This window comes from Burkholderia sp. AcTa6-5 (genome assembly GCF_017815075.1).
Classification (GTDB): Bacteria; Pseudomonadota; Gammaproteobacteria; order Burkholderiales; family Burkholderiaceae; genus Burkholderia; species Burkholderia sola.
In genome coordinates, this window is sequence record NZ_JAGIQE010000006.1 from 57,672 (window position 1) to 284,083 (window position 226,412).

210 protein-coding genes, 1 tRNA gene, 1 other RNA gene, 1 pseudogene and 1 riboswitch (2 of these 214 cut by a window edge) are annotated in these 226,412 nt (G+C 68.0%); of the genes and pseudogenes, 109 read left to right on the forward strand and 104 right to left on the reverse strand.

The window, feature by feature from the left end; translation table 11 throughout:
* Window positions 1-470: the 3' portion of a histone H1-like DNA-binding protein gene (locus J8I33_RS10345; RefSeq protein ID WP_089488157.1), read on the forward strand. 181 nt of this gene lie to the left of the window's left edge; 470 of the gene's 651 nt are visible here — the last part of the coding sequence; its start codon lies off the left edge, out of view; the stop codon is at window positions 468-470.
* A 230-nt stretch (window positions 471-700) separates the two neighbouring features.
* Here the strand turns inward: J8I33_RS10345 and J8I33_RS10350 are convergent, their stop codons facing one another.
* The 10 genes from J8I33_RS10350 to J8I33_RS10395 all read right to left on the reverse strand — a co-directional run bounded on the left by J8I33_RS10350 (window position 701) and on the right by J8I33_RS10395 (window position 9,025).
* The gene (locus tag J8I33_RS10350) at window positions 701-1,174 is read right to left on the reverse strand and encodes a glycine zipper 2TM domain-containing protein (protein ID WP_176015582.1); all 474 of its coding nucleotides are present in this window, start codon (window positions 1,172-1,174) and stop codon (window positions 701-703) included.
* 19 nt (window positions 1,175-1,193) lie between these two features.
* Window positions 1,194-2,132 carry a carbohydrate kinase family protein gene (locus J8I33_RS10355; protein ID WP_176015581.1) on the reverse strand — a complete coding sequence of 313 codons (939 nt, stop codon included), beginning with the start codon at window positions 2,130-2,132 and terminating at the stop codon, window positions 1,194-1,196.
* 85 nt (window positions 2,133-2,217) lie between these two features.
* Entirely contained in the window at window positions 2,218-2,721 is a 504-nt protein-coding gene (gene tpx, locus J8I33_RS10360) for a thiol peroxidase (RefSeq protein WP_050013872.1), read from the reverse strand.
* A gap of 71 nt (window positions 2,722-2,792) precedes the next feature.
* The gene (locus J8I33_RS10365; RefSeq protein ID WP_209935312.1) at window positions 2,793-4,229 is read right to left on the reverse strand and encodes a DUF3426 domain-containing protein; all 1,437 of its coding nucleotides are present in this window, start codon (window positions 4,227-4,229) and stop codon (window positions 2,793-2,795) included.
* A 45-nt stretch (window positions 4,230-4,274) separates the two neighbouring features.
* Entirely contained in the window at window positions 4,275-5,177 is a 903-nt protein-coding gene (gene prmA / locus J8I33_RS10370) for a 50S ribosomal protein L11 methyltransferase (RefSeq protein ID WP_209925724.1), read from the reverse strand.
* Between the two features lie 2 nt (window positions 5,178-5,179).
* Complete coding sequence (accC, locus tag J8I33_RS10375) at window positions 5,180-6,547, reverse strand: acetyl-CoA carboxylase biotin carboxylase subunit (protein WP_050013869.1); 1,368 nt, start codon at window positions 6,545-6,547, stop codon at window positions 5,180-5,182.
* Between the two features lie 87 nt (window positions 6,548-6,634).
* A complete protein-coding gene (gene accB / locus J8I33_RS10380; protein ID WP_050013868.1) occupies window positions 6,635-7,105 on the reverse strand; it encodes an acetyl-CoA carboxylase biotin carboxyl carrier protein in 471 nt (156 codons plus the stop codon).
* A gap of 66 nt (window positions 7,106-7,171) precedes the next feature.
* On the reverse strand, window positions 7,172-7,624 hold the full coding sequence (gene aroQ, locus J8I33_RS10385; protein ID WP_027783493.1) for a type II 3-dehydroquinate dehydratase: 453 nt from the start codon (window positions 7,622-7,624) through the stop codon (window positions 7,172-7,174).
* 194 nt (window positions 7,625-7,818) lie between these two features.
* Entirely contained in the window at window positions 7,819-8,373 is a 555-nt protein-coding gene (locus tag J8I33_RS10390; protein WP_176015579.1) for a TlpA disulfide reductase family protein, read from the reverse strand.
* Between the two features lie 7 nt (window positions 8,374-8,380).
* Window positions 8,381-9,025 carry a UDP-N-acetylmuramate--alanine ligase gene (locus J8I33_RS10395; RefSeq protein WP_124556634.1) on the reverse strand — a complete coding sequence of 215 codons (645 nt, stop codon included), beginning with the start codon at window positions 9,023-9,025 and terminating at the stop codon, window positions 8,381-8,383.
* Between the two features lie 246 nt (window positions 9,026-9,271).
* Here J8I33_RS10395 and mpl point away from each other — a divergent pair, with 246 nt between their 5' ends.
* From mpl to J8I33_RS10485, 18 genes are all read left to right on the forward strand, one after another.
* Window positions 9,272-10,657 carry a UDP-N-acetylmuramate:L-alanyl-gamma-D-glutamyl-meso-diaminopimelate ligase gene (mpl, locus tag J8I33_RS10400; RefSeq protein ID WP_209935316.1) on the forward strand — a complete coding sequence of 462 codons (1,386 nt, stop codon included), beginning with the start codon at window positions 9,272-9,274 and terminating at the stop codon, window positions 10,655-10,657.
* Entirely contained in the window at window positions 10,654-11,223 is a 570-nt protein-coding gene (locus J8I33_RS10405) for a YqiA/YcfP family alpha/beta fold hydrolase (protein ID WP_050013864.1), read from the forward strand. Before mpl ends, J8I33_RS10405 begins: the two co-directional genes overlap by 4 nt.
* An 80-nt stretch (window positions 11,224-11,303) precedes the next feature.
* Window positions 11,304-13,394, forward strand: coding sequence for an RNB domain-containing ribonuclease (locus tag J8I33_RS10410; protein WP_209935322.1), 2,091 nt, complete (start codon window positions 11,304-11,306; stop codon window positions 13,392-13,394).
* Window positions 13,391-14,257, forward strand: coding sequence for a shikimate dehydrogenase (gene aroE, locus J8I33_RS10415; RefSeq protein ID WP_050013862.1), 867 nt, complete (start codon window positions 13,391-13,393; stop codon window positions 14,255-14,257). The genes J8I33_RS10410 and aroE overlap by 4 nt, the downstream gene beginning before the upstream one ends.
* 14 nt (window positions 14,258-14,271) lie before the next feature.
* Window positions 14,272-15,009, forward strand: coding sequence for a monofunctional biosynthetic peptidoglycan transglycosylase (gene mtgA, locus J8I33_RS10420; protein WP_050013861.1), 738 nt, complete (start codon window positions 14,272-14,274; stop codon window positions 15,007-15,009).
* A 424-nt stretch (window positions 15,010-15,433) separates the two neighbouring features.
* A complete protein-coding gene (locus J8I33_RS10425) occupies window positions 15,434-17,044 on the forward strand; it encodes a peptidase S10 (RefSeq protein WP_209935327.1) in 1,611 nt (536 codons plus the stop codon).
* 80 nt (window positions 17,045-17,124) lie between these two features.
* Window positions 17,125-17,523 carry an EF-hand domain-containing protein gene (locus J8I33_RS10430; RefSeq protein WP_209935332.1) on the forward strand — a complete coding sequence of 133 codons (399 nt, stop codon included), beginning with the start codon at window positions 17,125-17,127 and terminating at the stop codon, window positions 17,521-17,523.
* A gap of 350 nt (window positions 17,524-17,873) precedes the next feature.
* On the forward strand, window positions 17,874-18,773 hold the full coding sequence (locus tag J8I33_RS10435; protein WP_050013858.1) for an IclR family transcriptional regulator: 900 nt from the start codon (window positions 17,874-17,876) through the stop codon (window positions 18,771-18,773).
* Complete coding sequence (locus J8I33_RS10440) at window positions 18,770-19,795, forward strand: 2-dehydro-3-deoxygalactonokinase (RefSeq protein WP_050013857.1); 1,026 nt, start codon at window positions 18,770-18,772, stop codon at window positions 19,793-19,795. The genes J8I33_RS10435 and J8I33_RS10440 overlap by 4 nt, the downstream gene beginning before the upstream one ends.
* Window positions 19,796-19,817: 22 nt before the next feature.
* Complete coding sequence (locus J8I33_RS10445; protein WP_124556651.1) at window positions 19,818-20,495, forward strand: 2-dehydro-3-deoxy-6-phosphogalactonate aldolase; 678 nt, start codon at window positions 19,818-19,820, stop codon at window positions 20,493-20,495.
* Window positions 20,495-21,274, forward strand: coding sequence for an SDR family oxidoreductase (locus J8I33_RS10450; protein WP_050013855.1), 780 nt, complete (start codon window positions 20,495-20,497; stop codon window positions 21,272-21,274). Before J8I33_RS10445 ends, J8I33_RS10450 begins: the two co-directional genes overlap by 1 nt.
* 111 nt (window positions 21,275-21,385) lie before the next feature.
* Window positions 21,386-22,381, forward strand: coding sequence for an arabinose ABC transporter substrate-binding protein (locus J8I33_RS10455; protein ID WP_050013854.1), 996 nt, complete (start codon window positions 21,386-21,388; stop codon window positions 22,379-22,381).
* A gap of 67 nt (window positions 22,382-22,448) precedes the next feature.
* On the forward strand, window positions 22,449-23,960 hold the full coding sequence (gene araG / locus J8I33_RS10460; RefSeq protein ID WP_124556636.1) for an L-arabinose ABC transporter ATP-binding protein AraG: 1,512 nt from the start codon (window positions 22,449-22,451) through the stop codon (window positions 23,958-23,960).
* 88 nt (window positions 23,961-24,048) lie between these two features.
* On the forward strand, window positions 24,049-25,062 hold the full coding sequence (araH, locus tag J8I33_RS10465; RefSeq protein ID WP_069616785.1) for an L-arabinose ABC transporter permease AraH: 1,014 nt from the start codon (window positions 24,049-24,051) through the stop codon (window positions 25,060-25,062).
* A 28-nt stretch (window positions 25,063-25,090) separates the two neighbouring features.
* Entirely contained in the window at window positions 25,091-25,900 is an 810-nt protein-coding gene (locus J8I33_RS10470) for an SDR family oxidoreductase (RefSeq protein WP_050013851.1), read from the forward strand.
* A 49-nt stretch (window positions 25,901-25,949) separates the two neighbouring features.
* Entirely contained in the window at window positions 25,950-27,011 is a 1,062-nt protein-coding gene (locus J8I33_RS10475) for an aldose 1-epimerase (protein WP_209935337.1), read from the forward strand.
* A 39-nt stretch (window positions 27,012-27,050) separates the two neighbouring features.
* Complete coding sequence (gene pyrF, locus J8I33_RS10480) at window positions 27,051-27,878, forward strand: orotidine-5'-phosphate decarboxylase (protein WP_050013849.1); 828 nt, start codon at window positions 27,051-27,053, stop codon at window positions 27,876-27,878.
* Between the two features lie 199 nt (window positions 27,879-28,077).
* Window positions 28,078-29,136: a haloacid dehalogenase-like hydrolase gene (locus J8I33_RS10485; protein ID WP_209935345.1), complete on the forward strand. Its 1,059-nt coding sequence runs from the start codon at window positions 28,078-28,080 to the stop codon at window positions 29,134-29,136.
* A gap of 37 nt (window positions 29,137-29,173) precedes the next feature.
* Here J8I33_RS10485 and J8I33_RS10490 read toward each other — a convergent pair whose 3' ends face one another.
* The 3 genes from J8I33_RS10490 to thiL are packed head-to-tail and all read right to left on the reverse strand — an operon-like array spanning window position 29,174 to window position 31,239.
* On the reverse strand, window positions 29,174-29,674 hold the full coding sequence (locus J8I33_RS10490; RefSeq protein WP_050013847.1) for a CinA family protein: 501 nt from the start codon (window positions 29,672-29,674) through the stop codon (window positions 29,174-29,176).
* Between the two features lie 31 nt (window positions 29,675-29,705).
* A complete protein-coding gene (locus tag J8I33_RS10495; RefSeq protein ID WP_209935351.1) occupies window positions 29,706-30,251 on the reverse strand; it encodes a phosphatidylglycerophosphatase A in 546 nt (181 codons plus the stop codon).
* The gene (gene thiL / locus J8I33_RS10500; RefSeq protein WP_209935357.1) at window positions 30,241-31,239 is read right to left on the reverse strand and encodes a thiamine-phosphate kinase; all 999 of its coding nucleotides are present in this window, start codon (window positions 31,237-31,239) and stop codon (window positions 30,241-30,243) included. Before thiL ends, J8I33_RS10495 begins: the two co-directional genes overlap by 11 nt.
* A 176-nt stretch (window positions 31,240-31,415) precedes the next feature.
* On the opposite strand from thiL, the gene J8I33_RS10505 reads away from it, so the two are divergent.
* The 3 genes from J8I33_RS10505 (at window position 31,416) to J8I33_RS10515 (ending at window position 35,105) form a co-directional block, all read left to right on the forward strand.
* Window positions 31,416-33,716 (forward strand): NADP-dependent malic enzyme, encoded by a 2,301-nt coding sequence (locus tag J8I33_RS10505; RefSeq protein ID WP_050013844.1) that lies wholly within the window; start codon window positions 31,416-31,418, stop codon window positions 33,714-33,716.
* A 377-nt stretch (window positions 33,717-34,093) separates the two neighbouring features.
* Window positions 34,094-34,525 (forward strand): ribonuclease, encoded by a 432-nt coding sequence (locus tag J8I33_RS10510; RefSeq protein WP_050013843.1) that lies wholly within the window; start codon window positions 34,094-34,096, stop codon window positions 34,523-34,525.
* 16 nt (window positions 34,526-34,541) lie between these two features.
* The gene (locus J8I33_RS10515; RefSeq protein ID WP_006476945.1) at window positions 34,542-35,105 is read left to right on the forward strand and encodes a barstar family protein; all 564 of its coding nucleotides are present in this window, start codon (window positions 34,542-34,544) and stop codon (window positions 35,103-35,105) included.
* Window positions 35,106-35,212: 107 nt separating this feature from the next.
* Here the strand turns inward: J8I33_RS10515 and J8I33_RS10520 are convergent, their stop codons facing one another.
* From J8I33_RS10520 to speE, 3 genes are all read right to left on the reverse strand, one after another.
* The gene (locus J8I33_RS10520) at window positions 35,213-35,980 is read right to left on the reverse strand and encodes a 16S rRNA (uracil(1498)-N(3))-methyltransferase (protein WP_050013842.1); all 768 of its coding nucleotides are present in this window, start codon (window positions 35,978-35,980) and stop codon (window positions 35,213-35,215) included.
* 17 nt (window positions 35,981-35,997) lie between these two features.
* Window positions 35,998-36,414, reverse strand: coding sequence for a glyoxalase/bleomycin resistance/extradiol dioxygenase family protein (locus J8I33_RS10525; RefSeq protein WP_089488163.1), 417 nt, complete (start codon window positions 36,412-36,414; stop codon window positions 35,998-36,000).
* Window positions 36,415-36,501: 87 nt separating this feature from the next.
* Window positions 36,502-37,359, reverse strand: coding sequence for a polyamine aminopropyltransferase (gene speE / locus J8I33_RS10530; protein ID WP_050013840.1), 858 nt, complete (start codon window positions 37,357-37,359; stop codon window positions 36,502-36,504).
* Between the two features lie 215 nt (window positions 37,360-37,574).
* On the opposite strand from speE, the gene tkt reads away from it, so the two are divergent.
* Both tkt and gap read left to right on the forward strand, forming a co-directional pair.
* Window positions 37,575-39,647 carry a transketolase gene (gene tkt, locus J8I33_RS10535; protein ID WP_209935362.1) on the forward strand — a complete coding sequence of 691 codons (2,073 nt, stop codon included), beginning with the start codon at window positions 37,575-37,577 and terminating at the stop codon, window positions 39,645-39,647.
* Between the two features lie 86 nt (window positions 39,648-39,733).
* Window positions 39,734-40,744: a type I glyceraldehyde-3-phosphate dehydrogenase gene (gap, locus tag J8I33_RS10540; protein ID WP_006476940.1), complete on the forward strand. Its 1,011-nt coding sequence runs from the start codon at window positions 39,734-39,736 to the stop codon at window positions 40,742-40,744.
* 76 nt (window positions 40,745-40,820) lie between these two features.
* On the opposite strand, the gene J8I33_RS10545 is transcribed toward gap, so the two are convergent.
* Window positions 40,821-41,711 (reverse strand): LysR family transcriptional regulator, encoded by an 891-nt coding sequence (locus J8I33_RS10545; protein WP_209935369.1) that lies wholly within the window; start codon window positions 41,709-41,711, stop codon window positions 40,821-40,823.
* A 153-nt stretch (window positions 41,712-41,864) separates the two neighbouring features.
* Here J8I33_RS10545 and J8I33_RS10550 point away from each other — a divergent pair, with 153 nt between their 5' ends.
* Together J8I33_RS10550 and J8I33_RS10555 are read left to right on the forward strand one after the other, a co-directional pair.
* On the forward strand, window positions 41,865-42,638 hold the full coding sequence (locus J8I33_RS10550) for an SDR family NAD(P)-dependent oxidoreductase (RefSeq protein WP_069616843.1): 774 nt from the start codon (window positions 41,865-41,867) through the stop codon (window positions 42,636-42,638).
* 13 nt (window positions 42,639-42,651) lie between these two features.
* Complete coding sequence (locus J8I33_RS10555; protein ID WP_209935376.1) at window positions 42,652-43,710, forward strand: L-idonate 5-dehydrogenase; 1,059 nt, start codon at window positions 42,652-42,654, stop codon at window positions 43,708-43,710.
* A gap of 157 nt (window positions 43,711-43,867) precedes the next feature.
* Here J8I33_RS10555 and J8I33_RS10560 read toward each other — a convergent pair whose 3' ends face one another.
* Window positions 43,868-44,590 carry an FCD domain-containing protein gene (locus J8I33_RS10560; protein ID WP_176015575.1) on the reverse strand — a complete coding sequence of 241 codons (723 nt, stop codon included), beginning with the start codon at window positions 44,588-44,590 and terminating at the stop codon, window positions 43,868-43,870.
* Window positions 44,591-44,801: 211 nt separating this feature from the next.
* Between J8I33_RS10560 and J8I33_RS10565 the strand changes: the two genes are divergently transcribed.
* The 3 genes from J8I33_RS10565 to J8I33_RS10575 all read left to right on the forward strand — a co-directional run bounded on the left by J8I33_RS10565 (window position 44,802) and on the right by J8I33_RS10575 (window position 47,781).
* Window positions 44,802-46,121, forward strand: coding sequence for a C4-dicarboxylate transporter DctA (locus J8I33_RS10565; protein WP_209935383.1), 1,320 nt, complete (start codon window positions 44,802-44,804; stop codon window positions 46,119-46,121).
* 104 nt (window positions 46,122-46,225) lie between these two features.
* Window positions 46,226-47,233, forward strand: a complete 1,008-nt coding sequence (alc, locus tag J8I33_RS10570; protein WP_209935390.1) for an allantoicase — start codon at window positions 46,226-46,228, stop codon at window positions 47,231-47,233.
* Window positions 47,234-47,247: 14 nt separating this feature from the next.
* Complete coding sequence (locus tag J8I33_RS10575) at window positions 47,248-47,781, forward strand: ureidoglycolate lyase (protein ID WP_050013834.1); 534 nt, start codon at window positions 47,248-47,250, stop codon at window positions 47,779-47,781.
* A gap of 91 nt (window positions 47,782-47,872) precedes the next feature.
* On the opposite strand, the gene fur is transcribed toward J8I33_RS10575, so the two are convergent.
* Complete coding sequence (gene fur, locus J8I33_RS10580; RefSeq protein ID WP_006400349.1) at window positions 47,873-48,301, reverse strand: ferric iron uptake transcriptional regulator; 429 nt, start codon at window positions 48,299-48,301, stop codon at window positions 47,873-47,875.
* A gap of 141 nt (window positions 48,302-48,442) precedes the next feature.
* Here fur and bamE point away from each other — a divergent pair, with 141 nt between their 5' ends.
* The 9 genes from bamE (at window position 48,443) to J8I33_RS10625 (ending at window position 57,739) form a co-directional block, all read left to right on the forward strand.
* Window positions 48,443-49,240 (forward strand): outer membrane protein assembly factor BamE, encoded by a 798-nt coding sequence (bamE, locus tag J8I33_RS10585; protein ID WP_050013833.1) that lies wholly within the window; start codon window positions 48,443-48,445, stop codon window positions 49,238-49,240.
* Between the two features lie 65 nt (window positions 49,241-49,305).
* A complete protein-coding gene (gene dapB, locus J8I33_RS10590; RefSeq protein WP_124637960.1) occupies window positions 49,306-50,103 on the forward strand; it encodes a 4-hydroxy-tetrahydrodipicolinate reductase in 798 nt (265 codons plus the stop codon).
* Window positions 50,104-50,120: 17 nt separating this feature from the next.
* The gene (locus tag J8I33_RS10595) at window positions 50,121-50,789 is read left to right on the forward strand and encodes a MotA/TolQ/ExbB proton channel family protein (protein ID WP_209925751.1); all 669 of its coding nucleotides are present in this window, start codon (window positions 50,121-50,123) and stop codon (window positions 50,787-50,789) included.
* Window positions 50,790-50,813: 24 nt separating this feature from the next.
* Window positions 50,814-51,272 carry a biopolymer transporter ExbD gene (locus J8I33_RS10600; RefSeq protein WP_209935398.1) on the forward strand — a complete coding sequence of 153 codons (459 nt, stop codon included), beginning with the start codon at window positions 50,814-50,816 and terminating at the stop codon, window positions 51,270-51,272.
* A 254-nt stretch (window positions 51,273-51,526) separates the two neighbouring features.
* Window positions 51,527-54,121, forward strand: coding sequence for a leucine--tRNA ligase (gene leuS / locus J8I33_RS10605; protein WP_209925753.1), 2,595 nt, complete (start codon window positions 51,527-51,529; stop codon window positions 54,119-54,121).
* Between the two features lie 38 nt (window positions 54,122-54,159).
* The gene (gene lptE / locus J8I33_RS10610; protein ID WP_050013828.1) at window positions 54,160-54,711 is read left to right on the forward strand and encodes an LPS assembly lipoprotein LptE; all 552 of its coding nucleotides are present in this window, start codon (window positions 54,160-54,162) and stop codon (window positions 54,709-54,711) included.
* A gap of 18 nt (window positions 54,712-54,729) precedes the next feature.
* Window positions 54,730-55,824: a DNA polymerase III subunit delta gene (gene holA, locus J8I33_RS10615; protein ID WP_209925756.1), complete on the forward strand. Its 1,095-nt coding sequence runs from the start codon at window positions 54,730-54,732 to the stop codon at window positions 55,822-55,824.
* Window positions 55,825-56,021: 197 nt separating this feature from the next.
* Entirely contained in the window at window positions 56,022-57,293 is a 1,272-nt protein-coding gene (locus J8I33_RS10620) for a glutamate-5-semialdehyde dehydrogenase (protein ID WP_124555623.1), read from the forward strand.
* Window positions 57,294-57,316: 23 nt separating this feature from the next.
* The gene (locus tag J8I33_RS10625; RefSeq protein ID WP_089488167.1) at window positions 57,317-57,739 is read left to right on the forward strand and encodes a CopD family protein; all 423 of its coding nucleotides are present in this window, start codon (window positions 57,317-57,319) and stop codon (window positions 57,737-57,739) included.
* A gap of 93 nt (window positions 57,740-57,832) precedes the next feature.
* Here J8I33_RS10625 and J8I33_RS10630 read toward each other — a convergent pair whose 3' ends face one another.
* Window positions 57,833-58,681, reverse strand: a complete 849-nt coding sequence (locus J8I33_RS10630) for a MurR/RpiR family transcriptional regulator (protein ID WP_050013824.1) — start codon at window positions 58,679-58,681, stop codon at window positions 57,833-57,835.
* 294 nt (window positions 58,682-58,975) lie between these two features.
* On the opposite strand from J8I33_RS10630, the gene edd reads away from it, so the two are divergent.
* From edd to J8I33_RS10650, 4 genes are all read left to right on the forward strand, one after another.
* Window positions 58,976-60,832 carry a phosphogluconate dehydratase gene (gene edd, locus J8I33_RS10635; protein ID WP_050013823.1) on the forward strand — a complete coding sequence of 619 codons (1,857 nt, stop codon included), beginning with the start codon at window positions 58,976-58,978 and terminating at the stop codon, window positions 60,830-60,832.
* 19 nt (window positions 60,833-60,851) lie between these two features.
* Entirely contained in the window at window positions 60,852-61,478 is a 627-nt protein-coding gene (eda, locus tag J8I33_RS10640) for a bifunctional 4-hydroxy-2-oxoglutarate aldolase/2-dehydro-3-deoxy-phosphogluconate aldolase (RefSeq protein WP_006483410.1), read from the forward strand.
* A 217-nt stretch (window positions 61,479-61,695) separates the two neighbouring features.
* Complete coding sequence (locus J8I33_RS10645) at window positions 61,696-63,057, forward strand: GntP family permease (protein WP_050013822.1); 1,362 nt, start codon at window positions 61,696-61,698, stop codon at window positions 63,055-63,057.
* 13 nt (window positions 63,058-63,070) lie between these two features.
* Window positions 63,071-63,574 (forward strand): gluconokinase, encoded by a 504-nt coding sequence (locus J8I33_RS10650; protein ID WP_050013821.1) that lies wholly within the window; start codon window positions 63,071-63,073, stop codon window positions 63,572-63,574.
* 71 nt (window positions 63,575-63,645) lie between these two features.
* On the opposite strand, the gene J8I33_RS10655 is transcribed toward J8I33_RS10650, so the two are convergent.
* On the reverse strand, window positions 63,646-64,293 hold the full coding sequence (locus J8I33_RS10655) for a TetR/AcrR family transcriptional regulator C-terminal domain-containing protein (RefSeq protein ID WP_050013820.1): 648 nt from the start codon (window positions 64,291-64,293) through the stop codon (window positions 63,646-63,648).
* Between the two features lie 283 nt (window positions 64,294-64,576).
* On the opposite strand from J8I33_RS10655, the gene J8I33_RS10660 reads away from it, so the two are divergent.
* Window positions 64,577-65,998 (forward strand): FAD-dependent oxidoreductase, encoded by a 1,422-nt coding sequence (locus J8I33_RS10660; protein WP_209935404.1) that lies wholly within the window; start codon window positions 64,577-64,579, stop codon window positions 65,996-65,998.
* Between the two features lie 77 nt (window positions 65,999-66,075).
* Here the strand turns inward: J8I33_RS10660 and purB are convergent, their stop codons facing one another.
* Complete coding sequence (gene purB, locus J8I33_RS10665) at window positions 66,076-67,464, reverse strand: adenylosuccinate lyase (RefSeq protein WP_050013818.1); 1,389 nt, start codon at window positions 67,462-67,464, stop codon at window positions 66,076-66,078.
* Between the two features lie 255 nt (window positions 67,465-67,719).
* Between purB and J8I33_RS10670 the strand changes: the two genes are divergently transcribed.
* The 6 genes from J8I33_RS10670 to J8I33_RS10695 all read left to right on the forward strand — a co-directional run bounded on the left by J8I33_RS10670 (window position 67,720) and on the right by J8I33_RS10695 (window position 73,655).
* A complete protein-coding gene (locus J8I33_RS10670; RefSeq protein ID WP_050013817.1) occupies window positions 67,720-68,685 on the forward strand; it encodes a LysR substrate-binding domain-containing protein in 966 nt (321 codons plus the stop codon).
* Between the two features lie 276 nt (window positions 68,686-68,961).
* Entirely contained in the window at window positions 68,962-70,248 is a 1,287-nt protein-coding gene (locus J8I33_RS10675; RefSeq protein WP_050013816.1) for a Glu/Leu/Phe/Val dehydrogenase, read from the forward strand.
* Between the two features lie 289 nt (window positions 70,249-70,537).
* Window positions 70,538-71,431 (forward strand): glutamate/aspartate ABC transporter substrate-binding protein, encoded by an 894-nt coding sequence (locus J8I33_RS10680; protein ID WP_050013815.1) that lies wholly within the window; start codon window positions 70,538-70,540, stop codon window positions 71,429-71,431.
* Window positions 71,432-71,515: 84 nt separating this feature from the next.
* Window positions 71,516-72,256 (forward strand): amino acid ABC transporter permease, encoded by a 741-nt coding sequence (locus J8I33_RS10685; RefSeq protein ID WP_069616754.1) that lies wholly within the window; start codon window positions 71,516-71,518, stop codon window positions 72,254-72,256.
* Window positions 72,256-72,933, forward strand: a complete 678-nt coding sequence (gltK, locus tag J8I33_RS10690) for a glutamate/aspartate ABC transporter permease GltK (RefSeq protein ID WP_050013813.1) — start codon at window positions 72,256-72,258, stop codon at window positions 72,931-72,933. Before J8I33_RS10685 ends, gltK begins: the two co-directional genes overlap by 1 nt.
* Window positions 72,930-73,655 carry an amino acid ABC transporter ATP-binding protein gene (locus J8I33_RS10695; RefSeq protein ID WP_050013812.1) on the forward strand — a complete coding sequence of 242 codons (726 nt, stop codon included), beginning with the start codon at window positions 72,930-72,932 and terminating at the stop codon, window positions 73,653-73,655. Before gltK ends, J8I33_RS10695 begins: the two co-directional genes overlap by 4 nt.
* A gap of 89 nt (window positions 73,656-73,744) precedes the next feature.
* Here the strand turns inward: J8I33_RS10695 and J8I33_RS10700 are convergent, their stop codons facing one another.
* Window positions 73,745-79,012 carry an autotransporter outer membrane beta-barrel domain-containing protein gene (locus J8I33_RS10700; protein ID WP_209935411.1) on the reverse strand — a complete coding sequence of 1,756 codons (5,268 nt, stop codon included), beginning with the start codon at window positions 79,010-79,012 and terminating at the stop codon, window positions 73,745-73,747.
* Window positions 79,013-79,620: 608 nt separating this feature from the next.
* A complete protein-coding gene (locus tag J8I33_RS10705) occupies window positions 79,621-80,535 on the reverse strand; it encodes a class II glutamine amidotransferase (RefSeq protein ID WP_176015573.1) in 915 nt (304 codons plus the stop codon).
* A 204-nt stretch (window positions 80,536-80,739) separates the two neighbouring features.
* Here J8I33_RS10705 and pyrC point away from each other — a divergent pair, with 204 nt between their 5' ends.
* Together pyrC and rnpB are read left to right on the forward strand one after the other, a co-directional pair.
* A complete protein-coding gene (pyrC, locus tag J8I33_RS10710; protein WP_050013810.1) occupies window positions 80,740-81,804 on the forward strand; it encodes a dihydroorotase in 1,065 nt (354 codons plus the stop codon).
* Between the two features lie 107 nt (window positions 81,805-81,911).
* Window positions 81,912-82,323, forward strand: an RNA gene (gene rnpB, locus J8I33_RS10715) — RNase P RNA component class A.
* A 67-nt stretch (window positions 82,324-82,390) separates the two neighbouring features.
* Here rnpB and J8I33_RS10720 read toward each other — a convergent pair.
* Window positions 82,391-82,855: an OsmC family protein gene (locus tag J8I33_RS10720; protein WP_074801272.1), complete on the reverse strand. Its 465-nt coding sequence runs from the start codon at window positions 82,853-82,855 to the stop codon at window positions 82,391-82,393.
* Between the two features lie 410 nt (window positions 82,856-83,265).
* Window positions 83,266-83,562, reverse strand: a complete 297-nt coding sequence (locus J8I33_RS10725) for a DUF1090 family protein (protein WP_050013809.1) — start codon at window positions 83,560-83,562, stop codon at window positions 83,266-83,268.
* 311 nt (window positions 83,563-83,873) lie between these two features.
* Between J8I33_RS10725 and rplM the strand changes: the two genes are divergently transcribed.
* The 3 genes from rplM (at window position 83,874) to erpA (ending at window position 85,293) form a co-directional block, all read left to right on the forward strand.
* Window positions 83,874-84,302, forward strand: coding sequence for a 50S ribosomal protein L13 (gene rplM, locus J8I33_RS10730; RefSeq protein WP_009687896.1), 429 nt, complete (start codon window positions 83,874-83,876; stop codon window positions 84,300-84,302).
* Between the two features lie 10 nt (window positions 84,303-84,312).
* Window positions 84,313-84,705, forward strand: coding sequence for a 30S ribosomal protein S9 (rpsI, locus tag J8I33_RS10735; RefSeq protein ID WP_006476904.1), 393 nt, complete (start codon window positions 84,313-84,315; stop codon window positions 84,703-84,705).
* A 216-nt stretch (window positions 84,706-84,921) separates the two neighbouring features.
* A complete protein-coding gene (erpA, locus tag J8I33_RS10740; protein WP_006759918.1) occupies window positions 84,922-85,293 on the forward strand; it encodes an iron-sulfur cluster insertion protein ErpA in 372 nt (123 codons plus the stop codon).
* Window positions 85,294-85,401: 108 nt separating this feature from the next.
* On the opposite strand, the gene J8I33_RS10745 is transcribed toward erpA, so the two are convergent.
* A complete protein-coding gene (locus J8I33_RS10745; RefSeq protein ID WP_209925761.1) occupies window positions 85,402-86,550 on the reverse strand; it encodes an anhydro-N-acetylmuramic acid kinase in 1,149 nt (382 codons plus the stop codon).
* Between the two features lie 142 nt (window positions 86,551-86,692).
* Between J8I33_RS10745 and tyrS the strand changes: the two genes are divergently transcribed.
* The 3 genes from tyrS to J8I33_RS10760 are packed head-to-tail and all read left to right on the forward strand — an operon-like array spanning window position 86,693 to window position 89,078.
* Entirely contained in the window at window positions 86,693-87,934 is a 1,242-nt protein-coding gene (tyrS, locus tag J8I33_RS10750) for a tyrosine--tRNA ligase (RefSeq protein ID WP_006483424.1), read from the forward strand.
* Complete coding sequence (gene dtd / locus J8I33_RS10755) at window positions 87,931-88,389, forward strand: D-aminoacyl-tRNA deacylase (protein WP_006483442.1); 459 nt, start codon at window positions 87,931-87,933, stop codon at window positions 88,387-88,389. Before tyrS ends, dtd begins: the two co-directional genes overlap by 4 nt.
* A 23-nt stretch (window positions 88,390-88,412) precedes the next feature.
* Complete coding sequence (locus tag J8I33_RS10760) at window positions 88,413-89,078, forward strand: histidine phosphatase family protein (RefSeq protein ID WP_050013806.1); 666 nt, start codon at window positions 88,413-88,415, stop codon at window positions 89,076-89,078.
* 63 nt (window positions 89,079-89,141) lie between these two features.
* Here J8I33_RS10760 and J8I33_RS10765 read toward each other — a convergent pair whose 3' ends face one another.
* From J8I33_RS10765 to J8I33_RS10810, 10 genes are all read right to left on the reverse strand, one after another.
* Window positions 89,142-90,269 (reverse strand): ParB/Srx family N-terminal domain-containing protein, encoded by a 1,128-nt coding sequence (locus J8I33_RS10765; RefSeq protein ID WP_209935416.1) that lies wholly within the window; start codon window positions 90,267-90,269, stop codon window positions 89,142-89,144.
* A 156-nt stretch (window positions 90,270-90,425) separates the two neighbouring features.
* The gene (locus J8I33_RS10770; RefSeq protein ID WP_124637969.1) at window positions 90,426-91,376 is read right to left on the reverse strand and encodes an oxygenase MpaB family protein; all 951 of its coding nucleotides are present in this window, start codon (window positions 91,374-91,376) and stop codon (window positions 90,426-90,428) included.
* Between the two features lie 24 nt (window positions 91,377-91,400).
* A complete protein-coding gene (gene ruvB / locus J8I33_RS10775) occupies window positions 91,401-92,471 on the reverse strand; it encodes a Holliday junction branch migration DNA helicase RuvB (RefSeq protein ID WP_124651604.1) in 1,071 nt (356 codons plus the stop codon).
* 108 nt (window positions 92,472-92,579) lie between these two features.
* A complete protein-coding gene (ruvA, locus tag J8I33_RS10780; protein WP_031402135.1) occupies window positions 92,580-93,161 on the reverse strand; it encodes a Holliday junction branch migration protein RuvA in 582 nt (193 codons plus the stop codon).
* Window positions 93,162-93,344: 183 nt separating this feature from the next.
* Window positions 93,345-93,887, reverse strand: a complete 543-nt coding sequence (gene ruvC / locus J8I33_RS10785) for a crossover junction endodeoxyribonuclease RuvC (RefSeq protein ID WP_069616742.1) — start codon at window positions 93,885-93,887, stop codon at window positions 93,345-93,347.
* A gap of 154 nt (window positions 93,888-94,041) precedes the next feature.
* A complete protein-coding gene (gene purH, locus J8I33_RS10790) occupies window positions 94,042-95,607 on the reverse strand; it encodes a bifunctional phosphoribosylaminoimidazolecarboxamide formyltransferase/IMP cyclohydrolase (protein ID WP_050013802.1) in 1,566 nt (521 codons plus the stop codon).
* Between the two features lie 44 nt (window positions 95,608-95,651).
* On the reverse strand, window positions 95,652-95,885 hold the full coding sequence (locus tag J8I33_RS10795; RefSeq protein WP_017333386.1) for a Fis family transcriptional regulator: 234 nt from the start codon (window positions 95,883-95,885) through the stop codon (window positions 95,652-95,654).
* Window positions 95,882-96,949 (reverse strand): tRNA dihydrouridine synthase DusB, encoded by a 1,068-nt coding sequence (gene dusB, locus J8I33_RS10800; RefSeq protein ID WP_069616741.1) that lies wholly within the window; start codon window positions 96,947-96,949, stop codon window positions 95,882-95,884. Before dusB ends, J8I33_RS10795 begins: the two co-directional genes overlap by 4 nt.
* A gap of 137 nt (window positions 96,950-97,086) precedes the next feature.
* Window positions 97,087-98,274: a UbiH/UbiF/VisC/COQ6 family ubiquinone biosynthesis hydroxylase gene (locus J8I33_RS10805; RefSeq protein WP_209935422.1), complete on the reverse strand. Its 1,188-nt coding sequence runs from the start codon at window positions 98,272-98,274 to the stop codon at window positions 97,087-97,089.
* A 37-nt stretch (window positions 98,275-98,311) separates the two neighbouring features.
* Window positions 98,312-99,697 (reverse strand): aminopeptidase P N-terminal domain-containing protein, encoded by a 1,386-nt coding sequence (locus J8I33_RS10810; RefSeq protein ID WP_124594287.1) that lies wholly within the window; start codon window positions 99,695-99,697, stop codon window positions 98,312-98,314.
* 187 nt (window positions 99,698-99,884) lie between these two features.
* Here J8I33_RS10810 and J8I33_RS10815 point away from each other — a divergent pair, with 187 nt between their 5' ends.
* Window positions 99,885-100,496, forward strand: a complete 612-nt coding sequence (locus J8I33_RS10815; RefSeq protein ID WP_209925827.1) for a glutathione S-transferase N-terminal domain-containing protein — start codon at window positions 99,885-99,887, stop codon at window positions 100,494-100,496.
* A gap of 110 nt (window positions 100,497-100,606) precedes the next feature.
* On the opposite strand, the gene J8I33_RS10820 is transcribed toward J8I33_RS10815, so the two are convergent.
* The 3 genes from J8I33_RS10820 to J8I33_RS10830 form a co-directional block, all read right to left on the reverse strand.
* Window positions 100,607-102,226: an FMN-binding glutamate synthase family protein gene (locus J8I33_RS10820; RefSeq protein ID WP_209935430.1), complete on the reverse strand. Its 1,620-nt coding sequence runs from the start codon at window positions 102,224-102,226 to the stop codon at window positions 100,607-100,609.
* A gap of 119 nt (window positions 102,227-102,345) precedes the next feature.
* On the reverse strand, window positions 102,346-103,506 hold the full coding sequence (gene mnmA / locus J8I33_RS10825; protein WP_124630590.1) for a tRNA 2-thiouridine(34) synthase MnmA: 1,161 nt from the start codon (window positions 103,504-103,506) through the stop codon (window positions 102,346-102,348).
* On the reverse strand, window positions 103,503-104,012 hold the full coding sequence (locus J8I33_RS10830) for an NUDIX hydrolase (RefSeq protein ID WP_050013796.1): 510 nt from the start codon (window positions 104,010-104,012) through the stop codon (window positions 103,503-103,505). Before J8I33_RS10830 ends, mnmA begins: the two co-directional genes overlap by 4 nt.
* Window positions 104,013-104,318: 306 nt before the next feature.
* Here J8I33_RS10830 and J8I33_RS10835 point away from each other — a divergent pair, with 306 nt between their 5' ends.
* From J8I33_RS10835 to J8I33_RS10845, 3 genes are read left to right on the forward strand one after another with little or no spacing between them, the layout of a single operon-like run.
* Entirely contained in the window at window positions 104,319-105,458 is a 1,140-nt protein-coding gene (locus tag J8I33_RS10835; protein WP_050013795.1) for a Re/Si-specific NAD(P)(+) transhydrogenase subunit alpha, read from the forward strand.
* A gap of 11 nt (window positions 105,459-105,469) precedes the next feature.
* On the forward strand, window positions 105,470-105,796 hold the full coding sequence (locus J8I33_RS10840) for an NAD(P) transhydrogenase subunit alpha (RefSeq protein ID WP_006476884.1): 327 nt from the start codon (window positions 105,470-105,472) through the stop codon (window positions 105,794-105,796).
* Window positions 105,793-107,247: an NAD(P)(+) transhydrogenase (Re/Si-specific) subunit beta gene (locus tag J8I33_RS10845; protein WP_050013794.1), complete on the forward strand. Its 1,455-nt coding sequence runs from the start codon at window positions 105,793-105,795 to the stop codon at window positions 107,245-107,247. The genes J8I33_RS10840 and J8I33_RS10845 overlap by 4 nt, the downstream gene beginning before the upstream one ends.
* A 91-nt stretch (window positions 107,248-107,338) precedes the next feature.
* Here J8I33_RS10845 and J8I33_RS10850 read toward each other — a convergent pair whose 3' ends face one another.
* The gene (locus tag J8I33_RS10850) at window positions 107,339-108,259 is read right to left on the reverse strand and encodes a LysR family transcriptional regulator (protein WP_209935438.1); all 921 of its coding nucleotides are present in this window, start codon (window positions 108,257-108,259) and stop codon (window positions 107,339-107,341) included.
* An 80-nt stretch (window positions 108,260-108,339) separates the two neighbouring features.
* Between J8I33_RS10850 and J8I33_RS10855 the strand changes: the two genes are divergently transcribed.
* On the forward strand, window positions 108,340-109,263 hold the full coding sequence (locus J8I33_RS10855; RefSeq protein WP_050013792.1) for a carbon-nitrogen hydrolase family protein: 924 nt from the start codon (window positions 108,340-108,342) through the stop codon (window positions 109,261-109,263).
* A 74-nt stretch (window positions 109,264-109,337) separates the two neighbouring features.
* Here J8I33_RS10855 and J8I33_RS10860 read toward each other — a convergent pair whose 3' ends face one another.
* The 8 genes from J8I33_RS10860 to J8I33_RS10895 all read right to left on the reverse strand — a co-directional run bounded on the left by J8I33_RS10860 (window position 109,338) and on the right by J8I33_RS10895 (window position 118,467).
* Window positions 109,338-110,024, reverse strand: coding sequence for a YafY family protein (locus tag J8I33_RS10860; RefSeq protein ID WP_006497518.1), 687 nt, complete (start codon window positions 110,022-110,024; stop codon window positions 109,338-109,340).
* 73 nt (window positions 110,025-110,097) lie between these two features.
* Entirely contained in the window at window positions 110,098-110,502 is a 405-nt protein-coding gene (locus J8I33_RS10865; RefSeq protein WP_006476880.1) for a hypothetical protein, read from the reverse strand.
* 266 nt (window positions 110,503-110,768) lie between these two features.
* Window positions 110,769-112,070 carry a class I SAM-dependent RNA methyltransferase gene (locus tag J8I33_RS10870; protein ID WP_050013791.1) on the reverse strand — a complete coding sequence of 434 codons (1,302 nt, stop codon included), beginning with the start codon at window positions 112,068-112,070 and terminating at the stop codon, window positions 110,769-110,771.
* A gap of 163 nt (window positions 112,071-112,233) precedes the next feature.
* Complete coding sequence (locus J8I33_RS10875) at window positions 112,234-114,363, reverse strand: site-specific recombinase (RefSeq protein WP_209925769.1); 2,130 nt, start codon at window positions 114,361-114,363, stop codon at window positions 112,234-112,236.
* A 484-nt stretch (window positions 114,364-114,847) separates the two neighbouring features.
* The gene (locus J8I33_RS10880) at window positions 114,848-115,561 is read right to left on the reverse strand and encodes a PqiC family protein (RefSeq protein WP_209935444.1); all 714 of its coding nucleotides are present in this window, start codon (window positions 115,559-115,561) and stop codon (window positions 114,848-114,850) included.
* Complete coding sequence (locus J8I33_RS10885; protein WP_050011799.1) at window positions 115,558-117,177, reverse strand: MlaD family protein; 1,620 nt, start codon at window positions 117,175-117,177, stop codon at window positions 115,558-115,560. The genes J8I33_RS10880 and J8I33_RS10885 overlap by 4 nt, the downstream gene beginning before the upstream one ends.
* Window positions 117,170-117,805, reverse strand: a complete 636-nt coding sequence (locus J8I33_RS10890; protein WP_050011798.1) for a paraquat-inducible protein A — start codon at window positions 117,803-117,805, stop codon at window positions 117,170-117,172. Before J8I33_RS10890 ends, J8I33_RS10885 begins: the two co-directional genes overlap by 8 nt.
* The gene (locus J8I33_RS10895) at window positions 117,802-118,467 is read right to left on the reverse strand and encodes a paraquat-inducible protein A (protein WP_050011797.1); all 666 of its coding nucleotides are present in this window, start codon (window positions 118,465-118,467) and stop codon (window positions 117,802-117,804) included. The genes J8I33_RS10890 and J8I33_RS10895 overlap by 4 nt, the downstream gene beginning before the upstream one ends.
* A 259-nt stretch (window positions 118,468-118,726) precedes the next feature.
* Here J8I33_RS10895 and J8I33_RS10900 point away from each other — a divergent pair, with 259 nt between their 5' ends.
* The 4 genes from J8I33_RS10900 (at window position 118,727) to J8I33_RS10915 (ending at window position 121,982) form a co-directional block, all read left to right on the forward strand.
* Entirely contained in the window at window positions 118,727-119,287 is a 561-nt protein-coding gene (locus J8I33_RS10900; protein ID WP_209935450.1) for a cytochrome b, read from the forward strand.
* 8 nt (window positions 119,288-119,295) lie between these two features.
* A complete protein-coding gene (locus J8I33_RS10905) occupies window positions 119,296-119,856 on the forward strand; it encodes a YceI family protein (protein ID WP_006482463.1) in 561 nt (186 codons plus the stop codon).
* A 65-nt stretch (window positions 119,857-119,921) separates the two neighbouring features.
* On the forward strand, window positions 119,922-120,503 hold the full coding sequence (locus J8I33_RS10910) for a YceI family protein (RefSeq protein ID WP_006476873.1): 582 nt from the start codon (window positions 119,922-119,924) through the stop codon (window positions 120,501-120,503).
* Window positions 120,504-120,704: 201 nt separating this feature from the next.
* Window positions 120,705-121,982, forward strand: coding sequence for an MFS transporter (locus J8I33_RS10915; RefSeq protein WP_124555644.1), 1,278 nt, complete (start codon window positions 120,705-120,707; stop codon window positions 121,980-121,982).
* A gap of 18 nt (window positions 121,983-122,000) precedes the next feature.
* Here J8I33_RS10915 and J8I33_RS10920 read toward each other — a convergent pair whose 3' ends face one another.
* From J8I33_RS10920 to queA, 6 genes are all read right to left on the reverse strand, one after another.
* Window positions 122,001-123,575 carry a S41 family peptidase gene (locus J8I33_RS10920; protein WP_245171846.1) on the reverse strand — a complete coding sequence of 525 codons (1,575 nt, stop codon included), beginning with the start codon at window positions 123,573-123,575 and terminating at the stop codon, window positions 122,001-122,003.
* Window positions 123,576-123,794: 219 nt separating this feature from the next.
* A complete protein-coding gene (gene secF, locus J8I33_RS10925) occupies window positions 123,795-124,745 on the reverse strand; it encodes a protein translocase subunit SecF (protein ID WP_050011793.1) in 951 nt (316 codons plus the stop codon).
* Between the two features lie 18 nt (window positions 124,746-124,763).
* The gene (gene secD / locus J8I33_RS10930) at window positions 124,764-126,785 is read right to left on the reverse strand and encodes a protein translocase subunit SecD (protein ID WP_124630594.1); all 2,022 of its coding nucleotides are present in this window, start codon (window positions 126,783-126,785) and stop codon (window positions 124,764-124,766) included.
* A gap of 106 nt (window positions 126,786-126,891) precedes the next feature.
* Window positions 126,892-127,215 (reverse strand): preprotein translocase subunit YajC, encoded by a 324-nt coding sequence (gene yajC / locus J8I33_RS10935; protein WP_006476868.1) that lies wholly within the window; start codon window positions 127,213-127,215, stop codon window positions 126,892-126,894.
* 245 nt (window positions 127,216-127,460) lie between these two features.
* Entirely contained in the window at window positions 127,461-128,660 is a 1,200-nt protein-coding gene (tgt, locus tag J8I33_RS10940) for a tRNA guanosine(34) transglycosylase Tgt (RefSeq protein ID WP_209935456.1), read from the reverse strand.
* Between the two features lie 197 nt (window positions 128,661-128,857).
* Complete coding sequence (gene queA, locus J8I33_RS10945) at window positions 128,858-129,925, reverse strand: tRNA preQ1(34) S-adenosylmethionine ribosyltransferase-isomerase QueA (RefSeq protein ID WP_124637976.1); 1,068 nt, start codon at window positions 129,923-129,925, stop codon at window positions 128,858-128,860.
* Between the two features lie 167 nt (window positions 129,926-130,092).
* On the opposite strand from queA, the gene recG reads away from it, so the two are divergent.
* The 6 genes from recG (at window position 130,093) to ubiA (ending at window position 138,249) form a co-directional block, all read left to right on the forward strand.
* Window positions 130,093-132,405 (forward strand): ATP-dependent DNA helicase RecG, encoded by a 2,313-nt coding sequence (gene recG, locus J8I33_RS10950; RefSeq protein WP_209935462.1) that lies wholly within the window; start codon window positions 130,093-130,095, stop codon window positions 132,403-132,405.
* Window positions 132,406-132,544: 139 nt separating this feature from the next.
* Entirely contained in the window at window positions 132,545-133,504 is a 960-nt protein-coding gene (locus J8I33_RS10955; RefSeq protein ID WP_006476864.1) for a LysR substrate-binding domain-containing protein, read from the forward strand.
* A 622-nt stretch (window positions 133,505-134,126) separates the two neighbouring features.
* Window positions 134,127-136,313, forward strand: a complete 2,187-nt coding sequence (katG, locus tag J8I33_RS10960) for a catalase/peroxidase HPI (RefSeq protein ID WP_209935480.1) — start codon at window positions 134,127-134,129, stop codon at window positions 136,311-136,313.
* A gap of 110 nt (window positions 136,314-136,423) precedes the next feature.
* A complete protein-coding gene (locus J8I33_RS10965) occupies window positions 136,424-136,570 on the forward strand; it encodes a hypothetical protein (RefSeq protein WP_162838113.1) in 147 nt (48 codons plus the stop codon).
* 119 nt (window positions 136,571-136,689) lie between these two features.
* Window positions 136,690-137,178 (forward strand): non-specific DNA-binding protein DpsA, encoded by a 489-nt coding sequence (dpsA, locus tag J8I33_RS10970; protein WP_050011787.1) that lies wholly within the window; start codon window positions 136,690-136,692, stop codon window positions 137,176-137,178.
* Between the two features lie 207 nt (window positions 137,179-137,385).
* Window positions 137,386-138,249, forward strand: a complete 864-nt coding sequence (gene ubiA, locus J8I33_RS10975; RefSeq protein WP_209925778.1) for a 4-hydroxybenzoate octaprenyltransferase — start codon at window positions 137,386-137,388, stop codon at window positions 138,247-138,249.
* A gap of 101 nt (window positions 138,250-138,350) precedes the next feature.
* Here the strand turns inward: ubiA and proC are convergent, their stop codons facing one another.
* The 6 genes from proC to J8I33_RS11005 all read right to left on the reverse strand — a co-directional run bounded on the left by proC (window position 138,351) and on the right by J8I33_RS11005 (window position 145,494).
* Entirely contained in the window at window positions 138,351-139,163 is an 813-nt protein-coding gene (gene proC / locus J8I33_RS10980) for a pyrroline-5-carboxylate reductase (RefSeq protein ID WP_209935487.1), read from the reverse strand.
* Window positions 139,164-139,216: 53 nt separating this feature from the next.
* Window positions 139,217-139,915: a YggS family pyridoxal phosphate-dependent enzyme gene (locus tag J8I33_RS10985; RefSeq protein WP_089488620.1), complete on the reverse strand. Its 699-nt coding sequence runs from the start codon at window positions 139,913-139,915 to the stop codon at window positions 139,217-139,219.
* A 130-nt stretch (window positions 139,916-140,045) separates the two neighbouring features.
* Window positions 140,046-141,272, reverse strand: a complete 1,227-nt coding sequence (gene glcF / locus J8I33_RS10990; protein WP_209935493.1) for a glycolate oxidase subunit GlcF — start codon at window positions 141,270-141,272, stop codon at window positions 140,046-140,048.
* A 7-nt stretch (window positions 141,273-141,279) separates the two neighbouring features.
* Window positions 141,280-142,368, reverse strand: a complete 1,089-nt coding sequence (gene glcE / locus J8I33_RS10995; protein ID WP_209935500.1) for a glycolate oxidase subunit GlcE — start codon at window positions 142,366-142,368, stop codon at window positions 141,280-141,282.
* Between the two features lie 184 nt (window positions 142,369-142,552).
* On the reverse strand, window positions 142,553-144,046 hold the full coding sequence (locus J8I33_RS11000; RefSeq protein ID WP_209935506.1) for an FAD-linked oxidase C-terminal domain-containing protein: 1,494 nt from the start codon (window positions 144,044-144,046) through the stop codon (window positions 142,553-142,555).
* 38 nt (window positions 144,047-144,084) lie between these two features.
* On the reverse strand, window positions 144,085-145,494 hold the full coding sequence (locus J8I33_RS11005) for an FAD-linked oxidase C-terminal domain-containing protein (protein WP_209935519.1): 1,410 nt from the start codon (window positions 145,492-145,494) through the stop codon (window positions 144,085-144,087).
* 136 nt (window positions 145,495-145,630) lie between these two features.
* On the opposite strand from J8I33_RS11005, the gene J8I33_RS11010 reads away from it, so the two are divergent.
* Complete coding sequence (locus J8I33_RS11010) at window positions 145,631-146,182, forward strand: cob(I)yrinic acid a,c-diamide adenosyltransferase (RefSeq protein WP_050011780.1); 552 nt, start codon at window positions 145,631-145,633, stop codon at window positions 146,180-146,182.
* A 95-nt stretch (window positions 146,183-146,277) separates the two neighbouring features.
* A complete protein-coding gene (gene hmpA / locus J8I33_RS11015) occupies window positions 146,278-147,486 on the forward strand; it encodes an NO-inducible flavohemoprotein (protein WP_089488178.1) in 1,209 nt (402 codons plus the stop codon).
* Window positions 147,487-147,577: 91 nt separating this feature from the next.
* Here hmpA and J8I33_RS11020 read toward each other — a convergent pair whose 3' ends face one another.
* The 7 genes from J8I33_RS11020 to J8I33_RS11050 form a co-directional block, all read right to left on the reverse strand.
* Window positions 147,578-147,967, reverse strand: a complete 390-nt coding sequence (locus J8I33_RS11020; RefSeq protein WP_060965601.1) for a type II toxin-antitoxin system VapC family toxin — start codon at window positions 147,965-147,967, stop codon at window positions 147,578-147,580.
* Window positions 147,964-148,233 carry a type II toxin-antitoxin system Phd/YefM family antitoxin gene (locus J8I33_RS11025; protein ID WP_209935535.1) on the reverse strand — a complete coding sequence of 90 codons (270 nt, stop codon included), beginning with the start codon at window positions 148,231-148,233 and terminating at the stop codon, window positions 147,964-147,966. Before J8I33_RS11025 ends, J8I33_RS11020 begins: the two co-directional genes overlap by 4 nt.
* Window positions 148,234-148,355: 122 nt before the next feature.
* Window positions 148,356-149,429 carry a 3-deoxy-7-phosphoheptulonate synthase AroG gene (aroG, locus tag J8I33_RS11030; protein WP_050011777.1) on the reverse strand — a complete coding sequence of 358 codons (1,074 nt, stop codon included), beginning with the start codon at window positions 149,427-149,429 and terminating at the stop codon, window positions 148,356-148,358.
* Window positions 149,430-149,463: 34 nt separating this feature from the next.
* Window positions 149,464-149,763: a hypothetical protein gene (locus J8I33_RS34440; RefSeq protein WP_245171850.1), complete on the reverse strand. Its 300-nt coding sequence runs from the start codon at window positions 149,761-149,763 to the stop codon at window positions 149,464-149,466.
* Between the two features lie 64 nt (window positions 149,764-149,827).
* Window positions 149,828-151,294, reverse strand: a complete 1,467-nt coding sequence (gene tldD / locus J8I33_RS11040) for a metalloprotease TldD (RefSeq protein ID WP_050011776.1) — start codon at window positions 151,292-151,294, stop codon at window positions 149,828-149,830.
* A gap of 83 nt (window positions 151,295-151,377) precedes the next feature.
* Window positions 151,378-152,205 carry a carbon-nitrogen hydrolase family protein gene (locus J8I33_RS11045; RefSeq protein WP_089488179.1) on the reverse strand — a complete coding sequence of 276 codons (828 nt, stop codon included), beginning with the start codon at window positions 152,203-152,205 and terminating at the stop codon, window positions 151,378-151,380.
* Between the two features lie 60 nt (window positions 152,206-152,265).
* Window positions 152,266-156,465, reverse strand: coding sequence for an AsmA-like C-terminal region-containing protein (locus J8I33_RS11050; RefSeq protein WP_050011774.1), 4,200 nt, complete (start codon window positions 156,463-156,465; stop codon window positions 152,266-152,268).
* A gap of 230 nt (window positions 156,466-156,695) precedes the next feature.
* On the opposite strand from J8I33_RS11050, the gene glnE reads away from it, so the two are divergent.
* Window positions 156,696-159,485 (forward strand): bifunctional [glutamate--ammonia ligase]-adenylyl-L-tyrosine phosphorylase/[glutamate--ammonia-ligase] adenylyltransferase, encoded by a 2,790-nt coding sequence (gene glnE, locus J8I33_RS11055; RefSeq protein WP_209935541.1) that lies wholly within the window; start codon window positions 156,696-156,698, stop codon window positions 159,483-159,485.
* Between the two features lie 166 nt (window positions 159,486-159,651).
* Window positions 159,652-161,895 carry a carbohydrate-binding protein gene (locus J8I33_RS11060; RefSeq protein ID WP_245171852.1) on the forward strand — a complete coding sequence of 748 codons (2,244 nt, stop codon included), beginning with the start codon at window positions 159,652-159,654 and terminating at the stop codon, window positions 161,893-161,895.
* A gap of 145 nt (window positions 161,896-162,040) precedes the next feature.
* Here J8I33_RS11060 and recN read toward each other — a convergent pair whose 3' ends face one another.
* Window positions 162,041-163,690, reverse strand: a complete 1,650-nt coding sequence (gene recN, locus J8I33_RS11065) for a DNA repair protein RecN (RefSeq protein WP_124637988.1) — start codon at window positions 163,688-163,690, stop codon at window positions 162,041-162,043.
* A 19-nt stretch (window positions 163,691-163,709) separates the two neighbouring features.
* Window positions 163,710-164,612 carry an NAD kinase gene (locus J8I33_RS11070; protein WP_050011770.1) on the reverse strand — a complete coding sequence of 301 codons (903 nt, stop codon included), beginning with the start codon at window positions 164,610-164,612 and terminating at the stop codon, window positions 163,710-163,712.
* 131 nt (window positions 164,613-164,743) lie between these two features.
* Here J8I33_RS11070 and hrcA point away from each other — a divergent pair, with 131 nt between their 5' ends.
* The 3 genes from hrcA to J8I33_RS11085 all read left to right on the forward strand — a co-directional run bounded on the left by hrcA (window position 164,744) and on the right by J8I33_RS11085 (window position 167,515).
* The gene (gene hrcA / locus J8I33_RS11075) at window positions 164,744-165,766 is read left to right on the forward strand and encodes a heat-inducible transcriptional repressor HrcA (RefSeq protein WP_011544637.1); all 1,023 of its coding nucleotides are present in this window, start codon (window positions 164,744-164,746) and stop codon (window positions 165,764-165,766) included.
* A 141-nt stretch (window positions 165,767-165,907) separates the two neighbouring features.
* On the forward strand, window positions 165,908-166,972 hold the full coding sequence (gene hemH, locus J8I33_RS11080) for a ferrochelatase (protein ID WP_209925786.1): 1,065 nt from the start codon (window positions 165,908-165,910) through the stop codon (window positions 166,970-166,972).
* A gap of 135 nt (window positions 166,973-167,107) precedes the next feature.
* Entirely contained in the window at window positions 167,108-167,515 is a 408-nt protein-coding gene (locus J8I33_RS11085) for an RNA-binding S4 domain-containing protein (RefSeq protein WP_043189537.1), read from the forward strand.
* On the opposite strand, the gene J8I33_RS11090 is transcribed toward J8I33_RS11085, so the two are convergent.
* Window positions 167,487-167,648 (reverse strand): hypothetical protein, encoded by a 162-nt coding sequence (locus J8I33_RS11090; protein ID WP_162838112.1) that lies wholly within the window; start codon window positions 167,646-167,648, stop codon window positions 167,487-167,489. The genes J8I33_RS11085 and J8I33_RS11090 overlap by 29 nt on opposite strands.
* A gap of 353 nt (window positions 167,649-168,001) precedes the next feature.
* On the opposite strand from J8I33_RS11090, the gene grpE reads away from it, so the two are divergent.
* From grpE to J8I33_RS11115, 5 genes are all read left to right on the forward strand, one after another.
* A complete protein-coding gene (gene grpE / locus J8I33_RS11095; protein ID WP_050011768.1) occupies window positions 168,002-168,547 on the forward strand; it encodes a nucleotide exchange factor GrpE in 546 nt (181 codons plus the stop codon).
* 10 nt (window positions 168,548-168,557) lie between these two features.
* Window positions 168,558-169,010, forward strand: a complete 453-nt coding sequence (locus tag J8I33_RS11100) for a thioredoxin family protein (protein ID WP_209935556.1) — start codon at window positions 168,558-168,560, stop codon at window positions 169,008-169,010.
* A gap of 161 nt (window positions 169,011-169,171) precedes the next feature.
* Window positions 169,172-171,124 carry a molecular chaperone DnaK gene (dnaK, locus tag J8I33_RS11105; protein WP_089488182.1) on the forward strand — a complete coding sequence of 651 codons (1,953 nt, stop codon included), beginning with the start codon at window positions 169,172-169,174 and terminating at the stop codon, window positions 171,122-171,124.
* 253 nt (window positions 171,125-171,377) lie between these two features.
* Window positions 171,378-172,514 carry a molecular chaperone DnaJ gene (gene dnaJ / locus J8I33_RS11110; RefSeq protein WP_050011765.1) on the forward strand — a complete coding sequence of 379 codons (1,137 nt, stop codon included), beginning with the start codon at window positions 171,378-171,380 and terminating at the stop codon, window positions 172,512-172,514.
* 4 nt (window positions 172,515-172,518) lie between these two features.
* Complete coding sequence (locus J8I33_RS11115; RefSeq protein WP_209935564.1) at window positions 172,519-174,444, forward strand: bifunctional anthranilate synthase component I family protein/class IV aminotransferase; 1,926 nt, start codon at window positions 172,519-172,521, stop codon at window positions 174,442-174,444.
* 7 nt (window positions 174,445-174,451) lie between these two features.
* Here J8I33_RS11115 and J8I33_RS11120 read toward each other — a convergent pair whose 3' ends face one another.
* The 7 genes from J8I33_RS11120 to hda all read right to left on the reverse strand — a co-directional run bounded on the left by J8I33_RS11120 (window position 174,452) and on the right by hda (window position 179,976).
* Window positions 174,452-174,694: a hypothetical protein gene (locus J8I33_RS11120; protein ID WP_245171854.1), complete on the reverse strand. Its 243-nt coding sequence runs from the start codon at window positions 174,692-174,694 to the stop codon at window positions 174,452-174,454.
* Window positions 174,695-174,882: 188 nt separating this feature from the next.
* Complete coding sequence (gene panB, locus J8I33_RS11125; protein WP_209935570.1) at window positions 174,883-175,698, reverse strand: 3-methyl-2-oxobutanoate hydroxymethyltransferase; 816 nt, start codon at window positions 175,696-175,698, stop codon at window positions 174,883-174,885.
* 43 nt (window positions 175,699-175,741) lie between these two features.
* Complete coding sequence (locus J8I33_RS11130) at window positions 175,742-176,428, reverse strand: deoxynucleoside kinase (protein ID WP_050011762.1); 687 nt, start codon at window positions 176,426-176,428, stop codon at window positions 175,742-175,744.
* Window positions 176,425-176,967, reverse strand: a complete 543-nt coding sequence (gene folK, locus J8I33_RS11135) for a 2-amino-4-hydroxy-6-hydroxymethyldihydropteridine diphosphokinase (protein WP_034187173.1) — start codon at window positions 176,965-176,967, stop codon at window positions 176,425-176,427. Before folK ends, J8I33_RS11130 begins: the two co-directional genes overlap by 4 nt.
* Window positions 176,968-177,002: 35 nt before the next feature.
* Window positions 177,003-178,547, reverse strand: coding sequence for a polynucleotide adenylyltransferase PcnB (gene pcnB, locus J8I33_RS11140; protein ID WP_209925789.1), 1,545 nt, complete (start codon window positions 178,545-178,547; stop codon window positions 177,003-177,005).
* A 5-nt stretch (window positions 178,548-178,552) separates the two neighbouring features.
* Window positions 178,553-179,230, reverse strand: a complete 678-nt coding sequence (locus tag J8I33_RS11145; RefSeq protein ID WP_050011760.1) for an HAD family hydrolase — start codon at window positions 179,228-179,230, stop codon at window positions 178,553-178,555.
* Between the two features lie 11 nt (window positions 179,231-179,241).
* Window positions 179,242-179,976, reverse strand: coding sequence for a DnaA regulatory inactivator Hda (gene hda, locus J8I33_RS11150; protein WP_034200992.1), 735 nt, complete (start codon window positions 179,974-179,976; stop codon window positions 179,242-179,244).
* Window positions 179,977-180,229: 253 nt separating this feature from the next.
* Between hda and purM the strand changes: the two genes are divergently transcribed.
* The gene (gene purM / locus J8I33_RS11155; protein ID WP_050011759.1) at window positions 180,230-181,285 is read left to right on the forward strand and encodes a phosphoribosylformylglycinamidine cyclo-ligase; all 1,056 of its coding nucleotides are present in this window, start codon (window positions 180,230-180,232) and stop codon (window positions 181,283-181,285) included.
* 94 nt (window positions 181,286-181,379) lie between these two features.
* Here purM and tet read toward each other — a convergent pair whose 3' ends face one another.
* Window positions 181,380-182,579, reverse strand: coding sequence for a Tet(A)/Tet(B)/Tet(C) family tetracycline efflux MFS transporter (gene tet, locus J8I33_RS11160; protein ID WP_209925829.1), 1,200 nt, complete (start codon window positions 182,577-182,579; stop codon window positions 181,380-181,382).
* Window positions 182,580-182,635: 56 nt separating this feature from the next.
* On the opposite strand from tet, the gene tetR reads away from it, so the two are divergent.
* A complete protein-coding gene (gene tetR, locus J8I33_RS11165; RefSeq protein WP_050011757.1) occupies window positions 182,636-183,268 on the forward strand; it encodes a tetracycline resistance transcriptional repressor TetR in 633 nt (210 codons plus the stop codon).
* Between the two features lie 4 nt (window positions 183,269-183,272).
* Here the strand turns inward: tetR and miaA are convergent, their stop codons facing one another.
* A complete protein-coding gene (miaA, locus tag J8I33_RS11170; RefSeq protein ID WP_209935577.1) occupies window positions 183,273-184,247 on the reverse strand; it encodes a tRNA (adenosine(37)-N6)-dimethylallyltransferase MiaA in 975 nt (324 codons plus the stop codon).
* Window positions 184,244-186,256, reverse strand: a complete 2,013-nt coding sequence (gene mutL / locus J8I33_RS11175) for a DNA mismatch repair endonuclease MutL (protein WP_209935584.1) — start codon at window positions 186,254-186,256, stop codon at window positions 184,244-184,246. The genes miaA and mutL overlap by 4 nt, the downstream gene beginning before the upstream one ends.
* Window positions 186,257-186,439: 183 nt before the next feature.
* On the opposite strand from mutL, the gene J8I33_RS11180 reads away from it, so the two are divergent.
* Window positions 186,440-187,123, forward strand: a complete 684-nt coding sequence (locus J8I33_RS11180; protein WP_209935587.1) for a DedA family protein — start codon at window positions 186,440-186,442, stop codon at window positions 187,121-187,123.
* An 87-nt stretch (window positions 187,124-187,210) separates the two neighbouring features.
* Here the strand turns inward: J8I33_RS11180 and J8I33_RS11185 are convergent, their stop codons facing one another.
* The 5 genes and pseudogenes from J8I33_RS11185 to J8I33_RS11205 form a co-directional block, all read right to left on the reverse strand.
* Complete coding sequence (locus tag J8I33_RS11185) at window positions 187,211-188,023, reverse strand: mechanosensitive ion channel family protein (protein ID WP_050011753.1); 813 nt, start codon at window positions 188,021-188,023, stop codon at window positions 187,211-187,213.
* Between the two features lie 188 nt (window positions 188,024-188,211).
* Window positions 188,212-188,373 (reverse strand): annotated as a pseudogene (locus J8I33_RS11190) (mannose-1-phosphate guanylyltransferase/mannose-6-phosphate isomerase); the annotation flags it as partial.
* A gap of 85 nt (window positions 188,374-188,458) precedes the next feature.
* Window positions 188,459-189,022 (reverse strand): adenylyl-sulfate kinase, encoded by a 564-nt coding sequence (cysC, locus tag J8I33_RS11195; RefSeq protein WP_124555713.1) that lies wholly within the window; start codon window positions 189,020-189,022, stop codon window positions 188,459-188,461.
* A gap of 573 nt (window positions 189,023-189,595) precedes the next feature.
* Window positions 189,596-190,429, reverse strand: a complete 834-nt coding sequence (locus J8I33_RS11200) for a class II glutamine amidotransferase (protein ID WP_050011751.1) — start codon at window positions 190,427-190,429, stop codon at window positions 189,596-189,598.
* A gap of 201 nt (window positions 190,430-190,630) precedes the next feature.
* On the reverse strand, window positions 190,631-190,960 hold the full coding sequence (locus tag J8I33_RS11205) for a carboxymuconolactone decarboxylase family protein (RefSeq protein ID WP_027788276.1): 330 nt from the start codon (window positions 190,958-190,960) through the stop codon (window positions 190,631-190,633).
* Window positions 190,961-191,231: 271 nt separating this feature from the next.
* Between J8I33_RS11205 and yiaA the strand changes: the two genes are divergently transcribed.
* From yiaA to J8I33_RS11240, 7 genes are all read left to right on the forward strand, one after another.
* Window positions 191,232-191,675: an inner membrane protein YiaA gene (gene yiaA / locus J8I33_RS11210; RefSeq protein ID WP_209935592.1), complete on the forward strand. Its 444-nt coding sequence runs from the start codon at window positions 191,232-191,234 to the stop codon at window positions 191,673-191,675.
* A gap of 138 nt (window positions 191,676-191,813) precedes the next feature.
* The gene (locus J8I33_RS11215; protein ID WP_089488622.1) at window positions 191,814-192,878 is read left to right on the forward strand and encodes a glycosyltransferase family 2 protein; all 1,065 of its coding nucleotides are present in this window, start codon (window positions 191,814-191,816) and stop codon (window positions 192,876-192,878) included.
* 61 nt (window positions 192,879-192,939) lie between these two features.
* Window positions 192,940-193,947, forward strand: coding sequence for a hypothetical protein (locus tag J8I33_RS11220; protein WP_209935594.1), 1,008 nt, complete (start codon window positions 192,940-192,942; stop codon window positions 193,945-193,947).
* A complete protein-coding gene (locus J8I33_RS11225; RefSeq protein ID WP_209935596.1) occupies window positions 193,944-194,693 on the forward strand; it encodes a hypothetical protein in 750 nt (249 codons plus the stop codon). The genes J8I33_RS11220 and J8I33_RS11225 overlap by 4 nt, the downstream gene beginning before the upstream one ends.
* Complete coding sequence (locus J8I33_RS11230) at window positions 194,690-195,847, forward strand: hypothetical protein (RefSeq protein WP_050011748.1); 1,158 nt, start codon at window positions 194,690-194,692, stop codon at window positions 195,845-195,847. The genes J8I33_RS11225 and J8I33_RS11230 overlap by 4 nt, the downstream gene beginning before the upstream one ends.
* Window positions 195,848-195,855: 8 nt before the next feature.
* Window positions 195,856-196,461, forward strand: coding sequence for a phosphatase PAP2 family protein (locus J8I33_RS11235; protein WP_245171856.1), 606 nt, complete (start codon window positions 195,856-195,858; stop codon window positions 196,459-196,461).
* Window positions 196,458-197,405 (forward strand): fatty acid desaturase family protein, encoded by a 948-nt coding sequence (locus J8I33_RS11240; protein ID WP_124555672.1) that lies wholly within the window; start codon window positions 196,458-196,460, stop codon window positions 197,403-197,405. The genes J8I33_RS11235 and J8I33_RS11240 overlap by 4 nt, the downstream gene beginning before the upstream one ends.
* A gap of 128 nt (window positions 197,406-197,533) precedes the next feature.
* Here J8I33_RS11240 and J8I33_RS11245 read toward each other — a convergent pair.
* The 9 genes from J8I33_RS11245 to J8I33_RS11285 all read right to left on the reverse strand — a co-directional run bounded on the left by J8I33_RS11245 (window position 197,534) and on the right by J8I33_RS11285 (window position 204,097).
* Window positions 197,534-197,610 (reverse strand) — tRNA-Lys (locus J8I33_RS11245).
* Between the two features lie 108 nt (window positions 197,611-197,718).
* Window positions 197,719-198,468, reverse strand: a complete 750-nt coding sequence (gene ybgF, locus J8I33_RS11250) for a tol-pal system protein YbgF (protein ID WP_006484965.1) — start codon at window positions 198,466-198,468, stop codon at window positions 197,719-197,721.
* A 19-nt stretch (window positions 198,469-198,487) separates the two neighbouring features.
* Entirely contained in the window at window positions 198,488-199,000 is a 513-nt protein-coding gene (gene pal / locus J8I33_RS11255) for a peptidoglycan-associated lipoprotein Pal (RefSeq protein ID WP_050011745.1), read from the reverse strand.
* Window positions 199,001-199,017: 17 nt separating this feature from the next.
* A complete protein-coding gene (tolB, locus tag J8I33_RS11260; RefSeq protein WP_050011744.1) occupies window positions 199,018-200,313 on the reverse strand; it encodes a Tol-Pal system beta propeller repeat protein TolB in 1,296 nt (431 codons plus the stop codon).
* A gap of 109 nt (window positions 200,314-200,422) precedes the next feature.
* Entirely contained in the window at window positions 200,423-201,478 is a 1,056-nt protein-coding gene (gene tolA / locus J8I33_RS11265; RefSeq protein WP_209925792.1) for a cell envelope integrity protein TolA, read from the reverse strand.
* Window positions 201,475-201,924, reverse strand: coding sequence for a protein TolR (gene tolR, locus J8I33_RS11270; RefSeq protein WP_050011742.1), 450 nt, complete (start codon window positions 201,922-201,924; stop codon window positions 201,475-201,477). The genes tolA and tolR overlap by 4 nt, the downstream gene beginning before the upstream one ends.
* Before the next feature lie 10 nt (window positions 201,925-201,934).
* Window positions 201,935-202,612 (reverse strand): protein TolQ, encoded by a 678-nt coding sequence (tolQ, locus tag J8I33_RS11275; protein ID WP_006476795.1) that lies wholly within the window; start codon window positions 202,610-202,612, stop codon window positions 201,935-201,937.
* Between the two features lie 144 nt (window positions 202,613-202,756).
* Entirely contained in the window at window positions 202,757-203,242 is a 486-nt protein-coding gene (gene ybgC / locus J8I33_RS11280; protein WP_050011741.1) for a tol-pal system-associated acyl-CoA thioesterase, read from the reverse strand.
* Window positions 203,243-203,350: 108 nt separating this feature from the next.
* Window positions 203,351-204,097 (reverse strand): SDR family NAD(P)-dependent oxidoreductase, encoded by a 747-nt coding sequence (locus tag J8I33_RS11285; protein WP_050011740.1) that lies wholly within the window; start codon window positions 204,095-204,097, stop codon window positions 203,351-203,353.
* A gap of 180 nt (window positions 204,098-204,277) precedes the next feature.
* A riboswitch (ZMP/ZTP riboswitch) is annotated at window positions 204,278-204,378 on the forward strand.
* Between the two features lie 137 nt (window positions 204,379-204,515).
* Between J8I33_RS11285 and glyA the strand changes: the two genes are divergently transcribed.
* From glyA to J8I33_RS11320, 7 genes are all read left to right on the forward strand, one after another.
* Entirely contained in the window at window positions 204,516-205,763 is a 1,248-nt protein-coding gene (glyA, locus tag J8I33_RS11290) for a serine hydroxymethyltransferase (RefSeq protein WP_050011739.1), read from the forward strand.
* Window positions 205,764-205,769: 6 nt separating this feature from the next.
* Window positions 205,770-206,249 carry a transcriptional regulator NrdR gene (gene nrdR / locus J8I33_RS11295; RefSeq protein WP_050011738.1) on the forward strand — a complete coding sequence of 160 codons (480 nt, stop codon included), beginning with the start codon at window positions 205,770-205,772 and terminating at the stop codon, window positions 206,247-206,249.
* Between the two features lie 153 nt (window positions 206,250-206,402).
* A complete protein-coding gene (locus tag J8I33_RS11300; RefSeq protein ID WP_209925793.1) occupies window positions 206,403-206,966 on the forward strand; it encodes a GspH/FimT family pseudopilin in 564 nt (187 codons plus the stop codon).
* Window positions 206,967-206,971: 5 nt separating this feature from the next.
* Complete coding sequence (locus tag J8I33_RS11305) at window positions 206,972-207,373, forward strand: hypothetical protein (protein WP_209935603.1); 402 nt, start codon at window positions 206,972-206,974, stop codon at window positions 207,371-207,373.
* On the forward strand, window positions 207,363-208,196 hold the full coding sequence (locus J8I33_RS11310; RefSeq protein WP_209935609.1) for a PilW family protein: 834 nt from the start codon (window positions 207,363-207,365) through the stop codon (window positions 208,194-208,196). Before J8I33_RS11305 ends, J8I33_RS11310 begins: the two co-directional genes overlap by 11 nt.
* Before the next feature lie 143 nt (window positions 208,197-208,339).
* A complete protein-coding gene (locus J8I33_RS11315) occupies window positions 208,340-208,867 on the forward strand; it encodes a pilus assembly protein (RefSeq protein ID WP_185625076.1) in 528 nt (175 codons plus the stop codon).
* The gene (locus tag J8I33_RS11320) at window positions 208,864-209,310 is read left to right on the forward strand and encodes a type IV pilin protein (protein ID WP_209925795.1); all 447 of its coding nucleotides are present in this window, start codon (window positions 208,864-208,866) and stop codon (window positions 209,308-209,310) included. The genes J8I33_RS11315 and J8I33_RS11320 overlap by 4 nt, the downstream gene beginning before the upstream one ends.
* 54 nt (window positions 209,311-209,364) lie before the next feature.
* Here the strand turns inward: J8I33_RS11320 and J8I33_RS11325 are convergent, their stop codons facing one another.
* The 3 genes from J8I33_RS11325 to J8I33_RS11335 all read right to left on the reverse strand — a co-directional run bounded on the left by J8I33_RS11325 (window position 209,365) and on the right by J8I33_RS11335 (window position 210,664).
* Window positions 209,365-209,808, reverse strand: a complete 444-nt coding sequence (locus J8I33_RS11325; RefSeq protein ID WP_050011733.1) for a DUF3318 domain-containing protein — start codon at window positions 209,806-209,808, stop codon at window positions 209,365-209,367.
* Window positions 209,809-209,851: 43 nt separating this feature from the next.
* The gene (locus J8I33_RS11330) at window positions 209,852-210,241 is read right to left on the reverse strand and encodes a phage holin family protein (protein WP_209935615.1); all 390 of its coding nucleotides are present in this window, start codon (window positions 210,239-210,241) and stop codon (window positions 209,852-209,854) included.
* A gap of 120 nt (window positions 210,242-210,361) precedes the next feature.
* Window positions 210,362-210,664, reverse strand: a complete 303-nt coding sequence (locus tag J8I33_RS11335) for a YqjD family protein (RefSeq protein ID WP_006494044.1) — start codon at window positions 210,662-210,664, stop codon at window positions 210,362-210,364.
* A 317-nt stretch (window positions 210,665-210,981) separates the two neighbouring features.
* Here J8I33_RS11335 and J8I33_RS11340 point away from each other — a divergent pair, with 317 nt between their 5' ends.
* A complete protein-coding gene (locus tag J8I33_RS11340; protein ID WP_006476788.1) occupies window positions 210,982-211,620 on the forward strand; it encodes a peroxiredoxin in 639 nt (212 codons plus the stop codon).
* Window positions 211,621-211,742: 122 nt separating this feature from the next.
* On the opposite strand, the gene J8I33_RS11345 is transcribed toward J8I33_RS11340, so the two are convergent.
* The gene (locus J8I33_RS11345; protein ID WP_050011731.1) at window positions 211,743-212,930 is read right to left on the reverse strand and encodes an acyl-CoA dehydrogenase; all 1,188 of its coding nucleotides are present in this window, start codon (window positions 212,928-212,930) and stop codon (window positions 211,743-211,745) included.
* A 176-nt stretch (window positions 212,931-213,106) separates the two neighbouring features.
* Between J8I33_RS11345 and J8I33_RS11350 the strand changes: the two genes are divergently transcribed.
* Window positions 213,107-213,898, forward strand: coding sequence for an IclR family transcriptional regulator (locus J8I33_RS11350; protein ID WP_209925798.1), 792 nt, complete (start codon window positions 213,107-213,109; stop codon window positions 213,896-213,898).
* A gap of 145 nt (window positions 213,899-214,043) precedes the next feature.
* Entirely contained in the window at window positions 214,044-214,454 is a 411-nt protein-coding gene (locus J8I33_RS11355) for a GFA family protein (protein WP_124555676.1), read from the forward strand.
* 179 nt (window positions 214,455-214,633) lie between these two features.
* Here the strand turns inward: J8I33_RS11355 and J8I33_RS11360 are convergent, their stop codons facing one another.
* The gene (locus tag J8I33_RS11360; protein ID WP_069616654.1) at window positions 214,634-215,437 is read right to left on the reverse strand and encodes an EAL domain-containing protein; all 804 of its coding nucleotides are present in this window, start codon (window positions 215,435-215,437) and stop codon (window positions 214,634-214,636) included.
* Between the two features lie 361 nt (window positions 215,438-215,798).
* On the opposite strand from J8I33_RS11360, the gene J8I33_RS11365 reads away from it, so the two are divergent.
* Genes J8I33_RS11365 through fahA form a run of 5 tightly spaced genes read left to right on the forward strand, consistent with a single transcriptional unit; the run spans window position 215,799 to window position 221,717 of the window.
* Entirely contained in the window at window positions 215,799-217,451 is a 1,653-nt protein-coding gene (locus J8I33_RS11365; RefSeq protein WP_209935622.1) for an FAD-dependent oxidoreductase, read from the forward strand.
* Between the two features lie 28 nt (window positions 217,452-217,479).
* Window positions 217,480-217,710 (forward strand): DUF2783 domain-containing protein, encoded by a 231-nt coding sequence (locus J8I33_RS11370; RefSeq protein ID WP_034206533.1) that lies wholly within the window; start codon window positions 217,480-217,482, stop codon window positions 217,708-217,710.
* Window positions 217,707-219,065, forward strand: coding sequence for an MFS transporter (locus tag J8I33_RS11375; RefSeq protein ID WP_209935625.1), 1,359 nt, complete (start codon window positions 217,707-217,709; stop codon window positions 219,063-219,065). The genes J8I33_RS11370 and J8I33_RS11375 overlap by 4 nt, the downstream gene beginning before the upstream one ends.
* Window positions 219,066-219,081: 16 nt before the next feature.
* Window positions 219,082-220,416, forward strand: a complete 1,335-nt coding sequence (gene hmgA, locus J8I33_RS11380) for a homogentisate 1,2-dioxygenase (RefSeq protein ID WP_124555680.1) — start codon at window positions 219,082-219,084, stop codon at window positions 220,414-220,416.
* Window positions 220,413-221,717 (forward strand): fumarylacetoacetase, encoded by a 1,305-nt coding sequence (gene fahA / locus J8I33_RS11385; protein ID WP_209935632.1) that lies wholly within the window; start codon window positions 220,413-220,415, stop codon window positions 221,715-221,717. Before hmgA ends, fahA begins: the two co-directional genes overlap by 4 nt.
* A gap of 203 nt (window positions 221,718-221,920) precedes the next feature.
* Here the strand turns inward: fahA and J8I33_RS11390 are convergent, their stop codons facing one another.
* From J8I33_RS11390 to J8I33_RS11405, 4 genes are all read right to left on the reverse strand, one after another.
* The gene (locus J8I33_RS11390; protein ID WP_124555682.1) at window positions 221,921-223,081 is read right to left on the reverse strand and encodes an MFS transporter; all 1,161 of its coding nucleotides are present in this window, start codon (window positions 223,079-223,081) and stop codon (window positions 221,921-221,923) included.
* A 93-nt stretch (window positions 223,082-223,174) separates the two neighbouring features.
* Window positions 223,175-224,344, reverse strand: a complete 1,170-nt coding sequence (locus J8I33_RS11395; protein ID WP_209935639.1) for an MFS transporter — start codon at window positions 224,342-224,344, stop codon at window positions 223,175-223,177.
* 222 nt (window positions 224,345-224,566) lie between these two features.
* Window positions 224,567-225,304, reverse strand: coding sequence for a 5,6-dimethylbenzimidazole synthase (gene bluB / locus J8I33_RS11400; protein WP_124555684.1), 738 nt, complete (start codon window positions 225,302-225,304; stop codon window positions 224,567-224,569).
* Window positions 225,305-225,476: 172 nt separating this feature from the next.
* A protein-coding gene (locus J8I33_RS11405; protein WP_209935645.1) for a 2-hydroxyacid dehydrogenase crosses the window boundary here: on the reverse strand, window positions 225,477-226,412 show its 3' portion. Its footprint extends 63 nt past the window's final position; the window shows 936 of its 999 coding nt (coding positions 64-999); the start codon falls outside the window, past its right edge; its stop codon occupies window positions 225,477-225,479.

A 226,412-nucleotide genomic window follows, 5' to 3' on the forward strand; every position in this document is an offset into this window, starting at 1 on the left:
TCGCTGCAAAGAAGGTCGCAACGAAGAAGGTTGCAGCCAAGAAGGTCGCAGCGAAGAAGGCGGCACCGGCCAAGAAGGCCGCTGCGAAGAAGGTTGCAGCCAAGAAAGTCGCAGTGAAGAAGGTTGCTGCGAAGAAGGCGGCACCGGCGAAGAAGGCTGCCGCCAAGAAGGCCGCACCGGCGAAGAAGGCTGCTGCGAAGAAGGCTGCGCCGGCGAAGAAGGCTGCTGCCAAGAAGGCCGCGCCTGCGAAGAAGGCTGCCGCGAAGAAGGCTGCGCCCGCCAAGAAGGCTGCCCCTGCGAAGACGGCTGCCGCACCGGCGAAGAAGGCTGCTGCGCCGAAGAAGGCCGTCGTGAAGAAGGCTGCGCCGGCAACGACCGCGTCGACCGCATCGGTTGCGCCGGCATCGGGCGTGAAGACCGCGCTCAACCCGGCAGCGGCATGGCCGTTCCCGACCGGCAGCCGTCCGTAATCGCGGCTGAGCAGCATCACCCGGACACTCACGTGGTGTCCGTGGGTTGAGTAGCGCTACTCAATCAGTCCCGCCATCTGGCTCAGGTGGCGGGATTTTTTTCGTCCGTATGGGTCGTCGATCGGCCGGCCGACGCGAACGTGGACGAAAGCGCATGGACGAAAAAAAACGCATGCGCGGCTTCGCACATGCGTTCGACCGCGGCTTGCGCCGCGTGCTGAGGATACCGGTTAGTGCGTGACGCGCGTGACGCCGCCGCTCGACAGCAGGCGTACGCGCTCGCCGGCGCGGAACGCTTCGCCGCTGGCTGCCTGCGTGATCGAGCGCAGATCGCCGTTGTCGAGGCGCACGGTAATTTCGACACCGTTCGCCGTGCTGAGGTTTTCGCCGACCGCGTTACCCGCGACCGCGCCGACGAGGCCGCCGGCGATCGCCGTCAGGATCGAGCCTTTGCCGCCGCCGATCGCGCTGCCCGCGACCGCGCCGAGCGCGCCGCCGCCGAGCGTGCCGATCGCGCTGCCGCCGCCGTCGGACTGGATGCGCACCGCACGGACGCTTTCGACCGTGCCCATGCGGACCGTCTGTTCGCGCTGCGCCTGGCCGACGCTATAGACATCCGCCGAACCGGGTGCCGTGAAGCAGCCGGCGAGAGTCAGCGTGGCCGCCAGCATGGCCGCGAGCGTGAGGGTTTTTTTCGTCAACATCTTTGCTCTCCCACAATATTCATTTGAGACTGTAACCGAACGCAGTCTCGAAGCGTGCGTCGATTTCGGCGCGCGTCAGGTCGTAAGTCTGGGGCCCTTGATGGGCGATCTTGACGGAGCCCATCAGGCTCGCGAGGCGGCCGGTGGTTGCCCAGTCGAGGCCGTGCTCGATGCCGTACAGCAGGCCGCCCCGGAAGGCGTCGCCGCAGCCGGTCGGATCGGCGATGCGCTCGGCCGGCACGACCGGAATCTGCTCCGCACCCTGCTTGTGGCGGATGGTCGCGCCGTGCTCGCCACGCGTGATGACGAGCGCGTCGACCCGGCTGGCGATTTCATCTTCGGACCATCCCGTCTTGTCGCTCACCAGCTTGGCCTCGTAGTCGTTGACCGCGACATAGGTCGCAAGTTCAATGCTGCGGCGCAGCGTCGCACCGTCGAACAGCGGCAGGCCCTGGCCCGGATCGAACACGAACGGCACACCGGCCTTGGCGAGCTCTTCCACGTGCTGGACCATCCCGTCGAAGCCGTCCGGGCCGACGATCGCGAGCTTGATGTCCGGCGCGTCGCCCGCGTGGTTCAGGTGCGACTGCATCATCGCGCCCGGGTGGAACGCGGTGATCTGGTTGTTGTCGAGATCGGTCGTGATCATTGCTTGCGCGGTGTACGTATCGGGTAGCACGCGAACGTGATCGCGGCGCAGGCCGAGCTGGTCGAACCGATCGAGATACGGCTGCGCGTCGAACGCGCCCATCGTGGCCATGATGCGCGCATCGCCGCCGAGCAGGTGCAGCGCGTAGGCGATGTTGCCCGCGCAGCCGCCGAATTCGCGGCGCATCGTCGGCACGAGGAAGCTCAGGTTGATGAGGTGCACCTGGTCGGGCAGGATGTGCTCGCGGAACCGCCCTTCGAAGGTCATGATGGAGTCGTAGGCGATCGAGCCGCAAATCAGCGTAGCCAAGGTGTGCGTTCCTGTAGAAATGAGGGGCCCTGCGCGACAACGCCGCGCGAAGGGCGCGGCGCGGCAGGGGAAAGCGGAAGAAAGCTTACTTCAGTGCGGCGAGCGCTGCATCGTAGTTCGGCTCGTCCTTGATTTCGCCGACGAGTTCCGCGTGGATCACCTTGTCCTGTGCGTCGAGCACGACCACCGCGCGCGCGGTCAGGCCGTTCAGCGGGCCGCTCGTCACGTCGACGCCGTAGGCGTTCGCGAACGCGCGGCCGGTGCGGAACGTCGATGCCGTCACGACGTTCGCGAGGCCTTCGGTCGTGCAGAAGCGCGTGGCGGCGAACGGCAGGTCGGCGGACACGACGATCACGACCGTGTTGTCGAGCGACGACGCGGCTTCGTTGAACTTGCGGGTCGACGTCGCGCAGGTCGGCGTGTCGAGGCTCGGCACGATGTTCAGCACCTTGCGCTTGCCGGCGAAGCTGGCGAGCGTCAGATCGGCGAGATCCTTGCCGACCAGCTTGAAATCGGCGGCTTGCGCGCCGACGGCCGGGAACGTGCCGGCGAGATCGATCGGGTTGCCACCCAGCGTAACTTTGCTCATGTTCGTGCTCCGAAATAGCGCGCCGCTCGGGCGCGCGGGTTGAGACGGGCGCGCAAGCGCGCCGCGGCGCGTCACGGATAGAAGATCTGGACGCGGAAATTCGAGGCGGGCGTGCCGTTCGTTTCGAGGCGGACGACCATCGTCTGCGTCGTGCCGGGCGGCAGCCCGGCGTCGATCGGCGTGCCCGGGCGCACGTAGTCGCGCGGCGCGAGCACGCGGCGCACGGTGACGTGATTGGTGTCGTCGAGCAGCGTGAGCTCGAGCGACGGGTATGCGAGCGCGACGCGGTAGCGGTTCGTCAGCGGCACCTTCAGTTCGAGCTCGCGCGGGCCGTCGAGCTGGCGCAGGTCGGTCGGGTCGAGCCGCAGCCCGTCGATCGCGCGCGGCGGCGTGACCGTGCAGCCGAGCGGCGCGCACGCCTGCCGGAACCAGCCCTGCGTGACGGGCCAGTAGATCATCAGCGTCTCGCGCTGCCACCACGCCAGTTGCGCGACGAGCAGCCCGACCAGCGCGGCCGCGACGAGGCCGCCGAAAAAGCCGCCGAGCATCCCGTGTCGCTGCGGCGCGCGCGTCTCGCGCGTGACGGCGAAGTGCGGGCGATCGTCGTCGGTCAGGGCGGCGGGGAAGGGGGCGACCGGCTGGGCGTCGGGCTGGGCCGGCGGTTGGGTGACCGTCCGGGCGACCGGTTCATCGGCTGCCGCCGCCGTCGACGCGTTGTCGTGCCGGGTGAAGGTGCCGGGTTCCGATGCGGTCTCGGCTTCGGTGAAGGCCGGTGCGGGCGTGAACGCGAAACGGGGTTCGCGTGGCGCGCGTTCGTCGTCCGGCGCCACGAAGTGCGCGGGGACGACGGGTTCGATCGGCGCGGGTTCGACCGGTCCGGCGGCGGTTTCCGTGTCGGACGGAACGTGAGCGACGAAGCGGGGCTCGCGCGGATCGCGCTCGACGGGCGCGGTGGGTACGGGCGACGGCGCGGCTTCTTCGGTTTCGTGCGGTTCGTGCCGCGTCTGCGGCGAATGCGGTTCGGCCGGTTGCTCGACGGCAGCCGAAGCATCGAGCTCGGCTGGCGACGACGCGAACGGCTCGGGCGTACCCGACAGGTGGACGACGCCCGCTTCCGTGGACGGCAGCGCGAGCGGTATCAACGGCTCGGTTCGCACGGTCTCGACGCTGTGCTGCAGCGACGGATCGACGCCGGCGTCGAGCCACGGCGCCCACATGTCCCAGCCTTCCGGCTTGTAATCGGCGCCGGTCGGCAATTCGGGCGGCGCGTCGGCGGTGAACAGCCGGGCCGGGGTGGCCTGCGGATGTGCGTCGCCGCCGTGCGGCGCGGCAGCCGGTTCGGTCAATACCGGCTCGGGCTGCGGCGCGTACTCGGGGACGAGCGATTCGGCGGCGTTGAAGACTTCGTGGCAATGGCCGCAGCGCACGAGCCCCTGATGCAGCGAGAGCTGTTCCTGCTGCAGCCGGAAGACGGTTTCGCAATGAGGGCAGCGCGTCGCAAGAAGCATGTCGAGCCGGGCGGCCTGCTGGCCAGAGTGAAGGACAGCGCTATTCTAATGGCTTTCGCGGCGCGTTCCGGCAAGGCATACCCAGCCTTCGTGTTCGCGCCAGACCGAAATGTCGACGTAGCGCGCATAAACGGCCGCGACTTCGTCCGCCTGGCGCGCGAGCACGCCCGACAGCGCGATGCGCCCGCCCGGCTTGACCTTCGATGCGAGCATCGACGCCATCAGCTTCAGCGGATTCGACAGGATGTTCGCGACGACGATGTCGAATTCGCCGTCCGGGCACGCATCGGGCAGCCCGTACGTAACTTCCGCCCGGTTGCGTTCGCTGTTCTGGCGCGCCGATTCGACTGCCTGCGGATCGATGTCGATGCCGATCACGGGGTTCGCCCCGCATTTCTTCGCGAGGATCGCGAGAATGCCCGAGCCGCAGCCGTAGTCGAGCACCGACTGACCGGGCTTCACCGACTGCTCGAGCCACTCCATGCACAGACGGGTCGTCGGATGGCTGCCGGTGCCGAATGCGAGGCCGGGGTCGAGCTCGAGGACGAGCGCATCGGGATCGGGCGCGTCGTGCCACGACGGCACGACCCAGATCCGCTCGCCGATCGGAATCGGCTCGAACTGCGACTGCGTGAGCCGCACCCAGTCCTGCTCCTCGACTTCGCGCACGACGAACTGGGGCGTCTCGGCGAGGCCGATCTCGTTCGCGGCCGCCGCGAGCAGCACGGCCGGCTCGTGATCGGTCGACAGCAGCGCGACCACGCGCGAGTGCTGCCACGCGGTGCGATCGGGCACGAGGCCCGGCTCGCCGAAGAGCGGCTGTTCGTCGGGCGTGTCGGCGTCGGCGTCCTCGACGGACACCGACAGCGCGCCGAGATCGAGCAGTGCGTCGGACAGGGCCTCCGCATGCTCGCGGGCCAGTTCGACGACGAGTTCGCGATAACTCATGCTTACGCTTCTTCCGGTGCGACCTGCTGCTTCTGCGCGAGCCGGTTTTCGAGGTAATGGATGCTGGTGCCGCCTTCGACGAACTTCGCGTCGATCATCAGCTCGCGGTGCAGCGGGATGTTGGTCTGGATGCCTTCGACGACCATTTCCGACAGCGCGATGCGCATCCGGCGGATCGCCTGCTCGCGTGTCGCGCCGTAGGTGATCAGCTTGCCGATCATCGAATCATAGTTCGGCGGCACGAAATAGCCATTGTAGGCGTGCGAATCGACGCGCACGCCGGGGCCGCCCGGCGTATGCCACGACGTGATCCGGCCCGGCGAAGGCGTGAACTTGAACGGATCTTCGGCGTTGATCCGGCATTCGATCGCATGTCCGCGGAACTGGATGTCGCGCTGGCGCAGCGTGAGCTTCTCGCCGGCCGCGATGCGGATCTGTTCCTGCACGATGTCGACGCCGGTGATCAGTTCCGATACCGGGTGCTCGACCTGCACGCGCGTGTTCATCTCGATGAAGTAGAACTCGCCGTTTTCGTACAGGAATTCGAACGTGCCCGCGCCGAGGTAGCCCATCTTCTTGCATGCGTCCGCGCAGCGATCGCCGATGCGGTCGATCAGGCGGCGCGGAATGCCGGGCGCAGGCGCTTCCTCGATCACCTTCTGGTGGCGGCGCTGCATCGAGCAGTCGCGCTCGCCGAGCCAGATCGCGTTCTTGTGCGCGTCCGACAGCACCTGGATCTCGATATGGCGCGGGTTCTCGAGAAACTTCTCCATGTACACCTGCGGGTTGCCGAACGCACGGCCGGCTTCCTCGCGGGTCATGTTGACCGCGTTGACGAGCGCGGCTTCGGTGTGCACGACGCGCATCCCGCGCCCGCCGCCGCCACCCGCCGCCTTGATGATGACCGGATAGCCGATCGCGCGCGCAATCTTGACGATCTCCTTCGGATCGTCCGGCAACGCGCCTTCCGAGCCCGGCACGCACGGCACGCCGGTCTTGATCATCGTCTGCTTCGCGGTGACCTTGTCGCCCATCATGCGGATCGTTTCCGGGCGCGGGCCGATGAACGTGAAGCCCGACTGCTCGACGCGCTCCGCGAAATCGGCGTTCTCGGACAGGAAGCCGTAGCCGGGGTGGATCGCCTCGGCGTCGGTGACTTCCGCGGCGCTGATCAGCGCCGGCATGTTCAGGTAGCTCAGGTTCGACGGGGCCGGGCCGATACAGACGGCTTCGTCGGCGAGGCGCACGTACTTGGCTTCCTTGTCGGCTTCCGAGTACACGACCACCGTCTTGACGCCGAGTTCGCGGCACGCGCGCTGGATGCGCAGCGCGATTTCACCGCGGTTGGCAATGAGGATTTTTTCAAACATAGCGAGTATTCGTCTCTTCGAGGGGCGCGCGAACGGCGCCTGGCGAGCATCTCGGCGGCGCGCGGCCGGCAGGGCCGCGCGGCGGGCTTAGCCGATCACGAAAAGCGGCTGGCCGTATTCGACGGCCTGGCCGTTCTCGACGAGGATTTCCTTGATCACGCCGGCCTTGTCCGACTCGATCTCGTTGAGCAGCTTCATCGCTTCGATGATGCAGATCGTCTGGCCTTCCTTGACCGTGTCGCCGGCCTGCACGAACGGGTCGGCGCCCGGCGACGGCGCGCGATAGAACGTGCCGACCATCGGCGACGTCACGACGTGTCCCTGCGGGACGGCCGGTGCGGCGGCTGCGCCGGCGGCCGGCGCCGCGCCGTCGGTCGGCAGCGCGGCCGACGGAGCCGGCGCGCTGACTTGCGGGGCATACCCAGCCGTCGGCTGCACGTAGACCGGCGGCGCGTTCTTGACGATGCGCACCTTGCCTTCGCCTTCCGTCACTTCCAGCTCGGAGATGCCGGATTCGGAAACGAGGTCGATCAGAGTTTTCAGCTTACGAAGATCCATCGGGAATTCCCCTTTCAATACGTGAAAGCGCCGGTGAGGGGCCGGCGCTGAATCTAGATCGCGAAATCAGCCGCGCGACGCGCCTTGCAGCTTGTCCAGCGCGTACTCGAGCGCGTACAGATAACCTTTCCAGCCGAGCCCGCAGATCACGCCTTCGGCCTGGTCGGAAAAGTAGGAGTGGTGCCTGAACGCTTCGCGGCGATGCACGTTCGACAAGTGAACCTCGACGAACGGGATGCCGACACCGGCGATCGCGTCCCGGATCGCAACGCTCGTGTGCGTATACGCGGCCGGATTGATCAGGATGAAATCGGTCTGTTCCTCCCGCGCGGCCTGGATGCGGTCGACCAGCGCGCCTTCATGGTTGCTCTGGAACGACGACAGTTCGGCGCCGGCTTCCCGGGCGCGCGCGGCAAGCGCCTGATCGATCTGCGCGAGCGTGACGCGGCCGTACACCTCCGGTTCCCGGGTGCCGAGAAGGTTCAGGTTGGGGCCGTGCAACACCAGCAATCGTGTCATGGTCGCTTCTATTTCTGCGGAATTGCGCGAACTTTAGCGCTATTTAGAGAAATTTGTCTAGTTTTGCCGAACGGCCAGGCGCGCCGGACCTGCAAGAATTACCGGCGCGGGCGCAAAGTGTCCGCGAATTCACGCGAAATTGCCGCGATCGACCTGCAAATCGCCGCCAACGTGCGGGCTGCCGTTCGGACCGATTACAGTGCGTCGAGCGTCTTTTTCAGCTCGGCCGGTTGGATTTGTCCCAATTTTGTCTCGCGAATCTTGCCGGTTTCGTCGATGACGACGGTAAACGGCAGCGCGCCGGCGGTATTTCCGAAATTTCGGGCCAGATCGGCGCCTGCGTAGCCGCTGACGAAGACTGGATAGTCGACCTTCACCTTCTGCAGGAAGTTCTTCACGTTCTGCCCGGAATCGACGCCGATTCCGACGAAACGGATGCCTTTCTGCTTGTACTGATGTGACAGCGCGACGAGCTCGGGCATTTCCTCGACGCATGGGCCGCACCACGATGCCCAGAAGTTGACCACAACCTTCTGGCCCTTGAAGGAAGCGAGCGACGCCGGCTTGCCGTCGACGCCGGTCAGCGACGACGCCCACAGCTGGTCGACCGGATTGCCGTGGGCGGCCGGCGCGGCGACGGCGACACCGTCGTCGGCGCTGCCGCCGCGGAACCAGTGGCCGGCGGCGAAACCGCCGGCAACGGCGGCGGCCGCGACCACCGCGAGCGCCAACATGCGTTTCATCATCATCGTTGAATCATTCCGGTTCGGAAGGAGCCTGGCCTGCATCGACGAGCGCGCGCAGCGCCGCGGCGTCCGCGCGGGCGACGCGGCCGCGCGCGTCGGCCTTCACCGCGCCGCGCAGGTCGTCGCTCGCATACAGCGCAAGATGGATGCCGATCGCATCCACGTCGCGCCGCGGGCGCCACAGGAAACTGAGCGTCTCGACGTCGCCGCGGCCCGCGAAATGCCGCGTCTCGGACACGTCGTACTGGACGTTCTGGTTCAGCAGGTAGATCGCGACGTCCTTCGGGTTGTCGGTGAAGGCCTGCAAATGGATATCCGAATGCGCGTTCGCAGTGCCGTTCAGCACGGCGCCCGTCACATAAGGATGGAACTCGGCGAGCCGGCCCATCCAGTCGAGCGCGATTTCACGCAGGCGGCGCAGTTCGTCCGGCTGCGTGTCGCTCTGGAACAGCGCGAGGTACTCGCGCAGTTCTTCCTCGATCTGGTCGTTATCCGGCAGCCATTCGCCGGCAACGCGCGAATCGCCCAGTAACTGGCGCGCGGCCTTGCGCTTCGCGCCGGCATAGTCCTGGCCGTCCTCCGCGATCAGGCGGGCGGCGGACTGGGCGATTTCCTCGCGGACGCGCCGCGGGTCGACAAGAGGTTTGCGAGACATGATCCGGCAATCATACTCGATCGCCACGGCGCCCGAGCGCGGGTGCGGCGGCCCGCCGTCCGAGGGCGCCGGCGCCGCTCGCGCGCATCGTTCGGGCCGCCGGGCATCGCAGGCCGTCAGTTACAATACTGCTCTTTGTGTCGCGGCCAGGTCGTTGGCCGGGCGCCGGCCGCACGGCCTCGCCGGCGCGCCGCACACGCATCCTTTCCGAATCGACGGCGCCCGGCGGCGCGAAAGCATTCCTCTATGCACATCCACATTCTTGGCATCTGCGGCACCTTCATGGGCGGTCTCGCCGTACTCGCACGCGAGGCGGGCCACACGGTGACGGGTTGCGACGCGGGCGTCTATCCGCCGATGAGCACGCAGCTCGAGGCGCAGGGCATCACGCTGATCGAGGGCTACGGCGCCGAGCAGATCGACCTGAAACCGGACCTGTTCGTGATCGGCAACGTCGTCACGCGCGGCAATCCGCTGATGGAGGCAATCCTCGATCGCGGCCTGCCTTACGTGTCGGGTCCGCAGTGGCTCGGCGAGCACGTGCTCGCCGGCAAGTGGGTGCTCGCGGTCGCGGGCACGCACGGCAAGACGACCACGTCGTCGATGCTCGCATGGCTGCTGGAAGATGCCGGCCTGAACCCGGGCTTCCTGATCGGCGGCGTGCCGCTGAACTTCGGCGTGTCCGCGCGGCTCACCGATTCGAGCTTCTTCGTGATCGAAGCCGACGAGTACGACACGGCATTCTTCGACAAGCGCTCGAAGTTCGTGCACTACCGGCCGCGCACCGCGGTACTGAACAACCTCGAATTCGATCACGCCGACATCTTCCCCGATCTCGCCGCGATCGAGACGCAATTCCACCATCTCGTGCGCACCGTGCCGGGCGTCGGGCGGATCGTCACGAACGGCCGCTCGGATGCGCTCGAGCGCGTGCTCGCGCGCGGCTGCTGGAGCGAGGTCGAGCGTTTCGGCGTCGACGGCGGCTGGCAGGCGCTGCCGGCCGAGGACGGCGTGCCGGTCGACGAACGCTTCGCGGTGTATCGCCAAGCCGAGCGCGTCGGCGAAGTCGCGTGGCAGGTGCAAGGCGACCACAACCGGATGAACGCGCTCGCGGCGATCGCCGCCGCGCGCCACGTCGGCGTGCCGCCGGCGCAGGCTGCGGTTTCCCTCGCGTCGTTCCGCAACGTGAAGCGCCGCATGGAAGTGCGCGGCAGCGTGGACGGCGTGACCGTCTACGACGATTTCGCGCACCATCCGACCGCGATCGACACCACGATCGCCGGTCTTCGTGCGCGCATCGGCCGCCAGAATGCCCGCATCCTCGCCGTGCTCGAGCCGCGCTCGAACACGATGAAGCTCGGCGTGATGAAGTCGCAACTGCCGGCGAGCCTGGCCGACGCCGATCTCGTGTTCGGCTACGGCGCGCCGACCGGGCGCGATGCGCTCGGCTGGAATCTCGCCGAGGCGCTCGCGCCGCTCGGCGAGCGCGCGCGCGCATTCGACGATCTGCATCTGCTGGTGAAGGCGGTGGTCGAGGCCGCGCGTCCGGGCGACCACGTGCTCGTGATGAGCAACGGCGGCTTCTGCGGCGTGCACCAGAAGCTGCTCGACGCGCTCGGGAGCCGCCCGTGATCCTGTACCTGCACGGCTTCCGGTCGTCGCCGGAATCGCAGAAGTCGCGGCTGCTCGCCGCGCGGATGGCCGAACTCGGCCGCGCCGACGAGTGGCGGTGCCCGTCGCTGTCGGTGTCGCCGCTGGAGGCGATCGCGGTGGCGGAAGCCGAGGTCGCGGGCGCGCGCGACGTGACCGTGATCGGCAGCTCGCTCGGCGGGTATTACGCGACGTGGCTCGCCGAAAAGCATGGCTGGAAAGCCGTGCTGCTGAATCCGGCGATCGTGCCGCAGCGGGATCTGGAACAACATCTGGGCGAGCAGCCGCTGTGGCACGGCGGCGGCACGATCGTCGTCGAGCGCCGCCACCTGCACGAACTCGACGCGCTGCGCGTGCCGGCGATCACGCGCGCCGACCGCTACTATCTGTTCGCGGCGACCGGCGACGAAGTGCTCGATTACCGCGAGATGCTCGCCCATTACCCGGGCGCGAAAACCCGCGTGATCGACGGCAGCGACCACGGAATCAGCGAATTTGCCGACTATGTCGACGACGTTCTCGCGTTTTGCGACGGAAAGACGTCATAAACCGGCCACGTGCCAATCGAATTCCCATCATCATGCGGCGCCGCCGACGCGGCGCCCGGCAGTCTGAACGAGAGTACTGAGTGAACGTTTTCTTCGAGGAATCGGGCAGTTTCAAGGCGGGCAGCGTGCTGTCGCGCCAGGGCGACGCATTTCAGGTCGAGTTGCCCGGCGGGCGGCGCGCGAAGGTGCGCGCGAAAGACGTGCTGATCGAATTCGACAAGCCGGCTGCAGGCGAACTGATGCAGGAGGCCGACACGGCCGCGCAGCAGATCGATCTGGACTTCCTGTGGGAATGCGCGCCGGCCGACGAGTTCGCGTATACGGCGCTCGCCGCCGAATACTTCGGCGCGACGTACGGCCCGGTCGAGCGCGCGGCGCTGGTGCTGCGGCTGCACGGCTCGCCCGTCTATTTCCGCCGCAAGGGGCGCGGCCAGTACCAGCGCGCGCCGGAAGAGCAGCTCAAGATGGCGCTCGCGTCGCTCGAGCGCAAGCGCCAGCAGGCGCTCGTGCAGGCGCAGTATGAAGAAGAGCTGAAGGCGGGCAAGCTGCCGGAAGCGTTCGCGGGCAAGGTGCTCGGGCTGCTGACGCGGCCGGACAAGAATTCGATCGAATACAAGGCGATGGAAGCGGCGGCCGGCGCGCGCGGCGTGTCGCCGGCGCGGCTGATGCTCGACTGCGGCGGCATCGAGTCGCCGCGTGCGCTGCACGAAGCGCGCTTCCTCGCGGAATTTTTCCCGCACGGCACCGGCTTTCCGCCCGTCACGGTCGGCCCGCTGCCGGACGACCTGCCGCGCGCGAACGTCGAGGCGTTCTCGATCGACGACATCACGACGACCGAAATCGACGACGCTTTCTCGGTCGAGCACCTGGCCGACGGCCGGGTGCGGATCGGCGTGCACATTGCGGCGCCGGCGCTCGGCATCGTGCGCGGCGATCCGGTCGACGCGATCGCGCGCGCGCGCCTGTCGACCGTCTACATGCCGGGCGACAAGATCACGATGCTGCCGGACGACGTCGTCGACGTGTTCACGCTGAAAGAGGGCGATTACCGGCCGGCGCTGTCGCTGTACATCATCGTGAACCGCGACACGCAGGACATCGTCGCGAACGAGACCCGCGCCGAGCTCGTGTTCGTGAAGAACAACCTGCGCCACAACACGCTCGACGAGCTCGTCAACGAAGAGACGCTCGCGGCCGGCACCGGCGACTACCCGCACAAGGACGACATCGCCGTGCTGTGGCCGCTCGCGCAGGCGCTGTTCGAGAAGCGCCAGGTCGCGCGCGCGGGCTACGGCCTGAAGCGCGAAGTGCAGCGCAACACCGACTACAACTTCTACGTCGAAGGCGAGCACGTGACGATCACGCCGCGCCGCCGCGGCTCGCCGCTCGACCTGATCGTGTCGGAGCTCGCGATCCTCGCGAACTCGACCTGGGGCGCGTTCCTGCACGATCACACGGTGCCCGGCATCTACCGGTCCCAGCGCGGCTTCGGCGCGCCGGGCCCGAAGCGCACGCGGATGCAGACGACGGCCGCGCCGCACGAAGGCCTCGGCGTCGCGCAGTACGCGTGGAGCACGTCGCCGCTGCGCCGCTACGTCGACCTCGTGAACCAGTGGCAACTGCTCGCGTGCGTGCAGCACGGCGTCACCGCGAAGCTCGCCGCGCCGTTCAAGCCGAAGGACGCCGATCTCTACGCGGTCGTGCAGGGCTTCGACGATACGTACACGGCCTACGCCGACTACCAGCGCCGGATGGAGTACTTCTGGTGCCTGCGCTGGCTCAAGCAGGAGCAGAAGAAGCAGGTCGTCGCGAGCGTCGTCAAGGGCGATCTCGTGCGCCTCGAGGAAATCCCGCTGCTGCTGCACGTGCCGGGACTCGGCGTGCATGCGCGCGGCACGCGCGTGCTGCTCGACGTGATGTCGCTCGACGAACTGACGATCGAGGCGTCGGTGCGTCTGCTGAACGTGCTCGACGCGCCGACCGTGACGAGCGGCGATACGGCCGAGGCCGACGAAGAGGATGATGCCGAAGGCGGCGACGACACGCTGGTCGACGCGGAAGACGCGTCGGCGCAAACCGAGGCCGAAGCGCTGGCCGAATCGGGCGACGCGGCGGCACAGGGCGGCGAAGCCGCGAGCGGCAACGACGGCGAAGAGGGACGCACATCATGAACGCAGTTGCGTCGACGAGCGGCACGGACCGCTATGTCGTGTTCGGCAACCCGGTGGCGCACAGCAAGTCGCCGTTCATCCACGCGCAGTTCGCCGCCCAGACCGGCGAGCCGATCGAGTACGCGCACCGGCTCGCGCCGGTCGACGGATTCGAGGCCGCCGTGCGCGCGTTCGTCGCCGAAGGCGGTCGCGGCGCGAACGTGACGGTGCCGTTCAAGCTCGACGCGCATGCGCTCGCCGACACGCTGTCGCCGCGCGCGGCGGCGGCAGGCGCGGTGAACACGCTGCGCATCGACGCCGACGGCCGCCTTTACGGCGACAACACCGACGGCGTGGGCCTCGTGCGCGACATCGAAGCGAATCTCGGCGTGTCGCTCGCGGGTGCGCGCATCCTGCTGCTCGGCGCGGGCGGCGCCGCGCGCGGCGTCGTGCTGCCGCTGCTCGACCGCGCGCCGCTGTCGATCGGAATCGTCAATCGCACCGCGAGCAAGGCCGAGGCGCTCGTCGGCCAGTTCATGCAGGCCGCGCACGATGCGGGCTGCATGCTCGCGGGCGGCGGGCCCGGCGTCGTGCGGGCCGAGCCGTACGACGTGGTGATCAATGCGACGGCCGGCAGCCTCGATGCCGCGCTGCCGGAATGCGACGCGGCCGCGTTCGGCGCCGGCACGCTCGCGTACGACATGATGTACGGCGCGCAGCCGACCGTGTTCATGCAGCACGCGGCGTCGCTCGGCGCGCGCACGGCCGACGGGCTCGGGATGCTGGTCGAGCAGGCGGCCGAATCGTTCTTCATCTGGCGCGGCGTGCGGCCGGACGGCGCACCGGTGCTGGCCGCGCTGCGCCAGGCGCTCGCGGCGAGCTGAACGGAGCGCGGCACGTGGCGGCGGTGAGCGGCACGCAGCGTACGCGGACGGTGAGCATCGCGCGCTGGATCGTCTATGCGGGATCGGTGTTCGCGCTCGCGTGGCTCGCGACGCAGCTGTTCTATCTCGCGCAGATCGCGCTGTGGTCGTTCGTGAATCCCGGCTCGACCGCGTTCATGCGCACCGACGCGTGGTGGCTGTCGCGCGACACGCCGCCCGCGCAGATCCGGCACCAGTGGGTGCCGTACGACCAGATCTCGCGCAACCTGAAGCGCGCGCTGATCGCGTCCGAAGATTCGACCTTCGCGACCAACAACGGCTACGACGTCGACGCGATCCTGCAGGCGTGGGAGAAGAACAAGGCGCGCGGCAGGATCGTCGCGGGCGGCTCGACGATCACGCAGCAGCTCGCACGCAACCTGTTCCTGTCGCGCGAGAAAAGCTACATCCGCAAGGGGCAGGAGCTGATCATCACGTGGATGCTCGAAACGGTGCTCGACAAGGAGCGCATTTTCGAGATCTACCTGAATTCGGTCGAATGGGGGCGCGGCGTGTACGGCGCGGAAGCGGCCGCCCATTATTACTACAAGATTCCCGCGAGCCGGCTCGGCGCGTGGCAGTCGGCGCGTCTCGCGGTGATGCTGCCGAAGCCGCGCTGGTTCGATGCGCATCGCGGCTCGGCCTACCAGGCGCAGCGTGCGGCGATCATCGCACGCCGGATGGGCGCGGCCGAGCTGCCGCAATCCGAGTAAGCGGCGCGCCCGCGTCGCTGCGTTGTCCGTTCTGCCGTTCGCGCAGGATTGCTGCGTTGCAGCGCATTCGTGTCATCACCCTTTCGGGCCGCATCCTTTAGACGAATCCGTCTATTTCGCTTTGCTGAGCAATATCGGCGACTGCATGTTTTTGTTGAGCGTCATCGCACGAAACGGGTGCTCTTTTAGTCGTTACCAGTAAACGCGAAAGTCGATGAAAGCGACGTGAAATGCAACGTTTCGCGAATCGAAGCATTCCTGAAAGGTGTGCGCCGCACCCGTTGCGCGCCGAATATTTCCAAATTTTTCAAAGCCGGCGGGCTCGCGTATATTGGCCGGCGCCTCGGCTCATCGGCCGCAATCGAGGCGGGGGGCGGCTTATCCGGCTGCTCGACATAAAAAACATCCGAGAAGGAACGCAACGATGCCAGCGAGCAAAGCGAAGCTGTTGTTGGGAGTGGTGTGTTCTTCGCTGATACTGACGGCCTGCAATGACGACGTGACGTCGTCGTCTGCAGCGAGCGCCGCCAATTCAGCCGACCCTGCCGGTCAGGTCGACCGCGCGTACAACGATCCAAACAGTTATTCGTCGAGCGCCAACGCGTCGCTCGATGCATCCGCCGCGGTCGAAAAGGCCGCCGTCACGCACCATCAGATCACGCTGAACGGCAAGACGATCCGGTACACGGCCACGGCCGGCCACCTCGTCGCACGCAATCCGCAGACGGGCGCGCCCGAAGCCTCGTTCTTCTACGTCGCGTACACGGCCGACAACCAGCCCGCGGCGAAACGGCCCGTCACGTTCCTGTACAACGGCGGCCCCGGCTCGGCGTCGGTGTGGCTGCACCTCGGCTCGTTCGGCCCGCGCCGGATCCAGACCGGCGACCCGAACGCGAACGCGTCGACGTTCCCGTTCGTCGACAACCAGGAAACCCTGCTCGACACGACCGACCTCGTGTTCGTCGATGCGATCGGCACCGGCTTCTCGGAAGCGGTCGCGCCGAACACGAACCAGACGTTCTGGGGCGTCGACCAGGACGCCGGCGCGTTCCGCGATTTCGTGACGCGCTACCTGAGCGTGAACCAGCGCAACGATTCGCCGAAATACCTGTTCGGCGAATCGTACGGGACGCCGCGCACCGACGTGCTCGCGAACCTGCTCGAGACGGCCGGCGTGAAGCTCGACGGCATCGTGCTGCAGTCGTCGATCCTGAACTACAACACGAACTGCGACATGGCGAGCGACTATGTCGGCAACTCGAACAACGGCGCGAGCCCGGTGAGCTGCGCGGGCTTCGTGCCGTCGTATGGCACGGTCGGCGCGTATTACCAGCTCGACAACCCGAACCCGTCGAACCTGCCGCAGTATGCGGACCAGATGCGGCTGCTGACGGCCGGCAGCTACGCGCCCGTCGTGAACGCGTACCTCGCGAGCCATACGCCGCCGCCGCCGAATCTCGTCACGACGATGGCGAATTCGACCGGCGTGAAGCAGGCGTTGTGGAATGCGGACTTCAACGTGGTCCCGACCTTCTTCGACAACAGCTTCCAGCTGTCGCTGGTGCCGGGCACGCTGATCGGCCGCTACGACGCACGCGTGAACGTGCCCGTGTCGAGCCCGCTCGCGGCCGACGGCGATCCGTCCAGCTCGTTCATCACGAAGCCGTTCACCGACACGATCGGCAGCTACCTGCCGAACGAGCTGAAGTACACCGCGCAGTCGGCCTACTCGGTGAGCAGCAATGCGATCAACACGTGGGACTGGACGCACGACGGCCTCGCGATGCCCGACACGATCCCCGATCTGGCCGCGGCGCTGACGCTGAACCCGGCGCTGAAGGTGCTGTCGCTGAACGGCTATCACGACATCGCGACGCCGTTCTACCAGACCGAGCTCGACCTCGCGCGGCTCGGCACGCAACCGAACCTGACGATCAAGGACTATCAGGGCGGGCACATGGTCTATCTCGACGATACGTCGCGTCCGCAGGAGAAAGCCGACCTCGTGACCTTCTACAACGCGGCCGCGCACTGATTGCGCCACGCCGGCGACGGGCGCCCTCGGCGGCGCCGCTCGCCGGCAGTCGACGACCTCATTCCAGACTGGAGCCTGACATGAAGAATCGTTTCATCGTCGTTGCCGCGGCGCTCGTATGCGTCGGCGCCGCCGCATCCGTTTCCGCGTTCGCGCAGGCGAGCGACGCCGCCGCCCCGGCGCGTGCGCGCCAGGCGCAGCTCGGCGATCCGTACGTGCCGCCGGCCGCGCGCCACGCGACCGCCGGCACGCAGACCACCGGCGCCGCGCTGCATGCGCAGGTGGTGCGCAAGCTCGCGCGGCAGTTCAGCGCGGCCGACACGCAGAACACGGGTTCGATCACCGAGTCGCAGGCGCGCGCGGCCGGCCTCGGCTATGTCGCGAACCGCTTCCGGCAGATCGACGCGGGCGGCAGCGGCCGCGTGTCGTTCGCCGACGTCCAGCGCTACATGCAGGCGCGCAGCACGAGCCAGCAGTAAGCGCGGTACGGCATGAACAAACGGGGGCGGAACCTGCGACACGGCAGGTCCCGCCCCCGTATGCATGGCGCGGCCGGCGCAGCGAGCCCGCTGCCTATCCCGCCTGAATTCTCATTATCTGGACAACGCACTCAAATATTGGAGACGAGTGCGTGCGCTCCTACAATCCGAAGCACATCGACAGCTTCGGACCCACGCATCGCGCGGCGCCCGTCGCACACGGAGACACCTTCCATGAAGTTCGCCGGGCGCTTTACTCGGTGCATCGACCGCCGCCACGCCGCCGCACCGGACGCAGTTCCGGCGCCGCGCGAGCGGCTTCACCGATTCCGTTGAAGACGCCCCGTTCCATGACCAAGATGCCAGACTCTCTTGCCCTCGACGCCCGGCGTGCGATGCCGGCCGAACCGTCGCTGACCGACAGCATCGGCGCGACCAGCACGCCGCTCGACCTCGCCGCGCAGCAGGCCGGCACGCAGACGCTGCTGCGCGGCCTCGCGATCCTCGAGGCGATCGCGAACGGTGCGCGCGACATGCGCGCGATCGGCGCCGCGCTCGGCACGACGCGCAGCACGACGCACCGTCTCGTCAGCAGCCTCGTGCAGGCGCGCTATCTGCGCCAGGTGCAGGGCGGCTACCTGCTCGGCCCGAAGCTGATCGAGCTCGGCACGATCGCGCTCGAGCAGATGCCGCTGACCGCGGTGGCGCGCCCGCATCTGGAAGCACTCGCGGAAGCGACGCTCGACACGATCCATCTCGGCGTGCGCGACGGCGACGACGTGCTGTACATCGACAAGATTCCCGGCACGCGCGGCCTTGAGATGCGCTCGCGCGTCGGCCACCGGATGCCGCTTGCGTCGACCGGCATCGGCAAGGCGATGATGCTCGACCTCGATCCGGATCTGTGGCGCTCGCTGTTCGAAGCCGCGCGGCGCGCGCTGGCCGGCGTCAACTTCAAGCCCGACAACCGGCCCGAGACGAGCGCGTTCCTGCAGCGCATGGCCCATTACGCGGCCGGCGGCTATACGTTCGATCTCGAGGAAAACGAGGCGTCGATCCGCTGCGTGGCCGCGCCGATCCGCGACGCATCGGGTGCGATCGTCGCGGCGGTGTCGGTCGCGAGCACGATTCCGTACATGCCGCACGACCGCATGGACGAACTGATTCCGCTCGTGCAGCGCGAAGCGCGAGCCATTTCCGCGGAGCTGGGCTGGAGCCCGCCGCAGGGTACCCGCAGGATCAAACGATGACGACTTCGACCCGGCCCGTTCCGGATGCCAGTTCCGCCTCCCCGTCGCTGATCGCGCTCGACTGGGGCACCACGTCGCTGCGCGCGTATCTGTACGACGCGCACGGCGTGCCGATCGACACGCGCAGCCGGGCGGCCGGCGTGATGCACGTGCCGGGCGGCGGCGCGCGTGCGTTCGACGCGGTGTTCGAGGAAGCGTGCGGCGACTGGCTCGACCGTACGCCCGGCCTGCCGGTGCTCGCCGCCGGGATGGTCGGCAGCGCGCAGGGCTGGCGCGAAGCGCCGTACGTCGCGGTGCCGGCCGGCGCCGACGCGCTCGTCGCAGGTCTCATCACCGTGACGACGGCGCGCGGCACGACGGTTTCGATCGTGCCGGGCGTGATCGCGACGGGCGAATTGCCCGACGTGATGCGCGGCGAAGAAACGCAGATCGTCGGCGCGCTTGCGAGCGATCCCACGCTTGGCGCTGATCGTTCAGGGGTACTGATCGGCCTGCCGGGCACGCATGCGAAATGGGCGTGGGTGAAGGACGGCCTGATCGAACGCTTCCAGACCTTCATGACCGGCGAGCTGTTCGCGGTATTGCGCGACCACACGATCCTCGGCCGCACGATGCGCGCGGGCGAATCACCCGATCGCGCGGCGTTCTTGCGCGGCGTGGCAGTCGCCCGCGGCGCGCAGCGCACGGGCCTGCTCGCGACGATTTTCAGCACGCGCACGCTGGGGCTGACCGACCGGCTCGCCCCCGATGCGCAGGGCGACTACCTGTCCGGCTTGCTGATCGGCCATGAGCTGAACGCGCTCGACGCGATGCTCGCGGAGCGCGGCATCGCGCTCGCGGACCAGCCGCTGCTGCTGATCGGCGACGACGCTTTGTGTTCGCGCTACGTCGATGCGCTCCGGGTATTCGGCCATATGCATGCGCGTGTCGCCCCGCATGCGACCGAGCGCGGCCTGTGGCGGATCGCGTCGCGCGCCGGGCTCGTGCGCGCGGACGGCGAGCCCGTCTGTGCCGACCAGTGAACTGCTTGAAGAGGAATTGCCGATGCCGTCCGACCTGACCTTGCCCGCACCGTACATGCCCCACGCCGCATTGATGCGTGCGTTCGACGCGTGTCCGCTGATCGCGATCATGCGCGGCATCACGCCTGCCGAAGCGGCCGACCATGGCCGTGCGCTGTACGAAGCCGGCTTCCGGATCGTCGAGGTGCCGCTCAACTCGCCGGAGCCGTTCGACAGCATCGCGGCGCTGCGGCGTGCGCTGCCCGACGACATGATCGTCGGCGCGGGCACCGTGCTGCGCGCCGAGTACGTCGACCGCGTGCAGGACGCGGGCGGCGCGCTGATCGTGATGCCGCACAGCGACGCGGCCGTGATCCGCCGCGCGCGCGAGCGCGGGCTCGCGAGCGCGCCGGGCGTCGCGACGCCGACCGAAGCGTTCGCGGCGCTGACGAACGGCGCCGACGTGCTGAAGATGTTCCCGGCCGAGCAGCTCGGCGTGACGGTCGTGAAGGCCTGGCGCGCGGTGATCGACCGCGCGGTGCCGCTGATTCCGGTCGGCGGGATCGCGCCGGACAACATGCAGCCGTTCCTCGACGCCGGCGCGAACGGCTTCGGGCTTGGCTCGGCGCTGTACCGCCCCGGCCAGTCGGCGGACACGACCGCGGCGAATGCGCGCGCGTTCCAGGCCGGCTTGCGCGTCGCGCGCGGCGGAGCCGCATGATGGGCCGCCTCGCGGGCAAGGTCGCGATGGTGACGGGTGCGGGCCGTGGCATCGGCGCCGCGATCGCGCGTGCGTTCGTGCGCGAAGGCGCGGCCGTCGCGCTCGTCGATCTCGACTTCCCGCAGGCGCAGCACACGGCCGCCGCGATCGCACGCGAATGCGACGGCGCGCGCGTGCTGCCGCTGCAGGCGGACGTCGCGCGGCAGCAGGCGGTGCGCGACGCGCTCGCGCAGACGGAAGCGGCGTTCGGCCCGCTCGACGTGCTCGTGAACAACGCGGGCATCAACGTGTTCGCCGATCCGCTGACGATGACCGACGACGATTGGCGCCGCTGCTTCGCGGTCGATCTCGACGGCGTGTGGCACGGCTGCCGCGCGGCGCTGGAGGGCATGGTCGAGCGCGGTCGCGGCAGCATCGTGAACATCGCGTCGACGCATGCATTCAGGATCATCCCGGGCTGCTTTCCGTACCCGGTCGCGAAGCACGGCGTGCTCGGCTTGACGCGTGCGCTCGGCATCGAATACGCGGCGCGCAACGTACGCGTGAACGCGATCGCGCCGGGCTACATCGAGACGCAACTGACGCGCGACTGGTGGGACGCGCAACCCGATCCGGCCGCCGCGCGCGCCGAGACGCTCGCGCTGCAGCCGATGAAGCGCATCGGAAAACCGGAGGAGGTCGCGATGACGGCCGTGTTCCTCGCATCCGACGAGGCGCCGTTCATCAATGCCGCGTGCATCACCGTCGATGGCGGGCGCGCGGCGCTGTATCACGACTGACACGATTGACGTAACGATTCGAAAGACCGCACGTGCGACGGCCGCGCGCACGCTGCGTCGAAACCAACAAGCGGCTGCATCCTGTTCGATGAAAACAAGGAGACACTGGAGATGAAACGCAGAACGTTCGTAACGCTGGCCGCCGCGGCCGCGGTGGTGATGGGCAGCCCGGTCGCGCACGCGGCCGACCCGGTCAAGATCGGCTTCCTCGTGAAGCAGCCGGAAGAGCCGTGGTTCCAGGACGAGTGGAAATTCGCCGAGATCGCCGCGAAGCAGAAGGGCTTCACGCTCGTGAAGATCGGCGCGCCGTCCGGCGAGAAGGTGATGAGCGCGATCGACAACCTGTCCGCGCAGAAGGCGCAGGGCTTCATCATCTGCACGCCCGACGTGAAGCTCGGGCCGGGCATCGTCGCGAAGGCGAAGTCGCACAACCTGAAGATGATGACGGTCGACGACCGCCTCGTCGACGGCGCGGGCAAGCCGATCGACGCGGTGCCGCACATGGGAATTTCCGCGTACAACATCGGCAAGCAGGTCGGCGACGGCATCGCGGCCGAGATCAAGAAGCGCGGCTGGGACATGAAGGACGTCGGCGCGATCGACATCACCTACGAGCAGCTGCCGACCGCGCACGACCGCACGAGCGGCGCGACCGACGCGCTGGTCGCCGCCGGCTTCCCGAAGGCGAACGTGATCGCGGCGCCGCAGGCGAAGACCGACACCGAGAACGCGTTCAACGCGGCGAACATCGCGCTGACCAAGAACCCGCAGTTCAAGCACTGGGTCGCGTACGGCCTGAACGACGAGGCCGTGCTCGGCGCGGTGCGCGCGGCCGAAGGGCGCGGCTTCAAGGCCGACAACATGATCGGCATCGGTATCGGCGGTTCCGATTCGGCGTTGAACGAGTTCAAGAAGCCGCAGCCGACGGGCTTCTACGGCACCGTGATCATCAGCCCGAAGCGCCACGGCGAGGAAACCTCGGATCTGATGTACACGTGGATCACGCAGGGCAAGGCGCCGCCGCCGTTGACGCTGACGACGGGCATGCTCGCGACGCGCGACAACGTGTCGAAGGTGCGCGAGGAGATGGGGCTCGCGTCGAAGTAAGCGGCCCGCCGGCTGCCGCGGCGACGCGGCGGCCGGCGGTCGATGGATCTGGAAGTGGGGAGACGACGTGTCAGCGGCACTGCGTTTTGACAATATCGGCAAGGTATTTCCCGGCGTGCGCGCACTCGACGGCATTTCGTTCGACGTGCATGCGGGCGAGGTGCATGGCCTGATGGGCGAGAACGGCGCGGGCAAGTCGACGCTGTTGAAGATTCTCGGCGGCGAATATCAGCCCGATGCGGGCAGCGTGCTGGTCGACGGCCAGCCCGTGCAGTTCGCGAATGCGGCCGCGTCGATCGCGGCCGGCATCGCGGTGATTCACCAGGAATTGCAGTACGTGCCCGACCTGACGGTCGCGGAGAACCTGTTGCTCGGCCGCCTGCCGAATGCGTTCGGCTGGGTCAGGAAGCGCGAGGCGAAGCGTTACGTGCGCGAGCGGCTCGCCGAGATGGGCGTGGACCTCGATCCCGACGCGCGGCTCGGGCGGCTGTCGATCGCGCAGCGACAGATGGTCGAGATCTGCAAGGCGCTGATGCGCAATGCGCGCGTGATCGCGCTCGACGAACCGACGAGCTCGCTGTCGCATCGCGAGACGGAAGTGCTGTTCAAGCTGGTCGACGACCTGCGCGCGCAGGGCCGTGCGCTGATCTACATCTCGCACCGGATGGACGAGATCTACCGGCTGTGCGACGCGTGCACGATCTTTCGCGACGGGCGCAAGATCGCGTCGCACGAAGCGCTGGCCGACGTGCCGCGCGAGCGGCTGGTCGCCGAGATGGTCGGGCGCGAGATCGCGGACATCTACCATTACGCGCCGCGCGCGCTCGGCGACGTGCGGTTCTCCGCCGAAGGCGTCGACGGCCCGGCATTGCGCGAACCCGCGAGCTTCTCGGTGCGCGCGGGCGAGATCGTCGGCTTCTTCGGGCTCGTCGGCGCGGGCCGCAGCGAACTGATGCGGCTCGTGTACGGCGCGGACCGCCGGCGCGCGGGCGTGCTGACGCTCGACGGCAAGCGCATCGACGTGAAGCGCACCGGCGACGCGATCCGCCACGGCATCGTGCTGTGCCCCGAGGATCGCAAGGAAGAAGGGATCATCGCGATCGCGTCGGTCGCCGAGAACATCAACATCAGCTGCCGCCGCCATTCGCTGCGCGCGGGGCTGTTCATCAACGGCAAGACCGAAAGCGCGACGGCCGACCGCTTCATCCAGCGGCTGAAGATCAAGACGCCGAACCGGCGGCAGAAGATCCGCTTCCTGTCGGGCGGCAACCAGCAGAAGGCGATCCTGTCGCGCTGGCTCGCGGAGCCCGACCTGAAGGTCGTGATCCTCGACGAGCCGACGCGCGGGATCGACGTCGGCGCGAAGCACGAGATCTACGACGTGATCTACCGGCTCGCGGAGCGCGGCTGCGCGATCGTGATGGTGTCGTCGGAACTGCCGGAAGTGCTCGGCGTGTCCGACCGCATCGTCGTGATGCGCGAAGGCCGGATCGCCGGCGAGCTGCCGCGCGCCGACGCGAACGAGCACGCGGTGCTGAACCTCGCGCTGCCGCAGACGAGCGCGGTCGAGGCAGCCTGACGCGGCCGGCTACGTCCGGACAAGCCCGGGACATTCGAATCGAACACGCGCGGCGCGGGCCGCGCGATGCAGGAGCAGGAGACACACCATGCAAGCCAACGAAAACCTTGCCAGCGCCGCAGTGAAGTCGGCCGACGCGCTGGTGCCGCAGCAGAGCGACCGCCAGAAGTGGTGGCAGCATCTGACCGAATACAGCCTGATCGCGATCTTCGCGGTGATGTTCATCACGATGTCGCTGACCGTCGATCACTTCTTCTCGATCGACAACATGCTCGGCCTCGCGCTGTCGATCTCGCAGATCGGCATGGTCGCGTGCACGATGATGTTCTGTCTCGCGTCGCGCGACTTCGACCTGTCGATCGGCTCGACCGTCGCGTTCTCGGGCGTGCTGTGCGCGATGGTGCTGAACGCAACCGACAACACGTTCGTCGCGATCGTCGCGGCGGTCGCGGCCGGCGCCGCGATCGGCTTCGTGAACGGCGCGGTGATCGCGTATCTGCGGATCAACGCGCTGATCACGACGCTCGCGACGATGGAGATCGTGCGCGGGCTCGGCTTCATCGTGTCGAAGGGGCAGGCGGTCGGCGTGTCGTCGGATACGTTCATCGCGCTCGGCGGGCTGTCGATGTTCGGCGTGTCGCTGCCGATCTGGGTCACGCTGCTGTGCTTCATCGGCTTCGGCGTGCTGCTGAACCAGACCGTCTATGGCCGCAACACGCTCGCGATCGGCGGCAACCCGGAAGCGTCGCGGCTCGCGGGGATCAACGTCGAACGCACGCGCGTGTACATCTTCCTGATCCAGGGTGCGGTGACCGCGCTCGCGGGCGTGATTCTCGCGTCGCGCATCACGTCGGGCCAGCCGAACGCCGCGCAAGGCTTCGAGCTGAACGTGATCTCCGCGTGCGTGCTCGGCGGCGTGTCGCTGATGGGCGGCCGCGCGACGATCTCGGGCGTCGTGATCGGCGTGCTGATCATGGGCACCGTGGAGAACGTGATGAACCTGCTGAACATCGACGCGTTCTACCAGTACCTGGTGCGCGGCGCGATCCTGCTCGCGGCCGTGCTGCTCGACCAGCTGAAGAACCGCGGCGTACGCGACTGACCGACCTGTTTCCACGGAGACGATCCGCATGACCATCGATACATCAGTGCACGGCGCGAACACGGCGGCGAGCGACGCGCGCTTCGCGCGCTACCCGAGCCTCGAGGATCGCGCGGTGCTGATCACGGGCGGCGCGACCGGCATCGGCGCGTCGTTCGTCGAGCACTTCGCCGAACAGGGCGCGCGCGTCGCGTTCGTCGACCTCGACGCGGCGGCCGGCGCCGCGCTGGCCGAACGCCTCGCGCACGTGCGGCATGCGCCGCTGTTCCTGTCCTGCGACCTGACCGACATCGACGCGCTGCGCCGCGCGATCGACGCGATCCGCGCACGCATCGGCGCGATCGCGGTGCTCGTGAACAACGCGGCGAACGACACGCGCCACACGATCGGCGACGTGACGCCCGCGTCGTTCGACGCGGGCATCGCGGTGAACCTGCGTCACCAGTTCTTCGCCGCACAGGCGGTGATCGACGACATGAAGCGGCAGGGCGGCGGCGCGATCATCAATCTCGGCTCGATCAGCTGGATGCTGAAGAACGGCGGCTATCCCGTCTACGTGATGGCGAAGGCGGCCGTGCAGGGCCTGACGCGCGGCCTCGCGCGCGATCTCGGCCCGTTCGGCATCCGCGTGAATTCGCTGGTGCCCGGTTGGGTGATGACCGACAAGCAGCGCCGGCTGTGGCTCGACGACGCGGGCCGGGCGGCGATCAAGGCCGGCCAGTGCATCGACGCCGAACTGCTGCCGGCCGATCTCGCGCGGATGGCGCTGTTTCTCGCGGCCGACGACAGCCGGATGATCACCGCGCAGGACGTGATCGTCGACGGCGGCTGGGCCTGACCGCTCGCACGACCTGCATCGTTTCTTCGACGAAGGAAAGGAGCTCACCATGACCGCCACGTCCTCGCGCGCATCGTCGTCCACCAGCCAGTCGCGCCGCGCGCGCCTGGCGGCCGCCGCCCAGCCGGTCAGCCCCGGCCCGCAGACGGCCGTGTTCGCGCAGGGCGTCGGCGCCGCGCATGCGGCGGTCGTCACGCTGTCGAACGCATCGCTGCGGCTCGACGTGCTGCCGCACCTCGGCGGCGGCATCGCGCGCTTCGACTGGCGCGGCGACAACGGCGTGCTGATGCCGGTGTTCCGCCGGTGCGAGCACCCGGAGACGGCGACGGACCCGGACGAGCTCGCGTGCTATCCGCTGCTGCCGTACTCGAACCGGATCGGCGACGGGCGCTTCGAATGCGACGGGCGCAAGGTCGCGGTGCCGCGCAACCGCCGCGACGAGCCGCTGCCGATCCATGGCGACGGCTGGCTCGCGCCGTGGCAGGTGGACGATGCGACCGACACGTCGCTGCAACTGTCGCTCGACCGCGCCGCCGGCGCGCCGTACGCGTTCCGTGCGATCCAGTCGTTCGAACTCGACGACGCGACGCTGTCGATCGCGCTGACGATCGAGAACGCGGGCCGCGCGCGGCTGCCGTTCGGGCTCGGCGTGCATCCGTTCCTCGTGCGCGATGCGGCGACCGAACTCGCCGCGGCGGCGGGCGGGCTGTGGTTGTCGGGCGCCGATTTCCTGCCGGTGCGGCACGTCAGCGTGCCGCCGGCCTGGCAGTTCGGCGTCGCGTATCCGCTGCCGGCCACGCTCGTCAATCACGCGTTCACCGGCTGGGGCGGCCACGCGACGGTGAGCTGGCCGCGCCGCCGGCTGTCGCTGACCGTCGCAGCCGACGCCGACGCGTACGTGCTCTATACGCCGCCGGGCGCGGATTTCTTCTGCTTCGAGCCGGTCGATCATCCGATCAATGCGGTGAACCTGCCGGGCGGCGCGAGCGCGCACGGGATGACGCTGCTCGCGCCCGGCGAGCGGCTCACGCGGCGTTTCGCGTTCACCGTCGGGCGCACCGATGTGCGCAGCAATGCCGCGACACGCGAGGGACACCGGCGACGCGGGTAAAATACGCGGTCTACCAACGGTTTGCCGCGAGTATCCGCCATGTCTTCCCCGCTTACTTTCATTGAATCGCTGCGCGCCGCGTGGCAGCGCACGAATTCGCTGCTGTGCGTCGGCCTCGATCCCGAGCCGTCGCGCTTTCCCGTGCAGTTCGACGGCCAGCCCGACGCGATCTTCGAATTCTGCCGGCAGATCGTCGACGCGACCGCGCAGTACGCGAGCGCGTTCAAGCCGCAAATCGCGTACTTCGCCGCGCATCGCGCGGAAGACCAGCTCGAGCGGCTGATCGCGCATATCCATCTCCAGCATCCGGGCCTGCCCGTGATCCTCGACGCGAAGCGCGGCGACATCGGCAGCACGGCCGAGCAGTACGCGCGCGAAGCGTTCGAGCGCTATCGCGCGGACGCCGTCACGGTGAACCCGTACATGGGCTACGACTCGGTCGAGCCGTACTTCGAGCATGAAGGCAAGGGCGTGATCGTGCTGTGCCGCACGTCGAACCCGGGCGGCTCGGACCTGCAGTTCCTCGATACGAACGGGCGGCCGCTGTACCAGGTCGTCGCCGATCTCGCGGCGAACAAGTGGAACGCGAGGAACGGCCAGCTCGGCCTCGTGGTCGGCGCGACGTTCCCGAAGGAAATCGAGATCGTGCGCGGGATCGTCGGCGACATGCCGCTGTTGATCCCCGGCATCGGCGCGCAGGGCGGCGACGTGCAGGCGACCGTCAACGCGGGCCGCACGGCCGACGGCACCGGGATGATGATCAACTCGTCGCGCGCGATCCTGTACGCGAGCAAGGGCGAGGATTTCGCTGAAGCCGCGGCGCTTGCCGCGCAGAAGACGCGCGACACGATCAACGCGCATCGCTGAAATACCGGCCGCCCGCCCCGGGCGGCCTTCGACCGCCGCGCCCGCGTCCGCGGGCCGCGCGCGTTCATCGCGTGGTCGCCGTTCTGGCGCACGCGAACAACTTCCCGTCGCTTCCGTATCGCATGCGCGCAATTTAGTCGCGCGATGCTGCCGGTTGTCACCGATCCGTCACAAAAATGTCAAGAAAAGGAGCGACGCCATGCCCAAGCTGTCCCGCCGTCTTCTGAGCACGTTCGCCGCGTCGCTGTGCATGACGTTCGCCCATGCGGCCGACCTGTCGCACTGGCCGGCCGACAGCGCGAAGGCGCTGAACGCGATGATCGCCGCGCACGCGAACCGCGGCGACTACGCGGTGTTCGACGCCGACAACACGACCTACCGCTATGACCTCGAGGAAGCGCTGCTGCCGTATCTCGAGAACCATGGGGTGCTGACGCGCGATTCGCTCGATCCGTCGCTGAAGCTGATCCCGTTCAAGGATTCCGCCGACTACCGGGAATCGCTGACGAGCTACTACTACCGGCTCTGCGAGATCGACGATCTGGTCTGCTATCCGTGGATCGCGCAGGCGTTTGCCGGGCAGTCGCTCGCCGACCTGAAGCGCCACATCGACGCGATGCTCGCCGACGGCAAGCCGATTCCGATCCGCTACTGGCAGGGCGACAAGGTGGTCGACGGCACGGTGAACCCGCCGCGCTTCTTCCGCGGGATGCAGGAGCTGTACAACGCGCTGCGCGAGAACGGGATCGACGTCTACGTGATGACGGCCGCGCACGAGGAGCTCGCGCGGCTCGTGCTGGCCGACCCGAAGTACGGCTACAACGTGAAGCCGCAGAACGTGATCGGCGTGACGACGCTGCTGCGCAACCCGGCGACCGGCGCGCTGACGACGTCGCGGCTGCAGATCAAGGCCGGCAAGTACGACGAGGCTGCGAACCGCAATCTCGTGATCACGCCGTTCCTGATGAACCCGATGACGTGGTACGAAGGCAAGCTCGGTTCGATCGTCGGCTGGATCGATCAGTGGAAGAAGCCGGTGCTCGTCGCGGGCGACACGCCGACGTCCGACGGCTACATGCTGCTGAACGCGACCGACGTCGCGCGCGGCGGCGTGCGCGTGTGGGTCAACAAGAAGGACAAGCAGATGACGCAGATCCGCGCGTGGTCGGACGAATCGGCCGCGAAGCAGAAGGCGCTCGGGCTGCCGGTGACGGCGGACAAGAACTGGATCGTCGTGAAGCCCGACGCGATCCAGTAAGCGAGTAGAGCGGGCGCGGCACGCGCGCCCCGCCCGGTCAGCGTTCGCGCTCGTCGAGCAGCTTCAGCAGCCCGCGCAGCGCATGCGCGGCCGCCTGCGTGCGGATCTGTTCGCGATCGCCCTTGAACACGAGCGTCTCGACGTCGGTATGCAGCCGGTTGCTCCAGCCGAACGACACGGTGCCGACCGGCTTGTTCTCGCTGCCGCCGCCCGGGCCCGCGATGCCGGTGACGGACAGCGCGACCTGCGCGCGGCTGTTGCGCAGCGCGCCTTCGGCCATCGCGCGCGCGACGGGCTCGCTGACCGCGCCGTGCTTGTCGATCAGGTCGGCCGGCACGCCGATCATCTCGATCTTGGCCTGGTTCGAATACGTGACGAAGCCGCGCTCGAACCACTGGCTGCTCCCGGAAATATCGGTGATCGCCGCGGCGATCATGCCGCCGGTGCAGGATTCGGCGGTGGCGAGCGTCAGGTGCTCGTCACGCAGCTTGTTGCCTGCGCGGATCGCAAGCTGGTGGACGACGGAATCGGTTGGCATGCGCGTCGGGAAACGGGAGTCGGGAAATCGGTCAGCCGGCGACGGAGCGCCACAGCGCGATCACCAGCAGCGTCATGAACGCGGCGACGAGGTCGTCGACCATGATGCCGAGCCCGCCTTTCAGGCGGCGGTCGAAGTAGCGGATCGGCGGCGGCTTGAGCATGTCGAAGAAGCGGAACGCGACGAACGCCCACAGCTGGCCGACGAAGGTCGCGGGCGTGACGAACAGCATCACGAGCCAGATCGCGACGATCTCGTCCCAGACGACGGCGCCCGGATCGGACACGCCGGCCTTCTTCGCGGTGAAACCGGTGACCCAGGTGCCGGCCACGAAGCCGACGGCGATCAGCGCCCACCATTCGGGCACCGTCAGGTAGCGGTTGAGCACGACGAACGTGAGCCAGCCGAACAGCGAGCCGAACGTGCCGGGCATGATCGGCGCGAGCCCGCTGCCGAAGCCGAGCGACACGATATGCGCCGGGTGCGACAGCATGAAGCGGGCCGTCGTGCGGGTCGGCGCGGGCGGCGCGGCGCCGGGCTCGGCCGCGGCGTGCGCGTGCGTCGGATCAGTTTGCATGGAAGTGGTCGAAACCGTGCAACGTGAGAGCGAGGGGCGCGCCGGCGGCGTCGCGCCACGCGATGGCGGGTTGCGCCGACGGCGCGGACAACGCGCGTATTGTACCGATTCGCGTGACCGGCACGCCGGCCGTGGCGGCCGCCGCTTCGACCGCTGCGCGGGCCGCGACCGGCGCGGTGAAGCACAGTTCGTAGTCGTCGCCGCCGGCCAGCGTGCAGCGGCGCTGCACGTCGGCCGGCAGCGTCGCGAGCGCGGCCGAGCGCGGCACCGCGTCGGCGTCGATCTCGGCGCGCACGTTCGAGCGCGTCAGGATGTGCTGGAGGTCGCCGGCGAGGCCGTCCGACAGGTCGAGCGCCGCATGCGCGACGCCCGCGAGCGCAAGCCCCAGCGCGACGCGCGGCTCCGGACGCTCGAGCGCGCGCCGGAATGCGGCGGCTTCTTCCGCGCCGGCCGTCCATTCGCCGCGGGCGACGCCGAGGCCCGCGCGTGCATCGCCGAGCGTGCCGGACACCCATACGTCGTCGCCGTCGCGCGCGGCATCGCGCCGCAGCGCCGCGTCGGGCGAGACTTCGCCGAACACGGTCACGCACAGGTTCAGCGGCCCGCTCGTCGTGTCGCCGCCGATCAGCTCGCAACCGTAGCGCTCGGCCAGCGCGAACAGGCCGTCGCTGAACGCCTCGAGCCACGCCGCGTCGGCGCGCGGCAGCGCGCACGCGAGCGTGAACGCCCGCGGCGCGGCGCCCATCGCCGCGAGGTCCGACAGGTTGACCGCGAGCGTCTTGTGGCCGAGCGCGTCCGGCGCGACATCGGGGAAGAAGTGGCGGCCTTCCACCAGCATGTCCGTCGAAATGGCCAGCAATTTCCCGGATCGGGGCGCGATCAGCGCGCAATCGTCGCCGATGCCGAGCGTCGACGCGCGGGCGCCCTGCGCGGCGCGGCGCGTGAAGAAGCGTTCGATCAGCGAGAACTCGGAGAGGGCGGCTGGCACGGCGGGCGATCCGAAACGGTTGAAGGAACGGCATTGTACGAGGCGGGCGGCGGCGCGCCTGTACTGTCCAGTTCATTTTTGTCGCGGCTGTCGCACCCGAATCGCCGGTCTGGCGGCCGATGATTGGCGCTACAATGCCGTCGAACAGTTATTCTAATCCGCCCGTCACGAGACACATGTCCACCCAAGCCTCCTCCAAAGCCAAGCTCCGCGAAGCCGCGCTCGACTATCACGAATTTCCGACCCCCGGCAAAATCGCGATCGCCCCGACCAAGCAGATGATCAACCAGCGCGACCTCGCGCTCGCGTATTCGCCGGGTGTGGCGTACGCGTGCGAGGAGATCGTCGAGAATCCGCTGAACGCGGCGCGCTTCACCGCGCGCAGCAACCTGGTCGGCGTCGTGACGAACGGCACGGCGGTGCTCGGTCTCGGCAACATCGGCCCGCTCGCGTCGAAGCCGGTGATGGAAGGCAAGGCCGTGCTGTTCAAGAAATTCGCGGGCATCGACGTGTTCGACATCGAGCTGAACGAGTCGGACCCGCACAAGCTCGTCGACGTGATCGCCGCGCTGGAGCCGACCTTCGGCGGGATCAACCTCGAAGACATCAAGGCACCGGACTGCTTCATCGTCGAGCGCGAAGCGCGCAAGCGGATGAAGATCCCGGTGTTCCACGACGACCAGCACGGCACCGCGATCGTCGTGGCCGCGGCCGTCACGAACGGGCTGAAGGTCGTCAACAAGGACATCAAGAAGGTCAAGCTCGTCGCATCCGGCGCGGGCGCGGCCGCGCTCGCGTGTCTGGACCTGCTGGTCGACATCGGGCTGCCGCTCGAGAACATCACGGTGACGGACCTGGCCGGCGTGGTCTACAAGGGCCGCACCGAGCTGATGGATCCGGACAAGGAGCGTTTCGCGCGCGAAACCGACGCCCGCACGCTGGCCGAAGTGATCGACGGCGCGGACATCTTCCTCGGCCTGTCGGCCGCGGGTGTGCTGAAGCAGGAGATGGTGAAGGGCATGGCCGAGCGCCCGCTGATCCTCGCGCTCGCGAACCCGACGCCGGAAATCCTGCCGGAAGCGGCGCTCGAAGTGCGCCCCGACGCGATTCTCGCGACCGGCCGCACCGACTACCCGAACCAGGTCAACAACGTCCTGTGCTTCCCGTTCATCTTCCGCGGCGCGCTCGACGTCGGCGCGACGACGATCACGCGTGAAATGGAGATCGCGGCCGTCAATGCGATCGCCGAACTCGCGCAGCACGAGCAGAGCGACATCGTCGCGACCGCGTACGGTATCCAGGATCTGTCGTTCGGGCCCGAATACCTGATTCCGAAGCCGTTCGATCCGCGCCTGATCGTGAAGATCGCGCCGGCCGTCGCGCAGGCCGCGATGGACGGCGGCGTCGCGACGCGCCCGATCGAGGACATGGACGCGTACAAGCAGCATCTGCAGCAGTTCGTGTATCACAGCGGCACGACGATGAAGCCGATCTTCCAGATCGCGCGCGCCGCGCCGGAAGAGAAGAAGCGCGTCGTGTTCGCGGAAGGCGAAGAAGAGCGCGTGTTGCGCGCCGTTCAGATCATCGTCGACGAAAAACTCGCGAAGCCGATCCTGATCGGCCGTCCGTCGGTGATCGAGCACCGTATCCAGCGCTACGGCCTGCGCCTGAATCCGGGCGTCGACTTCACGGTCGTCAACACCGAGCACGACGAGCGCTACCGCGACTTCTGGCAGACGTATCACAAGCTGATGGCGCGCAAGGGCATCAGCGAGCAGCTCGCGCGCGTCGAGATGCGCCGCCGCACGACGCTGATCGGCTCGATGCTGGTGAAGAAGGGCGAAGCGGACGGGATGATCTGCGGCACGATCAGCACCACGCACCGCCATCTGCACTTCATCGACCAAGTGATCGGCAAGCGCCCGGGCTGCAGCGTGTACGCGGCGATGAACGGCCTCGTGCTGCCCGGCCGCCAGATTTTCCTCGTGGATACGCACGTGAACGTCGATCCGACCCCTGAGGAACTGGCCGAAATCACGATCATGGCCGCGGAAGAAGTGCGCCGCTTCGGCATCGAGCCGAAGGTCGCGCTGCTGTCGCATTCGAATTTCGGCACGAGCAACGCCCCTTCGGCGAAGAAGATGCGCGATACGCTCGCGATCCTGCAGGAAACCGCGCCGGAGCTGAAGGTGGACGGCGAAATGCACGGCGACGTCGCGCTCGACGCGGCGCTGCGCAAGGAAATCCTGCCGGAATCGACGCTGGAAGGCGACGCGAACCTGCTGATCCTGCCGAACATCGACGCCGCGAATATCGCGTACAACCTGCTGAAGACGGCCGCGGGCAACAACATCGCGATCGGGCCGATTCTGCTGGGCGCCGCGGAGCCCGTGCACGTGCTGACCGAATCGGCGACCGTTCGTCGCATCGTCAACATGGCGGCGCTGCTGGTCGCCGACGTCAACGCCGCACGCTGAGCCGGAACGAACCCGCGGCGCCGGTCGAACCGGCGTCCCGGGTCGGGCGAAATTGTAAACAAAGGCAAAAAGAGGCGTGCCCGCAAGGGGCACGCCGCGGGTAGGGCGCAACCGCGCTTCCCATAAAGCAACAGCAGCATCTCTCCACTCCGGATAGCGAGTGTGGCAAGGAGGCAGGGTCTTGCCATACGAGCGATGCCACCCGTATTTTATCTCATGTAAGATAAATGTAGTGTAATTTCGGTAAGAAATACGGAATCTCGAGTGCCGAGAGGCTTTCGATTCCCAAACGGACATTGATTCGCGCGGCCAATAACGCTACGCTAACGCCTTTGTTGGTCGTCAACTACTTGATTTAACAGCGGGAACCCTGGTTCATGGCACGCAAGTGGCTCCGCAACGGCGCGCTCGCGTCCGTCTTCGCGATGTTCGCGATGGGTATCGTCGGCACGCCGACGGGCAGTCTGGTTTCCGCCGCTTACGCACGGGAGGCCGTTCCGGCCGACGTGGCCGCGAGCGGGCTCGATACGATCCCGACCGCCCGTCTTCCGCGCGAGGCCGTGACCACGCTGGGCCTGATCGGCGCCGGCGGCCCCTATCCGTACGAGAAGGACGGCGTCGTGTTCGGCAACCGCGAGCGGATCCTGCCGAAGGCGAAGCGCGGCTACTACCATGAGTACACGGTGCCGACACCGCGTGCGCGCAATCGCGGCGCGCGCCGGATCGTCTGTGGCGGGCCGTTGCGCCGGATCGACAACTGTTATTACACGGGCGACCACTACACCAGTTTTAAACGTATTGTTGAATGACTTCGGGACGAATGGCATGAGCGACTCCATCTACGCGCACGATACGGCGGCGGCGGAACTGTTCGCGGCCGGCGACGGCAATCTGTTTCAGCGTGTGATTCAGTTGCACGCGGCGGCGCAGGCCGGCGGCACGCCGGAGCAACAGGAAGCCGAGCCCGGGCTTTCATCGAACGAGGAGCCTATGAGCCTTTTCACGACCGTGCGACCCAATCTCGTGCAGTCGATCCGCGCGTTCCGCGTGCAGGATCTCGCCGACGAAGCCGGTCGGCTCGGCCAGCATTTCCTGTATGCGTATTGCGGCGCCGCGCAGTCGAAGCAGGAAGTGATGGAAACGATCGCGACCTCGTTCCTGTTTCCGAAGCATTTCGGGAAGAACTACGACGCGCTGTACGACTGCCTCACCGACCTCGTCGCGAAGGCCGGCGCGCAGCCCGGTTTCGTGATCGTCCTCGAAGGGCTGCCGATCGCGCAGAAATTCGACAAGGAAGGGCGCGAAACGCTGCTCGACGTGTTCCGCGAGGCGGCCGAATTCTGGGCCGAGCGCAAGGTCGCGTTCCGCGTGTTCTACTCGTTCGCGTAAGCGCACGGTCGGCCCGCGCGGCCGATTCGGTAACAAGCCCGCTTCGAGCGGGCTTTTTTGCGTGTGCGATTCGCGCTCGGCTGCATGGCGCGGCGCGCTGACGCGCTTTACCACCCGCCCCAGCGCGCCGCCAACGCCGCGAGCACGGCCGCGCCGGCCGTCTCGGTACGCAGCACGCGCGGCCCGAGCGACAGCGCGGTGAACCCCCGTGCGCGGGCCGCATTTTCCTCGTCGGGCGACAGCCCGCCTTCGGGCCCGATCAGCAGCGTGACGGCCGCCGCGGGCGGCGCGTCGGGCAGCGACGCGAACGGGATGCTCGCGCGCGGGGACAGCAGCAGCCGCAGCTCGCCGTCGGCCGGCGCGGCCTGCCGCGCATCGAGCCATGCGTGGAAGCCGGCCACCGGTGCGACGTCGGGCACGCGGTTGCGTCCGCATTGCTCGCACGACGCGCGTACGACGCCGCGCCAGTGCGCGACGCGCTTGTCCGCCCGTTCGCCGGACAGCTTCACGACGCCGCGCGCGGTCGACAGCGGCACGACCGCCGCGACGCCGAGCTCGACGGCCTTCTCGATCACCCAGTCCATCTTGTCGCCGCCCGCGATCCCCTGCGCGAGCGTCACGCGATAGGGCGGCTCGGCCTCGACGGGCTCGAACGTATCGACCTGCACGAGCGCGCTGCGCTTGTCGACCTCGACGAGCCGTGCGCGGTACTGGCCGCCCGTGCCGTCGAACAACGCCAGCACGTCGCCCGGCTGCAGGCGCAGCACCTGCACGTGGCGCGCGACGTCGGCCGGCAATGCGAGCGTGGCGTCGGCGCGCAGCGCGACATCGACGAAAAAGCGCGGCACGGCCGCGGTGGTGGTGGCTTCGTTCATGCGTGTGGCGGTTTCGGTCATGCGTCGAGACGGCACCCGAGCGCCCAGCGGTAGCCGTCGAGATCCTCGATCTGCGCGAACCGGTCGCCCCAGAACTGGTCCTGCGGCGCGCTCAGCGATTTCGCGCCCGCATCGAGCGCGCGCTGCCAGGTGGCGTCGACGTCGTCGACATACAGATAGAACGATTGCGGCGCGGTGGCGTTCGCGTGCTTCGGCGTGAGCGCGGGCGAACCGAACGCGCCTTCGGGCGCGAACATCACGATCAGCTGGCCGCGATAGGCCATCTCGACGTGCATGATCGCGCCGTCCTCGTCGTGCACGTCGCGTACGGTGAAGCCGAATGCGGCCTTGAAGAACTCGATGGCCGCGCGCGCGTTGCGTACGGCCAGGTAGGGCGTCAACCAAGGCACGTTGGCCGGACGTGGATCGGTCATGAAAATCTCCTGTTGCTCGGTGTCGGCGCGTCGGCGCCTGCGCCGGTCTCATGCTGGAGCAGCGGAACGGTGCGGCCGTCCTGATGTTCAGCGGCGAACGCCCAGTGTATCGCGCAGTGCGCGCGGCAGGGTAAAGAGGGACGCATGCAGCCGCGCATCGTAATAGCGCAAGCCGCCGACGCGGCGGGCCGCGAGCCGTTCGTCGACGTCGTGCGCGAACAGCGCCGCCGCATCGAGCGTGTCGCTCGCGATCGCCATCAGCCACTGCGAGCCGTACAGCGGCACGTGCGCGGACAGCAGATCGACGACCGCGAAGCGCGCGCGCAGGTCGTCGAGCAGCGCGGCGATGCGCGCGGCATGGAACACCGGCGAGCCGAGATGCATCGAGATCACGCCGCGCGGCGTCAGGATCCGCTTGAGCCGTGCGTAGAAGTCGCGCGTGTAGAGGCCGGCCGCCGGCGAATCGGGCGGCGTGAGGTCGAACACGACGAGATCGAAATGTTCGACCGTCGACTCGACGAAATGCGCGGCGTCGCCGATCACGACCTCGACGCGCGGGTCGTCGAGCGCGCCCTGGTGCACGTCGTCGAGATAGCGGCGCGCCATCCCGACCACCTCGTCGTCGAGTTCGGCGATCACGATCCGCTCGATGCACGCGTGCTTGAGCAACTGGCGCGCGGCGCCGCCGTCGCCGCCGCCGAGCACGAGCGCCTTCCTCGGGCACGGATGCGCGAGCGCGGCCGGGTGCGTCATGCACTCGTGATAGACGAACTCGTCGCCGACCGACGTCATCGGCCGGCCGTCCAGCGTGAACAGCCGGCCGAGCTGCGGCGTTTCCCAGACTTCGATCTGCTGGTGCGCGGACGCGACGTGCGCGAGCCGCCGCGCATTCGGGAAGCCGTAGGTGGCGTCGGGCGTCGGGTGAAAGAGAAGGGTGGTGCTCACGGGCGGGCCGCTGGGGCAGGCAGTTCCGACGCCTGAATTATAGGAGGCGGGCGGTTCGACGGAAAACCGTGCCGGAACACTACGCGCCGACAAGGGAAATGTCGGCCCATCTGTTAAAATGACGAGCTTTGCAGCCCCGTCCGTTGGCTCCGTCCGCTTCGCGTCCGTCAGGCGCCGCACCGCGCGCCGGGAACGATTGACGCTCGAGCTTCCGGATGCCGCCGTGCCCCCGTTTCCTCGACTCGTTCTCCGGACTCGACATGACGACTTCGTCTCCCGCCTCCACCACCCTGATGGCCAACGCGATCCGTGCGCTCGCGATGGACGCCGTCCAGCAAGCGAACTCCGGCCACCCCGGCATGCCGATGGGCATGGCCGAAATCGGCGTCGCGCTGTGGTCGCGCCATCTGAAGCACAACCCGACGAACCCGCACTGGGCCGACCGCGACCGTTTCGTGCTGTCGAACGGCCATGGCTCGATGCTGCTGTACTCGCTGCTGCACCTGACCGGCTACGACCTGCCGATCGAAGAGCTGAAGAACTTCCGCCAGCTGCACTCGAAGACGCCGGGCCACCCGGAATACGGGATCACGCCGGGCGTCGAGACGACCACCGGCCCGCTCGGCCAGGGTCTCGCGAACGCGGTCGGCATGGCGCTCGGCGAAGCGCTGATGGCCGACGAGTTCAACCGTGACGGCGCGAAGATCGTCGATCACCACACGTACGTGTTCCTCGGCGACGGCTGCCTGATGGAGGGCATCTCGCACGAAGCCTGCTCGCTCGCGGGCACGCTGAAGCTGAACAAGCTGATCGCGCTGTACGACGACAACGGCATCTCGATCGACGGCGACGTCGTGAACTGGTTCCACGACGACACGCCGAAGCGCTTCGAAGCGTACGGCTGGAACGTGATCCCGAACGTGAACGGCCACGACGTCGATGCGGTCGACGCGGCCATCGCGAAGGCGAAGCTGTCGGACAAGCCGACGCTGATCTGCTGCAAGACGGTGATCGGCAAGGGCGCGGCGACCAAGGCCGGCGGCCACGACGTGCATGGCGCTGCGCTCGGCGCGGAAGAAATCGCGAAGACGCGCGAAGCACTTGGCTGGAAGTGGGAGCCGTTCGTGATTCCGCAGGAAGTCTACGCGGCATGGGACGCGAAGGAAGCCGGCAAGCGCGCCGAGTCCGAATGGGACGCGACGTTCGCGGCCTATCGCGCGAAGTTCCCGGCAGAAGCCGCCGAATTCGAGCGCCGGATGGCGAACAAGCTGCCGGCCGACTGGGCCGAGAAGGCTGCCGCGATCATCGCCGGCGCGAACGAGCGCGCCGAGACGGTCGCGACCCGCAAGGCGTCGCAGCAGGCGATCGAAGGCCTCGCTGCCGCGCTGCCCGAGCTGCTCGGCGGCTCGGCCGACCTGACCGGCTCGAACCTGACCAACTGGAAGGCGTCGAAGGCGGTGCGCGCGAATCCGGAAGGCGCGGGCGTGCTGCTCGGCAACCACATCAACTACGGCGTGCGCGAATTCGGCATGAGCGCCGCGATCAACGGCCTCGCGCTGCACGGCGGCCACAAGCCGTTCGGCGGCACGTTCCTGACGTTCTCCGACTATAGCCGCAACGCGCTGCGCGTGGCCGCGCTGATGAAGGTGCCGTCGATCTTCGTGTTCACGCACGATTCGATCGGCCTCGGCGAGGACGGCCCGACGCACCAGTCGATCGAGCACGTGTCGAGCCTGCGCCTGATCCCGAACCACGACGTCTGGCGTCCGGCCGATACGGTCGAGACGGCCGTCGCATGGACCCACGCGGTCGCCGCCGACCGTCCGTCGAGCCTGATCTTCAGCCGCCAGAACCTCGCGTTCAACCCGCGTACCGATGCGCAGATCGCCAACATCGAGAAGGGCGGCTACGTGCTGAAGGACTGGGATGAAGAGATCGTCGCGCGCAAGATCATCCTGATCGCGACGGGCTCGGAAGTCGAACTCGCGATGAAGGCCGTCGAACCGCTCGCGCAGCAGGGCATCGCGGCGCGCGTCGTGTCGATGCCGTCGACCAACGTGTTCGATCGCCAGAACGCCGAATACCGCGAACGCGTGCTGCCGCACGGCGTGCGCCGCGTCGCGATCGAAGCGGGCGTGACGAGCTTCTGGCACAAGTACGTCGGCCTCGAAGGCGGCGTCGTCGGGATCGACACGTTCGGCGAATCGGCGCCGGCCGGCGTGCTGTTCAAGTACTTCGGCTTCACCGTCGAGCACGTCGTCGAGACGGCCAAGGCCGTGCTGGCCTAAAAGCCTACGCGGCGCGCGCCACCCGTTGCGCGCGTCGCACCGTGAAGCTGCACGAAACGAATTTTTTCAGCCATCAGGAGATAACCATGACGATTCGCGTCGCAATCAACGGCTACGGCCGTATCGGCCGCAACACGCTGCGCGCGTTCTATGAAAACGGCAAGAAGCACGATCTCGAGATCGTCGCGATCAACGACCTGGGCGATGCGAAGACCAACGCGCACCTGACCCAGTACGACACCGCGCACGGCAAGTTTCCGGGCGAAGTGTCGGTCGACGGCGACTACCTCGTCGTGAACGGCGACAAGATCCGCGTGCTGGCGAACCGCAACCCGGCCGAACTGCCGTGGGGCGAGCTGGGCGTCGACGTCGTGATGGAATGCACGGGCTTCTTCACGACGAAGGAAAAGGCGAGCGCGCACCTGAAGGGCGGCGCGAAGAAGGTGATCATCTCGGCGCCGGGCGGCAAGGACGTCGACGCGACGATCGTCTACGGCGTGAACCACGACGTGCTGAAAGCCGAGCACACGGTCATCTCGAACGCATCGTGCACGACGAACTGCCTCGCGCCGCTCGTCAAGCCGCTGAACGACAAGATCGGCCTCGAAACCGGCCTGATGACGACGATTCACGCGTACACGAACGACCAGGTGCTGACGGACGTCTATCACGAAGACCTGCGCCGCGCGCGCTCGGCGACGCACAGCCAGATCCCGACGAAGACGGGTGCGGCATCGGCCGTCGGCCTCGTGCTGCCGGAACTGAACGGCAAGCTCGACGGTTACGCAATCCGCGTCCCGACGATCAACGTGTCGATCGTCGACCTGTCGTTCATCGCGAAGCGCGACACGACGGTCGAGGAAGTCAACGCGATCATGAAGGAAGCATCGGAAGGCGCGCTGAAGGGCATCCTCGGCTACAACGACGCACCGCTGGTGTCGATCGACTTCAACCACAACCCGGCTTCGTCGACGTTCGACGCGACGCTGACCAAGGTGTCGGGCCGCCTCGTGAAGGTGTCGAGCTGGTACGACAACGAGTGGGGTTTCTCGAACCGCATGCTCGATACGGCAATCGCATTCGCGAACGCGAAGTAATCGCGCACGTCGCTCGGCCGCTGAAGGCGGCCGGCGTGGCGAACGAACCCGGCCCGGAGTTTTCCGGCCGGGTTTTTTATTGCCCGGCGTTCGCCGTCACGTGCTCGATCGCATCGACGAAAGCCCGTTTGAGCGGGCTGTCGAGATCGGTCCACGCGAGGCCGATGCCGCTGCGGTGACCGGCCAGATCGAGTGGCCGCGCGAGCACGTTCGGCGGCAGCGCGCTCGCCGCCTGCGCCGGGATCAGCCCGATCCCCATTCCCGCCGCGACGAGCGCGAGCATCGTCGTGAATTCGCCGAACTCCTGCGCAATCTCGAGCGTCGTGCCTGCACGGCTCAGCGCGAGCAGCATGTCGTCGTGAAAGCCAGGCGCATAGCGGCGTGCGAGCACGAACGCGGGGTGGCCGCGCAGGTCGGCCGGCGCGATCGCATCGCGCGCGGCCAGCGGATGGTCGAGCGGCAGCGCGACGACGAACCCTTCCTCGAGCACCACGCGCGTGTCGATGCCCGCATACGCGGCCGGCAGCCGGATCATCCCGAAGTCGATCCGCCGGTCGCGTAGCGCGGCGATCTGGTCGGGCGTCGGCATGTCCTTCAGTTCGAGCGCGATCGACGGATAGCGTTCGCGCATCGTGCGCAGCACGGCCGGCAGCAGCGTCGGCAACACCGACGACACGAACGCGATCCGCAGCGTGCCGATTTCGCCGCGGCTCGACAGCCGCGCCATCTGTTCCGCGCGCGCGGCCTGCTGCAGCGTTGCCCGCGCTTCGGGCAGGAACACGCGCCCGGTGTCGCTCAGCTCGACCTTGTGCCGGTCGCGCTCGAACAGGCGCGCGCCGAGTTCCGCCTCGAGCGCCTTGATCTGCATGCTCAGCGCGGGCTGCACGATGCACAGGCGCTGCGCGGCGCGCCCGAAATGCAGGTCTTCCGCGAGCGTGACGAACGCGCGCAATTGCTTGAGTTCCATGGGCGGTGGCGGGCACGAGAGAGCGGTAATCAATTTTCATGATAACCGGATCAAAAAAGACCATTGGCGCGGACCCGGCCGGCGGTCGAAGATACCGTCAACGCGAGACCGGCCGCGACGGGCAGCCGGCTCGACTGGCACGAGGAGACATCCATGACCCACGCGCTTGACCGGTTCCGCCTCGACGGCCGCCGCGCGCTGATTACCGGCTCCGGCCGCGGGATCGGGCTGACGCTCGCCCGCGGGCTCGCGGAAGCTGGCGCGGCAATCGTCATCAACGATCGCAATGAAGAGAAGGCCGCGACGCTCGCGCGCCAGTTTCGCGATGAAGGCTTCGCGGCCGACCATGCGGTGTTCGACGTGGCTGAGCACGCGCAGGTACGCGCGGCGGTCGACGATTTCGAGGCGCGCGTCGGCGCGATCGACATTCTCGTGAACAACGCGGGCATCCAGCGTCGCGCGCCGCTCGACGCCTTCGACCCGGACGACTGGCATGCGCTGATGCGCGTGAATCTCGACGGCGTATTCAACGTCGCGCAGGCGGTCGCGCGGCACATGATCGCGCGCGGCCGCGGCAAGATCATCAACATCTGCTCGGTGCAGAGCGAGCTCGCGCGGCCGACGATCGCGCCGTATGCGGCGACCAAGGGCGCGGTGCGGATGCTGACCAAAGGGATGTGCGCGGACTGGGCGCGCCACGGGATCCAGGCGAACGGCCTTGCACCCGGCTATTTCGAAACCGAACTGAATCGCGCGCTGGTCGACGACGCGGCGTTTTCGGACTGGCTGTGCAAGCGCACGCCGGCCGGCCGCTGGGGGCAGGTCGACGAGCTGTGCGGCGCGGCGATCTTCCTCGCATCGGCCGCATCCGATTTCGTGAACGGGCAGACGCTGTTCGTCGACGGCGGGCTGACGAGTGCGGTCTGACAAGGAGAATGTCGTGCGTATGCGTTGCATGTGTGTGGTGATCCACGGGCCGAACGACCTGCGGGTCGAGGAGCAGGACGCGGGCGAGATCGGCCCGGGCCAGGTGCGCGTCGACGTCGCGATGGGCGGCATCTGCGGCTCCGACCTCCATTACTTCCGGCATGGCGGCTTCGGCGCGATCCGGCTGCGGCAGCCGATGGTGCTCGGCCACGAGGTCGCCGGCACGGTCGCGGAAGTGGCGCCGGACGTGACGTCGGTGAAGGTCGGCGATCGCGTCGCGGTCAATCCGAGCCGGCCGTGCGGCGCATGCCGCTACTGTCTCGAAGGGCTGCCGAACCAGTGTCTCGACATGCGCTTCTACGGCAGTGCGATGCGGATGCCGCACGTGCAGGGCGCGTTCCGCAATGCGCTCGTGTGCGACGCGGTGCAATGCGTGAAGGTCGCCGATCACGTGCCGCTGTCGCTCGCGGCGCTGGCCGAGCCGTTCGCGGTCGGGCTGCACGCGGTGTCGCGCGCGGGCCCGCTGATCGGCAAGCGCGTGCTCGTGTCGGGTTGCGGGCCGATCGGCGTGCTGGCGGTCGCGGCGGCGCGCGTGCACGGCGCGGCGGAGATCGTCGCGACGGATGTCGTCGAAGCGCCGCTGGCGGTGGCGAGCGCGCTCGGCGCGGACCGCACGATCAATGCGGCGGCCGATACCGGCTGGGTCGAGCGCTACAGCGCCGACAAGGGCACGTTCGACGTGATGATCGAGTGTTCGGGCAATGCGCGTGCATTGCGCGACGGGTTGGACGTGATGCGTCCGCGCGGTGCCGTCGTGCAGCTCGGGCTCGGCGGCGACGTGAGCCTGCCGCAGAACGTGATGGTCGCGAAGGAGCTGTCGATCTGCGGCTCGTTCCGCTTTCACGCGGAATTCGCGCTCGCGGTGCAACTGATCAACGCGGGGCGCGTCGACCTGCGGCCGGCCGTCACGCGCGTGTTCCCGATGCGCGACGCGAACCTCGCGTTCGAACTGGCCGGCGATCGCCAACGTGCGATGAAGGTGCTGATCGATTTCGCGAACGAGGCCGCGTGACGGTGCGGCGTTAGCGTCGCGACGGCAGCGGCGCCCTTTGCAAAAAAGGCACGCCCGCGATGCGCGGCGCGTGCCTTTTTCGTCGTGCGGCGGAAACGGATTGCCGGCCCGCCGCATGACTGCGTGACCGGCCGCGTGCCGACGCGGCGCGGGAGGATTACGCGCCGGGCGTCGGGAAGAACACGCCTGCGCGCTGCGCGGCGTTCGCGATGTGCGTTTCGATCGCGGTGCCGGCGGCGGCCGCATCGCGCGCGATCAGCGCGTCGACGATCGCGCGGTGCTCGTGCCACGTCGACAGCAGCAGCTCGCGCCGGTAGAACGGCATGCGCTGGCTTTCCTTCATGATGTCCGCGCTGCTGCGCAGGATCGACTCGATCGCCGCATTCCCGGCCAGATGAATGATCCGCATGTGGAAGTCGAAGTCGAGCCGCGATGCCTCGTCGAGCGCGCTTTCGGTCAGCGCGACGTGCAGGTCGGCGAGGTTGTCCTCGAACCACGCGATGTCATCGTCGCTGACGACGTGCGCGGCCATCCGTGCGGCGAAGCCTTCGAGCGCATAGCGCATCTGGTACGTATCGGGCGGCGACGACTGCTCGGCGAATTGCCACGGATGCGCGGCCGACGCCTGCGCGCTTTCGACGTACACGCCCTTGCCCGCGCGGATGCGCAGCATCCCGAGCGCCTCGAGCGTCGACAGCGCCTCGCGCAGCGACGCGCGGCTGATCTCCAGCTCCTCGGAGAGCTGGCGCTGGGCCGGCAGCAGGCTGCCGACCGGATACACGCCTGCCTCGATCCGGTCGCGGATCGTCGCGATGGCGGCGTCGGTCACGGTGTGCGGAACGTTCTTCATGATATGAGTGATGGCCGGTCTGACCAGCATTGTAATCCGCACGCGCTCGGCGCATCAGCGGCCTACGGGTAAGCCACGATCAAGCCGATTCCGGCGCGTTCCGGCCCCGCTGGAGGGGCGGGAAATCCCTATTTTGTTCGTCCTTGACGCGACTATATCGGCTTCCTACTATCCACCATAACATCACTGGTCTTACCAGTATGAACAGACGAAACTGCAACCGTTGGATCGGGAGAGCGCCGTGTCGAAATTCCTCAATTCGCTGTTTGGCCGGGTAGTCGTCGCATTGATACTAGGGGTCGCGCTCGGCGCGTTCTTCCCGCATTTCGCCGAGTCGCTGCGTCCACTCGGCGACGGCTTCCTGAAGCTGATCAAGATGGTCATCGGCCCGATCGTATTCTGCGTCGTGGTCAGCGGGATGGCCAATGCGGGCGACCTGAAGAAGGTCGGCCGGGTCGGCCTGAAGGCCGTCGTCTACTTCGAGGTGATGACGACGCTCGCGCTCGGCATCGGGCTCGTCCTCGCCTGGGTCACGCGCCCGGGCGTCGGGATGAACATCGACCTGCGCTCGCTCGACGCGGCGTCGCTGTCGACGTACGCGAAGAACGCCGAAAGCCTGAAGGACACGGCCGGCTACCTGATGAAGATCATCCCCGACACCGCGATCGACGCGTTCGCGAAGGGCGACATCCTGCAGATCCTCGTGTTCGCGGTGCTGTTCGGCTCCGCGCTGTCACTGCTCGGCGACAAGGCGCAGCGCGTCAATTCGCTGATCGAGGAACTGTCGCACGTGTTCTTCAAGATCATCGGCTTCATCATCAAGCTCGCGCCGCTCGGCGTGCTCGGCGCGATCGCGTTCACGACCGGCAAGTACGGCGTCGCGTCGCTCAAGCAGCTCGGCTACCTCGTCGCGGTGTTCTACCTGAGCTGCTTCGTGTTCGTCACGGTCGTGCTCGGCGTGGTGATGCGGCTCGCGGGCTTCTCGGTGTTCAAGCTGATCCGCTACCTGCGCGAGGAACTGTCGATCGTGCTCGGCACGGCGTCGTCTGATGCGGTGCTGCCGCAGGTGATGAGCAAGCTCGAATACATGGGCATCAAGGATTCGACGGTCGGCCTCGTGATCCCGACCGGCTATTCGTTCAATCTCGACGGCTTCTCGATCTACCTGACGCTCGCGGTGCTGTTCATCGCGCAGGCCACCAACACGCCGCTGTCCACGCACGACCTGATCGTCGTGCTGCTCGTGTCGCTCGTGACGTCGAAGGGCGCGCACGGCATCCCCGGCTCGGCGATCGTGATTCTCGCGGCGACGCTGTCGGCGATTCCCGCGATTCCGGTGCTCGGCCTCGTGCTGATCCTGCCGGTCGACTGGTTCGTCGGCATCGCCCGCGCGCTGACCAACCTGATCGGCAACTGCGTCGCGACGGTGGTCGTCGCGGTGTGGGAGAACGACATCGACCGCGCTCGGGCGACGCGCGTGCTGAACCGCGAGCTGCGCTACGTGGCCGACGCGCCGGACGCCGCCGCACCGGTCGCCGGCGATCAGGCCCACGCGCTCTGAACACCGCTCTCGCGCGGCGCGGCTTCCCCGGCCGCACCGCGCGACCGACCTTCATGCGACCGGCGCGCTGACGCGCCGGCGCCTCTCAACATAATGGAGACGACATGGCAGCCCCCATCCTCGATCCGAACGCGCCGGCTTTCACGCGGCGCTACATGAACCTCGCCGACCCGCGCCTGGGCGCGCAGGCGCTCTTCGCCAGCGACGAATTCTTCGCGCCGAAGGAGCGGATGCTCGATCCCGAGCCGGCCGTGTTCATTCCCGGCAAGTACGACGACCACGGCAAGTGGATGGACGGCTGGGAAACGCGCCGCAAGCGTACGACCGGCCACGACTTCTGCGTGGTGCGTCTCGCGCGGCCGGGCGTGATTTATGGCGTCGATCTCGATACGAGCCACTTCACCGGCAACTTCCCGCCGGCCGCGTCGATCGACGCGTGCGCGGTGGACGGCGACACGCCGCCGGACGACGCCGAGTGGCGCACGATCGTCCCCGCGACGACGCTGCAGGGCAATTCGCATCACTACGTGAGCGTCGACGATGCGCGGCCGGTCACGCACCTGCGTGTGAACCTGTATCCGGACGGCGGGCTCGCGCGGCTGCGCGTGTACGGCCAGCCGCAGCGCGACTGGCGCCACGTGCCGGCGGGCGAGCTCGTCGATCTCGCGGCGATCGAGAACGGCGGCTATCTGGTGGCCGCGAACAACCAGCACTTCGGCCCGGCCTCGCAGATGCTGATGCCGGGGCGCGGCGCGAACATGGGCGACGGCTGGGAAACGCGGCGCCGCCGCGAGCCGGGCAACGACTGGGCGATCGTCGCGCTCGCGCGGCCGGGCATCATCCGGCGCGTCGAGGTCGACACGGCGTTCTTCAAGGGCAATTTCCCCGACCGCTGCTCGCTGCAGGCCGCGCAGGTGACGGGCGGCACCGACGATTCGCTCGTCACGCAGGCGATGTTCTGGGCCGAACTGCTCGGCGAGCAGAAGCTGCAGATGGACCACGTGCACACGTTCGATCAGCTCGCGGCACTCGGCCCCGTCACGCACGTGCGGTTCAACATCTTCCCGGACGGCGGCGTGTCGCGCCTGCGTCTGTGGGGCGAGCCGGCTTGAAGGAGGGCAGCGGCATGAGCGGAACTCCGATCCTGCGCGTCGAGCGCCTGACCCGCGAAGCGTTCGCGCCGTTCGGCGACGTGATCGCGCTCGAAGGCGCGCGGCATTTCCCGATCAACGGCGGCACGACCGAGCGCTTTCACGATCTCGCGACGATCGACGTGTGCGCGGACGGCGGCCGGCCGCTCGTCAGCGTGTTTCGTGCGCAGCCGCGCGCGCTGCCGGTCGCGGTCACGCTGATGGAGCGCCACCCGCACGGCAGCCAGGCATTCATCCCGCTCGCGGCGGTGTCGCGCTACGCGATCGTCGTCGCGCCGGCCGGCGAATTCCGGCCCGACGCGATGCGCGCGTTCCTGGCCGAGGGCTGGCAGGGCGTCAATTATGCGAAGGGCGTCTGGCACCATCCGCTGCTCGCGCTCGATGCGGTCAGCGATTTCGTGATCGTCGATCGTGGCGGCCCGCAGCCGAACTGCGACGAGATCCCGCTGGAACGCGCGTGGGCGCTCGATTTCGAGCCGGCCTGCGCGCGCGCCGAAGGGCTTTCGTAAGCATGCCGGGCGCGCGGCACGCGCGCCGAAAAAGCACACGGCCCGGGTGGCGAGATGCCGGCCGGGCCGTGCCGTGTGCGGGTGGCGCGATTCAGTGCTTGCGGTGCGGGCAGTTCTCGGTCGTGCACGAACCGTACATCGCGAGCGAGTGCTCCTGGAGCCGGAAGCCGCGCTCCTTCGCGATTGCCTGCTGGCGGCTCTCGATCTCGGCGTCGAAGAATTCCTCGACGCGGCCGCAATCGAGGCACACGAGGTGGTCGTGGTGCGAACCTTCGTTCAGCTCGAACACCGCCTTGCCGGACTCGAAGTTGCTGCGCGACAGCAGGCCGGCCTGCTCGAACTGCGTGAGCACGCGATAGACGGTGGCGAGCCCGATGTCGAGCTGCTCGTTGAGCAGGTTGCGGTAGACGTCTTCGGCCGTCAGGTGGCGCACGGGGCTCTGCTGGAAGATCTCGAGAATCTTGAGGCGCGGTAGGGTGGCCTTTAGCCCGATATTCTTGAGATCCGTCGGATTGGTCATGGCTAGGCATCCCTAGAGTACAATGCAGGGCTTCAATGTTACCGGCTTTTCGCCGTTCCAGATATACGCGCGGCCTGCACGCGGGCCAGCACGGTGAAGGAAATGATCCCAGAATCGCTTTCGCACTTTCAGAGGAGTCGCATGCGGAGTGCCATCATCGCTGCCGCCGCCGTCGTCGCGCTGGCGGGTTGTTCGTCGTACGACAGCGTGACGCAGCGCATCGCGCAGAGCATCACGCCGTATCGGATCACCGTCGTGCAGGGCAACTTCGTGTCGCAGGAGAAGGCCGCCCAGTTGCAGGTCGGCATGACGCGCGAGCAAGTCCGCGCGCTGCTCGGCACGCCGCTGCTCGCGGACATGTTCCACGCGGATCGCTGGGATTACCTCTTCTACTTCAAGCGCGGCTCGACGTCGATCGTCCAGCAGCGCGACCTCGTGGTGACCTTCGCGGGCGATCGCGTCGCCAGCTGGACCGGCGCCGACAACCTGCCGTCCGAGCTCGACCTGCTGGCCGACATCGACGGCGACCGCGGCGGCAAGAAGGCGAAGGCCGCTGCCGCGGCGAAGAAGGCGTCCGAAGCCGCTGCGGCCGCGAGCGCCGCGCAGGCTGCCGCTGCCGCGAGCCCGGCTACCGAGCCGGCGCCCGGCGCGGTGGTCGACCAGGATGCGAACGCCCAGGCGGCGCGCGCGGCGAACCGTGCGACCAACCAGGTGTCGGGGCAGGGTTCGGGGTCGCGCCGGTTCACGCCGGCCGCGCAGGCCTCGGGCGGCGCGCCGGTGCCGGGCGGCCAGCCGCCGGGCGCCGCGCCGGCGATCCAGCCGCAGTTCCAGTTCCATCGTCCGCCGCAGCCGAACGCGACGAACGAAGCGGCGCCGCCGGTCGGCCCGCAAGGCTCGGACAACCTGCAGAACCAGCCGCTCACCGCCCCGGCGCAGTAAGCGGCCGGCCTGCGGAAACGGGGCGGCATGCGCCGCCCGCCTTTAGACCTGTCGTGTAGAAAGCCATGAAGATTGCGATTGCCGGCGCATCGGGCCGAATGGGCCGGATGCTGATCGAAGCCGTTCTCAACGATGCCGACGCGCAGCTCGTCGGCGCGCTCGACCGCGCCGGTTCGCCGTTCCTCGGCCAGGACGCCGGTGCGTTCGTCGGCAAGGACACCGGCGTCAAGCTGACCGACGACCTCGACGCCGTGTTCGCACAGGCCGACTATCTGATCGATTTCACGCGTCCGGAAGGCACGATGGCCCACATCGAGGCCGCGTTGCGCCACGACGTGAAGCTCGTGATCGGCACGACCGGCTTCACCGCCGAGCAGAAGGCCGAGTTGCAGGCCGCGGCGGGCAAGATCGGCATCGTGTTCGCGGCGAACATGAGCGTCGGCGTGAACGTCACGCTGAAGCTGCTCGAATTCGCGGCGCAGCATTTCTCGCACGGCTACGACATCGAGATCATCGAAGCGCATCACCGCCACAAGGTCGATGCGCCGTCGGGCACCGCGCTGATGATGGGCGAGGCCGTCGCCGGCGCGCTCGGCCGCTCGCTCGACGACTGCGCGGTGTACGGCCGCCACGGCGTGACCGGCGAACGCGATCCGTCGTCGATCGGCTTTGCCGCGGTGCGCGGCGGCGACATCGTCGGCGACCACACCGTGCTGTTCGCCGGGATCGGCGAGCGCATCGAGATCACGCACAAGTCGTCGAGCCGCGTGTCGTACGCGCAGGGCGCGTTGCGTGCGGTCCGCTTCCTGTCGGCGCGCGACGCCGGCCTGTTCGACATGCAGGACGTGCTCGGCCTGCGCTGACCCGCGAGGAAACTCCGATGGCGATTCCCACCGGCGTTGTCCACTACCTCGAAAGCGGCGATGCGATCACGCACGCCGTCTCCTATGTGCTGCTGGCGATGTCCGTCGCCAGCTGGTGCTTCCTCTTGATGAAAACCTGGCTCCTGGTCCGCGCGAAGCGGCAGGGGCCGCGCGCGCTCGCCGCGTTCTGGCGCGCGCCATCGCTCGATGCCGGCATCGCCGCGCTGGCCGGCGCCGATCGCGAGCGCGTGTTCGTGCCGCTCGCCGAAGCCGCGCGCGACGCGGCCGACGACCACGACCCGGCCGCGCTGGCCGCGCGCGTCGAGCGCGGCGAACGCGTGCTGCGCGCGTTGCGTCATGCGATGCTGCGCTCGCAGCGGCGCCTCGAATTCGGCCAGGTGCTGCTCGCGTCGATCGGCAGCACCGCCCCGTTCGTCGGGCTGCTCGGCACCGTGTGGGGCATCTATCACGCGCTCGGCAGCATCGCCGCGAGCGGGCAGGCGCAGATCGAGAACGTCGCTGGGCCGGTCGGCGAGGCGCTGATCATGACCGCGTTCGGGCTGGTCGTCGCGATTCCCGCGGTGCTCGCGTACAACATCCTCGGCCGGCTCGTCCGGCAGCTCGCCGAGGAACTCGACGGCTTCGCGCGCGATCTGCACGTATTCGTGTGCGCGCAGGGCGCCTGACGCGCCGGCTCCGGAGGAACGACCATGGCATTCGGCGGGCTCGAGCACCACAAGACGTCCGCGCCGATGGCGGAGATCAACATGACGCCGCTGATCGACGTGATGCTCGTGCTGCTCGTCATCTTCATCATCACCGCGCCGCTGATGACGCACGCGATCCGGCTCGACCTGCCGAAGGTCGCGGCGAGCGTCGCGCGCGACACGCCGCAATCCGTCACGCTGTCGATCGACGACGCGGGCAAGCTCTACTGGGACGACGCGCCCGTGGCGCTCGACGCGCTGCCCGCGCGGTTCCGGGTCGCCGCCGCGGGCGCCGCGCCGCCCGAGTTGCGGCTGCGCGCGTCGCGCGCGACGCGCTACGACGTGATCGCGCAGGTGATGGGCGCCGCGCAGGCCGCGGGCCTCACGCGGATCGGCTTCGTGACCGACGTGCCGCCGGCCGGGAGCGCCGCCCCGCCGGCCGCCGCGGGCGCGAAACCCTGATACGCCGCCCTGCGGGCGCAAAGGCACGTTCCCCTGTTTGGAAAAATTCATTCGCGGGGCCAGCGCAAGCCCGTTATTAGCGTGAACAGGCCCTAGCCCGCGAGACCGGCCGTGCGGGCCCGCCCGGGCGGTATAATCGACGTTTTTCCCGGCCCGGAACCGGTCAGCCCGTTCCCGCGCCGGGTACGCACGATTTTCGATCCAATCCTGCGCGCGAGCCGTCGCGCCGCTTAAAGCCTAGCCCGAACCACACCATGCACGAGAGATACGTACCCGCCGACGTCGAAGCCGCCGCCCAGGGCGACTGGCGCGCAGCCGATGCCTACAAGACGAAGGAAGATTCGCAGAAGCCGAAGTTCTACTGCGTGTCGATGCTGCCGTACCCGTCCGGCAAGCTGCACATGGGTCACGTGCGCAACTACACGATCAACGACGTGATGTACCGCTATCTGCGGATGAACGGCTACAACACGCTGATGCCGATGGGCTGGGATGCGTTCGGGATGCCGGCCGAGAACGCCGCGATGGCGAACGGCGTGCCGCCCGCGAAGTGGACCTACGACAACATCGACTACATGAAGGGCCAGATGCAGTCGATGGGCCTCGCGATCGACTGGTCGCGCGAAATCGCGACGTGCAAGCCCGAGTACTACAAGTGGAACCAGTGGCTGTTCCTGAAGATGCTCGAGAAGGGCATCGCGTACAAGAAGACGGGCACCGTGAACTGGGACCCGGTCGACCAGACCGTGCTCGCGAACGAGCAGGTGATCGACGGCCGCGGCTGGCGCTCGGGCGCGCTCGTCGAGAAGCGCGAGATCCCGATGTACTACCTGCGCATCACGCAGTACGCGGATGAGCTGCTGAACGATCTCGACGGCCTCGGCTGGCCCGAGCGCGTGAAGATCATGCAGCAGAACTGGATCGGCAAGAGCTTCGGCGTGAACTTCGGTTTCCCGTACGAACTCGACGGCGAGCAGAAGCTGCTGCGCGTGTTCACGACGCGCGCCGACACGATCATGGGCGTCACGTTCTGCGCGATCGCGGCCGAGCACCCGCTCGCCACGCGCCTCGCGCAGGACAAGCCGGAACTGCTCGCGTTCATCGAGGAATGCAAGCGCGGCGGCGTGGCCGAAGCCGACGTCGCGACGATGGAGAAGAAGGGCGTTGCGACCGGTTTCTCGGTCAAGCACCCGCTGACCGGCGAGCCGGTCGAGGTGTGGATCGGCAACTACGTGCTGATGAGCTATGGCGAAGGCGCGGTGATGGGCGTGCCGGGCCACGACGAGCGCGATTTCGCGTTCGCGAAGAAATACGATTTGCCGATCAGGCAGGTGATCGCGAGCGAAGGGCAGACGTACTCGCTCGACGCATGGCAGGAGTGGTACGGCGACAAGGACACCGCGGTCTGCGTGAACAGCGGCAAGTACGACGGCCTGCGCTACGCGGACGCGGTCGACGCGGTCGCGGCCGACCTGAACGCCGGCGGCTTCGGCGACAAGCAGGTCACGTGGCGCCTGCGCGACTGGGGCGTGTCGCGCCAGCGCTACTGGGGCACGCCGATCCCGATCATCCACTGCCCGTCGTGCGGCGACGTGCCGGTGCCGGAGCAGGACCTGCCCGTCGTGCTGCCGGAAGACCTCGTGCCGGACGGCTCGGGCAACCCGCTCGCGAAGTCCGAAGCGTTCCTGAACTGCACGTGCCCGAAGTGCGGCGCGGCCGCGAAGCGCGAAACCGACACGATGGATACCTTCGTCGATTCGTCGTGGTACTTCTCGCGCTACACGGCGCCGGACGCCGAGACGATGGTCGACGCGCGCACCGATTACTGGATGCCGATGGATCAATACATCGGCGGCATCGAGCACGCGATCCTGCACCTGCTGTATTCGCGCTTCTGGACCAAGGTGATGCGCGATCTCGGCCTCGTGAAGTTCGGCGAGCCGGCGAAGAACCTCCTCACGCAGGGGATGGTGCTGAACGAGACGTACTACCGCGAGGACGCGGCGGGCAAGAAGACCTGGTACAACCCGCTCGACGTGACGGTCACGCACGACGACAAGGGTCGCCCGGTCGGCGCGACGCTGAATGCGGACGGTCAGCCGGTCGTGCTCGGCGGCATCGAGAAGATGTCGAAGTCGAAGAACAACGGCGTCGATCCGCAGCTGCTGATCGACCAGTACGGCGCCGATACCGCGCGCCTGTTCACGATGTTCGCCGCGCCGCCGGAGCAGCAGCTCGAGTGGTCGGGCGCGGGCGTTGAAGGCGCCAGCCGCTTCCTGCGCCGCGTGTGGAGCTTCGGCGCCGGCAATCGTGAAGCGCTTGCCGCCCGCGCCGGTTTCGACGCGGCGACGCTCGGCGACGCCGACAAGGCGCTGCGCCGCGAGATCTACAGCGTGCTGAAGCAGGCCGACTTCGACTACCAGCGCCTGCAGTACAACACGGTCGTGTCGGCCGCGATGAAGATGCTGAACGCGATCGACGGCGCGAAGGGCGCGACGCCCGCCGTGCTGCGCGAGACGTACGGCGTGCTGCTGCGCGTGTTGTACCCGGTCGTGCCGCACGTCACGTTCGAGCTGTGGAAGGCGCTCGGCTACGCGGACGAATTCGGCCCGCTGCTCGATGCACCGTGGCCGAAGGTCGACGAGGCCGCACTCGAGCAGGCCGAGATCGAACTCGTGCTGCAGGTGAACGGCAAGGTGCGCGGCGCGCTGAAGGTCGCGAAGGACGCGAGCCGCGACGCGATCGAAGCAGCGGCGGTGGCCGACGAGGCATTCGCGAAATTCAGCGACGGCAAGCCGGCGAAGAAGATCGTCGTCGTGCCGGGCCGCCTCGTGAACATCGTCGTCTGACGGCCGCCGGCCGTCGGACGTACCCAGAAGGAGCGAAGGTGATCCGCAGATCGTTTTTGATGCTCGTCGGCAGCGCGGTCGTGCTGTCGGCATGCGGCTTCCAGTTGCGCGGCCAGCAGGACTACGCGTTCAAGCACCTGTTCGTGGCCGGTGCGCCGGCGTCCGTCGGGGCGCGGCTCACGCGCCTCGTCGAGGCCGGCAGCGACACGAAGATCGTCAAGTCGCCGGACGACGCCGACGCCGTGCTGCGCATGTGGGAGTCGCGTGGCCAGAACACGCTGACGCTCAACAAGTACGGCTCCGCGCAGGAATACGCGCTGTTCTACACGCTGAACTACACGCTGACGAGCAAGGACGGCACCGTGCTGATCCCGCCGAGCGCGATCGCGCTGAACCGCGCGATGACGTACAGCGACCAGTACACGAACGCGAAGGCGCAGGAAGCCGACATCCTGTACGGCGACATGCAGAACGACGCGGTCGACCAGCTGATGCGGCGTCTCGCGATCGTCCATTCGCTGACGCCGGCGCCGGAGGACGTGGTGCCGGGCGTGGCGCCGCGCGCGCCGCTGCCGCCGCCGCCGCTCTGATCGCGGGCGCACGCAGCGATGCAATTGCGACTTGATGCGCTGGAGCCGCACCTCGCGAAGGGGTTGGCCGGGCTCTATACCGTCTACGGCGACGAGCCGCTGCTCGCGCAGGAAGCGTGCGACCGCATTCGTGCGGCCGCGCGCGCGGCCGGCTTCACCGAGCGTTCGGTGCATACGGTCGAGCGCGGCTTCGACTGGAGCGTGCTGCTCGGCGCGACCCAGGCAATGTCGCTGTTCGGCGAGCGCCAGCTGATCGAGCTGCGCATTCCGTCGGGCAAGCCCGGCAAGGAAGGCGCCGATGCGCTGAAGATGCTCGCGGCCACGCCCAATCCCGATGCGCTGATGCTCGTCACGTTGCCGCGCCTCGACGCGGCCACGCAGAAATCCGCGTGGTTTACCGCGCTGCAGAACGGCGGCGTCGCGCTGAAGATCGATCCGGTCGACCGCGCGCAACTGCCGAACTGGATCGGCCAGCGCCTGTCGATGCAGGGCCAGCGCGTCGCGTCCGGCGACGACGGGCGCCGCGCGCTGCAGTTCATCGCGGAGCGCGTCGAGGGCAACCTGCTCGCCGCGCACCAGGAAATCCAGAAGCTCGGGCTGCTGTATCCGCAAGGCGCGCTGTCGTTCGAGCAGGTGCACGACGCGGTGTTGAACGTCGCGCGCTACGATGTGTTCAAGCTCAACGAAGCGATGCTCGCCGGCGACGCCGCGCGGCTCGCGCGGATGATCGACGGGCTGAAGGGCGAGGGCGAGGCGATCGTGCTCGTGATGTGGGCCGTCGTTGAGGAACTGCGCACGCTGCTGCGGATCAAGCGCGGCACGACGGCCGGCAAGCCGCTCGCGACGCTGTTGCGCGAGAACCGCGTGTGGGGGCCGCGCGAGCGGCTGATCGCGCCCGCGCTGAACCGCGTGTCGGAAGCGGTGCTCGAAAAGGCGCTCGCGTTTGCCGCGAAGCTCGACCGGCAGGTCAAGGGGCTCACGGCTGTCACGCCGGGCCGCCGCACGCAGGACGAACCGCCGCCCGACCCGTGGGACGGGCTGTTCCAGCTCGCGATGACGGTCGCGGGCGAGCGCGGCGAGCGACCGCCGACCGCGGGTCGCGTGCGACGCTAAGTCCCGTTCGGGCCTTCAGCGCGCGCTGCGCAACCCGCTTACAATGCTTCGATGACCGGGGCGCCGCCCTGCGCGGCGCGGTCTTGCGGCCGTTACCCCGCCCGGATGGTCGTCCCGGATAGCCGTCTCCGCATGGCCGTCCCCGCTTCCCCCACGAATTCATGCCGCTCCGCGCGGCTCGCTTCTCGAGTCACACGATGGATATCGATCAGTACATGACCGACCTGGGCCGTCGCGCCCGGCACGCCTCCCGCGCGATGGCGCGCGCCAGCACGGCCGCGAAGAACGCGGCGCTCGACGCCGTGGCCCGCGCGATCGAACGCGACGCGCAGGCGCTGAAGGACGCGAATGCACGCGACGTCGCCCGCGCCCGTGAAAAGGGGCTCGATGCGGCGTTCGTCGACCGCCTGACGCTGTCGGACAAGGCGTTGAACACGATGGTCGAAGGGCTGCGTCAGGTTGCGTCGCTGGCCGATCCGATCGGCGAGATCGGCAACCTGAAGTTCCGCCCGAGCGGGATCCAGGTCGGCCAGATGCGCGTGCCGCTCGGCGTGATCGGCATCATCTACGAATCGCGCCCGAACGTGACGATCGACGCGGCCGCGCTGTGCCTGAAGTCGGGCAACGCGACGATCCTGCGCGGCGGCTCCGAAGCGCTCGAGTCGAACGCGGCGCTCGCGAAGCTGATCGGCGAAGGGCTCGAGGCGGCAGGCCTCCCACAGGACGCGGTGCAGGTCGTCGCGACGGCCGATCGCGCGGCGGTCGGCAAGCTGATCACGATGACCGAATTCGTCGACGTGATCGTGCCGCGCGGCGGCAAGAGCCTGATCGAACGGCTGATCAACGAGGCACGCGTGCCGATGATCAAGCACCTCGACGGCATCTGCCACGTGTACGTCGACGATCGCGCCGATCTCGACAAGGCGCTGACCGTCTGCGACAACGCGAAGACGCACCGCTACGGCACCTGCAACACGATGGAGACGCTGCTCGTGTCGAGCGGCATCGCCGCGAAGCTGCTGCCGCCGCTCGGCAAGCTGTATCGCGACAAGCAGGTCGAACTGCGCGTCGACGCGGCCGCGCGCGCGGTGCTCGCCGATGCGGGCGTCGGCCCGCTCGTCGACGCGACCGAAGAAGACTGGCACACCGAATATCTGGCGCCGGTGCTTGCGATCAAGGTCGTCGACGGGCTCGACGCCGCGATCGAGCACATCAACCATTACGGCTCGCATCACACGGATGCGATCGTCACCGAGGATCACGACCGCGCGATGCGCTTCCTGCGCGAAGTCGATTCGGCGAGCGTGATGGTCAACGCGTCGACACGCTTCGCGGACGGTTTCGAATTCGGCCTCGGTGCGGAAATCGGCATCTCGAACGACAAGCTGCACGCACGCGGCCCCGTCGGCCTGGAAGGGCTGACGTCGCTGAAGTACGTCGTGCTCGGGCACGGCGAAGGTCGTCAGTAAGTCAACCGCGAGGCGCACAATCGATGGCAATGCTCTGGGTCAAGACGTTCCATATCGTTCTGATCGCCGCGTGGTTCGCGGGGCTGTTCTACCTGCCGCGCATCTACGTGAACCTGGCCATGGAGACCGATCCGGCCGCGGTGCGGCGCCTGCTGCTGATGGCGCGCAAGCTGTTCCGCTTCATGACGATGATCGCGGTGCCGGCGCTCGCGTGCGGGCTGTGGCTGTGGCTCGTGATCGGCATCGGCCAGGGGCAGGGCTGGATCCATGCGAAGGTGACGGTCGTGTTGCTGCTGATCGTCTATCACGCGTATTGCGGGCATCTGCTGAAAGTGTTCGAGCGAGGCGAGAACCGCCGCACCGACAGGTGGTATCGCGTGTTCAACGAGCTGCCGGTGCTCGGCATGCTCGCGGCGGTCGCGCTGGTCGTGATCAAACCGTTCTGAGCGGCGCGGCCGGCGGGTCCGTCGCCGCCGAATCATGCGCAACGGCGCCCCTCGGGGCGCCGTCGTTCGTTTACGCTCGGCGTTCCGCGACGACTAGTCCTTCGTCGGGTCGTCGATCCGGCGTCGCGTGATCGCTTCCTTCGCGCGGCCGACGCGCTCCATCAGCGCAGGCCCGCGCGACAGCGCGACGCCGACCGCGAGGATGTCGCCGATCGCGAGATGTGACATCCGCGACGTCATCGGCGAGAACACGTCCGTTTCCTCGGCGACGTTCGACGCGAGGCTGACCGTCGCGAGCTTCGCGAGCGGCGAATGGCTCTGCGTGATCGCGACGACTTTCGCGCCGCATGCGAGCGCGGAGCGCGCGGCGTCGACGATGTCGCGCGTGCGGCCGGTGTTCGAGATCGCGACGACGACGTCGTGCGGGCCGAGCAGCGCCGACGACATCGAGAACGTGTGCGGGTCCGAATACGCGACGCTCGGCACGCCGAGCCGGAAGAACTTGTGCTGGATGTCCTGCGCGGCGATGCCCGAGCCGCCGGCGCCGTAGAACTCGATGCGCGACGCGTTCGACAGCAGCGCGATCGCGTCGGCGACGCTGCCCGCCGACAGGCTGTTGCGCACCTCGATCAGCGCGCCGATCGTGCGGTCAAACACCTTGCCGATGATGCCGGGCGCCGGCTCGTCGGGCTCGACGTCGCGGTACACCGACGACACGCCCGGCGCGACGCTCTGCGCGAGCCGGATCTTGAATTCGCGGAAGCCGCTGCAGCCGAGCGCCTGGCAGAAGCGCGCGATGGTCGGCTGGCTGACGCCCGCGCGGGTCGACAGCTCGGTCATCGCGAGGTCGAGCACCTCGCGCGGCGCGGCGAGGATGTAGTCGGCGAGCTTGCGCTCGGACGGGCGCAACTCGGCGCGGATCGCTTCAATGCGAGGCAGCATGGGACGACACGTGGAAATCGGGTTCGGATGAGCGAGTGTATCGCACTCCAATTGTAGAAAATCTACATAAAAATACTAGCGTAATTGCAACGGTTTGGGTGCGAGTCCAGCAGTGGGAATTAGGGTTTTCACTGATTAAAGCCTTGCTGGTGGCGGGAATAAGGGTTGCGAGCCAACCGATCCGCATTGCGTGCTTGTAGTTTTTCTACTAGACTTGCTTCGTTCGATCGACGAAGCTCGACCGTCCCCACGATTCCAACCGCCGGTGTCGGCCGGCATACAGGAGCGCCCAGCATGACGTCGCTGCACCCCACTCTGGCGAAGGTCACCGAACGCGTGATCGCCCGCAGCCAATCGACCCGTTCCGCCTATCTGCAGCGCATCGACGGCGCGCAAGGCAAGTTCCCGGCACGCGGCGCGCTGTCGTGCGCGAACCTCGCGCACGGCTTCGCGGGCCTCGAGGGTAACGACAAGTTCTCGATCAAGGCGATTCGCGAGCCGAACATCGGCATCGTGTCCTCGTACAACGAGATGCTGTCCGCGCACGCGCCGTACAAGGATTTCCCCGAGATCATCAAGGCGGCCGCGCGCGAGAACGGCGGGGTCGCGCAGTTCGCGGGCGGCGTGCCGGCGATGTGCGACGGCGTCACGCAGGGCAACCCGGGGATGGAGCTGTCGCTGTTCTCGCGCGAGGCGATCGCGATGGGCACGGCGATCGCGCTCACGCACAACATGTTCGATGCCGCGCTCTGCCTCGGCATCTGCGACAAGATCGTGCCGGGCCTCTTGATCGGCGCGCTGCAGTTCGGCCATCTGCCGACGATCTTCGTGCCGGCCGGCCCGATGACGAGCGGCCTGTCGAACGACGACAAGGCGAAGATCCGCCAGCAGTTCGCGACCGGCCAGGTCGGCCGCGACGCGCTGCTCGAAGCCGAATCGGCCGCGTATCACGGCCACGGCACCTGCACGTTCTACGGCACCGCGAACAGCAACCAGATGCTGATGGAGCTGATGGGGCTGCACCTGCCGGGCTCGGCATTCGTTCATCCGCACACGCCGCTGCGCACCGCGCTGACGGCCGAGGCCGCGCGCCGCGTGCTCGACCTGACCGTCGAGCGCGGCCAGTACACGCCGATCGGCCATGTGATCGACGAAAAGGCGATCGTCAACGGGATCGTCGCGCTGCTCGCGACGGGCGGCTCGACCAACCACACGCTGCACCTCGTCGCGATCGCGCGCGCGGCCGGCATCCTGATCGACTGGAACGACTTCGACGAGCTGTCGGCAGTCGTGCCGCTGCTCGCGAAGATCTACCCGAACGGCAAGGCCGACGTGAACCATTTCCACGCGGCGGGCGGTGTCGCGTTCCTGGTGCGCAACCTGCTCGAAGGCGGGCTGCTGCACGAGGACGTGACGACGGTCGCCGGCAAGGGGCTTGCGCACTACACGAAGGAGCCGAAGCTGATCGACGGCAAGCTGACGTGGGTCGACGGCGCGGCCGAGAGCCACGACACGAAGGTGCTGCGCGGCATTCGCGACCCGTTCCAGCCGGACGGCGGCCTGCGCCTGATGCAGGGCCGGCTCGGCCGCGGCGTGATCAAGATCTCGGCGGTCGCGCCCGAGCACCGCAAGGTGAAGGCGCCGGCGATCGTGTTCGACTCGCAGGAAGCCGTGCAGGCCGCGTTCGATCGCGGCGAGCTGAAGCGCGACTTCGTCGCGGTGGTGCGCTTCCAGGGCGCGCGCGCGAACGGCATGCCCGAACTGCACCGTTTGACGCCGCTGCTCGGCGTGCTGCAGGATCAGGGCTTCCACGTCGCGCTGGTCACCGACGGCCGCATGTCGGGCGCGTCGGGCAAGGTGCCGGCCGTGATCCACGTGTCGCCGGAAGCGCTGCTGGCCGGCCCGATCGGCAAGGTGAAGACGGGCGACATGCTCGTGATCGACGCGGAAGCCGGCGTGCTCGACATCGAGGTCGACGACGCCGAATGGCACGCGCGCCCGGTCGCGCAGCCGCAGCACCAGGCCGAGAACGAAGTCGGCTTCGGCCGCGAACTGTTCGGCGTGTTTCGCGCGGCGGCCGCGCCGGCCGAGCAGGGCGCATCGGTTTTCGGGACGCTGGTCGGCGAAACGGCCGCCAGCGTCGCCGCATGAATTTCTAGGAGCCAATTCAATGAAGACGATTGCTGAAATCGTGAAGCTGGGCCCGGTCATTCCGGTGCTCGCATTCGACTCGGTCGAGCAGGGCGAAAACGTGTCGCGCGCATTGCACGCGGGCGGCGTGAAGGTGCTCGAGATCACGCTGCGCACGCCGGCGGGCCTCGAGGCGATCCAGCGCGCGAGCCAGCTCGCGGACGACATCGTCGTCGGCGTGGGCACGATCACGAAGCCCGAGCACTGCGCGCAGGCGAAGCGCGCGGGCGCGACGTTCGGCGTGTCGCCGGGCCTGACGAAGGAGCTGCACCTCGCGTCGCTCGACGCGGGCCTGCCGCTGCTGCCGGGCGTGATGACGCCGAGCGACATCATCCAGGCGCTCGAATTCGGCTACGACATCGTGAAGTTCTTCCCCGCGCAGCAGGCGGGCGGCGTGCCGATGCTGCAGGCGTTCCACGGCCCGTTCCCGGCGCTGAAGTTCTGCCCGACGGGCGGCATCACGGTCGATACCGCGCCGAACTTCCTGAAACTGCCGAACGTCGTGTGCGTCGGCGGCTCGTGGCTCACGCCGAAGGCCGCGCTCGCCGCGCAGGATTGGGCCGAAGTCACGCGCCTCGCGCAAGCGGCGAGCCAGCTTCCCCGTTAAGACTTGTGCCAAATGACGGTTTGGCCCTCGGAAAGCAAGCGTTAGTGCTTGTTTTACCGAGGGTTTTTGCTGATGGAACCGGTTCTATCCGCGGATCGCAAAGATAAGTAAAATTCAGCGTCCTGACGGGGGGGTACCCCCGTGTTTCGGAGACCTGCATAGCCGGGCATACTCGCAACGACTCGCCCGGTTCGAACAATTCTAGGAGGAGTGCCACATGGGGGCCGTCCAAGGCAGCATGCTGCTCGTATTCACGCTGATCGCGATTGCCGCGCTGATCCTGATGATCGCGCGCTACAAGATCTACCCGTTCCTGGTGCTGATCATCGTTTCGCTCGGCCTCGGCCTCGTCGTCGGCATGCCGATGGACAAGATCGTCAAGTCGTTCGAAACCGGTACCGGCGGCACGCTCGGCCACATCGCGATCGTCGTCGGCCTCGGCACGATGCTCGGCAAGATGATGGCCGAATCGGGCGGCGCCGAGCGGATCGCGACCACGCTGATCGACTGGTTCGGTGAAAAGAACATCCACTGGGCGATGATGTTCGTCGCGATCATCGTCGGCCTGCCGGTGTTCTTCGAAGTCGGCTTCGTGCTGCTGATCCCGATCGCGTTCAACGTCGCGAAGCGCACCGGCAAGTCGCTGCTCGTCGTCGGCCTGCCGATGGTGGCCGGCCTGTCGGTGGTGCACGGGCTGATCCCGCCGCATCCGGCCGCGCTGCTGGCCGTCCAGCAATACGGCGCCGATATCGGCAAGACGATCGCGTTCGGCCTCGTCGTCGGCGTGCCGACCGCGATCATCGCGGGCCCGCTGTTCGCGCTGATGATCTCGAAGTTCGTGAAGCTGCCGGAAAACAACCCGCTCGCATCGCAATTCGTCGATTCGCGCACGGATGGCGGCAAGCGCGAACTGCCGAGCTTCGGCATCACGCTGTTCACGATCCTGCTGCCCGTCGTGCTGATGCTCGTCGGCAGCTGGGCCGACCTCGTGTTCACGCCGAAGTCGCTGCCGAACAACCTGCTGCGTTTTGCCGGCAACTCCGACGTCGCGCTGCTGATCGCCGTGCTCGTGAGCTTCTGGACCTTCGGCGCGAAGCAGGGCTTCAACCGCGACCAGATCCAGAAATTCTGCGGCGAGTGCCTGGCGCCGATCGCCGGCATCACGCTGATCGTCGGCGCGGGCGGCGGCTTCGGCGGCGTCCTGCGCGACAGCGGGATCTCGCAACAGATCGTCGAGACCGCGAAGCACGCGCATCTGTCGCCGCTGCTGCTCGGGTGGTTCGTCGCGGCGCTGATGCGTCTCGCGACGGGTTCGGCGACGGTCGCGATGACGACGGCCTGCGGCATCGTCGCACCGATCGCGGCGGCGTCGGGCGCGGCGGTCCGGCCTGAGCTGCTGGTGCTCGCGACGGGCTCGGGCTCGCTGATCTTCTCGCACGTGAACGACGGCGGCTTCTGGCTGATCAAGGAATATTTCGGGATGACGGTCGGCCAGACGTTCAAGACCTGGTCGCTGCTTGAAACCATCATCTCGGTGCTCGGTCTGAGCTTTACGCTGTTGCTGAGCGTGGTTCTGTAACAAGGGGTAGTCAATGATTCTGATCGCAATGGGCGTGTCGGGCGCGGGCAAGTCGCGAATCGGCGAAATGCTGGCGGAACGCCTGTCGTGCAGCTATACCGATGGCGACGCGTTTCACAGCGCGGCCAACAAGGAAAAGATGCACCACGGCATTCCGCTGACCGATGAAGACCGCTGGCCGTGGCTGCGCACGATCCGCGCGGCCATCGAGGAAAAGCAGCACGCGGGCGAAACCGCCGTGTTCACGTGCTCGTCGCTGAAGCGGTCGTACCGCGACGTGCTGCGCGGCACCGACACCGACGTGCGGTTCGTGTATCTGAAGGGGTCGTTCGAGGTGCTGCAGGAACGCCTGAAGAGCCGCACCGGCCATTTCTTCGATCCGTCGCTGCTGAAGAGCCAGCTCGACACGCTCGAGGAGCCGGGCCCGGACGAGGCGATCGAGGTCAGCATCGAGCTGACGCCCGAGCAGATCGTCGATCAGGTCATGCTGAAGATCGGCCTCGCGCATCAGCACTGAGCGCGGTTCGCGGCCATCGTCATCGAAAAGGCGCCTTCGGGCGCTTTTTTCGTTGGCGGGGCGGACGCCGGTCAGGCCGTGCGCGAGCGTTGGGCTATGCCGTCGAGCAGCACGTCGAGCATCGTGTCATGGACGGCCGCCGGATCGAGCTGCGCATAGAGCGGCGCGGCCGACTTGACGAGCGGATGCGCGGCGTCGGACAGCGCGTGCATTTCCGCGAGCTCGACGTCGTTCGCGGGCCGTGTGAGGCCGCCCGCTTCGGCAGCGGCCAGCCCGATCACGCTCGCGTACCAGCCGACGCATACCGACGGCAGCGCCGCGCGCGGGATGCCGGCGTCGGTCAGCGCGCGATGCACGGCCTCGATGTGCGCGAGGTCGGCCGGGCCGGTGCTCATGTGCCGCTGCAGCAGCGCGAATGCGGCCGGGTAGCGCAGCGCGAGCGCGCGGTACTGGCGCGCGAGGTCGCGCAGCCGTTCGCGCCACGGCAGTGACGGATCGACCGGCACGAGCGAGCGCGACAGCGCATTCGCGATCGCGCGGCTCAGGCCGTCCTTCGACTTGAAGTGATACAGCACGCTCATCGGGTCGCAGCCGACCGATTGCGCGAGCTTGCGCACGCTGAACGCGGCTTCGCCGACGTCTTCGAGCAGCGCGAGCGCGGCCGCGACGAGCGCGTCCTTGTCGAGGCCGCGCGGCCCCTGGGCGGGTTTGTCTTTCATCGACGCAGGCTGGCACGCCGGCACGGCACCGGCTGTAAACTTGACGAAAGCTTATTCTACACTGTAGAATTATTTCTGCGGTGTAGAAATTGGGTGTCCCGGCACCTTTCAATACGTGCTTTCGCACAGTCCGGGATCCAGGCGGCACGAGCGTGCCGCCGTCAACACGGGCCATCGCGCCCCTTTTCTCGTTGACACCCATGTGGAACCGGCTGCCCCACCCGCGAAGCCTCGAAGCAACGAGGCCCTTCGACAGGCGGCCCAAGACCATGCAAGTGCAATCATGACGTCCAACAACAGGCCCTTGATCCAGGGCGAATCGCGTTTCGAGCAAACGCAACTGAATATCGAAAAAGACAACTGGAACTGGTGCGATCCGGCCCGCCACGGCGGCGAACGGCCGGCCAACTGGTACGAGGCGTCGTTGTCGCGCCATGAAAACAGCGCGCCGCTGGCGCGCGACGCCGTCTGCGACGTGCTCGTGATCGGCGCCGGCTTGCTCGGCGCATCGGCCGCCCTGCATCTCGCGGAAGCGGGCGTCGACACGATCCTCGTCGACAAGCATCACGTCGGCTCGGCCGCGTCGGGCCGCAACGGCGGGCAACTGACGCCCGGCCTTGCGCGCTGGGAAGCCGCCGACATGATCGACTACCTATCGCACGACGATGCGAAACGGCTGTGGCGCTTCGCGTCGGCCGAGTCGATGGACCTGATCGACGAAATCGGCGCGCGTTACGCGCTCGATCTCGACCGCAAGCGCGGCCACGTCACGGCGGCGGTTCACCCCGGCCACATGAGCGCGCTGCTCGACGGCGCGGATGCGCGACGCCATCTCGGCGACGCGGGCGTGACGCTCGTCGGCCGCCATCAGCTGCACGACGAATACGTGCGCTCGGGGCTGTATCACGGCGCGGCGATCGACGCGGTCGGCGGGCAGATTCATCCGCTCGCGCTGGTGCGCGGCCTCGTGCACGGCTTCCGGCTGAACGGCGGTGCGCTGTACGAGGGCACCGAGGTGCTCGAACTCGACGAGACGCCCGCGGGCGTCGTCGCGACGACGCCGGGCGGCACGATTACCGCGCGCCGCGGCGTCGTGCTCGCGCTGCACAACACGACGTTCCGTTTGCTCGACGACGGCGCGGCGACCACCGTGCCGTTCTTCACGTACGTGAGCGTGACGGCGCCGCTCGACGTCGACGTCGCGACGCTGATGCCGGCCGGCATGCCGGTGTACGACACGCAGTTCCAGATCGACTACTACCGGCCGGTGCGCGGCAACCGCCTGCTGTTCGGCGGGCAAGGCACCGGCAGCTGCTGGGCGCAGCCCGACGTCAACGCGTATCTGCTGACACGGCTGAACACGGTGTTTCCGCAGCACGACGGCCGCTTCGCGCTCGACTACTGCTGGAGCGGCGTCAGCGACTTCACGCTGAACGGCGCGACCGACAGCCGCAAGACCGACGGCCGCGTGCCGATGTACATGGTGCAGGGCTGGAGCGGGCACGGCGTCGCCCAGACGGTGCGGATCGGCAAGGCGATCTGCGACGATTTCGTCGGCCGCAACGACGACTTCTCGATGCTCACGGGCATCGACCATCGTGCGATTCCGCTCGGCCGGCAGCTGTCGCCGATCGCGATTCCCGCCGCGAAGGCCGCGATGAGCGTGATGAGCGCGCTGAACCCGGGGCGGATGATCTCGTTCTGACCGGCTGCTGCAGGCAATAAAAAGCCCGATGCGAATCGCTTCGCATCGGGCTTTTTTGCGTCAGGCGACGGCGGCGCTTACGCGATCCGCTTCGCGAGTTCGACGGCCTTGCCGATGTACGACGCGGGCGTCATCGCGAGCAGGCGATCCTTCGCGTCCTGCGGGATCGCCAGCGTGCCGACGAATTCCTGCAGCGCTTCGCGCGTGATGCCCTTGCCGCGCGTCAGTTCCTTCAACTGCTCGTACGGGTTCTCGATGCCGTAGCGGCGCATCACCGTCTGCACCGGCTCCGCGAGCACTTCCCAGCAGTTGTCGAGATCTTCGTTCAGGCGCTGCGGGTTCACTTCGAGCTTGTCGAGGCCGCGGATCAGCGAATCGTACGCGAGCAGCGAGTAGCCGAGCGCGACGCCCATGTTGCGCAGCACCGTCGAGTCGGTCAGGTCGCGCTGCCAGCGCGACACCGGCAGCTTGTCGGCGAGGTGGCGCAGCGTCGCGTTCGCGAGGCCGAGGTTGCCTTCCGAGTTCTCGAAGTCGATCGGGTTGACCTTGTGCGGCATCGTCGACGAGCCGATCTCGCCGGCCTTCGTCTTCTGCTTGAAGTAGCCGACCGAGATGTAGCCCCACACGTCGCGGTCGAGGTCGAGCAGGATCGTGTTCGCGCGTGCCACGGCGTCGAACAGTTCGGCCATGTAGTCGTGCGGCTCGATCTGGATCGTGTACGGGTTGAACGTGAGCTTCAGGCGGTTTTCGATCACGTCGCGCGAGAACGCTTCCCAGTCGAATTCCGGATACGCGGACAGGTGCGCGTTGAAGTTGCCGACCGCGCCGTTCATCTTGCCGAGGATCTCGACCTTCTCGATGCGCGCGATCGCGCGGGCGAGGCGCGCGGCGACGTTCGCGAGTTCCTTGCCGAGCGTCGTCGGGCTGGCCGGCTGGCCGTGCGTGCGCGACAGCATCGGCTGTTCCGCGTGCGCGTGCGCGAGCGCGACGAGGCGCTGGTAGACCGTGCGCAGCGCCGGCAGGATCACGTGTTCGCGCGCGCCGGCGAGCATCATCCCGTGCGACGTGTTGTTGATGTCCTCGGACGTGCACGCGAAGTGAATGAATTCGCTCGCCTTCTCGAGTTCGGCCTGGCCCTTCACCGATTCCTTCAGCCAGTATTCGACGGCCTTCACGTCGTGGTTCGTCACGCGCTCGATTTCCTTGATGCGTGCGGCGTCGTGCGCGGTGAAGCGCTCGGCGAGCTGCAGCAGGAACTGCTCGGAGGCTTCCGAGAAGCGCGGGACTTCCGCGAAGCCGGCGCGCGACAGCGCGATCAGCCAGTGCACCTCGACGGTGACGCGGTGGCGCATGAAGGCGGCTTCGGAGAGCCAGTCGCGCAGCGCTTCGGTCTTGCTGGCGTAGCGGCCGTCGATGGGCGAGAGCGCGGTGAGGGCGAAAAGCGTATCGGGACGAGTGTCGGACATGATCGGGCAGGGCCTTTTGGGGCCGGGGCGAACGAGGGGAGGAGAATCCGGCATTTTACCATCGGCGCGCGTCGATTCCGGCCGAACCGGTCCGGCCGCGCGCGCCGCCGGCGAGCGATGCCCGGGCGGCACGCGAATGGCGTGTCGGCAGGCGCCCCCGCGGGCTCGCCGGGCTGTCCGCCAAGCCGCCGGCCGGGCCCGCCCGCCGGTAGAATGCAGGCTTCTTCCCGACCGCCGCCCGCCGCGCCCGCCTGCATGGAACTGAAATGGCTCGAAGACTTCGTCTCGCTCGCGGAGACGCGCAGCTTTAGCCGGTCCGCCGAGCTGCGGCACGTGTCGCAGCCGGCGTTCTCGCGGCGCATCCAGGCGCTCGAGGCATGGCTCGCGACCGAGTTGATCGATCGTTCGGTCTATCCGACGCGGCTCACGCAGGCTGGGCAGATCTTCTACGAGCAGGCGCTGACGATGCTGTCGCAGGCGCACGAGGCGCGCACGCTGCTGCGCGGCCACGTCGGCGCGCCGGTGCCGACGATCGAATTCGCGGTGCCGCACACGCTGTCGCTCACGTATTTCCCGCGCTGGCTCGAGCGGATCGAGGCGAAGATGGGCCAGGTCCACACGCGGCTGCGCGCGCTGAACGTGCACGACGCGGTGCTGTCGCTCGTCGAAGGCGGCTGCGACCTCGTGATGGGCTACCACCACCCGAGCCACCCGGTCGCGCTCGACCCGGCGCGCTACGACATGCTCGTCCTCGGCAGCGAGCCGATCAGCCCGTTCTCCGCGCCCGGCCGCGCGGGCCGGCCGCGCCATACGCTGCCGGGCACGGCCGACGCGCGCGTGCCGTACCTGTCGTATACGCCGAACGCGTATCTCGGCCGGATGACCGAAGTCATCATCGCGAACGCGCCGACGCGGCTGTTCCTCGATCGCGTGTACGAAACCGACATGGCCGAAGGGCTGAAGGCGATGGCGCTCGCGGGCCACGGCGTCGCGTTCCTGCCGCACAGCGCGGTCGACGATGCGGTCGCGGGCGGCCGGCTGATCCGCCTCGACCGGTCGGCGCGCGGCGGCGCGCATCCGTTCACGCTGACGATGGAGATCCGGCTGTACTGCGACAAGCTCGCGCTGCAGGGCGACGATCCGCGGCAGAAGCTCGTGCGCGCGCTGTGGGACGTCGTGCGCGACGAACTGCGCGAGACCACCGGCGATACTGCCGGTTAACCGCCGGCGGTTAACCCGGCCGATTGGCCCGGTCGGCTGACGGCGGCCTTGCACCGCCTGTCGGACGGCTGTCCCGCGGCCGGCTCGCGCCTGTCCAATCCGTTTTTCCACGAACGCGATGCACGGCCGATCGCGGGCGTTCTTGCGCAAATCGACCGCGGATTTGCAAAAAATCGCGATCATGCAAGAAACGCATAATCGAATAAACAAACGGCATTGGATAAAAAAAACGGCTTTTTCGACAATGTGCGCAATCCGTTGAACGTTGGAGCTTCCATGTCTTCGCAACAGCAGTCCATCCCGTCCTACCTGCACGCCGACGATCTCGGCCCGTGGGGCAACTACCTTCAGCAGGTCGATCGCGTCGCGCCGTACCTCGGTTCGCTGTCGCGCTGGCTCGAAACGCTGAAGCGTCCGAAGCGCATCCTGATCGTCGACTGCCCGATCGAGCTCGACAACGGCACCGTCGCGCACTTCGAAGGCTATCGCGTGCAGCACAACGTGTCGCGCGGCCCGGGCAAGGGCGGCGTGCGCTACCACCAGGACGTGACGCTGTCGGAAGTGATGGCGCTGTCCGCATGGATGTCGGTGAAGAACGCGGCCGTGAACGTGCCGTACGGCGGTGCGAAGGGCGGCATCCGCGTCGACCCGCGCAAGCTGTCGCGTGGCGAGCTCGAGCGCGTGACGCGCCGCTACACCAGCGAAATCGGCATCATCATCGGGCCGAACACCGACATTCCGGCGCCGGACGTCAACACCAACGAACAGGTGATGGCGTGGATGATGGACACGTACTCGATGAACCAGGGCCAGACGTCGACCGGCGTCGTGACCGGCAAGCCGATCGCGCTCGGCGGTTCGCTCGGCCGCAAGGAAGCGACGGGCCGCGGCGTGTTCGTCGTCGGCTGCGAAGCGGCGAAGAAGAAGGGCCTCGAGATCGAAGGCGCGCGCATCGCGGTGCAGGGCTTCGGCAACGTCGGCGGCATCGCGGCGAAGCTGTTCCAGGAAGCGGGCTCGAAGGTGATCGCGGTGCAGGATCACACGGGCACGATCTACCAGCCGGCCGGCCTCGATTCGAACAAGCTGCTCGACCACGTCGCACGCACGGGCGGCGTCGCGGGCTTCGAAGGCGCCGAGCCGATGCCGAACGACGAGTTCTGGACGGTCGAGACCGACATCCTGATCCCGGCGGCGCTGGAAAACCAGATCACCGAGAAGAACGCGGCGAAGATCCGCACGAAGATCATCGTCGAAGGCGCGAACGGCCCGACGACGACCGCGGCGGACGACATCCTGAGCGCGAACGGCGTGCTCGTGATCCCCGACGTGATCGCGAACGCCGGTGGCGTGACCGTATCGTACTTCGAGTGGGTGCAGGATTTCTCGAGCTTCTTCTGGACGGAAGACGAGATCAACCATCGTCTCGAGCGCGTGATGCGCGAAGCGTTCGCCGGCGTGTGGGCGGTCGCGGAAGAGCACAAGGTGACGGTGCGTACGGCGGCGTTCATCGTCGCGTGCAAGCGCATCCTGATGGCGCGCGAAATGCGCGGCCTCTACCCCTGACCGGGCGTCCCTGACCGGGCGTCCCTGACCGGGCGTCCCTAACCGGGCGTCCCTAACCGGGCGTCCCTGATCATCGACCATGAAAGATTCATGACGCAATCCACCCGATTGCGGATGTGAACCCTCGCGGGCGGTGCCGAATCCGGCACCGCCCGCGCGCGCATCTGGCGCGCCCGGAGCCGGGAGGACGGCTTCGCACAGGGCGATTCGTAGTGCGGTAAACAACCAGTACTTTCAAAAATATTACTTTGATACACTGGCGCGGGTTTTAGCCAAGGAGATGACCAAAATGAAATACCACAAGGCAGTCCTGATGGCCGCGGCGCTGTGCGCGTTCGCAAGCGGCGCGCATGCTCAGGAGACTGGCACGCTGAAGAAGATCAAGGACACGGGCGTGATCGCGCTGGGCCACCGCGAATCGTCGATTCCGTTCTCCTACTACGACCAGAACCAGCAGGTGGTCGGCTATTCGCGCGAGTTCCAGCTGAAGATCGTGGACGCGGTGAAGAAGAAGCTGAGCCTGCCGAACCTGCAGGTGAAGAACATCCCCGTCACGTCGCAGAACCGCATCCCGCTCGTGCAGAACGGCACGGTCGACATCGAGTGCGGCTCGACGACCAACAACCTCGAGCGTCAGCAGCAAGCCGCGTTCTCCGACACGATCTTCGTGATCGGCACGCGCCTGATGACGAAGAAGGATTCGGGCGTCAAGGATTTCGCCGACCTGAAGGGCAAGACGGTCGTGACGACCGCCGGCACGACGTCGGAGCGCCTGCTGCGCAAGATGAACAACGACAAGCAGCTCGGCATGAACATCATCAGCGCGAAGGATCACGGCGATTCGTTCAACACGCTGGAATCGGGCCGCGCGGTCGCGTTCATGATGGACGACGCGCTGCTCGCGGGCGAGCGCGCGAAGGCGAAGCAGCCGGGCGAATGGGTGATCGTCGGCACGCCGCAATCGGAAGAGGCTTACGGCTGCATGATGCGCAAGGGCGACGCCGACTTCAAGAAGGTCGTCGACGACGCGATCTCGCAAGTCGAGAAGTCGGGCGAAGCCGCGAAGATCTACGCGAAGTGGTTCGAGAACCCGATCCCGCCGAAGGGGCTGAACCTGAACTTCCCGCTGTCCGAGTCGATGAAGAAGCTGTACGCGAACCCGAACGACAAGGCGCTCGACTGACCGCACGGCCGTTGATGCAGAAATGACGCTAATGAGACGGAAGAGGCCACGCTTCTTCCGTTTCTTTTTGCTGGAGTCTTGCCCATGTCTTACCACTGGAACTGGGGCATCTTTCTGAGCCCCGTGTCGACCGGCGAGCCGACGACTTATTTCGGATGGCTGATGTCCGGCTTCTGGGTGACGATCGAAGTGTCGCTCGTCGCCTGGGTCATCGCGCTGATCGTCGGGTCGCTGTTCGGTGTGCTGCGCACCGTGCCGAACAAGTGGCTCGCCGCGATCGGCACTGTGTACGTGTCGATTTTCCGGAACATTCCGCTGATCGTGCAGTTCTTCGTCTGGTATCTCGTGATACCCGAGTTGCTGCCCGCATCGATCGGCACCTGGATCAAGCAGTTGCCGCCCGGCACGCAGTTCTTTACCGCGTCGATCGTCTGTCTCGGCCTGTTCACCGGCGCGCGCGTGTGCGAACAGGTGCGCTCGGGGATCAACGCGCTGCCGAAGGGCCAGCGCGCGGCCGGCCTCGCGATGGGCTTCACGCAATGGCAGACGTACCGCTACGTGCTGCTGCCCGTGGCATACCGGATCATCGTGCCGCCGCTCACGTCGGAATTCCTGAACATCTTCAAGAACTCCGCCGTCGCGTCGACGATCGGCCTGCTCGACCTGTCCGCGCAGGCGCGCCAGCTCGTCGACTACACCGCGCAGACCTACGAGTCGTTCATCGCCGTGACGCTCGCGTACGTGGTCATCAACCTCGTCGTGATGGCGTTCATGCGCTGGATCGAAGGCCGTACGCGGCTGCCCGGCTACATCGGAGGCAAGTGATGCATCAGTTCGACTGGAGTAGTATTCCCGGCGCGCTGCCGACGCTGTGGTCCGGTGCGATCGTCACGTTCAAGATCACGCTGATCGCGATCGTGGTCGGCATCGTCTGGGGCACGCTGCTGGCGCTGCTGCGGCTGTCCGGCGTGAAGCCGCTCGCGTGGTTCGCGAAAGCGTACGTGACGGTGTTCCGCTCGATCCCGCTCGTGATGGTGCTGCTGTGGTTCTTCCTGATCGTGCCGCAGTTGCTGCAGGGCGTGCTCGGGCTGTCGCCGACGATCGACATCCGCCTTGCGTCGGCGATGGTCGCGTTCTCGCTGTTCGAAGCCGCGTATTATTCCGAGATCATCCGCGCCGGCATCCAGGCGGTGCCGCGCGGGCAGGTGAACGCCGCGTTCGCGCTCGGCATGAACTACGCGCAGGCGATGCGCCTCGTGATCCTGCCGCAGGCGTTCCGCGCAATGGTGCCGCTGCTGCTCACGCAGGCGATCGTCCTGTTCCAGGATACGTCGCTCGTGTACGTGATCAGTCTCGCGGACTTCTTCCGCACGGCCGCCAACATCGGCGATCGCGACGGCACGACCGTCGAGATGGTCCTGTTCGCCGGCGCATGCTATTTCGTGATTTGCTCGTTGGCGTCTGCTCTCGTCAAGGGTCTCCAGAAAAAGGTCACAAGATGATTTCCATCAAGAACGTTTCGAAGTGGTACGGCCAGTTTCAGGTCCTCTCCGAATGCACGACCGAGGTCAAGAAAGGCGAAGTGGTCGTCGTGTGCGGCCCGTCGGGCTCCGGCAAGTCGACGCTGATCAAGACCGTGAACGGCCTCGAGCCGTTCCAGCAGGGCGAGATCCTCGTGAACGGCCAGTCGGTCGGCGACAAGAAGACGAACCTGTCGAAGCTGCGCTCGAAGGTCGGGATGGTGTTCCAGCATTTCGAACTGTTCCCGCACCTGTCGATCACCGAGAACCTGACGCTCGCGCAGGTCAAGGTGTTGGGCCGCGGCAAGGACGAAGCGAACGAGAAGGGCATGAAGCTGCTCGATCGCGTCGGCCTGAAGGCGCATGCGCACAAGTTTCCCGGCCAACTGTCGGGCGGCCAGCAACAGCGTGTCGCGATCGCGCGCGCGCTGTCGATGGACCCGATCGCGATGCTGTTCGACGAGCCGACGTCCGCACTCGATCCGGAGATGATCAACGAAGTGCTCGACGTGATGGTCGAACTCGCGCAGGAAGGGATGACGATGATGGTCGTCACGCACGAGATGGGCTTCGCGAAGAAGGTCGCGCACCGCGTGATCTTCATGGACAAGGGCGCGATCGTCGAGGACGACCGCAAGGACGATTTCTTCTCGAATCCGAAATCGGAACGCGCGAAGGACTTCCTCGCGAAGATCCTGCACTGAGCGTTCGCGCTCGTCGGCGCTGCATGTGCGTCGATGAAAAAACCGCCCGGCCGAGCGCCGGGCGGTTTTTTTTCGTCCGCCGCCGGGCGTTACCAGCTGTACCGGTAGCCGACCTGCCCGACGATCCCGCGCCGGTAATCGCCGCCGATGTTGCGCGCGATCTTCGCGTTCGCGTACAGCTCGCCCGACTTGCCGAAGCCGGCGGTCACGCCGACGCCGAGCTCGTACCAGGTGCGTCCGAGATGCGTCGCGAACGGCGTGCCGCCGACGACGGTCTGCCCCGGCGACAGGAAGTCGTGCAGCACGTCGGCCGTGAAGTACGGCGTCGCGGCGCTGCCGCCCGCGCTCGACTGGAGGTTCGGCCGGAAGATGCGCACGCCGACGCGACCGCGCAGCGCATTCGTCGTCGTACCCGACACGGCCGACACGTTGTCGTTGAACCCGTTCAGCTTCAGGTACTGGTACATCAGTTGCGCCTGCGGCTCGACCGCGACCGGCAACGCGCCGATCGCGAACGGCTTGCCGACTTCCTGCGACAGCGCGACGCCGAAGCCGTTCTGCGACGCTTCGTTGCCGTAGCTGTCGCGATAGCGGTTGCCGTAGTGCGTGACCTGCCCGACGCTGTCGAAGTAGGTGCCGTCCGGCAGGTAGCGCGTCCAGTAGCCGCCGACGCTCTGCGCGTGCATCTCGACCGAGCCGGTCGACGTCGACAGGTTGGGCGAGCCCGCGCGCGCCATGTCGCTGAAGCTCGCGTTCGACACGCCGATGCTGGCCGTCACGCCCGCATGCGTGCTGCCGGCGCCGTTCGGCGCCTGGTCGACAGTCCAGTCCTTGCCGAACTGCGCGAAGAACGTGCGTTCGTCGGCCGAGAAACGGCCCGCGTTCGCATCGAGGCTCTGGCCGCCGATGCGCCCCCACACGCCGTCGCGATTGCCGGGCTGCTGCTGCTCGACGTTGTAGATGTCGCCGACGCGTTCGTGCAGCTTGCCGAGCGTCGAGAAGCCGTAGTCGGCGTTCAGCAGCGGCGTCATCGCGTAGCCGGAAACGCCCGGACGATACGCGAGCGTACCGCCGTTGCCGTTGATGCCGCCGCCGCCGCCGCCGGACGGGTGGATCGGGTCGCCGGGGTCGGTCGGGTCGAGCTGCGAACGCAGGTACCAGCCGTTCGCATCGCCTTGCCCGCCGCGATAGAGCCGGTACTCGTACGCACCCGCTTGCACCGGGCCCGCGAGATGGAACGCCGACGCGGCGGTCGTACCGCCGTTGGCCGTGACGACCACCGGAATCCCGTCGCCGGTCGTCTGCGCGCCGGTGCCGGCCGTGTTGGCGATCTTCAGGCCGGTCGTGCCGCTCGCCGCGCCGCCGTTCACGATCAGCCGGTCGGTCGGCGACGCGTCGGCGCCGAGATACGTATTCAGCGCGATCATGCCGCCGTTGCCGACGTAGCCGCCCGTTGTCAGCGTCTTGTAGCTGCCGGTCAGCGTCGGCGAGCCGGTCGGCGCGGCGAATGCGACGAGGCCCGCGTTGTTCAGGCTGCTCAGCACCGAGCTGCCCGTCATGCGCCACGTGCTCGTGCCGTCGACCGTCAGCGCGACCGGGTCGATCTTCCCGGTCAGCGTCGTGCCGTTCGCGAGGAACACGTTGCCGGTGCTCGACGCGTCGGAAACGATGTCGCCCGCGAGGTTCACCGCCGATGCATTGAACGTCACGTTGCTGCCGTTCGCGAGGTTCAGCAGCGTGCCGTTGCCGGCCGTCACGACCGTACCGTTGCGCACCGCGATGTCGGCCATGCCGCCGCGCGCGGCGAAGGCCGGCCCGGTGGCGGACGTCACGCTGCCGCCGTCGACGAGCACCGAGCTGGTCGCGCCGTTCGCGAGCGTGTCCGACGTCAGTACGCCGGCCGTCGCGCCCGTGAGCGCCGTGCCCGTCAATGCGAGCACGCCGCCGCTGTTCGCGGTTGCGCCGTTGCCGGCGGCGCTGGCGAGCGCCGACCCCGTATCGGCGATGCGGCCGCCGTTTTGCGCGACGACGCCGTCGGCCGCAGCACCCGATGCGGAAATCTTCGCGCCCGACAGCAGGGCCGTCGCGCCGCCGTCCATGACGATTGCATGGGCGTTCGTGCCGGTCGTCGCGACGGTCGTTCCGTTGGCCGCGAGCGTGGAATCGGCCCCCGACACGAACAGGCCGCGCGCGTCGGCGCCGCTCGTGCGGACGACCGCGGCCGCATCGGCCGCGATGTGCGCGCCGGCGCCGGTCGACGTGACGCCGGCGGCGCCGTTGCCGGTCGTCGCGATCTGCGTGCCGGACAGCGCGATCGTTGCATTCGCACCGAGGTTGCGGATCCCGCTGCCCGAGCCGCCGACCGCGATCGACGTCGCGCTGGCCGCGATGCCGCCGCCGGTGACCGTCGCGTCGATCAGCACGCCGTCGGCGCTGCCGTTCGCGATGACGGTGCCGGCGCCCGACAGCGCGACCGATGCGCCGGCGCCCGTCAGGCGTATGCCCGCGACGCCGTCGTCGGCTTCGATGGAACCCGCGTTCGCGAGCGTGGCCGACGCACCCTGCACGAGCGCGCCGGTGCCGTTGGCGACGCGGATCGTCGACGCGTTGTTCACCGTGCCCAGCGTGCCGGCCACGACGCCTGTCGAGCCCGCGCCGGTCAGCAGCACCGTGCTGCGGTTCTCGAGCGTGCCGAGGTTCTGCGCGATGAAACCGGTCACGCCGGCGGTCGACGACGTGACGGCGGCGTCGTTGGTCAGCGTCGTCGCGACCGGCGCGCCGGCGTTCGCGCCGGCGAGGTCGTGCGCCTGGCCGTCGACGATGCCCGCGGTCGCGCCGGCCGCGTTCAGGTCGATCGTCGCACCCGCGTCGATCGTGCCCTTCGCGCCGCCTTCCACGGCGATCGCGACGCCGTTCGCGCCGTTGACGTGGTAGACCGCGTTGCCGGTCGACAGCGTGGTGCCGGCGTCGGTCGCGAGTACGCCGCGCGAGCGCTGGCCGTTGACGTCGGTCGTCAGCGTGCCGGCCGCCGACGCGCCCGTGTAGGCCGCGCCGCCCGCGACGCGGAACAGCGTCGAGTCGTCGGTGTCGACGCTCAGGTGCTGCGCGGCGACGTTGATTTTCGAACCCGCGCCGTATGCGTAGAAGCCGATCTGGTTCGTGCCGGACATGAAGGCCGGCACCGCGTTCGCGCCGACGTCGATCGTCGCGCCCGAGCGTGCGTGCACGCCGATCGCGCCGGTGCCGGTCAGGTTCAGCGCACCGTCGAGCGTGGCCATCGCGAGCGGCCCTTCGGCCCAGACGCCGTAGTTGCGCGTGTCCGACGCGGGGTCGAGGCCGCCGGCCACGTCGATCGTGCCGGTCGACGTCGCAGTCGTCGCGTGCGTGCCGGTGCCGACGACCATGATGCCGATGCCGTTCACGCCATTCAGCGTGATCGTGCCCGTGTTGGTCACGGTCGCGGCGGTGTCGGCCGCGAGCATGCCGACGTTCGCGAGCGGCGTGCCGGGCGCGGCGCCGTTGACGACGATCGCGCCCGCGTTCGTTAGCGTGCCGGCGCTCGAGCCGATGCTCGCCAGCGCGGCGCCGTTCTGCGTCTGCGAGCCGATCACGATCGTGCCGAGGTTGCTCGCGCTGCCCGACGCGCCGAGCAGGATGCCGTACGCGTGCGCGGACAGCGCGACGTCGTTTGCCGCCTGGCCGGGCGCGTACTGCGCGGCGCGGCCCAGATAGATCGTGCCGCCTGCTTCGTTCGTGAAGCTGCCGCCGGCGACGAGGCCGCCGATCACCTGGCTGTCGAGCGTCGTCGCGTTGACGCCGACGTTGATCGTGCCGGCGTTCGTCGCGCGCGCGCCGTCCGTCGCGGCCACAGCGTAGTTCTGCAGGTCGGGCCGGTTGCCGTCGAGCGTCCATGCGCCGACGTTCATCACGCCGTTGTTCGCGAACGTGGTGCCCGCGCCGCTCGCGTACACGCCGTTGCCCTCGGTGTACGCGTGGAAGCCGAAATTGTCGGGTGGCGTGCTGCCGCTCGTGTCGACGTTGTTGCCGGACGCGTAGCCGGACGAGATCGTGCCGTTGTTGACGCCGCTCGCGCCGCTCAGGAGGCGCACCAGCGTGAAGTCGCCCGACAAGCGCCCGTCGTTGACGAAGTGCGCGCCGTTTTCCGCGAGCACGGCCGAGCTCGATTCGATCGTGTTGGTGCCGCGGAAGTCGATCTGGCCGTCCTTGCCGATGTGCAGCGTCGCGTTCGCGCCCGTGCCGTGCATCACCGACAGGTGATCGATCGGCAGCGTGTTCTTGTCGCCGGCGGACACGTTGTTCGCGTACTGGAAGGTTTGCTGCGAGAACGTGACGGCCTGGCCGAACGCGGTGTCGTAGGCGGCCTGCGAGCCGAGCGCGCCGCTCTGGACCGAGCGCACCAGAAAGTCGTTGTACGCAGCGAGCGATGCGGCGTCGGTGACGGTCCAGCGACTGCCGTCGAACGCGGTGAAGGTGCCCGCGTAGGCCGGCACGTCGAGCTGGAGCTGGCCGACCGGGCCGCCGCTGGCGAGATAGTCGCCGGTGCCGAGCCAGATCTGGTTGCGGGAATTCCAGTTGACGACGCTTTTTGCCGCACCGGTGCCGTCCGCAAAGGTCAGGTCGGTCTGCTTCGGTGCGATCGAGATTCCATTGCCGGTCGCGTCTGGCGCATCCGCGGCATTGCCGATCGACACGTTCAGCGTGCCGCCGGTGCTGTCGACGGTGCCGATCCGCGTATTCACGTACTGGCCGCCGTTCACGTCGTGGTAAACGGGCACGGTGGTCGAGCCGGCCGTGGATGCGGTGAATTCGGCGGAGTTGTAGGTGGCGACCGACGTGTGGGTGGCCGTGATCGAGTCGGGCGTGCTGACGCTTTGCGTCTTGCCGCCGAGCGAGACCAGCGGCTGGTTCGGGTTGCCCGACACGAGGGTCGCGCTGCCGAGCGGCGTCAGCGTATAGCCCGGGTCGCCGGGGACGCCCGTCCATGCGCCTGCCACGCCGATCGTTTCGCCGCCCGACACGGTCGTGGCGCCGGCCAGGTTGTCGTTGACGGTCGGGCTGAAACTGCCGAGTGCGCAGGTGCCGCCGCTCGCGACGGTCGCGCCGTCGCCGCACGTCGACGCGTGCGCCACGCCGGCCGACAGCGCGGCCAGCGCGGCCCCGAGCGCCGCGACGCGCCGCGGCGAGCGGCGTGCCGGGTGGTGCGCCACCTTGTGCGCGGTGCGGCGGCTCGAACCCGATTCGCTGCCCGAACGCTTGCCGCGCGCCCGAGCCGTTTCCGCCACCGCGACCCAGCAGCCGGCGGCGTCGCTCCATATCGATCGAAATGAGTGATTCACGACATACCCCTCTTTCTTCTTTTGACGTGGCATTCGCCGCGATTCGGCGAATTCGCATTCCGCGGTGGGGAAATGATCCGAAGGGGCGTGCGGCGGCTGTGGCTGCGTGTCGCGCCAATCGTGTTTCGTTACACCGAGGATGGGGCGAGTCTACTGATTCGGGCAGTCGCCGATTATCGAGAAAGGGGAAACTGTAATGATTCGAACCGTAATGCGTGGTATTTTTGATTTGTGTGGTTGATCGAACCGAAAGCCGTGGTGGTGGCGGGCTTGAGGGGTTTTGTTAAAGGCTGGCAGAACTGCTGGAGTCGGTGGGATAGCGCACGGTTTCGGCGGATGACGCGCGATAAAATGCGGGCCCGGGATTTTTGTTTTAATTGGCGGTTATTTTATCCGTTTCATCTTTTACTTATTTTCACTTGTAAATTAATAAAATCAAGCGAATGTTGCGTGACGTCGATTCGTTGCGCCGGGTGGTGGCCGAAATGAAACCGTATTGGCCGGAGCCGGGCGATTTGCGTCGATGACGGGCGTCGTCGGACGCATCGTACGACGCACGCACGGCAAGCAGGAAGCGAGCAGAAAGCGGACGCGGCCGATGCCGCGCTTCAGAAATCGATCGCGTCGTCGGCATCGCCGTCGGCCGCGGTGGCGAGCGCTTCGCGCACCACCGTGCGCGGTGCGGAGGCCGACGCGTCGAGCGACGGGTTGCGCAGCTTCTCGAGCACGCGCGCGGGCACCGGAATCTGCATCCGCGCGGCGACGTCGCCGCACTGGAACATGATCAACTCGCCCGGCTCGAATGCGGTCCAGACTTCGTTGTCGGTGAGCGGCTGCGTCGCGATCACCGCGACGCGATCCTCGGGCGTCGTGTATTTCGCGAAGTCGATCGACAGGTCTTCGTCGACGAGATGCGCGGTCGAGAACGGCCAGCGCCGCACGAGATAGTGCAGCCGCGTCGAGCAGTGCGCGAAGAGCGCCTGGCCGTTCGACATCAGGAAATTGAACACGCCGTGATCGGTGATGCCGCGCGTCAGTTCGCCGACCCGCTCGAACAGCTCGGGCAGCGGCGGCTGCGCGCCGGGAAAGGCTTCGCGCAGCCCCTGCATCAGCACGCAGAACGCCTGTTCGCTGTCGGTCGTGCCGACCGGATGGTAGACGCTGCCGTCCATGTCCGGTGCGTAGTCCTGCAGGTCGCCGTTATGCGCGAAGATCCAGTGCCGGCCCCACAGCTCGCGCATGAACGGATGGCTGTTCTCGAGCAGGATGTGCCCTTGCGTCGCCTTGCGGATGTGCGCGATCGTGTTCTTGGACTTGATCGGGTAGCGCTTCACCATTTCGGCGATCGGCGACGTGGCCGAGGCCTGGTGATCGATGAAGAGGCGGCAGGCCTTGTCTTCGAAGAACGCGATGCCCCAGCCGTCGGCATGGTGATCGGTGAGTCCACCCCGGGCCGCGAAACCTGTGAAGGAGAATGTGACGTCCGTCGGCGCGGCGCAGTTCATTCCAAGGAGTTGGCACATTTTACGTGGGGCGGCAGGCTGAAGCGGGGGTAACGAACCGGGCGAACCCCGGTACAATGCGGCTTCTAGCATATCACCGAGCCCTGAGCGGTAAAAAGCGGATTCCGCTGGCCAAAGGCCCCGTGTTGCGGTTTGCCGTCAATCGGCCCGTGCACGCGCGTTCCGGCCCCGCCGATCGCAAGCCCGTTCCTCACGACGCCTCCTATGACTGCCTCGAACGCTTCCTCCCCGGCGACGCTTTCGCTCGCCCGTCCCGACGACTGGCACCTGCACCTTCGCGACGGCGACATGCTCGCCGCCGTGCTGCCGCACACCGCCCGCCAGTTCGGCCGCGCCATCGTCATGCCGAACCTGAAGCCGCCGGTCACGACCACCGCGCAGGCGCAGGCCTATCGCGCGCGCATCCTCGGCGCACTGCCGGCCGGGATGACGTTCGAACCGCTGATGACGCTGTACCTGACCGACAACACGCCGCCCGACGAAATCCGCCGCGCCCGCGAAAGCGGCTTCGTGCACGGCGTGAAGCTGTATCCGGCAGGCGCGACGACGAATTCCGACCATGGCGTCACCGATCTCGCGAAATGCGCGAAGACGCTCGAGGCGATGCAGGAAACCGGCATGCCGCTGCTCGTGCACGGCGAGGTGACCGATGCGTCGATCGACCTGTTCGACCGCGAAAAGGTGTTCATCGACCGCGTGATGACGCCGCTGCGCCGCGATTTCCCGGGGCTGAAGGTCGTGTTCGAGCACATCACGACGAAGGACGCGGCCGACTACGTGCGCGATGCGGACGCGGCGCCCGGTCTGCTCGGCGCGACGATCACCGCGCATCACCTGCTGTACAACCGCAACGCGCTGTTCGTCGGCGGGATTCGCCCGCATTACTACTGCCTGCCGGTGCTCAAGCGGGAGACGCATCGCGTGGCGCTGGTCGAGGCCGCGACGTCGGGCAACCCGCGCTTCTTCCTCGGCACCGACAGCGCGCCGCATGCGCGCGGCGCGAAGGAAACCGCGTGCGGCTGCGCGGGCTGCTACACGGCGCTGCACGCGCTCGAACTGTACGCGGAAGCATTCGACACCGCCGGCGCGCTCGACAAGCTGGAAGGGTTCGCGAGCTTCTTCGGCGCCGATTTCTACGGGCTGCCGCGCAGCGCCGAGACGGTCACGCTGCGCCGCGAGGCGTGGGAGTTGCCGCGCGAGATCTTCGCGGGCGATACGCCGGTCGTGCCGCTGCGCGGTGGCGAGGCGATCGGCTGGAAACTCGCGTGAGCGGCGCGCCGCCGCGCGAACCCGGTCGCGTCGATCCGGCCGTGTTTCGCCGTGGCGGTGGCTCGCGCGCTGCCGACCGCGGCGCGCAGTGCTAGAATGCGCGTCGCAAAGCAGGCCAGGCAGTCGCGGCCTCGCCGCCTTCGGGCGCGCGGGGGCGAGGAAAGTCCGGACTCCACAGGGCAGGGTGATGGCTAACGGCCATCCGTGGCGACACGCGGAACAGGGCAACAGAAAGCAAACCGCCGATGGCCCGGCGCAAGCCGGGATCAGGTAAGGGTGAAACGGTGCGGTAAGAGCGCACCGCGGCGACGGCGACGTTCGCCGGCACGGTAACCTCCACCCGGAGCAATTCCAAGTAGGCAGGCGCGCATTTTCGGATGCAGGACGGGGCCCCCGTCTCGTCTGCGGGTAGGAAGCTTGAGCGCGTCAGCAATGGCGCGCCTAGAGGAATGGCTGCCACGCGTTGCGCGCTTCGGCGCGCGGCGTGCACAGAATCCGGCTTATCGGCCTGCTTTGCCGCTCGAATGCGAAAGGGCCGGCGCTCCCTGCGGAGCGCCGGCCCTTTTTTCATGCGCGCGCCGCGCGATCAGGCGGCGACGATGTCGAACGAATGCGTGAGTTCGGCCGTTTTCGCGATCATGATCGACGCGGAGCAATACTTGTCGTGCGACAGGTTGATCGCGCGTTCGACCGTGGCCGGGTTCAGGTTGCGGCCGGTGACCGTGAAGTGGAAGTGCACCTTCGTGAACACCTTCGGATCTTCGCTCGCGCGCTCGGCCTTCAGCGTGACCGAGCAGCCGCTCACTTCCTGGCGGCTCTTCTTCAGGATCAGCACGACGTCATAAGCCGTGCAGCCGCCGGTGCCGAGCAGCACCATCTCCATCGGACGCGGCGCGAGGTTGTGGCCGCCGCCTTCGGGCGCGCCGTCCATCGTGACGAGATGCCCGCTGCCGGTCTCGGCGGAAAACGCCATGCCGTCCTGGCCCATCCAGCTTACTTTGCATTCCATGCTTGCGCTCCAGCGTTGCCTGATTCGGATTCGATCCGGCATTGTAGCCCGCGGCGCAACGGTCGGCTGATGCGCTGCAAGACGAGCAATGCCGGCGCCGAGCGAGCGGCGCGGCGAGCGGCGATTTCCCTGCTGAATTTAGGGGTTTTGCTCTAGATGCGGGCGGTTTGAAGTTGTGCGTGACGCGCTTATATGCTTGATTTTGAATGGAAATTCATTTGCGTAAGCTTTTCGACTGGCATCCCATATCGTGGGAGTTGATTTCGCAATGCAAATTTTCTTGTGGACTCGGTCGGGCATTCGTATAATGACTCTCATTGGTTGTCGCGCTGCGGCAACCTCCGAATGTCTCCTCCACCCTCCTCCTGAGGTGGATTAAGCCCGAACCAGCCGTTCGGGCTTTTTTTCGTCCCATGCAAACATCGGCGCGCGGCTTGCGCGCGTCGGCACCGTCACGCGGGCTGCCGCGCGGCCGGCTGCGACGTCGCGTCCGGCGGCGTGCCGCGCGAGTCGGCCTCCGGCGCCGGTGCAGGGGCGGCCGACGCGTGGCCGCGTGCGCAGAAGTGGCGGACGCGTTCGCGCACCGCGCGCAGGCGCACGATGCGGTCTTCGGCATGGGCGGTTCGGGCTTCGGCGATGCGTGCATCGAGCGCGTCGAGCTTGGCTTCGCAGCCGGACGCGGCGACGGCGGGCGCCGCGGCGGCCAGCAGCGCGGCCGCGAGGAAGGGCGTAAGTCGTTGTTTCATCATGCTGGTTTGTTGTTTTTCGGGTTTGGCCGGTCTGGCGCGGCAAGGTCATGTGCCGCACGTCGATGGGTGCCGCCGCAGGCGCTCGGTTCGCCTGGCTTGTCGGGGCACGACCGGATTTTGGCCCATTTCGGCCGCCGCGAACACGGGGCGTGGATTCTCTTTGACCACGCAGCCGTATTTCCTTTATAATTCAGGGCTTTTCCGCATTCATGCCCACGGAAAAAGAACAGGGAGAGCCTGCACCGCGCCTCGAAGCGCACACAGACAAGCAGGAAGAACACATCGGGCAAAGCATTTTTTTTGGATCGATCATGAAGACGTTTTCCGCAAAAGCCCATGAGGTGACGCGCGAATGGTACGTGATTGACGCGACGGATAAGGTTCTCGGCCGTGTTGCCAGCGAAGTGGCACGCCGTCTGCGCGGCAAGCACAAGCCTGAGTTCACCCCGCACGTCGACACTGGTGATTTCATCATCATCATCAACGCGAGCAAGTTGAAGGTCACGGGCAACAAGACGCTGGACAAGAAGTACTACCGTCACTCGGGCTACCCGGGCGGTATCTATGAAACGACGTTCGGCAAGATGCAAGAGCGCTTCCCGGGCCGCGCGCTCGAGAAGGCGGTCAAGGGCATGCTGCCGAAGGGCCCGCTCGGCTACGCGATGATCAAGAAGCTGAAGGTCTACGCAGAAGCGACGCATCCGCACTCGGCTCAACAGCCGAAGGCGCTCGAGATCTAAGGGGACCCACATGATCGGTAACTGGAACTACGGTACGGGCCGCCGCAAGAGCGCAGTCGCACGTGTCTTCATCAAGGCTGGCAAGGGCGACATCATCGTCAACGGCAAGCCCATCGCTGACTACTTCTCGCGCGAAACGTCGCTGATGATCGTGCGTCAACCGCTGGAACTCACGAACCACGGCCAGACGTTCGACATCAAGGTGAACGTCAACGGCGGCGGCGAAACGGGTCAGGCAGGCGCAGTGCGCCACGGCATCACCCGTGCACTGATCGACTACGATGCGACGCTCAAGCCGTCGCTGTCGAGCGCAGGCTTCGTCACGCGCGATGCGCGTGAAGTCGAGCGTAAGAAGGTCGGTCTGCGCAAGGCACGCCGCGCAAAGCAGTTCTCGAAGCGTTAATTCCGCTTCATGGCCTCGCCGCCTTCGGGCGGCGTCCGCCGGAAAAACCGCCAGCTTTCACGCTGGCGGTTTTTTTATGTCCGCTTCCGGGCCGCTGCGGCGGCCCCCGCGCGGGCGCGTTTGATGAAATCGACAAGAACCTATTGATTTCATGGACTTCAGCACGATCTTCTGATCGGCCCTACAATAGCGGCTAAAGCTTTTTGGAGAGTTCGAATGAACGCTGTTACCGAATCCGCAGCAACGACGACCGATATGCCGCTGCCGTTCGTCTTCACCGACGCCGCGGCCGACAAGGTCAAGCAACTGATCGACGAAGAGGGCAATCCCGACCTCAAGCTGCGCGTGTTCGTGCAGGGTGGCGGCTGCTCCGGCTTCCAGTATGGCTTCACGTTCGACGAGGAAGTCAACGAGGACGACACCGTGATGAACAAGAACGGCGTCCAGCTCCTGATCGACTCGATGAGCTACCAGTACCTGGTCGGCGCCGAGATCGACTACAAGGACGACCTCAACGGCGCCCAGTTCGTGATCAAGAACCCGAACGCGACCACCACCTGCGGGTGCGGTTCGTCGTTCTCGGTCTGAGCGCACGGCAGATCCGCGCCGGTTCTGCCGGAATGAAAAACGGGGCTTCATGCCCCGTTTTTTTATACGCGCCCGCCTTGTCGCGCTCGCCGCGCGGCGAGTGTCGCATCAGCGCGGATAGAGCGCGCCGAGCACGCGGTTGCCGGCTGCGCCGGTGACCGTCGCGAGATTGCCGGGCTGGCGCGCGGTGAAGCGGTACGCGAGCCACGCGAACGCGAGCGCTTCGACCTGCTGCGGCGGCACGCCGAGCGCGGCCGTCGTGTCGACGGTGGCCGGCACGCCGGCCTCCCGCAGCGCGTGCCGGAGCCCATCGAGCAACACCGGGTTGCGTGCGCCGCCGCCGCATACGAACACGGCCTTGCAGCCCGGTGCGTGCTGCGCGATGTCGCGCGCCACCGACACGGCGGTGAGCGCGGTGAGCGTGGCTTGCACGTCCTCCGGCGCAACCTGCTGGAACGCGGCGAGCTTCGTATCGAGCCACGCGGGATTGAACAGGTCGCGTCCGGTGCTTTTCGGCGGCGGCGCGGTGAAATACGGTTCCTCGAGCAACGTGTCGAGCAGCGGCGCGTGGACGGTGCCGCGTGCGGCGAACTTGCCGCCGTCGTCGTACGGCTTGCCCAGATGGCGGGTCGCCCACGCATCGATCAGCGCATTCGCCGGGCCGCAGTCGAAGCCGCGCACGTCGCCGCCCGCGTTGGGCAGGATCGTGATGTTGCTGATTCCGCCGAGATTGCAGACGACCCGCGTTTCGCCCGGCGCGCCGAACACCGTCGCATGGAACGCCGGCGCGAGCGGCGCGCCGTGGCCGCCGGCGGCCACGTCGCGGCTGCGGAAATCGGCGATCACGTCGACCTGGGTCAGCTCGGCGAGCAGCGCCGGATTGTTGAGCTGGCGCGTATAGCCGCGCTCGGGGCGATGGCGCACCGTCTGGCCGTGCACGCCGATCGCGCGGATCTCGTCGCGCGACAGCCCGGCCGTGCGCTGCAATTCGTGGCAGCACACCGCATAGCGCGTGACGAGCGCATTCGCCGCGAGCGATTCGCGGTCGATCTCGTTGTCGCCGGGCTGCTGCAGCGCGAACAGCGCGTCGCGCAGCGATTGCGCGAAGCCGACGAACGCTTCCGCGAGCACGACCGGCGCGCGGCCGGCCTCGAAACGCACGGCGACGCCGTCGACGCCGTCCATGCTGGTTCCAGACATCAGCCCGAAGTAGATGCCGTCTGCCGGATCGGCATGCTGCGGCGGTCGTTGCGGCACGTTGGGTTCTCCTGGATCGTGCGGCGCGGGCCGGTCCCGCGCGCCTTGCGCCCGATTATCCGCGCAACGTGACGCGTCGTTAAGCGATGCGCGCGCAAGTTATGGGAAAATCCCTGTTTTTGCGACATTCTTCCTGGCACCGATGAGCACCGAACCCAGTTCCAAGCCCGTTTTCCCGATCACCGACGAAGTCCGGCATGCGCTCGCCGTCACGAAGCGCGGCGTCGACGAACTGCTGATCGAGGAAGAGTTCGCGCAGAAGCTCGCGCGCAGCGCAGCCACCGGCACGCCGCTTCGCATCAAGCTCGGCCTCGATCCGACCGCACCGGACATCCACATCGGCCATACGGTCGTGCTGAACAAGATGCGCCAGCTGCAGGACCTCGGCCATACGGTGATCTTCCTGATCGGCGATTTCACGTCGCTGATCGGCGATCCGTCGGGCCGCAACGCGACGCGTCCGCCGCTCACGCGCGAGCAGATCGAATCGAACGCGAAGACCTACTTCGAGCAGGCCGCGCTCGTGCTCGATCGCGACAAGACCGAGATCCGCTACAACAGCGAATGGTCGATGCCGCTCGGCGCGGACGGGATGATCAAGCTCGCGTCGCGCTACACGGTCGCGCGGATCCTCGAGCGCGAGGATTTCACGAAGCGCTTCCAGGGCGGCGTGCCGATCTCGATCCACGAATTCCTGTACCCGCTGATGCAGGGCTACGATTCGGTCGCGCTGAACGCCGATCTCGAACTCGGCGGCACCGACCAGAAGTTCAACCTGCTGGTCGGCCGCGAACTGCAGAAGCAGTACGGCCAGGAACAGCAGTGCATCCTGACGATGCCGCTGCTCGAAGGCCTCGACGGCGTCGAGAAGATGTCGAAGTCGAAGGGCAACTACGTCGGCATCAGCGAGAAGCCGACCGACATGTTCGGCAAGCTGATGAGCATCTCGGACACGCTGATGTGGCGTTACTTCGAGCTGCTGTCGTTCCGCAGCCTCGACGAGATCGCCGGCTTCAAGCGCGAGGCCGAGGGCGGCCGCAACCCGCGCGACTTCAAGGTGCTGCTCGCGCAGGAAATCGTCGCGCGATTCCACTCGCAGCCCGACGCCGAACGCGCGCTCGAGGACTTCAACCACCGCGCGAAGGGCGGCGTGCCGGACGACATTCCGTCGGTCACGCTGGCCGGCGCGCCGCTGGCGATCGGTCAGTTGCTGAAACAGGCCGGTCTCGTGCCGTCGACGAGCGAAGCGCTGCGCAACATCGAGCAGGGCGGCGTGAAGATCGACGGCGCGACCGTGTCCGACAAGGGCCTGAAGGTCGAGGCCGGCGAATTCGTCGTGCAGGTCGGCAAGCGCCGCTTCGCACGCGTCACGCTGACCGCATGATCGCGCTGATTCAGCGCGTGACGCGCGCCGACGTGCGCGTCGGCGGCCGCACGACGGGCGAGATCGGCGCGGGCCTGCTCGCGCTGGTCTGCGCGGAGCGCGGCGATACCGAGGCCGCGGCCGACAAGCTGCTCGCGAAGCTGCTCGGCTACCGCGTGTTCAGCGACGCAGCCGGCAAGATGAACCTGCCGGTATCGAACATCGACGGCGAAGGCCGCGCGGGCGGCCTGCTGCTCGTGTCGCAGTTCACGCTCGCGGCCGATACGAACAGCGGGCTGCGTCCGAGCTTCACGCCCGCCGCGCCGCCCGACGAAGGCGCGCGGCTGTTCGACTATTTCGTCGCGGCCGCGCGGGCGCGCCATCCCGTCGTCGAGACGGGCGAGTTCGGCGCCGACATGCAGGTGTCGCTGGTCAACGACGGCCCCGTGACGTTCTGGCTGCAAGTGCGGCCCTGATTCTTCCCCGGAGGCGCGCCGCGATGGCCACCACGCAGATTCTTTTCATCCGCCATGGCGAGACGGCCTGGAACCGCATCAAGCGCATCCAGGGGCATATCGACATCCCGTTGGCCGATACGGGGCTCGCGCAGGCGCAGCGGCTGGCGGCGCGGCTCGGGCGCGACGCGCGCGACGGCGCGCGGATCGACGCTGTGTATTCGAGCGACCTGATGCGCGCGCAACAGACCGCCCAACCGTTTGCCGATGTGCTCGGGCTGCCGCTGCTGCTGCGCGAAGGGTTGCGCGAACGCTCGTACGGCGCATTCCAGGGGCACGACAGCACCGAGATCGAGGCGCTGTTTCCGGACGCGTATGCGGCGTGGCAGACGCGCGATCCCGGCTTCGCGCCGGAGGGCGGCGAGTCGCAGCGCGAGTTTTATCACCGCGTGCTGCATGCGCTCGAACCGATCGTCGCCGCGCATCCGGGCGGCCGGATCGCATGCGTCGCGCACGGCGGCGTGCTCGATTGCGTGTATCGCTTCGCGAACGGGATCGAGCTGTCGGCGCCGCGCAACTATCAGTTGCTCAATACCAGCATCAACGTCGTCGATTACGTGGATGGCCGCGCGCAGGTCGTGCAGTGGGCCGACGTGTCGCATCTCGAAGCCGCGAGCGACGATGACGACGGGTACCGCAAGGTGCTTTGAGCACGCGGGGCCCGTCCGGCATGGCATGGCATGGCCGGGGCTCCCTTCCTTCCGGCGTGACGCTTACTGCGGCAGCCCGTGGCGCGTCTTGTAGTCGAGCGCGTACGCGATCTTGCCGGGCTTGTCGGCCGTGATCGGCTGGCGCAGCTTGTCGAATTCCCCCTTGCTGTATTTCTTCCCGCCGTTGATCGCATCGGCGCGCCCGAGGTCGGCGCCCGTCTTGCCGTCGATCACGGGGTCCGTGGCCGCGACCATCCGCGTCGACGCATTCCAGACCGCATTCAGATAGCCCGTGTCGGCCTTTGCCGGATCGGGATCGGTCGCGCCGGGCCGCGTCCGGTCGTAGCCGGCCAGCGCGAACGTGTCCGGCTGCGCGCGCAGCCAGTCGGCCCAGTAGAACTCGAGGTAGTCGGTCGCTTGTGCGGGTTTGCCGTAACCGATGTCGCGCGTGAAATAGACGAGTGATCGATAGCGGTCGTTCGTCATCCCGAGTGTCAGGCCGAGGCCGGTCGGCAGTTGCGCGGTCGTGATCGGCTTGCCTTCGCCGTTCTTCAGGCGCAGATAGCCGCGGCTTTGCATCTGCTGCCAGAACACGTCGCCCGCGTAGTCGCCGAGGTTGTCCTTGACGACGACGTGCACGTGCAGCGCCGGGCCGCCGTCGGGCGTCTCGTAGTAGGTCGACAGGCCGTGGTGGCCGTCCGTCAGGTACAGCGCATCGCCGTTCGGGCCGATCACGACGGGGTTCAGCACCGAGCGGTCTCGAGCGTTCGCGTCGGTCGTCGCGCACCTGTAGCTGGCCGGCTCGCGCAGCGACGATCGGGCCGTGTAGCCGCTCGATGCGACGCCGCCGAGGCCTTCGTCCGCGCAGAAGTCGTCGAACTTCTTGTCGGGCTGCCGTTCGTAGCGGCCGAGCTTGTAGTAGATCTGGTCGTAGCCGATCGCTCCCTGCGTCGGATGGAGATCGCCGAGCGTCACGTCGATCAGGTCGCCGGCGCGGGCGGCTTTCCACTTGCCCGGTTGCGGCCGGGTGGTCGCGGGCGGCGTGGGGGCCGGTGCGGTCGTCGTGCCGCCGGACGGCGGTTGTGCGTCCATGCGCGCGACGGCGGCGACATCGTCGCCTCCGCACGCGGCGAGGGCGAAGACGGTGGACAGGCTGGCGGCAACGGCGAAACGGATCGGCAGGCGTGGCATCGCGGGCATCGGGCGTCGGTCGGGTGGGCGGGCGGGACTTCGCGCGGGTCAGTGGGCGTCGGCGACGAGCAGACGTGCGACCGTGCGCGGGTGCAAGCCCGTCAGCTTGTCACAGCTATTTGACAGCCAATTGAAATGATCGGAACAAGCGGACCGTCAGACAGACGGGGTGCCGTCGGACGGGGAGGCCGTCGCGCGGCGGCGCGCACGCTTCGACGCGCCGTTCACGAGCGCCCAGCGCAGCACGGGCGCAACCGCGCGTATGCCGGGCCGGACCAGCGCACGCCGCAACGGCGCGAACGTCGACACGCCGAGCATGCGCTGCGCCCACGGCGGCAGCAGGTCGATCCCGGCATGCATCACCAGCGACGCGGCCGGCCGCAGCGCCGGCTTCGCGACCGGCACATTCAGCAGGATGGACATCACGTCGAACGTACGCGGCCCGGCTTCGAGCTCGGGCAGCATGCGCGCGAGATAGGCGGCGACCTCGGCGCGCGAACGCGGCACCTCGCGGGCGCCGAGCAACTCGGCGATCAGCGCCGTCTCCGCGTAATAGCGGTCCTGCAGTTCGCCCGACAGCGCCGGATTCACGTAACGCAGATGCGCGGCGAGGAAGCTCGACACTTCCGCGACATGCACCCAGGTCAGCAACGCGGGATCGTCGGCGCGGTACGGCCGGCCGTCCGGTGCGCTGCCAGAGACGCGCGCATGGATCGTTTTCACGCGCTCGATCAGCGCGAGTGCGTCCGCGCGGCTGCCGAACGTCGTCCCCGTGATGAACGTGGCGGTGCGCCGCAAGCGGCCGAAGATGTCGGTGCGGAACGACGAATGATCCCAGACGCCCGCGAGTGCGAGCGGGTGGAGCGCCTGCAGCAGCAGCGCGGCGATGCCGCCCGTCATCATCGACGTGAAATCGGCATGCACGCGCCAGCACACGGCGTCGGGGCCGAATAGCCCGGGATCGCCCGGCGGCGAAGAGAGATCGATCGACGGACCGCCGCCGCCGGCCGTCAGGTGCGTGATGCCGGCCACGAGCCGCTTGCGGATCGGCTCCGCCCAGCGCGGGCCCGGCACGGTGGTGGGGTGGCGGCTGGGCGGCGTCGTCATGGCGGGTGCGGCTCGGGCGACGGATTACTTCCCGTCCGGGGTATCCCACTCGTCGCGTTCGGTGCGGCGGGCATCGGGCACCGACAGCCCGAAGTGGCGATACGTGAGCAGCGTCGCGACGCGCCCGCGTGGCGTGCGCTGCAGGAAGCCCTGCTGGATCAGGTACGGTTCGAGCACGTCCTCGATCGTGTCGCGCTCCTCGCCGATCGCTGCCGCGAGGTTGTCGATGCCGACCGGGCCGCCGTCGAACTTGTACAGGATCGCCTCGAGCAGCTTGCGGTCCATCAGGTCGAAGCCGACCGGATCGACGTCGAGCATCGCGAGCGCGGCGTCGGCCACCGCCGCGGTGATCTGGCCGTCGGCCTTCACTTCCGCGAAATCGCGCACGCGGCGCAGCAGCCGGTTCGCGATCCGCGGCGTGCCGCGCGCGCGCTTCGCGATTTCCAGCGCGCCGTTCGGATCGATCTGCGCATTCAGCAGCGACGCCGAGCGCTGCACGATGCGCGACAGTTGACCGGCGTCGTAGAACTCGAGGCGCGCGACGATCCCGAAACGATCGCGCAGCGGGTTGGTCAGCATCCCGGCACGGGTGGTCGCGCCGACCAGCGTGAACGGCTGCAGGTCGAGCTTCACGCTGCGCGCGGCCGGGCCTTCGCCGATCATGATGTCGATCTGGTAATCCTCGAGCGCCGGATACAGGATTTCCTCGACGACCGGCGACAGCCGGTGGATTTCGTCGATGAACAGCACGTCGTTCGCTTCGAGGTTCGTCAGCAGCGCCGCGAGATCGCCCGCGCGCTCGAGCACGGGGCCCGACGTCTGGCGCAGGTTCACGCCCATCTCGCGCGCGATGATGTGGGCGAGCGTCGTCTTGCCGAGACCCGGCGGCCCGAACAGCAGCACGTGGTCGAGCGGCTCGGCGCGGCGCTTCGCGGCTTCGATGAAGATCTCGAGCTGCCCGCGCACCTTTTCCTGGCCGACGTAGTCGTCGAGCTGGCGCGGCCGCAGCGCACGTTCGAACACCTCCTCGTGCGACGAGGTGGGCGTGGCCGCGATGATCCGCTGCTCGGTGGCGAGTTTGTCGGTTTCAATCATGCGGCCATTGTACCGCGCGGCGGCGCCCGGACCACCTGGCCGAACGGCCGACTGGCGCGTGCCGCGCGGCGGCGCGACACTGGCTTCGACGGCCGGATCGACCGCGCGTTACGCCTTCGACAGCGCCTTCAGCGCGAGCTTGATGCCTTCGGACACGCCGGTGCCGGCCGGCACGTTCTTGATCGCGGCCAGGCCTTCCTTTTCGGAGTAGCCGAGCGCGAGCAGCGCGTTGAGGATGTCGGTCGCATGGTCGGACGGCGACGCGGCGCCGGCGAGCGCGCCGAGGTCGGCGCCGAGCTTGCCCTTCAGTTCGAGCAGCAGGCGCTCGGCCGTCTTCTTGCCGATGCCGGGCAGCCGCGTGAGGCGGGCGGCGTCCTGCATCGTCACGGCCTGCGCGAGCTCCTGCACGCTCATGCCGGACAGCACGGCGAGCGCCATGCGCGCGCCGATGCCGGTGATCTTCAGCAGCTCGCGGAAGGTCGTGCGCTCCTGCGGCGTCAGGAAGCCGTACAGCAGGTGCGCGTCCTCGCGGACGATCTGCTGCGTGAGCAGCACGATGCGCTCGCCCGTTTGCGGCAGGTTGTAGAAGGTGCTCATCGGCACGTCGATTTCGTAGCCGACGCCGTTGCAGTCGACGAGCAGATGAGGCGGGTTCTTTTCGAGCAGGATGCCGGCGATGCGACCGATCATGGAGGACGGGATGCGAGGAAGAAAGCGCGAGTGTAGCGCACGCGCGGCGCAATGCCGATGGGCGCGGCCGTCAGGCCGAAGCGGCGCGTGTCGCGGGTGTGTCGGGCGTGGGTAGAACGGTGAAGGTGGTCAACGCAGCCAACGCAGTCGAGCCGACGTACGTGCCGCGGCGCACGACTGGCGTCAGCCGACCAGCCGGCCGCGCCGCACGCGCAGCCCTTTCTGCGCGAGCGCCGGCGCGAGGCCGCCCAGCGTGCTGAGCGTGTCGCCGCCGTGCGCGTGGCAGATCGCCATGCCGAGCGCGTCGGCGGCGTCGGAGCCCGGCTGGCCGGACAGGTTGAGCAGCCGCGTGACCATTTCCTGCATCTGCGTCTTGGTCGCGCGGCCGTAGCCGACCACCGCCTGCTTGAGCTGCAGCGCCGTGTATTCGGCGACCGGCAGCCCGCCCGCGACGAGCCCGCAGATCGCGGCGCCGCGCGCCTGGCCGAGCAGCAGCGTCGACTGCGGGTTCACGTTGACGAACACCTTTTCGATCGCGGCCTGGTCGGGCGCGTGTTCGCGCACGATCGTCGAGACGCCCTGGAAGATCGTGCCGAGCCGGGTGGCCAGGTCGGCCGTCGGCGTGCGGATCACGCCGCTCGTGACATAGGCGAGCCGGTGGCCGCTGACGTCGATGACGCCGAAGCCGGTGACGCGCAGGCCGGGGTCGATGCCGAGAATTCGCATGAGTGAGGAGAGTGGCGTGATGCAGCGATACTACAACGAATGGTGCGGCAAGCCGATCGCCCGGTCGTGCGCGACGGCGCCGCGCAATAAAAAACCCGGCGGGAGTGATGCCGCCGGGTTCCCGTGCAGCGGCCGCGCGGGCCGCATGCGGCGATCAGTGACGGAAGTGGCGCACGCCCGTCAGGACCATCGCGATGCCGTGCTCGTCGGCCGCCGCGATCACTTCGTCGTCGCGCATCGAGCCGCCCGGCTGGATCACGCAGGTCGCGCCGGCCGCCACGACGACGTCGAGGCCGTCACGGAACGGGAAGAACGCATCCGACGCGACGGCCGAACCGGCGAGCGTGAGGCCCGCGTTCTGCGCCTTGATGCTCGCGATGCGCGCGGAATCGACGCGGCTCATCTGACCGGCGCCGACGCCGAGCGTCATGCCGTTGCCGCAGAACACGATCGCGTTCGACTTCACGTACTTCGCGACGCGCCAGGCGAACAGCAGGTCGTCCATTTCCTTCGCGGTCGGCTGGCGCTTCGTGACGACGCGCAACTCGCTCGGCTGCACGTTGCGCGAATCGAGCGACTGCACGAGCAGGCCGCCGCCCACGCGCTTCAGGTCGAATGCGTTATGGCCGTCGCCCAGTGCGATCTCGAGCAGGCGCACGTTCTGCTTCGCGGCGAACACCTGCTTCGCGGCGTCCGTGAACGACGGCGCGATCAGCACTTCGACGAACTGCTTCGCCACCGCTTGCGCGGCCGCTTCGTCGACTTCGCGGTTGAACGCGATGATGCCGCCGAACGCGGAGGTCGGATCGGTCTGGAACGCCTTCGCATACGCGTCGGCCGAGTCGTTGCCGACCGCGACGCCGCACGGGTTCGCATGCTTGATGATCACGCAGGCCGGCGCGTCGAACGTCTTCACGCATTCCCACGCCGCGTCCGAATCCGCGATGTTGTTGTACGACAGTTCCTTGCCCTGCAGCTGGCGGTAGTTCGCCAGCGCACCGGCCGGCGTCGCGAGGTCGCGGTAGAACGCCGCGCTCTGGTGCGGATTCTCGCCGTAGCGCAGGTCCTGCACCTTGTCGAACGCCATGTTGAGCGTGGCCGGATACGCGCTGCGCGATGCGTGCTGCAGCTCGTCGGTCAGGCTCGTCAGGTAGTTCGTGATCGCGCCGTCGTATTGCGCGGTGTGCGCGAACACCTTCGTCGCGAGACGGAAGTTGGTCGGGTAGCCGATGGTGTTGCCGTTCGCCTTCATTTCATCGAGCACGACCGCGTAGTCGGCCGGGTCGACGACGACCGTGACGTCGCGGTGGTTCTTCGCGGCCGAGCGCAGCATCGTCGGGCCGCCGATGTCGATGTTCTCGATCGCGTCGGCGAGCGTGCAGTCGTCCTTCGCGATCGTCGCGACGAACGGATACAGGTTCACGACCAGCAGGTCGATCGTCGGGATGCCGTGCTGTTCCAGCGCCTGCATGTGCTCGGGCAGGTCGCGGCGGGCGAGGATGCCGCCGTGCACCTTCGGGTGCAGCGTCTTCACGCGCCCATCGAGCATTTCCGGGAAGCCGGTGTAATCGGCCACTTCGGTCACGGGCAGGCCGGCGTCGGCGAGGAGTTTCGCGGTGCCGCCCGTCGACAGCAGCTTGACGCCGAGGTCGGACAGCGACTTCGCGAAGTCGACGATGCCGGTCTTGTCGGAAACGGAAATGAGCGCTTGCTTGATCATGATGGAACCACCAATAGCCAGGGAAACGGGGACGGGACGGCCGCCTACAGCAGGCCGTGCTGCTGCAGCTTCTTGCGCAGCGTATTGCGATTGATGCCGAGGTACTCGGCGGCGAGCGACTGGTTGCCGCCGGCCTGGTCGAGCACGACCTCGAGCATCGGCTTTTCGACGCAGGACATCACCATTTCATAGACGTCGTGCGGATTGGAGCCGTCTAGATCCCGGAAATACACGTCCAGGCTCTCGCGGACACATTGTTCGATGTTGTGCTTGCTCATGCTGCTAACTGGTTATGGTCGTCCGACTCGCCCTGGCTGTTTTCCGCATCGTCATCGACGTAGACGAGGTGGTCCGACAGCGCCTTTTGCGCCTCGAAGAATGCATTGACGGCGGCGAGCTGCTCGCGGGTGGAATCGAGCGTGTTCATTCGGTGCCGGAACCCGTTGGCACCGGAAAGGCCGCGAGTGTACCAGCCGATGTGCTTGCGCGCAGTACGGACCCCGGTGAATTCGCCATAGAAAGCGTAGTGGTCTTCCAGGTGTTCGTTCATCACGTGCTGGATCTCGTCGATCCGCGGCGGGGGCAGCAGCTCGCCGGTTTGCAGGAAATGATCGATTTCGCGGAACAGCCACGGCCGGCCTTGCGCGGCGCGACCGATCATCAGCGCGTCGGCGCCGGTTGCATCGAGCACGGCCTTCGCCTTGGCGGGCGACGTGATGTCGCCGTTGGCGACGACCGGAATGCGTACGGCCGCCTTCACGGCCGCGATGGTGTCGTATTCGGCGTCGCCGCGGTACAGGTCGGCGCGCGTGCGGCCGTGCACGGTGAGCATCGAGATGCCGGCCGCCTCGGCCAGGCGCGCGACCGTGATCGCGTTCTTGTGCTCGCGGTCCCAGCCGGTGCGGATCTTCAGCGTCACGGGCACCGCGTCGGGCCCGGTGCCGACCGCCGCGACGACGGCCTCGACGATCCGCTGCACGAGCGGCTCGTTCTGCAGCAGCGCGGAGCCGGCCGCGACGTTGCAGACCTTCTTCGCCGGGCAGCCCATGTTGATGTCGATGATCTGTGCGCCGTTGTCGACGTTGTAGCGGGCCGCTTCGGCCATCATCGCCGGATCGGCGCCGGCGATCTGCACCGCGATCGGCTCGACTTCGCCTTCGTGGTTCGCGCGCCGCATCGTCTTCGCGCTTTTCCACAGCTGCGCGTTGGACGCGACCATCTCGGACACGGCGTAACCGGCCCCCAGCCGTTTGCACAGCTGGCGGAACGGACGATCCGTCACCCCGGCCATCGGGGCGACGAACAGGTTGTTACGCAATACGTGAGGGCCGATAACGGGCATCGCAATGGCGCCGCCCGCGACACGCGCGGGCAGGGGAAGGGAAGACGGAAAACGGGCATTTTACCGTATTCCCATGCCCCGCCGATTTGACCCGGTTTGCCTGGATTGCCCGGAGAGGCTGCGCGGCGCGCCGCGCGTCAGTTGCGCTGGCCGAACATCATCTGGCGCGCGATCGCCTTCTTGAGCGGCGGCACGAATTCGAGCGCGGTGAGCGCCGCGCCGCGCAGCAGCGGAAGCGGGCCCGAGTCGATCGTAAACAGCCGCGCCAGCGTGTCGGTCGCGCCGATCGTGAAGCGCCGGTCGAGCGCGCGGCGCGCGTTGAAGGCCGCGAGCGCGGTCGCTTCGAAGCCTTGCGCGGACAGCGTGTCGACGAGCGTGTGCGCATCGCGCAGCCCGAGGTTGAGCCCCTGGCCCGCCACCGGGTGCAGCGTCTGCGCGGCATTGCCGATGACCGCGACGCGGCCGCTGACGAGCGTCTGCGCGGCGTTCAGGCCGAGCGGGAACGACGCGCGCCCGGCGATCGCGACGAATTCGCCCATGCGTTCGCCGAACACGCTGCCGAGCTCGTGCAGGAACGCGTCGTCGGGCAGCGCGGCACGTCGTGCGGCTTCGTCGGGCGTGCAGCACCACACGAGCGAATACTCGGCCTGGCGCGGCCCGCCGAGCGGCAGCAGCGCGAGCGGGCCTTCGTGCGTGAAGCGTTCCCACGCGACGTTCGGGCGCGGCGCCGAGACCGTGACCGTGCCGACGAGCGCGGTCTGTCCGTAGTCGCGGCGATGCTTGCCTGCGTCGGCCTGCTGTTCGTGGAACAGCCCGCCTTCGGCATTGATGACGAGGCGCGCGCGCAGCGAGCGCTCGCCTTGCGGGCCGTCGAGCGTCAGCGTGACGCCGTCGACGTTCTGCTGCGGCGCGCGTGCGGTGGTCGACGTGAGCCAGTCGACGCGCGTGCCGCGCACGGCGCCCGCGAGCGCCTGCACGATCGAGCCGTAGCGCACGACGTAGCCGAGCGCGGCGAGCGCGTGTTCGTCGCGGTCGATCAGCGTGCGGCCGAAATGGCCGCGCTGCGATACGTGGATATGTTCGATCGGCGTGGCGTCGGCCGGCCACGCGAGCGTGTCGAGCAGCACGCGGCTGCCGTGCGACACGGCGATCGCGCGCGGGTCGTTTGCGCTCGCGGCCGGTTCGCGCGCATCGATCAGCGCGATCGATGCATGCTGCGTCGCGCTGCGGCGCGCGAGCCAGCCGGCGAGCGCGAGCCCGACGGGGCCCGCGCCGACGATGGCGAGGTCGTAATCCGGCGTGGCCGGCGAGGAAGCGGTCGTCATCTTGATTCGTGAAACGGAGGGAACGGTCGGCGGCCGGTCATGCGCCCGCGCGCATCAGCGCCTCGATCTCGTCGGCCGCGACCGGCACGCCGCGCGTGATCAGTTCGCAGCCGTGCTCGCGCACGATCGCGTCGTCCTCGATGCGGATGCCGATGTTCCAGTACTCGGGCGGCACGTCGTCGGCCGCGCGCACGTACAGGCCGGGCTCGACGGTCAGCGTCATGCCCGGCCTCAGCGTGCGCCACGGCAGCGCGCCGTTCGCGTCGCGTTCGGCGAGCCGCTCGCGGTAGTCGCCGCAGTCGTGCACGTCCATGCCGAGCCAGTGGCCGGTGCGATGCATGTAGAAGCGCGTGTACGCGCGCTCGGCGATCACGTCGTCGACGCTCGAGAAGCGTGTTTTCGGGATGATGCCGGTGTCGAGCAGCCCTTGCGCGAGCACGCGTACGGCCGCGTCGTGCGGCGCCTCGAACGGCACGCCCGCGCGCGTCGCGTCGATCGCCGCCTGCTGCGCGGCGAGCACGATGTCGTACAGCGTGCGCTGCGCGGGCGAGAAGCGGCCGTTGGCCGGGAACGTGCGCGTGATGTCCGATGCATAGCCGTCGAGTTCGCACGCGGCGTCGATCAGGATCAGGTCGCCGTCCCGCGCTGCCGTGTTGCCGGCCGGGTAGTGCAGCACGCACGCATTCGCGCCGGCCGCGACGATCGACCCGTACGCGGGCGCCTGCGCGCCGTGCTTGCGGAACAGGTACAGCAGCTCGGCTTCGAGCTCGTATTCGCGGATGCCCGGGCGGCACACCTGCATCGCGCGGCGGTGCGCGAGCGCGGAGATGTGCGCGGCGCGCGTCATGATCGCGAGTTCGTGTTCGTCCTTCACGAGCCGCATGTCGTCGAGCAGCGGCGTGAGGTCGAGCAGCGCGTCCGGCGCGGCGACGCCCGTGCGCGCCTGCGCACGCACCGCGTCGATCCAGCCGGCGAGCTGGCGCTCGAACTCGGCCGACGCGCCGAACCGGTAGTGCACGGTGCCCGCGTCGGCGAGCAGGCGCGGCATTTCGGTGTCGATCACGTCGGTCGCGAACGCCGCATCGAAGCCGAACGCGTCGCGCGCGGCGTCGGGACCGTAGTGAAAGCCTTCCCAGGTCTCGCGGTCGACGTTCTTGGCGCGGCAGAACAGGATCGATTCCGGCGCACCGTGCGGCGCGGCCGCGTTCAGCACGAGCACGGCATCCGGCTCGGTGAAGCCCGTCAGGTAATGGAAGTAGCTGTCGAACCGGTACGGGTAGGCCGTATCGCGGTTGCGCAGCATTTCCGGCGCGGTGGGGACGATGGCGACGCCGCCGCCCGCGGCACGCAGTGCGGCAAGCACGCGTTCACGGCGCTGGCGGTAGACGTCGACGGCGATGGCGGTATCGAGGGGCGCATTCATCGTTGGATTGTAGCGCCGCCGAGCGCCGCGCGTCAGGGCCGCGGCTGCAAGGCCCGCCCGGCGGGGCTCGGCGGCGGCTGTTGCAAACCTTCCACAGGCCGGACCGGCGATTTTCTGCCCGGCCGCGCGAGCCGGTTATGATCGACGACAACGTATACTCTCGGCGGTTCCCTTAAAAAGGCAGATGATGAAATTAATCGGTTCGCTCAGCAGCCCGTACGTCCGAAAGGCGCGGATCGTGCTTGCTGAAAAGAAGATCGACTACAAGCTGGAGCTCGAGAACGTGTGGGCGCCGGACACGAACATCCATGCATCGAACCCGCTCGGCAAGGTCCCGTGCCTGGTGATGGAGGATGGCGCCGCGGTGTTCGATTCCCGTGTGATCTGCGAATACGTCGATACGCTGTCGCCGGTCGGCAAGCTGATTCCGCCGTCGGGCCGCGAGCGCGTCGAAGTGCGCTGCTGGGAAGCGCTGGGCGACGGCGTGCTCGACGCAGCCGTCGCGATCCGTCTCGAACACACGATGCGCGACGAAGCGCAGCGCAGCGTGAGCTGGATCGCGCGCCAGCAACGCAAGATCGACGACGCGCTCGTCGCGATGTCGCAGGGTCTCGGCGGCAAGACGTGGTGCGTCGGCAATCATTACACGCTCGCCGACATCGCGCTCGGCTGCGCGCTCGGCTATCTCGACTTCCGGATGCCCGAGCTCAACTGGCGCGATCGCCACCCGAACCTCGACAAGCACTTCGTGAAGCTGCAGCAGCGACAGTCGTTCGCCGATACGCTGCCGCAGAGCTGAGCCGCCGCGCGGTCTTCACGCATTCGGCAGACGAAAGAAAAGCGCCCCGCGGGGCGCTTTTCTTTTTGCGGCGCAGGCCGCCCGCCGCCGGAGCGGGCTGGCCGCTTGCATCACTCGATCGACGCGTACACGGCTTCGCCGAGCGTGAACGAATCGCTGCGCGCGATCGGCCACCACTTGTCGTACAGCGAGAAGCCGCAGGTGTGGCCGTCGAGCAGCGCACCGGGTTTCAGGTACTTCAGCAGTTGCGACATCAGCCGTACCTCGTGCGGCGCGACCCGCTGCACGATGTGGTGCGCGCGCAGTTCGGACGGATGCGCGAGGCCGGCCGCCTGCACGAGTTCCTGCAGCGCATGCAGCGTATTGCGGTGGAAGTTGTACACGCGCTCGGCCTTGTCGGGCACGACGAGCGCGCGCTGGCGCACCGGGTCCTGCGTCGCGACGCCGGTCGGGCAGCGGTCGGTGTGGCAGTGCTGCGCCTGGATGCAGCCGACCGCGAACATGAAGCCGCGGGCCGAGTTCACCCAGTCCGCGCCGATCGCGAGCGTGCGCGCGATGTCGAACGCGGTGATGATCTTGCCGCTCGCGCCGAGCTTCACGCGGTCGCGCACGCCGATCCCGACGAGCGTGTTGTGCACGAGCAGCAGCCCTTCCTGCAGCGGCACGCCGACGTGGTCGGTGAATTCGAGCGGCGCCGCGCCCGTGCCGCCTTCCGCGCCGTCGACGACGATGAAGTCGGGCACGATGCCGGTCTCGAGCATCGCTTTCGCGATCCCGAAGAATTCCCACGGATGGCCGATGCACAGCTTGAAGCCGGTCGGCTTGCCGCCGGACAGCGTGCGCAGCCGCTCGACGAATTCGAGCAGCCCGCGCGGCGTCGAGAATTCCGAGTGCGTCGCGGGCGAGATGCAGTCCTTGCCCATCGGCACGCCGCGCGTCTCGGCGATTTCCGGCGTGATCTTCGCGGCCGGCAGCACGCCGCCGTGGCCCGGCTTCGCGCCCTGCGACAGCTTCACCTCGATCATCCTGACCTGCGGATCGGCGGCCTGCTTCGCGAACTTGTCGGGGTTGAACGTGCCGTCGTCGTTGCGGCAGCCGAAGTAGCCGGACGCGATTTCCCAGATGATGTCGCCGCCGTGCTCGCGGTGGTACTTCGACAGCGAGCCTTCGCCGGTGTCGTGCGCGAAGCCGCCTTTCTTCGCGCCGAGGTTCAGCGAGCGGATCGCGTTCGCGGACAGCGAGCCGAAGCTCATCGCCGAGATGTTGAAGATCGAAATGTCGTACGGTTGCGCGCGATTCGCGCCGACGCGGATGCGGAAATCGTGGTTCGGCAGCTTCGTCGGCGCGAGCGAATGGCTGATCCATTCGTGCGCGACGGCCTTCACGTTCAGCTCGGTGCCGTACGGACGGTTGTCGGCGACGTTCTTCGCGCGCTGGTAGACGAGGCTGCGCTGCGCGCGCGAGAACGGTTTTTCGTCGGTGTCGTCCTCGACGAAGTACTGGCGGATTTCAGGTCGGATGAACTCGAACAGGAAGCGGAAGTGGCCCCAGAGCGGGTAGTTCCGCAGGATCGCGTGGCGGTCCTGGTTCAGGTCGTACAGGCCGAGCGCGACGAGGGCGATGGGGATGGCGGTCCACAGCCAGGAGAGTGCTTGGACCGACGCGAGGACGGCCGCCGCGACGAGCAGCAGCACGGCACACCACATCGCGAGGTAGCGTCTTGAAAGCATGGGGACTCCGTAAGAATTCTGGAATGCCGCCATGCGTACGCTGCGAAGGCGGCGCGCCGGCCGCGGCGGAATCGTGTTCCGCCGGGCGCGGCGTGCCGCAAGTCTAAACCGAATGGGTGTCAGCGTGCATCGGCGAGCGCCGGGGCCTGGCCGCCCGCCGCAGCCTGACCGGGCTGGCCGGTGCCCGCGGATTCGATGATGCCGCCGCCGAGGCAGATCTCGCCGTCATACAGCACGGCCGACTGGCCGGGCGTGACCGCCCACTGCGCGTCGTCGAACGCGAGCGAGAAGCGCGCTTCGCCTGCCGGGCCGGCGGCCGCAGTGCCGAATGCGCACGCCGCATCGGCCTGCCGGTAGCGCGTCTTCGCGCCGCACGAAAAGCCGTCGGCCGGCGGCTCGCCGGCGACCCAGCTCACGTTGCCGGCGACCAGTTCGCGCGACAGCAGCCACGGATGGTCGTGGCCCTGCACGACGTACAGCGCGTTCGACGCGATGTCCTTCGCGGCGACGAACCACGGCTCGCCGTTGCCGCTCTTGCTGCCGCCGAGGCCGATGCCCTTGCGCTGGCCGAACGTGTAGAACGCGAGGCCGATGTGCTCGCCGACCACCTTGCCGTCGGGCGTCTTCATCGGGCCGGGTTTCGTCGGCAGATAGCGGTTCAGGAAATCGCGGAACGGCCGTTCGCCGATGAAGCAGATGCCGGTCGAATCCTTCTTCTTCGCGTTCGGCAGCCCGATCTGCGCGGCGATCTCGCGCACCTTCGTCTTCGGGATCTCGCCGAGCGGGAACATCGTCTTCGACAGTTGCGCCTGGTTCAGCCGGTGCAGGAAGTACGACTGGTCCTTCGTATGATCGAATGCCTTCAGCAGTTCGAAACGCCCGTCGCGCTCGCGCACGCGCGCGTAGTGACCGGTCGCGATCATTTCCGCATCGAGCGACATCGCGTGGTCGAGGAACGCCTTGAACTTGATCTCGGCGTTGCACAGCACGTCGGGGTTCGGCGTGCGGCCGGCCGAGTATTCGCGCAGGAACTCCGCGAACACGCGGTCCTTGTATTCCGCGGCGAAGTTGACGGCTTCCACGTCGATGCCGATCAGGTCGGCCACCGACACGACGTCGATCCAGTCCTGGCGCGTCGAGCAGTATTCGCCGTCGTCGTCGTCTTCCCAGTTCTTCATGAACAGGCCGACCACGTCGTAGCCCTGTTCCTTCAGCAGCCACGCGGTCACCGACGAATCGACACCGCCCGACATGCCTACCACTACACGACGCTTGCTCATTTGCTGACCGCCTGACGTTCGAATGCCTCGGGGCGCGGCGCGACCGAATGCGTGTGCACGAAATCGAGCGGAATGCGCCGCCCGGCGAGATAGTCGTCGACGCAGCGCATCACCGCGGGCGAACGATGGCGCTCGCTGCAGGCGCGCAGTTCGTCGGACGTCATCCACAGCGTGCGGACGATGCCGTCGTCGAGCGCATGGCCCGCGACCGGTTCGCCGGCCGTGCCGCAGAACGTGAAGCGCAGGTAGGTCGCGCCGGCGCTGCCGGGGCGATCGTAGTGCGCGAGATAGACGCCGACGAGCGCGTCGGGCGTGAACGGGTGCGCGGTTTCCTCGAGCGTTTCGCGGATCACGGCGTCGGCCAGCGTCTCGCCGGCTTCGAGGTGACCGGCCGGCTGGTTGATGCGCAGGCCCGTCGAGGTTTCTTCCTCGATCACGAGAAAGCGGCCGGCGCGCTCGACCAGCGCGGCGACCGTCACATGCGGGGTCCAGATTTCGGGTTTCATGGTTCGGCATTTTACCGGTTGCGCCCGAACGCTGCCGGCCGTTTCCCGCCGGGCCGCCCGCTGCCGGTCGCGCGTTAGACGATCCGACCCTCGCAGATCGTCCGTCCCGGCGATGCATGACGGCAGCGACCAGACTCATGTCGCATTCGAGCACGGTCGTGCGCAAAGTGCTGGCGGGGCCATCGCTTTCGGTTAAAGTGCAGCGTGAACGCCGTTGCTCGTGAGCCGGTAAGTCAGCCTGTCCGGCTCGTTGTGCAGTAAAGATCGCAAGAAAAGAAATACTGACAATGACTGGAGGAACTGACGATGCATATTGGAGTGCCTGCTGAAACGCGGGCCAACGAGGCGCGCGTGGCCGCGACGCCGGAAACCGTGAAGAAATACGCGGCGGCCGGCCATCGGGTCAGTATCGCGAAAGGGGCCGGCAGCGCCGCCAGCTATCCCGACGAAGCCTATGTGGCCGCCGGCGCCGAATTGACCGACCAGTCGGCCGCTTTTGCCGCCGATCTCGTGCTGAAGGTCCAGGCGCCGACCGACACCGAGTTGCCGTTGCTCAAGCGCGGCGCCGTGCTGGTCGGGATGCTCGATCCGTTCAACGGCGAGCAGGCGGCGCAGCTCGCCGCGGCCGGCGTGACCGGCTTCGCGCTCGAGGCCGCGCCGCGCACGACGCGCGCGCAGAGTCTCGACGTGCTGTCGTCGCAGGCGAACATCGCCGGCTACAAGGCCGTGCTGGTGGCCGCGTCGCTGTATCCGCGCTTCATGCCGATGCTGATGACGGCCGCGGGCACCGTGAAAGCGGCGCGCGTGCTGATTCTCGGCGCGGGCGTCGCGGGCCTGCAGGCGATCGCGACCGCGAAGCGGCTGGGCGCGGTGATCGAGGCGTCCGACGTGCGGCCGGCCGTGAAGGAGCAGATCGAGTCGCTCGGCGCGAAATTCCTCGACGTCCCGTTCGAAACCGACGAAGAGCGCGAAGCCGCGCAGGGTGTCGGCGGCTATGCGCGCCCGATGCCGCCGTCGTGGCTCGCCCGCCAGGCCGCGCTCGTGCACGAGCGCGCGAAGCAGGCCGACATCGTGATCACGACCGCGCTGATTCCCGGCCGCCCGGCGCCGACGCTGATCTCGGTCGAAACGGCGCAATCGATGAAGCCCGGCTCGGTGCTCGTCGATCTCGCGGCCGGCCGCGGTCCGGACATCGACGGCCGCAAGGGCGGCAACTGCCCGCTGACCGTCGCCGACCAGGTGATCGTGCACCACGGCGTGACGATCGCCGGCTACACGAACCTCGCGTCGATGGTCGCGTCGGACGCGTCGGCGCTGTACGCGCGCAACCTGCTCGACTTCATGAAGCTGATCGTCACGAAGGAAGGCACGCTGAACATCGACCTGACCGACGACATCGTCGCCGCGACGCTGCTGTGCCGCGACGGCGAAGTCACCCGCAAATAACGGAGGAGACCATGGAAGTCATCAATCACACGGTGATCAACGTGATCATCTTCGTGCTGGCGGTGTACGTCGGCTACCACGTCGTCTGGAACGTCACGCCGGCGCTGCATACGCCGCTGATGGCCGTGACCAATGCGATCTCGGCGATCGTGATCGTCGGCGCGATGCTCGCGGCGGCGCTCACCGTCGGCGCGACCGGCAAGTTCTTCGGCACGCTCGCGGTCGCGCTCGCGGCCGTCAACGTGTTCGGCGGCTTCCTCGTGACGAGGCGCATGCTCGAGATGTTCCGCAAGAAGGAGCCCAAGCGTGTCGAGGGCGGCAAGGAGGGCGCGCGATGAGCATGAACGTCGTTACGCTGCTGTACCTCGTCGCGTCGGTGTGCTTCATCCAGGCGCTGAAGGGGCTGTCGAACCCGAAGAGCGCGCGGCGCGGCAACCTGTTCGGGATGGTCGGGATGGCCATCGCGATCCTCACGACGATCGCGCTGATCGTCAAGCAGGCCGCGTGGCTCGGCGCGAACCTGCCGCTCGGCCTCGCGCTCGTGCTCGGCGCGCTGATCGTCGGCGGGGGCGTCGGCGCATTCGTCGCCGCGCGCGTCGAGATGACGAAGATGCCGGAACTCGTCGCGGCGATGCACTCGCTGATCGGTCTCGCGGCCGTGTGCATCGCGTATGCGGTGGTGTCGGAGCCGGAAGCGTTCGGGCTCGTGCCGCAGGACGCGGTGTCGTCGAGCTTCATCCCGTACGGCAACCGCGTCGAGCTGTTCATCGGCACGTTCGTCGGCGCGATCACGTTCTCCGGTTCGGTGATCGCGTTCGGCAAGCTGTCGGGCAAGTACAAGTTCCGGCTGTTCCAGGGCGCGCCGGTCGTGTACGCGGGCCAGCACCTGATCAACCTGATGCTCGCGATCGCGATGCTCGGCTTCGGCATCCTGTTCTTCATCACGCAGGCGTGGCTGCCGTTCATCATCATGACGGCGATCGCGTTCGTGCTCGGCGTGCTGATCATCATCCCGATCGGCGGCGCGGACATGCCGGTGGTCGTGTCGATGCTGAACTCGTACTCGGGCTGGGCCGCGGCCGGCATCGGCTTCTCGCTGAACAACGCGATGCTGATCATCGCCGGTTCGCTGGTCGGCTCGTCGGGCGCGATCCTGTCGTACATCATGTGCCACGCGATGAACCGCTCGTTCTTCAACGTGATCCTCGGCGGGTTCGGCGGCGAAGCGGCGGCCGGCGGCGCGGCGGGCGCGCAGGAGCAGCGGCCGGTGAAGTCGGGTTCGGCCGACGATGCGTCGTTCATGCTCGGCAACGCGGAAACGGTCGTGATCGTGCCGGGCTACGGGCTCGCCGTCGCCCGCGCGCAGCACGCGCTGAAGGAGCTGACCGACAAGCTGATCGAGAAGGGGATCGACGTGAAGTACGCGATCCACCCGGTCGCCGGGCGGATGCCGGGCCACATGAACGTGCTGCTCGCGGAAGCGGAAGTGCCGTACGAGATCGTGCACGAGATGGAGGACATCAACGGCGAATTCGGCCAGGTGGACGTGGTGCTCGTGCTCGGCGCGAACGACGTCGTGAACCCGGCCGCGAAGACCGATCCGAAATCGCCGATCGCGGGGATGCCGATCATCGAGGCGTACAAGGCGCGCACGGTGATCGTCAACAAGCGCTCGATGGCGGCCGGCTACGCGGGCCTCGACAACGACCTGTTCTACATGGACAAGACGATGATGGTGTTCGGCGATGCGAAGAAGGTGATCGAGGACATGGTGAAGGCCGTCGAGTAACGCTCGCCCCGACACGCGTCGCCTGCTTCGATGCGCGGGCGCCGCGCAGCGGACAGGCCCGGCCGGCGCAAGTGAGCCGGTCGGGCTTTTTTCATGGTGCGACGCGTTGGGCGACGCAGGCGGCGATCGCGTCGCGCACGCGCACGATCGCCGGGTCGCGCTGCGTGCTCGTGCGCCAGCCGATCTCGACCGGATAGCGCGGCAGGTCGACCGGGCACGCGAGCGCACGCAGCGACGTCGCTTGCGCGATCGCATGCGCCGCATGCGCGGGGATCGTCGCGACCGCGTCGGAGCCGGCGAGCAGGTACGGCAGCGCGGCGAAATGCGTGGTCGACGCCGCGACGCGCCGCTTGTGACCGAGCGCGGCCAGCGCCTCGTCGACGATCCCGATCACGCCGCCCGACGACACGAGCAGGTGGTCGCGCCGCAGGAACTCGGCGAGCGTCAGCGTGCGCGGCGCCCGCGCGCGGCCGGCCGGATCGATCAGGCACGCATAGCCGCCGGTGGCGACCGCGCGCCGGCTGAGCCCGTTCGCCGAGAATCCGCCCGACGCGATCGCGACGTCGACGCCGTGCCGCAGCAACGCGTCGCCGGCGATGCCGCTGTGCGTCTGCCGGAAGATCAGCCGGATGCCGGCCGCTTCGCGCGCGACCGCATCGATCAGCGCGCGGCCGAGCGCGATCTCGAAATCGTCGGACAGACCGACCGAGATCGTGCGGCCGACGCGGTCGCCGCCGTCGGCCGCGATCGCGAGGCTTTCGCGGCAGCGGTCGAGCGCATCGGACAGGATCGGCTTCAGTTCGTCCGCGCGCGGCGTCGGCGCGAGCCCGCGGCCGGTGCGCACGAACAGCGGATCGGCATAGATCACGCGCAGCCGGCCAAGCGCCGCGCTGACCGCCGACTGCGTGAGATCGAGCCGCAGCGCCGCGCGGCTCGCGCCGCCTTCCTCGTACAGCGCCTCGAACACCTTCAGCAGGTTCAGGTCGAGGTCGGCGATATCATCTGCATTCATGACACATATCGTTCTATCGATTTGATCGATGACATCTTATCGATAAAGATGGCGCCATCCCACTCATCGGAGACGCCTATATGTCCACCTCAGTCATCGCCGCGCTGCAGATCGGCGCATCGCCCGCCGGCACGCGCGCCACGCTCGACACGATTCTCGGCTACGAAAGCGCGATCCGCGACAGCGGCGCGTCGCTGGTCGTGCTGCCCGAGGCCGTGCTCGGCGGCTATCCGAAAGGCGAGATCTTCGGCACGCGGCTCGGCTACCGGCTGCCCGAAGGGCGCGACGCGTATGCGCGCTACGCCGCGCAGGCGATCGACGTGCCGGGACCGGAAACCGACGAGCTGGCCGCGCTGTCGCAGCGCACGGGCGCGAGCCTCGTGGTCGGCGTGATCGAGCGCGGCGGGAGCACGCTGTACTGCACGGCGCTGTTCTTCGATCCGCGCGACGGGCTCGTCGCGAAGCACCGCAAGCTGATGCCGACCGGCACCGAGCGGCTGATCTGGGGGCAGGGCGACGGCTCGACGCTGCCGGTCGTCGACACCGCCGCCGGCCGCGCGGGCGCCGCGATCTGCTGGGAGAACCACATGCCGCTGCTGCGCTGCGCGATGTACGCGAAAGGCGTGCAGATCTGGTGCGCGCCGACCGTCGACGAGCGCGACGTATGGCAGAGCTCGATGCGGCACATCGCGCACGAGGGGCGCTGCTTCGTCGTGAGCGCGTGCCAGGTGCAGCCGTCGCCGCGCGCGCTCGGCATCGACGTGCCGGGCTGGGACCCGGAGCGGCCGCTGATCCGCGGCGGCAGCGTGATCGTCGGGCCGCTTGGGGACCTGCTGACCGAGCCGCTGATCGGCGAGGCCGGGCTCGTGACCGCGCACGTCGATACCGACGAGCTCGTGAAGGCGCGCTACGACTTCGACGTCGTCGGCCACTACGCGCGTGCGGACGTGTTTTCGCTGCACGTCGACGAGCGGCCGAAGCGGCCGGTGGTGTTCGGCGGGTAACGCAAGCGGGGCCGGGCGCCACCTGGCGCCCGGCAAACGAAGGGGCGGCGGCGTGCGCCCGCCGCCTTGCCGCGTCAGCGCATCGGCGCTTCCGCGATCCGCATGTAGTCGGCGATCCGCCGGCCTTCCATGTCCGGAAACTGCTCGTGCACGGTGATGTCGCCCATCCGCGCGATGTCGAAGGTGCGGAAATCGTCGCGCAGCTCGCACCACGCGCCGATCGTCCAGCGCCCGCCCCAGTAGACGAGCCCGAGCGGCCACACGCGGCGCTGCGAATGCGCACCGAGCCGGTCGCGATAGTCGAAGCTGACGATGTGGCGCGTGTCGATCGCCTGGTGGATCGCGTCGACCTTCGCGCAAAACGTCTCGTCGATGTGGAACGACGGCGCGAATACGGGCAGCCGGTCGAGCGCCGTGCGCTTGTCGGCCGGCATCGCCGACGCGATCTTCGCGAGCGCCGAGCGCGCGCCGCTCGCGAAGCGCGCACCGCCCCAGGTCTCGAGCATGCGCGCGCCGGTGGCGAGCGCCGCCAGCTCCTCGGCCGTGAACGTGAGCGGCGGCAGGCTCGCGTTGCGGTTCAGCCGGTAGCCAATGCCGGCTTCCCCTTCGATCGGCACCCCTGACAGTTGCAGGTCGCGCACGTCGCGATAGACCGTGCGCGGCGACACCGACAGCCAGTCGGCCAGTTGCTGCGCGGTCGTGAGACGACGCCCGCGCAACAGCTCGGCGATCTGGAACAGGCGGTCGGCACGGCGGGTCATGACAGCACCTCGATTCCTCGGGCGACGGGGACTTCGCGATGATAGCGCCGCGCCGGCCCGCTGACCGCTGCGCTCAGTGGCATTTCGGCGCGTGCAGGCCGACGCGGTTGCCTTCCGTGTCGATCAGATAGCCGACGTAGCCGTAGTTGTTCGGCAGCTCGACGACCGAGCCCTGCACGACGCCGCCCGCGCGCTTCGCGCGTTCGAGCGCCGCGACGACCGATTCGCCGGCGTTCAGGTAGACGAGCACGCCGTTCGCGCTCGGCTTGATCTGCTGCGGATCGAACACGATGCTGCCGCCGGTGCTCGACGCGTCGCGATCGAACGTCGCCATCGGCACGCCGCCGATGACCGCGCGCTGCAACGTGGTTTGCAGCACGGTCTCGTAGAAGCGGATCGCGCGATCGAAATCGAGGGACGGAATGTCGAACCACGCGATCGCGCGTTCCGGGGTGGCAGTGGCAGTTGCAGACGTCATGACGAGCTCCTTGTTGTTCGGGTTCTTGATGGAAACCAGCCTTGCATTGCGCCGGGATTGCAGTGTGGCGGGGGGCTGCTGACAGCGTGCTGTCAGTAGTCATGGCGGTGCTGACAAAAGGCGGCGGTGGCGTCCGGTCGTGCGGGAGCGCCCGCGCGGATGGGAGGCGGCAGGGACGTGCAGGACGGCGGCGTAAAGAAAAACGCCCGGCGGGTGCCGGGCGTCGTCTGGTTGTCAGCAGGCGGCCGCAGCGGCCGGTTCGCGTGTCAGGCGTCGCCTTCCGGCGCGGCCGGGCGTGCCTTCACGCTGCCGGCGATCAGGTCGAAGCGGAACAGCCGGCATTCGAGCGCGCCGTTGAACAGCGGCGTCTTCGCCGATTCGCGCAGCCGCAACTGGCCCGGCAGCGAACGGTCGGACGTCAGCAGGAACGCCTGCCAGCCGGTGAAACGCTGCTTCAGCGCATCGCCGAGCGCGTTGAAGAACTCGCTGTCCGGCGCGTCGGTGTGCGTGCGCCGGAATGCGTCGTCGTTGCCGCGGTTGCGGCCGGTTTCGCGCACCTCGCCGCGCGCACTGCGGCCGCGCACTTCGATCCGCTCGCCGTACGGCGGGTTCGCGAGAAGGATGCCCGGCCCGTCGCACGGCGGCGTCATCCCGCGCGCGTCGACCTGCTTGAGCCACACCGACGGCACGCCGGCGCGCTCGAGGTTCGCGCGCGCCTTCTCGAGCATGTCGCCGGAAATGTCGCTGCCGTACACGCCGAGCGCGTCGCCGCGCTTGGCCCGTGCCGCGCGCTTCGCGTCGAGCGCCGGAACCTTCAGCCCCTGCCACGCGGTGATGTCGTACTGCTTGAGCTTTTCGAAGCCGAACCGGCGTTCGACGCCGGGCGCCACGCCGAGCGCGATCTGCGCGGCTTCCGCGAGGAACGTGCCGCTGCCGCACATCGGGTCGTACAGCGCGGTGCCGGGCGTCCAGCCCGTCAGGCGCAGGATGCCGGCCGCGAGGTTCTCGCGCAGCGGCGCCGCACCCTTGTCGAGACGCCAGCCGCGCTTGAACAGCGGCTCGCCCGACGTGTCGAGGTACAGCGTGCATTCGTTGACGGTCAGGAACGCGAACACGCGCACGTCCGGCGCCCCGGTGTCGATGCTCGGGCGCGAGCCGGTTTTCTCGCGCATCCGGTCGCAGATCGCATCCTTCACGCGCAGCGTCGTGAATTCGAGGCTTTTCAGCGGCGACTTGATCGCGGTGATGTCGATGCGCAGCGTCTGCGTCGACGCGAACCAGCGTTCCCACGGCTGCTCGAGCGCGAGCGCGTAGACGTCCTGCTCGTTGCGGTACGGGCCGTGCGCGATCTTCAGCAGGATCCGGCTCGCGATCCGCGAATGGAGGTTCGCGGCCATGCCGGCGGCCCAGCCGCCGCTGAAATGGACGCCGCCCGGCACCTGCGCGCCCGCGGTGAACGGCGCGCCGTTCAGGTGGCGGCCGGCGATCTCGGCCAGCTCGGCGGCAAGCGCCGCTTCGAGGCCGCGCGGGCAGGGGGCGAAGAATTCGAACAGGGTGGGCGAGGACATAAGGCGGGTGAGGACGTGCAAAAGTCCACTATTGTACGCGGCGCGGGCGACCGGGGCCGGCGTTTCGGCGCGGCGGCGCCGGCGCGGCCGCCGCTCGCGCGTGCCGGGCGGGCCGGGAAGGCGGCGAGGGGCGGCCGGGCACGCGCCGCCGCGCCGCCGCAGCTCAGTGCGCGCCCGGCTGGCCGGCGCGCGCGGCGGGGTGGGCCGCCGGCCAGAACAGCGCGAGCGGATTCGACAGCACCGTGCGGACGATCGCGGCGACGAGCGCGCGCACCTTGGTCGGGCGCAGGCTGCGCGAGCGCACGGCCATCGTGAACGCGAGCGCGAAGCTCACGAGCACGTTGAGGATCGCCATGCTCAGCACGCCCGCGCCGGCCCACCACAGCTCGGGCGTGCCGAGCGCACCCTTGCCCAGCACGCCGAGCGCGACCCCGATCGAGCCGGCCGACAGCGTCACGTGCCGCACCTCGAACGGGAACATGAACACGGTGACGATCGCCGGGACGAGGCCGAGCATCAGGCCGAGGCCGACGTTCGCGACCACGCCCGCGACGTTCGACCGGCAGAAGTGCGCGAGCTTCGCGGCGCCGGCCGCGCCGAGCGTCAGGCGCAGCCGGCGGTTGTACGTGATCGCGTCGCCGACCCGATGCAGCACGAACCAGTTGTCGGCCCAGCCCGCGAGCAGGCTCGACGCCCACAGCAGCACGCCGGTGAGCGCCGCATAGAACGGCGTCGGGCCCAGCAGCGAGAACGAGTGCAGCGTCGCGTGCGCCTTCTCCGGCGAGATCAGGTTCGCGTGCAGCACGTTGCTTGCGAACAACTGCACGAGCAGGCACACCGGCAGCACGACGAGCACGTTGCCGGAAATCGCGGCCGCCTGCGTGCGGATCAGCGCGATCACCGACCCGACGAACGCCTTCACGCCTTCGTCGTGGCCGGTGTCGTCGAGCTCGCGCGCGAGCGTCGGCGCGGTCATCGCGGGCTGCTTGGTCGCGAGCGTGAAGTGCAGGAAGTGCATCAGCATGAAGCTGGCCGCGTAGTTGACGCCCGCGAGCAGCCCTTCGAGCATCGACTGCAGGTGCGCGCCCGTGATCGCGAACTTCACGCACACGGTCGCGACGGTGACGAGGCCGCCGCCCGCGGCCATCCGCAGCATCTTCAGGTACTCGGCGCGGCCGCGCGAAATGTAGTGCTCGCCGGTGTCCGCGTTGGTCTCGACGAGCTTGCGCGCGAACAGCGAGAAGTTGCTGCGCACCAGATGCGCGACGCTCTGGCTGCTCTGGTTCGCGTCGACGAGTTCGGCGGTCAGGTGCGCCATCCCGCGCAGGTCGTCGCGCGCCATCCACGCGTTCAGCAGCATTTCCGCGCGCAGGATGCGCATGCGCATCCGCTCGACCTGGAACACGATGTCGACCGACACGCCGTTGCGGTACAGGTGCGCGAACACGTCGTCGACGGCGATCCGGCATTCGTCGAGCAGCACGCGCAGGTAGTTCACCTCGTGCAGCAGCTTGCTCGGGTCGCCGCCGTCCTCGACGGCCGCGTGCGCGGTCTCGACCGCGAGCATCGCGCGCGTGAGGCGGTAGAACGGCTGCGATTCGAGCGGCTGGCGTTCGAGCGGCTTGCGCGCGTCGTCGTCGGACAGCCGGCTGCGCACCGTCTGCGACAGGCCGGTCGAGCTGATCTGGCAGGTCAGGTTGTGCAGTGCGGCCAGCAGGTCGCGCGAGAACGAGCCGGGCTCGTGGCGTTCTTCGTCGGTGACGTCGAACGAAATCAGCTCGGCGATGCGCGCGAGCAGGTCATCGGGCAGCGCGTCGATCCATTTCGCGTCCTCGGGCGTCGGGAACATCAGCGTGAACAGCGCCGACAGCTCGCGGCGGTTCGGCGCGGGCGGGATCAGCGACGAGTCGATCCGCTCGAACAGCGCGCCGAAGAAGCCCGAATGCACGGGCATGCCGGCATCGCACAGCAGCGAGATGCCGTCGCACTCGCGCAGGATGCCGCGCAGGATGCGCGCCGCGTGCGCTTTCCACGCGGGGTTGCGATCGAGTACGTGGAACAGGTAGCGCAGCCGCGCATGGGCCGGATACGCGCGGGTGTCGGCGTCGCGCTCGGCCGGCGCCTCCTGCACGGTGCCGTTGCGGCGCAGCCAGTGCGCGAGCTCGATCAGCCATTCGCTGCGCTCGGCGTACGACGCGTCGGCATCGGCATTGGCGAGCAGCGCATCGAGCTGGTGACCGGCATTGCGCGACGCGCGCCACTTCTTGATCAGGGTCGTCAGGGAACGAAACATAAACGGAATAGCGAAAGCCCGGGACGGGCGGGTTCGGGATGCCGGCCGGGGAAACGGCGCGGCGCCGGTGAGAACGGGTAAGACGGGGCCGGTGGCCGGACGATGCGCGGCAACCCGCGATGCGCTGCCCCGCCGCGGTGCACGCGGTTCGCGTGCGGGCGCCGGGAGGCACGGCGGTCGGGTCGAACGCGGCCCGGCGCCGCTGACTGGCGCGCACGACGAACGGCGCGAGCCTGAAAGTGCGTAGGATCGTCAATCGGGCCGGAAAACGCAAGCCGACCGCATTGCATGGCGCGGGTTCCGGCGGCTTTTGACAAAGAATGTCATGGCCGTCCGGCCGATGCGCGCGGTGCGCGAGGCCGGCTGCTGCGGCGTGCTGCTCGCGTTCGGCTTTCCGCGTGTGCGACTGGATGCGCCGCGCGATTCGACACCGCGCACGCGAACGCCGTATCGAACGTTCGCGTGCGCGCCGTCGGCGGTTCGCTTATGCGCCGGACTTGCCCGTCGCGCCGGCGTCGCCGCCGGCCGTCGGGTTGGCCGGGCACGGCACGACCGGCGCGGCGGCCGTCTTGCCGCCGGACGCGGCCGCCGCGCCGCGGCGGGCGGCCATCGCACGCACGGCGTCCGCGGCCTGCGCGGCAATCACGTCGAGCGCGCGCCGGTGGCCGGCGACGAGCGCGTCGTAGCCGTCCGCGACCGGTTCCGCGACGCTCGTGCGGCAGGTCATCACGGCCTGCGAGGCGAGCGAGCGCACGCTCCAGACGGCGTCGATCGCCGCGCGCTTGCCCGGCCACGACTCGAAGCGCTGCACGTTCACGCTGATGCGGTACACGGGCACGCCGGCCGGATACGCGGAATTCGCGACGTCGATCGTGCCCAGCTGCGCGGCCAGATCGTCCGACAGCGCGCGGCGGATCTCGTCGGCGGGCGGCGACGCCCAGCGTTCCTGCTCGAGCACGTCGACCTGCGCGGCGTTCTTCTGCACGACCAGCTGGCTCTTCGCGACCTGCTCGGGCACGCCGACCGACGGCACCTCGATCAGGAACGCCGGGTTGGCCGGTGCGGTGCGCAGCGGCGCCGCGGCGTCGGCCGGGCTGAGCGTGTAGAACCGCGCGGGCGGCGAGCTGCACGCGGCGAGCGCGAGTGCGGCGAAGACTGCCGCCGCGCCGCTCGCGAAACCGTTCACGCGTGTCGTCATTGTTTATCTCCTGGCTTGCCCTTGAGCAGCGATTCGGGGTGGCGCTCCAGATAATCGGCGAGCGCGTTCAGCGATTGCAGCGTGCGCGTGAGCTCCTTCAGCGCGCCGCGCACGTCGGACTGCAGCGGCGAATCCTGCTGCAGCGTCGCTTCGGCGGTCGAGAAGGTCTGCTTCGCGGCCGACAGCGTGTCGCGCGCTTCCGGCGCGACCTGCGTGTCGAGCTGCTTGAACAGCTTGTCGGCGTTCGACAGCGCGCTGTTCAGGTTCGCGCCGATCTGGTCGAACGGCACCTTGTCGAGCTTCTTCGCGATGTCGGCGACCTGCAGCTGCAGCTCGTCGAGCGTGTTCGGCACGGTCGGCAGCTCGAGCGGCTGGCGGGCCGTGTCGATCTTCACGGCCGGCGCCTTCGGGAAGAAGTCGAGTGCGACGTACAACTGGCTCGTCAGCAGGTTGCCGGTGCGCAGCTGGCCGCGCAGCCCGTGCTGGACGAGCCGCTCGACGATCTCGCGCCGCGCCGGTTCGCCCTTGCTCTCGATCGTCTCGCGGAAGCGGCGGCCGAGGCGTTCCGGATACACGTTGATCGTCACCGGCATCAGGAAGTTCTTCGTCTTCGGATCGAAGTCGATGCCGATGTTCGTCACTTCGCCGAGCACGATGCCGCGGAAATCGACCGGCGCGCCGACGGCGAGCCCGCGCAGCGACTGGTTGAAGTTCATCACGACCTGCAGCGGCTGGCCGTCCGGGTCGCGCATCGCGTCGCCCTCGTCGGAGCCGAGACGGAACGTCGTGTTGTTCGGCGCGGTCGTGCCGGTGCCCTGGTTCGGCGGCGTCTGGAACGCGATGCCGCCGAGGATCACGGTCGCGAGCGACTGCGTGTTCAGCTTCAGGCCGCTCGAATCGAGCCGCAGATCGACGCCGCTCGCCTGCCACCAGCGCGTGTTCAGCCCGACGTACTGGTCGTACGGCGCATTGACGAACACGTTGAACGTCACGCCGGTGCCGTCCTTGTCGAGCGAGAAGCCGACCACCTGGCCGACCTGCACGCGGCGGTAGTAGACCGGCGAGCCGATGTCGACCGAGCCGAGCGAATCGCCGCGCAGCACGTACTGCGTGCCTTTCTGGTCGCCCGTGACGGCGGGCGGCGTCTCGAGGCCGGTGAAGTCGGTCAGCGTGTCCTGGCCGTGACCCGCGTCGACGCCGATGTACGCGCCGGACAGCAGCGTGCCGAGCCCCGACACGCCGGTCGCGCCGACGCGCGGCCGCACGATCCAGAAGCGCGAGCCCTTGACCGCGAAATCCTCGGCCTCCTTCTTGAGCTGCACCTGGACCAGCACGCGCGACAGGTCTTTCGACAGCTTGATCGTCTTGACCGTGCCGATCTCGACGTCCTTGTACTTGACCTGGGTCTTGCCCGGCTCGAGCCCTTCGGCGCTATGGAAGCTGATCGTGATTTCCGGGCCGCGCTCGCGCACGGACTTGATCACGAGGCCGATGCCGATCAGCGCGGCGATCAGCGGCACGAGCCAGACGAGCGACGGCAGCCAGCCGCTTTTCGTCGAGATCGTCGGATCGGGCGGCCGGGGCGCGTCGTGCTGCGGGCCTTGTGGACTATTCATGGTGATTCCCTGAGGTTTCGACTGGATCCCAGATCAGGCGGGGATCGAACTGCATCGACGCGAGCATCGTCAGGATCACGACCGAGCCGAACGCGAGCGCGCCGGGGCCGGCCGTGATGACGGCGAGCGAACGGAAATGGACGAGCGCGACGGTCAGCGTCACGACGAAGATGTCGAGCATCGACCAGCGGCCGATGCGCTCGACGATCCGGTAGAGGCGCGTGCGCTGCAGCGGCCGCCACGCGGCGCGGCGCTGCGCGCTGGTGACGAGGATCGTCAGCACGCCGAGCTTGAGCATCGGCACGAGGATGCTGGCGACGAACACGACGACGGCGAGCGGCCAGTCCCCGGACGTCCAGAAATAGATGACGCCGCTCATGATCGTGTCCTGCTGCGACCCGACGATCGACGACGTGCGCATGATCGGCAGCAGGTTCGCCGGAATGTAGAGGATCGCGGCTGCGAGCAGCAGCGCCCACGTGCGCATGATGCTGTTCGGCGTGCGCACGTGCAGCGCGCTGCCGCAGCGCGCGCAATGCGCGTGCGGCTGGTCGATCGTCTGCACGAGCCCGCACGCGTGGCAGCTGGCATAGCCCTCGCGGGCGGCGGTCGGCGTGGGGCGCGTCATCGGCGGGGCGCGTCCGGCAGCGGCGCGGCGGGGTCGGGCCGCCCGGGCGTGCGGCCGGCGCGCAGGTCGTCGGCGATGTCCCACACCGTGCGCGGGTCGAACATCAGCACGACGGCGGTCATCAGCGTGAGCGCGCCGAACGCGAACAGCGCCGCGTCGGGCACGACGCGCGCGAGGCTCACCATCTTCACGATCGTGACCACGATGCCGAGCATGAACACCTCGATCATCCCCCACGGCCGCACGAACTGGATCGTGCGCAGCACGAGGTTGAGGCCGGGCGGCACGACGCCGCGGCGGAGCGGCAGCAGCACGTAAAGCAGCGCGGCCATCTCGACGAGCGGGAACAGCACGGTCGAGCAGAACACCATCACGCCGACGATCGCCATGTCCTGATGCCACAGCGTGTCGATCGCGCCGATCAGCGTCGTCTGCACGCGCGTGCCGTTCAGGTCCATTTCGAGGATCGGGAACGTCTGCGCGATGATGAACGTGACGAGCGCCGCGACCGCGAGCGCGGTGATGCGCTCGATCTGCGTGGTGCTGTTGCGATAGAGCAGCGCGTCGCAGCGCGGACAGCGCGCGATCTCGCGGCCGGCGAGGCGCGGTTTATGCAACAGTGCGTCGCATTCGTGGCAGGCAATCAGGTCGTATCGTTGCATGGAAAAGGCGGTGTCGCGACGGCCGGGGGAACGCGTCGACGGGGCCGGAACCCGCGCCAATCTTACCAAAAGGGCTTTTTCGGTGGGTCAAGGATCGCGAGTTGCGTGACCGGTCGGTAACATGGCGGGAAGCCGTCAGCCGGCTGGCGCGCCTGTCCTCAGAGTCCGCGCGCGTCAAAAGGTTGCGGTAGCATGGCGCCCTTGACGTGCGTCGGACGAATTGACCGGCGCAGCCGTTCGCTGAACTGAGGAACCCAAGATGGCATCGAAATCGCCGCCGGCCGTGCCGGCACGCTACGCGCACACCGCGATCGCACTGCACTGGCTGATCGCGCTGCTGATCGTCTGCGGCTTCGCGCTCGGCTGGGTGATGACGGACATCCCCGGCTTCACGCCGACCAAGCTGAAGTACTTCTCGTGGCACAAGTGGATCGGCGTGACGGTGTTCGCGCTGGCCGTCGTGCGCGTGCTGTGGCGGGCGACCCACGTGCCGCCGCCGCTGCCGGGCAACACGCCGGCGTGGCAGCGCGCGGCGTCGCACGGCGTGCACATGCTGCTGTACGTGCTGATGATCGTGATCCCGGCGACGGGCTACCTGTACAGCTCGGCGTCGAACATCCCGGTCGTCTATCTCGGCATCGTGCCGCTGCCGCGCCTGATCGACCCCGATCCGGCGCTCAAGGAAACCTTCAAGACGCTGCACGTGTCTTTGAATTACATTCTGCTTGCGCTCGTCGCGATGCACGTGCTCGCGGCGCTCAAGCACCAGCTGTTGGACCGCGATGGCCTGCTGTCGCGCATGCTTCCCTTTGCCAAATGAAGGATCCCATGAAAGTGTCTTTCTCCCGCTCCATGCTGACCGCGTTCGCCGCGGCGGCGCTTGTCGCGTCGGGCGCGGCGCATGCCGACGTCGATCTCGCGAAGAGCAAGGTGTCCGCCGTGTCGAAGCAGATGAACGTGCCGACCGAAGGCGCGTTCAAGAAGTTTTCCGCGCAGGTGAAGTTCGACCCGGCGAAAGCGGCGCAGGGCAGCGCGCAAATGACGATCGACGTCGCGAGCTTCGACCTCGGCGACAAGATGTACAACGACCAGGTCGCCGGCAAGGACTGGTTCGACGCGAAGACCTATCCGCAGGCGACCTTCGTGTCGTCGGCGATCGCGCCGGCCGGCGGCAACAAGTACAACGTGACCGGCAAGCTGACGATCAAGGGCAAGGCCGAGACCGTCACGGTGCCCGTCACGGTCGCGCAGAACGGCGCGACGCAGACGTTCGACGGCGTACTGCCGATCAAGCGTTCGGCCTTCAACGTCGGCACCGGCGAGTGGAAGGACACGTCGATCGTCGCGGACGAAGTGCAGATCAAGTTCCATCTCGTTGCCACGAAGTAAGCGGCGGGTTGCCGCGTCAACTGAATGCCGCGCGAGGGCGCGGCGCCGTTCCCAGGAGAAAAAGTTTGAAAAAGCATCTGATCATCGCCGCCGGCGCGCTGGCCGCTTCGCTGTCGTTCTCGGCCTTCGCCGAAAGCGCGACCTACCAGTTCGACCCGAGCCACACGTACCCGAGCTTCGAGGCTGACCACTTCGGCGGCCTGTCGGTCTGGCGCGGCAAGTTCGACAAGTCGAGCGGCACCGTGACGCTCGATCGCGCGGCGAAGACCGGCACGGTCGACGTGACGACCGACATCGCGTCGATCCACACGGGCAGCGCGAAGCTCGACGAGCACCTGCAGACGGCCGAATTCTTCGATGCGGCGAAGTTCCCGCAGGCGAACTACAAGGGCACGATCAAGTTCGACGGCGACAAGCCGGTGTCGGTGGTCGGCAACCTGACGCTGCATGGCGTCACGAAGCCGCTGACGCTGAAGATCGATTCGTTCAAGTGCATGCCGCACCCGATGCTCAAGCGTGAAGTGTGCGGCGTCGACGCGGTCGGCGAATTCAGCCGCGACGATTTCGGCCTCGACTACGGCAAGCAGTACGGCTTCAAGATGAAGACGAAGCTGCTGATCACGGCCGAAGCGGTCAAGCAGCAGTAAGATTCGCTGGCGAGGCCGGCCGTCGCGCCGGCCGCCGCGGGCCAACCGCCGCGCTCCCGTTACCGGGGCGCGGCGGTTTTTTTGCGCGCCTATAATCGCCCGAGCGCCGCATGTGGCCAAGCGGATCGCGCAGCGCCGGGCAGGCCGACGGCGCGACGGCGGCCGCCCCGAACAGAACGTACAACGACAAGGAGATCGCCGATGCATGCCGTCACGCAGTCCAGCTCCATTGCCTCGTCGCCGCGCGTGTGGCGCGCGGTGGTCGCCGCATCGATCGGCAACGCGCTCGAGTGGTTCGATCTCGTCGTCTACGGCTTTTTCGCGGTGACGATCTCGAAGCTGTTCTTCCCGGCCGGCAGCGACACCGTGTCGCTGCTGCTCACGCTCGGCACGTTCGGCGTGTCGTTCTTCATGCGCCCGCTCGGCGCGATCGTGCTCGGCGCGTATGCCGACCGCGCGGGCCGCAAGGCCGCGCTCACGCTGTCGATCCTGCTGATGATGGCCGGCACGCTGATCATCGCGGTGCTGCCGACCTACGGGACGATCGGCGTCGCCGCGCCGCTGATCCTCGTCGCCGCGCGGCTGATGCAGGGCTTCTCGGCCGGCGGCGAGTTCGGCAGCGCGACCGCGTTCCTCGCCGAGCACGTGCCGGGCCGGCGCGGCTTCTTCGCGAGCTGGCAGGTCGCGAGCCAGGGGCTCACGACACTGCTCGCCGCGGGCTTCGGCACCGTGCTGAACGCGCAACTCACGGCCGACCAGATGGCGTCGTGGGGCTGGCGCGTGCCGTTCTTCTTCGGGCTGTTGCTCGGGCCGGTCGCGTACTACATCCGCACCAAGGTCGACGAGACGCCCGAATTCCTCGCGGCCGAAGGCACCGCGAACCCGCTGCGCGATACGTTCGCGACGCACAAGGCGCGTCTCGTGGCCGCGATGGGCGTGGTCGTGCTCGGCACCGTCGCGACCTATCTCGTGCTGTTCATGCCGACCTACGGCGTGAAGCAGCTCGGCCTCGCGCCGTCCGCCGCATTCGCCGCGATCCTCGTGGTCGGCGTGATCCAGATGGCGTTCGCGCCGCTCGTCGGCCACTGGTCGGATCGTTACGGCCGCGTGCGCGTGATGATCGCGCCGGCCGTCGGCATTCTCGTGCTGATCTACCCGGCGTTCGCGTATCTCGTCGCGCATCCGGGCTTCGGCACGCTGATCGCGCTGCAGGTGCTGCTCGCGTTCCTGATGACCGGCTACTTCGCGGCGCTGCCGGGGCTGTTGTCCGAAGTGTTCCCGGTGCAGACGCGCACGACCGGGATGTCGCTCGCGTACAACGTCGCGGTGACGATCTTCGGCGGCTTCGGGCCGTTCATCATCGCGTGGCTGATCCGCGAGACGGGGATGAAGACCGCGCCGAGCTTCTACCTGATGTTCGCGGCCGTGCTGAGCCTCGCGGCGCTGGTCGTGCTGCGGCGGCGGTTCGGGTTTCGGTGAAACGGGGCGGGCGGCGCGTCAGTTGTCGCCGCGCTCGCATACCGGCTGCGCCGGCATCAATTGCGCGGGCGCGGCGATGGTCCGCACCGGGCGGCCGGCGAGCGCATTGAGCGCCTGCCGGAGCTGCCAGTCCGCGGCCGTGCCGAAGGCGCGCTGCGGCAGCACCGCGCTCCTTGCCGTATCGACCTTCGCGCGCACGCGCTCGTCGCGCCGCCTCTGCCGCGCCTTGCGCACCTGCGCGAACGGATCGGGCGCTTGCCGGTCCGCGTACGGCGCGCGCGAGAGATCGACTTCGCGATACCACAGCAACACGCCGTCGACGTCCGCATCTTGGCGCGGCGGCACGAGCCAGTTCGGTACGACGCCGTAACCATCCATCGGGCAGCCGTTCGGCCGCAGGTTGCGCGCGAACGTGAAATTCAGGCGCGTGCCGTCGATCAGGTCGACGCCCGTCTGCGCGAGCCCTTTCCCGTAGGTCGGCATGCCGAGCAGTTGCGCGCGGCCGAGATCCTTCAGCGCCGCCGCGGTTGCTTCGGCGGCCGACGCGCTCTGCCCGTCGACGAGCACGACGAGCGGCACGGTGCGCCACCAGTCGTCGGCCTGCAGCGGCGCGAGCGGATCCTGCCCGCGCATGACGGGCAGTTCGTAGTCGGGCCAGTTGGTCGTGTAGCGGCGGCGGTGCGTGCCGTCGCGCTCGACCGTCACCATCGCGGTGCGGTCGCGTCCCGCGAACAGCGCGGTGATGCCGATCGCCGCATTGAGCGCGCCGCCGCCGTTGATGCGCAGGTCGAGGATCAGCTGTTTCACCGGCGGGCCCGCGCGGCGCGCGGCCTGCACCGCGTCGATATAGTCGCCGACCGCCGGCTCCGGGAAGCTCGACAGCCGCGTGTACAGGACGTCGCCGTCGAGCCGCTTCGCGGTCGCCGGATGCGGTTTGACGATCGCGCGCACGGGCGCGAAGCTCAGCACCGCATGCGTCGGGCCGCGCTGCACCGTGAGCTTCAGCGGCACGCCCGCGTCGCCCTTCGTGAGCTTCGTCAGCGCGCTGCCGTCGAGGCCGACGACGCTCTTGTCGTTCATCGCGACGACGAGATCGTCGGGCCGCACGCCGGCCTTTTCGGCCGGCGCATCGGGAATCACGTCGATGATGTGCAGCCCGTCGGGCCGCGTCTCGAACACGATCCCGATGCCCGGCGTGCCGTCGCGCGCGCGCCGCTCGTCGTCGCGCCGTTCCTGCTCTTCCTTCGCGTTGAAGAAGCGCGCGTACGGCAGCGTCTTGATGCCTTCGTGGGTGGCGGCGTCGAGTAGCGCGCCGATGTCGACGTCGGTCAGGTGTTGCCGCTTCAGCACTTCGACGGCCGCCTTCAGTTCGCAGAGTTGCCGCTCCCAGTCGGGCGGGCAGGGCGACGGCGGTTGGGTGGCGGGCACCGAAGCGGCGGCGGGTGAAGCGGCAGGCAGCGAAGCGGCGGCGGGTGAAGCGGCAGGCAGCGAAGCGGCGGGCGGCGCGGATGCCGGTTGCGCACCGACGAGCGGCGCATACGGGAACGTGGCCGCGGCGGCTGCGCAGACGACGAGGCGACGAACGACAGGCATGGGAAGCATCATCGGAACCGCACGTTCGGACGGGTGACGAGGGGGCTTGCCCGGTTCACGCGCGCGGCCGGCATGCGGCGGGGCAGGGCGGTGACGATTGTAGCCGACGCCCGCGACGGCGCCGCTCGAGCCGTTTGCGTGCCGCTCGGCGGCGGCCCGCCCATAAAAAAACCGGCCCAAACGGGCCGGTTTTGCTTCGATGCCGAAACGGCGTGGCGCTCAAACCTGCGCGCCCGCGTTCGGATCGTCCGGATCGTGCGCGGTCTTCTTGTCCTTGATCAGGTCTTCGCGCTTGATGCCGAGCCACATCGCGAGCGAGCCCGCGACGAACACCGACGAGTAGATGCCGAACATGATGCCGACCGTCAGCGCGAGCGCGAAGTAGTGCAGCGTCGGGCCGCCGAAGAAGAACATCGACAGCACCATCATTTCCGTCGACGTGTGCGTGATGATCGTGCGCGACATCGTGGTCGTGATCGCGTGGTTGATCACTTCCTGCACGCTCATCTTGCGTTCGCGGCGGAACGTTTCCCGGATCCGGTCGAAGATGACGACCGACTCGTTGACCGAGTAGCCGAGCACCGCGAGGATCGCCGCGAGCACCGCCAGCGAGAACTCCCACTGGAAGAACGCGAAGAAGCCGAGAATGATCACGACGTCGTGCAGGTTGGCGATGATGCCCGCCACCGCGTACTTCCATTCGAAGCGGAACGACAGGTAGATCACGATGCCGATCACGACGCATGCGAGCGCGAGCAGCCCGTCGGTCGCGAGCTCGCGGCCGACCTGCGGGCCGACGAACTCGACGCGCTGCAGCGTGACGTCCGGGCTCTGCGCCTTCAGCGCGCCCATCACCTGGTCGCTCTGCTGCGCGGACGTGAGGCCTTCCTTCAGCTGCAGGCGGATCAGCACGTTGCGCGACGTGCCGAAGTTCTGCACCTGCGCGTCGGCGTAGCCGAGCTTGCCGAGCGTCGCGCGCACGGGCTCGAGCTCCGCGGCCTGCTGGTACTGCACCTCGATCACCGTCCCGCCGGTGAATTCGACGGACAGGTGCAGCCCGCGGTGGAACAGGAAGAACACGGCGGCGAGGAACGTGACCAGCGAGATCACGTTGAACACCAGCGCGTGCCGCATGAACGGAATGTCTTTACGGATGCGGAAAAATTCCATGGTTTCGTCTCCGGGGCCTTATTGGGTCGAGCCCGGTTTCTTCGGCGACACGCGTTGCTGCGCACGGTTGCGCAACTGCGGCTTGCCGGCGCGCGGCACGTTGCCCTTCGCCGGGGCGGCGAGCTTCGCGGCGCGCGCGGTGTCGGTCGATTCGTCCGCGTCGGTGAACGACGCGGCGGCCGCCGCGCCTTCCGGCTTCCACACCTGGCCGATCGCGAGCGACTTCAGTTTCTTGCGGCCGCCGTACCAGAGGTTGACGATCCCGCGCGAGAAGAACACCGCGGAGAACATCGACGTCAGGATGCCGAGGCAGTGCACGATCGCGAACGCGCGAACCGGGCCCGAGCCGAACGCGAGCAGCGCGAGGCCGGCGATCAGCGTCGTGACGTTCGAGTCGAGAATCGTCGCCCATGCATGCGCGTAGCCGGCCTGGATCGCGAGCTGCGGCGGCTGGCCGGCGCGCAGTTCTTCACGCACGCGCTCGTTGATCAGCACGTTCGAGTCGATCGCCATACCGAGCGCGAGCGCGATGGCCGCGATACCGGGCAGCGTCAGCGTCGCCTGCATCAGCGACAGCACGGCGACGAGCAGCAGCAGGTTCACCGACAGGCCGATCACCGACACCACGCCGAACAGCATGTAGTACGCGATCATGAACACGGCGATCGCGCAGAAGCCCCAGATCACCGAGTGGATGCCCATCTTGATGTTGTCCGCGCCGAGGCTCGGGCCGATCGTGCGTTCCTCGATGATGTCCATCGGCGCGGCGAGCGAACCGGCGCGCAGTAGCAGCGCGAGGTCGGCCGCGGCCTGCGGCGTCGGTTGGCCCGTGATCTGGAAGCGGTCGCCGAGTTCGGACTGGATCGTCGCGACCGTCAGCACTTCGCCCTTGCCCTTCTCGAACAGCACCATCGCCATCGGCTTGCCGATGTTCTCGCGCGACACCGTGCGCACCGCGCGGCCACCCGCGGAATCGAGGCGGATGTTGACCGACGGACGCTGGTGTTCGTCGAAGCCGGCCGATGCGTCGATGATGCGGTCGCCGGTGAAGATCACGTCCTTCTTCAGCAGCACGGGCGCCTGGTTGCCTTGCGTGAACAGCTCCTCGCCCGGCGGCACGGGGTCGTTCGGGTTCGGGTGCGTGTTGATCGGGTCGGCGAGGCGCGCCTCGAGCGTCGCGGTGCGGCCGATGATGTCCTTCGCCTTCGCGGTGTCCTGCACGCCCGGCAGTTCGACGACGATGCGGTCGCTGCCTTGCTGCTGCAGGATCGGCTCGGACACGCCGAGCTCGTTCACGCGGTTGTGGAGCGTCGTCAGGTTCTGCTTGAGCGCGGCGTCCTCGACGGCCTTCTGCACGGCCGGCGTGAACGTGCCGACGACTTGCGTGCCGCCGCCGCCGGGCTGGGTCGCCCATTGCAGCTCGGTGATCGACGCGGCGAGCGCCTTGCGGGCGTCTTCCGCCGTCTGCGCGTCGCTGAAGTTGACGACCACGGACTGCTCGACGCGGCTCACGCCGCCGTCGCGGATGTTCTTGTCGCGCAGCAGCGTGCGCGCGTCGGACGCGTCGGAGTCGAGCTTCTTCGTGAGCGCGCCCGTCATGTCGACCTGGAGCAGGAAGTGCACACCGCCGCGCAGGTCGAGGCCGAGATACATCGGCAGCGCGTGCAGCGCGGTCAGCCAGCGCGGCGACGCGCTCTGCAGGTTCAGTGCGACGACGTACTGCGGATCGTTCGGGTCGGTGTTCAGCGATTTCTGCAGCAGGTCCTTGACGCGCAGCTGCGTATCGGTGTCCTTCAGGCGCACGCGGATGTTCGCGCCGGTCGCCGTGTTCTCGAAGGTGATGTCGTCCGGCTTGATCTGCGCGGACGCGAGCGCCGATTCGACCTGGGTCAGCGTGGTCGAGTCGAGCTTGACCGTGGCCTTGCCGCTCGACACCTGCACCGCCGGCGCTTCGCCGAAGAAGTTGGGCAATGTGTACAGAAGGCCGATGGCGAGCGCCACGACCATCACGACATATTTCCAGAGTGGGTAACGATTCATGAGGGGGCCGAACGGGTGGTTGGCGTGAAAGCGTCGCGTCCGGCGCCGCGGCGGCCCGCTCTCTCAGGCGGGCACGTCGCGGGGAGCCGGACGCTCGGTGTAAGCCTTACAGCGACTTGATCGTGCCCTTCGGCAGAATGGTCGTGACGGCAGCCTTCTGCACGGTGATTTCGGTGCCTTCGGCGATTTCGACGCCGATGTAGCCTTCGGTGACCTTCGTCACCTTGCCGACGAGGCCGCCGCTCGTGACGACTTCGTCGCCCTTCGCCATGGCCGCGAGCATGTTGCGGTGTTCCTTCTGGCGCTTCATCTGCGGACGAATCATGATGAAGTACAGCACCGCGAACATCAGGATGAGCGGCAGGAAGCTCATCAGGCTCGATTCGGCGCCACCGGCACCTTGCGCGAAGGCATTGGAAATGAACGGCACGTTGGTCTCTCCGTAGGGGAAGATCGAAAAATAAGCCGGTTATTCTACCACCGGCCCCATGCGCAAACGGCGCAGCAAATGCGCTTGCGGATCAAGCTGTTAAAGCATGATCCGATACCGTTGCGACTTATCTGGAAAGGCAATTGTAATGTTTGGCGGCCCCGTCCGGCGGTTGGATCGGGTTTTTTGGTGCGTGTCCCATTGGATACGGCTTTCTTTTAGGTCGTGTCCTATGGGGCGGCCCGTCAGTCGACCCCTCTGGCCCGATCCTCCGCGAAGCGCTGCCGGAATGCGTCGAACGTATGCGTCTCGATCGCGTCGCGGATCTCGCTCATCAGCTGCAGGTAGTAGTGCAGGTTGTGGATCGTGTTCAGCTGTGCGCCGAGGATCTCGCCGACCCGGTGCAGGTGATGCAGGTAGCCGCGCGAGAAATTCTGGCAGGTGTAGCACGAGCAGGTCGAATCGAGCGGCTTCAGCGAATTCTTGTGCGTTGCGTTACGGATCTTCACGTCGCCGAAGCGCGTGAAGAGCCAGCCGTTGCGCGCGTTGCGGGTCGGCATCACGCAGTCGAACATGTCGATGCCGTTCGCGACGCCCTCGACCAGGTCCTCCGGCGTGCCGACGCCCATCAGGTAGTGCGGCTTGTTGGCCGGCAGCTTCGGGCCCACGTGGCGCAGCACGCGCATCATGTCTTCCTTCGGCTCGCCCACCGACAGCCCGCCGATCGCGAGGCCGTGGAAGCCGAGTTCGGCGAGACCCGCGAGCGATTCGTCGCGCAGGTCCTCGAACATCCCGCCCTGGACGATCCCGAACAGCGCGTTCGGGTTGCCGAGCCGGTCGAATTCGTCGAGCGAGCGCTTCGCCCAGCGCAGCGACATGCGCATCGAGTCGGCCGCTTCCTTGTGCGTGGTCGGCACGCCGTTGGTCGCGTACGGCGTGCATTCGTCGAACTGCATCACGATGTCCGAGTTCAGCACCTTCTGGATCTGCATCGACACTTCCGGCGACAGGAACAGCTTGTCGCCGTTGATCGGCGACGCGAACGTGACGCCGTCCTCGGTGATCTTGCGCAGGTCGCCGAGCGAGAACACCTGGAAGCCGCCCGAGTCGGTCAGGATCGGCTTGTTCCAGCCCATGAAGCCGTGCAGGCCGCCGTGCGCGTCGATCGTGTCGAGGCCCGGGCGCAGCCACAGGTGGAACGTGTTGCCGAGGATGATCTGGGCCTTGATCTCGTGCAGCTCGCGCGGCTGGATCGCCTTCACGGTGCCGTACGTGCCGACCGGCATGAAGATGGGCGTCTCGACCGTGCCGTGATTGAGCTTCACGCGGCCGCGGCGCGCGTGGCCGTCGGTCGTCAGCAATTCGAATTCGAGCCCGTTGGCCGGGCGGTCCTGCACGGGGGCGTGCGGATGAGCGTGCGTATCGTGGGATGAGCCTTCGGTCATCGCGTCATTCTCCTTGCCACCGAAGAACAGTTCGGCGCATGTTGGAAACACCGCCGGGCAGCCGGCGGCGGGGAAAGCGGGTGCGCGCCATCGTAGCGCGTACGGCGGGAAAACGGGGTAACAGCGCGAGGCGCGACCGCGCGGCGCGCAACGGCTGCTGGCAATCGCAGGCCGGTGCGTGATCGTGCCCGCCGCGCTTACGCGCCCGGCGCCTCCGGCGTGTCGCGCCGCGTGAGCAGCATCGCGTCGCCGTAGCTGAAGAACCGGTAGCGTTCGGCGATCGCGTGCCGGTACGCGGCGCGGATCGTCTCGACGCCCGCGAACGCGGACACCAGCATCAGCAGCGTCGATTTCGGCAGGTGGAAATTCGTGACGAGCCGGTCGACCACGCGGAAACGGTAGCCGGGCGTGATGAAGATGTCGGTTTCGGCCTGCGTCGCCGCGAGCGCGCGGCCCGCTTCGTCGGCACTGCGCGCCGCGGCTTCGAGCGCGCGCATCGACGTCGTGCCGACCGCGATCACGTTGCCGCCGCGTGCGCGGGTCGCGGCGATCCTGTCGACGAGCGACTGCGGCAGGTCGTACCACTCGCTGTGCATCTTGTGCTCGGCGATGTTGTCGACGCGCACCGGCTGGAACGTGCCGGCGCCGACGTGCAGCGTCAGCGTCGCGCGCTCGACGCCCATCGCGTCGAGCTTCTCCAGCAGCGGCTGATCGAAATGCAGCCCGGCCGTAGGCGCTGCGACCGCGCCCGGATTGCTCGCGTAGACAGTCTGGTAGCGCGTTTCGTCGGTCGCGTCGGGATCGTGCTCGATATACGGCGGCAGCGGCAGGCGGCCGTACTGTTCGATCAGGTCCAGGCACGGCGCGGGGAAGTGCAGCGTGAAGAACGGCTCGACGCGCTCGCCGACCGTCACGTCGAACGCGTCGGCCAGACGCAGCGTCGTGCCGGCGCCCGGCGACTTGCTCGCGCGGATCTGCGCGAGCGCCGTGTGCGTGCCGGTCACGCGCTCGATCAGTACCTCGATCTTGCCGCCGCTGGCCTTCTGGCCGAAGAAACGCGCCTTCAGCACCTTGGTATCGTTGAACACGAGCAGGTCGCCGGGCGCGATGCACGACGGCAGCTCGGCGAAATGGCGGTCGACGAGGCGTGCGGGCTCGACGGTGCGATCCACCTCGAGCAGGCGGCTCGCGGTGCGATCGGGCAGCGCGGTTTGTGCAATCAGCTCGGGCGGCAGATTGAAATCGAAATCGGAAAGCGTGAACATGCGGGCTGGTTCGAAGCGGCCGGCGGGCGTCGCCGGCAGGGCGGAAACGCGTAATTGGGGCGCGCGAGCCGCTATGATGACGGGATGCGCGGCCTGGCCGGCGTCGTTCGTTCGGACGACGTGAAAGCCGCTATTGTACTTGCCTTGCGAAGCACCCAGACGATCCGATGCCTGTGTCACCACGCCGTTCCCCCGCTGCCGTTGCCGATTCCGCCGATCCGTTCGACGCGGACGATGCCGCCACGCCCGCGCCGGCCGCATCGGGCCCCGGCGCGCGCCGCGCCGGCCCGAAGCGCGGCGCCGACGGCCGGCTCGCGCAGCCTGCGGCCGCCGCGCCCGACGCCGACGGCGCCGCCGCGAGCGACGAAGCCGGCGCGGCCGGTGCGAAGCGCAAGAAAAAGGCAGTCGCCGACAAGCCCGTGAAAACCGCCGACAAGCTCGCGAAGCTCGGCCTCACGCGTTCGATCGATCTCGTGCTGCACCTGCCGATGCGCTATGAGGACGAAACCACGCTCACGCCGATCGGCGAACTGCTGCCGGGCGGCATCGCGCAGACCGAAGGCGTCGTGTTCGACAACGAGGTCACATTCCGGCCGCGCCGCCAGCTCGTCGTGAAGATCCAGGACGACGACGGCGAGCAGCTCGTGCTGCGCTTCCTGAATTTCTACGGGTCGCAGGTCAAGCAGATGGCCGTCGGCCAGCGGCTGCGCGTGCGCGGCGACGTGCGCGGCGGCTTCTTCGGGATGGAAATGGTGCATCCGGCCGTGCGCGTCGTCGAAGCCGATGCGCCGCTGCCGCAGGTGCTCACGCCCGTCTATCCGAGTACGGCCGGCGTGTCGCAGGCGTATCTGCGCAAGGCGATCGAGAACGCGGTCGAACGCACGCCGCTGCCCGAACTGCTGCCGCCCGAGATCCAGCGCGATTACCTGAAGCCGCTCGACGTGCCGTCGCTCGAGCAGGCCGTGCGCATCCTGCACCACCCGCGCGTCGATTCGGACGAAGCCGCGCTGATGGACGGCTCGCATCCTGCGTGGACGCGCATCAAGTTCGAGGAGCTGCTCGCGCAGCAGCTGTCGCTGAAGCGGGCGCACGAGGAGCGCCGCACGCGCGCCGCGCCCGCGATGCCGCGCCGCACCGCGACCGATGCCGACGCACTGACCACGCGCTTTTACGCGGCGCTGCCGTTCACGCTGACGGGCGCGCAGGCGCGCGTCGTCGACGAGATCGCGCACGACCTCACGCTCGCGCACCCGATGCAGCGGCTGCTGCAGGGCGACGTCGGCAGCGGCAAGACGGTCGTCGCGGCGCTGGCCGCCACGCAGGCGATCGACGCCGGCTACCAGGCCGCGCTGATGGCCCCGACCGAAATCCTCGCGGAACAGCACGCGCGCAAGCTGCGCGCATGGCTCGAGCCGCTCGGCGTCACGGTGGCGTGGCTCGCGGGCAGCCTGAAAGCGAAGGAGAAACGCGCGGCGATCGAGGCGGCCGCGCTCGGCACCGCGCAGCTCGTGATCGGCACGCACGCGATCATCCAGGACACGGTCGAATTCGCGCGGCTCGGCCTCGTGATCGTCGACGAGCAGCACCGCTTCGGCGTCGAGCAGCGTCTCGCGCTGCGCGCGAAGGCCGCGAATGCGGCCAACGGCGCGCGCGACTTCCAGCCGCACCAGCTGATGATGTCGGCCACGCCGATTCCGCGCACGCTCGCGATGACGTACTACGCGGATCTCGAGGTGTCGACGATCGACGAGCTGCCGCCGGGTCGCACGCCGGTGCTGACGCGGCTGGTGGGCGACGCGCGGCGCGACGAGGTGATCGCCCGCGTGCGCGAGGCCGCGCTGACCGGGCGCCAGGTGTACTGGGTGTGCCCGCTGATCGAGGAGAGCGAGACGCTGCAACTGCAGACGGCCGTCGAAACCTACGAGACGCTGGCCGCGGCGCTGCCCGAGTTGAAGGTCGGCCTCGTGCATGGCCGGCTGTCGCCGGCCGACAAGGCGGCCGTGATGGACGCGTTCACGCGCAACGAAGTGCAGCTGCTGGTCGCGACGACCGTGATCGAGGTCGGCGTCGACGTGCCGAACGCGTCGCTGATGGTCATCGAGCACGCCGAGCGTTTCGGCCTCGCGCAGCTGCACCAGTTGCGCGGCCGCGTCGGGCGCGGCACCGCGGCGTCGGTGTGCGTGCTGCTGTACACCGGGCCGCTGTCGATCGCGGGCCGCGAGCGGTTGAAGACGATGCGCGAGACGACCGACGGCTTCGAGATCGCGCGGCGCGACCTCGAAATCCGCGGCCCCGGCGAATTCCTCGGCGCGCGCCAGTCGGGCGCGGCGATGCTGCGCTTCGCGAACCTCGAGACCGACGGCTGGCTGATCGATCCGGCCCGCGAGGCCGCCGCGCGGCTGATTGCCGCGTATCCGGAGGTCGTCACCCAGCATCTCGCGCGCTGGCTCGGCGCACGCGAGCAGTACCTGAAAGCCTGATCGACCGGCCCTGGGGCCGGATCGAAAGCCGCCACGAAAGCCGCCACTCGACGCATCGCGATGCAGAGAAACTTGGCGAACCGGTGCCAACCGGTGTATAAATTAAACCTATCGCCTGTATATCCCTGATTGACCCACAATGACCCTGACTGAATTGAAGTACATCGTCGCGGTCGCGCGCGAGCGGCATTTCGGCCGCGCGGCCGAAGCGTGCTTCGTGAGCCAGCCGACGCTGTCGGTGGCGATCAAGAAGCTCGAAGACGAGCTCAACGTGCAGATTTTCGAGCGCGGCGCGAGCGAAGTGAGCGTGACGCCGATCGGCGACCAGATCGTCACCCAGGCGCAGCGCGTGCTCGAGCAGACCTTCGCGATCAAGGAGATCGCGAAGCAGGGCAAGGACCCGCTCGTCGGCCCGTTCCGCCTCGGCGTGATCTACACGATCGGGCCGTACCTGCTGCCGACGCTCGTCAAGCAGATGATCCAGCGTGTTCCGCAGATGCCGCTGATGCTGCAGGAGAACTACACGCTGAAGCTGCTCGAACTGCTGAAGCAGGGCGAGATCGACGCCGCGATCATGGCGCTGCCGTTCCCCGAAACCGGCCTGATGGTGCGGCCGCTGTACGACGAGCCGTTCGTCGTCGCGCTGCCGGCCGGCCACCCGTGGGAGAAGCGCGACGAAATCGACGCCGAGGACCTGAAGCAGGAAACCATGCTGCTGCTCGGCAACGGCCACTGCTTCCGCGATCACGTGCTCGGCGTGTGCCCGGAACTGATGCGCTTCTCGCAGACGGCCGACGGCATCCAGAAGACCTTCGAGGGCTCGTCGCTCGAAACCATTCGCCACATGGTCGCGAGCGGCGTCGGCATCACCGTGCTGCCGCGGATGTCGGTCGCCGAGGTCGGCCCGCGCGCGAACGGGCCCGACGCCGAGCTGTTGTCGTACGTGCCGTTCAACGAACCGGTGCCCGACCGCCGCGTGGTGCTCGTGTGGCGCAAGAGCTTCACGCGGATGCCCGCGATCGACGCGATCAGCGACGCGATCGCCGCATGCGAGTTGCCGGGTGTCGCGAAGCTCGACATGCCGGCCACGATGAACTGACGCGCTGGCGCAGGCGTGTGTGGCAGCGTGATGAACGGGGTCGTGCGACCCCGTTTATTTTTCCCTATCGCATAGATGAAATTTATCAAATTCAAATAATTGATAGATATAGATAGAATCCTCTCCATGGATCGGCGTCGCGCCGACGTTCGGGATGCAGGTTGAATGCAAGCGTCAAAGGAGGATGTCATGATGCGGTCGGTATTGCAGCACGCGCAGCGGAACACCCCGTCGCGCGACACGGTCGTACATCGCGCCAGGGCGGCGGTTCGCAGCCTGCGCCCGATTGCGTTCGCATACCTGGCGGACCGTGTGTATGGCGGATGAGTGCCGCCGCACGCCGGTCCTGTGTTCCCCCGATTCGCCCGCCGTCGAGCCATGAGGAAGCATTGCAGGTCCGATACCCGACAAGCCGGCCGCCTCGCCGGCACGACGCGTGCCGGCAGCCCCTTCCGCGCGCGCCCCGCCTGCGGCGCGTGGCAACGGGAATGCGTGTCGCAGGCCGCGCGCGACATCCCGTAGTACGACAGGAGGAACCGCCTGTTCCGTTTCATCCCCCCGCAATGCTCCACGAACCGCGCCCGGCACGTGGGGGCCTACGAGCAAGACAAGGAGAAAAAGCATGTCGAACGAAACGAAGTGCCCGTTCAACCACACCGCAGGCAGCGGCACGACGAACAAGGACTGGTGGCCGAATCAGCTGAACCTCAACGTCCTGCATCGGCATTCGGCGCTATCCGATCCGATGGACCCCGATTTCGACTACGCGGCAGCGTTCAAGACGCTCGATCTCGCCGCGGTGAAGCAGGACCTGCACGCGCTGATGACGACGTCGCAGGACTGGTGGCCGGCCGACTTCGGCCACTACGGCGGCCTGTTCGTGCGCATGGCATGGCATAGCGCCGGCACGTACCGCACGGCCGACGGCCGCGGCGGCGCGGGCGGCGGGCAGCAGCGCTTCGCGCCGCTCAACAGCTGGCCGGACAACGTGAGCCTCGACAAGGCGCGCCGCCTGCTGTGGCCGATCAAGCAGAAGTACGGCCGCAACATCTCGTGGGCCGACCTGCTGATCCTGACCGGCAACGTCGCGCTCGAATCGATGGGCTTCAAGACGTTCGGCTATGCGGGCGGCCGCGCCGACACGTGGGAACCGGACGACGTCTACTGGGGTTCGGAAAAGATCTGGCTGGAACTGAGCGGCGGCCCGAACAGCCGCTACACGGGCAAGCGCGAGCTCGAAAACCCGCTCGCCGCGGTGCAGATGGGCCTGATCTACGTGAACCCGGAAGGCCCGGACGGCAACCCGGACCCGGTCGCCGCCGCGCACGACATCCGCGAGACGTTCGCGCGGATGGCGATGAACGACGAGGAAACGGTCGCGCTGATCGCGGGCGGCCACACGTTCGGCAAGACGCACGGCGCCGGCCCGGCGTCGAACGTCGGCCCCGAGCCGGAAGCCGCGGGCATCGAGCAGCAGGGCCTCGGCTGGAAGAGCACGTTCGGCACGGGCAAGGGCAAGGACACGATCACGAGCGGCCTCGAAGTCACGTGGACGTCGACGCCGACGCAGTGGAGCAACGACTTCTTCAAGCACCTGTTCAGCTACGAGTGGGAGCTCACGAAGAGCCCGGCCGGCGCGCACCAGTGGGTCGCGAAGGATGCCGGCGAAGTGATTCCCGATGCGTACGACGCGTCGAAGAAGCATCGTCCGACGATGCTGACGACCGACCTGTCGCTGCGTTTCGACCCGGCCTACGAAAAGATCTCGCGCCGCTTCTACGAGAACCCGGCCGAATTCGCCGACGCGTTCGCACGCGCGTGGTTCAAGCTCACGCACCGCGACATGGGCCCGCGTTCCCGTTACCTCGGTCCGGACGTGCCGGCGGAACACCTGCTGTGGCAGGACCCGGTCCCGGCCGTCGATCACCCGCTGATCGACGACGCCGACGTCGCCGCGCTGAAGGCGAAGGTGCTGGCCACGGGCCTGTCGGTGTCGCAGCTCGTGTCGACCGCATGGGCGTCGGCGGCGACGTTCCGCGGCTCGGACAAGCGCGGCGGCGCGAACGGTGCGCGCATCCGCCTCGCCCCGCAGAAGGACTGGGAAGTGAACCAGCCGGCGGCGCTCGCGGCGGTGCTCGAAACGCTCGAAGGCGTGCAGAAGGCGTTCAACGATGCGCAGACCGGCGGCAAGAAGGTGTCGCTGGCCGACCTGATCGTGCTGGCCGGTGCGGCCGGCGTCGAGCAGGCGGCGAAGCACGCCGGTGTCGCGATTACGGTGCCGTTCGCACCGGGCCGCACGGATGCGTCGCAGGAAGAGACCGACGTCGACGCGATGGCCGTGCTCGAGCCGGTGGCGGACGGGTTCCGCAACTACCTGAAGCACGCGTACAAGACGCCGGCCGAGGCGCTGCTGGTCGACAAGGCCCAGTTGCTGACGCTGAGCGCGCCGGAGATGACGGTGCTCGTCGGCGGCCTGCGCGTGCTCGGCGCGAATGCCGGCGGCGCGAAGCATGGCGTGTTCACCGATCGTCCGGAAACGCTGACGAACGACTTCTTCGTGAACCTGCTCGACATGGGCACGGAATGGAAGCCGGTATCGGCCGCGAACGACGTGTTCGAAGGGCGCGATCGCGCGACGGGTGCGGTCAAGTGGACGGGCACGCGCGTCGACCTGATCTTCGGCTCGCACTCGCAGTTGCGCGCGCTGGCCGAGGTGTACGGCAGCGCGGATGCGAAGGAGAAGTTCGCGCGCGATTTCGTGGCGGCCTGGAACAAGGTGATGAACCTCGACCGCTTCGACCTCGCATGAACCCGGCCGCATCCCGACGCGGTGATGTAGTCACGCAGTAACGTGAAACGGCCGGTCCAGCGACCGGCCGTTTCTTCTCTGAACGATGTCTTGTCAAAGGAGTGACGACCATGACGCAAATGATGCTCAACGTGCGCGCGGCCGCGTCGCCCATTCTGCGCTCGCCGGCGGAGCTGGCGCGCTACGGGGTCGGCTTCGCGATCGTCGTCGGCGGGGCGGCGGAGCTGGCCGCGCAGGCGCTGCATGCGCTCGCGTAGTGCGACGCCCGATTCGCGACGCTAGAATGGCGAGTCGCGAACGCATGCCGCGCGACACGGCATGCGAATTGCTCGACGCATTTTCGCCGGTTCAACATGTCGAATGAGGAGTCCCGAAGATGGCCAAGAAAGGCAACGCCACGCAGATCAACATCGGTATCAGCGACAAGGACCGCAAGAACATCGCGGACGGCCTGTCGCGCCTGCTCGCCGATACGTTTTCGCTGTACCTGAAGACCCACAATTTCCACTGGAACGTGACCGGACCGATGTTCAACACGCTGCACCTGATGTTCGAGGAGCAGTACAACGAACTGTGGCTCGCGGTCGATTCCGTCGCCGAGCGCATTCGCACGCTGGGCGTCGTCGCGCCCGGCACGTTCGGCGAATTCGCGAAACTGTCGTCGGTGCCGGAAGCGAAGGGCGTGCCGGCCGCCGAGGACATGATTCGCCAGCTCGTCGAAGGGCACGAGGCGGTCGTGCGCACCGCGCGCGACATCTTCCCGATCGCCGACGCGGCGAGCGACGAGCCGACCGCCGATCTGCTGACCCAGCGCCTGCAGACGCATGAAAAGACCGCATGGATGCTGCGGTCGCTGCTTGCATAAGCCCGGCGCGGCCGGGGGCGGCAGGCTGGCCCAATCCGGGGCGGCCTGGAATCTGGCCCCTGAATGATGCGCACAGCGGCACGGCCGCGCGCAGCGGGCCGCGGCGGCCAGCCGGCCCGCCACGACCGCCGGCCGCGGGTCGCGCCGACATGACGCGGAGCACCGGTCGGCTCTAAAATGCCGGGATTCTCTTCCCGGTGCTTCGCCATGCTTGCCCGCTTTCCCCTGTATCTGCGGCTCGTCCGGATGGACAAGCCGATCGGCAGCCTGCTGCTGCTGTGGCCGACGCTCAACGCACTGTGGATCGCGTCGGACGGCCACCCGCGCTGGCCGCTGCTCGTGATCTTCACGCTCGGCACGCTGCTGATGCGCTCGGCCGGCTGCGCGATGAACGACTACGCCGACCGCGATTTCGACCGCCACGTGAAGCGCACGGCCGACCGGCCGCTGACGTCGGGGAAGATCCGCGCATGGGAAGCCGTCGCGATCGCGGTCGGGCTGTCGTTCATCGCGTTCCTGCTGATCCTGCCGCTCAATACGCTGACGAAGGAATTGTCGGTCGTCGCGCTGTTCGTCGCCGGCTCCTATCCGTTCATGAAGCGCTTCTTCGCGATTCCGCAGGCGTATCTCGGCATCGCGTTCGGCTTCGGCATCCCGATGGCGTTCGCGGCCGTGCAGGACACGGTGCCGATGCTGGCGTGGGTGATGCTGGTCGCGAACATCTTCTGGTCGGTCGCGTACGACACTGAATATGCGATGGTCGATCGCGACGACGACATCAAGATCGGCATCCGCACGTCCGCGCTGACGTTCGGCCGTTTCGACGTCGCGGCCGTGATGGCGTGCTACGCGGCGACGCTCGGCATCTACGTGTGGATCGGCGTGACGCTCGGCTTCGGCCTCGCGTACTGGGCGGGCTGGGCGGCGGCGGTCGGTTGCGCGCTGTATCACTACACGCTGATCAAGGATCGCGAACGGATGCCGTGCTTCGCGGCGTTCCGCCACAACAACTGGCTCGGCGGCGCGCTGTTCGCCGGCATCGCCGTGCATTACCTGCTGACCGGCAACTGACCGACACTGCGCGCGTCTTTTCGCGCGGTGCCAACGAAAAAGCGACCCGACGGTCGCTTTTTTTACGTCCGGCGCCGGCCAAACCGGCGCCGCTGTCGCGCTTACGCGCGGCCGAGCTCGTCGCCCATTTCCTTCGCCCGCGCTTCGGCCGCGAGCGCGCCGCGCACGATCGCTTCCTTCACGCCCTGCGCGTCGAACGCCGCGAGCGCGGCGGCGGTCGTGCCGCCCTTCGACGTCACGCGTTCGCGCAGCACGCTCGCCGGTTCGCCCGATTGCGCGGCGAGCTGCGCGGCGCCCGTGAACGTCGCGACCGCGAGCGCGCGACCCTGCTCGTCGTTCATGCCGAGACGGCGCGCGGCTTCCTGCAGCGCTTCGATGAAATAGAACACGTACGCAGGGCCGCTGCCCGAAATCGCGGTGACCGCGTCGAGCCGCGCTTCGTCGTCGAACCACACGATCTCGCCGACCGCGCCGAGCACGTTCGACGCGAGTTCGCGGCCGGCCGCGTCGACGCCCGGCAGGGCGGCCAGGCCCGTCACGCCCATGCCGACCAGCGCGGGCGTGTTCGGCATCGTGCGCACGACGCGCGTGTAGCCACCGAGCCAGCGGGCGAGATCCGCGCCGCGGATGCCGGCCGCGATGCTGATCACGAGCTGCGACTTCAGGTGCGGCGCGAGCGCCTGCGCGACGTCGTGCAGCACCTGCGGCTTCACCGCGAGCACGATCGCGTCGTAGTCGGCGAGCGTCGCGTCGACGGCCGCGCCGGTACGGACGCCGAACTGCTGCGCGGCGCGCGCGCGGACGTCCTCGTTGACGTCGATGGTGTACAGGCCGTCCGCGGCGACGCCGCGCTTGATCAGGCCGCCGATCAGGGCCGCGGCCATGTTGCCGCCGCCGATGAATGCGATTTTCATGATGTCGGGAATGAGCGAGTGAGTGGACGGAAAGGCGGAAAAGAGCGCGGCGCTCAGTGCGCGTAATCGCGCGCGCCGAAGATCGCGGTGCCGACGCGCACGATCGTCGCGCCTTCGAGCACCGCAGCGTCGAGATCGGCGGACATGCCCATCGACAGCGTGTCGAGCGGCAGGCCGTCGGCGCGCAACGCGTCGAACAACGCGCGCAGCGCGCGATGCGGCGCGCGTTGCGCGTCGGTGTCGCCGGCCGGTTCGGGAATCGCCATCAGGCCGCGCAACCGCAGCGACGGCAGCGCGGCGACCGCACGTGCGACCTCGGCCACGTCGGCCGGCGCGACGCCGCTCTTCGACGCCTCGCCGCTGATGTTCACCTGCACGCACACGTTCAGCGGCGGCAGATGCGCGGGGCGCTGTTCCGACAGGCGCTGCGCGATCTTCAGCCGGTCGACCGAATGGACCCAGTCGAAGCGCTCGGCGACGGCGCGCGTCTTGTTCGATTGCAGCGGCCCGATGAAATGCCATTCGAGGCTCGCGCGCAAGTCGGCGAGCGCGTCGATCTTGTCGATCGATTCCTGCACGTAGTTTTCGCCGAACGCACGCTGCCCGGCCGCATGCGCGGCGCGCACGTCGTCGGCCGGAAACGTCTTCGACACGGCGAGCAGCGAGACGGTGGCGGGATCGCGGCCGGCCGCGCGGGCGGCGTCGGCGATGCGGCGGTGAACGGAGTCGAGACGGGCGGCGAGATCGGACATGACGGGCACGGAAGCAGGCACGCAAGCAGCGCGGAAACGGGCATGAAGCCGATGCGCGGCGACACGCGGCGCATCGATCCGCTCATTATACGGACGCCGCGCGCCCGCCCGTTATCGGCGTGAACAGCCTCTAGCCGTACAGCAAATGCTCGACGAGCTGGACCCAATGAGCGACCGGCACCTGCGTGCCGCTCTGCAGATGCGCGATGCAGCCGATGTTGCCGGACACGATCATCTGCGGTTCGAGCGCCTGCAGCTTCAGCAGCTTCTGCTTGCGCAACCGGTACGACAGCGACGGCTGCGTCAGCGAGTAGGTGCCGGCCGAGCCGCAGCACAGGTGGCTGTCGGCCGGCAGCCGCACGTCGATGCCGAGCGTCTCCAGCAGGCGCTCGACCTTGCCGCGCGACTGCTGGCCGTGCTGCAGCGTGCACGGCGGGTGGTACGCGACCGTATGGATCGCGCGGCGCCGCGCGATCGTCGCGAGTTCGGCCTCGAACGCGAGCAGCACGTCGGAGATGTCGCGCGTCAGCGACACGATGCGCTGCGCCTTTTCCGCGTAGGCCGGATCGTCGCGCAGCAGGTGCGCGTATTCGAGCACCGTCGCGCCGCAGCCCGACGCGTTCATCACGATCGTCTCGACGCCCTGTTCGACGTGCGGCCACCACGCGTCGATGTTGCGGCGTGCGTCGTCGAGCGCTTCGTCGTGATAGTTCAGGTGCAGGCGGATCGCGCCGCAGCAGCCCGCGTCGGGCGCGACGACCGTCTCGATGCCGAGCGCGTCGAGCACGCGCGCGGTCGCGATGTTGATGTTCGGCAGCATCGACGGCTGCACGCAGCCGCCGAGCATCAGCATCTTGCGCGTATGCGTGCGATGCGGCCATTCGAGCAGCCGCGTGCGCGGCGGCACCTTGTCGCGCAGCCGCTTCGGCAGCAGCGGCCGCACGTGCTGGCCGAGCCGCATCACCGGCGAGAACAGCGCGGCGTTCGGCACGACGCTCGCGAGTACGCGGCGCATCAGCCGCTGCTGCACCGGGCGCTCCACCTGTGCCTCGACGTGCTTGCGGCCGATCTCGACGAGCCGGCCGTACTGGACGCCGGACGGGCAGGTCGTCTCGCAGCTGCGGCACGTGAGGCAGCGGTCGAGGTGCTGTTGCGTGCTGCGCGTGACGGCCGCGCCTTCAACCATCTGCTTGATCAGGTAGATGCGGCCGCGCGGGCCGTCGAGTTCGTCGCCGAGCAGTTGATAGGTCGGGCAGGTCGCGGTGCAGAACCCGCAGTGCACGCACTTGCGCAGGATCGCGTCGGCCTCGTCGCCGTCGGGCGTGTTGCGGATGAAATCGGCGAGATTCGTTTGCATCGATCCCTCAGAGATCAGGGTACAGCCGGCCGCGATTGAAGATGCGCGCGGGATCGAACGCGCTTTTCAGCCCGCGGTGGATCTTCATCATCGGCGCGGGCAGCGGCGTGAACACGCCCGCGCTGCGGTCGTAGGTATCGCCCGCGCGGAACAGCGTCGCATGGCCGCCGGCCTGCTTCGCGCTCATGCGCACGGTCTGCGCGTCGGCGTCGGTGATCCACCAGCGCTGCGCGCCGCCCCATTCCATCAACTGGGTGCCGGGCAGGTGCATCGGTTCGGTGATCGACGGCAGCGACAGGCGCCACAGCGCGTAGCCGGGCGGGATGCCGTTGAAGAACGGGTCGGTGTGCTCGCGCAGGCCGGCCCAGAAGCGCTCGGCCTCGACCGCGTCGACGACTTCGCCGCCGAGCAGCGTTTTCGCGGATTTGACGGCGGCTTCCGCGCCCGACAGGCGCAGCACGAGCGTGCCGTTGCGCCACGCGCTCGCGCTGACCGGCAACGGATGACCGCCCCATTCGTTGAGCTTGCGCACCGCGTCGCTCGCGGTCATCTCGAACTTCAGCGTGACCTCGGCGACAGGCATCGGCAGTACCTTGATCGACAGGTCGAGCATCAGCCCGAGCGTGCCGAGCGCGCCGGCCATCAGCCGCGACACGTCGTAGCCGGCGACGTTCTTCACGACCTGCCCGCCGAAGCGCAGCATGTCGCCGCGGCCGTTCATCAGCGTGACGCCGAGCACGAAATCGCGCGGTGCGCCGCAGGTGGCGCGGCGCGGGCCCGCGAGGCCGGCCGCGACGCAGCCGCCGACGGTGGCCGCGCGGCCGAAATGCGGCGGCTCGAACGGCAGCATCTGGCCGCACTCGGCGAGGACGGTTTCAAGCTGCGCGAGCGGCGTGCCCGCGCGGACCGTGACGACGAGCTCGGCCGGGTCGTACGACACGATGCCCTGAAACGCGCGCGTGTCGAGTATTTCGCCGTCGAGCGCCTGGCCGTACCAGTCCTTGGTGCCGCCGCCGCGAATCCGCAGCGGCCGGCCGTCGGCACTGGCCGCGCGAACGCGCTCGGCCCATCCGGCGACGATGTCGTCCTCTTCCATGTTCTGTTGCTGCCTCGACTTGTTGTTCGGTCGATTGTACCGGGGTGGCGCGATTCCACATCGCGACTATCCCTAAGCCCCGTCTCGCGTGCGGCATGCCGGCGCCGGCGCGCGACCGCGCCGCGCGGGCGCGGCAGAGCCCCGCACCGCGGCCGCCGGTGCGGAGCCGCGACCCGTGCGCCGTTCAGAAACGCGGCAGGTCGGGGTGCGGCAGCAGCCCGCCGCGCACGTGCTGGCGACCGTATTCGGCGCAGCGCGCGCGGGTCGGGATGCCCTTGTCCGGGTTCAGCAGCCCGGCCGGATCGAATGCGCGCTTGACCGCGAAGAACGCATCGCACTCCTGCGGCGAGAACTGCACGCACATCGAATTGAGTTTTTCGATGCCGACGCCGTGCTCGCCCGTCACGCTGCCGCCGAATTCCACGCAGCATTCGAGGATTTCCGCGCCGAACTGCTCGGCGCGGTGCAGCTCGTCCGGATCGTTCGCGTTGTACAGGATCAGCGGATGCATGTTGCCGTCGCCCGCATGGAACACGTTGATGCAACGCAGCCCGTAGCGCGTTTCGAGTTGCTCGATGCGCGCGAGCAGCGGGCCGATCGCGCGGCGCGGCACGGTGCCGTCCATGCAGTAATAGTCGGCGGAAATGCGGCCGGCGGCCGGGAACGCGTTCTTGCGGCCCGACCAGTAGCGCAGCCGCTCGTGTTCGTTGCGCGACACCTGGATGCGCGTCGCGCCGTGTTCGCGCAGCACGGCGGTCATCCGCACGATCTCCTCGGCGACTTCTTCCGGCGTGCCGTCCGATTCGCACAGCAGGATCGCCTTCGCGTCGAGGTCGTAGCCCGCGTGCGTGAACGCCTCGACGGCTTGCGTGGCCGGCTTGTCCATCATCTCGAGCCCGGCCGGGATGATGCCCGACGCGATGATCGCCGCTACCGCCTCGCCGCCCTTGACGACGTCGTCGAAGCTCGCCATCACGAGCTGCGCGGTCTGAGGCTTCGGGATCAGCCGCACCGTGACCTCGGTGACGATCGCGAACATCCCTTCGCTGCCGATCATCACCGCGAGCAGGTCGAGGCCCGGCATGTCGAGCGCGAGCGAGCCGAATTCGACGACCTCGCCGTCGATCGTCACCGCGCGCACGCGCATCACGTTGTGCACGGTCAGCCCGTATTTCAGGCAGTGGACGCCGCCCGAGTTTTCCGCGACGTTGCCGCCGATCGTGCACGCGATCTGCGACGACGGATCGGGCGCGTAATACAGGCCGTACGGCGCGGCCGCCTCCGAGATCGCGAGGTTGCGCACGCCGGGCTGCACGGTCGCGGTGCGGGCGTACGGGTCGACTTCGACGATGCGCGTGAAGCGCGCGAGCGACAGCACGACGCCGAGCGCGATCGGCAGCGCGCCGCCCGACAGGCTCGTACCGGCGCCGCGCGGCACGATCGGCACTTCCATGCGGCGGCAGATCTGCACGATCCGCTGCACCTGCGATTCCGTCTCGGGCAACGCGACCGCGAGCGGCAGCCGGCGGTAGGCGGACAGGCCGTCGCATTCGTACGGCGCCGTGTCCTCGTCGCGGTATAGCAGGCAGTGCGTCGGCAGCACGGCCATCAGCGCCTGCACGACTTCGCGCTGGCGCTGCGCGCGTGCGGCGCTCGACAGTTCGACGGGAGCGTTCATGAGGTCTCCAGCGTGGAGCGCGATGTCGCGCCGCCGGGTCAGCACGTGAAAATCTTGCCCGGATTCATCAGGTTGCGCGGATCGAGCGCGAGCTTGATCGCGCGCATCGTGTCGATCGCGTTGTCGCCGTGCTCCTTCGGCAGGAAGCGCATCTTGTGCAGCCCGACGCCGTGCTCGCCCGTGCAGGTGCCGCCCAGGCGCAGCGCGCGCTCGACGATCCGATCGTTGATGCGTTCGGCTTCGGCGAGCTCCTCGGGCTTGTCGGGATCGATCAGGATCGCGACGTGGAAATTGCCGTCGCCGACGTGGCCGACGATCGGGCAGGGCAGCGACGACGCGCGCAGGTCGACCTCGGTTTCCTCGACGCACGCGGCGAGCTGCGAGATCGGCACGCACACGTCGGTCGTTACCGCACGGCAGCCGGGTTTCAACTGCAGCATCGCGAAGTACGCGTTGTGGCGCGCGGACCAGAGCCGCGTGCGATCCTCGGGGCGCGTCGCCCATTCGAAGCCCTGGCCGGCGTTCTGGCCGGCGAGCGCCTGCACGAGTTCGGCCTGTTCCTTCACGCCGGCGTCGGTGCCGTGGAATTCGAAGAACAGCGTCGGCGCTTCGGCCAGCGTCAGGTTCGAGTGACGGTTGATCGAGCGCACGGCCAGCGCGTCGACGAATTCGACGCGCGCGATCGGCACGCCGATCTGGATCGTCTCGATCACCGTGCGGACCGCGTCGCCCATCGTCGGGAACGTGCAGATCGCGGCCGACACGGCTTCGGGCAGCGGGTGCAGGCGCAGCGTGATCTCGGTGATCACGCCGAGCGTGCCTTCGGACCCGACGAACAGGCGCGTGAGGTCGTAGCCGGCCGACGACTTGCGTGCGCGCGAACCGGTTTTGACCACGCGGCCGTCCGCGAGCACCGCGGTGAGGCCGAGCACGTTCTCGCGCATCGTGCCGTAGCGCACGGCATTGGTGCCGGATGCGCGGGTCGCGGTCATCCCGCCGATGCTGGCGTCGGCGCCCGGGTCGATCGGGAAGAACAGGCCGGTGTCGCGCAGCGCTTCGTTGAGCGCCTTGCGCGTGATGCCCGGCTCGACCGTCACGGTCAGGTCTTCGGCGTTGATCGACAGCACGCCGTTCATTTCCGACAGGTCGAGCGACACGCCGCCGCGCACCGCGAGCAGGTGGCCTTCGAGCGACGAGCCGGCTCCGTACGGGATCAGCGGCACGCTGTAGAGCGAGCACAGCGACACGACTTCGCGCACGTCGTCGGTGCTGCGCGCGAACACGACCGCGTCGGGCAGTTGCGGATCGAACGGGGATTCGTCGCGGCCGTGATGGGCGCGGACTGCGTCGGCGGTCGACACGCGCTCGCCGAAGGCGGCGCGCAGCGCATCGAGCATGGCGGGGGGCAGCGGGCGGCGCGTGGCGGCCGGCGGGGCAGGGTGGTTCACGAATGTCTCCTGACTGCTTGTCATACTGTCGGCCCATTCTACGCTGTAACGCCTGCTGCGCCTCCCGCCGCGGGCTGCGATAATCGCGTTCCAGCCAACCGGGCCGCGTCGCGGCCGCGCACGAGAGGACATTCGCATGGGCAACCGCTTGAGCAAGATCGCGACGCGCACGGGCGACGACGGCACCACCGGCCTCGGCGACGGACGGCGCATCGGCAAGGACGACGCGCGGATCGCCGCGATCGGCGACGTCGACGAACTGAACTCGAATCTCGGCGTGCTGCTGGCCGAGCCGCTGCCGGACGACGTGCGCACCGCGCTCGTCACGATCCAGCACGACCTGTTCGATCTCGGCGGCGAGCTGTGCATCCCCGGCCACGCGGTGCTCGACGATACGCATCTCGCGCGCCTCGACCAGTGGCTCGCCGATTACAACGCGACGCTGCCGCCGCTGAAGGAATTCATCCTGCCGGCCGGCTCGCGCGCGGCGTCGCTCGCACACGTGTGCCGAACCGTGTGCCGACGCGCGGAGCGCTCGATCGTCGCGCTGGGCCGCACCGATACGCTGAATGATGCGCCGCGGCGTTACGTGAACCGGCTGTCCGACCTGCTGTTCGTGCTGGCGCGCGTGCTGAACCGCGCCGGCGGCGGCGCCGACGTGCTGTGGGAGCGCGAGCGCGTCCGCTAACGCGCCATCCCGCTTTTTGCGCACTGCGACAATTTGCCCGAGGGGCGCCTGTTTTTAAACATGTATCGTATGTGCATGTTTAACGGAGAACGAACATGACCCACATCACCGCTGACCAGATGGCCCGTGTGAAGGCCACCGCCCCCGTCCTCGCCGAGCACGGCGCGACGATCACGAAGCATTTCTATCAGCGCATGTTCGCGCGTCATCCGGAACTGAAGAACCTGTTCAACCAGACGCACCAGAAGACCGGCAGCCAGCCGGAGACGCTCGCGAAGGCCGTCTATGCGTATGCGGCGAACATCGACAACCTCGGCGCGCTGGGCGGCGCGGTGTCGCGCATCTCGCACAAGCACGCGAGCCTGAACATCCGCCCCGAGCATTACCCGATCGTCGGCGAGAACCTGCTCGCGTCCATCGTCGAGGTGCTCGGCGATGCAGTCGATGCGGATACGCTCGAAGCGTGGCGCGTCGCGTACGGCCAGCTCGCGCAGATCCTGATCGGCGCCGAGGCCGATCTTTACGCAGGCGCCGCATGGAGCGGCTTCCGCCCGTTCCAGGTCGCGCGCAAGGTGCGTGAAAGCGACGAAATCACGTCGTTCTACCTGACGCCCGCCGATGGCGGCGGCGCGCCGACCTTCGAGCCCGGCCAGTACATCACGGTGAAGCGCTTCGTCGGCGATCTCGGCGTCGATCAGCCGCGCCAGTACAGCCTGTCCGACGCGCCGCACGGCAAATGGCTGCGCATCTCGGTGAAGCGCGAGGCCGGCAAGGCCGACGCGATCCCGGCCGGCAAGGTGTCGACGCTGATGCATGATGGCGTGGAGGAGGGCGCGATCGTCGAGGTGACCGCGCCGATGGGCGACTTCTCGCTGAAGCGCGACGTGGATACGCCGGTCGTGCTGATCTCGGGCGGCGTCGGCATCACGCCGATGATGTCGATGGCGTCGACGCTGATCGCCGAAGGCAGCCCGCGCGACGTGCGGTTCGTCCATGCATGCCGTTCGGGCGCGGTGCACGCGTTCCGCGACTGGCTGAACGACACGGCGCGCGAGCACGCGAACGTGAAGCGTACGGTGCTGTATGAGCTGGTCGGCCCGAACGATCGTGCCGGCATCGATCACGACCTCGAAGGGCGCCTCACGCCGGAGCGTGTGCAGCAGTACGCGCTGGTGCCGGACGCGGACTACTACATCTGCGGGCCGATCGCGTTCATGAAGGCGCAGCGCGATGCGCTCGTCGCGCTCGGCGTCGCGCCGGAACGCGTGAACACCGAGATCTTCGGGTCGGGCGCGCTCGAGTGAGGTACCGGCGGTCGGTCTCGGCCAACGCAACGATGCAATGACTAAGCCCGGCGCGAGCCGGGTTTTTTACTTGCGGCGCCGTGGGGCGACTTCAGGCGCGCAACATCAGCGTTGCGTGGTAGCGCCACACCTTCGGATCGGCGCTGACGAGCGGCATGCCTTCATGGAGTGCCTGCGCGACCATCACGCGGTCGAACGGATCGGCATGATCCGGGAAATCCGGCAACGCGGCGACTGCCTCGGCGTGATCGCTGCTGATCGGCAGCTCCGCAAAACCTGCAAGCCGAAATGCCGAACGCGCATCTCTCGGATGGACGGGCAGATTGCCTTTGCGATATTTGATCGCGATTTCCCAAATCGACGCGGCGCTGACGTACAGCGTGTTTTGGGGATGTTCGATCAATGCGGCCGCGGTTGCCGAAAGTTGCGGCGCGCCTTCAGCCGCCCAGAGCGCGATGTGCGTATCGAGCAGCAGCTTCACGGTGCGAGTCCCTCTTCCGAGCTCGCGTCGAAGTCGGCGGCGATCGATTCATCGCCGGCATTGAATGCCTCGACGGTTGTCGGGATGTTCAGCCCGGCAAGCAACTGACGGGCTGCACCGATCCGTTTTGGCGCGGCATAAGGAACGATCCGGGCAACCGGATGACCATCGCGGGCGATCACGACTTCGGATTCGCGCCCCAGTTCCAGCGCTTCGACGAGGCTTGAGAGCCGCGACTTGGCATCGTGCATGTTGACGGTCGGCATGGCCCCTCCTTGGTTAGCTAGGTAATGTTAGCTAGTCTAGCAGAGCGAAACGACGACCGCAGGCTGGCCGCATGGCCAACCCGCCGCCAAGCGGGGTCATGCGGCCAGTCTGGCGGCGCGCGTCAGTTCCCGCTGCCGCGCGCGACGCGCCGCGCCTTCACCGATTCCGCGAGGCCTTCGAGCACCTTCACGCTGTCGTCCCACGCGATGCACGCGTCGGTGATGCTCTGGCCGTAGGTCAGCGCGCAACCTTCCTTCAGGTCCTGGCGACCCTCGACGAGGTGCGACTCGATCATCACGCCGACGATGCGCTCGTCGCCGGCCGCGATCTGGCGGCCGATGTCCGCGCACACCGGGATCTGGTTCTCGTGCTTCTTCGAGCTGTTCGCGTGGCTCGCGTCGATCATCAGGCGCGCGGCGAGGCCGGCCTTGCCGATGTCCGCGCAGGCCGCGTTCACGCTGTCCGCGTCGTAGTTCGGCGTCTTGCCGCCGCGCAGGATCACGTGGCAGTCTTCGTTGCCGGCCGTCGACACGATCGCCGAATGGCCGCCCTTCGTCACCGACAGGAAATGGTGCGGCTGCGACGCGGCCTTGATCGCGTCGACGGCGATCTTCACGTTGCCGTCGGTGCCGTTCTTGAAGCCGACCGGGCACGACAGCCCCGATGCCAGCTCGCGGTGCACCTGCGACTCGGTCGTGCGCGCGCCGATCGCGCCCCACGAGATCAGGTCGGCGATGTACTGCGGGCTGATCATGTCCAGGTATTCGGTCGCGGCCGGCAGCCCCATTTCGTTGATCTGCAGCAGCAGCTCGCGCGCGGTGCGCAGCCCTTCGTTGATCTTGAAGCTGTTGTCGAGGTGCGGATCGTTGATGAGCCCCTTCCAGCCGACCGTCGTGCGCGGCTTCTCGAAGTACACGCGCATCACGATTTCCAGCTCGCCGTTGAAGCGTTCGCGTTCCTTCACGAGCCGGCCCGCGTATTCGATCGCCGCCTTCGTGTCGTGGATCGAGCACGGCCCGATCACGACGATCAGCCGGTCGTCCATCCCGTGCAGGATGCGGTGCATCGACTGGCGCGAGTGGTAGATCAGCTCGGACGCGGCTTCGGAGCACGCGAATTCGCGGATCAGGTGGGCGGGCGGCGTCAGTTCCTTGAGTTCGCGAATGCGGACGTCGTCGGTGTTGTGCGGGGGCATGCTGTTTCTCCTCATTTTCCGGGGCGCCGTTCGGTCAGTGCGCGTGCGGCAGATTCATCAATTCGGGCAATTCAGTGGTTTCGGTCGGGGCCGCGGGACCGCTGCGGCGGCGACCGGCTGGCGAAGGGCGAAAAAAAACCGCCGGGTTCGCCGGCGGTTTTTTCGGGAATTTCGGTTGCGCTTTACGCGCCATCAACCCTCTCGATCCGCCAGCGGTCTGAGATACCAAAAAAAGTAAAAGTAAAACTTGGCGGACATGACGGAAATTCGGCTCGTCAAAAAAGTTGATTCGGAATTTATACCCGGTCCCTGCGCGGCTGGCAACCGGGGTCATTCAAAAATGCGGACAATCCGCGCGTTTTCGTCAAAATGCGCGGATTGTCTGCGCCGCGATGCGGTTATGCCGTACCGCCGACCGTCATCTTGTCGATCCGCAGGGTCGGCTGGCCGACGCCGACCGGCACGCTCTGGCCTTCCTTGCCGCATACGCCGACGCCCGTGTCGAGCGACATGTCGTTGCCGATCATGCTCACGTACTTCAGCGATTCCGGGCCGCTGCCGATCAGCGTCGCGCCCTTCACCGGGTAGGTGACCTTGCCGTTCTCGATCATGTACGCCTCGGACGCCGAGAACACGAACTTGCCGTTCGTGATGTCGACCTGGCCGCCGCCGAAGTTCACCGCGTACAGGCCGTTCTTCACCGACGCGATGATTTCCTGCGGATCCTTGTCGCCGTTCAGCATGTACGTGTTCGTCATGCGCGGCATCGGCAGCGCCGCGTACGACTCGCGCCGCGCGTTGCCGGTGACCGGCATCTTCATCAGGCGCGCGTTCAGCGTGTCCTGGATGTAGCCCTTCAGGATGCCGTCTTCGATCAGCGTCGTGCACTGCGTCGGATTGCCTTCGTCGTCGATGTTCAGCGAGCCGCGGCGGTTCGGCAGCGTGCCGTCGTCGACGACGGTCACGCCCTTCGCGGCGACCTGCTCGCCGATCCGGCCCGCGAACGCGGACGAGCCCTTGCGGTTGAAGTCGCCCTCGAGCCCGTGGCCGATCGCCTCGTGCAGCAGCACGCCCGGCCAGCCCGGCCCGAGCACGACCGTCATCGCGCCGGCCGGCGCGGGGCGTGCGTCGAGGTTCACGAGCGCCGCGTGCACGGCGTCGTCGACGTAGCGCGACAGGATCTCATCGGTGAAGTAGCCGTAGTCGAAGCGGCCGCCGCCGCCGCCGGAGCCGATCTCGCGGCGGCCGTTCTGTTCGGCGATCACCGTGACCGATACGCGCACGAGCGGCCGGATGTCGGCCGCGAGCGCGCCGTCGCTGCGCGCGACCAGCACGACGTCGTATTCGCCGGCGAGGCCCGCCATCACCTGCGTGACGCGCGGGTCGCGGCCGCGCGCCATCTGCTCGATGCGCTCGAGCAGCTTGACCTTGGCCGTCGCGTCGAGCGACGCGAGCGGATCGGACGGCAGGTACAGGTCGCGGCCCGAGATGCCGGTCAGCGACGACGCGGCCTTGATTTTCTGGCGGCCGCCGCCGGCCGCCGCGATCGCCTTGGTCGCGGCGGCGGCTTGCGCGATCGCTTCGGGCGACAGGTCGTCCGAGTACGCGAACGCGGTGCGGTCGCCCGCGACCGCGCGCACGCCGACGCCCTGGTCGATGCTGAAGCTGCCCGATTTGACGATGCCTTCCTCGAGGCTCCACGCTTCGCTGCGGGTCGCCTGGAAGTACAGGTCCGCGTAGTCGACGCGATGCGTGAAGATGTCGGCGATCGTGCGCGTGAGCAGGCTTTCGTCGAGGCCGTACGGCGTGAGCAGGATGTCCTTCGCCAGCGCGAGGTTGCGGATGCCGGGTTCGATGATGTTCATGCGGATATCGGGGTTCTCAAAAAGTTGTCGGGTGCTGCCGGGCAGATGGTGGGCCGCGCGGCGTTTCAAGCGGTGCGGCGGATTCAGCTCAGCACGCGGTGCCGCCACGCGGGCAGGCTCTGGCGTACGTCGGCGATGCGTTGCGGATCGATCGCGCCGAGCACGACGCTCGCGCCCTCGTCGCGCACCGCGACGATCTCGCCCCACGGGTCGATCAGCATGCTGTGGCCCCACGTGCGCCGGCCGTTCTCGTGCTTGCCGCCCTGCGCGGCCGCGAGCACGTAGCACTGGTTCTCGACGGCCCGCGCGCGCAGCAGCGTTTCCCAGTGCGCGCGGCCCGTCGTATACGTAAAAGCCGACGGCACGACCATCAGCGCGCAGTCGCCCATGCGGCGATACAGCTCCGGAAAGCGGAGATCGTAACAGACCGACAGGCCGACCTGCCCGAACGGGGCGTCGAACGCGACGACCGTGTCGCCCGCGCGGATCGTGCGCGCCTCGTCGAACGATTCGTCGCCTTTCTCGAAGTTGAACAGGTGGATCTTGTCGTAGCGCGCGGCCTCGTTGCCGGACGGATCGAACACGAGCGTCGTGTTCAGCACGCGGTCGGGTTCCGGCGCCTTCAGCGGCAGCGTGCCGCCGATCACCCAGATGCCGTGGCGGCGCGCGGCGTCGGCGAGGAATTGCTGGATCGGGCCGTCCCGGTACGGTTCGGCGAGCGCGAGCTTGTCGGTGTCGCGGTGGCCCATGAAGCAGAAATATTCGGGCAGCAGCACGAGCTGCGCGCCTTCGCCGGCGGCTTCCGCGATCAGGCGGCGCGCTTCGGCGAGATTGCGGGTGACGTCCGGCGCGCTCACCATCTGCAGCGCGGCGACCTGGAAGGGCGTGGCGGAACGGGCGTGGTCGGTCATCGCGGAATCGGTTGCGTCATAAATGGGGTGCGGCCCGGGCCCCTGCGGTTCGATGCGCGCTCAATGGCTCGATGCATCGGCCGGACCGTGATTCATCTTACCCCGATCGCTCCGCACCCGCTCGATGTGCGGGTGCGCCCACGAGCCGGTGATCGCGTAGTCGAGCGCGAACGCGTGCGACAGCGTCTCGGACAGCGCGTAGTTCGCGGCCAGCACGCCGATGCCGAGCAGCGGATTGATGACGGCGGCCCCGATCGCGGCCGCGCCCGCGCTGATCTTCGGCGCGACGTGCGCATGCAGATCCTGCGTCTCGGCGCCGAGATCGACCGCGCCGCGCACGGTGACGTTCGCGGGGCCCGTCATCATCGAGAAGTCGTCGGTGCGCGCGATCCCGTTCGAAATCCGGCCGGTACCGGCGATCTTGTCGAACGGCAGCCCCTTGCCGACCACGTCGCGGAAGTTCAGCGTCAGGAAGCGCGCGAGGCTCTGCAGGCTCAGCACGCCGAGCAGTTTGGCCGCGCCCGGGTCGACCTTCAGGATCTTCCCGTGCTCCAGGTCGACCGCGACCTGGCCGCCGAGCGACGGAAAGTCGAGCGCGGTCGGGCCGCCGCGCCAGCCGACCTTGCCCGTGACCGAGCCGTGACCGTCCGCGAGCGTGCGCGGCAGGCCGACGCGGTCGAGCAGCGCGCCCGCGTTGTCGATGTCGAGCTTGAAGTCGAACACGGTGCGGCGCGGCGCATCGATTTCGTCGGCGCCGCGGGCGAGCGCGCGGCGCGACGTGCGCCAGTTGCCGGTGGCCGTCAGCTTCGCGGCCGGGTTCGACAGCTCCAGCTTGTCGAGCTGCCACACGGGCGTGCCGTCCTCGTCGATGTTGCGCGCGTTGACGACGAGCCGGCCGATGTCGTGATCGCGCGCGACGACCTGGTCGACGATCAGGTCGATCGACGGCATCGGGCGGTCGGTCGGCGTCGGCAGGTTCATCGCACGGCCGACGAGGTCGTGCTCCGCACGCTGCGGCACGACGAGCTTCGCGAGCCGCGCGTTGAGCACGCCCGCGCCGTTGTGACCGCCGCCCGGCGCCCACGACAGGTAGCCCGACACCTGGTTCGACGCGATGTTCGCCTGCCACAGGTCGTCGACGTGCGACGCGCCGACGATCACGTTTTCCCAGTTGCGCTTGAGCAGCTTCAGCGTGCCGAAATGGAACGCGAAGCGCTTCGGCGCGAAGCTCGCGAAATCGACGCGCGGTGCCGCCTGCGGTTCCGGCGCGCGCGGCGTGTCGGGCTTCAGCGTGTGGGCGAGGGCGAGCCACGCGTCGGCGTCCAGCTCGTTGACGTCGACGGCCGCGCTCACGCCGTCCTGCGGCATGTCGGGCATCCGGTGGATGCCCATCGCGCCGCGTACCGCGCGCAGCGGCTGGCCGCGCGTCGCGTCGAGCAGGTAGGTCGCGGTCACGGGGCCGAGCGTCAGGTCGGCGTGTTCGAGGCGTTTGCCGTCCGCCTGCGGCGCCGGCTGCAGCGTGAAGCGGAACGGCATCGGCGTGCCGGCCGGTTTCGCGAACGGCGCCGGGAAGTTCAGCGCCACGCCCGTCAGGTCGGATTGCGCGCTGACGTCGGGCAGGCGGCCCGGCGCGCCGCGCACCGCGACCTTGTACGGCGCGTCGCCGACCACGTGTTCGAGCAGCGCGGCGGCCGCGCCGTGCAGGTTCAGGCCGCGCGCGGCGTCGAGCGCGAGCCGGCCGTCGACGTCCACCGCGTACGGGCCGTGCGACCGGAAGGTGCCGTTCGCGCGCACCGGGCCGCCGAGGAAGCGCCCCGACAGGTCGTGCAGCGATGCGCCGGCCTCGGTGAAGCGGACGCTGCCGCGCAGGGCCGACAGCGGCGGCACGCCGCGGGTCGACAGCGTGTTGCCGCCGAACGCGAGCGCGCCTTCGACGTGCGTGTGCGGATGGGGGACGTGCTGCGGAATCGTGATCTTGAGCGCGAGCGACGCGGGGCCCTGCGCGTCGATCCGCTGGCCGATATGGTTGCTCATCGTGCCGAGCGAGCTGTTGTCCGCATAGTCGATCAGGTCGGCGAGCGGGCCTTGCGCATGGCCGTCGATGATCAGCGGCGAGTGCGACGGATTGCCGAGATCGTCGATGCGGCCCGCGACCTTCGTCAGCGTGACGCGCTTGTAACGCGCGCGCGCGATGTCGAAGCGCAGCTTGTTCTGCGCGAGCTCGAACACGCCGTCGATCCCGTCGAGCGCCGGCCAGACGCTCGGCGTGCCGTTCGCGAGCTTGCGCGGCGGGTACGGCGTCGGCTCGAAGCGGCCGCCGGTGAACGGCGCGACGATGTGGAACACGCCGGCGTCCGGCTCGTGTTCGAACGGGAATTTCTCGAGCGGGCCGCGCGCGACGATCGACGCGCCCTTGGTCACGTTGCCGTCCTGCAGTGCGTGGCCGAGATAGTCGCGCAGGTGCTCGGACATCCCGGTCGGCAGGTAGCGCGGAATGCGCGCGACCGATGCGCGCGCGAAATCGGCGCGCAGGTCGAGCGAGCCGCGGCCGTGGCCGGGATTCGTGTACGAGCCCGACACCGCGATTTCGGCGTCGGGGTTCGACACGAACAGGTCGGGCAGCGACACGTCGACGCGCGCGTGCTTGTCGCCCGGCGCGGGCGTGATCGTCCATTTGGCGTTGCCGCGCAGCCGGTCGAACGTCAGGCGCGGCTCGTCGAATTCGCCGGGCACGGTGACGGCCGCGTGGACCGTGTCGAAATGCGCGGCGCCGCCCGTCTCGTTCGCATCGACGCGGCCCCACAGGTTCTCGACGCCCGGCCAGCCGGCGCGCGGGTGACCGCGCGGCGAGAGCCCGGGCGGCGGCTCCTGCGCGGCGAAGCTGATGCCTTGCAGATCGCCGAGGAAGCGGTAGCGGACGATCGGCGCGGCACCCATGCGCCGCTCCTCGTCGGCGAGATCGGCGCGCGCGGGTTTCGCGCGCTCGACCTCGATGTGATAGTTCGACACCATCCCGCGCGGGTCGATCTTGATCAGCTCGTTGCGCAGGCGCGCCGGCAGCGGCAGCCCGCGGATGAATTCGCTGAGGATGCCGAGATCGACGCGGTCGCCGACCACGCTGAGCAGTTGCCCCTGGTTCGCGGTCGGCACGCGGTAGCGCGCCGTCAGCGTCGACAGCGCGAGCGAGCGGGCGAGCGGCGTGCCGTCCGGCAGCGGCGGCTGGCCGAGCTCTGCATTGAAGCGCGTCAGGTGCAGCGTGTAGTCGTGGCCCGCATCGAGTACCACGTCCCAGCCGAAGCCGACCGTCGGCACGTCGAGCCGCGGCTGCGTCGGGCGCACGCGCAGCGCGACGTCGGCGCCTTGCAGGTCGCCGCCCGCCGAGCGCAGATGGCCGTCGCCGAAGGTCGCCCAGATCGCGTTGTCGATCCGGCCCGCGTGGATCGTGAGCGGCACGTCGAGATAGCGCGTGAGCGTCTGCAGGTCGACGGGGCCGGTCGACAGGTACGCGTCGCCGGTCCAGTTCGCCGGCTTGCCGATCGGCGCGAGCGGCTTGTGCTTGAAGCGTGCGCGGAAATCGAGCGGGCCGAGCAGCAGCGTACCGTTCGCGGGCGCCTGCAGCGCGGCCTTGTGCACGCGGCCGTCGTTCAGCACCGCGAGCCGAATGCCCGCCAGCACGAGCTCCGGCGCGTCGTGCTGCGCGTCGCGCCAGCGCAGCGTGCCGCCGCGCAGCACGATCGCCTCCTGCTTCAGCAGCCAGGTGCCGAACGTGTCGTTGCCGCCGTGGGTGGTGGCCACGCCGACGCCCGCGACGCTCAGCGAGCCGTCGGCCGCCCGCGCGACGACGAGGTCGGGCTGGTCGACGATCAGGCTCGACAGCGCGGGCGACAGCCGCAGCAGCGACATCCACGACAGCGCGGCCGTCGCGTGCGGCACCGACAGCGCGACCTTGCCGTCGCGGCCGCGGATCGTCAGGTTCGTGAGTTCGACGCCCGGCTGCATGCCGGACCAGTTCGGAGAAAGCTTGCCGATCGAAAGCTGCGCGTGGAGCTTGTCGGACACCGCGCGCTCGATGCGCGGGCGGTATTCGTCGATGCGCGGCAGCAGCACGTAGCGCAGCCCGAGGAAGGCGCCGGACGCGACGAAGTAGGTGCCGATCCCGACTGCCAGCGTCACCCTGAACACGCGACGCAGGACCGGATGATCGTGCTTCGGAGGTCCCGCTTCGGGCGCAGCTACGGCGGATTCCTGACGGTCGGACATGCGGCGGACGGGCGGCGATATGGTAGTTTTGCAGACTGACGTTGAAATGTATCACAGGGGTTCGTGCCGGCGGCCGTTGGAGGCAGCACGGCACGGGCTTTCCGGCGCGCGGTGTCGCGACGGGCGCACGCGCGTCCGGCGACGCCGCGCCGAGTCCATGGGGCCGGCGGCAGCGGGGCGCGCATGCGCGGGCCCGCTGCCGCCGGCCTTTTCGCCAGGCCCGCTTCTCGATGACCGACGCTTCCGCCCTGATCAGCACGTCCTATTCCCGCTACCTTGCCCGCGCGGCGGCCGCTCGGCCCGCGCTGGCCGAGCAGATCGCCGCGTGGGCGGCCGCGCCGCTCGGCCGCGCGCAGCTCGACGCGCGCCTCACCGCGCTGCTCGCGACGCCCGCCGGCACCGCCGCGCCGGGCGACGAGCAACTGAAGCGCGCGCTGCGGCAGTTGCGCGCCGAGGCGTTCGGCGCGGTCGCGGAGCGCGACCTGCGCGGGCTGGCGGGCGTCGCCGAGGTCACGGGCGCGATGACCGATCTCGCCGAAGTGGCCGTGCAGCGCTCGCTCGCGCTGCTGTCGGCCGAACTCGAGGCGCAGTACGGCGAGCCGCGCGGCGCCGACGGCCAGCGCGTCGTGCTCGGCGTGGTCGGGATGGGCAAGCTCGGCGGCCGCGAGCTGAACGTGTCGTCGGACATCGACCTGATCTTCGTGTACGAGGACGACGGCGAGACCACCGGCGGCACGCGTTCGCCGCTGTCCACCCAGGAGTACTTCACGCGGCTCGGCCGGCGCCTGATCGGCGTGCTGTCCGAGGTCACGGCCGACGGCTACGTGTTTCGCGTCGACATGCGGCTGCGTCCGAACGGCGATTCGGGGCCGCTCGTCTGCAGCGTCGGCATGCTCGAGGAATATTTCTACGTGCAGGGGCGCGAGTGGGAGCGCTATGCGTGGATCAAGGGGCGGCTCGTGTCGGAAGGCGACAGCGACGCGGCGCAGCGGCTCGCGGCGCAGCTCGAATCGATCGTCAAGCCGTTCGTCTACCGTCGCTATCTCGATTTCGGCGTGATCGGCGCGATCCGTTCGCTGCATCAGCAGATCCGGCACGAAGCCGCGCGGCGCGCGTCGATGCGGCCCGACAAGGCCGACGACATCAAGCTCGGGCGCGGCGGGATTCGCGAGATCGAGTTCAGCGCGCAGGTGTTCCAGTTGATCCGCGGCGGCCAGGATGCGGGCTTCCGCGTGCGGCCGACACTCGCGGTGCTGCGGCATGCGCAGGCGCGCGGGCTGATCGGCGACGACGTGCGCGCGCGCCTGGCCGATGCTTATAACTTCCTGCGCACGCTCGAGCATCGGCTGCAGTACCGCAACGACGCGCAGACGCACGCGATGCCGGTCGAGCCCGACGAGCGCGCGGCGCTGGCCGCGTCGCTCGGTTTCGCCGACTACGCGGCGCTGATGACGGTGCTGGACGGCCACCGCACGTTCGTCGAAGCCCAGTTCGACCAGATTTTTGCCGACAAGGCGAATGGCGGGCCCTGCGCGGCCGGCGACGACACGGCGGCTGCGTGGATCTGGAGCGGCGCGCTGGCCGACGACGGCGAGGACGACGCGCTGGTCGCGCGCCTCGACGGCCTGGGCTTCGCCGATCCGGCCGCGGTGCTCGCGCGGCTGCGCGCGATCTGGCAATCGTCGCGCTACACCGGGTTGCCGGAAAAGAGCCGGCAGCGCTTCGACAGCGTCGCGCAGCGCGCGCTCGACGCCGCGCCGAAGATCGACGCCGCGCGCCGCGACGACACGATCGTGCGCCTGTTCGACCTGCTCGAGACGGTCAGCCGGCGCGGCGTCTATCTCGCGCTGCTGACCGAATATCCGGCCGCGCTCGACCGCGTGCTGTCGGTGCTCGGCGCGACGCGCTGGGGCGGCGGCTACCTGATCCGCCACCCGCAGCTGCTCGACGAGCTGCTCGACGACGAGGCGATCGCGAGCCCGTTCGACTGGCCCGCGTTCAAGGATGCGCTGCGCGCGCGGCTCGCGGCCGCCGACGGCCCCGAGCAGCAGATGGACCTGCTGCGCCACGCGCAGCACGCGGAGGTGTTCCGGATCCTGCTGATCGACCTGGCCGGGCAACTGTCGGTCGAGCACGTGAGCGACCGGCTGTCCGAACTGGCCGACGCGGTGCTCGACGTGACGATCGAGGTCGTCTGGTCGCAGCTCGCGAAGCGCCACCGCGACGTGCCGAAGTTCGCGGTGATCGCATACGGCAAGCTGGGCGGCAAGGAGCTCGGCTATGCGTCGGATCTCGACCTGATCTTCCTGTATGACGACCCGGACGAGCGTTCGGCGGACGTCTACACCACGTTTACACGGCGCCTGATCACGTGGCTCACGACCGCGACCGGCGCGGGCGCGCTGTTCGACATCGACCTGCGGCTGCGGCCGAACGGCGAGGCCGGGCTGCTCGTCACCGATCTCGATGCGTTCCGCCGCTATCAGCTGCGCGAGGGCGATGCGGCGAACACCGCGTGGGTGTGGGAGCACCAGGCGCTGACGCGCGCCCGCTACAGCGCGGGCGACGCGCAGATCGGCGCGGATTTCGAGGCGATCCGCCAGCAGGTGCTGACGACGCCGCGCGACGGGGTCGTACTCGCGAAGGAGATCGTCGACATGCGCGGCAAGGTGTTCGCCGGCCATCCGAACCAGACCGACCTGTTTGACCTGAAGCACGACCGCGGCGGGATGGTCGACATCGAGTTCATCGTCCAGTACTGGGTGCTGCTGCATGCGTCGAGCGACGCCGAGCTGATCCGCAATACCGGCAACATCGCGCTGCTGCGCGAGGTCGCGCGCTTCGGGCTGATGGGCGAGGACGAGGCCGAGCGCGTCGGCGCGGCGTACCGCACGTACCGGAAGCTGCAGCACAAGCTGCGGCTCGACGGGATGGAGAAGGCGCGCGTCGATCCGGCCGTGGTGGCCGACGAGCGGGCGGCCGTGACGGCGCTGTGGGCGCGCGTGTTCGGCGGCGCGTGAAGGTCGTACAGACGGGCGGCCGGCACGGCGCCGGCTGCCGTGCGGGGCGGCCGGTCCGGCCGTGTTGAGAATCGTTTGAGATTGTTTGAGCGGCAGCGCCCGGATCGAAAGAATGCGGGCTTTCCGTTCAACCGGCGCCGCGCGCCCTCAACGAGCCCGTACCATCTTGAAACCGTTTCGCCTTGCCTTCGCCACGACGGCGCTGTCCGCGGCTGCCGCCGGACTGTTCTCCGCTTCCGCCCATGCCGCCGAGCCGGCTTCCACGACCCTCACGAACCTGTCGCGCGGCGACGGCCAGTGCCTCGCATGGCGGCCGGCCGACAACGCGGCAGTGTTCGCCGCGTGCGACGGCGGCGCCGCGCAGGACTGGACCTTCGAGCCGCGCGACGGTTTCCAGCGCATCGTCAACACCGGCGCCAGCGCCGCGCGCGGCACGAAGATGTGCCTGCACGCGGCCGCCGGCGATACCGGCATGGGGCGCGTGGCGGTTGGCGTCTGCAGCGAGGGCGACCAGACGATGCGCGACTGGCGGCCGGACCGCGGCCTGGACGGGCAAGTGGTGTTCGGCAACCGGTACCGGGCCAATACCGGCCGGCCTGCCGAGGTGCTGGCCCCGCGCGACGGCGGCGCCGGCGTCGCGACGCAGAACCTGCGCGGCCAGCCGTCGTCGATCTGGAAATCGGTTGTGTCGATCGCGCCGTCGCAGCGTCCGCTGCTCGGCGACAAGTCCGTGCTGCTGATGGTGACGCACTTCAACGACTCGAAGCCGGCCGACAGCGAGGTCGTGCGCAAGGCGGTGTTCGGCGACGGCGGCGACTATGCGTCGCTGCGGCGCTATCTCGAGGTCGCGTCGCGCGGCAAGCTGACGCTGCACGGGCAAACGCTCGATAGCGTCAATCTCGGCGAGCGGCCGGCCACGTGCGACTCGGGCGCGATCCGCACGGCCGCGCGCAATGCAGCGCTCGCGCGCGGCGTGAATCCGGACAAGTTCAACTACCTGTTCGTCGACCTGCCGAAAATGAGCAATTGCGGCTGGGGCGGTCTGGCGGCGACGCCGGGCAACTGGATCCTGTCGAACGCGAGCGGCCACGGCTACTGGATGTGGTCGCACGAATTCGGGCACAACCTCGGCGCCAAGCATCCGGGCTCGCTCGTCGATTGCCCGACGCCGGGCGGCACGGTCGAAGTCGGCGGCGCATGCCGCGCCGGCAAGGTCGACGACCCGGCCGACACGATGGGCGGCGGCGGCCGGCGCCTGTATCCGGCGAGCTATCAATTGTTCGCCGGCTGGCTCGGCGAAGCCGACGTGCCGGAGATCCACGCGGACGGCACCTACCGGCTCGCCCCGCTGTGGGGCGATGCGCCGGGTGCGAAGGCGTACCGCATCGCGCGCGCCGACGGTTCGACGCTGTGGCTCGAGTTTCGTCAGCCGCAGCGCGGCTTCGACGACTGGAAGTCGGACGATCCGTTCGTCAACGGCGTGATCGTGCGGACCGTCGCGCATGGCGGCAACGTCGTGACGAACACGCTGGTCGATGCGATGCCCGGCAGCCCGTCGGGGATGAAGGACGCGCCGCTGATGCCGGGCCACGCGTTGCACGACACGCTGTCGGGCAAGATCATCACCGTCAAATCGGTCGGGCCCGACGGCGCCGTGGTCGACGTGACGAACGACGGCCTGCTGTTGCCGCGGGCCGTGGTGACCGGCCCGCAGCACGCGGCCGCGGGCGCGGCGGTCGTGCTGTCGGGCGCCGCGTCGGCCGGCGAGTCGTTGCGCCATGCGTGGACGGTGCCGGCCGGCATCGACGCACGGCCGGACGGCACGGAACTGCGCTTCGTCGCGCCGACGCTCGAACAGGACCGCGAGTTCGCGTTCGAGCTGACCGTGAGCAATAAAGACGGCTATACGGCGCGGGCCACCCACGTCGTCAAGGTGAAGGCGCAGGAGATCGTCGCGCCGCCGCGCGCGGCGATCAGCGGGCCGGCGTCGGTCGACGGCGGCGCGACCGTCACGCTGTCCGGCGCGTCGTCGACGGGCAAGGGGCTGACGTATGCGTGGACGGGGCCGGCTGGGGTGTCGATCGTCCAGAACGGCGCGAGCGCGACGTTTACCGCGCCGAAGGCGGCCGACGAGCGTCGCTACGCGTTCAGGCTGGTGGTGACCGACGTACAGGGCCGCCACGCGAACGCGGCGCACGACGTGACCGTGCGCGCGTCGGCGGGCGAGGGCGCAGCCGCGTGGGATCCGAAGAAGACTTACGCGACGCCGTGCCACGAGGTCAGCCATGCGGGCAAGACCTGGCTCAACGGCTGGTGGGTGCTCGGCGACGTGCCGGGGACGGGCGGCGAGTGGGCGGCATGGCGCGAGAAGGGTGTCGCGAACATGCATGCGATGTGCAAGAGCACGTAAGCGCGGCCGCGGCCGCGGTGCGGGCAGCCGTGACGGTGGACGCCGCGGGTTGCCGCCATGCGCCGCCTCCCGCGGCAACGGGCAGCAGCGCGGCGTCGCGCGGACGCCGCGCGACGCTTCGGCGGGCCGCACGCTTGCGAGCCGGTCAGGCCGCCAGCATTTCCTTCGCGTGCTTGCGCGTGGTGGCCGTGATTTCGAGCCCGCCGAGCATCCGCGCGACTTCCTCGACGCGGCTCGCCTTGTCGAGCGCGACGACCGACGACACCGTGCCGCCGCGCTCGTCGGCGCCTTTCGCCACCTGGAAATGATGGTCGCCGCGCGCGGCGACCTGCGGCAGGTGCGTTACGCACAGCACCTGACGGTCGCGCCCGAGCTGGTGCAGCAGGCGCCCGACCACTTCGGCGACGCCGCCGCCGATCCCCGTATCGACTTCGTCGAAGATCAGCGTCGGCGTCGGGCTCGCCGCGCTGGCGATCACCGCGAGCGCGAGGCTGATCCGTGCGAGTTCGCCGCCCGACGCGACTTTCGCGAGCGGCCGCAGCGGCACGCCCGGGTGCCCGGCCACGCGGAATTCGACCTGCTCGAGCCCGTGCGGGCCGCCGTCGGCGAGCGGTACGAGCGCGACTTCGAAGCTGCCGCCCGCCATCGACAGTTCCTGCATGCCGGCCGTGACGGCCGTGCCGAGCGCCTTGGCAGCCTGCACGCGCGCCTTCGACAGGCGTTTGGCGTCGGCGAGATAGGCTTCCCGCGCCTTCGCCTGCGCGGCTTCGAGCGCGCCGAGATCGGCGGCCGCGTCGAGCGCGGCGAGTTGTGCGCGGCGGGCCGCATGCTCCTCATGAAGCGTGTCGGGCGGCAGCCGGAACTTGCGGGCGGTCGAGTGCAGCGCATCGAGGCGCGTTTCGACCTGTGCGAGCCGCTCCGGGTCGAGATCGACGCGCTGCGCATAGTGCGACAGCGAATAGACCGCTTCCTGCAACTGGATCTCGGCCGGCTCCAGCGACGCGAGCGCGTCGCCGAGCGCGGTGTCGTAGTCGGCCAGGCTGCGCAGTTTCGACACGATCGCGCCGAGCTGCGCGAGCATCGCGTCGTCGGATTCGGACAGCGCGTTGAGCGCGCCGCGCACGCCTTCGATCAGGTTCGCCGAATGCGACAGGCGCTTGTGTTCGTTGCTGACTTCGTCCCATTCGCCGGCTTGCGGCGCGAGCTTGTCGAGTTCGGCCAGCTGCCACGCGAGCTTTTCGCGTTCGAGCTGCAGTTCGCGCTCGTGCGCCTTCGCGGCGTCGATCGCCTGCGTCGCGTCGCGCCACACGCGCCACGCGCGCGCGACGTTCGCGGCATCGGCGACGAGCCCCGCGTGCGTGTCGAACAGCTCGCGCTGCGCGTCGGGCCGCATCAGCAGCTGGTGCGCGTGCTGGCCGTGGATGTCGACGAGCATCTCGCCGAGTTCGCGCAGTTGCGCGAGCGTCGCGCTGGTGCCGTTGATGAAGGCACGCGAACGGCCGTTCGCGTCGATCACGCGGCGCAGCATCACGGTGTCCTCGGCGTCGAACGCGTGTTCGTCCAGCCAGCGCGCGACGCGGTCGTGCGGCGTGAATTCGGCGGTGATGTCGGCGCGGCCGCAGCCGGTGCGCACGACGCTCGCGTCGGCGCGTTCGCCGAGCGCGAGGGCCAGCGCGTCGATCAGGATCGATTTGCCGGCGCCGGTTTCACCGGAAAAGACGGAAAAGCCGCTGTCGAATTCGAGATCGAGCGCGGCGACGATGACGAAGTCGCGGATCGAGAGGTGGCGGAGCATGGTGTCGGGGGCAGCGGCGTCAGGACGCCTTGTCGTCTTCGTTCGATGCGTGTTCGTTCCAGTGCAGCTTCTTGCGCAGCGTCGTGAAGTAGCTATAGCCGATCGGGTGCAGGAACGGCACCGTGTGCTTCGAGCGGCGCACCTCGATCGTATCGTTCAGTTCGAGCGACGTGAACGACTGCATGTCGAAGTTCACGTTGACATCGCGGCCGCCGACGATCTGGATCGCGATCTTCGAATCGTCGGGCAGCACGATCGGCCGGTTCGACAGCGCGTGCGGCGCGATCGGCACGAGCACGATGCCCGCCAGCTGCGGATGGAGGATCGGGCCGGCCGACGACAGCGCATACGCGGTCGAGCCGGTGGGCGTCGCGACGATCAGGCCGTCCGAACGCTGGTTGTACATATAGCGGCCGTCGACCGACGCGCGCAGCTCGACCATCCCGGAGAAGCCGCTGCGGTTCACGACGACGTCGTTGAACGCGAGCGCGTGGTAGATCGGTTCGCCGTCGCGCATGATCCGCGCCTCGAGCAGCGAGCGCTCCTCGCGCTCGAACTTGCCGGCCAGCAGCACGGGGACGAGCGCGTGCATGTCGGATGCCGCGATGTCGGTGATGAAGCCGAGCCGGCCGTGGTTGATCCCGATCAGCGGGGTCCGGTATGGCGCGAGCTGGCGGCCGATGCCGAGCATCGTGCCGTCGCCGCCGAGCACGATCGCCACGTCCGCTCGCGCCCCAATTTCGGCCGGGGTGAGCGCCGGGTAGCCGGCGATGCCGATTTCGCGCGCGGTATCGCCTTCGAAGACGACCTCGAAGCCGAGCCTGGCGATGCTGTCCGCCAGCGTGGCGAGCGGTTCGGCGATGCCGGGCGTGTTGCTCCGGCCGACGAGCGCGACAGTACTGAACTGATTACCGGTTTTCATGCCGGCATTACACCATAGCTCGTGGACGAAAAGAACCGGCTGTACGCCGACGGGGCCGGATCGGGCCGGCCCGCGCAACGGTAGTTGACGCCACTCGCCGCGGTGGCGCGGTTGCGCTAAAATTTTCCACCATGCTAGATCCTCGCGCACGAACCCTCCTGAAAACCCTGATCGAACGGTATATCGCCGACGGTCAGCCGGTCGGCTCGCGCACGTTGTCCCGTTACTCCGGGCTCGAGCTGAGCCCGGCGACGATCCGCAACGTGATGTCCGACCTGGAGGAGCTCGGCCTCGTGTCGAGCCCGCACACGTCGGCCGGCCGCGTGCCGACGCCGCGCGGCTACCGGCTGTTCGTCGATACGATGCTGACGGTCGAGGCGCCGATCGACGCCGAGGCCGTCGCGCGCCAGGTGCAGAACACGCTGCAGGCGGGCGAACCGCAGCAGCGGGTGGTCGCCGCCGCCGCGAGCGTGCTGTCGAACCTGTCGCAGTTCGCGGGCGTCGTGCTGACGCCGCGCCGCAGCCACGTGTTCAAGCAGATCGAGTTCATGCGCCTGTCCGACAAGCGCATCCTGCTGATCATCGTCACGCCCGAGGGCGACGTGCAGAACCGCATGCTCGCGACGCCGCGCGACTATTCGCCGTCGCAGCTGACCGAGGCGTCCAACTACATCAACGCGCATTTCGCCGGCCTGTCGTTCGACGAGGTGCGCCGCCGCCTGCGCGACGAGATCGACCAGCTGCGCGGCGACATGACGACGCTGATGCACGCGGCCGTGACGGCCAGCACCGAGGTGCCCGACACCGAGGACACCGTGCTGATTTCCGGCGAGCGCAACCTGCTCGAAGTGGCGGATCTTTCGTCCGACATGGCGCGGCTGCGCAAGCTGTTCGACGTATTCGACCAAAAGACGGGCCTCCTGCAGTTGCTCGACGTGTCGAGCCACGCCCAGGGCGTGCAGATCTTCATCGGCGGCGAATCGACGCTCGTGCCGATCGAGGAAATGAGCGTCGTCACCGCGCCGTACGAGGTGAACGGGCAGATCGTCGGCACGCTCGGCGTGATCGGCCCGACCCGGATGGCGTACAACCGCGTGATTCCGATCGTCGACATCACCGCGCGGCTGCTGTCGCTCACGCTGAGCCAGCAGTAGCTGCGGCAGCCGACGCCGTCCCGCCATCGTGCCGAGGCGCCGTGCGCGCCGCCAGTCGGCCGAACGGCCAGCCGACCCGAGCGGGACGGCCCGCTATAATTGAGGGCCGTCCGGTCCCGTGCCCCGAGCACGTTCTTGCCCATGCGTTTCGATCTTGAGCCGCCTTCGAGCGTCGCGGCCGCCCATCGCGTCGGTGTGCTGCTGATCAATCTCGGCACGCCCGACGCGCCCACGCCGCGCGCGGTGCGGCGCTACCTGGCCGAATTCCTGTCGGATCCGCGGGTCGTCGAAATCCCGCAGGCCGTCTGGCAGGTGCTGCTGCGCACGGTGATCCTGCCGCTGCGCGGCCGTGCGTCCGCGAAGAAATACGCGGCCGTCTGGATGCCCGAGGGTTCGCCGCTGCGCGTGTATACCGAGCGCCAGACCGACAGCGTGCGGCACCTGCTCGTGTCGAACGGCTATCACGTGATGGTCGACTACGCGATGCGCTACGGCAGCCCGAACCTTGCGCACGCGCTCGCGCAGTTCAAGCGCGCGGGCGTCGAGCGCGTGCTGCTGATGCCGATGTATCCGCAATACTCGGCGTCGACCACGGCCACCGCGTTCGATGCCGCGTTCGCCGCGCTCGCGCGCATGCGCAATCAGCCGGAAGTGCGCACGGTGCGGCACTACGCCGACCATCCGGCCTATATCCACGCGCTGGCCGAGCAGGTTCGGCAGTACTGGACGCAACACGGCCGGCCCGATTTCGCGGCCGGCGACAAACTCGTGCTGAGTTTCCACGGCGTGCCGAAGCGCACGCTCGATCTCGGCGACCCGTATCACGAGCAGTGCCAGCAGACGGGCGCGTTGCTGATGGTCGCGCTCGGGCTGTCGGGCACCGAATGCCGCATCACGTTCCAGTCGCGCTTCGGCAAGGCCGAATGGCTGCAGCCGTACACCGCGCCGACGCTGCGCGAGTTCGGCGAGGCCGGCGTGCGGCGGGCCGATGTGTTCTGTCCCGGCTTCACGGCCGATTGCCTGGAGACGATCGAGGAAATCGGCATGGAAGTGCGCGACGAATTCCTCGCCGGCGGCGGCAAGACCTTCCACCGGATTCCGTGCCTGAACGGCGCGTCGGCGTGGATCGGCGCGCTCGGCGAAATCGTCGCGGAGAATCTGCAGGGCTGGCCGGTCAAGGCCGCGCAGCCCGAAACGGTAGGCTGAGATGGAACGATCCCCACGCTCGCTACGTTCGCTGCTTTCCGACGGGGCGATAAGCCGGCCGGCTACGCAGGCGCAGACCGATGCCCGGCGAATTCCCTGCTACGCCCTCCTTGGGGCGACCCGGCGGAGGCCGACATGAACTACAAGATTTCCACGGAGCCGGGCGCGAAGCTGCGCATCGACAAATGGCTGTGGGCGGCCCGGTTCTTCAAGACGCGCTCGCTCGCGACCGATGCGGTCGACAAGGGACACGTGAAGATCGGCGGCGCGGCGGTGAAGCCGGCGAAGGACGTGCGGGTGGGCGACGAGGTCGAGATTGCGATCGACGGCATCGTCTGGCACATTGCCGTGCTGGGCGTGTGCGACGTGCGCGGGCCCGCGAGCGTCGCGCAGACGCTCTACGCGGAGACGGAAGCGGGACGGGCCGCGCGGCTCGCCGAACTGGAGCGGCGCCGCACGTATCGCGAGCCGGCGGCCGAACTGCACGGCCGGCCGACGAAACGCGACCGGCGCATCATCGACAGATTCTCTGGTGGGAGCTGAACATCTGGTCGAACGTCGCCCGCGCGCTTCCGTATTCGGTCGTGCGATCGGTGACGGCTCCCGACAGGCAGATGGTGGTGGTGCCGGCGATGAGTACCAGCGCGACCACCGATATCGCAAAGGTCAGTTTCACGGTACTCCCCTCGAGAACAAGGGTGAAAACGGCGCCAGGTGGATGTCACGCGACGGTCAGCTAGGGGTAAACACGCTTTCCGACGCTTGAATGGAGTGTAGTGCAGCCGGCCTGTGTGGAGCTAGTACTTGCCGGGTAAGCGTTGTTACAGGCCGTTTCGCCCGCTCCGGCGGACTATGCGACGCCTGCACCCGGAAAACGCCCGGTTGTTTCGCGGCATTGGCGAATGCTGGCGAATGACCCTCTTGAAACCGTAGTTTTCGCCCTTATTTGCACCAGTAATGTGCGGTGCCGCCGGGTATACGTCCGGCGGTCGCCGATTTGGCTTCAACCTCTAATCGACTTTCAGCGACATGGAAAACACGCAAGAGAATCCGGCTACCCAATCGGCCGAAGACATCGGCAGCGAGAAGCAGGCGGCGCAAGGCGCCGCACCCGCCGCCGAAGCTGCCGACGCGGCGCTCGCGGAGGCTCAAGCCAAGGTCGCCGAGCTTCAGGAAAGCTTCCTGCGGGCGAAGGCCGAGACCGAGAACGTGCGCCGCCGCGCGCAGGACGACGTGTCGAAGGCGCACAAGTTCGCGATCGAAAGCTTCGCGGAACACCTGCTGCCCGTGCTGGACAGCCTGGAAGCGGCCGTCGGCGACACCTCCGGCGACATCGCGAAGGTGCGCGAAGGCGTCGAGCTGACGCTGCGCCAGCTGACGAGCGCGCTCGAGAAGGGCCGCGTCGTCGCGATCAACCCGGTCGGCGAGAAGTTCGATCCGCATCAGCACCAGGCCATTTCGATGGTGCCGGCCGAGCAGGAGCCGAACACCGTCGTCACGGTGCTGCAAAAGGGCTACATGATCGCCGACCGCGTGCTGCGCCCGGCGCTCGTCACCGTCGCGCAGCCGAAGTAAGGCAGCGGAGATGGTGCCCGCCGGCGTCGATCCGGCCGCGTTCGACGCGTTCGACATGCAGGCGCTCGACGCCGGCACGTTCGACGCGGCCATCGACGGCGCGGGCGATGCGCTGGCCGTGGTGTTCTTCTGGGGCGTCGACTGCTTCAACTGCGAGATCGCGAAGAAGGCGATGCTCGCGCAGCCCGACGCGATCCGCGCGCTGGACCTGAAGTGGTTCCATTGCAACGTGTACGAACATCATCAGCTGGGGCGCCGCTTCGGATTGCACGGCGTGCCGACGTGGTTCTTCTTCCATCGCGGCAAGCGGCTGGGCCGCGCGACGGGCTGGCATGGCCTCGCCCAGTTCCAGGCGGCCGTCGCGGCGGCACGCGCGAAGATCGTGTCGGGCGGCGATCCGTCGGGCGGCGATCCGTCGGGCGGCGATCCGTCGGGCGGCGATTCGTCGGGTGCGATCCGCTAGCCGGCGGCGATTGAAAAAATTTAATATCCGCATCGCTCGTCGGGTCTTGAAAACGGATCGGCCGGACGCATTTCGGGAACAGAGTTGAATTCTGGCGTGCGAAACCGCCCAAAACGCGGGGTTTCGTGCAGCAAACAAGCATTTCTGGAGATTAGGAAAAAATGGGAAAGATCATCGGTATTGACCTCGGCACCACGAACTCGTGCGTCGCGATCATGGAAGGCAACCAGGTCAAGGTCATCGAGAACTCGGAAGGCACGCGCACCACGCCGTCGATCATCGCGTACATGGACGACAACGAAGTGCTGGTCGGCGCGCCGGCCAAGCGTCAGTCGGTGACCAACCCGAAGAACACGCTGTTCGCGGTGAAGCGCCTGATCGGCCGCCGCTTCGAAGAGAAGGAAGTCCAGAAGGACATCGGCCTGATGCCGTACTCGATCATCAAGGCCGACAACGGCGATGCATGGGTCGAAGCGCACGGCGAAAAGCTCGCGCCGCCGCAGGTGTCGGCCGAAGTGCTGCGCAAGATGAAGAAGACGGCCGAAGACTACCTCGGCGAGCCGGTCACGGAAGCCGTGATCACGGTGCCGGCGTACTTCAACGACAGCCAGCGCCAGGCGACCAAGGACGCCGGCCGCATCGCGGGCCTCGAAGTCAAGCGGATCATCAACGAGCCGACGGCGGCCGCACTCGCGTTCGGTCTCGACAAGGTCGAGAAGGGCGACCGCAAGATCGCCGTGTATGACCTCGGCGGCGGCACGTTCGACGTGTCGATCATCGAGATCGCGGACGTCGACGGCGAAATGCAGTTCGAAGTGCTGTCGACCAACGGCGACACGTTCCTCGGCGGCGAAGACTTCGACCAGCGCATCATCGATTACATCATCGGCGAGTTCAAGAAGGAGCAGGGCGTCGACCTGTCGAAGGACGTGCTCGCGCTGCAGCGCCTGAAGGAAGCCGCCGAAAAGGCGAAGATCGAGCTGTCGTCGGGACAGCAGACCGAAATCAACCTGCCGTACATCACGGCGGACGCGTCGGGTCCGAAGCACTTGAACCTGAAGATCACCCGCGCGAAGCTGGAAGCGCTGGTGGAAGACCTCGTCGAGCGCACGATCGAACCGTGCCGCATCGCGATCAAGGACGCAGGCGTCAAGGTGTCGGACATCGACGACGTGATCCTGGTCGGCGGCCAGACGCGCATGCCGAAGGTCATGGAGAAGGTGAAGGAGTTCTTCGGCAAGGATCCGCGCCGTGACGTGAACCCGGACGAAGCCGTCGCGGTCGGCGCGGCGATCCAGGGCCAGGTGCTGTCGGGCGACCGCAAGGACGTGCTGCTGCTCGACGTGACCCCGCTGTCGCTCGGTATCGAGACGCTCGGCGGCGTGATGACGAAGATGATCAACAAGAACACCACGATCCCGACGAAGCACGCGCAAGTGTATTCGACGGCGGACGACAACCAGGGCGCCGTGACGATCAAGGTGTTCCAGGGCGAACGCGAAATGGCGGCGGGCAACAAGCTGCTCGGCGAGTTCAACCTCGAAGGCATCCCGCCGGCACCGCGCGGCGTGCCGCAGATCGAAGTGACCTTCGACATCGACGCGAACGGCATCCTGCACGTCGGCGCGAAGGACAAGGCGACCGGCAAGGAAAACAAGATCACGATCAAGGCGAACTCGGGCCTGTCCGAGGCTGAAATCGACCAGATGATCAAGGACGCGGAAGCGAACGCAGCGGAAGACCACAAGCTGCGCGAGCTGGCCGATTCGCGCAACCAGGGCGACGCGCTCGTCCACAGCACGAAGAAGGCGCTGACCGAGTACGGCGACAAGCTGGACGCGGGCGAGAAGGAAGCGATCGAAGCGGCGCTGAAGTCGCTCGAGGACGCGCTGAAGGACACGTCGGCCGACAAGGCGGCGCTCGACGCGAAGGTCGAGGAGCTCGGCAAGGTCTCGCAGAAGCTCGGCGAGAAGATGTACGCCGACATGCAGGCCCAGCAGGCGGGTGCGGCCGGCGCGGCCGGTGCGACGGAAGGCGCGGCTCATGCGGGTGGTGCGCAACAGGCTGCCGACGACGTCGTCGACGCCGAGTTCAAGGAAGTGAAGAAAGACTAAGCCGGGTTGCCATGGCACCGCACGCCGCGCGCGACACGCGCGCGGCGCGGCTGAACAGCGGTCTGTCTTTCCTTCCGGATGGCCGGATCGACTCCACGCCTGGCGGGCTTCGCGGCCCTCCGGGCACATTTGTTTTTTGGCGGGTGCTGCGCGAGCCGTCCGCGGACGGTGCAGCGCCAGACGAGTCGAGAGACTTTACTGCGGGCGAAAGGAGCCGCCGCGTGCGCGATGCGTGGCGGCACAGTGAATCGATATGGCGAAACGGGATTACTACGAGGTTCTGGGCGTCGCGAAGAATGCGAGCGACGACGAAATCAAGAAGGCATATCGCAAGCTTGCGATGAAGTACCACCCTGACCGCAATCCGGACAGCAAGGATGCGGAAGAGCATTTCAAGGAGGCGAAGGAAGCCTATGAAATGCTGTCGGATGGTCAGAAGCGGGCCGCGTACGACCAGTACGGCCACGCGGGCGTCGATCCGAACATGGGCGGTGCGGGTGCACAGGGCTTCGGCGGCTTCGCGGATGCGTTCGGCGACATCTTCGGCGACATCTTTGGCCAAGCCGCGGGCGGCGCCGCGCGCGGCGGCCGCGGCGGCCCGCAGGTGTATCGCGGTGCCGACCTGCGCTACAGCATGGAAATCACGCTCGAGCAGGCCGCGCACGGCTACGACACGCAGATTCGCGTGCCGAGTTGGGTGTCGTGCGAAGTCTGCCACGGGTCGGGCGCGAAGCCCGGCACGAAGCCGGAAACCTGCCCGACCTGTCACGGCCAAGGCACGGTGCGCATGTCGCAGGGTTTTTTCAGCATCCAGCAGACCTGCCCGAAGTGCCATGGCACGGGTACCTACATCCCCGAGCCGTGCGCGCATTGCCACGGGTCGGGCAAGGTGAAGGAAACCAAGACGCTCGAAGTGAAGATCCCGGCCGGGATCGACGACGGGATGCGGATCCGCTCGGCCGGCAACGGCGAGCCGGGCATCAACGGCGGGCCGCCGGGCGACCTGTACGTCGAGATCCACATCAAGCCGCACTCGGTGTTCGAGCGCGACGGCGACGATCTCCACTGCCAGATGCCGATCCCGTTCACGACCGCCGCACTCGGCGGCGAGATCGAGGTGCCGACGCTGGCCGGCCGTGCGTCGTTCCCGGTGCCGGAAGGCACGCAGTCGGGCAAGACGTTCCGCCTGCGCGGCAAGGGCATCAAGGGGCTGCGCTCGAGCATCGCGGGCGATCTGTACGTGCACGTGCAGGTCGAGACGCCCGTGAAGCTGACCGACACCCAGCGCGACCTGCTCAAGCAGTTCGAGAAGTCGCTGGCCGAGGGCGGCGCGCGTCACAGCCCGCAGAGCAAGAGCTGGTTCGACCGTGTGAAGAGCTTCTTCGAGTAATGGCATGACTGAAGGCAACGAGAGCGCGTCGTTCGCGCTCTTGGACGATTGCGACTCGACCGCGTCCGCGCGGTCGAGTCGTTTGTATTCGGGCTTCGTGCACGAACGCGTGTGCACGGACCCGGCGCAGCTCGACGCGATCGATGCGGCGGTTGCGCAGGATCTGTGCGACGGGCTGCATGCGGTCGTCGTCGGCGATTACGAATTCGGACGCAACCTGCAACGAGCGCAGCCGGGCCACGCCCCGCTGCGCTTTTTGCTGTATGCGCACTGTGAGCGGCTGTCGCGCGACGACGTCGACGCATGGCTCGCGCAGCAGGACGGCGGCGGCCCGCCGTCGATCGCGGGCGTCGCGCACGTCGCGAAGAGCGTGTCGCGCGATGCGTTCGACGCGGCGATCGCCGCGGTGCACGACGCGCTGCGTGCGGGCGATTCGTATCAGGTCAATTACACGTACCGGCTGAATTTCGACGTGTTCGGCACGCCGCTCGCGCTGTACCGGCGGCTGCGCGCGCGCCAGCCGGTGCGGTACGGCGCGCTGATCGCGCTGCCCGACGGCGCATGGGTCGTATCGTGCTCGCCGGAGCTGTTCGTCGAGAAGCACGGCGATGTACTGCGTGCGCGGCCGATGAAGGGCACCGCACCGCGTTCGGCCGATCCGCGCGAAGATGCGGCCGCCGCCGCGTTCCTCGCGAACGATCCGAAGAACCGCGCGGAAAACGTGATGATCGTCGACCTGCTGCGCAACGACGTGTCGCGGATCGCGCGCACGGGCAGCGTCAAGGTGCCGGCGCTGTTCTCGGTCGAGCCGTATGCGTCGGTGTGGCAGATGACGTCGACGGTCGAGGCCGGCTGGCGCGACGGCACGACGTTCGCGCAGATGCTGCGCGCGCTGTTCCCTTGCGGATCGATCACGGGCGCGCCGAAGTACAAGACGATGCAGTTGATCGACGCGATCGAGTCGACGTCGCGCGGGCTCTATACCGGCGCGATCGGCTGGCTCGATGCGCCGAAGGAAGACGCGGGCGATGCAACGCCCGACGGCGCGGCCGGTTGCGGCGATTTCTGCCTGTCGGTCGCGATTCGGACGCTGACGCTGGATGCGGACGGCGCTAGCAATGACACGGACGGCACGGCTACCGCCACCGCGGCAGCCGGCCGGCGACGCGGCACGATGGGCGTCGGCGCGGGCATCGTGCTCGACAGCGTCGCGGCCGACGAATATGCGGAGTGCCAATTGAAAGCACGATTCCTGACGGACGCCGACCCCGGCTTCCAGTTGTTCGAAACGACGGCCGCCACGCGAACGGACGGCATCCGCCATCTCGATCGCCATCTCGCGCGGCTGCAACGCAGCGCGGACGCATTCGGCTTCCGTTTCGACGCTGACGCGCTACGCCGGGAGATCGACGCACGCTGCGCGGCGCTCGACGGCGACGGCGCGTACCGGATGAAGCTCGCGCTGGCGAAGGACGGCACGATCGAGATCATCGCGGCGCCGCTCAAGCCGCTGCCGGCGGGGCCGGTCGGCGTGCTGCTGGCAGCCGAGCATGGCTTCGCGCCGACGCGCACCGACGACGCGCTGCTGCTGCACAAGACCACGCGCCGCGCCGAATACGACCGCGCGTGGCAGGCGGCGGAGGCGCTCGGCGGGTTCGACATGCTGTTCGTCAACGAGCGTGGCGAGGTGACGGAAGGCGGGCGCTCGAACGTGTTCGTGAAACTAAATGGTGTGTGGGTGACGCCACCGTTGTCGTGCGGCGTGCTGCCGGGCGTGATGCGCGGTGTGCTACTCGACGATCCGGCAGTAGGCGCCAAAGAGCGTGTGCTGACGCTCGACGATGTGCTGAACGCCGACGAGCTGATGATCTGCAATGCGTTGCGCGGGCCGATGGCAGCGCGGCTGATTCACGGCTGCGCACCGGCCTGAACGCGAATTACTTCTGCGGCGTACATTGCCAGCTTTGCACGACGGCGTGATCGGCTCGGGTAGCGGTCGTTCTCGAAAGTTGCAATGACGGTTCCGACGCGGATACTCCGGTCGCCGCCTGCTTTTTTTTCGGTCGCCAGATGGCGGTAGGGCCGACGGAAGTATAGATCGTGACCAGCGCGACGCACTCACCATCGCCTGCCAGCTTTGGCCCGACGAGTTCAGCCGCCTTTTCATACACATGAGCCATCTTTTGCCGCTCCTTCGATTGACGAAGGTTCGATGGTCGCCGCGACGAAGGCGTGTAGAAATAGGACGAGTTAGAAAGTACGCGCTGTCCGGTCATGCAGTACGAGAAACGGCGTACTGCATTGCCGGTCAGCTCAGCGAGTGTGCTGCAGCGAACGCCGGCAGTGCGCCATGGCGCTGCCGGCCCACTCAGAACGAGTGTTCCGGGCCCGGAAACGACCGATCCTTCACCGCGCCCACATAGGCTTCGACGGCCGCCTGAATGGTCGGCTGCCCGTGCATGAAATCCTTCACGAAGCGCGGCCGCTTGCCGGGAAACACGCCGAGCATGTCGTGCAGCACGAGCACCTGCCCCGAGCAGTCGGCGCCGGCGCCGATGCCGATCGTCGGGATCTTCAGCATGTGCGTGACTTCGGCCGCGACGAGCGTCGGTACCGCTTCGAGCACGACGAGCTGCGCACCGGCATCCTCGATCGCGCGCGCGTCGCGCAGCAATTGCGCGGCGCCGGCTTCGGTCTTGCCCTGCACCTTGAAGCCGCCGAACGCATGCACCGACTGCGGCGTGAGGCCGAGGTGCGCGCACACGGGCACCGAGCGTTCGACGAGGAAGCGGATCGTATCGGCGAGCCATTCGCCGCCTTCGAGCTTGACCATCTGCGCGCCCGCGCGCATCAGCTTGACCGCGTTCGCGAACGCGTCGGCCGGCGTCCCGTACGTGCCGAACGGCAGATCGGCGACGACGAGCGCGCGCGGCTGCGCCCGGGCGACACAGGCGGTGTGGTACGCGATGTCGTCGATCGACACGGGCAGCGTGGTCGAGTGGCCCTGCAGCACGTTGCCGAGCGAATCGCCGATCAGCAGCACGTCGGTGCCGGCGCGATCGAGCAGCGCGGAAAAGCTCGCGTCGTAGCACGTGAGCATCGCGATCTTCTCGCCGGCGTCGCGCATTGCCTGCAGCTTGGGGACCGTCACGGCAGGCCGGCTCGATTCCTGGAGATAGGTCATGGGAAATCCGGGTCGGTGGTGAGAAACGACAGGCGAGGACGCGTCAGCGCGTCGTCTCGCCCTTGACGAAGAATTCCTTGCGGCCGCGCATCGTCTCGATGCGCTCGACCAGCAGGGCGAGATCTTCGGGGGAATCCAGCGGGTTCAGGTGTTCGGCTGCGACCGTCAGCACCGGCGTGCGGTCGTAGTGGTAGAAGAATTCGTTGTACGCGTCGACGAGCGAGCGCAGGTACGCGTCGCTGATCTGCAGCTCCATCGGCGTCCCGCGCTTCTGGATGCGCGAGAACAGCACTTCGGGGCTGGCCTGCAGATAGACGACGAGATCGGGTGACGGCGCCTGCGGCACGTCGACGTGCGTGGCGACCGAGCGATACAGCTGCCACTCGTCTTCCGGCAGGTTCAGCCGCGCGAAGATGTCGTTCTTCTGCGGCATGAAATCGGCGATGACGGGGCGGCCCGTGTCGAGCGCACCGATCAGCTCGCGCGCCTGCTGCGCGCGCTGCAGCGCGAACGACAGCTGGACGGGCAACGCGTAGCGCGCGGTGTCGCGATAGAAGCGTTCGAGGAACGGGTTGTCCTGCGGGCGCTCGAGCAGCGTCTGCATCGACCAGCGCTCGCCGAGCAGCCGCGCGAGCGTCGTCTTGCCGACGCCGATCGGGCCTTCGATCACGAGATAGCGGTGCGGGGCGCGCAGGTCGGGCGCGGTGACGGTCAGCGGAGTCGAGTTCATCGGCAGCGGGTCTTGTCGGCGTCTTCGCCGGCAGCGAGCGCCTTTTGCATCGGGCACTGGCAGGTTTGCACCTTTTCGACGCGCTGATCCGCGACGGCGGCGAGAAAGGCGTCGGCACGGCCGCGCGCGGGGATGTCGAGCGCCGGCTCGATCTCGACGAGCGGCACGAGCGCGAACGCGCGGTCGGTGAGGCGCGGGTGCGGGACGATCAGGTCGGGTTCGTCGATCGAATCGGCGCCGAACAGCAGGATGTCGAGGTCGAGCGTGCGCGGCGCATTGCGATACGGGCGCTCGCGGCCGAAGTGATGTTCGATCTTCTGGCAGAGCGCGAGCAGCTCGCGGGCCGACAGCGTCGTGTCGAGCTTGACGACGCAGTTGTAGTAGTCGTCGCCGCCCGCTTCGAACGGCGCCGTGCGATACAGGCTCGATTTGCCGAGGATCGAGATGGTGCGCTGCTGCGCGAGGCACACCACCGCGTCCTTCAGGGTCTGGCGCGCATCGCCGAGATTCGCCCCCAGTCCGATATATGCAACCGTCATGGCATCACTTCCTACGTCGTTCGCCGGCGCGCGCGTCAGTCGTCGGAACCGCTCGCGGTATCTGGCGCCTGCTCGGCGGCACCTTCGCCCTGCTGGCGGTTTCGCGCACCGCCGCGGCGGCGCCGCTTGCGGGGCGATTTTTCCTTCGAGCCGCCCTGCGTGAGCAATGCCTCGCGAGCGGCCGCGTCGCCTTCGATGAAATCCGTCCACCACTGTCCGACTTCCGTCTCGAGCTCGCCGGATTCGCAGCGTAACAGGAGGAAATCATACCCCGCTCTAAACCTTTGGTGTTCCAGCAGCCGCATCGCGCTGCGGCCCGAGCGTTTCTCCAGGCGCAGCTGCAGGCCCCAGATCTCGCGCATGTCGGCCGAGTAGCGCTTGTGGATCGCAAGTTTCTCGGTCTGCATGTCGAGCACGTCGTCCATCGCGCGATGGAGCGCCGGCACCGGGATTTCGCCCGCCGCCGTGTATTGCTCGAAGCGCTGGCGCATGTCGTGCCACAGCAGCGTCGCGAACAGGAAGCCCGGCGACACCGGTTTGCCGGCGCGCACGCGCGCGTCGGTGTTGTTCAGCGCGAGCGTGATGAACTTCTCGCCCTGCGGCTGTTCGAGCACGACGTCGAGCAGCGGCAGCAGCCCGTGGTGCAGCCCTTCCTTGCGCAGCCGCTGCAGGCACGCGAGCGCGTGGCCCGACAGCAGCAGCTTCAGCATTTCGTCGAACAGGCGCGCGGCGGGCACGTTGTTGATCAGGTCGGCGAGCGCGTGGATCGGCGCGCGCGTATGCGGCTCGATCTCGAAATCGAGCTTCGCCGCGAAGCGCACGACGCGCAGCATCCGCACCGGATCCTCGCGAAAGCGCGTGGCCGGATCGCCGATCATCCGCAACAGGCGGGCGCGCACGTCGGCCATCCCGTCGTGATAGTCGAGCACCGTCTGCGTCGACGGGTCGTAGTACATCGCGTTGATCGTGAAGTCGCGGCGCGCGGCGTCCTCGTGCTGCTCGCCCCACACGTTGTCGCGCAGCACGCGGCCGCTCGCATCGACCGCGTGCGTGCGGCGATCGAGCTCGTCGCGCTTCAGGCGCCGCGGCGGCTCGGCCGTGGCCGCGGCCGCCTCGGGCGGTGCGTCGACCAGCGCGCGGAACGTCGAGACCTCGATCAGTTCCTGGCCGAACTGCACGTGGACGATCTGGAAGCGGCGGCCGATCAGGCGCGCGCGGCGGAACAGGCGCTGCACCTCGGTCGGCGTCGCGTCGGTCGCGACGTCGAAGTCTTTCGGCGCGATGCCGAGCAGCAGGTCGCGCACCGCGCCGCCGACGATGAACGCGCGGAAACCCGCCTGCTGCAGCGTGTCGGTCACGCGCACCGCGTTCTTCGAGATCAGCGCCGGGTTGATACCGTGCACGCTGGCCGGCACGACGGTCGGCTCATGGTTGCTGCGCGGTTTCTTCGCGCCGCCGCCGCGGGCGCCCTTCGGCGCGCGCGGGGCAGCAGGGGCCGCTTCGTCGGCCGGGGCCGCCGCGGGGGACGTTTGCTCGGTTTCGTCCTGGCCGAGCAGCTTTCGAATGAATTTTTTGATCACGACGTTCAGAAGAGATCGAGGATACGCCAGCCGCGGGTGCTTGCATGCGCACGCAGCGTGTCGTCAGGGTTGGTCGCGATCGGGTCGGTGACTTTCTCGAGCAGCGGGATGTCGTTGTGCGAGTCGCTGTAGAAGTAGCTGTGTTCGAAGTCGTCCCAGTGCTTGCCGAGCGACGCGAGCCATGCTTCGGTGCGCACGATCTTGCCTTCGCGATAGCTCGGCGTGCCGGTCGGTCGGCCCGTGTACGGCGAATCGGGATGCCCGTCGGTCGTTTCGACCTCGCACGCGATCAGCGTGTCGACGCCGAACGCGGTCGCGATCGGGCGCGTGATGAATGCGTTGGTCGCGGTCACGACGCAGCACAGGTCGCCCGCATCGAGGTGCTTGCGTACCAGTTCGAGCGCGGCGGGCGTCATCGCGGGGCGGATCACCTCGTGCATGTACTGCTCGTGCCATTCGGCGAGTTGCGCGCGCGAATACTTCGCGAGCGGCGTGAGCATCGCGCACAGGTACGCATGGATGTCGAGCTGGCCGGCCTTGTAGTCGGCGAAGAACTGGTCGTTCTGACGCGAGAAGCTTTCCGCGTCGACGATGCCGAGCTTCACCATGAAGCGACCCCATTCGTGGTCGCTATCGGTCGGGATCAGCGTGTGATCGAGGTCAAAGAGTGCCAGATTAGTCATGGAAGCGCATTTTACTCGAAGCGGTTCGGGCCCGTGCCCGGTGGTGTGATGTCGTCGCCGGGACGCGCGAGCATCCGGCGCAGCAGCGGCAGCGTGACCGCGCGTTTCTGCTCGAGCGAGAAGCGGTCGAGCGCGTCGAGCAACGCCATCAGGCTCGGCATGTCGCGGCGGAAATGGGTCAGCAGGTACGCGGCGATGTCGTCGGTGAGCGCGATCCCGCGTTCCTTCGCGGCGAGCTTGAGCACCGCGATCTTGCCTGCGTCGGACGGCGGCGACAGATGGAACACGAGCCCCCACCCGAGGCGCGTGCGCAGATCCTCGCGCACGTCGAGCGCGAGCGGCGCCGCCGGGCCCGCCGCGACGAACGCGCTCGACGGATGCGCGCGCACTTCGTTGAACAGGTTGAACAGCGCGACCTGCTGCGTGTCGCTCATCCGGTCGCAGTCGTCGATCGCGTAGATGCCGATGCGCGGGTCGAACGTGAACGCGCCGAGCGGGCTCTGCGGCGTCAGGTAGCGCGCATAGCCGTACGACGCGTCGCTCACGAGCGCCTGCAGCAGATGGGTGCGGCCGCTGCCGGGCTCGCCCCAGATATAGAACGACCGGTCCGGCACAGGGCCGGCCGCGAGCGCGAGATCGAGCTTCTGCAGGCGCGAGACGAGCTCGTCGTTCTCCTCGTTCATGATGAAGTTGTCGAACGTGGCGGGCGGCGGCGTGCCGAGATCGAGCGTCAGTTGACGGGACACAGCAGTCACAATGCGGATCGGTTGAAAAAACGCGTGCCGTACGCCGGGCACGCGCGGGGGAAGGCGCCTCGGCTGGCTTCACGCGCGACCGTACGCACGGCGGCGCGGCGCGGGTTTCGGCGCGCTTCGCCCGGCGATGAAAACGGGGACGTGTCGACCAAGATGCAATCCCTGACGATTCGGTGCTGGGAATTCCGGCCAATGGGCCGGCTTCGGGTAAAATCGCATTTTACCGACCTTCTCGCATTCCCCCATGAATCCTCCGAAATCCGCTCCCGACGCTCAAGGTCTGTCCTATCGCGACGCAGGTGTCGACATCGACGCAGGCGACGCGCTCATCGACAAGATCAAGCCTTTTGCGAAGAAAACCCTGCGCGACGGCGTGCTCGGCGGCATCGGCGGGTTCGGCGCGCTGTTCGAAGTGCCGAAGAAGTACCAGGAGCCCGTGCTCGTGTCGGGCACCGACGGCGTCGGCACCAAGCTCAAGCTGGCCTTTCATCTGAACAAACACGACACCGTCGGCCAGGATCTCGTCGCGATGAGCGTGAACGACATCCTCGTGCAGGGCGCCGAGCCGCTGTTCTTCCTCGACTACTTCGCATGCGGCAAGCTCGACGTCGATACGGCCGCCACTGTCGTCAAGGGCATCGCGCACGGCTGTGAACTGTCGGGCTGCGCGCTGATCGGCGGTGAAACGGCCGAAATGCCGGGCATGTACCCGGACGGCGAATACGACCTGGCCGGCTTCGCGGTCGGCGCGGTCGAGAAGAGCAAGATCATCGACGGCAGCACGATCGCCGAAGGCGACGTGGTGCTGGGCCTCGCATCGAGCGGCATCCACTCGAACGGCTTCTCGCTCGTGCGCAAGATCATCGAGCGCGCGAATCCGGACCTGTCGGCCGATTTCCACGGCCGCTCGCTGGCCGATACGCTGATGGCGCCGACGCGCATCTACGTGAAGCCGCTGCTCGCGCTGATGCAGAAGCTGTCGGTGAAGGGCATGGCGCACATCACCGGTGGCGGCCTCGTCGAGAACATCCCGCGCGTGCTGCGCGAAGGCCTCACCGCCGAGCTCGACCAGAACGCATGGCCGTTGCCGCCGCTGTTCAAGTGGCTGCAGGAGCACGGCGGCGTCGCCGACGCGGAAATGCACCGCGTATTCAACTGCGGGATCGGGATGGCCGTGATCGTCTCGGCGGCCGATGCCGACGCAGCGATCGCCGACCTGACCGCCGCCGGCGAACAGGTGTGGAAGATCGGCACCGTGCGGGCGACCCGCGAAGGCGAGGCGCAGACGGTCGTGGTCTGACGCACCGCAGGCAGATGCAGTAGGAAAAGCCGCCCGGAGTCGATCCGGGCGGTTTTTTTCGGGCGCCGCGTGGCGGTCGGACGCGCGTCGACGCTTACGCGGACGCTCGCGGCGCGCTCGCCGGCCGCGCGCCGGCCAGCAACGGCGGCACGAACAGGTACAGCAGCGCGGCCGCGGCCCACACGAGGCCCGGCCACGTCGCACGCGTCGCCGCGTAGGTCGCGGTGACGACCAGCGGCCCCGCGACGCCGATCAGGCTCGCCACGCTCGCCAGTGTGCCCTGCAGTTCGCCCTGGCGTGCATCGTCGACCTGCCGCGCGAGCATCGCCTGCAACGCCGGCAGCGTCATGCCGCCGGCCGCGAACAGCGGCAGCAGCGCGAACGGCACCCATGTGGCGGTCGCGAACGCGATGACGGCCAGCCCGAGCGCATCGCCTGCAAGACCCAACGCGAGCGCGCGCCGCTCGCCGAGCCGCGCGATCAGTGGCCCGATCGCGAATGCCTGAGCGAGCGCGTGGCACGCGCCGTAACCGGCGAGCGACAGCCCCGCGACCGGCGTCGACCAGCCGAAATGTTCCTGGCCGTACAGGATCCACAGCGTCGCGGGCGCCTGCGACACCAGCGCGACGATCACGTAGATACCGACCAGCGGCGCGAGCGCGGGCGCACCGCTCAGCCGTCGCAGGCTCGCGAACGGATTGAGCGCGCTGGCCGTCCGGCCTTCGCGGGCCGAACGCGGCCGCGATTCCGGCAGTACGCGCCATACGAGCACGAGATTCAGCGCATTGAGCAACGCGGCCGCGACGAACGGCGCACGCAGGTGCAGCGCGCCGAGCAGCCCGCCGATCAGCGGGCCGGCGATGAAGCCGATGCCCATCATCGCGCCGAGCTGGCCGAAGCGCCGTGCGCGGTCGGGCTCGGCCGCAACGTCGGTCACGTACGCGGTCGCGACCGCGACGTTCGCGCCGCTGATGCCCGCGATCAGCCGGCCGACGTACAGCCACGCGAGTGTCGGCGCGAGCGCCATCAGCAGATAGTCGAGCGCGGCGCCCGCGAGCGATGCGAGCAGCACCGGGCGGCGGCCGAAACGGTCGCTCAGCGTGCCGAGCAGCGGCGCACACAGGAACTGCGCGAACGCGTACAGCGCGAGCAGGATGCCGTAGTGGGTGTCGGTGCTGCCCGCGGCGGCGAGCGAACGCAGCAGCCCGGGCAGGATCGGCATCACGATCCCGACGCCGATCGCGTCGAGTAGGACCGTGGCCAGGATGGCAATAAGGGACGGATTCAAGGGTATCACTCTATCGATGATAGAGTGCGAAGTATTCCACAGTTTCCCTATCGGTGATAGAGATGAAGGACACAGGCGCGCGGCTGACGCGCGACACGGTATTGCGCGCGGCGCTCGATTTGCTGAATGAGGTGGGGATCGACGGGCTGTCGACGCGGCGGCTCGCCGAACGGCTCGGCGTGCAGTCGCCGACGCTGTACTGGCATTTCAGGAACAAGGCCGAGCTGCTCGACGCGATGGCCGAGGCGATCATGCTCGAGCGTCACGGCGCGTCGCTGCCGCGGCCGGGCGACGTGTGGGATGCGTGGCTCGCGGAGAATGCGCGCAGTTTCCGCCGCGCGCTGCTGGCCTACCGCGACGGCGCGCGCCTGCACGCCGGCACGCGGCCGCGCGCGCTGCATTTCAGCTCGATCGAACGCAAGGTCGCGCTGCTGGGCGACGCGGGGTTCGCGCCGGACGAGGCGGTCGACGTGATGGTCGCGATCGGCCGCTTCGTGGTCGGATGGGTGCTGGAAGAGCAGGCGGGGCCGGGGGCAGGTGCCGATGCGCCGCTGCCGGATGCGGCCGAGTATCCGTTGTTCGCGAAAGGCTGGGCCGCGCTGCGCGAGCGCAGCGACGACGAAGCGTTCGAGCGCGGCATCGCGTGGATCGTCGACGGCGCCCGCGCGCGCCTGGCGGCGCGTCAGGCCGGCTGAGTGGTCAGCCCGGCGTGCGACCGTCCAGGACGCGTTCAAGCGCGTCGAGCGCGCGGGCCGTCGAATCCGGCGCGATGCAATCGACGACGATCCGCTCCGGCATCGCGCGCAGCCACGTGATCTGGCGCTTGCAAAGCTGACGTGTCGCGAAGATGCCCTTGTCGCGCATCGTCCGGTAGTCGGTGTCGCCGTCGAGGAATTCCCATGCTTGCCGGTAGCCGACGCAACGCATCGACGGCAGGTCGGGATGGAGATCGTCGCGGCGGCGCAGCCGTTCGACTTCGTCGATGAAGCCCGCGTCGAGCATCGCGTCGAAGCGCTGCGCGATCCGCGCGTGCAGTACCGCGCGGTCCGACGGCTCGAGCGCGACCGGCACGAAGCGGTATGCGGCGGCCGCATCGTCCGTGCGGCGCGGCGCGGCGAGCAGCGCCGACATCGGCTGCCCGCTCAACATGAAGATTTCGAGCGCACGCTGGATCCGCTGCGAATCGTTCGGCGCAAGCCGCGCGGCCGTGTCGGGATCGACCTGCGCGAGCCGCGCGTGCAGCGCGGGCCAGCCATCGCGCGCGGCGTCGGCGTCGAGTGCCGCGCGGACCTCCGGATCGGCGCCCGGCAGGTCGTTGAGCCCTTGCGTCAGCGCCTTGTAGTACAGCATCGTGCCGCCCGCGAGCAACGGCGTGCGGCCGCGCGCGACGATCTCGCCGATCAGGCGCAGCGTGTCCGCGCGGAATTCCGCAGCCGAATACGCGTCGGCCGGGCCGATGATGTCGATCAGGTGATGCGGCACGCGCGCGCGCTCGTCGCGCGACGGTTTCGCGGTACCGATATCCATGTCGCGGTAGACGAGCGCCGAATCGACGCTGACGATCTCGATCGGGCGGCGCGCGGCGAGCGCCAGCGCCGCGGCGGTCTTCCCCGAAGCGGTGGGGCCGAGCAGGCAGGCGATCGTCGTCGGACGGGAGGGCGAAGCAGCGCTCATTGCCCGCGCATGAAGAGACGGTCGAGATCGTTCAGCGTGAGCTGATACCAGGTCGGCCGGCCGTGATTGCACTGGTCCGCGCGCTCGGTCGCCTCCATCTGGCGCAGCAGCGCGTTCATTTCGTCGAGCGTCAGGCGCCGGTTCGCGCGCACCGCGTGATGGCACGCGAGCGTGCCGAGCAGTTCGTGCTGGCGCTCGGTGAGCACGCGCGAGCCGCCGAACGCGTGCAGGTCGGCGAGCACCGCGCGCGCCAGCGACTGCAGGTCGGCGTCCTTCAGCAGCGCCGGCACCGCGCGGATCGCGAGCGTCGTCGGCGACAGCACCGCGAGGTCGAAGCCGAGCGATTCGAGCGTGTCGCGTTCTTCCTCGACCGTGCCGATCTCGACCGGCGTGGCCGTCATCGAGATCGGCAGCAGCAGCGACTGCACGGCGACCGTGCGGTCGGCGAGCGCGTTCTTGAACTGCTCGTACAGGATCCGCTCGTGCGCCGCGTGCATGTCGACGATCACGAGGCCGTATGCGTTCTGTGCCAGCACGTAGATCCCGTGGATCTGGCCGAGCGCGAAGCCGAGCGGCTGGTCGTCGTGCGCGCCGGCCGCGAGCGGCGACGTGGCGAAGCCCGGCAGCGGCGCGACCGGTGTGTCGGCCGGATCGGCCGCATCGCGGGCGATGAGCGTCGTGCCGTCCGGCGTGCCCGCGCCGCTGTCCTTGCGGCCGAACAGCGCGTCGTAGAGCGCGAGCGGCTGCGCGACGGGCAGCGTGCCTTGCGTCATCCGCGCCTGACGCATCCACGTGTTGCCGGACGACGATGACGATGACGACGACGAGAAGCCGCTGCCGCCGATTCCGCCGCTGCCGCCTGTCGCGTGGCCCGGGCTTTGGCCGAGCGGCGTGTCGAGGAACGACGACGGCCCGCGCGGCGCGGGTTCGAGATGCGCGGCATGGCCGCCCGCCGTGGTTTCCGGCGACGCGCCCGCATGGCGCGCGAGCGCCCGCTGGACCGCATGGAACACGTACTGGTGGATCGAGCGCGAATCGCGGAACCGCACTTCGATCTTCGACGGATGCACGTTCACGTCGACGGCTTCGGGCGGCAGGTCGAGGAACAGCACGTACGACGGATAGCGGTCGCCGTGCAGCACGTCCTCGTAGGCCGCACGCACCGCGTGCGTCAGCAGCTTGTCGCGCACGAAGCGGCCGTTCACGAAGAAATACTGCTGGTCGGCGCGCCCGCGGCTCGCGGTCGGCAAGCCGGCGCAGCCGTACACGGCGAGCGGGCCGGCCTGCTCGTCGAGCGGCAGGTGCGCGGTCGCGAAGCTGTCGCCGAGGATCTTCGCGACGCGCTGCGCGGGCTCGGTCGCATTCCAGTGCTCGACGGCCTTGCCGTTGTGCAGCACCGAGATCGCGACGTCCGGCCGCGCGAGCGCCGCGCGGCGGATCATTTCCAGGCAGTGGCCGAATTCGGTCTGCTCGCTCTTCAGGAACTTGCGTCGCGCGGGCGTGTTGAAGTACAGCTCGCGCACCTCGATCGTCGTGCCGATCGAGCCGGCGGCGGGCGACAGCACGCCCGTCTGCGCGTCGATCTTCATCGCGTGCGCGGCATCGGCCGTCCGGCTCGTGATCGACATCTCGGCGACCGACGCGATCGACGCGAGCGCTTCGCCACGAAAACCGAGCGTCGCGACCGCCTCGAGCTCCTCGAGCGAGCGGATCTTGCTGGTCGCGTGGCGCATCAGCGCGAGCGCCAGTTCGTCCGGCGGAATCCCGCAGCCGTCGTCGGTGATCGAGATGCGCTTGACGCCGCCTTCTTCCAGCACGATGCGCAGCGTCGTTGCGCCGGCATCCATTGCGTTCTCGAGCAGTTCCTTGACGACCGACGCCGGGCGTTCGACGACCTCGCCGGCGGCGATCTGGCTGATCAGCTGGTCGGGCAGGGGCTGGATCGCGCGCAGCGGGCGCGCGGCGGGGGCGGGCGCGGCGCCCGCGGCCGTTTCGGTGATATCGGACATGGCCGAATTATAGCGAGGCCGCGAACGCATGCCGGGGCGGCCGGCCGTTACGTTTTTTCACGGAGCCTTAAGGTAGTTTCGGTATCATCACCCCGTTGCACGCGCCGCCTTGGCTGGCGGCCGCCTCGGCCATGTCTGGCCTGTTCCGGCCGTTCCGGCCCCATCGCCTTCGAGGAATCGCATTTGGATACGCTGCTTCATTTCGTCAACCTTGTCCTGCATATCGACGCTTTCCTCGGCGATTTCATCCGGCAGTACGGTGCGTGGGTCTATCTCGTGCTGTTTCTGATCGTGTTCTGCGAGACGGGCCTCGTCGTGTTCCCGTTCCTGCCCGGCGATTCGCTGCTGTTCATCGGCGGCGCGTTCGCGGCGACGGGCGAAATGAACGTCGGCGCGCTGATCGTGCTGCTGCTCGTCGCGGCGATTACCGGCAACACCGTGAACTACCTGATCGGCCGCTGGGTCGGCCCGAAGGTGTTCAATACGCATATCCCGGTGCTCGAGCGCTTCCTCGATCGCGCCGCGCTGCAGAAGACCCACTCGTTCTACGACAAGCACGGCGGCAAGACGATCGTGCTCGCGCGCTTCATTCCGGTCGTGCGCACGTTCGCGCCGTTCGTCGCGGGGGCGTCGTCGATGAGCGTCGCGCGCTTCCAGTTGTTCAACGTGATCGGCGCGCTGGTGTGGGTGCTGCTGCTCGTGCTGCTCGGTTATTTCTTCGGCAACATCCCGTTCGTCCGCCAGTACCTGAACGTGATCGTGCTGGTCGGGATCGGCGCGGCAATCGTGCCGGTCGCGCTCGGCGCGGTATGGAAGCTCGTGCGCGGGCGACGCTCGGACGGGACGCCGAAGGCGGGCGGGCGCTGACGCGGCGCGCTTCGGCGCAATGAAAAAGCGTGGCAGTTTACGGCTGCCACGCTTTTTTTCGTCCGTGCGGTTCGGCCGCTGCTTTCGTCACGCGTTGCGTTGCGAGACCGGCGTTTCGGGCGTCGGATAGCCGGCTTCGCGGAACGTGTCGAGAATCACGCGGTGGGTGTCGCAGTACACCTGCCAGTAGTTCTCCGGCTGAGTCGACGGGCGCACGAACAGCAGCGGGCCTTCCGGCGTGAACTGCAGCACGCCGACGTCCGGCGCCGGTACCTTCAGCACGTTCGGAACCAGCTGGATCTGCGTCTTCAGGCGGTTGATCGCATCGGCCGCGTCGACGCTGTGCGCGATCTTCGCGGTCAGGTCGACGCGGCGGTGCGGCGTCGCGCTGTAGTTCGCGATGTTGTCCGAGAAGATCTTGTTGTTGCCGACGATCGTCACGATGTTGTCGGCGGTGATGATCGTCGTGCCGAACAGGCCGAGCTCCTTCACGGTGCCCGTGACGCCGCCCGCGCTGATCACGTCGCCGATCTTGAACGGGCGCAGCACCTGCATGAACACGCCGGCGGCGAAATGCGCGAGCAGGCCGCCCCAGGCGGTGCCGATCGCGAGACCGAGGCCGGCGAGCAGCGCGGCGAACGAGGTCGTCTGTACGCCGAAGATCTGCAGGATCGCGAGGATCAGCAGGATCGTCAGCAGCACGCCGACGACGGAGGTCAGGTAGTCGGTGAGCGTCGGGTCGACCTTGCCGCTGCGGCGAACGACCTTGCCGAGCAGGCGGGTACCGATGCGGATCGCCCAGCGGCCGACGAACCACAACACGATCGCGGCGAGGAGGTTGAGGCCGAAGTCGAGGCCGCGGGTCATCAGGAATTGCTGGGCAGTGGCGAGATCGATCACGCGTTCTCCGAAGTCGAGGGTAAAAGGGCGGCGCATGCGCCGGAATGGGAGGCGCTTTTATAACCTGACCTGTGAAGCGCGGGCAACCGGGCTGACATTGGTTGACGTAATGAAAAGCGGGCAGGACGTGGGTGCGTGCCGCCCGTTCGAGGTCCGGCCTGTCGTGGCGCGCGCCGGTGTAGCGTCGCTCACCGCGCTGCGCGCCCGTAGGTGTCCTCGAAGCGGACGATGTCGTCTTCGCCGAGATATGCGCCCGACTGGACTTCGATCGGTTCGAGCGGAATCGTGCTGGGGTTCGTCAGCGGGTGGGTCGCGCCGAGCGGGATGTAGGTCGACTGGTTTTCGGTCAGGTCGCGCCGCGGTGGCCGACGATGGCGCGATGTTCGCGGCGATGGAGGTTCACGACGGGCAGCGGACGACGGTCGACGACGTGCATCAGCCGTTCAACGGCAATTTCTGCATGATCGCGTGCACGCATTCCCGCGGACCTGCTTCGCCCGTGCGGACATGCACGTCGGGCGATACCGGTTTTTCATAGGTCGATTCGATGCCGGTGAACTGCCGAAGCGTCCCTTGCCTTGCCCGCGCATAGAGCCCTTTGGGGTCGCGCGCTTCCGCCACATCCAGCGCAACGTCGACGAAGACTTCGAAAAACATGCCCTGCGGGAAGCGGGCGCGCGCTTTGGCGCGTGCGTCCCGAAACGGCGAGATCAGCGCAACGATGACGACGAGCCCGGCAGCCACCATCAGGCGCGCGACCTCGGCCGTCCGACGAATGTTCTCATGGCGGTCTGCGTCGCTGAATCCGAGATCCTGGTTCAATCCTTCGCGAAGCTGGTCGCCGTCCAGCAGAAAAGTCCGAAGGCCGCGCGCATCGAGCTGTTCCTTCAGAAGATTCGACAGCGTCGATTTACCGGCACCGGACACCCCGGTGAGCCATACCACGAACGCATGGTCCTGCTTCATGCTGGAAAGCACGGATTGATTGCCCGTCGACATGACAGGGCGGGAATTGGGGCGATCTTGCGTCATCTCGGATTCGATGTGCCGGTAACGGCGTCGTACATTATTGATGCGAATTCATTCGTCGCCGAATTGTAACGGCGCCTTTAAAAATTGGTAAGTTGAATATTTTGATCGGGAATAAGCGCTTGCCTTCAAGCGGCGCGATGGTGTGCGCACCGCGTCCGTCCGGTAATGATTGCCGGCCCGTTGTAATGATTCGAAATAATGTGCGTGGTCGACAGGGTTCTCGCCCGCATGTCGATTTATCGACCTGGATTCGGGGGTCGACATGAAGTCACAAGGGTATTAATTTTTTATTCGGCGAAATATCGCAATAGCCAGCACGGGCTGCTTTGTGATGCGTCTCTGTCACTTATTATCGAATTGGGGAATTATCCGAGGGCATGTTTTCCGACCTTATTTTGCCGGGCGACGATTGGCATCCCTTCCGATTGCGTCGGCAGGACCGAGCGCCGGCCCCGTTGAAAGCCGGATCGCCGCGATTGCCCTGTCGCGCTGAAGTATCGGCTACCTGAATACGCTGGATTTCGTCAGGACTGCGGCACGTCATTTGTGCCGCGGCCCGAACGGCCGCTGCTGCACATCGGCGCCGTGCGCGACGATCGCCATGCCCTCCGGCACTTCCTCCCACGCGCCGCGCAGGTCGACGAGCGGCTCCGACACGACCATGAACGCATCGTCGCCGGCTTCCGCGATGCGCGGGTTATGCGGATACAGCGCGTGCAGGTGCTTGAACGACGTGCTGTGGAAGAGCGAGCGCGATTGCCGTTCGCTCGAATAGCGCGCCGCGACGATCCGTTCGCCGTCGGTCGCGCAGATCGTCATGTTGAGCGGATCGGCGACGCGATGCCGCGCGGCGGTTTCCTCCACCACGCCGACCATCCGTTCGAGCGCCGGCAGCGGCGCCTGCTCGAGACCGTACGTCAGCGCGAGGCGGAACATCAGTTCGGAGTCGGTCGAGCCTTCGAGCGTCGGGAACAGCGCGGGATCGACCTTCATCGTCAGGTCGCGGCGCAGCTTGTGGAAGTCGCGGATCAGCCCGTTGTGCGCGAACAGCCAGCGGCCGTGGCGGAACGGATGGCAGTTGGTTTCCTGCACGGGCGTGTCGGTCGCCGCGCGAATGTGCGCGATGAACATCGGCGAGCGGATCGCACGCGCGGCCTCGCGCAGGTTGCGGTCGTTCCAGGCGGGATGCACGGAGCGATAGCGGAACGGAAGTTCGTCGGGATGCCCGTACCAGCCGATGCCGAAGCCGTCGCCGTTGGTGGTCGTCGCGCCCAGCTCCGAATGCAGGCTCTGGTCGATCAGCGAATGCTTCGCGCGGAACAGCACGGTTTCCAGATGGATCGGATTACCCGTATAAGCGAGCCAGCGGCACATGGAGCGCTCCTTCACGATGTATCGTTCGCGCATGGTAGCCGACTCCGCGACGCTTACGCGTCCACGCGAGTCGCCACATTCGTCACACATGGCAGGCCCGTACGCGCGATGCGCAATCGCCCCGCCGGCGGCCGGGCCCCACGCAGCGCAACGCAACAATGAATGGGGTGCGGCACGACGATCGTGCCGCACCGCGCCGGCTCAGTCGCCGAGCGCGTCCATCACGCGCGCCGAATAGACGAGCGCCGCGCCCGCATTCAATGCGATCGCGACACCGAGCGCTTCCGCCACTTCCTCCTTGGTCGCGCCATGCTTGGCCGCTTCGGCCGTATGCACGGCGATACAGCCGTCGCAGCGCGTCGTGACGGCCACCGCGAGCGCGATCAGCTCGCGCGTTTTCGCGTCGAGATGGCCCGTCTTGGCGCCGGCGCCGGCCAGCGCCTGATAGCCGGCCAGCGTATCGGGCGACAGCTTGGCGATGTCGCCGATACGCGTCGAGAGTTCCTTCCGGTATTCGTTCCAGTTCAGCATGATGCGTCCTTGTCGAGAAGAGTGAGGAGGGCGGCGGGCGCCGCGATCTCGGGCGATGCAACGCTATTCTGATCGCTGTCGAGGAGAGTGTGGATACGTCAGGGTGTCGATTTTCAGCGCAATCGTCTCATGGATGCATTGCATCAACCGCGGCTCGCGCTTGCGGCGAATGCGCGGCGGGGCCGTCGTGACGCGCGCCAAAGCTGCTACCATGCGCAAAACGCAGGTCAATGACAACGATTTCGAACAACAAGAAAGAGAGGGCAACGCAATGAACCAGACCACCATCCAGCAGCCGTCGTTCGCGTTCGTGGCCGCATCGTGGGCCGCGCTGATCGCCGGTTTCGCGGCCTTCCTGATCGGGCTCTGGAACGCCGGCATGCAGCTCAACGAGAAGGGTTACTACTTCACCGTGCTGGTGTTCGGCCTCTATGCGGCGATCTCGCTGCAGAAGAGCGTGCGCGACCGCGCCGAAGGCATTCCCGTCACCGGCATCTACTGCGGCCTCAGCTGGATCGCGCTGCTGCTGTCGATCGCGCTCCTGATCGTCGGTCTTTTCAACGCGACGCTGCAATTGAGCGAAAAGGGCTTTTACGCGATGTCGTTCGTGCTCGCGCTGTTCGGCTCGGTGGCCGTGCAGAAGAACACGCGCGACTTGCAGAACGCGAAGCCACGCTATACCGACGCCGATTCCGCGCCGTCGATCCAGGAGTGACGGCACGCGCAGCGGGCGCCCGCCGAGGCCGCCCGCTGCGCGACGATGTCCGCGCCGCCCGCATTCGCCGGCGTGCCGCAGGCCCGTCGTTCTTTCGTTTTGTCCATGCCGTCGCGCATGACGATGGAGATATTCCGGATGCCGAACCTGACCGACACCGCAGCGCGGACGCACGCGACCGCCCGTTCCGTAGCCGCGCGGGCCGCGCTTGTGCTGGAGACCAACAACCTGCGCGGCGGCGCGGGCCTTGCGCAGGCCGTCGGCAGCCTGAAACGCCTGGTGGCGGCGCTGTCGAAACAGACCGTGCCGCCGGCGGCCCTTGCGCAATGGATCATCACGCACGACGGCCTGCCCGCCGACGCGTGCGCGGAAATCGCCGCGCTGGCCGACCGCCCGATCGACTTCGTCGAGATCGGCGCGAGCACCGGCTACTACGATGCGAAGAACGACGGCTTCGATCGCGTCGATGCCGATCGCTGCGACATCGTCGTATTCGGCGATGCCGATTGCCGGCCGGCCGACGACTGGCTCGAGCACCTGCTCGCGCCGTTCGCGCGCGACGCGGGCGACGCGCCCGTCGCGGTGGCGGGGCGGACCAGCTACGCGCCCAACGTGCTCGGCATCGCGCTGACGTCGATCGATTTCATGTATTTCCCGAGCCCGCTGCGTGATGGCGCGACGCGCAACTTCTACGCGAACAACGTCGCGTTCCGGCGTGACGTGTTCGCGCAGTTCCGCTACGAGCCGCTCGACGGCGTCTATCGCGCGCATTGCCAGGTGATGGGGCTGCGGATGCAGGCGGCCGGCGTGGCCGTCGAATTCGCGCCGGCCGCGCATACCGAGCATCGGCTGCCGGACACGCATCGCGAGTCGCTGAAGCTGCGCTGGATGCGCGGCGAGGACAGCGTCGGGTTGACGCCGTATCTCGTGCACGCGTACCTGCCGCGTCGATGGCAGTGGCTCGGCCGCAGCGGCCCGCTCGGCCCGTTCTGCGTGATGGCGATGCGGCTCGGCTACAGCCTGCGCGCGCTCGATCGCCAGCAGTTGCCGCGACTGGGCGCCGCGCGCTATCTCGCGGCTGCCGGCGTCACGATCGCCGCGTCCGCCGTCGATACGCTCGGCGCGCTCGCGCGCGGTTTCGGGCTCACGGGACGCGCATCGACCCGGCGCGATCTCGATGCGCTGTCCTATCACCGTCATTGAAACGGCGCCGCGCCTCGCGGCCACGACACTTCGACATCCTGATTCTGTTCCGACGACGACCATGCCCTCACTCGCCACTCGCATTGCCTGTCTCGCCCTGCTTGCCGCCAGCGTCGGCGCCCATGCCGCACCGGTCGATCATGCGGGGCGCGGGATTTATCACTTCATGTCGCGAAGCGGCTGCCCGTTCGCGAATGCGGCCGCGTCGGACTGCAATCGCATCGCGCTCGATGCGCCCGACGGTCACGCGAGCATCGACACCGATGCGCATGCGATCGTCTTCTCGAGCGATGCGAACCGCCGCACGAAGGACGTGCTCGGCGACGTGCTGCTGCAAGGCACGGGCGTCGATGCCGACGGGCGGCGCGTGCCGTTGAGCGTGCACGTTCTGCTGCGTCGCGACGGCCGGAAATGGGACCGCGACGTGTACGTCCATGCGCCCGTGCACGGCTCGTTCACCGATGTGCGGATCGATCCGTATCGTGTGCGCGTGAAGGACGGCGATCGTGAGCGCGACGTGCTCACGCCGGACGAAACGCTTGCGCTGTTCGCGCATCCGTCGCTCGCCTCGCGGCTGGCGCGCCATCTCGTGAAGGTGAGTGCGACCGATCCGAAGCAACCGCTGGCGGACGACATCACGATCGCGCTCGGTGTCGGCGGCCTGACGAAGGCGGTCGCGCGCGCGAGCTTCACGTCGAACGCGCCGCACGATGCCGACGTCGATCGCGCGCTCGCGTCCGGCACGTGGTCGATTCGCTTCGACGCGCTGAGCAATCGCATTCCGGTGTGGGTCGCACAGCGCGAGCTGTTCCTGTTCGGCCTCGATGGCAGCGCACTCGTGAAGGACGTGCGCGAGCGCGGCTTTCGGAAGAACGACCGGATCGAGTTCGGCGCGCGCGACGGCAGCGGCTATCTGCGCGTGAATGGCCGCGAGGAAGCGTTCGCGGGCGCGGCAGCCTCCGCGCATGCGTTCATGCAGGAAAGCTTCGTCGGCCTGATCCTCGGCTGGCGTCGCGATCCGGCGGCTGCCGCGACGCCATCTTCATCCGCGCGGGGCGAGCCGGCATGACCGCGGCAAGCGAATTGCCGGTGTCGTCGCAGGCCGGGCACGGCGAGCGCTTCGATTGTCTCGATGCGCCCGTGCCACGCGGTACGGCGCGGATGCGCGCGTATCTCGTCGATCGCATCAAGCGGGCGGCGATCCGGCAACTGCATCGCAGCATGCATGGCGAGCGCTGGATGCTGCGCATGTACCTGATCGGCGAAGAAGCGACCGAGTGCGCGCTGCACGAGGACTGGACCGGACAGCCGCCGGACTGGCTCGCGCCGCGCATCGACCAGCATCTCGCGGACGAGCGCCGCCACGCGGCCGCATTTGCCGATGCGTTGCGCCGGCGCGGCGTCGACGTGTCGACCGGCCAGCACGAACCCGACTGGCTGAGCCGGCGCAAGATCGTGCGATGGCGGCGTCTGGCGCAGCGCTACGCGCCCCATTTCGCGCAAGGCGTACTCGTGCCCGCGTATGCGACCGGCCTGTGCGCGGAACAGATGGCAATGCGCGTGCTCGCGCGCCACTGCGCGACGATCGGCGACACGCATCCGCTGTATCCGTTGCTGTCGCGCGTGCTCGCCGACGAGACGCGCCACGTCCGGCTTTGCGCCGATACGCTGCGCCGCCTCGTCGAGCCGTCCGAGGCCGCGTCGCTCGCCGCGTTGCTGGACGAGATCCGCGCGATCGAAGCCGGTTTCGGCGTGACGGGCGCGCTGGCGATGGTCGCGGCCGGCTGGCTCCAGTCGCTTCGTCCGCGCGCATGATGCCGCGCATCGTCTATCTCGCGACCGCCGACGCGCGCGGCCATCTGATGCGCGCGCAACTGCTCGTGCATGCGTTGCGCGCGGCCGGCGCGCAGGTCGACGTGCTGACGACGTCCGACGCCGGGCAGGCATTTCTCGCCGCGTTCGGCATCGACGCGGACGTGTTGTCGCGGCACTACGCGGTGCAGTTCGACGAGCGGCAGAACATGCTGCGCGACGCGACCGATCGCAATGTCGCGCACTACGTGTTCAGGCCGACCCGCATGCTGCGCGACATCGTGCGGCTGCGTGCGATCGTTCGCGATGCGGATCTCGTGGTCAACGACTCGTTTCATCCGGCGCTGCTGTTCATGGGGGCGGTGCCGGGCTGGCGGCGTCGCGTCGTCCACGTGTATGGCGGCAGCCTGCGCCGCGCGTTGACCGCGAATTTCGATGCACGACTGCCGCGCGTGCTGGCGCGCGCTTTCGCGCGGATCGTCGACTGGCAGATCGATGCGGCGCTGGGCCGTATCGAGCACGATTTCGCGTACGGCTTCGCCGACGATGCGCCGCGCTCGCACCGGCATCGCCGGCTGCCGACGCCGGTGCCGATCGTCGCCGAACGGCCGGCGCACGAACGCGTTGCGGCGGCCGTTTATCTGAATCCGCACTTTCGCGACGTCGCGCTCGCCGATGCGTTGTCGGCCGGCATGCGCGACGCGGGGCTCGCCGCCCACCGCGTGGGCGAGGGCTACGCCGGACACGACGGCTGGACCGGCGTCGACGCCGACTGGCCGACGCGCGCCGCGCATGCGCCGTTGATCGTGTCGGCGCCCGGCATGGCCGCGTTGTCGATTGCGCGCGTGTATCGCCGTCCGATCCTGCTCGTGCAGACCGATCAGCCCGAACAGGCGAGCAACGCCGCGCGCGCGGCACGGCTGCAACTCGTGCACCGCGTGGTCACATGGCGGGGCGATGCGGCGGCATTCCGGCGCGAGGTCGGGCAGGCGTCGATCGAACTGATGCGCGATCCCGGTACGCCGGCGGGGACGCGAGCGGGCCGCGAGCATGCGCGTGCGCGTGTCGACGCGTGGACATCGCACCTCCTCGCGCTGGGTCCGCATGCGCGAGCGGCCGACGCGGCAACCCGATGCGAGGCACCAGCGCCGCGATGAATACGCGCATGTTTCAGGACGATCGCCGGCCCGATGTCCGGCAGATGCTGGCCGCGACATTCGGCCTGGTCGCGGGCCTCGCGATCTTCTTTCTGCTGGAGCGCGGCGTCACGCCGCGCTACGTGCTGGCCACGGCGATCGATGCGCGGATTCCGTTCATCGCATGGTCGTGGTTCGTCTATGTCGCGTTCTTTCCGTTCGTGATTGCGCTCGCCGCGTACGCGCGACCGTCCGCGTTCGCCGCGTTCAGGGACGCCGTGCTGATCGCGTTCGTGCTCGGCGTGGCCTGCTTCCTGATGTTTCCGGAAGCCGTGCCGCGGCCCGACATCGCCGAGATCGGCAATGCATTCGTGCGTCGGCGTCTGGCGCGCATGTGGGCGCTCGATCTTGCGGCCAACGGCTTCCCGAGCCTGCATGTCGCGGTGACGTGTCTCGCGTGCCGGATGCTGGTGGACCGGCGCCGGATCGTCGCGGCGGCGATCGGGCTGCTGATCTGCGCGTCGACGCTGACGCTCAAGCAGCATACGGTCGCGGACGTGCTGGGTGGGTTCGTGCTCGCGGCGGTCAGTGCGCTGTGGGTCGAGCGGCGTTTGCCGCGCAGGAGGCTCGCATGACGGAGGCGCACGTTCACCGCGCCGGACCGAACGCCGGGCTCGCCCGGTTCGTGCCCGATCCGGGGCTGTTTCGCGTGAGCGCGGCGCGTGTCGGCATGGCGCTGGCGGGTGACTGGCTGATGATTGCCGCCGCGTTTGCCGCTGCGATCGCGTTTGCGCATCCGCTGGCCTACGCGTGCGCGGCGATCGTGATCGCGCGCAGCCAGCTCGCGCTCGCGGTCATGATGCACGAAGGGGCGCACGGGTTGCTTGCACGGAACCGGCGCGTCAACGACGTGCTCGGGCAACTGCTCGCGGCCGGCCCGCTATGGCTGTCGCTGCGCACGTATCGGGCGGGCCATCTGAAGCACCATCGCGCGCCGATGCAAGCGGACGACCCCGTCGCGCTGCTGTTCGGCGTGCACGACTATCCGGCGACGCGCGGGCGATTGATCGTCCGCCTGCTCGCGTATGCGTGCGGCGTCGGCTACGTGACGAGCGTCGTGAAGCTCGCGCGCGGCGCGTTCGCGCATGCGTTGCCGAAGGTCGAAAAATCGCGTGCGTATGCGGCGTGGGAGATCGCGTCGATGCTGGCCGGCAACGGCGCGCTGTTCGGCGCGCTCGCGCTGGCCGGACATCCGCTGCTGTACGTCGCGTTGTGGATCGTGCCGTCCGTCACCTTGTTGCCGTTCGCCGGGCAGGTGCGCGCGATCTTCGAGCACGCGGGGTTGCCGGCCGGCGCCGATCAAAGCCGCAACGCACGCACGATCGTCCGGCGTTCATGGCAGACGTTCCTGTTCGGCCCGCATGCGATTCATTTCCATATCGAACATCATCTGTTCACGCGGATGCCGTTCCATAACTTGCCGGTCGTGCATCGGCAACTCGCGCAATTGCGGTTGCTGCCCGACGGCAATCTGTATGCCGGATATGGTGCGGTACTGCGGGACGTGAGTGCGCGGTGATCGGTCGGGCTCAGGTTGCGCGCGGCCGAGTGTGTGACGAGCATCGTCGGGAATTCTGCTCGAACGGTGCGGCGACAGACGCAAAAAAGCCTCCGCAAGGGAGGCTTTTTTACACTATCGAAGATAGTTGGTAGGGTGGGAGGGACTCGAACCCTCGACTCTCTGATTAAAAGTCAGATACTCTAACCAACTGAGTTACCACCCCACGTTCTTGAAACCTGTCGGTTCGTTGCTTCAACAACCTGGGCAACGACCTAAAGAGCAAAAGATTATAGCGACGGGTTACAGGGCTGTCAACAACCCGTCACGATAATTATTTGATGGTTTCGAGCTTGCCCTGCGCCGTCTGCGCCGCGTTCGAGCCGGCGTACTGCGACACGACCTGCTCGAACGTCTTCTTCGCGGCCGCCTTCTGGCCTTGTTCGAGCTGGTTCGTGCCGATCGCCACGAGGGCGTCGGCTGCCCGCGGGTGTTGCGGGAACTTGCTGACGATCCCTTGCCACGTCGCGGTCGAACCACGGTAGTCGCGCAGCGCGTATTGCGCGTTGCCGTACCAGTACTGCGCGGTCGGCTGATAGGGGCTCTGCGGATACTTCGCGATGAACGCGCGGAACGAAGCCGCCGCCGCCTTGAAGTTGCCGTTGCGGAACTGCTGCTGCGCCGCGCTGAGCGCATCCGTTTCACCCGGCTGCACGGTGCCTTCGACACCATCGATCGTCGCCTGCTGCGGCTCGAACTTCTTGAGCCGCGTGTCGAGATCTTGGTAGTACTCCTTCTGCTGCCGCTCGAGCGTCGTCAGCCGGTTCGTCAGATCCTCGTTCTCGCCGCGCAGCGTCGCGACCTGCTGGTTCAGCTGGTCGATACGGCCGGATTGATCGAGGATCGTACGCTGGGCGGCCGACAACTGGCTCGACAGGTTGTCGCTCTTGCTGCGCAGATCGAGCACGGCACGGCGTGCTTCGTTGTCGTCGAACATGCCGGCGTGCGCCGGCGCGGCCGACCACGCCGCGCCCGCGACGCAGAATGCTGCGGCAACGCGCAGCCAGGTTGAACGGTGCGTCATACGGCGATTCTTCCGTTACTTACTGTTGGTAGACGAGGTCGGCGCGACGGTTCTGCGCCCACGATGCTTCGTCGTGACCCGTTGCCTGCGGCTTTTCCTTGCCGAGGCTCACGGCTTCCATTTGCGAGTCGTTCACGCCGAGCAGGGCCATCGCACGGCGGACGGCTTCCGCACGCTTCTGGCCCAGCGCGAGGTTGTACTCGCTCGTGCCGCGTTCGTCGGTGTTGCCCTGGATCAGCACGTGGCGCTGCGGGTGGCTCTTCAGGTACTGCGCGTGCTGCTGCATCAGCGGCTGGTACTCGTCCTTCACCGAATAGCTGTCGAAGTCGAAGTAGATGCTGCGCTTCGCGAGCGGGCTGTTCGGGTCGTTCAGCGGATCGACGTTCACTTGCGCGACGTTGTCGGCGCTCGGCTGCGTGCCGATTGCGCCCGCGTTGTTCGCCTTGTCGTCGAGCTTCACGCCCGACTTGCACGCTGCAAGCGCGCTGATCATCATCACGGCCAGGGCCAGACGAGCTTTATTCGACATCATGGTTACTCTCCTTGTGGTCATTGCATGAAGGGCCCCCACGACGGCTCGCGAACGGAGCCGCCCTGGACGGACAGGATCTGCGGCGGCGCGCTGCCGTCGGAGGGCACTGCAGCCAGCACGTTGCGGCCACCCGACTGGGTGGCGTACAGAAGGTACTGGCCGTTTGCCGCGAAGCTCGGCGATTCGTCGCGATTGGTATTCGTGATGGCGTTCGCCGCGCCACTCTGCAGATCCTGAACGTACAGCTTGAAGCCCCCACCCGTGCGGGAGATGTAAGCGAGCAGCTTGCCGTCCGGGCTCACGCGCGGGCTCGTGTTGTAGCTGCCGGTGAAGGTCACGCGCTGCGCGGCGCCGGCGCTCTCACCCTGTGCGGGCATCCGGTAGATTTGCGGCGCACCGCCGCGGTCGCTCGTGAAGTAGATCCAGCGGCCGTCCGGCGAGTAGAACGGCTCGGTGTCGATCGAGCTGCTCTGCGTGAGACGGCGCAGGCCGCCGCCGTTCGCGTTGACCGTATAGATTTGCGTATTGCCCGTCAGCGACAGCGCGACGGCGAGCGTGTTGCTGTCCGGCGACCACGCCGGTGCGCTGTTGTTGCCCTTCTGGTCGGAGACCATGTAGCGGCGGCCGGTCGGCAGGTCGTGGATGTAGACGATCGGCTTCTTGCGCTCGAACGACACGTACGCGACCTTCGTGCCGCTCGGCGACCACGCCGGCGAGATGATCGGTTCGGTGCTCGACAGCGCGATGCGCGCGTTCTGGCCGTCCGAATCCGAAATCTGCAACTGGTAGCGGTTGCCGGTCTTGATCACGTACGACAGGCGCGTGGCGAACACGCCGCGCACGCCGAGCAGCTTCTGGTAGATGTAGTCGGCGATCTTGTGGCCGGCCGTGCGCAGCGTGGTGTCGGTGGCCGTCAGCGACAGGCCGCCGAGGCTTTGCTGCTTCACGGTGTCGTACAGGATGAAGTTGACCTTGTACTGGCCGTTCGCGTCGCGGTTCACGCTGCCGGCGACGAACGCATTCGCGCCCTTGGCCTTCCATGCGCCGAGATCGACCGATGCGGTCTCGGGCACGGGCGTGCTGCCGGCGTCGATGTTGGTGAATTTGCCGCTGCGGGCGAGGTCGGCGCGCACGATCGACGTGACCTGCTGCGGCAGGTTCGCCTCGTTCGTGAAATTCGCGGTGGCAATGGGGAACTGGGTCGACCCGACGCCGGTGATCAGCACGTTGACCTGGGCGTTAGCGGCGCTGCCCGCCGTGATCAGACACGAGGCCACGAGTGCCCTGAAACCTAGCTTTGTCATCAAACTCATGCTTCTTGCTTCCCGTATGGCTTGGATCGCTGCGCAACCGCAGAGACAGTAAAAATACCCGATTCGTTCCCGTCCGACAGCGACGCCCGGAGTGTAAGCGCATTTCGTTTCACTCCGCTGCCTTGAAGGTAATCGTAATGTCGGACGGGGTCCGACCGTTAGAATCGGGCGGCAACGGGACCGATGCGTGGATCGCATTGACCACGGCTTGATCCCACCCCGAATTCCCGCTCGAGCGGGAGACCGATGCGCTCAATACGTCACCGGACGGCGTGCACCGAATCTTGACGACGGTGGTCAGGCCTGCCCGTTCGCCGCCCCAAACGATGTTCGGCTTGACGCGGCGGCGCACCTTGTCGGCATAGCCGGGCGTCGCGGCATTGCCGCCGGAGCCCGTGCCGGTGCCGCTTTTCGCGAGGCCGTCGCCACCGCCTTCGCCGGCGCCCGACAGCCCCTGCATCTGCGCGAGGCGCGCGCTGCGCTCGCGGTCCAGCTTCGCGTTCGCCGCCGCATTGGCCTTCGCGCGCGCCGCGGCTTCGGCCTTCGCCTTGGCCTGGGCTTCCGCCTTGGCCTTCGCGGCTGCGTCGGCTTTCGCCTTCGCCGCCTGCTGCGCTTCGAGCTGCGCCTGCTTTTGCTGCTCGAGTTTCTGCTGTTCGAGCTTCTGCTGCTCGGCGAGCTGCTGTTGCTTGAGCTTGTCGGCCTGCTTCTGTTTGTCGCGTTCCGCGGCTTTCTGGGCGGCGAGCGCGGCGGCCTGTTGCGCGGCGAGCTGCGCGCGCCGGGCTTCCTCTTCCTGCTGGGCCTTCAGTTGCTGCGCGCGGCGCTGCTGCTCGAGCTGCGCCGCGCGCGCGGCCGCTTCCTGCTGACGCTTCTTCTGCTGCAGCGCGATGTCGGCCTGCTCGTCGCGCACCGGCGGAGGGGGCGGAGCGACCTTCGCGGGCGGCGTGGGCGTGACGACGGGCCGCGGCGCGGGGACGTCGGGCACTTCGGTCCACAGCTCGGCCTCGGCGCCGGCCGGCGTACTGTTCTGCCACTGCACGCCGTGATAGAGGAACAGCGCGAGCAGCACGTGCATCAGCGCGGCGAGCGCGAACGCGCGCCACGTTCCGCGCTCCCGGGGAGGCTGGAGCGGGTAGGCGGACCTGCGCGTGGATTGCTGCCGGTTCATTGCGATTTGACGAGGAGGCCGACGCGCTTGACGCCGCGCGCCTTCAGATCGGACATCACGGTCATGACGGCATCGTACTGCACGGTCTTGTCGGCTGCGATCACGACCGGCTGGTCAGGGTGATCGGCCTGCCGGGCCGTGATGAAGCTGTCGAGCTCGGCCTTCGTCATCGTGTCTTCCTGCGTCGCGCCCGAGTCGCCCTTGTACTTGACGCTCATCGTGCGGTCGGCCTTGATGTTGACGACGACGGGCGGCGTCTGCTCCTGCGGCGCGGCATTGCCGACGGTCGGCAGGTTGATGATCGACGGCGCGACGAGCGGTGCGGTGACCATGAAGATCACGAGCAGCACCAGCATCACGTCGATGTACGGCACGACGTTGATGTCGGCCATCGCGCGGCGCGAGCGGCCGCCGCGCATGCTGGATCGAATGGGACTTCCTGCCATGGCGCGCTCCTTACTGGGCCTGACGCTGCAGGATGTTCGAGAACTCTTCGATGAAGGTCTCGAAGCGGATCGCGAGGCGGTCGATGTCGTGCGCGTAGCGGTTGTACGCGACTACCGCCGGAATCGCGGCGAACAGGCCGATCGCGGTGGCGACGAGCGCCTCGGCGATGCCCGGCGCGACGTTCGCGAGCGTGGCCTGCTGCACGTTCGCGAGGCCGCGGAACGAATTCATGATCCCCCAGACCGTGCCGAACAGACCGATGTACGGGCTGACCGAGCCGACCGACGCGAGGAACGCGAGATTGGCTTCGAGCACGTCCATTTCACGCTGGAACGACGCGCGCATCGCGCGGCGCGCACCGTCGAGCACGAGGCCCGGATCGCTGAGGCGCTTTTCCTTCGCCTTCAGGAATTCGCGCATCCCGGATTCGAAGATCCGCTCGAGCGCACCGATCGTGTGGCGGTTGTTGGCCGCGCTTTGATACAGCGCCTGCAGGTCGCCGCCCGACCAGAAATCCTTCTCGAAGCGTTCGGTCTGCGCGCGCGCGCGGCGGATCGCGAACCACTTGCGGAAGATGAAGGTCCACGACATCAGCGACAGCAGCAGCAGCAGCCCCATCACGGCCTGGGCCAGCACGCTCGCGTTGAGGACGAGGGAAATGATCGACAGGTCTTGAACAGTATTCATAGAGGTTTGAGTAACGTCCCTTCGGGAGTGCCCGGCAAGGGCGTCCGGTGTGCGTGCGGCGCGGCGCGCCGGCGAGGCCTGACGCCGAACCTTGCTTAGTATCGAATCAGAACGGCAAGTTCATAGGCTGTGTCTAAACGGCGCTCATGCGAGCTTCGTTGACAAACCAGTCTGCCCCGCGTCGATGACGGGCCCGCGTTGAAGCGCGTCGAGCACGGCCGGCGGGATGGCCGCGGGCCGGATGCCGTGACGGTCGACGCAGCCGAGGCGGATCTGCCCGGCCACGAGCAGCGTGTCGCCGCACCAGGCTTCCTGCGTGAATTCCACCGATGCGCGACCGATGCGTCCGGGGCGGCTCGTGATCGTCAGCGTGTCGTCGAGTCGCGCCGGCGCGCGGTAGTCGAGCGACGTGCTGCGCACGATGAAGATCGCATCGGTCTCGTCGGAGAGCCGACGCTGGTCGACGCCGCATGCGCGAAGCCACTCGGTGCGGGCGCGCTCGAAGAACTTCAGGTAGTTGGCATAGAAGACGATGCCGCCTGCATCGGTATCCTCGTAGTACACGCGCACCGGCCAGGTAAAGCCGGACGGCGCTTCCGGGGAGCGGGTAGGCTGAGTCATGGCGCGCATTCTACCGGAAGGCAAAGACGGGATTCGTAACCGATTCGTAACGGAATGTAGTGCGTCGTGGCACACCGCGGGCCGGCCGGAGCCGGGCCCGCGGCTGCGGGCGACGAGTCAGCCGCGATGGACCGTGAGGCCGGCCGGGGCTTGCGCGACCGGCATCATCTCGATCGTATTGATGTTGACGTGCGCCGGGCGCGTGGCGATCCAGTAGATCGTGTCGGCGATGTCTTCGGCCGTGAGCGGCTGGACGTTCTGATAGACGTTCGCCGCTTTTGCATCGTCGCCGCGGAAGCGGACGTTCGAGAATTCCGTGCCGCCGCACAGCCCCGGCTCGATGTCGGTTACGCGCAACGGCGTGCCGATCAGGTCGGTGCGCAGGTTCAGGCTGAATTGTCTGACGAAAGCCTTGGTCGCGCCGTATACATTCCCGCCCGGATACGGATAGGTGCCGGCCACCGAGCCCAGATTGAAGATATGGCCGCGACCGCGCGCGATCATGCCGGGCAGCAACGCGTGCGTGACGGTCACGAGGCCCGAGCAGTTCGTGTCGATCATGGTCTGCCACTCGTCGAGGCTCGCCTTCTGGGCCGGCTCGACGCCGAGCGCGAGGCCGGCGTTGTTGACGAGCACGTCGAGCGCGGCGAATTCGGCGGGGAGGGCGGCCGGCACGGCTTCGACGGCCGCGCGGTCGCGCACGTCGAGCTCGAACGGCAGCAGCGCGTCGCCGAGTTCGGCCGCGAGCGCGTCGAGACGATCCTTGCGGCGTGCGGTGGCGACGACGCGATGGCCGCCCTTGACGAAGGCGCGGGAGATGGCGGCGCCGAAGCCGGCGGACGCCCCTGTGACGAACACGATCATTGCTGCTCCTGGTCGGTAACGGAATAGCGGGTGGAATCCCGCAAGCCTACTGAGAATGCCGCACCGCGGCAAGACGGCGAAGCGTTCCGGCACGGGCGCGTAGAGTCCGGCCCTCATTGTTTGGAGGCCACTGCCGTGCGGTTGCCTATTCATGACGCATCCAATACACTAATGCGCTCATCACCCCTGCGTGACTGGCGATAGAACCCTTCGGGTTCAAGGTGGAGCATCCCACCGTGAAGCGCGGGGCGCCGTTTTTGCCGTTCGCCTGGGCAGCCGTTGTGCGCCGTCGCGTGCATCGCCGGTGGCTGTCTTGCCTCGCGTCATACGGATTCTTCCGCCACGTCGAGCTGGTCTCGCCAGCAGCGCACCGTACTCGGCCGCTCCGGTCAACCTGTACACACTTAACGGAAACCGTATGTTTGACAGAGCCCAAAGCACCATTGCGAACGTCGATCCCGAAATCTTTGCGGCGATCGAGCAGGAAAACCGCCGCCAGGAAGATCACATCGAACTGATCGCGTCGGAAAACTACACGAGCCCGGCCGTGATGGCCGCACAAGGCTCGCAGCTCACGAACAAGTACGCGGAAGGGTATCCGGGCAAGCGCTACTACGGCGGCTGCGAGTACGTCGACGTGGTCGAGCAGCTGGCGATCGACCGTGTGAAGCAACTGTTCGGCGCGGAAGCCGCGAACGTGCAGCCGAACTCGGGTTCGCAGGCGAACCAGGGCGTGTTCTTCGCGATGCTCAAGCCGGGCGACACGATCATGGGCATGAGCCTCGCGCATGGCGGCCACCTGACGCACGGCTCGCCGGTGAACATGTCGGGCAAGTGGTTCAACGTGGTGAGCTACGGCCTGAACGAAAACGAAGACATCGACTACGAAGCGGCCGAGCAACTCGCGCAGGAACACAAGCCGAAGCTGATCGTCGCGGGTGCGTCGGCGTTTGCGCTGAAGATCGACTTCGAGCGTCTGGCGAAGATCGCGAAGTCGGTGGGCGCGTACCTGATGGTCGACATGGCACACTACGCCGGTCTGATCGCGGCGGGCGTGTATCCGAACCCGGTGCCGCACGCGGATTTCGTGACGACGACGACGCACAAGAGCCTGCGCGGCCCGCGCGGCGGCGTGATCCTGATGAAGGCCGAGTACGAGAAGCCGATCAACTCGGCGATCTTCCCGGGGATCCAGGGCGGCCCGCTGATGCACGTGATCGCGGCGAAGGCCGTGGCGTTCAAGGAAGCGCTGTCGCCTGAGTTCAAGGAATATCAGCAGAAGGTGGTCGAGAATGCACGCGTGCTGGCCGAAACGCTGGTCAAGCGCGGGCTGCGGATCGTGTCGGGCCGCACGGAAAGCCACGTGATGCTGGTCGACCTGCGCGCGAAGCACATCACGGGCAAGGCAGCGGAAGCGGCGCTCGGCGCGGCGCACATCACGGTGAACAAGAACGCGATCCCGAACGACCCGGAAAAGCCGTTCGTGACGAGCGGCGTGCGCCTGGGTTCGCCGGCGATGACGACGCGCGGTTTCGGGCCGGCGGAAGCCGAGCAGGTGGGTAACCTGATTGCCGACGTGCTCGAGAATCCGGAAGACGCAGCGACGATCGAACGCGTGCGCGCGCAGGTCGCCGAGCTGACCAAGCGTTTCCCGGTCTATCGCTGATCGCCGATGCGCTGCCCGTTCTGCCGGCATGACGACACGCAGGTCGTGGACTCGCGCGTGTCCGAAGATGGCGCCGCGATTCGGCGGCGCCGGCGCTGCTCGGCTTGCGACAAGCGTTTCACGACGTACGAGCGGGTCGAGTTGTCCCTGCCGTTCGTCGTGAAGAAGGACGGCAGCCGCACGGAATTCGACCGTCGCAAGATCGTCGCCAGCATGCAACTCGCGCTGCGCAAGCGGCCGGTTGCCGCCGACGCGATCGACGCGGCGGTCGCCCGCATCGAGTATCAACTGCTCGCGACTGGCGAGCGCGAAGTGCGTAGCGAGAAGCTGGGCGAACTCGTGATGAACGAGTTGCGCGGCCTCGATACGATCGCCTATGTGCGCTTCGCATCGGTGTATCGCCAGTTCGAGGACGTTTCCGAATTTGCCGACGTGATCGAAGAGTTCCGTCGCGCCTCTCCCGCCAAGACCCCACGTAAGCGCTGACGCGCTGCGTTCGTTCATCGTCTGCTCCATTGGTTCGATTCGCGCCGATTGTGTCGGTTGCGATCGCATGTCGCCAGTCGGCCGTTCGGCCAATGGCGCACATCCGCACGCGCCGCTACAGTCGTCGCATCACCGTGGCGGAGGACGATTGCGATGGAACCGGGCGCTCAACCCTTTAAGAATGTGGTGCAACGGTCGGGCGGATTCACGCTCGTCGAGCTGATGGTCGCCATGTCGCTGGCAGCGGGGCTCGCGCTCTATGCGGTGCCCACGTTCGACCAGTGGCGCATGCGCGAACGCGTGGATGCCCGTTCGCGCGCGCTGCTCGGTGCGCTGTCGTTTGCGCGTGCCGAGGCAACGCGTCTCGGCGCGCGCGTCACGCTGTGCCGCGCCGGGCGCGACGGCGCCTGTCTGCGTGCCGGTGAGCAATGCGATCCGGCCGAATGGTCGTGCGACTGGATCGTCAGCGGGCAAGTCGACGGGCAGTCGCGTGTGCTGCGACGCTACCCGCGCGATGCCGAAGTGGCCGTCGCGGGCGCCGCGCATGAGCTCGCATTTGCGCCGCCGGTCGGTCAGTCGATCGGCGGCATCCGGCGTTTCGAGGTGCGTCCACGGCGCAGCGTGTCCGGCGCCGACGACGCGCGCGCGTCGCGTTGCGTGCGGATTGCGGCAGGCGGTCGCGCGCGGCTGGTCGCCGGCCGCTGCGACGCGGCGTGATCGCGATGCGCAATGCCATGCGCGGGACGTCGTTGATCGAGGCGACGCTGGCCATCGCGCTGCTCGCCACCGTGATGCTCGCAGTGGCCGGCAGCCAGCTCGCGATGACGCGTGCGCAGCGCGCGACGATCTGGCGCGAACGCGCGCTGTGGCTGGCCGATGCGCGTATCGAGCGTCTGCATGTTCCCGCGGCGGCCGGCGACGGTCTCGCGGCGCTCGTGGCCACCTCGTTGCCGGGCGGTGCGATGATGCTCGACGGCGGGCCGGGCGGTGTGCGCTACGCGATTGTCCGCTGGCTGGGCGGCGATGGACGCGCGTCGGCGCGCTGCGATGGCGCGGGAATGTCGACGCGGCCGCCGTCGTGTGTCCGCATTCCATTTCGCGAGCGGGCGGGCGATGAACGCTGATCGCCGTACGCGTGGCCATACGCTACTCGAAGTGCTGATCGCGATGACCGTCGGGCTCCTCGTGCTCGTGGCGGCCGGTGCGCTGTACCACGCGCAGCGCATTGCGCAGCGGCGCGCGGAAGACGGGTTCAGGATGCGCGACGCGGCAGCGACCGCGCTGATGCTGATCGGTCAACAGATCCAGATGGCAGGATTCCTGCCGCTCGATGCACAAGCGCCATCGTCGTTGCCGCCGGTGTTCGGGTGTTCGGCGGCGCGCGTGCGGGGTAGCGGCGCACAGGTGCGCTGCGAGCCCGTGCGCCTGTCGTCGGACGCGTTGCTGGTCCGGTATGTCGGCGATGCGGTATCGACGTGGACGACGGTGAACGGCCAGACGTCGGATTGCCTCGGGCAGGGTGTCGGCGAGCCGGGCGAAGCTGCGCCGGTGGAGAATCGCTTCGATGCGCATGTCAGCCCGTCGACGGGCGAGCCCGAACTGTATTGCGAAGGAAGCGGCCGTCCGGGCACGCCGCAGCCTGTCGCGGCGGGAATCGATCAGTTGCGCCTGCGCTATTTGCGTCGCGGCGCCACGCAGTTCGTCGACGCCGATGCGATGCGTGCGGACGACTGGCGCGAGGTCGTGGCCGTGCATGTCTGCGTGCGGGCGCGCGGCGAGCCGATGCGCGAACCGACGCCGCATATCGACTGCGACGGCCGCGCCGCCGTTGCATCGGACGGCCGCGCACGTTTGACGCTCGATCGCATCGTCGCGTTGCGGAACGTCGCGCTCGCACCCGACGCTGCGTTACATGATGCAACCCGAGCAAGCGAGGTGGCGCGATGAGCGGCGCAGCACAGTGCGTGCGGGACGACATCTCGCGATGCATCGAGAGAGGCCACGCGCCCGAGCGCACCGTCGCGAGCGGAGGCGACCCGCAGCAGGCCGCATGCGTCGGCGTTCAGGCGATGACCCCGCGCGAGCCCCATATGCGTTTCCGGCCCGCTCGCCGCGCGTGGCGTCGCGATGCAGGCCTTGCATTGCCCGCGGTGATCGCGGTCGGCGCAGCAGTCGCGGCACTGACCGGCACATGGTTCGACGCCGCATTGACGGAGTCGCGCCGCACCCGTGCGTTGTCGGATCGGCTGATCGCATTCCACGCGGCCGATGCCGCGCTGGCCGCGTGCACCGCGCGACTGTTGCGCGGCTCGGCACCGTACGTGAACGAAAGCGACTCGCATGCGGAGCCCGACGCCTGGCGGCGCATGCCGCCGCTGGCGGCTGCCGAAGCGTTCGCGCCTTTCGCCGAATGGCCGATGGCCGCACGACCGCCGCGATGCCTGATCGAAGCGTGGCGGCGCCCGTCAGCGCAGGCCGGCGACCGCGCTTACCTTGTCACCGCGCGTGGCGTCGGCGCGCACGCGTCGAGCGCCGTGTGGCTGCAACACCAGGTCGCGATACGCGACGGCCACGTCGTCGTGCTGCGCTGGCGTCGTGTCGCGGCGGTGCTTCGATGAACGGCCGCCTGCCGCTGTGCCGAGCGGCCGGCTTCACGCTGATCGAGCTGATGATCGTGCTCGCGATCGTCGCGGTGCTGGCCGGGTGGGGTATCCCGTCGTATCGCGAGCATGTCGTGCGGGTTCACCGCGCGTCGGCGATGTCCGCGCTGTACCGTGCGGCCCAATATCTTGAAACGCTGGACGGCGCGCCGCCCGCGGCGTTGCCGGACGCGCTCGCGCAGGCGCCGCCGGACGGGCATGCCGTGTATCGATTGACGCTCGGGCGGCCGGATGGCGACGACTCGCCGGTGAGCTACGAACTGGCGGCGACGCCGCTCGACACCGGGCCGATGCGCGACGATGCATGCGGCACGTTCACGCTGCGCTCGGACGGGACGAAAGGCAATGCAGGAAGCGAAGGTGTCGACGAACCGGGCGCTGTCTGCTGGGGCCTGCGCTGAGTTCGCCAGGAGGGTGCGCAGCGGCGCATGGCCGCGCGCGCGGGATGCCGACGGTCAGTCGTCGCGTGGGTCGAGCCCGCGCTCGTCGCGGGACTGCTTCCAGATCCGGTAGACCTCCCATGCGGCGAAGCCGAGCGTGCCCCACTTCAACGCGGGGCCCGTGCTCGCGCGCAGCAGCGAGCGAACGGGTTTCGCCAGCACGAGCGATGCGAGCGAACTCAGCATCGGATACTGGTTGACGAGCTGGCCGAGGCTTGCGTTCAGGTTCTTGGCCGACTGGCCGAACCTGCTGGTCGACAACCCGGGGATGAACACCTTGAGCCAGCTGAAGCGCGTGACGGCGTGGCGCATTTCGGCGGCGGCCTCCGCAAATTCGAGCCGCTCCACTTCGGATCGCAGGATCAGCAATTCCTTGCGAAGCGCGCGGTGCTGCGACGCGCTCCAGTTCGATCGCGACGAATGGGAGCGGGAGGGATTGCCCGTGATGTTCTGGCTCATGGCGCGTCGGCGAAGTAGGTGGGAGGGACGAGCGCGAGGGCGCTCACGGCTTGCCGCGGAACAGGTCGCGGTCTTTCTCGAGCTCGGCGAGCGTCGCCTCGAATACGGTCGGCGCGTCGCGCAGGCCCGAGCGCGCCTTCAGCGCGCATGCGATGCCGCCCATGGCATACAGCGCGGTGATCGCGGCGAGCGCCTGCCAGCGGTAGGTATCCCAGAACGCGATCGCGATCAACACGGTCAGGCTGATAAGCGCCATCGTCGCGAGCATCATCGCGGCGAGGCCGAGGAACAGCACGCCCATCAGGCGCTCCTTCTCCTCGGCAAGCTCGATGCCCACCAGTTCGAGGCGCGTCTGCAGAAGGCCGATCGCGGAGCCGACGAGGCGGCGCAGCGGTCCTTGACCGGACGGCTGCGAGGAGGTGTCTGTCGTCATGGATGAGAGGCTTGCGCGTGCACTAAGCAGCTAGGACCAAGCCGGCCGGCGCAGGCCGGCTGGCTTCGACGCCCGCGGGCCGCGCGACGCGGCCCGCGGGACGAAACGGCGCAGAGCGCGTTACTTGCGGTTGATCAGCAAGCCGATCAGCACGCCGACGCCGGCGGCCACGCCGATCGACGTCCACGGATGCTCGTGCACGTAGTCGTCGGTCGCGCGCGCGGCCTTCTTGCCTTTCTCGACCACCACGACCTGGACGTCGGCAGCCTTTTCCTTGGCCTGCTTCAGGCGAGACATGGCCTTCTCGCGCAGCTCGGCCGCACGGTCGCCCGTGCTGCTCGCTGCTTGCTTGAGCAGGTCTTCGGCGTCCGAGAGAACGGTTTTGATATCCGACATCAGTTTCTCCTTGTTGATTTCCGACATTGCAACTCCCTTCGTGCTGTCATGCTGCAGGTTCACATCGTAGCGAAACCCCTGCCTGCTGGCGAGCCGGGAAGACACACGGCGGCAGCGCAAGACTGCATGGTAAACGACTTGTAATCATGAACAGAGCGACAAAGGATTGAAAAGTTTCCCTTGCCGCCCACCGTCCTGCCACGACGCCGGGTAAAAATGACAAAAAAGTATGAATATCAAACGGAATATTCGTTCGCACGACCCATGGCTTCCCGTAAGCTGATGGACTGCCCCGCGCTGTCCGGCGCGCGGTTTCAACCAGCATCGTTCGAGGAGGGAACATCATGAGTCTGCGTCTTGGTGACATCGCACCGGATTTCGAGCAGGAATCGAGCCTGGGCACCATCAAGTTTCACGAGTGGCTCGGCAACAGCTGGGGCGTGCTGTTCTCCCATCCGGCCGACTACACGCCGGTGTGCACGACCGAACTCGGGCTGACCTCGAAGCTGAAGGGCGAATTCGAGAAACGCAACGTGAAGGTGATCGCGCTGTCGGTCGACGGCGTCGAATCGCACAAGGGCTGGATCAACGACATCAACGAAACGCAGTCGACGGTCGTGGGCTTCCCGATCATCGCCGACGCGGACCGCAAGGTGTCGCAGCTGTACGACATGATTCACCCGAACGCGAACGAAACGCTGACGGTGCGTTCGCTGTTCGTGATCGACCCGAACAAGAAGGTGCGGCTCACGATCACCTATCCGGCCAGCACGGGGCGCAACTTCGACGAAGTGCTGCGCGTGATCGATTCGCTGCAACTGACCGACAATTACAAGGTCGCGACGCCCGGCAACTGGAAGGATGGCGATGACGTCGTGATCGTGCCGTCGCTGCAGGATCCTGAAGAGCTGAAGAAACGCTTCCCGAAGGGCTTCAACGCGGTGCGTCCGTATCTGCGCCTGACGCCGCAGCCGAACAAGTAAGCATCGGCGGCCCGGAGCCGCGGCTCCGATGACATAAGGCCCGCCCGGCAGCGATGCCGGGCGGGCCTTTTACCTGGCGGCGCGTGCGCGGCATCGCCGCCGTCCGCGTGATGGCCGGATCGTCAGAAGAATGCCTGGATGCCCGTCTGCGCGCGGCCGAGGATCAGCGCGTGGATATCGTGCGTGCCTTCGTACGTGTTGACCACTTCGAGGTTCACGAGATGGCGCGCGACGCCGAATTCGTCGGAGATGCCGTTGCCGCCGAGCATGTCGCGCGCGAGCCGCGCGATGTCGAGCGCCTTGCCGCATGAATTGCGCTTCATGATCGACGTGATCTCGACGGCCGCCGTGCCTTCGTCCTTCATCCGGCCGAGGCGCAGCACGCCTTGCAGGCCGAGCGTGATTTCGGTCTGCATGTCGGCGAGCTTCTTCTGGATCAACTGGTTCGCGGCGAGCGGCCGGCCGAACTGCTGGCGGTCGAGCACGTACTGGCGCGCGGTGTGCCAGCAGGACTCGGCCGCGCCGAGCGCACCCCATGCGATCCCGTAGCGCGCCGAGTTCAGGCAGGTGAACGGGCCGCGCAGGCCGCTCACGTTCGGCATCAGGTTCTCTTCGGGCACGAACACCTCGTCGAGGACGATCTCGCCGGTGATCGACGCGCGCAGCCCGACCTTGCCGTGGATCGCCGGCGCCGACAGGCCCTTCCAGCCCTTCTCCAGGATGAAGCCGCGGATCGCGTCCTTGCCGTTCTCTTCCAGCTTCGCCCACACGACGAACACGTCGGCGATCGGCGAGTTGGTGATCCACATCTTCGCGCCGGACAGCGAGTAGCCGCCCGGCACCTTCTTCGCGCGCGTGACCATGCTGCCCGGATCGGAGCCATGGTTCGGCTCGGTCAGGCCGAAGCAGCCGATCCATTCGCCGGTCGCGAGCTTCGGCAGGTATTTCTGCTTCTGCGCGTCGGAGCCGAATTCGAAGATCGGCACCATCACGAGCGACGACTGCACCGACATCATCGACCGGTAGCCCGAATCGACGCGCTCGACTTCGCGCGCGATCAGCCCGTAGCTCACGTAGTTGAGGCCGGGGCCGCCGTATTCCTCGGGAATCGTCGGGCCGAGCAGGCCGACCTCGCCCATTTCGCGAAAGATGGCCGCGTCGGTGCGTTCGTGGCGGAACGCTTCGGTGACGCGCGGCGCGAGCTTGTCCTGTGCGTACGCTTGCGCGGCATCGCGGACCATCCGCTCTTCTTCGGTCAGTTGCTGGTCGAGCAGCAGCGGATCGTCCCAATGAAAAGTTGCAGCACTCATCGTCTCATCTCCTGTCGGCCCGAGTTAGCGCTTCAGCGCTTACTCGGGCCCCATGCTTTGCGGTCGGCCCGAGTTGGCGCTTCGGCGCTTGCTCCGGGCTGATACCTGAAGTTCGCTTGACTTGCGTTCCGCTGTGCGGAACAATGTTTTGCAAATCGACCTCAGTGTAGCACCGGATGACACTTTCAACCATCGACGAGACCCCCATCGACGAGCGCAAGTTCGTCGTCGCGCTCGCGCGCGGGCTCGACCTGCTGCGCGCCTTCCGGCCCGGCGAGACGATGCTGGGCAACCGCGATTTCGCGGAACGCACGGGCCTGCCGAAGGCGACGGTGAACCGGCTCGCCTATACGCTGACCGTGCTCGGCTATCTGCGCTACGACGAGACGCTCGGAAAGTATGCGCTGGACGCCGGCGTGTTGTCGCTCGGCTACGCGCTGCTGTCGGGCTCGGGGACGATCGATCTCGCGCGGCCGCACATGCAGGCGCTCGCGCGCGAAATCGGCGCGGCCGTGTCGCTCGGCTGCCGCGACGGGCTCGACATGATCTATCTGGAGACGATCCGCAGCGAGACCGCGCTGACGCTCGGGCTCGCGCCCGGCTCGCGGCTGTCGATGCTGACGAGCTCGATGGGGCGCGCATACCTGGCCGTGCAGCCGGAGGACGTGCGCCGCGCGCTCTATGCCGAACTGCATCGCGCGGCCGGCGGCACGGCCGACGCCGATGCACTCGTCGCGGCCGCGCAGCACGCGGTGGCCGAGTTCTCCGAAGGCGGATGCTGCTATTCGTTCCGCGCGTGGCATACGGACGTGAACGCGGCGGCCGTCCCATTTCGCGAGCCGCGCGAGGGGCGCTGGCTGATCCTGAGCTGCAGCGGCCCCGCATCGTCGATGGACGAGGACGTGTTTCGCATGCAGGTCGGGCCGCGACTGAAGGCGCTCGCGCAGCGGCTCGGGCAGACGGTCTGAGCAACCATCGCGCGGGTGTTGCCGTCGCGCGCCAACCGGTTTGTTCGCGGCGAGTGCGGGGAGCGGACGCGTTGCCGTCGCGTATTGCGCGACGGGCGAACCGCGCTCATCATCGTTCGCCTGCTTCCCGACGACGAGGCCTGCCATGGCGCACCCCGAACCGATGGAAGGCGGATGCGCGTGCGGCGCGATCCGCTACCGTATCGCCGACGTTCCGACCGATGCCGGCTTTTGCCACTGCCGGCTCTGCCAGCGCACGACCGGCGCGGCGGTCGTCGCATCGGCATCGGTGCCGATCGACGCATTCGAATACCTGCAGGGCGAACCGGCCGTCTACGCGTCGAGCGCATGGGGCGAGCGGCGCTTCTGCGGCCGTTGCGGCGCGCAGCTCGAATACCGGCGCGCCGACGCGCCGCGGACGGTCGAGATCAATTACGCGACGCTCGACGAGCCGTCGCGGCTGCGTCCGGCGTGGCACGTCTGGTACGGCGACCGTTTCCCGGGCATCGAGATCGACGACGATCTACCGAAGTACGACGACGGTGGTAGAGAATAGGCCGCACATCGGTGTCGAGCGCGCGCACAAGCGCGTTCGACCTTTCTGCGTGAACGAACGAACAAACAAGGAACCGGCCGCCGCGCCACGTTACGTGCTGAAACCCGATTCCCTGAGCAACACGACACCGGAGTCCGCCATCCGGCGCGCCGCTCCCGGGCGCCTTCCCCGCCGATCCCTCAGACCGTCACGACCTTCGCGAACACCGGCCCCTGCATGAACCGCACGTCGTGCTGGCGCAGCAGCTCGCACTGCGTCTCGTCGACGACGCCGTCGAAGATCAGCGGAATCCGCACGCGCTGCGCATAGGCGACGAGCGCCTTGACCATCCCGTCGCGCAATGCGATGCCCGCATCCATCTTGATGTAGTCGGGGCGCGCCATATCCGATTCGACCGCGAGGATGCGGCCGGGGTCGGGCAGCTTGTCCGCGACCTTGAAACCGTGATGCTGATAGCTGCGCGTCAGGTAGCCGAGGAACGTCTTGTGGGCGACCGCGACCGCCGGCAGCTCGATCACGATCCGCTCGGTCGGCAGCCCGAAGCGCTGCAGCACCGACGAGAAATGCTTGCCGTGGTCGTACTTCACGCTCTTGAGCAGCCGCTCGTGCACGCGCAGGAACAGCAGCCCGTGGCGCTGCGCGCCGAAGAAATTGATCGCGTGCAGCGCGCGCGACAGGCGGTCGATCGCGACCAGCGTCTGGTCGTCGACGGCCGCGTCGACCGGATCGTGCTGCGCGCCGGTGACGAGCGTGACGGCCTGAAAGCCGAGCTCGTCGCCGTAGCGCTCGATCGCGTCGGCGAACGACGTCGATTGCGGCGAGCCGGGCATCGTCACGTCGTAGATCGGCTCGTACGCGCTGGCGAGCGTGCGCTCGGGCAGGTTCGCGCACGCGGTCCCGCCTTCTGCAAGCGCGAGGTGCTCCCGCAGATACGGCAGTTGCCCGGCACGGGTGACCAGCTCGGGGATGGTAGGCGGAATCATCGGCGTGAAAAGGAAAAATGGCGGCCGAAAGGGCCGCCTCGTTGACTTGATATTAGCAGTGCGCGCCGCGCTCGGCTTGCCGTTTCACTCATATGGTTATCCCGTTCCCGAGCGCGCGATCAGGGTTTACGTTGATTTCACTATTCGTAATTGGTTTTACTATTCGTAAATCCAGGATTTGTCGCCGATCAAGAAACGCGGCACGCAGGCGCCGAGAAACGGCGCCGTTCAAGAATCAACAGGAGCAAGGAGCGAGACGTGTCGGTTGACAGGACAGGCGGGCGCACGCGCCGGCGGCAGACGGACGGGACGACGGGCGCGGCGGTGCGCGCACGGCGCGGTTGACGCGCGGATGGCGACCATGAGCATCGATTACCAGACGCTGAAATTCGAGTACCGCGCCCGCGCGCACGACGCGGCCGTCCACCCGGTGATCGTCGTCGGCGCGGGCCCGGTGGGCCTCGCGGCCGCGATCGATCTCGCTCAGCACGGCGTGCCGGTCGTGCTGCTCGACGACGACGACACGCTGTCGACCGGCTCGCGCGCGATCTGCTTCGCGAAGCGCACGCTCGAGATCTTCGACCGGCTCGGCTGCGGCGAGCGCTTCGTCGACAAGGGCGTGAGCTGGCACGTCGGCAAGGTGTTCCTGCAGGACGAGCAGCTTTACGCGTTCGACCTGCTGCCCGAGGAAGGGCATGCGCGCCCGGCGTTCATCAACCTGCAGCAGTACTACGTCGAAGGCTATCTGGCCGATCGCGCGTTCGAACTGCCGAACATCGACATCCGCTGGAAGCACAAGGTGACGGGCGTCGACCAGTCGGCCGAACACGCGGTGCTGACGATCGAGACGCCGGACGGCGTCGCGACGCTGCGCGCGCAGTACGTGATCGCGGCCGACGGCTCGCGCAGCCCGATGCGCACGATGATGGGCCTGGAAAGTCGCGGCCGCACGTTCAAGGACCGCTTCCTGATCGCCGACGTGAAGATGAGGGCGGAGTTTCCGACCGAGCGATGGTTCTGGTTCGATCCGCCGTTTCACCGCAACCAGTCGGTGCTGCTGCATCGCCAGCCGGACAACGTGTGGCGCATCGACTTCCAGCTCGGCTGGGATGCCGATCCGGTCGCCGAGAAGCAGCCGGAGCGCGTGATTCCGCGCGTGCGGGCGCTGCTCGGGCCGGATGTCGAGTTCGAGCTCGAGTGGGTGAGCGTCTACACGTTCCGCTGCCAGCGGATGGACACGTTCCGCCACGGCCGCGTGCTGTTCGCGGGCGATTCCGCGCACGGCGTGTCGCCGTTCGGCGCGCGCGGCGCGAACAGCGGCGTGCAGGATGCGGACAACCTCGCGTGGAAGCTGAAGCTGGTGCTCGACGGCCGTGCACACGATCGCCTGCTCGACACCTATGCAAGCGAGCGCGAGTTCGCGGCCGACGAGAACATCCGCAACTCGACGCGCTCGACCGACTTCATCACGCCGAAGAGCACGGTGTCGCGCGTGTTCCGCGATGCGACGCTGAAGCTTGCGCGCGACTGCGAGTTCGCGCGCAAGCTGGTGAACAGCGGGCGCCTGTCGGTGCCGGCCGTGCTCGCCGATTCGCCGCTGAACACGCCGGACCGCAACGGCGACACGTTTGCAGGCGCGATGCGGCCGGGCGCGGCGGCGGCCGATGCGCCGGTGCGCGTGCAGGGTGCGCCGGGCTGGCTGCTGCAGCATCTGTGCGGTGGCTTTACCGGCGTGCTGTTCGGCTTGCCGGGCGACGCGGCCGCGCTCGCGCAGGCCGTCGACGGCCTCGCGCTGCCGGTGCGGCCGGTCCTCGTCGTGCCGGCCGGGCACGCGCAGCCGGTGGCCGGCATCGACGTCGTGGAGGACGTCGACGGCCTCGCCGCGCGGCGCTACGACGCGCAGCCCGGCACGTTCTACCTGCTGCGTCCCGACCAGCACGTGTGCGCACGCACGCGCACGCTCGACCGTCAGGCGATCGCCGACGCACTGGCGCGCGCGACCTGCGCACGCTGAATACGATAAAGACACCGGAGACACCGTCATGCCCCCACTCGACACCCGCCCGCGCCTGGCCGACCCCGACGCGTTCTACGAAGCGCTGATCGACATGCATCGCGACCTGTCGGATGCCGACAGCCAGCTCGTCAACGCGAAGCTGATCCTGCTGCTCGCGAACCAGGTCGGCGACGCCGACGTGCTGCGCGAAGCGATGGCGCTCGCGCGCCAGGGCGTGACGCCGCCCGTGCATCCGGCCGCCGAGGTCGCGCAATGAGCGCGGCGGCCGATACGCGCGTGCTCGAAGTCGAGCGCGTGATCGACGAGACCCATCGCCCGGGCTTTCACGCGATGCTGCTCGCGCTGTGCGGGCTGTGCCTCGTGATCGACGGTTTCGATGCGCAGGCGATGGGCTACGTCGCGCCGAGCGTGATCGCCGAATGGGGCGTGCCGAAGCAGGCGCTCGGCCCCGTGTTCAGCGCGAGCCTGTTCGGGATGCTGCTCGGCGCGCTCGGGCTGTCGGTGCTGGCCGACCGGATCGGGCGGCGCCCGGTGCTGATCGGCTCGACGCTGTTCTTCGCGGTGACGATGCTCGCGACGCCGTTCGCGAGCTCGATCCCCGTGCTGATGGCGCTGCGCTTCGTCACGGGCCTCGGCCTCGGCTGCATCATGCCGAACGCGATGGCGCTGGTCGGCGAGTTCAGCCCCGCCACGCATCGCGTGAAGCGGATGATGATCGTGTCGTGCGGCTTCACGCTCGGCGCGGCGATCGGCGGCTTCATCAGCGCGGCGCTGATTCCGGCGCTCGGCTGGCGTTCGGTGTTTTTCGTCGGCGGCGCGGTGCCGCTCGTGCTGACGATCGCGATGGTCGCGCGGCTGCCCGAATCGCTGCAGTTCCTGGTGCTGAAAGGGCGCGTCGCGCAGGCGCGCGACTGGCTCGCACGGTTCGCGCCGCAAGCCGGCATCGATGCGAATACGCGGCTCGTCGTGCGTGAACGTGCGGCGAGCGGTGCGCCGGTGGCCGAGCTGTTCGGCCATGGCCGCCTGCCGGTCACGCTGCTGCTGTGGTCGATCAGCTTCATGAACCTGATCGACCTGTACTTCCTGTCGAACTGGCTGCCGACCGTGATGCGCGAAGCCGGCTATTCGCCGGGCACGGCGGTGATCGTCGGCACGGTGCTGCAGACGGGCGGCGTGATCGGCACGCTGTCGCTCGGCTGGTTCATCGAACGTTACGGCTTCGTGCGCGTGCTGTTCGCCTGCTTCGCGTGCGCGGCCGTGTCGGTGGGACTGATCGGCTCGGTCGCGCATGCGTTGCCGTGGCTGCTGGTGGTCGTGTTCGCGGGCGGCTTCTGCGTGGTCGGCGGACAGCCGGCCGTGAACGCGCTCGCGGGCCAGTATTACCCGACGTCGCTGCGCTCGACGGGCATCGGCTGGAGCCTCGGCATCGGCCGGATCGGCTCGGTGCTCGGGCCGCTCGTCGGCGGACAACTGATTGCGCTCAACTGGTCCAACGGCGCGCTGTTCCACGCGGCCGCGGTGCCGGTGCTGTGCTCGGCGCTGTTCGTGCTGGGCCTGGCCGGTGTGACGCGGCGCAACGGCGCGCTGGCGCCGAACGCCGCGATGAATTGATGGAGAAAGGAAAACGATGACGCTTGACCTGTCGAAACCGGCGACCGCCGGCTACCTGAGCGGTTTCGCGAACGAATTCGCGACCGAGGCGCTGCCCGGCGCGCTGCCGCACGGCCGCAACTCGCCGCAGCGCGCGCCGTACGGGCTGTACGCGGAGCAACTGTCGGGCACCGCGTTCACCGCGCCGCGCGGCCACAACCGCCGTTCGTGGCTGTACCGGATCCGTCCGGCCGCCGTGCACCGGCCGTTCGAGCCGTATGCGGGCACGCAGCGGCTCGTGTCGGAATTCGGCGATTCGACCGACGTGCCGCCGACGCCGCCAAACCAGCTGCGCTGGGATCCGCTGCCGATGCCGGTCGAGCCGACCGATTTCGTCGATGGCCTCGTGACGATGGCCGGCAACGGGTCGGCCGCGGCGATGAACGGCTGCGCGATCCACCTGTATGCGGCCAACCGGTCGATGCAGGACCGCTTCTTCTACAGCGCGGACGGCGAGCTGCTGATCGTGCCGCAGCAGGGGCGGCTCTTCATCGCGACCGAGTTCGGCCGGCTCGACGTCGAGCCGTTCGAGATCGCGGTGATTCCGCGCGGCGTGCGTTTTGCCGTCGCGCTGCCGGATGGCGACGCGCGCGGCTACATCTGCGAAAACTTCGGCGCGCTGCTGCGCCTCCCGGATCTCGGCCCGATCGGCTCGAACGGGCTCGCGAACCCGCGCGACTTCCTGACGCCGCAGGCCGCGTACGAGGATCGCGAAGGCGCGTTCGAGTTGATCGCGAAGCTGAACGGCCGGTTGTGGCGCGCGGACATCGGCCATTCGCCGCTCGACGTCGTCGCGTGGCACGGCAACTACGCGCCGTATAAATACGACCTGCGCCTGTTCAACACGATCGGCTCGATCAGCTTCGACCATCCCGATCCGTCGATCTTCCTCGTGCTGCAGTCACAGAGCGACACGCCGGGCGTCGACACGATCGATTTCGTGATCTTCCCGCCGCGCTGGCTCGCGGCCGAGGATACGTTCCGCCCGCCCTGGTTCCACCGCAACGTCGCGAGCGAGTTCATGGGGCTCGTGCACGGCGCGTACGACGCGAAGGCCGAGGGCTTCGTGCCGGGCGGCGCGAGCCTGCACAACTGCATGTCGGGCCACGGGCCCGATGCGGACACGTTCGAGAAGGCGTCGGCGAGCGACACGACGAAGCCGCACAAGGTCGACGCGACGATGGCGTTCATGTTCGAAACCCGCACGCTGATCCGGCCGACGCGCTACGCGCTCGACACCGCGCAGCTGCAGGCGGACTACTTCGAATGCTGGCAAGGCATCAAGAAACACTTCAATCCGGAGCAAAAGTGAGCGATACCCAAGACTGGCGCGCGACGCTCGACCCGGCTCGCAAGAGCTGGATCGGTACCGCGAACGATCCCGCCTGCGATTTCCCGATCCAGAACCTGCCGTTCGGGATCTTCAGCGATGCGAAGCAGGGCGCGCGCCGTGCGGGCGTCGCGCTCGGCGACCAGATCGTCGATCTCGCGGCGCTCGCGCGTGCGGGCCTCGTGACGCTGCCGGCCGGCGCCGATGTATTTGCCGCGCCGACGCTCAACGCGTTCATCGCGCTCGGCCGCGACGCGTGGCGCAGCGTGCGCGTGCAGCTGTCGGCGCTGTTCTCGCGCGACAACGCGACGCTGCGTGACGATGCGGCGCTGCGCGCGCAAGTGCTCGTCGCGCAGCGCGACGCGACGCTGCATCTGCCGGTCGACATCCCCGGCTACACCGATTTCTATTCGTCGAAGGAGCATGCGACCAACGTCGGCTCGATGTTCCGCGATCCGAAGAACGCGCTGCTGCCGAACTGGTCGGAGATGCCGATCGGCTACAACGGCCGCGCGTCGTCGGTGGTCGTGAGCGGCACGCCGGTGCGGCGCCCGAACGGGCAACTGAAGCTGCCCGACCAGGAGCGTCCGGTGTTCGGCGCGTGCCGCAAGCTCGACATCGAACTGGAAACGGGCTTCATCGTCGGCAAGGGCAACGCGCTCGGCGAGCCGATCGCGTGCGAGGACGCGGAAGCGCATATCTTCGGGATGGTGCTGCTGAACGACTGGAGCGCGCGCGACATTCAGCAGTGGGAATACGTGCCGCTCGGCCCGTTCAACTCGAAGGGGTTCGCGACGACGATCTCGCCGTGGATCGTCACGCTCGACGCGCTCGAACCGTTCCGCGTCGCGCAGCCGGAGCAGTCGCCGCAGCCGCTCGCGTATTTGCGGCATGCGGGCAAGCATGCGTTCGATATCGCGCTGGAAGTGACGCTGCGGGCGGAGGGCGCGGCCGACGCGACGTCGATCTGCCGCACGAACTTCAGGCACATGTACTGGACGATGGCGCAGCAGCTTGCGCATCACACGGTCGCCGGCTGCAACACGCGCGTGGGTGACCTGATGGGTTCGGGCACGATCAGCGGGCCGACCAAGGACTCGTTCGGCAGCCTGCTCGAACTGACGTGGAACGGCAAGGAGCCGGTCGCGCTGAACGGCGGCGGCAGCCGCACGTTCATCGAGGACGGCGATGAGCTTACGCTCGCCGGCTGGTGCCAGGGCGACGGCTATCGCGTCGGCTTCGGCGCGTGTGTAGGCAGGATTTTGCCGGCGCGCGGCGCGTGACGGATCGCAGCGCCGGACGTTACGTGTAGGCTACGCGTCGTCCGGAAGGACAGGGCGGCCCGCGTTGCGCGGGCCGTTTTTCGTTGACCGCGGGACGGGCACGAGCGGGCCGAGGCGTATCGGTGCATGGTGCTGCGCGCCAACGCCAACGCCAACGCCAACGCCAACGCCAACGCCAACGCCAACGCCAACGCCAATTTGCATCAGACCGCGCGCTGCACCGCTGCGCGTCCCTCCCACAACGCTGCCGCGACGAACGCGGCCACGCACGCGACCAGCACGCCGACCAGCGCGTTGCTGCCCAGTTGCTCCATCAACGCGCCGGCCACCAGCGGGCCGCCGAAGCTCGCGGCGCTCCACGACGCCGACACGAGCGAGCTCGCGGTGACGAGCGCCGCCCCGCGGAAACGCTCGCCGCACGCGACGAGCGACAGCGTGTAGATGCTGCCGGCCGCCGCGCCGAGCACGAACAGCAGCGGCCAGCACAGCCACGGATTCGCGATCACGAACGGCAGTAGCGGCAGGCCGGCCAGCACGATCCAGCCCGCGCCGAGGTGCACGCGTTCGCGGCCGAGCTTGTCCGCGAGCCAGCCGATCGGGAACTGCATCGCGGTATCGCCGAACAGCATGATCGACGCGAGCAGCACGGCGGTCGCGCTCGCGACGCCGTGATCCATCGCATAGAGCGGCAGCAGCGACAGCGCGAGCGTGTCGAACAGCGCGAAGAAGCCGGTGCCGATGATCAGCGCGGGCATGCGCGGCAGCACGTCGAGCCAGCGGCCGTGCGCTTCGTGATGCGCGTCGTCGCCGGCGAGCGGCGCACGGCGGATCGTCGCGAGCGTCGGCAGCGCAAGCAGGAACAGCGCGCCGCACAGCGCGAAGCGGAGGCTCGTCGCGCCGGCGATCTGGCTGACGAGCACGGGGCCGGCCATCTGGAACAGCGTGAAATTGGTCGCGTAGATCGCGACCACGCGGCCGCGCGTCGAATCGTCGGCGAGCTGGTTGACCCACGCTTCGCCGATCGTGAACAGCAGCATCAGCGCGGCGCCGCACAGCACGCGCAGCACGCCCCACAGGATCAGGTTCGACGTGAACTGCATCAGCGCGGTGGCGGCCGCGAGCAGCACGACCGACACGACGATCGCGCGGCGCGCACCGATGTGCCGCGCGAGCGCGGTGACGAACGGGACGACCGCGAGGCCGCCGAGGGCCTGCGCGGCGGTCAGCATGCCGACGACGTGGGTGCCGTGCCCGGCTTCGGTCAGTGCAAGTGCGGTGAGCGGCAGCGTGGCGCCGGTGCCGAGGCCGACGACCGCGACGCTCAGGATCAGCGCGAGGAAATCGCGATTGAGAATGGCTTTCATCGGCCGCGATGCTACACCGCGACCGGTGAAAGGTCCATGAAGGCCGTCAGGTTCGGATGGCGTTGTGTCCGCAACGATCTCGGCAGGGTTGCGTCACACGTATTCGGTCGGCACGACCACCGGCCGGCGTTCGAGCGACGCCGACCACAGCGTGAGCGCGAGCGCCGCGACGGCCATCGCGACGCCGACCCACGGCAGGCTCACGAGCGACACGCCGGAGCCGATCGCCATCCCGCCGAGCCATGCGCCGGTCGCGTTGCCGAGGTTGAACGCGCCCTGGTTCAGCGTCGACGCGAGGTTCGGCGCGTCGCTCGCGCGATCGACGATCATGATCTGCAGCGGCGGCACGATCGCGAACGCGAGGATGCCCCACACGAAAACCGTCGCGAGCGCGGCGAACGGCAGATGCATCGTGCCGGCGAACAGCGCGAGGACGATGCCGATCAGCGCGAGCGTCGCGATCAGCGACGGCATCCGGCGCCAGTCGGCGAGCTTGCCGCCGAGCGTGCCGCCGACCGTCAGGCCGAGTCCGAACAGCAGCAGCACGTAGGTGACCTGATGCGGCGAGAAGCCGGTCACGTCCTCGAGGATCGGCGCGATGTACGTGAACACGCTGAACAGGCTCGCGGACGCGAGCACGCTGATGCCGAGCACCATCAGCACCTGCGGGTGCTTCAGCACGCTGAATTCGCGCGTGATGCTGGTGTCGGGCATCGCGAGGTTTTTCGGCAGGCACACCGCGAGCGCGGCGGCCGCGGCAATGCCGATGCCGGTGACGGCCCAGAACGTCGCGCGCCAGCCGAACGCCTGGCCGAGCGCGGTGCCGAGCGGCACGCCGAGCACGTTCGCGAGCGTGAGGCCGGTGAACATCAGCGCGATCGCCTGCGCGCGGCGGTTCGGCGCGACGAGGTTGCTCGCGACCACCGAACCGATGCCGAAGAACGCCCCGTGGCAAAACGCGGTGACGATGCGCGCGGCCATCAGCACCGCGTAGCCGGGCGCGATCGCGCAGAACAGGTTGCCGGCGATGAACAGCCCGATCAGCCCCATCAGCGCACGCTTGCGCGGCATCTTCGCGGTGACGATCGCGAGGATCGGCGCGCCGATCGTCACGCCGAGCGCGTAGCCCGACACGAGCATCCCGGCGGCCGGGATCGACACGCCGAGGTCGCGCGCGACATTGGGCAGCAGCCCCATGATCACGAATTCGGTGGTACCGATTCCAAATGCGGCGACGGCAAGGGCGAAAAGAGGCAGGGGCATCGCGGTAGGCTCGGGAAAGGATGCCGCTCGAGCCGGGCGCGGGATGCGCGGGACGGGCGGTCGATGAGGCGAGAGTCAGCCGCGATTCTACTTCAGTGAAAACCCTGATGCTGGGGGCCAAAATGGGTGTTGCCGGCGTGCGACGGGGCGGCGCGCAGGGTGCTCACAGTGTGGGATCGACGGCGATTCAGCAGCGAGGCGACGGCTGCGGCCGAATGTGGATCAGGCGATGCGTTCGGGCGACCCGTCGGCCATCGCATCCGATGGTTTTTTCTTTTCAGTCTCGACTGGCGCCGCCGCCGATCCGGCCCCGTCGATCGCCGCCGGCTCGTCCCAGCCGTTCTCGAACAGGCATGCTTCGATCGGCATCCGCGCGGCCCAGCGTTCTTCTTCGAGCATCGGCTTCGCGTAGAACGCGTCGACGTGCCCGACGCAGAGCACGGCGATCGGCTTCGCGCCGTCGGGCATCCGCAGCAGCGTGCGCAGCGCATCGACGTCGAACAACGACACCCAGCCCATCCCGAGCCCTTCGGCGCGCGCCGCGAGCCACATGTTCTGGATCGCGCACGCGGCGGAGGCCAGATCCATCTCCGGCAGCGTGCGGCGGCCGAACACGTGGCGTTCGCGGCCGTCGGCGAGCGCGACGACCAGCAACTCGCCGCATTCGCGCACACCTTCGACCTTCAGCCGCATGAATTCGTCCTGGCGCTCGCCGAGTGCGTCGGCGGTCGCGCGGCGCTCGGCGTCGACCAGCGCATGAATGGCGGTGCGCAACGCGGGATCGGTGATGCGGATGAAGCGCCACGGCTGCATGAAGCCCACGCTCGGCGCGTGGTGCGCCGCGCGCAGCAGCCGCGCGAGCACGGCCGGATCGACGGGCGCCGGCGTGAAGTGACGCATGTCGCGCCGTTCGAAGATGGCGCGGTAGACAGCGGCGAGGTCGGAGTCGTCGAAACGCATGAGCGGACAAGGCAGGGAAGGACGTCGGCGCAACGATAGCAGACCGCGCGCTCGAAACGTTACTTCAACCGAAACAATGCGCTGAATTGTGGACGAAGGTGAGTGCGCTTCGCGGCGCGAGGCGTAAGCAAACGATTGCGAATGCGCCGCAAGCCCTCAAATGGGCGGTTTTTCAGCGATTTGCAATTACGACGTTCTGCGGCGTCCGCGCATGCCACGCCTCGATGTTCAGCAGCGTCGTGTGCGCGATCTCGGCCAGCGCCTCGCGCGTGAAGAACGCCTGGTGCGACGTGACGATCACGTTCGGGAACGTCAGCAGGCGCGCGAGCACGTCGTCCTGCAGCGGCAGGTCCGAGTGATCCTCGAAGAACAGCCCGCTTTCCTCCTCGTACACGTCCAGCCCGAGATGGCCGAGCTGGCCGCTCTTGAGCGCGTCGACCAGCGCCTGCGCATCGACGAGGCCGCCGCGCCCCGTGTTGATCAGCATCGCGCCGTGCTTCATCCGCGCGAGCGTGCGTTCGTTGATCAGGTGGTGCGTCGACGGCAGCAGCGGGCAATGCAGGCTGACGATGTCGGCGTGATGCAGCAGCTCGTCGAGTTCGACGTAGCGCGCGCCGAACGCGATCAGCTCGTCGTCGTACGGCGGCACCGAGTGCGCGAGCACGTGCATCCCGAAGCCCATCATGATCTTCGCGAACACGCTGCCGATGATGCCGGTGCCGATCACGCCGACGGTCTTGCCGTGGAGATCGAAGCCGAGCAGGCCGTTCAGCGAGAAATCGCCTTCGCGCGTGCGGGCGACCGCGCGCGGCAGGCGGCGGTTGAGCGCGAGGATCAGCGCGACCGCGTGCTCGGCCACCGCGTGCGGCGAATACGCGGGCACGCGCACGACCGTGATGCCGAGCCGTTCGGCGGCGGCGAGGTCGACGTGGTTGAAGCCCGCCGAGCGCAGCGCGATCAGCCGCGTGCCGCCGTCGGCGAGCCGTTCGAGCACGGCCGCGTCGACGGTGTCGTTGACGAACGGGCAGACGACGTCATAGCCGTGCGCGAGGATCGCCGTTTCCGCGTCGAGGTGCGACGGCTGGAAGTGCAGCCGATAGCCGAACTG

Excerpts from the sequence above, each read along its gene's own strand:
- J8I33_RS10350 (WP_176015582.1), bottom strand. The coding sequence starts at position 1,174 with ATGTTGACGAAAAAAACCCTCACGCTCGCGGCCATGCTGGCGGCCACG.
- tpx (WP_050013872.1), bottom strand. The coding sequence starts at position 2,721 with ATGAGCAAAGTTACGCTGGGTGGCAACCCGATCGATCTCGCCGGCACG.
- J8I33_RS10365 (WP_209935312.1), bottom strand. The coding sequence starts at position 4,229 with ATGCTTCTTGCGACGCGCTGCCCTCATTGCGAAACCGTCTTCCGGCTG.
- prmA (WP_209925724.1), bottom strand. The coding sequence starts at position 5,177 with ATGAGTTATCGCGAACTCGTCGTCGAACTGGCCCGCGAGCATGCGGAG.
- accC (WP_050013869.1), bottom strand. The coding sequence starts at position 6,547 with ATGTTTGAAAAAATCCTCATTGCCAACCGCGGTGAAATCGCGCTGCGC.
- accB (WP_050013868.1), bottom strand. The coding sequence starts at position 7,105 with ATGGATCTTCGTAAGCTGAAAACTCTGATCGACCTCGTTTCCGAATCC.
- aroQ (WP_027783493.1), bottom strand. The coding sequence starts at position 7,624 with ATGACACGATTGCTGGTGTTGCACGGCCCCAACCTGAACCTTCTCGGC.
- J8I33_RS10390 (WP_176015579.1), bottom strand. The coding sequence starts at position 8,373 with ATGATGATGAAACGCATGTTGGCGCTCGCGGTGGTCGCGGCCGCCGCC.
- J8I33_RS10395 (WP_124556634.1), bottom strand. The coding sequence starts at position 9,025 with ATGTCTCGCAAACCTCTTGTCGACCCGCGGCGCGTCCGCGAGGAAATC.
- mpl (WP_209935316.1), top strand. The coding sequence starts at position 9,272 with ATGCACATCCACATTCTTGGCATCTGCGGCACCTTCATGGGCGGTCTC.
- aroE (WP_050013862.1), top strand. The coding sequence starts at position 13,391 with ATGAACGCAGTTGCGTCGACGAGCGGCACGGACCGCTATGTCGTGTTC.
- J8I33_RS10425 (WP_209935327.1), top strand. The coding sequence starts at position 15,434 with ATGCCAGCGAGCAAAGCGAAGCTGTTGTTGGGAGTGGTGTGTTCTTCG.
- J8I33_RS10430 (WP_209935332.1), top strand. The coding sequence starts at position 17,125 with ATGAAGAATCGTTTCATCGTCGTTGCCGCGGCGCTCGTATGCGTCGGC.
- J8I33_RS10435 (WP_050013858.1), top strand. The coding sequence starts at position 17,874 with ATGACCAAGATGCCAGACTCTCTTGCCCTCGACGCCCGGCGTGCGATG.
- J8I33_RS10440 (WP_050013857.1), top strand. The coding sequence starts at position 18,770 with ATGACGACTTCGACCCGGCCCGTTCCGGATGCCAGTTCCGCCTCCCCG.
- J8I33_RS10445 (WP_124556651.1), top strand. The coding sequence starts at position 19,818 with ATGCCGTCCGACCTGACCTTGCCCGCACCGTACATGCCCCACGCCGCA.
- J8I33_RS10450 (WP_050013855.1), top strand. The coding sequence starts at position 20,495 with ATGGGCCGCCTCGCGGGCAAGGTCGCGATGGTGACGGGTGCGGGCCGT.
- J8I33_RS10455 (WP_050013854.1), top strand. The coding sequence starts at position 21,386 with ATGAAACGCAGAACGTTCGTAACGCTGGCCGCCGCGGCCGCGGTGGTG.
- araH (WP_069616785.1), top strand. The coding sequence starts at position 24,049 with ATGCAAGCCAACGAAAACCTTGCCAGCGCCGCAGTGAAGTCGGCCGAC.
- J8I33_RS10470 (WP_050013851.1), top strand. The coding sequence starts at position 25,091 with ATGACCATCGATACATCAGTGCACGGCGCGAACACGGCGGCGAGCGAC.
- J8I33_RS10475 (WP_209935337.1), top strand. The coding sequence starts at position 25,950 with ATGACCGCCACGTCCTCGCGCGCATCGTCGTCCACCAGCCAGTCGCGC.
- pyrF (WP_050013849.1), top strand. The coding sequence starts at position 27,051 with ATGTCTTCCCCGCTTACTTTCATTGAATCGCTGCGCGCCGCGTGGCAG.
- J8I33_RS10485 (WP_209935345.1), top strand. The coding sequence starts at position 28,078 with ATGCCCAAGCTGTCCCGCCGTCTTCTGAGCACGTTCGCCGCGTCGCTG.
- J8I33_RS10490 (WP_050013847.1), bottom strand. The coding sequence starts at position 29,674 with ATGCCAACCGATTCCGTCGTCCACCAGCTTGCGATCCGCGCAGGCAAC.
- J8I33_RS10495 (WP_209935351.1), bottom strand. The coding sequence starts at position 30,251 with ATGCAAACTGATCCGACGCACGCGCACGCCGCGGCCGAGCCCGGCGCC.
- J8I33_RS10505 (WP_050013844.1), top strand. The coding sequence starts at position 31,416 with ATGTCCACCCAAGCCTCCTCCAAAGCCAAGCTCCGCGAAGCCGCGCTC.
- J8I33_RS10510 (WP_050013843.1), top strand. The coding sequence starts at position 34,094 with ATGGCACGCAAGTGGCTCCGCAACGGCGCGCTCGCGTCCGTCTTCGCG.
- J8I33_RS10515 (WP_006476945.1), top strand. The coding sequence starts at position 34,542 with ATGAGCGACTCCATCTACGCGCACGATACGGCGGCGGCGGAACTGTTC.
- J8I33_RS10520 (WP_050013842.1), bottom strand. The coding sequence starts at position 35,980 with ATGAACGAAGCCACCACCACCGCGGCCGTGCCGCGCTTTTTCGTCGAT.
- J8I33_RS10525 (WP_089488163.1), bottom strand. The coding sequence starts at position 36,414 with ATGACCGATCCACGTCCGGCCAACGTGCCTTGGTTGACGCCCTACCTG.
- tkt (WP_209935362.1), top strand. The coding sequence starts at position 37,575 with ATGCCGCCGTGCCCCCGTTTCCTCGACTCGTTCTCCGGACTCGACATG.
- gap (WP_006476940.1), top strand. The coding sequence starts at position 39,734 with ATGACGATTCGCGTCGCAATCAACGGCTACGGCCGTATCGGCCGCAAC.
- J8I33_RS10545 (WP_209935369.1), bottom strand. The coding sequence starts at position 41,711 with ATGGAACTCAAGCAATTGCGCGCGTTCGTCACGCTCGCGGAAGACCTG.
- J8I33_RS10550 (WP_069616843.1), top strand. The coding sequence starts at position 41,865 with ATGACCCACGCGCTTGACCGGTTCCGCCTCGACGGCCGCCGCGCGCTG.
- J8I33_RS10560 (WP_176015575.1), bottom strand. The coding sequence starts at position 44,590 with ATGCTGGTCAGACCGGCCATCACTCATATCATGAAGAACGTTCCGCAC.
- alc (WP_209935390.1), top strand. The coding sequence starts at position 46,226 with ATGGCAGCCCCCATCCTCGATCCGAACGCGCCGGCTTTCACGCGGCGC.
- J8I33_RS10575 (WP_050013834.1), top strand. The coding sequence starts at position 47,248 with ATGAGCGGAACTCCGATCCTGCGCGTCGAGCGCCTGACCCGCGAAGCG.
- fur (WP_006400349.1), bottom strand. The coding sequence starts at position 48,301 with ATGACCAATCCGACGGATCTCAAGAATATCGGGCTAAAGGCCACCCTA.
- bamE (WP_050013833.1), top strand. The coding sequence starts at position 48,443 with ATGCGGAGTGCCATCATCGCTGCCGCCGCCGTCGTCGCGCTGGCGGGT.
- dapB (WP_124637960.1), top strand. The coding sequence starts at position 49,306 with ATGAAGATTGCGATTGCCGGCGCATCGGGCCGAATGGGCCGGATGCTG.
- J8I33_RS10595 (WP_209925751.1), top strand. The coding sequence starts at position 50,121 with ATGGCGATTCCCACCGGCGTTGTCCACTACCTCGAAAGCGGCGATGCG.
- J8I33_RS10600 (WP_209935398.1), top strand. The coding sequence starts at position 50,814 with ATGGCATTCGGCGGGCTCGAGCACCACAAGACGTCCGCGCCGATGGCG.
- leuS (WP_209925753.1), top strand. The coding sequence starts at position 51,527 with ATGCACGAGAGATACGTACCCGCCGACGTCGAAGCCGCCGCCCAGGGC.
- holA (WP_209925756.1), top strand. The coding sequence starts at position 54,730 with ATGCAATTGCGACTTGATGCGCTGGAGCCGCACCTCGCGAAGGGGTTG.
- J8I33_RS10620 (WP_124555623.1), top strand. The coding sequence starts at position 56,022 with ATGGATATCGATCAGTACATGACCGACCTGGGCCGTCGCGCCCGGCAC.
- J8I33_RS10625 (WP_089488167.1), top strand. The coding sequence starts at position 57,317 with ATGGCAATGCTCTGGGTCAAGACGTTCCATATCGTTCTGATCGCCGCG.
- J8I33_RS10630 (WP_050013824.1), bottom strand. The coding sequence starts at position 58,681 with ATGCTGCCTCGCATTGAAGCGATCCGCGCCGAGTTGCGCCCGTCCGAG.
- edd (WP_050013823.1), top strand. The coding sequence starts at position 58,976 with ATGACGTCGCTGCACCCCACTCTGGCGAAGGTCACCGAACGCGTGATC.
- eda (WP_006483410.1), top strand. The coding sequence starts at position 60,852 with ATGAAGACGATTGCTGAAATCGTGAAGCTGGGCCCGGTCATTCCGGTG.
- J8I33_RS10645 (WP_050013822.1), top strand. The coding sequence starts at position 61,696 with ATGGGGGCCGTCCAAGGCAGCATGCTGCTCGTATTCACGCTGATCGCG.
- J8I33_RS10650 (WP_050013821.1), top strand. The coding sequence starts at position 63,071 with ATGATTCTGATCGCAATGGGCGTGTCGGGCGCGGGCAAGTCGCGAATC.
- J8I33_RS10655 (WP_050013820.1), bottom strand. The coding sequence starts at position 64,293 with ATGAAAGACAAACCCGCCCAGGGGCCGCGCGGCCTCGACAAGGACGCG.
- J8I33_RS10660 (WP_209935404.1), top strand. The coding sequence starts at position 64,577 with ATGACGTCCAACAACAGGCCCTTGATCCAGGGCGAATCGCGTTTCGAG.
- purB (WP_050013818.1), bottom strand. The coding sequence starts at position 67,464 with ATGTCCGACACTCGTCCCGATACGCTTTTCGCCCTCACCGCGCTCTCG.
- J8I33_RS10670 (WP_050013817.1), top strand. The coding sequence starts at position 67,720 with ATGGAACTGAAATGGCTCGAAGACTTCGTCTCGCTCGCGGAGACGCGC.
- J8I33_RS10675 (WP_050013816.1), top strand. The coding sequence starts at position 68,962 with ATGTCTTCGCAACAGCAGTCCATCCCGTCCTACCTGCACGCCGACGAT.
- J8I33_RS10680 (WP_050013815.1), top strand. The coding sequence starts at position 70,538 with ATGAAATACCACAAGGCAGTCCTGATGGCCGCGGCGCTGTGCGCGTTC.
- J8I33_RS10685 (WP_069616754.1), top strand. The coding sequence starts at position 71,516 with ATGTCTTACCACTGGAACTGGGGCATCTTTCTGAGCCCCGTGTCGACC.
- gltK (WP_050013813.1), top strand. The coding sequence starts at position 72,256 with ATGCATCAGTTCGACTGGAGTAGTATTCCCGGCGCGCTGCCGACGCTG.
- J8I33_RS10695 (WP_050013812.1), top strand. The coding sequence starts at position 72,930 with ATGATTTCCATCAAGAACGTTTCGAAGTGGTACGGCCAGTTTCAGGTC.
- J8I33_RS10705 (WP_176015573.1), bottom strand. The coding sequence starts at position 80,535 with ATGTGCCAACTCCTTGGAATGAACTGCGCCGCGCCGACGGACGTCACA.
- pyrC (WP_050013810.1), top strand. The coding sequence starts at position 80,740 with ATGACTGCCTCGAACGCTTCCTCCCCGGCGACGCTTTCGCTCGCCCGT.
- J8I33_RS10720 (WP_074801272.1), bottom strand. The coding sequence starts at position 82,855 with ATGCCGGATCGAATCCGAATCAGGCAACGCTGGAGCGCAAGCATGGAA.
- J8I33_RS10725 (WP_050013809.1), bottom strand. The coding sequence starts at position 83,562 with ATGATGAAACAACGACTTACGCCCTTCCTCGCGGCCGCGCTGCTGGCC.
- rplM (WP_009687896.1), top strand. The coding sequence starts at position 83,874 with ATGAAGACGTTTTCCGCAAAAGCCCATGAGGTGACGCGCGAATGGTAC.
- rpsI (WP_006476904.1), top strand. The coding sequence starts at position 84,313 with ATGATCGGTAACTGGAACTACGGTACGGGCCGCCGCAAGAGCGCAGTC.
- erpA (WP_006759918.1), top strand. The coding sequence starts at position 84,922 with ATGAACGCTGTTACCGAATCCGCAGCAACGACGACCGATATGCCGCTG.
- tyrS (WP_006483424.1), top strand. The coding sequence starts at position 86,693 with ATGAGCACCGAACCCAGTTCCAAGCCCGTTTTCCCGATCACCGACGAA.
- dtd (WP_006483442.1), top strand. The coding sequence starts at position 87,931 with ATGATCGCGCTGATTCAGCGCGTGACGCGCGCCGACGTGCGCGTCGGC.
- J8I33_RS10760 (WP_050013806.1), top strand. The coding sequence starts at position 88,413 with ATGGCCACCACGCAGATTCTTTTCATCCGCCATGGCGAGACGGCCTGG.
- J8I33_RS10765 (WP_209935416.1), bottom strand. The coding sequence starts at position 90,269 with ATGCCACGCCTGCCGATCCGTTTCGCCGTTGCCGCCAGCCTGTCCACC.
- J8I33_RS10770 (WP_124637969.1), bottom strand. The coding sequence starts at position 91,376 with ATGACGACGCCGCCCAGCCGCCACCCCACCACCGTGCCGGGCCCGCGC.
- ruvB (WP_124651604.1), bottom strand. The coding sequence starts at position 92,471 with ATGATTGAAACCGACAAACTCGCCACCGAGCAGCGGATCATCGCGGCC.
- ruvA (WP_031402135.1), bottom strand. The coding sequence starts at position 93,161 with ATGATCGGTCGCATCGCCGGCATCCTGCTCGAAAAGAACCCGCCTCAT.
- ruvC (WP_069616742.1), bottom strand. The coding sequence starts at position 93,887 with ATGCGAATTCTCGGCATCGACCCCGGCCTGCGCGTCACCGGCTTCGGC.
- purH (WP_050013802.1), bottom strand. The coding sequence starts at position 95,607 with ATGATCAAGCAAGCGCTCATTTCCGTTTCCGACAAGACCGGCATCGTC.
- J8I33_RS10795 (WP_017333386.1), bottom strand. The coding sequence starts at position 95,885 with ATGAGCAAGCACAACATCGAACAATGTGTCCGCGAGAGCCTGGACGTG.
- dusB (WP_069616741.1), bottom strand. The coding sequence starts at position 96,949 with ATGCCCGTTATCGGCCCTCACGTATTGCGTAACAACCTGTTCGTCGCC.
- J8I33_RS10805 (WP_209935422.1), bottom strand. The coding sequence starts at position 98,274 with ATGACGACCGCTTCCTCGCCGGCCACGCCGGATTACGACCTCGCCATC.
- J8I33_RS10810 (WP_124594287.1), bottom strand. The coding sequence starts at position 99,697 with ATGAATGCGCCCCTCGATACCGCCATCGCCGTCGACGTCTACCGCCAG.
- J8I33_RS10815 (WP_209925827.1), top strand. The coding sequence starts at position 99,885 with ATGAAATTAATCGGTTCGCTCAGCAGCCCGTACGTCCGAAAGGCGCGG.
- J8I33_RS10820 (WP_209935430.1), bottom strand. The coding sequence starts at position 102,226 with ATGCTTTCAAGACGCTACCTCGCGATGTGGTGTGCCGTGCTGCTGCTC.
- mnmA (WP_124630590.1), bottom strand. The coding sequence starts at position 103,506 with ATGAGCAAGCGTCGTGTAGTGGTAGGCATGTCGGGCGGTGTCGATTCG.
- J8I33_RS10830 (WP_050013796.1), bottom strand. The coding sequence starts at position 104,012 with ATGAAACCCGAAATCTGGACCCCGCATGTGACGGTCGCCGCGCTGGTC.
- J8I33_RS10835 (WP_050013795.1), top strand. The coding sequence starts at position 104,319 with ATGCATATTGGAGTGCCTGCTGAAACGCGGGCCAACGAGGCGCGCGTG.
- J8I33_RS10840 (WP_006476884.1), top strand. The coding sequence starts at position 105,470 with ATGGAAGTCATCAATCACACGGTGATCAACGTGATCATCTTCGTGCTG.
- J8I33_RS10845 (WP_050013794.1), top strand. The coding sequence starts at position 105,793 with ATGAGCATGAACGTCGTTACGCTGCTGTACCTCGTCGCGTCGGTGTGC.
- J8I33_RS10850 (WP_209935438.1), bottom strand. The coding sequence starts at position 108,259 with ATGAATGCAGATGATATCGCCGACCTCGACCTGAACCTGCTGAAGGTG.
- J8I33_RS10855 (WP_050013792.1), top strand. The coding sequence starts at position 108,340 with ATGTCCACCTCAGTCATCGCCGCGCTGCAGATCGGCGCATCGCCCGCC.
- J8I33_RS10860 (WP_006497518.1), bottom strand. The coding sequence starts at position 110,024 with ATGACCCGCCGTGCCGACCGCCTGTTCCAGATCGCCGAGCTGTTGCGC.
- J8I33_RS10865 (WP_006476880.1), bottom strand. The coding sequence starts at position 110,502 with ATGACGTCTGCAACTGCCACTGCCACCCCGGAACGCGCGATCGCGTGG.
- J8I33_RS10870 (WP_050013791.1), bottom strand. The coding sequence starts at position 112,070 with ATGTCCTCGCCCACCCTGTTCGAATTCTTCGCCCCCTGCCCGCGCGGC.
- J8I33_RS10875 (WP_209925769.1), bottom strand. The coding sequence starts at position 114,363 with ATGTTTCGTTCCCTGACGACCCTGATCAAGAAGTGGCGCGCGTCGCGC.
- J8I33_RS10880 (WP_209935444.1), bottom strand. The coding sequence starts at position 115,561 with ATGACGACACGCGTGAACGGTTTCGCGAGCGGCGCGGCGGCAGTCTTC.
- J8I33_RS10885 (WP_050011799.1), bottom strand. The coding sequence starts at position 117,177 with ATGAATAGTCCACAAGGCCCGCAGCACGACGCGCCCCGGCCGCCCGAT.
- J8I33_RS10890 (WP_050011798.1), bottom strand. The coding sequence starts at position 117,805 with ATGACGCGCCCCACGCCGACCGCCGCCCGCGAGGGCTATGCCAGCTGC.
- J8I33_RS10895 (WP_050011797.1), bottom strand. The coding sequence starts at position 118,467 with ATGCAACGATACGACCTGATTGCCTGCCACGAATGCGACGCACTGTTG.
- J8I33_RS10900 (WP_209935450.1), top strand. The coding sequence starts at position 118,727 with ATGGCATCGAAATCGCCGCCGGCCGTGCCGGCACGCTACGCGCACACC.
- J8I33_RS10905 (WP_006482463.1), top strand. The coding sequence starts at position 119,296 with ATGAAAGTGTCTTTCTCCCGCTCCATGCTGACCGCGTTCGCCGCGGCG.
- J8I33_RS10915 (WP_124555644.1), top strand. The coding sequence starts at position 120,705 with ATGCATGCCGTCACGCAGTCCAGCTCCATTGCCTCGTCGCCGCGCGTG.
- J8I33_RS10920 (WP_245171846.1), bottom strand. The coding sequence starts at position 123,575 with ATGCCTGTCGTTCGTCGCCTCGTCGTCTGCGCAGCCGCCGCGGCCACG.
- secF (WP_050011793.1), bottom strand. The coding sequence starts at position 124,745 with ATGGAATTTTTCCGCATCCGTAAAGACATTCCGTTCATGCGGCACGCG.
- secD (WP_124630594.1), bottom strand. The coding sequence starts at position 126,785 with ATGAATCGTTACCCACTCTGGAAATATGTCGTGATGGTCGTGGCGCTC.
- tgt (WP_209935456.1), bottom strand. The coding sequence starts at position 128,660 with ATGACCGAAGGCTCATCCCACGATACGCACGCTCATCCGCACGCCCCC.
- queA (WP_124637976.1), bottom strand. The coding sequence starts at position 129,925 with ATGTTCACGCTTTCCGATTTCGATTTCAATCTGCCGCCCGAGCTGATT.
- recG (WP_209935462.1), top strand. The coding sequence starts at position 130,093 with ATGCCTGTGTCACCACGCCGTTCCCCCGCTGCCGTTGCCGATTCCGCC.
- J8I33_RS10955 (WP_006476864.1), top strand. The coding sequence starts at position 132,545 with ATGACCCTGACTGAATTGAAGTACATCGTCGCGGTCGCGCGCGAGCGG.
- katG (WP_209935480.1), top strand. The coding sequence starts at position 134,127 with ATGTCGAACGAAACGAAGTGCCCGTTCAACCACACCGCAGGCAGCGGC.
- J8I33_RS10965 (WP_162838113.1), top strand. The coding sequence starts at position 136,424 with ATGACGCAAATGATGCTCAACGTGCGCGCGGCCGCGTCGCCCATTCTG.
- dpsA (WP_050011787.1), top strand. The coding sequence starts at position 136,690 with ATGGCCAAGAAAGGCAACGCCACGCAGATCAACATCGGTATCAGCGAC.
- ubiA (WP_209925778.1), top strand. The coding sequence starts at position 137,386 with ATGCTTGCCCGCTTTCCCCTGTATCTGCGGCTCGTCCGGATGGACAAG.
- proC (WP_209935487.1), bottom strand. The coding sequence starts at position 139,163 with ATGAAAATCGCATTCATCGGCGGCGGCAACATGGCCGCGGCCCTGATC.
- J8I33_RS10985 (WP_089488620.1), bottom strand. The coding sequence starts at position 139,915 with ATGTCCGATCTCGCCGCCCGTCTCGACTCCGTTCACCGCCGCATCGCC.
- glcF (WP_209935493.1), bottom strand. The coding sequence starts at position 141,272 with ATGCAAACGAATCTCGCCGATTTCATCCGCAACACGCCCGACGGCGAC.
- glcE (WP_209935500.1), bottom strand. The coding sequence starts at position 142,368 with ATGGAAGAGGACGACATCGTCGCCGGATGGGCCGAGCGCGTTCGCGCG.
- J8I33_RS11000 (WP_209935506.1), bottom strand. The coding sequence starts at position 144,046 with ATGAACGCTCCCGTCGAACTGTCGAGCGCCGCACGCGCGCAGCGCCAG.
- J8I33_RS11010 (WP_050011780.1), top strand. The coding sequence starts at position 145,631 with ATGGGCAACCGCTTGAGCAAGATCGCGACGCGCACGGGCGACGACGGC.
- hmpA (WP_089488178.1), top strand. The coding sequence starts at position 146,278 with ATGACCCACATCACCGCTGACCAGATGGCCCGTGTGAAGGCCACCGCC.
- J8I33_RS11025 (WP_209935535.1), bottom strand. The coding sequence starts at position 148,233 with ATGCCGACCGTCAACATGCACGATGCCAAGTCGCGGCTCTCAAGCCTC.
- aroG (WP_050011777.1), bottom strand. The coding sequence starts at position 149,429 with ATGCCCCCGCACAACACCGACGACGTCCGCATTCGCGAACTCAAGGAA.
- J8I33_RS34440 (WP_245171850.1), bottom strand. The coding sequence starts at position 149,763 with ATGACCCCGGTTGCCAGCCGCGCAGGGACCGGGTATAAATTCCGAATC.
- tldD (WP_050011776.1), bottom strand. The coding sequence starts at position 151,294 with ATGAACATCATCGAACCCGGCATCCGCAACCTCGCGCTGGCGAAGGAC.
- J8I33_RS11045 (WP_089488179.1), bottom strand. The coding sequence starts at position 152,205 with ATGACCGACCACGCCCGTTCCGCCACGCCCTTCCAGGTCGCCGCGCTG.
- J8I33_RS11050 (WP_050011774.1), bottom strand. The coding sequence starts at position 156,465 with ATGTCCGACCGTCAGGAATCCGCCGTAGCTGCGCCCGAAGCGGGACCT.
- glnE (WP_209935541.1), top strand. The coding sequence starts at position 156,696 with ATGACCGACGCTTCCGCCCTGATCAGCACGTCCTATTCCCGCTACCTT.
- recN (WP_124637988.1), bottom strand. The coding sequence starts at position 163,690 with ATGCTCCGCCACCTCTCGATCCGCGACTTCGTCATCGTCGCCGCGCTC.
- J8I33_RS11070 (WP_050011770.1), bottom strand. The coding sequence starts at position 164,612 with ATGAAAACCGGTAATCAGTTCAGTACTGTCGCGCTCGTCGGCCGGAGC.
- hrcA (WP_011544637.1), top strand. The coding sequence starts at position 164,744 with ATGCTAGATCCTCGCGCACGAACCCTCCTGAAAACCCTGATCGAACGG.
- hemH (WP_209925786.1), top strand. The coding sequence starts at position 165,908 with ATGCGTTTCGATCTTGAGCCGCCTTCGAGCGTCGCGGCCGCCCATCGC.
- J8I33_RS11085 (WP_043189537.1), top strand. The coding sequence starts at position 167,108 with ATGAACTACAAGATTTCCACGGAGCCGGGCGCGAAGCTGCGCATCGAC.
- grpE (WP_050011768.1), top strand. The coding sequence starts at position 168,002 with ATGGAAAACACGCAAGAGAATCCGGCTACCCAATCGGCCGAAGACATC.
- J8I33_RS11100 (WP_209935556.1), top strand. The coding sequence starts at position 168,558 with ATGGTGCCCGCCGGCGTCGATCCGGCCGCGTTCGACGCGTTCGACATG.
- dnaK (WP_089488182.1), top strand. The coding sequence starts at position 169,172 with ATGGGAAAGATCATCGGTATTGACCTCGGCACCACGAACTCGTGCGTC.
- dnaJ (WP_050011765.1), top strand. The coding sequence starts at position 171,378 with ATGGCGAAACGGGATTACTACGAGGTTCTGGGCGTCGCGAAGAATGCG.
- J8I33_RS11115 (WP_209935564.1), top strand. The coding sequence starts at position 172,519 with ATGACTGAAGGCAACGAGAGCGCGTCGTTCGCGCTCTTGGACGATTGC.
- J8I33_RS11120 (WP_245171854.1), bottom strand. The coding sequence starts at position 174,694 with ATGGCTCATGTGTATGAAAAGGCGGCTGAACTCGTCGGGCCAAAGCTG.
- panB (WP_209935570.1), bottom strand. The coding sequence starts at position 175,698 with ATGACCTATCTCCAGGAATCGAGCCGGCCTGCCGTGACGGTCCCCAAG.
- J8I33_RS11130 (WP_050011762.1), bottom strand. The coding sequence starts at position 176,428 with ATGAACTCGACTCCGCTGACCGTCACCGCGCCCGACCTGCGCGCCCCG.
- folK (WP_034187173.1), bottom strand. The coding sequence starts at position 176,967 with ATGACGGTTGCATATATCGGACTGGGGGCGAATCTCGGCGATGCGCGC.
- J8I33_RS11145 (WP_050011760.1), bottom strand. The coding sequence starts at position 179,230 with ATGACTAATCTGGCACTCTTTGACCTCGATCACACGCTGATCCCGACC.
- purM (WP_050011759.1), top strand. The coding sequence starts at position 180,230 with ATGAATCCTCCGAAATCCGCTCCCGACGCTCAAGGTCTGTCCTATCGC.
- tetR (WP_050011757.1), top strand. The coding sequence starts at position 182,636 with ATGAAGGACACAGGCGCGCGGCTGACGCGCGACACGGTATTGCGCGCG.
- miaA (WP_209935577.1), bottom strand. The coding sequence starts at position 184,247 with ATGAGCGCTGCTTCGCCCTCCCGTCCGACGACGATCGCCTGCCTGCTC.
- mutL (WP_209935584.1), bottom strand. The coding sequence starts at position 186,256 with ATGTCCGATATCACCGAAACGGCCGCGGGCGCCGCGCCCGCCCCCGCC.
- cysC (WP_124555713.1), bottom strand. The coding sequence starts at position 189,022 with ATGTCGACGGGCAATCAATCCGTGCTTTCCAGCATGAAGCAGGACCAT.
- J8I33_RS11200 (WP_050011751.1), bottom strand. The coding sequence starts at position 190,429 with ATGTGCCGCTGGCTCGCTTATACGGGTAATCCGATCCATCTGGAAACC.
- J8I33_RS11205 (WP_027788276.1), bottom strand. The coding sequence starts at position 190,960 with ATGCTGAACTGGAACGAATACCGGAAGGAACTCTCGACGCGTATCGGC.
- yiaA (WP_209935592.1), top strand. The coding sequence starts at position 191,232 with ATGAACCAGACCACCATCCAGCAGCCGTCGTTCGCGTTCGTGGCCGCA.
- J8I33_RS11215 (WP_089488622.1), top strand. The coding sequence starts at position 191,814 with ATGCCGAACCTGACCGACACCGCAGCGCGGACGCACGCGACCGCCCGT.
- J8I33_RS11220 (WP_209935594.1), top strand. The coding sequence starts at position 192,940 with ATGCCCTCACTCGCCACTCGCATTGCCTGTCTCGCCCTGCTTGCCGCC.
- J8I33_RS11225 (WP_209935596.1), top strand. The coding sequence starts at position 193,944 with ATGACCGCGGCAAGCGAATTGCCGGTGTCGTCGCAGGCCGGGCACGGC.
- J8I33_RS11230 (WP_050011748.1), top strand. The coding sequence starts at position 194,690 with ATGATGCCGCGCATCGTCTATCTCGCGACCGCCGACGCGCGCGGCCAT.
- J8I33_RS11235 (WP_245171856.1), top strand. The coding sequence starts at position 195,856 with ATGTTTCAGGACGATCGCCGGCCCGATGTCCGGCAGATGCTGGCCGCG.
- J8I33_RS11240 (WP_124555672.1), top strand. The coding sequence starts at position 196,458 with ATGACGGAGGCGCACGTTCACCGCGCCGGACCGAACGCCGGGCTCGCC.
- ybgF (WP_006484965.1), bottom strand. The coding sequence starts at position 198,468 with ATGACGCACCGTTCAACCTGGCTGCGCGTTGCCGCAGCATTCTGCGTC.
- pal (WP_050011745.1), bottom strand. The coding sequence starts at position 199,000 with ATGATGTCGAATAAAGCTCGTCTGGCCCTGGCCGTGATGATGATCAGC.
- tolB (WP_050011744.1), bottom strand. The coding sequence starts at position 200,313 with ATGAGTTTGATGACAAAGCTAGGTTTCAGGGCACTCGTGGCCTCGTGT.
- tolA (WP_209925792.1), bottom strand. The coding sequence starts at position 201,478 with ATGAACCGGCAGCAATCCACGCGCAGGTCCGCCTACCCGCTCCAGCCT.
- tolR (WP_050011742.1), bottom strand. The coding sequence starts at position 201,924 with ATGGCAGGAAGTCCCATTCGATCCAGCATGCGCGGCGGCCGCTCGCGC.
- tolQ (WP_006476795.1), bottom strand. The coding sequence starts at position 202,612 with ATGAATACTGTTCAAGACCTGTCGATCATTTCCCTCGTCCTCAACGCG.
- ybgC (WP_050011741.1), bottom strand. The coding sequence starts at position 203,242 with ATGCGCGCCATGACTCAGCCTACCCGCTCCCCGGAAGCGCCGTCCGGC.
- J8I33_RS11285 (WP_050011740.1), bottom strand. The coding sequence starts at position 204,097 with ATGATCGTGTTCGTCACAGGGGCGTCCGCCGGCTTCGGCGCCGCCATC.
- glyA (WP_050011739.1), top strand. The coding sequence starts at position 204,516 with ATGTTTGACAGAGCCCAAAGCACCATTGCGAACGTCGATCCCGAAATC.
- nrdR (WP_050011738.1), top strand. The coding sequence starts at position 205,770 with ATGCGCTGCCCGTTCTGCCGGCATGACGACACGCAGGTCGTGGACTCG.
- J8I33_RS11300 (WP_209925793.1), top strand. The coding sequence starts at position 206,403 with ATGGAACCGGGCGCTCAACCCTTTAAGAATGTGGTGCAACGGTCGGGC.
- J8I33_RS11305 (WP_209935603.1), top strand. The coding sequence starts at position 206,972 with ATGCGCAATGCCATGCGCGGGACGTCGTTGATCGAGGCGACGCTGGCC.
- J8I33_RS11310 (WP_209935609.1), top strand. The coding sequence starts at position 207,363 with ATGAACGCTGATCGCCGTACGCGTGGCCATACGCTACTCGAAGTGCTG.
- J8I33_RS11315 (WP_185625076.1), top strand. The coding sequence starts at position 208,340 with ATGCGTTTCCGGCCCGCTCGCCGCGCGTGGCGTCGCGATGCAGGCCTT.
- J8I33_RS11320 (WP_209925795.1), top strand. The coding sequence starts at position 208,864 with ATGAACGGCCGCCTGCCGCTGTGCCGAGCGGCCGGCTTCACGCTGATC.
- J8I33_RS11325 (WP_050011733.1), bottom strand. The coding sequence starts at position 209,808 with ATGAGCCAGAACATCACGGGCAATCCCTCCCGCTCCCATTCGTCGCGA.
- J8I33_RS11330 (WP_209935615.1), bottom strand. The coding sequence starts at position 210,241 with ATGACGACAGACACCTCCTCGCAGCCGTCCGGTCAAGGACCGCTGCGC.
- J8I33_RS11335 (WP_006494044.1), bottom strand. The coding sequence starts at position 210,664 with ATGTCGGAAATCAACAAGGAGAAACTGATGTCGGATATCAAAACCGTT.
- J8I33_RS11340 (WP_006476788.1), top strand. The coding sequence starts at position 210,982 with ATGAGTCTGCGTCTTGGTGACATCGCACCGGATTTCGAGCAGGAATCG.
- J8I33_RS11345 (WP_050011731.1), bottom strand. The coding sequence starts at position 212,930 with ATGAGTGCTGCAACTTTTCATTGGGACGATCCGCTGCTGCTCGACCAG.
- J8I33_RS11350 (WP_209925798.1), top strand. The coding sequence starts at position 213,107 with ATGACACTTTCAACCATCGACGAGACCCCCATCGACGAGCGCAAGTTC.
- J8I33_RS11355 (WP_124555676.1), top strand. The coding sequence starts at position 214,044 with ATGGCGCACCCCGAACCGATGGAAGGCGGATGCGCGTGCGGCGCGATC.
- J8I33_RS11360 (WP_069616654.1), bottom strand. The coding sequence starts at position 215,437 with ATGATTCCGCCTACCATCCCCGAGCTGGTCACCCGTGCCGGGCAACTG.
- J8I33_RS11365 (WP_209935622.1), top strand. The coding sequence starts at position 215,799 with ATGAGCATCGATTACCAGACGCTGAAATTCGAGTACCGCGCCCGCGCG.
- J8I33_RS11370 (WP_034206533.1), top strand. The coding sequence starts at position 217,480 with ATGCCCCCACTCGACACCCGCCCGCGCCTGGCCGACCCCGACGCGTTC.
- J8I33_RS11375 (WP_209935625.1), top strand. The coding sequence starts at position 217,707 with ATGAGCGCGGCGGCCGATACGCGCGTGCTCGAAGTCGAGCGCGTGATC.
- hmgA (WP_124555680.1), top strand. The coding sequence starts at position 219,082 with ATGACGCTTGACCTGTCGAAACCGGCGACCGCCGGCTACCTGAGCGGT.
- J8I33_RS11390 (WP_124555682.1), bottom strand. The coding sequence starts at position 223,081 with ATGAAAGCCATTCTCAATCGCGATTTCCTCGCGCTGATCCTGAGCGTC.
- J8I33_RS11395 (WP_209935639.1), bottom strand. The coding sequence starts at position 224,344 with ATGCCCCTGCCTCTTTTCGCCCTTGCCGTCGCCGCATTTGGAATCGGT.
- bluB (WP_124555684.1), bottom strand. The coding sequence starts at position 225,304 with ATGCGTTTCGACGACTCCGACCTCGCCGCTGTCTACCGCGCCATCTTC.